The 230,162-nt window shown below is 43.4% G+C and carries 194 protein-coding genes, 5 tRNA genes and 1 riboswitch; of the genes, 135 read left to right on the top strand and 64 right to left on the bottom strand.

What is annotated here, in order from left to right; all coding sequences use genetic code 11:
- Window positions 1-471: 471 nt before the first annotated feature.
- Window positions 472-1,653: an asparagine synthetase B gene (locus Q3W13_RS11580; RefSeq protein WP_302863927.1), complete on the bottom strand. Its 1,182-nt coding sequence runs from the start codon at window positions 1,651-1,653 to the stop codon at window positions 472-474.
- A gap of 230 nt (window positions 1,654-1,883) precedes the next feature.
- Here Q3W13_RS11580 and Q3W13_RS11575 point away from each other — a divergent pair, with 230 nt between their 5' ends.
- Entirely contained in the window at window positions 1,884-2,321 is a 438-nt protein-coding gene (locus Q3W13_RS11575; RefSeq protein ID WP_302863926.1) for a peptidylprolyl isomerase, read from the top strand.
- Window positions 2,322-2,423: 102 nt separating this feature from the next.
- Window positions 2,424-2,933, top strand: a complete 510-nt coding sequence (locus Q3W13_RS11570) for a DUF5606 domain-containing protein (RefSeq protein ID WP_302863924.1) — start codon at window positions 2,424-2,426, stop codon at window positions 2,931-2,933.
- A gap of 193 nt (window positions 2,934-3,126) precedes the next feature.
- Here Q3W13_RS11570 and Q3W13_RS11565 read toward each other — a convergent pair whose 3' ends face one another.
- From Q3W13_RS11565 to rlmH, 3 genes are all read right to left on the bottom strand, one after another.
- Entirely contained in the window at window positions 3,127-4,056 is a 930-nt protein-coding gene (locus Q3W13_RS11565; protein WP_302863922.1) for a cation diffusion facilitator family transporter, read from the bottom strand.
- Window positions 4,057-4,157: 101 nt separating this feature from the next.
- Window positions 4,158-5,084 (bottom strand): aspartyl/asparaginyl beta-hydroxylase domain-containing protein, encoded by a 927-nt coding sequence (locus Q3W13_RS11560; RefSeq protein ID WP_302863921.1) that lies wholly within the window; start codon window positions 5,082-5,084, stop codon window positions 4,158-4,160.
- A 305-nt stretch (window positions 5,085-5,389) separates the two neighbouring features.
- Complete coding sequence (gene rlmH / locus Q3W13_RS11555; RefSeq protein ID WP_302863919.1) at window positions 5,390-5,863, bottom strand: 23S rRNA (pseudouridine(1915)-N(3))-methyltransferase RlmH; 474 nt, start codon at window positions 5,861-5,863, stop codon at window positions 5,390-5,392.
- A gap of 182 nt (window positions 5,864-6,045) precedes the next feature.
- Between rlmH and Q3W13_RS11550 the strand changes: the two genes are divergently transcribed.
- A complete protein-coding gene (locus Q3W13_RS11550; protein ID WP_302863917.1) occupies window positions 6,046-7,854 on the top strand; it encodes a DNA mismatch repair protein MutS in 1,809 nt (602 codons plus the stop codon).
- Between the two features lie 326 nt (window positions 7,855-8,180).
- Here the strand turns inward: Q3W13_RS11550 and Q3W13_RS11545 are convergent, their stop codons facing one another.
- Window positions 8,181-10,682: a TonB-dependent receptor gene (locus Q3W13_RS11545; RefSeq protein WP_302863916.1), complete on the bottom strand. Its 2,502-nt coding sequence runs from the start codon at window positions 10,680-10,682 to the stop codon at window positions 8,181-8,183.
- Between the two features lie 396 nt (window positions 10,683-11,078).
- Window positions 11,079-14,435 carry a class I tRNA ligase family protein gene (locus tag Q3W13_RS11540; protein WP_302863915.1) on the bottom strand — a complete coding sequence of 1,119 codons (3,357 nt, stop codon included), beginning with the start codon at window positions 14,433-14,435 and terminating at the stop codon, window positions 11,079-11,081.
- Between the two features lie 456 nt (window positions 14,436-14,891).
- Here Q3W13_RS11540 and Q3W13_RS11535 point away from each other — a divergent pair, with 456 nt between their 5' ends.
- The 13 genes from Q3W13_RS11535 (at window position 14,892) to fabG (ending at window position 31,080) form a co-directional block, all read left to right on the top strand.
- Complete coding sequence (locus tag Q3W13_RS11535) at window positions 14,892-16,628, top strand: capsule assembly Wzi family protein (RefSeq protein ID WP_302863914.1); 1,737 nt, start codon at window positions 14,892-14,894, stop codon at window positions 16,626-16,628.
- Window positions 16,629-16,856: 228 nt separating this feature from the next.
- Window positions 16,857-17,651 carry a hypothetical protein gene (locus tag Q3W13_RS11530; RefSeq protein ID WP_302863912.1) on the top strand — a complete coding sequence of 265 codons (795 nt, stop codon included), beginning with the start codon at window positions 16,857-16,859 and terminating at the stop codon, window positions 17,649-17,651.
- A 291-nt stretch (window positions 17,652-17,942) separates the two neighbouring features.
- Window positions 17,943-18,719 carry a hypothetical protein gene (locus Q3W13_RS11525; protein WP_302863910.1) on the top strand — a complete coding sequence of 259 codons (777 nt, stop codon included), beginning with the start codon at window positions 17,943-17,945 and terminating at the stop codon, window positions 18,717-18,719.
- A gap of 248 nt (window positions 18,720-18,967) precedes the next feature.
- Complete coding sequence (locus tag Q3W13_RS11520) at window positions 18,968-19,750, top strand: hypothetical protein (RefSeq protein ID WP_302863908.1); 783 nt, start codon at window positions 18,968-18,970, stop codon at window positions 19,748-19,750.
- A 98-nt stretch (window positions 19,751-19,848) separates the two neighbouring features.
- Window positions 19,849-21,072 (top strand): C4-dicarboxylate transporter DctA, encoded by a 1,224-nt coding sequence (dctA, locus tag Q3W13_RS11515; protein WP_302863906.1) that lies wholly within the window; start codon window positions 19,849-19,851, stop codon window positions 21,070-21,072.
- Between the two features lie 534 nt (window positions 21,073-21,606).
- The gene (sucD, locus tag Q3W13_RS11510; protein WP_302863904.1) at window positions 21,607-22,479 is read left to right on the top strand and encodes a succinate--CoA ligase subunit alpha; all 873 of its coding nucleotides are present in this window, start codon (window positions 21,607-21,609) and stop codon (window positions 22,477-22,479) included.
- Window positions 22,480-22,577: 98 nt separating this feature from the next.
- A complete protein-coding gene (locus Q3W13_RS11505) occupies window positions 22,578-23,582 on the top strand; it encodes a hypothetical protein (RefSeq protein ID WP_302863903.1) in 1,005 nt (334 codons plus the stop codon).
- 370 nt (window positions 23,583-23,952) lie between these two features.
- Entirely contained in the window at window positions 23,953-24,321 is a 369-nt protein-coding gene (locus Q3W13_RS11500) for a methionine-R-sulfoxide reductase (RefSeq protein ID WP_302863901.1), read from the top strand.
- Window positions 24,322-24,758: 437 nt separating this feature from the next.
- Window positions 24,759-25,730 carry a ribonucleoside-diphosphate reductase small subunit gene (locus Q3W13_RS11495; RefSeq protein WP_302863899.1) on the top strand — a complete coding sequence of 324 codons (972 nt, stop codon included), beginning with the start codon at window positions 24,759-24,761 and terminating at the stop codon, window positions 25,728-25,730.
- Between the two features lie 184 nt (window positions 25,731-25,914).
- Entirely contained in the window at window positions 25,915-28,287 is a 2,373-nt protein-coding gene (locus tag Q3W13_RS11490) for a ribonucleoside-diphosphate reductase subunit alpha (RefSeq protein WP_302863897.1), read from the top strand.
- 115 nt (window positions 28,288-28,402) lie between these two features.
- Window positions 28,403-29,926 carry a serine/threonine-protein kinase gene (locus Q3W13_RS11485; protein WP_302863895.1) on the top strand — a complete coding sequence of 508 codons (1,524 nt, stop codon included), beginning with the start codon at window positions 28,403-28,405 and terminating at the stop codon, window positions 29,924-29,926.
- Between the two features lie 82 nt (window positions 29,927-30,008).
- A complete protein-coding gene (locus tag Q3W13_RS11480; protein ID WP_302863893.1) occupies window positions 30,009-30,215 on the top strand; it encodes a cysteine-rich CWC family protein in 207 nt (68 codons plus the stop codon).
- A gap of 118 nt (window positions 30,216-30,333) precedes the next feature.
- Window positions 30,334-31,080: a 3-oxoacyl-[acyl-carrier-protein] reductase gene (fabG, locus tag Q3W13_RS11475; RefSeq protein WP_302863891.1), complete on the top strand. Its 747-nt coding sequence runs from the start codon at window positions 30,334-30,336 to the stop codon at window positions 31,078-31,080.
- A gap of 149 nt (window positions 31,081-31,229) precedes the next feature.
- Here the strand turns inward: fabG and Q3W13_RS11470 are convergent, their stop codons facing one another.
- The 4 genes from Q3W13_RS11470 to Q3W13_RS11455 all read right to left on the bottom strand — a co-directional run bounded on the left by Q3W13_RS11470 (window position 31,230) and on the right by Q3W13_RS11455 (window position 37,098).
- Entirely contained in the window at window positions 31,230-33,638 is a 2,409-nt protein-coding gene (locus tag Q3W13_RS11470) for a glycoside hydrolase family 127 protein (RefSeq protein ID WP_302863889.1), read from the bottom strand.
- Between the two features lie 248 nt (window positions 33,639-33,886).
- Window positions 33,887-35,803, bottom strand: coding sequence for an alpha-amylase family glycosyl hydrolase (locus tag Q3W13_RS11465; RefSeq protein WP_302863888.1), 1,917 nt, complete (start codon window positions 35,801-35,803; stop codon window positions 33,887-33,889).
- Between the two features lie 226 nt (window positions 35,804-36,029).
- A complete protein-coding gene (locus Q3W13_RS11460; protein WP_302863886.1) occupies window positions 36,030-36,398 on the bottom strand; it encodes a PleD family two-component system response regulator in 369 nt (122 codons plus the stop codon).
- Window positions 36,399-36,516: 118 nt separating this feature from the next.
- Window positions 36,517-37,098 carry a thymidine kinase gene (locus Q3W13_RS11455; RefSeq protein WP_302863884.1) on the bottom strand — a complete coding sequence of 194 codons (582 nt, stop codon included), beginning with the start codon at window positions 37,096-37,098 and terminating at the stop codon, window positions 36,517-36,519.
- Window positions 37,099-37,270: 172 nt separating this feature from the next.
- Between Q3W13_RS11455 and Q3W13_RS11450 the strand changes: the two genes are divergently transcribed.
- The gene (locus Q3W13_RS11450) at window positions 37,271-38,455 is read left to right on the top strand and encodes a hypothetical protein (RefSeq protein WP_302863881.1); all 1,185 of its coding nucleotides are present in this window, start codon (window positions 37,271-37,273) and stop codon (window positions 38,453-38,455) included.
- A gap of 77 nt (window positions 38,456-38,532) precedes the next feature.
- Here Q3W13_RS11450 and rodA read toward each other — a convergent pair whose 3' ends face one another.
- The 8 genes from rodA to Q3W13_RS11410 form a co-directional block, all read right to left on the bottom strand.
- The gene (gene rodA, locus Q3W13_RS11445; RefSeq protein ID WP_302863879.1) at window positions 38,533-39,798 is read right to left on the bottom strand and encodes a rod shape-determining protein RodA; all 1,266 of its coding nucleotides are present in this window, start codon (window positions 39,796-39,798) and stop codon (window positions 38,533-38,535) included.
- Window positions 39,795-41,786 (bottom strand): penicillin-binding protein 2, encoded by a 1,992-nt coding sequence (gene mrdA, locus Q3W13_RS11440; protein ID WP_302863877.1) that lies wholly within the window; start codon window positions 41,784-41,786, stop codon window positions 39,795-39,797. Before mrdA ends, rodA begins: the two co-directional genes overlap by 4 nt.
- Entirely contained in the window at window positions 41,783-42,301 is a 519-nt protein-coding gene (locus Q3W13_RS11435) for a rod shape-determining protein MreD (RefSeq protein ID WP_302863875.1), read from the bottom strand. The genes mrdA and Q3W13_RS11435 overlap by 4 nt, the downstream gene beginning before the upstream one ends.
- Window positions 42,294-43,127 (bottom strand): rod shape-determining protein MreC, encoded by an 834-nt coding sequence (mreC, locus tag Q3W13_RS11430; protein WP_302863874.1) that lies wholly within the window; start codon window positions 43,125-43,127, stop codon window positions 42,294-42,296. The genes Q3W13_RS11435 and mreC overlap by 8 nt, the downstream gene beginning before the upstream one ends.
- Before the next feature lie 86 nt (window positions 43,128-43,213).
- Complete coding sequence (locus Q3W13_RS11425) at window positions 43,214-44,236, bottom strand: rod shape-determining protein (protein ID WP_302863872.1); 1,023 nt, start codon at window positions 44,234-44,236, stop codon at window positions 43,214-43,216.
- Window positions 44,237-44,362: 126 nt separating this feature from the next.
- The gene (purH, locus tag Q3W13_RS11420; RefSeq protein WP_302863870.1) at window positions 44,363-45,889 is read right to left on the bottom strand and encodes a bifunctional phosphoribosylaminoimidazolecarboxamide formyltransferase/IMP cyclohydrolase; all 1,527 of its coding nucleotides are present in this window, start codon (window positions 45,887-45,889) and stop codon (window positions 44,363-44,365) included.
- Window positions 45,890-46,151: 262 nt separating this feature from the next.
- A complete protein-coding gene (gene purN, locus Q3W13_RS11415) occupies window positions 46,152-46,730 on the bottom strand; it encodes a phosphoribosylglycinamide formyltransferase (protein ID WP_302863868.1) in 579 nt (192 codons plus the stop codon).
- A gap of 262 nt (window positions 46,731-46,992) precedes the next feature.
- Window positions 46,993-47,484: a lipocalin family protein gene (locus Q3W13_RS11410; protein ID WP_302863867.1), complete on the bottom strand. Its 492-nt coding sequence runs from the start codon at window positions 47,482-47,484 to the stop codon at window positions 46,993-46,995.
- A gap of 191 nt (window positions 47,485-47,675) precedes the next feature.
- Here Q3W13_RS11410 and yiaK point away from each other — a divergent pair, with 191 nt between their 5' ends.
- Genes yiaK through Q3W13_RS11395 form a run of 3 tightly spaced genes read left to right on the top strand, consistent with a single transcriptional unit; the run spans window position 47,676 to window position 49,328 of the window.
- Window positions 47,676-48,662 (top strand): 3-dehydro-L-gulonate 2-dehydrogenase, encoded by a 987-nt coding sequence (gene yiaK / locus Q3W13_RS11405; RefSeq protein WP_302863866.1) that lies wholly within the window; start codon window positions 47,676-47,678, stop codon window positions 48,660-48,662.
- Window positions 48,663-48,715: 53 nt separating this feature from the next.
- Window positions 48,716-48,949 (top strand): hypothetical protein, encoded by a 234-nt coding sequence (locus tag Q3W13_RS11400; RefSeq protein WP_302863863.1) that lies wholly within the window; start codon window positions 48,716-48,718, stop codon window positions 48,947-48,949.
- A 1-nt stretch (window position 48,950) separates the two neighbouring features.
- A complete protein-coding gene (locus tag Q3W13_RS11395) occupies window positions 48,951-49,328 on the top strand; it encodes a type II toxin-antitoxin system VapC family toxin (RefSeq protein ID WP_302863861.1) in 378 nt (125 codons plus the stop codon).
- Window positions 49,329-49,533: 205 nt separating this feature from the next.
- Here Q3W13_RS11395 and Q3W13_RS11390 read toward each other — a convergent pair whose 3' ends face one another.
- Entirely contained in the window at window positions 49,534-50,265 is a 732-nt protein-coding gene (locus Q3W13_RS11390; RefSeq protein ID WP_302863932.1) for an RluA family pseudouridine synthase, read from the bottom strand.
- A 94-nt stretch (window positions 50,266-50,359) separates the two neighbouring features.
- Complete coding sequence (panB, locus tag Q3W13_RS11385; protein WP_302863859.1) at window positions 50,360-51,175, bottom strand: 3-methyl-2-oxobutanoate hydroxymethyltransferase; 816 nt, start codon at window positions 51,173-51,175, stop codon at window positions 50,360-50,362.
- Between the two features lie 229 nt (window positions 51,176-51,404).
- Here panB and carA point away from each other — a divergent pair, with 229 nt between their 5' ends.
- Complete coding sequence (gene carA, locus Q3W13_RS11380) at window positions 51,405-52,508, top strand: glutamine-hydrolyzing carbamoyl-phosphate synthase small subunit (RefSeq protein WP_302863858.1); 1,104 nt, start codon at window positions 51,405-51,407, stop codon at window positions 52,506-52,508.
- Window positions 52,509-52,618: 110 nt separating this feature from the next.
- Here carA and Q3W13_RS11375 read toward each other — a convergent pair whose 3' ends face one another.
- The 4 genes from Q3W13_RS11375 to Q3W13_RS11360 form a co-directional block, all read right to left on the bottom strand.
- A complete protein-coding gene (locus Q3W13_RS11375; protein ID WP_302863856.1) occupies window positions 52,619-53,788 on the bottom strand; it encodes an acyltransferase in 1,170 nt (389 codons plus the stop codon).
- Window positions 53,789-53,879: 91 nt separating this feature from the next.
- A complete protein-coding gene (locus tag Q3W13_RS11370; protein WP_302863853.1) occupies window positions 53,880-54,521 on the bottom strand; it encodes a trimeric intracellular cation channel family protein in 642 nt (213 codons plus the stop codon).
- Window positions 54,488-56,581, bottom strand: coding sequence for a hypothetical protein (locus Q3W13_RS11365; protein WP_302863849.1), 2,094 nt, complete (start codon window positions 56,579-56,581; stop codon window positions 54,488-54,490). The genes Q3W13_RS11370 and Q3W13_RS11365 overlap by 34 nt, the downstream gene beginning before the upstream one ends.
- A gap of 372 nt (window positions 56,582-56,953) precedes the next feature.
- Window positions 56,954-58,786, bottom strand: coding sequence for a DUF885 family protein (locus tag Q3W13_RS11360; RefSeq protein WP_302863848.1), 1,833 nt, complete (start codon window positions 58,784-58,786; stop codon window positions 56,954-56,956).
- 291 nt (window positions 58,787-59,077) lie between these two features.
- On the opposite strand from Q3W13_RS11360, the gene Q3W13_RS11355 reads away from it, so the two are divergent.
- From Q3W13_RS11355 to Q3W13_RS11295, 13 genes are all read left to right on the top strand, one after another.
- The gene (locus Q3W13_RS11355) at window positions 59,078-59,446 is read left to right on the top strand and encodes a chorismate mutase (RefSeq protein ID WP_302863847.1); all 369 of its coding nucleotides are present in this window, start codon (window positions 59,078-59,080) and stop codon (window positions 59,444-59,446) included.
- The gene (locus Q3W13_RS11350; RefSeq protein ID WP_302863846.1) at window positions 59,439-59,858 is read left to right on the top strand and encodes a contact-dependent growth inhibition system immunity protein; all 420 of its coding nucleotides are present in this window, start codon (window positions 59,439-59,441) and stop codon (window positions 59,856-59,858) included. The genes Q3W13_RS11355 and Q3W13_RS11350 overlap by 8 nt, the downstream gene beginning before the upstream one ends.
- Window positions 59,859-59,895: 37 nt before the next feature.
- Window positions 59,896-60,762 (top strand): glycoside hydrolase family 16 protein, encoded by an 867-nt coding sequence (locus Q3W13_RS11345; protein ID WP_302863844.1) that lies wholly within the window; start codon window positions 59,896-59,898, stop codon window positions 60,760-60,762.
- Window positions 60,763-60,959: 197 nt separating this feature from the next.
- Window positions 60,960-63,563, top strand: a complete 2,604-nt coding sequence (locus Q3W13_RS11340; RefSeq protein ID WP_302863841.1) for a gliding motility-associated C-terminal domain-containing protein — start codon at window positions 60,960-60,962, stop codon at window positions 63,561-63,563.
- Window positions 63,564-64,008: 445 nt separating this feature from the next.
- Complete coding sequence (locus tag Q3W13_RS11335) at window positions 64,009-64,530, top strand: VOC family protein (protein WP_302863838.1); 522 nt, start codon at window positions 64,009-64,011, stop codon at window positions 64,528-64,530.
- A 135-nt stretch (window positions 64,531-64,665) separates the two neighbouring features.
- The gene (locus Q3W13_RS11330; RefSeq protein ID WP_302863836.1) at window positions 64,666-66,342 is read left to right on the top strand and encodes an ATP-binding protein; all 1,677 of its coding nucleotides are present in this window, start codon (window positions 64,666-64,668) and stop codon (window positions 66,340-66,342) included.
- Window positions 66,343-66,500: 158 nt separating this feature from the next.
- Window positions 66,501-67,388, top strand: coding sequence for a helix-turn-helix transcriptional regulator (locus Q3W13_RS11325; protein WP_302863833.1), 888 nt, complete (start codon window positions 66,501-66,503; stop codon window positions 67,386-67,388).
- Window positions 67,381-67,785 (top strand): DUF983 domain-containing protein, encoded by a 405-nt coding sequence (locus Q3W13_RS11320; protein WP_302863831.1) that lies wholly within the window; start codon window positions 67,381-67,383, stop codon window positions 67,783-67,785. Before Q3W13_RS11325 ends, Q3W13_RS11320 begins: the two co-directional genes overlap by 8 nt.
- Window positions 67,786-67,952: 167 nt before the next feature.
- Window positions 67,953-68,276 carry a hypothetical protein gene (locus Q3W13_RS11315; RefSeq protein WP_302863828.1) on the top strand — a complete coding sequence of 108 codons (324 nt, stop codon included), beginning with the start codon at window positions 67,953-67,955 and terminating at the stop codon, window positions 68,274-68,276.
- Between the two features lie 250 nt (window positions 68,277-68,526).
- Window positions 68,527-68,907 (top strand): BlaI/MecI/CopY family transcriptional regulator, encoded by a 381-nt coding sequence (locus tag Q3W13_RS11310; RefSeq protein WP_302863826.1) that lies wholly within the window; start codon window positions 68,527-68,529, stop codon window positions 68,905-68,907.
- A gap of 4 nt (window positions 68,908-68,911) precedes the next feature.
- On the top strand, window positions 68,912-70,516 hold the full coding sequence (locus tag Q3W13_RS11305) for a M56 family metallopeptidase (protein ID WP_302863824.1): 1,605 nt from the start codon (window positions 68,912-68,914) through the stop codon (window positions 70,514-70,516).
- A 225-nt stretch (window positions 70,517-70,741) separates the two neighbouring features.
- On the top strand, window positions 70,742-71,644 hold the full coding sequence (locus Q3W13_RS11300) for a hypothetical protein (protein ID WP_302863822.1): 903 nt from the start codon (window positions 70,742-70,744) through the stop codon (window positions 71,642-71,644).
- 230 nt (window positions 71,645-71,874) lie between these two features.
- A complete protein-coding gene (locus tag Q3W13_RS11295) occupies window positions 71,875-72,027 on the top strand; it encodes a hypothetical protein (protein WP_302863821.1) in 153 nt (50 codons plus the stop codon).
- Between the two features lie 494 nt (window positions 72,028-72,521).
- Here the strand turns inward: Q3W13_RS11295 and Q3W13_RS11290 are convergent, their stop codons facing one another.
- Window positions 72,522-74,720, bottom strand: a complete 2,199-nt coding sequence (locus Q3W13_RS11290; RefSeq protein WP_302863818.1) for a carbohydrate binding family 9 domain-containing protein — start codon at window positions 74,718-74,720, stop codon at window positions 72,522-72,524.
- Between the two features lie 189 nt (window positions 74,721-74,909).
- On the opposite strand from Q3W13_RS11290, the gene Q3W13_RS11285 reads away from it, so the two are divergent.
- From Q3W13_RS11285 to Q3W13_RS11270, 4 genes are all read left to right on the top strand, one after another.
- The gene (locus Q3W13_RS11285; protein WP_302863817.1) at window positions 74,910-75,953 is read left to right on the top strand and encodes a sensor histidine kinase; all 1,044 of its coding nucleotides are present in this window, start codon (window positions 74,910-74,912) and stop codon (window positions 75,951-75,953) included.
- A complete protein-coding gene (locus Q3W13_RS11280) occupies window positions 75,950-76,672 on the top strand; it encodes a LytTR family DNA-binding domain-containing protein (RefSeq protein ID WP_302863815.1) in 723 nt (240 codons plus the stop codon). The genes Q3W13_RS11285 and Q3W13_RS11280 overlap by 4 nt, the downstream gene beginning before the upstream one ends.
- 51 nt (window positions 76,673-76,723) lie before the next feature.
- Window positions 76,724-77,032 (top strand): hypothetical protein, encoded by a 309-nt coding sequence (locus Q3W13_RS11275; protein ID WP_302863813.1) that lies wholly within the window; start codon window positions 76,724-76,726, stop codon window positions 77,030-77,032.
- A 71-nt stretch (window positions 77,033-77,103) separates the two neighbouring features.
- Window positions 77,104-78,150: an AI-2E family transporter gene (locus tag Q3W13_RS11270; RefSeq protein ID WP_302863811.1), complete on the top strand. Its 1,047-nt coding sequence runs from the start codon at window positions 77,104-77,106 to the stop codon at window positions 78,148-78,150.
- 100 nt (window positions 78,151-78,250) lie between these two features.
- On the opposite strand, the gene Q3W13_RS11265 is transcribed toward Q3W13_RS11270, so the two are convergent.
- Both Q3W13_RS11265 and glgP read right to left on the bottom strand, forming a co-directional pair.
- On the bottom strand, window positions 78,251-78,823 hold the full coding sequence (locus tag Q3W13_RS11265) for a dihydrofolate reductase family protein (protein ID WP_302863810.1): 573 nt from the start codon (window positions 78,821-78,823) through the stop codon (window positions 78,251-78,253).
- Window positions 78,820-80,448: an alpha-glucan family phosphorylase gene (gene glgP / locus Q3W13_RS11260; protein ID WP_302863808.1), complete on the bottom strand. Its 1,629-nt coding sequence runs from the start codon at window positions 80,446-80,448 to the stop codon at window positions 78,820-78,822. The genes Q3W13_RS11265 and glgP overlap by 4 nt, the downstream gene beginning before the upstream one ends.
- 207 nt (window positions 80,449-80,655) lie before the next feature.
- Here glgP and Q3W13_RS11255 point away from each other — a divergent pair, with 207 nt between their 5' ends.
- Window positions 80,656-81,444, top strand: coding sequence for a DoxX family protein (locus Q3W13_RS11255; RefSeq protein WP_302863806.1), 789 nt, complete (start codon window positions 80,656-80,658; stop codon window positions 81,442-81,444).
- 134 nt (window positions 81,445-81,578) lie between these two features.
- Here Q3W13_RS11255 and Q3W13_RS11250 read toward each other — a convergent pair whose 3' ends face one another.
- A complete protein-coding gene (locus tag Q3W13_RS11250; RefSeq protein ID WP_302863803.1) occupies window positions 81,579-81,800 on the bottom strand; it encodes a hypothetical protein in 222 nt (73 codons plus the stop codon).
- A gap of 185 nt (window positions 81,801-81,985) precedes the next feature.
- Here Q3W13_RS11250 and Q3W13_RS11245 point away from each other — a divergent pair, with 185 nt between their 5' ends.
- A complete protein-coding gene (locus tag Q3W13_RS11245) occupies window positions 81,986-82,312 on the top strand; it encodes a hypothetical protein (RefSeq protein WP_302863802.1) in 327 nt (108 codons plus the stop codon).
- Between the two features lie 31 nt (window positions 82,313-82,343).
- On the opposite strand, the gene Q3W13_RS11240 is transcribed toward Q3W13_RS11245, so the two are convergent.
- The 5 genes from Q3W13_RS11240 to Q3W13_RS11220 form a co-directional block, all read right to left on the bottom strand.
- The gene (locus tag Q3W13_RS11240; RefSeq protein ID WP_302863801.1) at window positions 82,344-83,108 is read right to left on the bottom strand and encodes an ABC transporter permease; all 765 of its coding nucleotides are present in this window, start codon (window positions 83,106-83,108) and stop codon (window positions 82,344-82,346) included.
- 41 nt (window positions 83,109-83,149) lie between these two features.
- Window positions 83,150-83,923: an ABC transporter ATP-binding protein gene (locus Q3W13_RS11235; protein ID WP_302863799.1), complete on the bottom strand. Its 774-nt coding sequence runs from the start codon at window positions 83,921-83,923 to the stop codon at window positions 83,150-83,152.
- Between the two features lie 109 nt (window positions 83,924-84,032).
- Window positions 84,033-84,308 (bottom strand): DUF4342 domain-containing protein, encoded by a 276-nt coding sequence (locus tag Q3W13_RS11230; protein WP_302863797.1) that lies wholly within the window; start codon window positions 84,306-84,308, stop codon window positions 84,033-84,035.
- 164 nt (window positions 84,309-84,472) lie between these two features.
- Window positions 84,473-85,390, bottom strand: coding sequence for a methionyl-tRNA formyltransferase (gene fmt, locus Q3W13_RS11225; protein ID WP_302863794.1), 918 nt, complete (start codon window positions 85,388-85,390; stop codon window positions 84,473-84,475).
- Window positions 85,391-85,474: 84 nt separating this feature from the next.
- Window positions 85,475-86,677, bottom strand: coding sequence for a DUF1343 domain-containing protein (locus Q3W13_RS11220; RefSeq protein WP_302863792.1), 1,203 nt, complete (start codon window positions 86,675-86,677; stop codon window positions 85,475-85,477).
- A 218-nt stretch (window positions 86,678-86,895) separates the two neighbouring features.
- On the opposite strand from Q3W13_RS11220, the gene Q3W13_RS11215 reads away from it, so the two are divergent.
- The gene (locus Q3W13_RS11215; RefSeq protein ID WP_302863790.1) at window positions 86,896-88,116 is read left to right on the top strand and encodes an FtsX-like permease family protein; all 1,221 of its coding nucleotides are present in this window, start codon (window positions 86,896-86,898) and stop codon (window positions 88,114-88,116) included.
- Window positions 88,117-88,150: 34 nt separating this feature from the next.
- On the opposite strand, the gene Q3W13_RS11210 is transcribed toward Q3W13_RS11215, so the two are convergent.
- The 4 genes from Q3W13_RS11210 to mazG all read right to left on the bottom strand — a co-directional run bounded on the left by Q3W13_RS11210 (window position 88,151) and on the right by mazG (window position 91,560).
- Complete coding sequence (locus Q3W13_RS11210) at window positions 88,151-89,554, bottom strand: hypothetical protein (protein ID WP_302863789.1); 1,404 nt, start codon at window positions 89,552-89,554, stop codon at window positions 88,151-88,153.
- Entirely contained in the window at window positions 89,535-90,101 is a 567-nt protein-coding gene (locus Q3W13_RS11205; protein ID WP_302863787.1) for an RNA polymerase sigma factor, read from the bottom strand. The genes Q3W13_RS11210 and Q3W13_RS11205 overlap by 20 nt, the downstream gene beginning before the upstream one ends.
- Window positions 90,102-90,247: 146 nt before the next feature.
- Window positions 90,248-90,694 carry a hypothetical protein gene (locus Q3W13_RS11200; protein WP_302863785.1) on the bottom strand — a complete coding sequence of 149 codons (447 nt, stop codon included), beginning with the start codon at window positions 90,692-90,694 and terminating at the stop codon, window positions 90,248-90,250.
- Between the two features lie 62 nt (window positions 90,695-90,756).
- Complete coding sequence (gene mazG / locus Q3W13_RS11195) at window positions 90,757-91,560, bottom strand: nucleoside triphosphate pyrophosphohydrolase (RefSeq protein WP_302863783.1); 804 nt, start codon at window positions 91,558-91,560, stop codon at window positions 90,757-90,759.
- 127 nt (window positions 91,561-91,687) lie between these two features.
- On the opposite strand from mazG, the gene Q3W13_RS11190 reads away from it, so the two are divergent.
- Together Q3W13_RS11190 and Q3W13_RS11185 are read left to right on the top strand one after the other, a co-directional pair.
- Complete coding sequence (locus tag Q3W13_RS11190) at window positions 91,688-92,440, top strand: ankyrin repeat domain-containing protein (protein ID WP_302863781.1); 753 nt, start codon at window positions 91,688-91,690, stop codon at window positions 92,438-92,440.
- Window positions 92,441-92,526: 86 nt separating this feature from the next.
- Window positions 92,527-93,354 (top strand): hypothetical protein, encoded by an 828-nt coding sequence (locus Q3W13_RS11185; protein ID WP_302863780.1) that lies wholly within the window; start codon window positions 92,527-92,529, stop codon window positions 93,352-93,354.
- Window positions 93,355-93,386: 32 nt separating this feature from the next.
- Here Q3W13_RS11185 and mnmD read toward each other — a convergent pair whose 3' ends face one another.
- Genes mnmD through Q3W13_RS11170 form a run of 3 tightly spaced genes read right to left on the bottom strand, consistent with a single transcriptional unit; the run spans window position 93,387 to window position 95,962 of the window.
- The gene (mnmD, locus tag Q3W13_RS11180; protein ID WP_302863779.1) at window positions 93,387-94,109 is read right to left on the bottom strand and encodes a tRNA (5-methylaminomethyl-2-thiouridine)(34)-methyltransferase MnmD; all 723 of its coding nucleotides are present in this window, start codon (window positions 94,107-94,109) and stop codon (window positions 93,387-93,389) included.
- Window positions 94,109-95,566 (bottom strand): MBL fold metallo-hydrolase, encoded by a 1,458-nt coding sequence (locus tag Q3W13_RS11175; protein WP_302863776.1) that lies wholly within the window; start codon window positions 95,564-95,566, stop codon window positions 94,109-94,111. Before Q3W13_RS11175 ends, mnmD begins: the two co-directional genes overlap by 1 nt.
- A 36-nt stretch (window positions 95,567-95,602) precedes the next feature.
- On the bottom strand, window positions 95,603-95,962 hold the full coding sequence (locus Q3W13_RS11170) for a hypothetical protein (RefSeq protein ID WP_302863775.1): 360 nt from the start codon (window positions 95,960-95,962) through the stop codon (window positions 95,603-95,605).
- Between the two features lie 143 nt (window positions 95,963-96,105).
- Here Q3W13_RS11170 and Q3W13_RS11165 point away from each other — a divergent pair, with 143 nt between their 5' ends.
- The 3 genes from Q3W13_RS11165 to Q3W13_RS11155 all read left to right on the top strand — a co-directional run bounded on the left by Q3W13_RS11165 (window position 96,106) and on the right by Q3W13_RS11155 (window position 97,347).
- On the top strand, window positions 96,106-96,438 hold the full coding sequence (locus Q3W13_RS11165) for a single-stranded DNA-binding protein (RefSeq protein ID WP_302863774.1): 333 nt from the start codon (window positions 96,106-96,108) through the stop codon (window positions 96,436-96,438).
- A gap of 19 nt (window positions 96,439-96,457) precedes the next feature.
- On the top strand, window positions 96,458-96,979 hold the full coding sequence (locus Q3W13_RS11160) for a hypothetical protein (protein WP_302863772.1): 522 nt from the start codon (window positions 96,458-96,460) through the stop codon (window positions 96,977-96,979).
- 92 nt (window positions 96,980-97,071) lie between these two features.
- Window positions 97,072-97,347 (top strand): hypothetical protein, encoded by a 276-nt coding sequence (locus tag Q3W13_RS11155; RefSeq protein WP_302863770.1) that lies wholly within the window; start codon window positions 97,072-97,074, stop codon window positions 97,345-97,347.
- A gap of 265 nt (window positions 97,348-97,612) precedes the next feature.
- On the opposite strand, the gene Q3W13_RS11150 is transcribed toward Q3W13_RS11155, so the two are convergent.
- The 5 genes from Q3W13_RS11150 to Q3W13_RS11130 form a co-directional block, all read right to left on the bottom strand.
- Entirely contained in the window at window positions 97,613-99,052 is a 1,440-nt protein-coding gene (locus tag Q3W13_RS11150; protein WP_302863769.1) for a PAS domain S-box protein, read from the bottom strand.
- A gap of 163 nt (window positions 99,053-99,215) precedes the next feature.
- Window positions 99,216-99,920, bottom strand: coding sequence for an SDR family oxidoreductase (locus Q3W13_RS11145; RefSeq protein ID WP_302863767.1), 705 nt, complete (start codon window positions 99,918-99,920; stop codon window positions 99,216-99,218).
- Between the two features lie 164 nt (window positions 99,921-100,084).
- Window positions 100,085-101,860, bottom strand: a complete 1,776-nt coding sequence (locus Q3W13_RS11140; protein ID WP_302863766.1) for an aromatic amino acid hydroxylase — start codon at window positions 101,858-101,860, stop codon at window positions 100,085-100,087.
- A gap of 171 nt (window positions 101,861-102,031) precedes the next feature.
- Window positions 102,032-103,006 (bottom strand): lysylphosphatidylglycerol synthase transmembrane domain-containing protein, encoded by a 975-nt coding sequence (locus Q3W13_RS11135; protein WP_302863765.1) that lies wholly within the window; start codon window positions 103,004-103,006, stop codon window positions 102,032-102,034.
- 155 nt (window positions 103,007-103,161) lie between these two features.
- Entirely contained in the window at window positions 103,162-103,584 is a 423-nt protein-coding gene (locus Q3W13_RS11130) for a DUF1003 domain-containing protein (protein ID WP_302863764.1), read from the bottom strand.
- Between the two features lie 236 nt (window positions 103,585-103,820).
- On the opposite strand from Q3W13_RS11130, the gene Q3W13_RS11125 reads away from it, so the two are divergent.
- The gene (locus Q3W13_RS11125) at window positions 103,821-104,864 is read left to right on the top strand and encodes an ABC transporter ATP-binding protein (RefSeq protein WP_302863763.1); all 1,044 of its coding nucleotides are present in this window, start codon (window positions 103,821-103,823) and stop codon (window positions 104,862-104,864) included.
- 53 nt (window positions 104,865-104,917) lie between these two features.
- Here the strand turns inward: Q3W13_RS11125 and Q3W13_RS11120 are convergent, their stop codons facing one another.
- From Q3W13_RS11120 to Q3W13_RS11110, 3 genes are all read right to left on the bottom strand, one after another.
- The gene (locus Q3W13_RS11120) at window positions 104,918-105,859 is read right to left on the bottom strand and encodes an EamA family transporter (RefSeq protein WP_302863762.1); all 942 of its coding nucleotides are present in this window, start codon (window positions 105,857-105,859) and stop codon (window positions 104,918-104,920) included.
- 17 nt (window positions 105,860-105,876) lie between these two features.
- Window positions 105,877-106,356, bottom strand: coding sequence for an Lrp/AsnC family transcriptional regulator (locus Q3W13_RS11115; protein ID WP_302863760.1), 480 nt, complete (start codon window positions 106,354-106,356; stop codon window positions 105,877-105,879).
- A 189-nt stretch (window positions 106,357-106,545) separates the two neighbouring features.
- Window positions 106,546-106,767, bottom strand: a complete 222-nt coding sequence (locus Q3W13_RS11110; RefSeq protein WP_302863759.1) for a hypothetical protein — start codon at window positions 106,765-106,767, stop codon at window positions 106,546-106,548.
- A gap of 109 nt (window positions 106,768-106,876) precedes the next feature.
- Between Q3W13_RS11110 and Q3W13_RS11105 the strand changes: the two genes are divergently transcribed.
- Window positions 106,877-108,418 carry a carboxylesterase/lipase family protein gene (locus Q3W13_RS11105; RefSeq protein WP_302863757.1) on the top strand — a complete coding sequence of 514 codons (1,542 nt, stop codon included), beginning with the start codon at window positions 106,877-106,879 and terminating at the stop codon, window positions 108,416-108,418.
- A 32-nt stretch (window positions 108,419-108,450) separates the two neighbouring features.
- Here the strand turns inward: Q3W13_RS11105 and Q3W13_RS11100 are convergent, their stop codons facing one another.
- The 3 genes from Q3W13_RS11100 to Q3W13_RS11090 all read right to left on the bottom strand — a co-directional run bounded on the left by Q3W13_RS11100 (window position 108,451) and on the right by Q3W13_RS11090 (window position 113,038).
- Window positions 108,451-109,698, bottom strand: coding sequence for a metallophosphoesterase (locus Q3W13_RS11100; protein WP_302863756.1), 1,248 nt, complete (start codon window positions 109,696-109,698; stop codon window positions 108,451-108,453).
- Window positions 109,699-109,920: 222 nt separating this feature from the next.
- On the bottom strand, window positions 109,921-111,789 hold the full coding sequence (locus Q3W13_RS11095) for a M1 family metallopeptidase (protein WP_302863754.1): 1,869 nt from the start codon (window positions 111,787-111,789) through the stop codon (window positions 109,921-109,923).
- Window positions 111,790-112,276: 487 nt separating this feature from the next.
- Complete coding sequence (locus tag Q3W13_RS11090) at window positions 112,277-113,038, bottom strand: NUDIX domain-containing protein (protein WP_302863752.1); 762 nt, start codon at window positions 113,036-113,038, stop codon at window positions 112,277-112,279.
- Window positions 113,039-113,225: 187 nt separating this feature from the next.
- Between Q3W13_RS11090 and bglX the strand changes: the two genes are divergently transcribed.
- The 6 genes from bglX to Q3W13_RS11060 all read left to right on the top strand — a co-directional run bounded on the left by bglX (window position 113,226) and on the right by Q3W13_RS11060 (window position 128,117).
- A complete protein-coding gene (gene bglX / locus Q3W13_RS11085; RefSeq protein ID WP_302863751.1) occupies window positions 113,226-115,553 on the top strand; it encodes a beta-glucosidase BglX in 2,328 nt (775 codons plus the stop codon).
- A gap of 851 nt (window positions 115,554-116,404) precedes the next feature.
- Entirely contained in the window at window positions 116,405-119,620 is a 3,216-nt protein-coding gene (locus Q3W13_RS11080; RefSeq protein ID WP_302863749.1) for a TonB-dependent receptor, read from the top strand.
- Between the two features lie 24 nt (window positions 119,621-119,644).
- Window positions 119,645-121,510 carry a RagB/SusD family nutrient uptake outer membrane protein gene (locus tag Q3W13_RS11075; protein ID WP_302863748.1) on the top strand — a complete coding sequence of 622 codons (1,866 nt, stop codon included), beginning with the start codon at window positions 119,645-119,647 and terminating at the stop codon, window positions 121,508-121,510.
- A gap of 80 nt (window positions 121,511-121,590) precedes the next feature.
- A complete protein-coding gene (locus Q3W13_RS11070; RefSeq protein ID WP_302863746.1) occupies window positions 121,591-125,208 on the top strand; it encodes a VCBS repeat-containing protein in 3,618 nt (1,205 codons plus the stop codon).
- A gap of 17 nt (window positions 125,209-125,225) precedes the next feature.
- On the top strand, window positions 125,226-126,548 hold the full coding sequence (locus Q3W13_RS11065; RefSeq protein WP_302863745.1) for a vanadium-dependent haloperoxidase: 1,323 nt from the start codon (window positions 125,226-125,228) through the stop codon (window positions 126,546-126,548).
- Window positions 126,549-126,572: 24 nt separating this feature from the next.
- Complete coding sequence (locus Q3W13_RS11060; protein ID WP_302863743.1) at window positions 126,573-128,117, top strand: VCBS repeat-containing protein; 1,545 nt, start codon at window positions 126,573-126,575, stop codon at window positions 128,115-128,117.
- A gap of 52 nt (window positions 128,118-128,169) precedes the next feature.
- On the opposite strand, the gene Q3W13_RS11055 is transcribed toward Q3W13_RS11060, so the two are convergent.
- Window positions 128,170-129,120 carry a multiheme c-type cytochrome gene (locus Q3W13_RS11055; RefSeq protein ID WP_302863741.1) on the bottom strand — a complete coding sequence of 317 codons (951 nt, stop codon included), beginning with the start codon at window positions 129,118-129,120 and terminating at the stop codon, window positions 128,170-128,172.
- 802 nt (window positions 129,121-129,922) lie between these two features.
- On the opposite strand from Q3W13_RS11055, the gene Q3W13_RS11050 reads away from it, so the two are divergent.
- The 3 genes from Q3W13_RS11050 to Q3W13_RS11040 all read left to right on the top strand — a co-directional run bounded on the left by Q3W13_RS11050 (window position 129,923) and on the right by Q3W13_RS11040 (window position 135,823).
- On the top strand, window positions 129,923-131,503 hold the full coding sequence (locus Q3W13_RS11050; protein WP_302863739.1) for a VCBS repeat-containing protein: 1,581 nt from the start codon (window positions 129,923-129,925) through the stop codon (window positions 131,501-131,503).
- A 128-nt stretch (window positions 131,504-131,631) separates the two neighbouring features.
- The gene (locus Q3W13_RS11045) at window positions 131,632-134,424 is read left to right on the top strand and encodes a sugar-binding domain-containing protein (protein ID WP_302863738.1); all 2,793 of its coding nucleotides are present in this window, start codon (window positions 131,632-131,634) and stop codon (window positions 134,422-134,424) included.
- 91 nt (window positions 134,425-134,515) lie between these two features.
- Window positions 134,516-135,823, top strand: a complete 1,308-nt coding sequence (locus Q3W13_RS11040; protein ID WP_302863737.1) for an NAD(P)/FAD-dependent oxidoreductase — start codon at window positions 134,516-134,518, stop codon at window positions 135,821-135,823.
- 124 nt (window positions 135,824-135,947) lie between these two features.
- On the opposite strand, the gene Q3W13_RS11035 is transcribed toward Q3W13_RS11040, so the two are convergent.
- Window positions 135,948-137,543: a S41 family peptidase gene (locus tag Q3W13_RS11035; protein ID WP_302863736.1), complete on the bottom strand. Its 1,596-nt coding sequence runs from the start codon at window positions 137,541-137,543 to the stop codon at window positions 135,948-135,950.
- Between the two features lie 166 nt (window positions 137,544-137,709).
- On the opposite strand from Q3W13_RS11035, the gene murQ reads away from it, so the two are divergent.
- From murQ to Q3W13_RS11000, 7 genes are all read left to right on the top strand, one after another.
- Window positions 137,710-138,519: an N-acetylmuramic acid 6-phosphate etherase gene (gene murQ / locus Q3W13_RS11030; RefSeq protein ID WP_302863735.1), complete on the top strand. Its 810-nt coding sequence runs from the start codon at window positions 137,710-137,712 to the stop codon at window positions 138,517-138,519.
- A 67-nt stretch (window positions 138,520-138,586) separates the two neighbouring features.
- Complete coding sequence (locus Q3W13_RS11025; RefSeq protein ID WP_302863733.1) at window positions 138,587-139,201, top strand: DUF4240 domain-containing protein; 615 nt, start codon at window positions 138,587-138,589, stop codon at window positions 139,199-139,201.
- A 10-nt stretch (window positions 139,202-139,211) separates the two neighbouring features.
- Window positions 139,212-139,778 carry a hypothetical protein gene (locus Q3W13_RS11020; RefSeq protein ID WP_302863732.1) on the top strand — a complete coding sequence of 189 codons (567 nt, stop codon included), beginning with the start codon at window positions 139,212-139,214 and terminating at the stop codon, window positions 139,776-139,778.
- Between the two features lie 147 nt (window positions 139,779-139,925).
- Window positions 139,926-140,657 carry a Bax inhibitor-1/YccA family protein gene (locus tag Q3W13_RS11015; protein WP_302863731.1) on the top strand — a complete coding sequence of 244 codons (732 nt, stop codon included), beginning with the start codon at window positions 139,926-139,928 and terminating at the stop codon, window positions 140,655-140,657.
- A gap of 245 nt (window positions 140,658-140,902) precedes the next feature.
- A riboswitch (SAM riboswitch) is annotated at window positions 140,903-141,011 on the top strand.
- 133 nt (window positions 141,012-141,144) lie between these two features.
- Window positions 141,145-144,855: a methionine synthase gene (gene metH, locus Q3W13_RS11010; RefSeq protein ID WP_302863729.1), complete on the top strand. Its 3,711-nt coding sequence runs from the start codon at window positions 141,145-141,147 to the stop codon at window positions 144,853-144,855.
- Between the two features lie 226 nt (window positions 144,856-145,081).
- Window positions 145,082-146,038: a methylenetetrahydrofolate reductase [NAD(P)H] gene (gene metF / locus Q3W13_RS11005; protein ID WP_302863727.1), complete on the top strand. Its 957-nt coding sequence runs from the start codon at window positions 145,082-145,084 to the stop codon at window positions 146,036-146,038.
- Window positions 146,039-146,101: 63 nt separating this feature from the next.
- Entirely contained in the window at window positions 146,102-147,235 is a 1,134-nt protein-coding gene (locus Q3W13_RS11000) for a sulfotransferase (RefSeq protein ID WP_302863726.1), read from the top strand.
- Window positions 147,236-147,360: 125 nt separating this feature from the next.
- Here Q3W13_RS11000 and Q3W13_RS10995 read toward each other — a convergent pair whose 3' ends face one another.
- A complete protein-coding gene (locus Q3W13_RS10995) occupies window positions 147,361-149,433 on the bottom strand; it encodes a M13 family metallopeptidase (protein WP_302863724.1) in 2,073 nt (690 codons plus the stop codon).
- A gap of 382 nt (window positions 149,434-149,815) precedes the next feature.
- On the opposite strand from Q3W13_RS10995, the gene Q3W13_RS10990 reads away from it, so the two are divergent.
- Window positions 149,816-152,461, top strand: a complete 2,646-nt coding sequence (locus tag Q3W13_RS10990) for a valine--tRNA ligase (protein WP_302863722.1) — start codon at window positions 149,816-149,818, stop codon at window positions 152,459-152,461.
- Between the two features lie 108 nt (window positions 152,462-152,569).
- Window positions 152,570-154,387, top strand: coding sequence for a response regulator (locus tag Q3W13_RS10985; protein WP_302863720.1), 1,818 nt, complete (start codon window positions 152,570-152,572; stop codon window positions 154,385-154,387).
- Here the strand turns inward: Q3W13_RS10985 and Q3W13_RS10980 are convergent.
- On the bottom strand, window positions 154,372-154,830 hold the full coding sequence (locus Q3W13_RS10980; RefSeq protein ID WP_302863718.1) for a type I restriction enzyme HsdR N-terminal domain-containing protein: 459 nt from the start codon (window positions 154,828-154,830) through the stop codon (window positions 154,372-154,374). The two genes, Q3W13_RS10985 and Q3W13_RS10980, sit on opposite strands and share 16 nt — an antisense overlap.
- Window positions 154,831-154,978: 148 nt before the next feature.
- Between Q3W13_RS10980 and holA the strand changes: the two genes are divergently transcribed.
- The 3 genes from holA to Q3W13_RS10965 all read left to right on the top strand — a co-directional run bounded on the left by holA (window position 154,979) and on the right by Q3W13_RS10965 (window position 156,845).
- Complete coding sequence (gene holA, locus Q3W13_RS10975; RefSeq protein ID WP_302863930.1) at window positions 154,979-156,001, top strand: DNA polymerase III subunit delta; 1,023 nt, start codon at window positions 154,979-154,981, stop codon at window positions 155,999-156,001.
- A gap of 142 nt (window positions 156,002-156,143) precedes the next feature.
- Window positions 156,144-156,599, top strand: a complete 456-nt coding sequence (locus Q3W13_RS10970) for a hypothetical protein (protein ID WP_302863715.1) — start codon at window positions 156,144-156,146, stop codon at window positions 156,597-156,599.
- A complete protein-coding gene (locus Q3W13_RS10965) occupies window positions 156,600-156,845 on the top strand; it encodes a hypothetical protein (protein WP_302863713.1) in 246 nt (81 codons plus the stop codon).
- A 52-nt stretch (window positions 156,846-156,897) separates the two neighbouring features.
- Here the strand turns inward: Q3W13_RS10965 and Q3W13_RS10960 are convergent, their stop codons facing one another.
- Genes Q3W13_RS10960 through Q3W13_RS10950 form a run of 3 tightly spaced genes read right to left on the bottom strand, consistent with a single transcriptional unit; the run spans window position 156,898 to window position 158,192 of the window.
- Entirely contained in the window at window positions 156,898-157,320 is a 423-nt protein-coding gene (locus Q3W13_RS10960; RefSeq protein ID WP_302863711.1) for a DUF3124 domain-containing protein, read from the bottom strand.
- A gap of 12 nt (window positions 157,321-157,332) precedes the next feature.
- Window positions 157,333-157,755 carry a hypothetical protein gene (locus Q3W13_RS10955; RefSeq protein WP_302863709.1) on the bottom strand — a complete coding sequence of 141 codons (423 nt, stop codon included), beginning with the start codon at window positions 157,753-157,755 and terminating at the stop codon, window positions 157,333-157,335.
- 29 nt (window positions 157,756-157,784) lie between these two features.
- Window positions 157,785-158,192: a hypothetical protein gene (locus Q3W13_RS10950; RefSeq protein ID WP_302863707.1), complete on the bottom strand. Its 408-nt coding sequence runs from the start codon at window positions 158,190-158,192 to the stop codon at window positions 157,785-157,787.
- A gap of 394 nt (window positions 158,193-158,586) precedes the next feature.
- On the opposite strand from Q3W13_RS10950, the gene Q3W13_RS10945 reads away from it, so the two are divergent.
- Window positions 158,587-159,729 carry a sensor histidine kinase gene (locus tag Q3W13_RS10945; protein ID WP_302863705.1) on the top strand — a complete coding sequence of 381 codons (1,143 nt, stop codon included), beginning with the start codon at window positions 158,587-158,589 and terminating at the stop codon, window positions 159,727-159,729.
- Between the two features lie 86 nt (window positions 159,730-159,815).
- On the opposite strand, the gene Q3W13_RS10940 is transcribed toward Q3W13_RS10945, so the two are convergent.
- Entirely contained in the window at window positions 159,816-159,971 is a 156-nt protein-coding gene (locus Q3W13_RS10940; protein ID WP_302863704.1) for a lmo0937 family membrane protein, read from the bottom strand.
- A 295-nt stretch (window positions 159,972-160,266) separates the two neighbouring features.
- On the opposite strand from Q3W13_RS10940, the gene Q3W13_RS10935 reads away from it, so the two are divergent.
- On the top strand, window positions 160,267-160,674 hold the full coding sequence (locus Q3W13_RS10935) for an EVE domain-containing protein (RefSeq protein WP_302863703.1): 408 nt from the start codon (window positions 160,267-160,269) through the stop codon (window positions 160,672-160,674).
- Window positions 160,675-160,678: 4 nt separating this feature from the next.
- Entirely contained in the window at window positions 160,679-161,794 is a 1,116-nt protein-coding gene (locus Q3W13_RS10930) for a carbohydrate-binding family 9-like protein (protein WP_302863701.1), read from the top strand.
- 15 nt (window positions 161,795-161,809) lie between these two features.
- On the opposite strand, the gene Q3W13_RS10925 is transcribed toward Q3W13_RS10930, so the two are convergent.
- Window positions 161,810-162,334, bottom strand: coding sequence for an acyl-CoA thioesterase (locus Q3W13_RS10925; protein WP_302863700.1), 525 nt, complete (start codon window positions 162,332-162,334; stop codon window positions 161,810-161,812).
- Window positions 162,335-162,562: 228 nt separating this feature from the next.
- On the opposite strand from Q3W13_RS10925, the gene dnaE reads away from it, so the two are divergent.
- The 6 genes from dnaE to Q3W13_RS10900 all read left to right on the top strand — a co-directional run bounded on the left by dnaE (window position 162,563) and on the right by Q3W13_RS10900 (window position 168,307).
- A complete protein-coding gene (dnaE, locus tag Q3W13_RS10920; RefSeq protein ID WP_302863698.1) occupies window positions 162,563-166,153 on the top strand; it encodes a DNA polymerase III subunit alpha in 3,591 nt (1,196 codons plus the stop codon).
- A 50-nt stretch (window positions 166,154-166,203) separates the two neighbouring features.
- Entirely contained in the window at window positions 166,204-166,449 is a 246-nt protein-coding gene (locus Q3W13_RS10915) for a hypothetical protein (protein ID WP_302863696.1), read from the top strand.
- The gene (locus Q3W13_RS25230; protein ID WP_368077631.1) at window positions 166,449-166,739 is read left to right on the top strand and encodes a type II toxin-antitoxin system RelE/ParE family toxin; all 291 of its coding nucleotides are present in this window, start codon (window positions 166,449-166,451) and stop codon (window positions 166,737-166,739) included. The genes Q3W13_RS10915 and Q3W13_RS25230 overlap by 1 nt, the downstream gene beginning before the upstream one ends.
- A gap of 427 nt (window positions 166,740-167,166) precedes the next feature.
- Window positions 167,167-167,562 carry a hypothetical protein gene (locus Q3W13_RS10910; protein ID WP_302863695.1) on the top strand — a complete coding sequence of 132 codons (396 nt, stop codon included), beginning with the start codon at window positions 167,167-167,169 and terminating at the stop codon, window positions 167,560-167,562.
- A 55-nt stretch (window positions 167,563-167,617) separates the two neighbouring features.
- Entirely contained in the window at window positions 167,618-167,911 is a 294-nt protein-coding gene (locus Q3W13_RS10905) for a type II toxin-antitoxin system HigB family toxin (RefSeq protein ID WP_302863693.1), read from the top strand.
- Between the two features lie 9 nt (window positions 167,912-167,920).
- Complete coding sequence (locus tag Q3W13_RS10900; protein WP_302863691.1) at window positions 167,921-168,307, top strand: type II toxin-antitoxin system HigA family antitoxin; 387 nt, start codon at window positions 167,921-167,923, stop codon at window positions 168,305-168,307.
- Window positions 168,308-168,529: 222 nt separating this feature from the next.
- Here Q3W13_RS10900 and Q3W13_RS10895 read toward each other — a convergent pair whose 3' ends face one another.
- Window positions 168,530-169,294, bottom strand: a complete 765-nt coding sequence (locus Q3W13_RS10895) for a hypothetical protein (protein WP_302863689.1) — start codon at window positions 169,292-169,294, stop codon at window positions 168,530-168,532.
- A 706-nt stretch (window positions 169,295-170,000) separates the two neighbouring features.
- Between Q3W13_RS10895 and Q3W13_RS10890 the strand changes: the two genes are divergently transcribed.
- The 8 genes from Q3W13_RS10890 (at window position 170,001) to Q3W13_RS10855 (ending at window position 178,403) form a co-directional block, all read left to right on the top strand.
- Window positions 170,001-171,482, top strand: a complete 1,482-nt coding sequence (locus tag Q3W13_RS10890; RefSeq protein ID WP_302863688.1) for a glycine--tRNA ligase — start codon at window positions 170,001-170,003, stop codon at window positions 171,480-171,482.
- 125 nt (window positions 171,483-171,607) lie between these two features.
- Window positions 171,608-172,306, top strand: coding sequence for a DNA repair protein RadC (gene radC, locus Q3W13_RS10885; RefSeq protein ID WP_302863686.1), 699 nt, complete (start codon window positions 171,608-171,610; stop codon window positions 172,304-172,306).
- Between the two features lie 107 nt (window positions 172,307-172,413).
- Window positions 172,414-172,626, top strand: a complete 213-nt coding sequence (locus tag Q3W13_RS10880) for a hypothetical protein (RefSeq protein WP_302863685.1) — start codon at window positions 172,414-172,416, stop codon at window positions 172,624-172,626.
- A 164-nt stretch (window positions 172,627-172,790) separates the two neighbouring features.
- On the top strand, window positions 172,791-175,190 hold the full coding sequence (pheT, locus tag Q3W13_RS10875) for a phenylalanine--tRNA ligase subunit beta (protein ID WP_302863683.1): 2,400 nt from the start codon (window positions 172,791-172,793) through the stop codon (window positions 175,188-175,190).
- Window positions 175,191-175,359: 169 nt separating this feature from the next.
- A complete protein-coding gene (locus tag Q3W13_RS10870; protein WP_302863681.1) occupies window positions 175,360-175,647 on the top strand; it encodes a hypothetical protein in 288 nt (95 codons plus the stop codon).
- A 19-nt stretch (window positions 175,648-175,666) separates the two neighbouring features.
- Window positions 175,667-175,960 (top strand): cell division protein ZapA, encoded by a 294-nt coding sequence (locus Q3W13_RS10865; RefSeq protein WP_302863679.1) that lies wholly within the window; start codon window positions 175,667-175,669, stop codon window positions 175,958-175,960.
- Window positions 175,961-176,176: 216 nt separating this feature from the next.
- Window positions 176,177-177,742 carry a ribonuclease Y gene (gene rny / locus Q3W13_RS10860; RefSeq protein WP_302863678.1) on the top strand — a complete coding sequence of 522 codons (1,566 nt, stop codon included), beginning with the start codon at window positions 176,177-176,179 and terminating at the stop codon, window positions 177,740-177,742.
- A gap of 130 nt (window positions 177,743-177,872) precedes the next feature.
- Window positions 177,873-178,403, top strand: a complete 531-nt coding sequence (locus tag Q3W13_RS10855; protein ID WP_302863676.1) for a hypothetical protein — start codon at window positions 177,873-177,875, stop codon at window positions 178,401-178,403.
- 110 nt (window positions 178,404-178,513) lie between these two features.
- Here Q3W13_RS10855 and Q3W13_RS10850 read toward each other — a convergent pair whose 3' ends face one another.
- On the bottom strand, window positions 178,514-180,268 hold the full coding sequence (locus Q3W13_RS10850; protein WP_302863673.1) for a lysophospholipid acyltransferase family protein: 1,755 nt from the start codon (window positions 180,266-180,268) through the stop codon (window positions 178,514-178,516).
- 71 nt (window positions 180,269-180,339) lie between these two features.
- Between Q3W13_RS10850 and Q3W13_RS10845 the strand changes: the two genes are divergently transcribed.
- The 46 genes from Q3W13_RS10845 (at window position 180,340) to Q3W13_RS10620 (ending at window position 226,652) form a co-directional block, all read left to right on the top strand.
- Entirely contained in the window at window positions 180,340-181,212 is an 873-nt protein-coding gene (locus Q3W13_RS10845; protein WP_302863672.1) for a helix-hairpin-helix domain-containing protein, read from the top strand.
- Window positions 181,209-181,736 carry an adenine phosphoribosyltransferase gene (locus Q3W13_RS10840; RefSeq protein ID WP_302863671.1) on the top strand — a complete coding sequence of 176 codons (528 nt, stop codon included), beginning with the start codon at window positions 181,209-181,211 and terminating at the stop codon, window positions 181,734-181,736. Before Q3W13_RS10845 ends, Q3W13_RS10840 begins: the two co-directional genes overlap by 4 nt.
- A 168-nt stretch (window positions 181,737-181,904) precedes the next feature.
- Window positions 181,905-183,077, top strand: coding sequence for an acyl-CoA dehydrogenase (locus tag Q3W13_RS10835; protein WP_302863670.1), 1,173 nt, complete (start codon window positions 181,905-181,907; stop codon window positions 183,075-183,077).
- A 146-nt stretch (window positions 183,078-183,223) separates the two neighbouring features.
- Window positions 183,224-183,922, top strand: a complete 699-nt coding sequence (locus Q3W13_RS10830; protein WP_302863668.1) for a hypothetical protein — start codon at window positions 183,224-183,226, stop codon at window positions 183,920-183,922.
- Window positions 183,923-184,061: 139 nt separating this feature from the next.
- Window positions 184,062-184,256 carry a 30S ribosomal protein S21 gene (gene rpsU, locus Q3W13_RS10825; RefSeq protein ID WP_302863666.1) on the top strand — a complete coding sequence of 65 codons (195 nt, stop codon included), beginning with the start codon at window positions 184,062-184,064 and terminating at the stop codon, window positions 184,254-184,256.
- Window positions 184,257-184,340: 84 nt separating this feature from the next.
- Window positions 184,341-185,255, top strand: coding sequence for a tyrosine-type recombinase/integrase (locus Q3W13_RS10820; protein WP_302863664.1), 915 nt, complete (start codon window positions 184,341-184,343; stop codon window positions 185,253-185,255).
- Window positions 185,256-185,267: 12 nt separating this feature from the next.
- Complete coding sequence (gene raiA, locus Q3W13_RS10815) at window positions 185,268-185,615, top strand: ribosome-associated translation inhibitor RaiA (protein WP_302863662.1); 348 nt, start codon at window positions 185,268-185,270, stop codon at window positions 185,613-185,615.
- Window positions 185,616-185,788: 173 nt separating this feature from the next.
- Window positions 185,789-185,861 (top strand) — tRNA-Thr (locus Q3W13_RS10810).
- A 94-nt stretch (window positions 185,862-185,955) separates the two neighbouring features.
- Window positions 185,956-186,036 (top strand) — tRNA-Tyr (locus Q3W13_RS10805).
- A gap of 147 nt (window positions 186,037-186,183) precedes the next feature.
- Window positions 186,184-186,256: transfer RNA gene (locus Q3W13_RS10800), tRNA-Gly, on the top strand.
- A gap of 89 nt (window positions 186,257-186,345) precedes the next feature.
- Window positions 186,346-186,417, top strand: a tRNA-Thr gene (locus tag Q3W13_RS10795).
- Window positions 186,418-186,475: 58 nt separating this feature from the next.
- Window positions 186,476-187,663 (top strand): elongation factor Tu, encoded by a 1,188-nt coding sequence (gene tuf / locus Q3W13_RS10790; RefSeq protein ID WP_302863660.1) that lies wholly within the window; start codon window positions 186,476-186,478, stop codon window positions 187,661-187,663.
- 126 nt (window positions 187,664-187,789) lie between these two features.
- A tRNA-Trp gene (locus Q3W13_RS10785) sits at window positions 187,790-187,860 on the top strand.
- Window positions 187,861-187,882: 22 nt separating this feature from the next.
- On the top strand, window positions 187,883-188,077 hold the full coding sequence (gene secE / locus Q3W13_RS10780; protein WP_302863659.1) for a preprotein translocase subunit SecE: 195 nt from the start codon (window positions 187,883-187,885) through the stop codon (window positions 188,075-188,077).
- Window positions 188,078-188,093: 16 nt separating this feature from the next.
- Window positions 188,094-188,636, top strand: coding sequence for a transcription termination/antitermination protein NusG (gene nusG, locus Q3W13_RS10775; RefSeq protein ID WP_302863657.1), 543 nt, complete (start codon window positions 188,094-188,096; stop codon window positions 188,634-188,636).
- Between the two features lie 172 nt (window positions 188,637-188,808).
- Window positions 188,809-189,249, top strand: a complete 441-nt coding sequence (gene rplK, locus Q3W13_RS10770) for a 50S ribosomal protein L11 (RefSeq protein ID WP_302863655.1) — start codon at window positions 188,809-188,811, stop codon at window positions 189,247-189,249.
- Between the two features lie 107 nt (window positions 189,250-189,356).
- Entirely contained in the window at window positions 189,357-190,055 is a 699-nt protein-coding gene (gene rplA, locus Q3W13_RS10765) for a 50S ribosomal protein L1 (RefSeq protein ID WP_302863653.1), read from the top strand.
- Between the two features lie 3 nt (window positions 190,056-190,058).
- The gene (gene rplJ / locus Q3W13_RS10760; RefSeq protein ID WP_302863650.1) at window positions 190,059-190,577 is read left to right on the top strand and encodes a 50S ribosomal protein L10; all 519 of its coding nucleotides are present in this window, start codon (window positions 190,059-190,061) and stop codon (window positions 190,575-190,577) included.
- A gap of 68 nt (window positions 190,578-190,645) precedes the next feature.
- Window positions 190,646-191,032, top strand: coding sequence for a 50S ribosomal protein L7/L12 (rplL, locus tag Q3W13_RS10755; protein WP_096353755.1), 387 nt, complete (start codon window positions 190,646-190,648; stop codon window positions 191,030-191,032).
- A 167-nt stretch (window positions 191,033-191,199) separates the two neighbouring features.
- Window positions 191,200-195,003, top strand: a complete 3,804-nt coding sequence (gene rpoB, locus Q3W13_RS10750) for a DNA-directed RNA polymerase subunit beta (protein WP_302863646.1) — start codon at window positions 191,200-191,202, stop codon at window positions 195,001-195,003.
- A gap of 103 nt (window positions 195,004-195,106) precedes the next feature.
- Window positions 195,107-199,396, top strand: coding sequence for a DNA-directed RNA polymerase subunit beta' (rpoC, locus tag Q3W13_RS10745; protein ID WP_302863643.1), 4,290 nt, complete (start codon window positions 195,107-195,109; stop codon window positions 199,394-199,396).
- 66 nt (window positions 199,397-199,462) lie between these two features.
- Entirely contained in the window at window positions 199,463-199,774 is a 312-nt protein-coding gene (locus tag Q3W13_RS10740) for a DUF3467 domain-containing protein (RefSeq protein WP_302863928.1), read from the top strand.
- Window positions 199,775-200,009: 235 nt separating this feature from the next.
- Window positions 200,010-201,125, top strand: coding sequence for a GDP-mannose 4,6-dehydratase (gene gmd, locus Q3W13_RS10735; protein WP_302863642.1), 1,116 nt, complete (start codon window positions 200,010-200,012; stop codon window positions 201,123-201,125).
- Window positions 201,126-201,130: 5 nt separating this feature from the next.
- Complete coding sequence (locus Q3W13_RS10730) at window positions 201,131-202,066, top strand: GDP-L-fucose synthase (protein WP_302863640.1); 936 nt, start codon at window positions 201,131-201,133, stop codon at window positions 202,064-202,066.
- A 204-nt stretch (window positions 202,067-202,270) separates the two neighbouring features.
- Window positions 202,271-204,775, top strand: a complete 2,505-nt coding sequence (locus Q3W13_RS10725; protein WP_302863638.1) for an SLBB domain-containing protein — start codon at window positions 202,271-202,273, stop codon at window positions 204,773-204,775.
- A 24-nt stretch (window positions 204,776-204,799) separates the two neighbouring features.
- Complete coding sequence (locus tag Q3W13_RS10720) at window positions 204,800-205,879, top strand: lipopolysaccharide biosynthesis protein (protein WP_302863636.1); 1,080 nt, start codon at window positions 204,800-204,802, stop codon at window positions 205,877-205,879.
- On the top strand, window positions 205,879-206,877 hold the full coding sequence (locus tag Q3W13_RS10715) for an NAD-dependent 4,6-dehydratase LegB (RefSeq protein ID WP_302863634.1): 999 nt from the start codon (window positions 205,879-205,881) through the stop codon (window positions 206,875-206,877). Before Q3W13_RS10720 ends, Q3W13_RS10715 begins: the two co-directional genes overlap by 1 nt.
- Window position 206,878: 1 nt before the next feature.
- On the top strand, window positions 206,879-208,033 hold the full coding sequence (locus Q3W13_RS10710) for a LegC family aminotransferase (RefSeq protein ID WP_302863632.1): 1,155 nt from the start codon (window positions 206,879-206,881) through the stop codon (window positions 208,031-208,033).
- 36 nt (window positions 208,034-208,069) lie between these two features.
- Window positions 208,070-209,122, top strand: coding sequence for an N-acetylneuraminate synthase (neuB, locus tag Q3W13_RS10705; protein ID WP_302863631.1), 1,053 nt, complete (start codon window positions 208,070-208,072; stop codon window positions 209,120-209,122).
- Window positions 209,119-210,228, top strand: coding sequence for a UDP-N-acetylglucosamine 2-epimerase (gene neuC / locus Q3W13_RS10700; RefSeq protein ID WP_302863629.1), 1,110 nt, complete (start codon window positions 209,119-209,121; stop codon window positions 210,226-210,228). The genes neuB and neuC overlap by 4 nt, the downstream gene beginning before the upstream one ends.
- Window positions 210,225-211,274: a nucleotidyltransferase family protein gene (locus Q3W13_RS10695; protein WP_302863627.1), complete on the top strand. Its 1,050-nt coding sequence runs from the start codon at window positions 210,225-210,227 to the stop codon at window positions 211,272-211,274. Before neuC ends, Q3W13_RS10695 begins: the two co-directional genes overlap by 4 nt.
- A 2-nt stretch (window positions 211,275-211,276) precedes the next feature.
- Window positions 211,277-212,296: a Gfo/Idh/MocA family protein gene (locus Q3W13_RS10690; protein WP_302863625.1), complete on the top strand. Its 1,020-nt coding sequence runs from the start codon at window positions 211,277-211,279 to the stop codon at window positions 212,294-212,296.
- Entirely contained in the window at window positions 212,293-213,048 is a 756-nt protein-coding gene (locus Q3W13_RS10685; protein ID WP_302863623.1) for a hypothetical protein, read from the top strand. Before Q3W13_RS10690 ends, Q3W13_RS10685 begins: the two co-directional genes overlap by 4 nt.
- Window positions 213,045-214,343, top strand: coding sequence for a glutamate-1-semialdehyde 2,1-aminomutase (locus Q3W13_RS10680; protein WP_302863622.1), 1,299 nt, complete (start codon window positions 213,045-213,047; stop codon window positions 214,341-214,343). The genes Q3W13_RS10685 and Q3W13_RS10680 overlap by 4 nt, the downstream gene beginning before the upstream one ends.
- Window positions 214,344-214,349: 6 nt before the next feature.
- Window positions 214,350-215,078: an oxidoreductase gene (locus Q3W13_RS10675; protein ID WP_302863621.1), complete on the top strand. Its 729-nt coding sequence runs from the start codon at window positions 214,350-214,352 to the stop codon at window positions 215,076-215,078.
- Window positions 215,053-216,333: a hypothetical protein gene (locus Q3W13_RS10670; protein ID WP_302863619.1), complete on the top strand. Its 1,281-nt coding sequence runs from the start codon at window positions 215,053-215,055 to the stop codon at window positions 216,331-216,333. The genes Q3W13_RS10675 and Q3W13_RS10670 overlap by 26 nt, the downstream gene beginning before the upstream one ends.
- Complete coding sequence (locus Q3W13_RS10665; RefSeq protein WP_302863617.1) at window positions 216,314-217,621, top strand: lipopolysaccharide biosynthesis protein; 1,308 nt, start codon at window positions 216,314-216,316, stop codon at window positions 217,619-217,621. The genes Q3W13_RS10670 and Q3W13_RS10665 overlap by 20 nt, the downstream gene beginning before the upstream one ends.
- Before the next feature lie 57 nt (window positions 217,622-217,678).
- A complete protein-coding gene (locus Q3W13_RS10660) occupies window positions 217,679-218,752 on the top strand; it encodes a glycosyltransferase family 4 protein (RefSeq protein ID WP_302863615.1) in 1,074 nt (357 codons plus the stop codon).
- Between the two features lie 41 nt (window positions 218,753-218,793).
- Complete coding sequence (locus Q3W13_RS10655; protein WP_302863613.1) at window positions 218,794-219,816, top strand: EpsG family protein; 1,023 nt, start codon at window positions 218,794-218,796, stop codon at window positions 219,814-219,816.
- A gap of 1 nt (window position 219,817) precedes the next feature.
- Window positions 219,818-220,855 (top strand): glycosyltransferase family 1 protein, encoded by a 1,038-nt coding sequence (locus Q3W13_RS10650; RefSeq protein ID WP_302863611.1) that lies wholly within the window; start codon window positions 219,818-219,820, stop codon window positions 220,853-220,855.
- Window position 220,856: 1 nt separating this feature from the next.
- A complete protein-coding gene (locus Q3W13_RS10645) occupies window positions 220,857-221,606 on the top strand; it encodes a glycosyltransferase family 2 protein (RefSeq protein ID WP_302863609.1) in 750 nt (249 codons plus the stop codon).
- A gap of 382 nt (window positions 221,607-221,988) precedes the next feature.
- The gene (locus Q3W13_RS10640; protein ID WP_302863607.1) at window positions 221,989-222,969 is read left to right on the top strand and encodes a sugar transferase; all 981 of its coding nucleotides are present in this window, start codon (window positions 221,989-221,991) and stop codon (window positions 222,967-222,969) included.
- Window positions 222,970-223,105: 136 nt separating this feature from the next.
- Window positions 223,106-223,459 (top strand): nuclear transport factor 2 family protein, encoded by a 354-nt coding sequence (locus tag Q3W13_RS10635; RefSeq protein WP_302863604.1) that lies wholly within the window; start codon window positions 223,106-223,108, stop codon window positions 223,457-223,459.
- Between the two features lie 279 nt (window positions 223,460-223,738).
- Entirely contained in the window at window positions 223,739-224,803 is a 1,065-nt protein-coding gene (locus Q3W13_RS10630; RefSeq protein ID WP_302863602.1) for a sensor histidine kinase, read from the top strand.
- A 17-nt stretch (window positions 224,804-224,820) separates the two neighbouring features.
- Entirely contained in the window at window positions 224,821-225,969 is a 1,149-nt protein-coding gene (locus Q3W13_RS10625; protein ID WP_302863600.1) for a TlpA disulfide reductase family protein, read from the top strand.
- Window positions 225,966-226,652 carry a LytTR family DNA-binding domain-containing protein gene (locus tag Q3W13_RS10620; protein WP_302863598.1) on the top strand — a complete coding sequence of 229 codons (687 nt, stop codon included), beginning with the start codon at window positions 225,966-225,968 and terminating at the stop codon, window positions 226,650-226,652. The genes Q3W13_RS10625 and Q3W13_RS10620 overlap by 4 nt, the downstream gene beginning before the upstream one ends.
- A gap of 63 nt (window positions 226,653-226,715) precedes the next feature.
- On the opposite strand, the gene Q3W13_RS10615 is transcribed toward Q3W13_RS10620, so the two are convergent.
- Window positions 226,716-227,072 carry a cupredoxin family copper-binding protein gene (locus Q3W13_RS10615; protein ID WP_302863595.1) on the bottom strand — a complete coding sequence of 119 codons (357 nt, stop codon included), beginning with the start codon at window positions 227,070-227,072 and terminating at the stop codon, window positions 226,716-226,718.
- Window positions 227,073-227,291: 219 nt separating this feature from the next.
- Between Q3W13_RS10615 and Q3W13_RS10610 the strand changes: the two genes are divergently transcribed.
- Complete coding sequence (locus tag Q3W13_RS10610; RefSeq protein WP_302863593.1) at window positions 227,292-227,588, top strand: DUF3892 domain-containing protein; 297 nt, start codon at window positions 227,292-227,294, stop codon at window positions 227,586-227,588.
- Between the two features lies 1 nt (window position 227,589).
- Here the strand turns inward: Q3W13_RS10610 and Q3W13_RS10605 are convergent, their stop codons facing one another.
- Window positions 227,590-228,063: a CYTH domain-containing protein gene (locus Q3W13_RS10605; protein ID WP_302863592.1), complete on the bottom strand. Its 474-nt coding sequence runs from the start codon at window positions 228,061-228,063 to the stop codon at window positions 227,590-227,592.
- 140 nt (window positions 228,064-228,203) lie between these two features.
- Here Q3W13_RS10605 and Q3W13_RS10600 point away from each other — a divergent pair, with 140 nt between their 5' ends.
- Window positions 228,204-228,608 carry a DUF1761 domain-containing protein gene (locus Q3W13_RS10600; RefSeq protein ID WP_302863590.1) on the top strand — a complete coding sequence of 135 codons (405 nt, stop codon included), beginning with the start codon at window positions 228,204-228,206 and terminating at the stop codon, window positions 228,606-228,608.
- A gap of 183 nt (window positions 228,609-228,791) precedes the next feature.
- On the top strand, window positions 228,792-230,162 hold a 1,371-nt coding region (locus Q3W13_RS10595; RefSeq protein ID WP_302863589.1), incomplete at its 3' end, for a DUF6600 domain-containing protein.

Genomic DNA, 230,162 nt, shown 5'->3' with positions numbered 1-230,162 from the left:
CGGTTTTTCCTAATCTCTGACCACTGATCTCTGGTCACTCAACCTCACGTTTTCTGTTTCTTTCCAGATTAGAGATCGGAGATTAGTTGGAATGAGCAAAATGGGAAGATCGGTTTTTCCTAATCTCTGACCACTGATCTCTGGTCACTCAACCTCACGTTTTCTGTTTCTTTCCAGATTAGAGATCAGAGATTAGTTGGAATGAGCAAAATGGGAAGATCGGTTTTTCCTAATCTGACCACTGATCTCTGGTCACTCAACCTCATGTTTTCTGTTTCTTTCTAGATTAGAGATCAGAGATTAGTTGGAATGAGCAAAATGGGGAGATCGGTTTTTCCTAATCTCTGATCTCTGGTCACTCAACCTCACGTTTTCTGTTTCTTTCTAGATTAAAGATCAGAGATTAGTTGGAATGAGCAAAATGGGGAGATCGGTTTTTCCTAATCTCTGACCACTGATCTCTGGTCACTCTCACGTTTTCTGTTTCTTTTTCTTCGCTGCAGGAAACAGTACATTGTTTAGTATAAGCCTGTACCCGGGCGAATTGGGGTGCAGCTTAAGATCTGTTGGCGGGTCGCCTACAATGTGCTGGTAATCTTCGGGGTCGTGGCCGCCGTAGAATGTCCACTGGCCTTTGCCATATTCGCCATGAATATAGCGCACCTCGTTGTTGCTTTTCATTTCGCCCATAATGGTTACATTAGGCTTCAGCAGCGATTTATTAAAGGCTGTAGTGAGGCCCATAAATCCCTTTATAACCTTGTCATGGTTTTGAGTAAGCATGCTTGGCACCACGTCCCATTTGGCCGAAAAATCGAACAAGGTAAAAAAATCCCGGGTGCGTTCTACCTGGCGGGTAGCGGTAACGTCGATATTGCTGAACTGGTGCGACATCGGATTCATATCCAGCTGGAAATTCTGAAAGGCAAAAGTCTGGCTAAAATCCAGCTTTGACTGCGCAGCAGGATCAGCGCCGTCACCGTCGAACATTTGCTCGCAGATGTCGGTATTGGAAGCTGCCAGCGCTATGTCGAAAGTATCCGTACCAGAGCACATTGCAAACAAAAAGCCGCCGCCGGCGCAGAAATCGCGGATGTGCTCGGCAACAGCCAGTTTCATCTTCGATACCTTTTTAAAGCCAAGTTTGTGCGCAGTTGCTTCCTGTATGCGTATATCATCATTATACCATTGCTCATAACGAAAGGCGCCGTAAAATTTGCTGTATTGCCCCGTAAAATCCTCGTGGTGCAAATGCAGCCAATCATACTTAGGCAGGTCGCCGCGAATTACCTCTTCATCATAAATCACATCGTAAGGAATTTCCGCATATTTCAAAACCAGGGTTACTGCATCGTCCCAGGGCAATTTATTCTTGGGCGAGTAAACAGCAATCTTCGGCGCCTTTTCCAATTTCACCACATCCATATTGACGGACGGATCGCTCACCTCGGCTAAAATCTGGTTTACTTTTGCATCGGCAACAACCTCGTAACTTACGCCGCGTATTTTGCACTCATCCTCCACATTTTTATTATAAGGCATCAAAAAGCTGCCGCCGCGGTAGTTCAGCAGCCAGTCTATCACCTCGCCGTTCTTCAATGTCCAGAAAGCAATACCGTATGACTTCAGGTGATCTTTTTGCTCCTCGTCCATCGGGATTAATATGGAAGCGGCCCTTGTGAAAAGAGGCAGAAGCAGAAAGGAGAAAGGTAAAAGGTATTTGAAACTGAATGTCCTGATCACTTTGTTTTATACTGGTATCCAAATGTAACGAATAAATAAATATTGTATTGTCAGTTTTAGGTGCCCGTTTCAAACCTTTCGCCTTTAACCTTTCCACCTTTCACCCAAATTATTACCTTTGCCATCTATCTTTAAATAAAATGAGCAAAGCAATAATCAGAACCGAAAAAGGCGACATGACCGTTGAGTTTTTCGACAAGGATGCACCGAATACGGTTGCCAACTTTCAGAAGCTGGCAAAGTCGGGATTTTATAATAATGTAACTTTCCACAGGGTTATCCCTAATTTCGTTATACAGGGCGGCGACCCAACCGGTACAGGCGCAGGCGGACCGGGTTATAAAATTGATTGCGAGCTTACCGGCGATAATCAATACCACGACCGTGGTGTTTTATCGATGGCGCACGCAGGCCGCAATACAGGCGGTTCGCAGTTCTTTATCTGCCATAGTCGTCAGAATACAGCTCACCTTGACCGCAACCATACCGTGTTTGGTAAAGTAGTTGAGAATGTTGACGTGGTTGACGCCATTCGCCAGGGTGATAAAATTTTAGGCATCGACGTTATTGAAGAATAGTTGAAATAGTTGTAGTTGTTGCAGAAGTTGTGGTTGTTTAGCTGCACAACCATTACAACTACTGCAACCATTGCAACTGATAAACATACTTACAACTAAAAAATGAATTTACAGGGAATTGTAGCCGTGTCGGGCAAGCCGGGATTGTGGAGAGCATTGGCTCAAAATAAAACAGGCTATATATTAGAAAGTTTAGACGCACAAAAAACCAAGCTGGTTGCCAATTTATCAACCGCTAAGCTGGCTGCTTTACACGAGATAACCATATTTGGCCTGGAAGACGATATAAAACTGACCGACGTTTTTGAGCGGATGAAGAGCGCTTCGGGCGTTCCGGATGCTAAGGCTGACGGAAAAGCCTTGCGCACGTTTTTCAGGGAAGTTGCACCTCATCATGATGAGGAGAAGGTTTACGCCTCAGATATGAAGAAGATCATCAGCTGGTATAACATTCTGAAGGAATACCCGCTGTTTAACGAGCCGGACCCTGCCGAAGCGCCTGCTGAAGCCGCGCCAGCGGAAGAACTAAAGCCTGCTGAGGAAGCTCTCGTGGCAGAAGAAACCGCTCCCGCAAAGCCAAAAGCAAAAAAAGCAACTGCAAAGAAAGCATAAGGATTTATCTGCAGAGGCACAACAATCGTGTCTTTGAATTAAGCCGGGGAAGAACTCTCCGGCTTTTTTCATTTAAAAAACATTGTCTCTGCGAGGAGGAACGACGAAGCAACCTCGTCGGCCTGCATTATCCGCCATGCATAGCAACGAGATTGCTTCGTTCCTCCAGCAATGACAAATTTAATACGATCATTTAGTCACAATTAAGTTCCCTGCAATCTTCCTCTTCCACCTCAGGTTCAAAGGTGGCGTGGTTAATGCTCATGTGCTGCAGGCGGTGGCGCAAGTCCTTCTTCATGTTAGTAAAGTCGGGTAGCCGCTCAGCTTTGATAACCAGGTGCGCGGTAAGCGCATTTTCGGTAGTACTTAGGGCCCAAACATGCATATGGTGTACATCGGTAACGCCCTTGCATTTCATCAGTTCCGCCTTGATTTTTTCGAGGTCCATTTCTTTAGGCACGCCATCCATTTCCAACCGAAGGCTATCTTTCAGCAGGCCCCAGGTTCCCCTTAAAATTACGATAGCTATGATAAGCGATACCACGCTATCAATCCAGTAAAGTTTGGTGAAATAAATAATGATGCCCGAGACAACCACACCTAACGATACAATGGCGTCAACCGCCATGTGCAGGTAGGCACCTTTAACGTTCAGATCAGTATCTTTATCTTTTACGAATAAGTAAGCGGTAAATGCGTTGATAGCTATGCCGATAAAGGCTACCCAGGCCATTGTACCGCCTTCCACTATCTGGGGACTAATGAAGCGCATTATCGCTTCGTAAATAATAAAGCCTACAGCTACAAATAAGATGACTGCGTTAAAAAATGACACAATGATCGTCGACCGCTTATAGCCATAGGTGTACTGGCTATTTGAGCTTACTTTCGACAATTTAAACGCCAGCAGTGCGAGCGCAAGACTGGCTACATCGCTCAAATTATGGCCTGCATCGGTAAGCAGCGAAAGAGAATGGGTGATTAACCCCGCAATCACTTCGATAACAACAAATGCTGAATTTAATATAATGCCCCAGATAAAGGCGGCATTAAGATGATCGAGCCTGGGGGCATGATCATGGTGATGATGGTGGTGACCTGAATGATCGTGACCTGCTGACATGCAGCAAATTTAGTTAAAAGTCCGTGAGTCCGGAAGAAAATTAAAAGCAGGATTGCAGAGAGACACGATGCTGCGCATCTCCCGCATGCAAAAAATAGGGTTTAAAAGAATATCAGGTACAAAATCCCCAGCATCAGCAAATACTTCACCGCGTAATATAAATTGCGGTTATAGGCTTTAATGCGTTTGCCCAGCAGCCTGATGGAATAAACATAGCGGAAAGCTTTATTGATATTCCCGGTTTTATCCTCACCCATATTTGGCGATACCGCCGCGGCCATAATAAACCAGCCAAAAAACGCATTCCACCCACGCGCAAACCAGGTTTTTACCGGGCGCTGCACGTCGCAGAAAAGAATGATGCGGTCCGTATCAGTCTTATTTTCGGCGTAGTGAATATAAGTTTCATCAAATAATACATGCTCTCCATCGTGCCAGGCATAGCTTTGGCCGTCAACAACAATATGGCATTGCTCCGAGTTTGGAGTAATCAGCCCAAGGTGATATCGTAACGAACCGGCATACGGGTCGCGGTGCATCAGCAATTCACTTCCGGCAGGCAAAACGGCAAACATTGCTGCTTTAACCTCTGGAATTCCTTTGATCAGCTCGATAGTTTGCGGACAATACTTTTTGGCTGAAGGATGAAAATCATCATACCATTTCAAGTAAAAGCGTTTCCATCCCCTCCGAAAAAAAGAATTGAAACCCATATCGTTGTACTTGTCCGAACCTTTGATCAGCTCTTCGCGCTCCAGTTGCAAAGCCTCGTCGCGAATGGTTTGCCAGTTCTCTTTGAGCAGGTTGAGCTGCGGGAAATTATCGGCATTGATATAAGGTTTGTTTTCCACTCCTGAAAATGCATACATGGGCATATTTATCGGCGCCATGAAAGTGGAATGATCTGTCAGCTGCCTGAAAAACTTAAACCTCACTTTGCCGCGATAATGAACAACGATCGTCGAAATAATAAGTATATAGAAAAGTATAAACTTAAAGGATATGAGCTCGGGGAGAATGTTGTGCATTGTAACGACTTTTTTGCAAAAATATGGGGCTATGTTACTCCCCGTACAAAAATAAGCTAATTTACTGCATTTTTACAGTTGATTGACTCTTTATGCGAATAAGTCAGGGATTAAACCCTAATGGAGCTCAGCCCCGATAGAGGCCAAATATTGGTAGAAGGAAAACAAATACGACCAGTCGCTCCGTATGTGCGTACCCACGACATGCTGCATTACGCACCTACGGAGCGCTGGTTTCGGTTTATTATTTTCTGCCGATATTTTGCTCCTAACGGAGCAATAAGAAATCTGCCTGGCAAGGATAGTCAGGAATGGTGATAGGGCTCGCCTTTAATAATGGTAAAAGCGCGGTAAAGCTGCTCTATAAAAAACAGGCGCACCATTTGATGAGAAAAAGTCATTGCGGAAAGTGAAAGCTTGTCATTGGCCCTCGCATAAACCGTACCGTCAAATCCATAAGGCCCGCCAACCACAAATACCATGTTGGAAACAGACGCAATGGCTTTTTTGTCGATATAGGCTGCAAACTTTTCAGAGGTTAGTTGTGTGCCTTTTTCATCCAGGAGGATAACGTAATCCTGAGGTGTTATTTTTTTCAGGATAAGGTCAGCTTCTTTACTCTTTTGCTGCTCCTGTGTTAAGGCTTTGGTGTTTTTTAGCTCGTCAATTTCAATAACCGATAGCTTCGCATAGTGCTTCAACCGTTTGACATACTTTTCAAAACCGTCTTTTAAATAAGCATCTTCTGTTTTGCCGACGGTAAGAAAAGTTATTTTCATTAATGGTTGTCATTTAAAAGTTGTAAAGTTAGCTATTGTTGAAATGTTTTAAGGTTGTAAAGTTGTAATGTTATAACTTGCAGCCGATGTTTTTGCATTTATAAAGATTGATTCGCAACGTTTTCCTGTTGAGGTTAGTCAACCTTTTCAACATTATAACTTTTCAACCTAAAACAAACAAAATGGATATATTAGCCGATTACCGCCGGCGAGCTGATTTAGCACAGCATGAGGCAGATAAATATAAAAGCCTGGCAAATACTTATTCTCTCTACAGGCTGTTGGTATTCGGGCTGTTCATCGTTATTGTGTGCGTAGCTATCAGCGTCGAAGAGATAGCCCCAATAATCGTGGCGGTTGTTATCCTCGTTGCGTGTTTCAGTTGGCTTATAAATAAACAAAACCGGTACGAAGAGCTCAAGAATTACTTTATCGACCTTCACGCCGTCATCGAGAACGAAATAACATCGATAGAAAGCTATAAAAACATCTATGATAACGGGCTGATTTTTAATGAGGATAAGCATTTTTACACCGCCGACCTTGATATATTTGGCAACGGTTCGCTGTACCAATTGACAAACCGGGCGGCAACTTTTCCAGGCATTGTCAAACTGGCGGGGTGGCTGGTTAAGCCGGCTGCAAAACCGGTGATAATGGAACGCCAGCAGGCCGTGGCAGAAATTGCCGGCAAAAACGACTGGAAGCTGAATACACAGGCACACCTGCTATTTTCGCTCAAACAAAACCGCGAACAAATAAAAAGGCTGGTTGAATATTTAAAGGCGCCAATCGAAATCAATGGCGAAAAGGTCCTGGCTACCTACAGTAAAATTTCGCCCTACCTTGTGCTTGCATTGATAACAGGCAGTATTTTTTATATGCCCCTGCGCTACGTTACACCAGTTGTGATATTGGTTAACATCCGGCTGGTTATGGCAAAAGCCAAACTGGTTCAAAAAGCCGACCTTATTGCCGGCAAGATCGGTACCACACTACACCACTTCGTGCTGGCCTTTAAAAGTATAGAAAACGAGGAATGGCGATCTGCCTATCTTAAAAATCTGGGAGTACAGGTAAGGAACGAAAATGGCGAAAGTATATCCGGCAAAATTGAACAACTGGCGCAATTGATAAACAAGCTGAACTACCGCCTTAACATGGTGATGATGTTTATACTGAACGCCTTATTTATCTGGGACATCCGACAGCTTATAGCCATTGAAAACTGGAAACGAAATAACCTGGTTCATATCGAGGCGGCTTTTGATGTAGTGGCAGAATTTGAAGCTGTAATGAGCCTCGCGAGCCTTAAAATCAACTATCCGGATTGGAGCTTCCCGGAAATTACCGATGGTGAAAGCTATACCCTGACCGCTAACAAAATTGCTCATCCCCTTATCAGCGCTGATAAACGAATAGCAAATGATTATGAGCTGAACGATACCTTTAAAATAGATATTATCACAGGTTCTAACATGGCAGGTAAAAGTACATTTTTGCGCACTATCGGGATAAATACCGTGCTGGCTTTATGTGGTGCGCCTGTTTGTGCTGACAGGATGCAAGTATCCGTTGTGACCATCATTACCTATATGCGCATCAAAGACTCGCTGAACGAAAGTACTTCAACTTTTAAAGCTGAGCTCGACCGGCTGCAGATGCTGCTAAACGCTGTAGTAAATGAACCCAAGGTTTTCTTTTTAATAGATGAAATGCTGCGCGGCACCAATTCAGTTGATAAATACCGGGGCTCAAAAGCGGTTATTGAACAACTGATCCGCAAAAAAGGCGTCGGCATGGTGGCTACCCATGATTTACAAATTGCCGAATTAGAAGAATCTCACCCGGATTATGTCCGGAATTTTTACTTTGATATACAGGTAAAAGGCGGCGAAATGCTGTTTGATTATAAAATCAAGCACGGCGAATGTAAAACGTTCAATGCTTCGTTGTTGTTGAAACAGATCGGGATAGAGGTTGGGGACTGATGCGGAGATGATTTGAAGATGCGGTGATTTGAAAAATTGAAGATTTCAACTCCTTTGATGACGTTATTGTCGTCACCAACAACACGGCGGTGTTTGTGATAAAAAGAAGCCTGAGGACCGTTGTAAGCGGATGGTTTTCTGCATACCAATTGCTGTTGGTGATAACACCAACAGGGTGGAAACAACAATAGTGCCCCGCATAGGAAATAAATCCCGCCATCCTAATAATCCCGCAAATCTTAGTCAAACAAAATGGCCTGAGAATTTTCCCAGGCCATTCTTTTATAAATATTGATTATTGGCTGTTGAGCATTGCTTCTCTGGAATTATCTTCCGCCGCCGCCCTGGGCGCCACCGCCGCCCATGCCCTGGTCGCCTTGCTTCAGGTCGTCATTCAGTCCTTTCTTCTGCTGGTTAGGATTACTGAAGTTTAGTTTACCAAAGCTGTAGCTAAACGTTAAGCCGTATGAACGGAATGGCATTTGGAACTTGCTTGACTGTTTAAAGCCAGGGCTCTCTAAATTAGAATTAAAGCTTTTGTATTCGCTAAATGGCTCAATTACGTTAACCCCAATTGCCAGCCTTTTCTGCATAAATTGCTTTTTGGCACCAATGCCTAAAATGCTGAATGTTGGCGTTGTACCCTGGATAGTATGACGTGGCGAATTGCCAAACACGAAAGCCTCTGCAACATAATCCTTTGGCAGTGTTAAGCTTGCTCTGGCAAAACCACCATACTGAATATATGTGCCATTTTGAGTCTGATCAAGATGGAACACACCGGATGGGTCTGGCTTGTAAGTATATGCGTTAACGCTCATTATAATGGTCAGCGCTTTAAAAGGATTAATTGTACCGAACACATTTCCACCAAATGAGTTATTGCTGCCGATATTTTGGAAAGTGGTTAAAGTCCCGCCCTGTGCTATACCGTCAACAATTACAGATATCGGTCTGGCAATATTTTCAATTAAATTATCCGTATGCTTATAATATCCGGAGAGATTTAATATTGAAGTTCCGATAAAAGCATTATAATCTAATTCAACGGTCTGGGAAATTTCCGGATTCAACCTCGGGTTGCCCTGGGTCTGGCTTTGGATGTTAACCTGGTTTACAAAAGGATTCAGAAATTGTAAGCTTGGCCTGGTGATACGTTTGCTATACGCCAGCTTTATAGTCTGCTTGGCATTCAGCGCCTTTTGAATGGTTAGGCTTGGCACAAACGTATTATAGTTTTGAGTAAACGGCGACAAAGCTTGTGACTCGTTGATAGGCTCGCCTTTAATATCGGTATTCTCATCTCTGACACCAGCCATCACCGACCATTTTTTTGGAAGCGTTATTGTAAATACTGTGTAGCCTGCATAAACGTTTTGGTTGTATTTATAGATATTGGATAACAACGGGTTAAATGTAAAATCACCGGAATTATTTGTATCGTTAAAATAATTAGACGTACTATTTATTCTCCGGAAAATACTTTTGCCGCCTGCTTCAAGTTTAAGTGTTTTGCTGATCGGCAGTGTATAGTCTAACTGGACGGTATATTCGTTATTCTTGCCGTTCAGATTGTTTTGCAGATCATCAAAAACACCGCTGTAGGTGTTGGTGAAATTAGTAATACCGCTACCGTGGCTCCATTGCGTCGATAAGTCAAGCTCTTCTCCTTCCAATTTGTATTTATGGGTATAATCAAGGTTCCAATCAAAGTTGCTAAACTCGTTATGCTGGAACAAATGGTTATTATAAGGCGTAGCAGACTGAAATGATGTATTGCCGTTTGTATTGAAATTGAAATCCAGTAGCTTGAATGACGATGTAATGCTGTTATAGGCATTAAATTCGTAACCTGCGCTTAATGAACTGTTGGTAGCATGCCTTGTAACCCTGCTGGTACCGTTACTGGTAGTGTGCGTATGCACCGTATCAAGGTCAATCTGCTGATCAAAACTGGTAATAGAGGTTTGTGGCCACGTTAAGTTACCACCAAGATTGGCTGAAAAATTAAAGCGGTTTTTGCTGTAATTAAGATTGAAATTACCATTGTTTTGCCTGGTACCCACCGCTGCGCTAACCTGGCCGCTGATACCTGAAACATTCTTTGATTTGGTAATGATATTAATAATACCGGCCGAGCCTTCCGCATCATATTTTGCTGATGGCGACGTAATTACTTCGATACTTTTAATTTGCGCAGCAGGAATAGCTTTTAACACGTCCGAAAGACTTGTTGATGTAGCACCTGATGGTTTACCGTTAATTAATACACGTACGTTTTGATCGCCGCGTACGGATACGTTGCCATTAATATCAACTGTTACCAAAGGAACTTTGCCCAACAGGTCGGTAGCATTACCGCCCGCCGATGTAATATCCTTCTCGGCGTTGTAAACAATCTTGTCAATTTTGTTTTCAATAAGGGCTGCCTGGCCGGTTACCTGTACCTCTTTCAGCACCTTTGCGCTTGGTGCGAAAAGCACTGTGCCCAAGTTATTGTCCGGCTTTCCGGCAGTTGTAGTCACAGGGTCTATCACTTTGTCAGGATAGCCGATAAAGGTAAATGTGATCTTGTAGGAACCGGGCTTAATATTGTCCAGCTTAAATTCACCTTTTTCATCGGTAATTACACCGGTAATGGGCGCTTTGCCGCCGCTGCGATAAAGACTTACCGATGCATAATCCACGGGTTTTTTAGTCAGCGAGTCGATAAGTGTGCCGGAAATTTTTCCAACAATCGCTGGGCCACCGCCTCCGCTTAAGCCAATTTGGGCCTGGGCGGTGATAAAGGAGCATAATATTGCTATAATTATGTAAAAACGTTTCATTTTTGATGATTTTGGTAATTGGAGGCGAAAATAGACTAAATGTTACAGGCGATTAACGATTATTTTACAACCAAAGCAACTGTAACAGATTAGTTGCAGAATTTGGTGTATAATGTACAATAATGATTGCCGGAACCGGGGTTTTTGCTCATGAATTGATAGAATGCCATATTGTTATTAATCTCTCATATCATAACAATCCGAACATGCAAAACGTGACAGGAATGATGAAATATTTTTTGCGCGCTTGTCTTTATTCAACGCAGGGCTATACCCCTTCGCTGACATATTTTTCCCTTTCAGTGAAGTAGATTAAGGTTAAACCTGTAGTTTAATTCCCGGAAGGGGATACATATGTCAGCGATGGGCGTCGCCCATCGCTATGCGCCATTTGGTTTATACCACAATATTCACAATTCGGCCCTTAACCACAATCACTTTTTTAGGCGTTTTGCCTTCAAGGTATTTTTGCACATCGGCGCTGCCTAAAACAAAGGCTTCTACATCGGCGCCTTCAAGGCTAAGTGATATGTTAAGATTGAGTTTGGTTTTGCCGTTTATGGATACCGGGTACGCAAACTCATCTTCCACCAGGTAATCCGGGTTAAATTGCGGATAAGGTGTGTGTGATAATGAGCCCGGCTTGTTACCCAGCAATACCCACAATTCCTCGCAGATATGCGGCGCATAGGGCGACAGGATAATAACCATATCGCTCAAAATAGCCCGATTGTTCGATTTCAGATCGGTGAGTTCGTTCACTGCGATCATAAAGCTCGACACCGATGTGTTGAACGAAAAGCGTTCGATATCCTCCTCAACTTTGCGGATGATCTTATGCAATGATTTTAATTCGGCTTTGGTTGGCTCAGCATCTGATACCTTAAAGTTCCAGTCAGCATCATGAAATAACCTCCAGAATTTACGCAGGAATTTAAACACACCCTCGATACCATTGGTATTCCAGGGTTTGCTTTGCTCCAGCGGGCCAAGGAACATTTCGTACATGCGTAGGGTGTCGGCGCCAACGCGGTCAATCAGGTCGTCCGGATTAACCACATTGTATTTTGATTTCGACATCTTTTCAACCTCAACTCCGCATATGTATTTGCCGTTTTCCAAAATAAATTCAGCGTCAGCATACTCAGGGCGCCATTGCTTAAACTTATTGACATTCAGTACTTCGTTGTCCACGATGTTTACATCAACATGTAATGGAGATGTTTTGTATTGTTTTATCAACCCGTGCGATACAAATGTATTGATAGGGCGTCCCTCATCATCCATCAGGCGATACACAAAGTTACTGCGCCCCTGTATCATCCCCTGGTTAATCAGCTTTTTAAAAGGCTCTTCTTCAATCACCAGGCCAAGGTCTTTCAAAAATTTGTTCCAGAAACGGCTATACAACAGGTGCCCGGTGGCATGCTCGCTGCCGCCTATATAAAGGTCAACATCTTTCCAGTACCCGATAGCCTCGCGCGATGCAAATTCCTTATCGTTATGCGCATCCATATAGCGGAACCAATACCAACTGCTGCCGGCCCAGCCGGGCATGGTGCTTAACTCGTAAGAATATTCTACATCGTCCGAAGCCCCCTCTAAATCTCCCCCGGTAGGGGAGACTTGAACTGCACGCTTCGGGAATGTGTCGGATAACTTGCTTAAATCTCTCTCCGGCATTTCATCTAATTTCTGCTTAATCACTGAAGCTACTTTTTGTGGATTCTCCAGCACTTCATCATTAGAAAAACGTATAACAGTAAACCCAAAATGATTAAGCACCCCGGTACGGATGTCGTCAGCTTCTTTATTTAGCTTATGGTGATGGCCGTCTAATTCAATAACTAAACCCTTTTGTAGCGAAACAAAATCTCCAATATATGCGTCAATTGCATGTTGTCTCCTTATTTTGTGACCGATTTGGCTACCTCGAAGCAACTGCCACAGAATGTTCTCAGCATGAGTTGGGTTTTTTCTGTTCTCTCTGCTGAAGTCTCTTAGCTGTTCATATATATACGCATCTGCTGTTTCCCGATAAGCGCCAGTTAAATAATCCGGCAATTTTTCATCTTCTGAAAAATTGCTACCCGCTTCCGCAGCTAAAGTCTCCCCAGCCGGGGGAGATTTAGAGGGGGCGACCGGAGGAGTATGTGGTTTATAATTCCAGCCCTTAGCCCTCGCCAATGGTGGTTCTCCGTCTTCAGTGGGAAGATATTTATCAACCTCAGGCAATACTAGCGGCAAATCCTTTTCATCAATCAAATAGGGCAGTCCGTCTTTAAAATACACAGGCACCGGTTCGCCCCAATAGCGCTGACGGCCAAAAATGGCATCACGCATCCTGAAGTTTATCTTGGCCTTTCCTGCGCCTATTTCTTCCAGTTTGGCAATTACAGCGGCGGTAGCCTCTTTGTAGTTGAGTCCGTTTATAAAATCCGAATTTATATACTTGCCTTCCTTGGTCGGGTCGGCCTCCGTTTCAATTTTTTGGATGTCGATGATCTGTATGATCGGTAATTCGAAACGTTTGGCGAAAAGATAATCGCGCTGGTCGCCAGATGGTACGGCCATTACTGCACCGGTTCCATAGCCGGCTAAAACATAATCAGCGATCCATACCGGTATTTTTTCACCATTAACCGGGTTAATGGCATAGCTGCCCGTAAAAGCCCCCGATACGGTTTTAGCCTCTGCCATACGCTCCAGTTCCGATTTCTTTTTCGCCTGGGCAACATAGGCATCGATGTCCGCTTTTTGTGCGTCAGTGGTTAATAATGGCACCAGCTCATGTTCCGGCGCGAGCACCAAAAATGTTGCCCCGAAAATAGTATCAGCACGTGTTGTAAAGACTTCTATAAAATCAGAAGAGTTTTCCAGCTTAAATCTTACACTCGCTCCAACACTCTTGCCAATCCAGTTACGCTGCATTTCCTTCAAAGGCTCAGGCCAGTCTATAGTGTCGAGGCCTTTCAGCAGGCGGTCGGCATAGGCAGTAATGCGCATGCTCCACTGCATCATCTTCTTTTGTTCAACAGGGTACCCGCCGCGCTCGCTAAAGCCATCTTTAACCTCGTCGTTGGCCAATACGGTGCCTAATGCGGGGCACCAGTTCACGGTGCTTTCGCGTAAATAGGTAAGGCGGTATTTTAAAAGTTCTTCCTGCTGCGCCTGGTTGCTCATGCCTTTCCATTCATCCGCCGTGAAAGAAAGAATATCATCGTCACACACAGCATTGATACCGGCAGAACCATTTTGTTCAAAATGGCTAACCAGCTTTTCTATGCTTTCGGCTTTATCAGCATCTTTATTATACCAGCTGTTAAAAAGCTGCATAAAGATCCACTGCGTCCATTTATAAAAGTCAGGCGAACTGGTACGCACCTCGCGGCTCCAGTCGAACGAAAAGCCGATTTGGTCTAACTGGCGGCGATAGGTGGCAATGTTAGCCTCGGTAGTAATAGCCGGGTGCTGCCCTGTTTGAATGGCGTACTGCTCCGCCGGCAGGCCGAAACTGTCGTAACCCATCGGGTGCAGTACATTAAAACCCTTCAGCCTTTTATAACGGGCAAAAATATCAGAAGCAATATAGCCCAGCGGGTGGCCTACATGCAGCCCCGCACCAGATGGGTAAGGGAACATGTCCATCACGTAGTACTTTGGCTTGGTGCTTTTGTCTTCCGCTTTAAAAGTCTGGTTCTCTGCCCAGAACTTCTGCCACTTTTGCTCGATATCTTTAAATTGATAGTCCATATATATTATAAGGCATATAAGGTTGCGAAATTAAGAAAATCTCTATTAGGATGGTAGTGATTGTTGGGTCAAAAAGGGGAAACCGGTTTAAATGTGATCAGCCGGGCATCAAACGAGGTAATAAATTCCCGCTTTGTCCACAATTCGTGCAAAAGGGAATTGATTTTTATACCGGTCTGTTATCGAGCATATACTCTTGATTACAGATATTTCCTTTTGTTTAATTATTTATTTCTCGTCGGGTTGTTGTTTTAATTTATGAGCTAAATGTTTACTCGGGTATAAATTTTGACTATTTTGAGTGCGATAAATTGTTGAATCGCAAAATTTTTGAGTGCAGACAGGCGGTAAGGTACGGTCATCACCATGAGCAATCATAGAAAAGCCCGGTTAACTCGTTTGATTTCTTTGCTTCATTAATAAACAGAACGATATACGAATTAAATTTTACTATTGATGCCCTCATTTTTAGGTAATGGCTTTACCAAAGGCCTTTTTACTGCATTGTTATTTTTGCTTTGCGGCGTAGCAGATGCACAAACCGTTCCGGTAGGGACGCCTGTGATTGAAGATATGTACCGCAGGCAGCAACTACTGGGAAAGCTTGATTCAAGTGTGTCATTTACCGTGCGCCCGCTGTTTCCGGGCGCTGCTTTCGGCTTAAATGACGCTTTCGACCCGGACAAAAGTTTTGGTGAAAGTGGTCTGCAACGAGTCCCTGACTATAAATTTGCAGGCGATAAAGGCCTGGTAAAAATATTGCCGGTTACCTGGAGCAATCAATACAACACACATAACCCTTACGGCTGGAATGACGGTTCGATGATCCCGGCTGCCGGGTACCAAACGCTGTTGAGTGGGGGTGTATATGCGAAATATAGTTTTTTAAGTATCCAGTTCCGGCCGGAATTCCTTTTTGCGCAAAATAAAGCGTTCGACGGCTTTACCCAGGCCGGAAATGATAATAATGCATGGAAAGCCTGGTATGGTGTTTACAACCAGATAGATGCACCGGAGCGTTTTGGTACTTCTGCGTATACCAGGTTATTACCTGGTCCAAGCAGTATACGCATTACTTTCGACCCGGTCTCCTTCGGTCTTTCTACCGAAAACCTGTGGTGGGGGCCCGGGATACAGAACTCACTATTGATGAGTAACAATGCAAGAGGCTTTGCACATCTTACACTTAATACTACCAGGCCCGTAAACACGCCTATCGGTTCATTTGAAACACAGGTAATAGCGGGCAAATTAAATGCATCAGGCTATGCGCCGCTGGCGCCGGGACAGGAAGGTAATATGGACAACCTGTACAGACCCAAATCTAACGACTGGCGGTATTTATCGGGCTTCGTTTTTACTTACCATCCTAAATGGGTCCCTGGCCTGTTTTTGGGAGCAACAAGAGCGTTTCAGGTATATCACAATGATTTGGGGCATAAGTTAGGCGATTATATTCCCTTCTTCTCATCTTTTTTGAGGGATAGTTTTTATGATCCGGTATCGGGCGTTGTGTCGGAAGATGCGGCGAAGCGTGACCAGCTTGCCTCAGTCTTTATGCGGTGGCTCTGGACAGGCGGCAATGCAGAGATTTATTTTGAATATGGCAGAGAGGATCACAACTGGGATGCAAGGGACTTTTTACTGGACCCGGAACATTCAAGGGCTTATACCATGGGGTTCCGGAAAATAATCGGGCTCGAGGGTCGGCCTGATGAACAAATACAGGTAGGACTCGAAACCACCCAGATGGCGCAGCCATCAGACGATGTTGTAAATAGAAAATCTGGTTATTGGTACGCACATTCGCAGGTTAGGGCGGGCTACACTAACTATGGCGAAGTGCTTGGGGCGGGCATAGGCCCAGGCAGCGGTTTGCAAACGCTTGATGTATCATGGATTAACGGCATTAAGCGTATCGGCCTGCAGATACAGCGCTACGAGCATAATGCCGATTTTTATTATAAGGCTTTTGCGGCGGGCGAGACGCGCCGGCATTGGGTTGATTATAGCGGCGGCGTTAGCAGCGATTGGGATTTTGATAATATTTTGCTGTCGGCTTCATTACTGTATGTAAGGGAGCTTAACTATGAATGGAAATTCAGGAACGACCCTGACATCTCTTATTATAATCAGCGGTCGCTTGATGCAAATAACATCAAACTGAATGTTGCCATAACTTATCGCTTTTAGAGTATCATCCTTTATATCAGCACCTGAAGCAATTGATAGTTATTAAATGCATTTAACGTGAATATTTACAAGGCGTTAACCAATAAACAATTGTTATTTACTTGTCGGTAAAAATGTTGTAATTAATAAGCATAAACGGAACTTTTTTTAAAAAAAATATAACGAAGGCCTTGGTTTTATATATTTTTAGGGTAGATAAATTATTGAACACACTAACACATTTCTAAAATGAAACTTACCGTCAAACTAATGGCGGCTGCATTAGTCAGCTTGGTATTCTTTTATACTGCATGTAAAAAAGTAGGTGATGCACCGGTTCCCAATGCGTCGCCGAAAGATGTCGCAGGTTTAATTGGCAAAGATTTCGCAAACGCACTTGCCGGCAATTATGGCGGCGTTAGCCTGAACGATGGTGTTAAGCCACCTGCCGTACTGGCTTCTGTAAAACCTAAGGTTTTAAACAGCTTTAATTCCCTCTGCGGCTTTACCATTGATACCACCACTAAATATGTGTTTACACAAGGCGACAGTATCAAATCGGTAGTTAGCGGAAGGTTTAAATTTACCTATACCTGTTCATCAACTGTGCCCGACGGATACAAAGTATTTACAGACTTTATCAACGCAGGTAAAGCGCCGGGCTATGCATTTATATATGCTATTACCCAGTCATACAAGGTGCAGGCATTGGATTTATCTTACAGCAAGGTTTCCATGGACGGAAAATTGAAGTCGTTCGGCTATTTCAGAAACGGCAGCGGTCCATTTGTTGATACTACCCACCTGGCTAACACTTATTATCAGCACCAAAATTATGTAATGCATAACCTGGTTATTGATGTCCATAATAATCTGGACATCATCAGCGGTTCTGCAACATTTACAACCAGGGGCCGCAACCAGTTTGGCAAATGGGAGTATGAGGGAACTATTGAATACATAGGCAACCACACAGCTATTATAACCTTCGACGGACATTCGTACAGTGTTAATTTGCTAACCGGTGTCGTAACACCTGTTTAACGGAGTCAATAAATAACTTATCAGGCCCCTTACCGGTTACGGTGAGGGGCTTTTTTTATACAATCCGGCAATCTATTCCCCAGATTTTGAAATGGCCGGTTTCAAGCGTGCCTGCAGATTAAACAAAGATACCGTCAGTAACCTTGGAGTTATAGGAAGGCACGCTGTAAGTCGGCTTAATTATACTAACAAAACGCTTACAAAGCGACCGGTCGGCGTATTTAAGTTCCAATGGTATGTTTATTGCCTTACTTAAGGCGATAAACAAATTGTAAACTAAATGTTGAAAGCATGAATTTAAACCTACGCAGGGCGGTGCCAGTACTATTAGCCGTTGCCCTATTTTATTCAGCCTGTAAAAAAGCAGAAAACAAACAACCAGCAGGGCCAACGCTTGACCAGGTTAAAGCAATTGCGACAAACCTCGTGCAGTCGTTATCCGGCGGATACGGTGGTGCAAGTATAAAAGATGGCGTCGCTGCCAACTCAACGCTTACCGCTTCTAATCCAAAGCTTAAGGTACAGGGCGAAACAGGCTGTGGCTTTTTTAACGACAACAGCCTGAATATTCCTTTTGATGATGGCGCCACTAAATCAACTACCACCGGCAGCGTACATTACCAGTTTCTTTGCGACGATGTTACCAATAAAACCACCGGTTACGATGTTAACACCATATTGAACATCAGCGGCGAAACAAGCGGCACTCCCGCTTATACCTTTAGCTACTACCTTAACCAGGATTATCAGGTAAGGGGCTTAAACGCTGCCAACTCTAACTTTACGTTTAGCGGTACCCTGAAGTCAATCATCCGGCAAGACTATACCAATCCGTCCAGCTACACTAGCATGGTAAGCACTTATAAATTTATGGATGTATTTGTGCATGCCGGCGATAATGATATTACAGGCGGTACAGTTAACCTGGAATCGGAAGGTGCAGGCAGCACAGGCTCGTGGGATTACACTTCAGTCCTTACTTTCCTGGGCAACCATAAAGCCAAGTTAGCTTTCCTGAATAAAACATATCTGGTGGATTTGTTAACGGGAGCTGTTACGGCCGTTTAACAGAAGTACAGTATAAACCAATTAAGAGCTCCACCTGTATAATATTTTTATTTATCTAAACAGGTTAAACTCTACGCATTGCAATAACAACATTTACTTATAGTGAAATAAGTAAATGTTGTTGGTTAAATTATAACTGGAATATAAATTGTAACGATTATATTAGTTGTATCTTTCATCTATGTTTAAACGTATACGACGAAAGAAATAAGAGAATCAATTTTATCACAGTAGTAATCCAATTTTAAATGAAAATCAAATTTTTACTTCCCATTGTTATGCTTGCAGGCATGGCTATAGTTTATAGTGCCTGTAAAAAATCTGACAGCAGCCCTGCCGGCCCCGCATTAACTGAAAGCCAGGTTACCACACAAGTGGTCCTTGATCTTAACAGCGCTTTATTCGGAGAATATGGCGGTGTTAACTTTGGCGAAGGTATGCAAGGCCCATCCAGTTTCGGCGCAAAACATCTGAGTGGTCCTAAACTGCATGATTTGAGCAACCCTTTTTGCGGTTTAGTTATCGATACAGCTATCAACGCATCGGTAACCGCCGGTAAAGACAGTACACTCCAGGTATCAGGTCATATAAAGTTTTCCTTTAGCTGTTCCAATGACAACCTGACCGGTTTCAGTACTAACGACGACTTAAGCATTGCCATATCTACCCCGGAATTGACGGCGACCTCGAAACTTCAGGAAACGCTGACACTGGCGATTTCAGACATCAACGATGCCAATTCACCATCAACGTTAAAAGGTACATTGAATTCAACCACTGCTTATAAATACAAAACCGGGAACAAAAGCGGTACCCGTGCCTTTAATTATATAATCAACAACATCGTATTAGGGTCCGGAGATGATGATGATATATTAAGCGGCACCATAAGCTTCAGCACTAAGGGGACAGGCTCAAAAGGAAGCTGGAATTTTACCGGCACCATTACTTTCCTTGGCAACCACCAGGCCAAAGTGAGCATTCACGGCAAAACCTACAATGTTGATATCAGAACCGGCGTCGTAGTTTAAAATAATTCATATTTATGTCAACAAGGCTTCTGCAGGCTAACTCCCCGCAGGAGCTTTTTGTTTTTAAATATCAGGGCGAATATTTGTATTATTGAGAGATGAAGAAACTTCTGCTTAACCTGAATTTCCAGGTAATTGCCGGTATCGTGCTGGGCATTATAGTTGGCTATTTATACCCATCTTTCGGCCCAACCGCAAATACCATCAGTAAGATGTTTATTGCCCTGATAACGATGCTGATTGCACCCATTATATTTTTAACAATAGTGCTGGGCATTGCAGGCATGAACGATATGAAAAAGGTGGGCCGGGTAGGGGGGAAGGCACTGCTTTACTTCGAGATAGTAACCACTTTTGCGCTGGTAATCGGTATTGTTGTTGCCAACGTGGTGAAGCCTGGCGGGCATTTTACCAGCCACATTGCAGTTGATAACAGCAAGCTTGACACCTACCAGAAAGCCGCCTCCGAAATGCACTGGGGCGACTTTTTTATTCATATCATCCCATCAAATATAACAGACGCTTTCGGCAGGGGCGATATATTGCAGATACTATTCTTTGCGGTATTGTTCGGTTTTGGATTGAGTAAAATGGGCGATTCGGGTGAAACTGTGATAACACTTTTCGAAAAGATATCGAAGGTGTTCTTCAACATTATGCACATGGTGATGCGCCTGGCGCCTATAGGTGCGTTTGGCGGGATGGCATATACCATCAGCACTTACGGCGTTAAATCCCTGGAACCGCTGGCCAAGCTGATGGGATCGGTGTATCTTACCATGTTCCTGTTTATCTTCATTGTGCTTAATATTATATGTCGCCTTTACAAGTTCAGCCTGTGGCAATATTTAAAGTTTATAAAAGATGAAATACTGGTTGTGCTGGGTACCTCTTCTTCCGAAACAGTTTTACCGGCCATGATGGAAAAAATGGAAAAGTTCGGATGTTCAAAATCAGTGGTAGGATTGGTTATTCCTACCGGCTATTCTTTCAACCTCGACGGCACTACGATTTATCTTTCTATGGCTGTAATCTTTTTGGCGCAGGTTTTTCAGGTGCCGCTTACCATCGGGCAGGAGGTAATGCTGATAGGTATATTAATGATAACCTCAAAAGGCGCAGCGGCAGTTACGGGCGGTGGTTTTATCATCCTCACATCTACGCTCACTGCTTTAAAAATAATACCTATAGAGGGCCTGGCGATTTTATTTGGTGTGGACAGGTTTATGTCGGAAGCGAGGGCTATTACCAATATGATTGGTAATGGAATTGCTACGATTGTGATTGCGAAGAGTGAGGGGGAGTTTGCGCCCAGAACCTAAGAGGAGTGGGATAGGCTAATAAAATTAACTTATTTTTTATTTTTTAAACTATTAATTTTCCCATCGGTTAATTTATTAATACCCCGCTCGTTTTAAACTCAACTATTTATCTATGGGAATGTCTACCAAAACAAAAGTACTGCTGGCCGTTGTCGGCTTCTTATTCTACGCAATCCGAGCGCGTGACAAAAAATATGTTGATTCAGAAAATTTTGGACTGTTAAGCTGATTTGGTTTCGTGAGGACGGCTTTAGCCTATATTTAAATTAAGCCAGGCCCCCAGCGGGGGCTAATATCGGTAAAAAAACAAATAAAACATCCGCTCCGCAGGTGCGTAACCCGGTAGATGTTACGCAGATGCAAAGCGCAAATGTAATTTCATTATTTTCTACCAATATTTTGTTCCCAACAGAGCAATTCGAAAATCATGAACTCAGGTATTACTTCTAATAACCTAATTGTAAAATTGTTCTGCCGTTACGGGGTACGGGGACAATTTTTTTTTAGCTTTGCGCTACAAAATCAGAAAATCCAATGAGTGTACTCGTAAATAAAGATTCCAAAGTAATAGTTCAGGGTTTTACAGGTAAAGAAGGCAGTTTCCATGCTTCGCAGATGATTGAGTACGGAACAAATGTTGTAGGTGGTGTAACCCCGGGCAAAGGTGGTCAGCAGCACTTAGACAGGCCGGTATTTAATACTGTTGCTGATGCAGTTGCCGAAACCGGCGCTAATGTTTCTATCATTTTCGTTCCCCCTGCTTTTGCGGCGGACTCGATTATGGAAGCAGCCGAAGCAGGCATAAAAGTTATTGTTTGTATCACCGAAGGTATCCCGACAAAGGATATGATCATGGTGAAGGAGTATATTAAAGGCAGGGACACCCGCTTGATCGGTCCTAACTGCCCTGGCATCATTACTGCCGACGAAGCTAAGATCGGTATCATGCCAGGCTTCATCTTTAAGAAAGGACATGTTGGTGTAGTCTCAAAATCAGGTACGCTTACTTACGAAGCGGTTGACCAGGTTGTAAAAGCCGGTTTAGGCATTACAACCGCTATTGGTATCGGCGGCGACCCGATTATCGGCACAACTACCAAAGAAGCTGTTGAGTTGCTGATGAACGACCCTGAGACTCATGGTATTATTATGATAGGCGAAATTGGCGGTGGTATGGAAGCCGAAGCAGCGCGCTGGATAAAAGAAAACGGTACTAAACCAGTAGTTGGCTTTATAGCCGGCCAGACAGCGCCTCCGGGACGCCGTATGGGCCACGCCGGTGCAATTGTTGGCGGCGCCGATGATACTGCAGCAGCCAAAATGAAAATTATGCGCGAGTGCGGTATCCGCGTGGTAGAATCGCCTGCAGAAATTGGCGCAGCACTGGCTGAAGAATTGGCTAAATAAGGTAAAAGGCGAAAGCTGAAAAGTTTTTGGCTTAATAGATATAAAAATCCCGGTTAATCAACCGGGATTTTTTATTTTTAGGGGATAGAAACTTTGTCATGACTGAAGAATATGTACGATGCCCTAAATGCGGCTGGGAACCAGATGAAAATTGTCTTTGGGTGTGCGATGTTTGCAAAACGAGGTGGAATACGTTTGAAACACACGGGGAATGTCCTGGCTGTGGTAAAGTTTTTATAGATACGGCCTGTTCCAGAAGCAAAGGCGGCTGCGGGCAAATGAGTCTTAATGCGGAATGGTACGTCCGGCATGAGGCAATAGTTGAAGAAGAACCAGAGAAGAAATTTTTCTGGTTTTGGAAAAACAAAAGTAAGCTGCCCGTTACTGATGCTGATAAGAAATGGGTAGAAGGAGACCTAATATGGCTGGGCGAAATACTTGAGCCGGTATATTTTAAATCATTATCGACATTAACGTTTGTGGATTTGGAGGTCGGGGCTAAACTCACCGAAGATGACGCGAAACATATTTTGCAGAAAATGATTTCGGTAATGAATATAGACGGATGGGAGATACGGCTGATGTATTTTTCAAACCGGTCTGCAAAATACACAGAAGGCATTGTTGAAACACCAAGCGAAAAAATAAGAGGGACCTGGAGCAATGCAGTTGGCAAATATGTGGATAATGGGTTAGGTAATAAAGAAATTTGGATAGAAGAGCGGCAATTGGATGATTCGCAAAGTTTTGTATCCACCCTCGCTTACGAACTGGCCACTTTTAAGCTAGCGAATGAACAAGTCTTGGAAGATAACGACCCGCTTTTAGCCAGCTTAATGGCAGTGGCCTACGGCTTCGGTATTTTTATGGGGAACTCTTATTTCAACTTCTCGCAATGGACAGGCTCATCTCACCAGGGTTGGAATATGCGAAAGACCGGCTTTTTGCCCGAACAGGTGATAGCCTACGCCATGGCCTGGCTGGCCCATTACCGTAATGAGGATATTGCCTGGGCAAGTGCTTTTAACAAAACTATGAAGAAATATTTCGATCAATGTTATCAGTATATTGCTGAGAATAAGGAGAAAGTGAGGTGGGAGTAATGATGGATATCTATTGGAACAATTGAAAAATTAACGTCCCGTCGGTTGATTGAATTTTTTTCTGAACTATAATTCGTAGGATTGACAGATTGAAGGATTTGTTATCATTACAAACATGACTTTGCAAAGCGACCGGTATCTTAAAGTCCTCTCATCCTATAAATCATTGTTCAGACGAATAACAAGCTTGTAGCGCCTGTAATCCCACCGTCATTTCCCTCCTCCAAAACAAAGTATCCGCCCGATTTGTCGTATCTTTATATAGCGAAACAAATATATCTACCAGGAAAAATCACTGATTCGCTAATTCATAAAATCACTAATTGTTCTATCAGTGAAATCATTTAATCACTGAAATCAAGTTAAGAATATGAGTAATTACAATCAATTAACGCCCGACGAAGAGTGGGTAATATTACACAAAGGAACAGAGCGCCCTTTTACTGGTGCGTTGTTAAACAATAAAGCCCAGGGCCTGTATGTCTGCAAGCGTTGCGACACCCCTTTATACACCTCAGAATCGAAGTTTGAGTCGCACTGCGGCTGGCCCAGCTTTGACGATGAAATACCCGATGCGGTAAAGCGTATTCCTGATGCGGATGGCCGCCGTACCGAGATAGTTTGCGCTAACTGCGGCGCCCATTTAGGGCACGTTTTTGAAGGCGAATATCTGACACCGAAAAACGTTCGCCACTGCGTTAATTCAGTGTCGATGAAGTTTGTTCCGAAAGCTGATTAATTAACATAGAAAAGTTTTTTTAACGGCTGCCTAAATAATTTTTAACATACAATTTCAACAGGTTTTATGCAGCCAAAAACCTGCATTGCAAGTGTAGTCAGGTGTTTTGTTGACAACTTATAGGGCGTGTTAAAAACTTCGGCTATCATCATAAAATTGCATCGCTTATATTTGATTATAATTTCTTGAAATACTATCTGAAGTTACTGTTTGCCGACCGGTAATTTAAAATAAGGGATGCGGCTGATGAGCAACCCCAGGCGAAAAATAAAAAGCAGTTTGGCAGGGATTTGTGAGGTGAAAATTAAGTAGTTAGAGGTATCTGGTAAATCTTTGATATCAACAGGAAACTAACGCTACGGGCTTGCTGTCGGCTGTCCGCGGCGTTAAATTATGTTAAATAGTGCAGACGAAAATTTTGTAAATAAAAGGAGCGCATGGAACAGGAAACAGAATTATTGCTTAGGGAAAACAAAGACCGTTTTGTAATCCTCCCGATTAAATATCCTGCAATTTGGGAGATGTACAAAAAGTGTGAAGCAAGCTTCTGGACCGCCGAGGAAATTGACCTTGGCGACGACATGAAACATTGGGAAAGCATGAACGACGGTGAGCGTCACTTCATCTCGCACGTGCTTGCATTTTTCGCTGCGAGCGACGGTATTGTTAACGAAAACCTGGCCATTAATTTCATGAGCGAGGTGCAGTTGCCCGAAGCCCGGTGCTTTTATGGTTTCCAGATTATGATGGAAAACATACACTCGGAAACTTATGCGCTGCTGATCGATACTTACATTAAAGACCCGGTAGAAAAAGACCGTTTATTCCACGCTATCGAGACGGTGCCCTGCGTTAGCAAAAAAGCGCAATGGGCCTTACGCTGGATAAATAACGGAACCTTTGCTGAGCGCCTGGTGGCTTTTGCAGCAGTTGAAGGCATATTCTTTTCAGGTAGTTTCTGCTCTATATTCTGGCTGAAAAAACGCGGCCTGATGCCGGGATTGACTTTCAGCAACGAGTTAATTTCGCGGGATGAAGGTATGCACTGTGAGTTTGCCTGCCTGCTGTATAAGATGCTGGAGAACCGCTTGTCGAAAGAGGCGGCTACCAAAATCATCACGGATGCGGTTGAAATTGAAAAAGAATTTGTTACCGATGCTTTGCCGGTTAACCTGATAGGCATGAATGCTAAGATGATGAGCCAATATATTGAGTTTGTAGCCGACAGGTGGTTGACCGAGCTTGGTTACGACAAAGTTTACAACGCAACCAATCCGTTCGACTTTATGGAAATGATATCACTGCAGGGCAAAACCAACTTCTTCGAAAAACGCGTTGGTGATTACCAGAAGAGTGGCGTACTCAATTCGCAGGAAAGCAAATCGTTTTCACTGGACGAGGATTTTTAGGAAGTCCAAAAAGTCAGTAAAGCCGGAAAAGTCCGGAAGCAGCTGCAAAAAACGTTTGAGGAAAAAAAAACAGTAAAAAAATAAATAGAAACTTACCTAAACCGGCACTAAAACAGGGTGTTAAAATTTAATTAAACAATAGTTGTTCTGCCGGTGGCAGAATTAAAAAAGGGGGGAAACAAACATGTTCGTAATTAAAAGAGACGGAAAAAAAGAGTCGGTAAAATTTGACAAGATCACGGCACGTATTGAAAAACTGTGCTACGGGTTTCAATTAGTTGACCCGATTGACGTGGCAAAAAAAGTAATCGAAGGCTTGTTTGACGGTGTAACCACGTCGGAGCTGGACAATCTTGCTGCTGAGACTGCGGCATCGCTTACCACCAAGCACCCTGACTACGCTTTGTTAGCATCGCGTATTGCGGTATCAAACCTGCACAAAAACACCATCAAGTCGTTTTCAGAAACCATGCGTTTACTGCATGATTATGTTGACCCCAAAACAGGCAAGGAAGCCTCGTTAATAGCAGACGACGTTTGGGAAGTAATTGAAAAAAATGCAGAGCTGTTAGACAGCAGTATTATTTACGACCGCGATTTTGGTTTCGATTACTTCGGCTTTAAAACCCTCGAGAAATCATACCTGTTAAAAATAAATGGCAAAATAGCCGAGCGCCCGCAGCACCTGTTTATGCGTGTATCGGTAGGTATACATAAAGACGATATTGAAAGCGCCATCAAAACATACCACCTGATGAGCGAGCGTTGGTTTACCCACGCCACCCCAACCCTTTTTAATGCCGGCACACCAAAACCCCAAATGTCATCCTGTTTCCTGTTAACCATGAAAGATGACAGTATCGAAGGGATTTACGACACTCTTAAACAAACTGCAAAGATATCGCAAAGCGCAGGTGGTATAGGCCTGAGCATCCACAACGTGCGTGCTACAGGATCGTACATCAGCGGCACCAATGGTACCAGCAATGGTATTATCCCAATGCTGCGCGTGTTTAACGATACTGCCCGTTATGTTGACCAGGGCGGCGGCAAGCGTAAAGGCGCATTCGCTATCTACCTTGAGCCATGGCATGCTGATATATTCGAATTCTTAGACCTGCGCAAAAACCACGGTAAAGAAGAAATGCGTGCGCGTGACCTGTTCTACGCCCTATGGGTGTCTGACCTGTTTATGCAGCGCGTTGAGGCTAACGAGGACTGGAGCTTATTCTGCCCTCACGAAGCACCGGGCTTAGCCGATTGCTGGGGTAAGGACTTTGAGAAACTTTATAAAAAATACGAAAAAGAAGGCCGTGCACGCAAAGTAGTAAAAGCACAGGAATTGTGGTTTGCCGTGCTGGATGCACAGGTTGAAACCGGCACGCCATACCTTCTGTACAAAGATGCGGCTAACGGCAAATCCAACCAGCAAAACCTGGGCACCATTAAAAGCTCCAACCTTTGTACCGAAATTATCGAGTATACTTCGGCTGATGAGATTGCTGTTTGTAACCTGGCCTCGCTGGCGTTGCCCCGCTTTATCCGCGATGGTATCTTCGATCACGACAAATTGTATGAAGTTACTTACCAGGCAACTATCAACCTGAACAAGATCATCGACGGTAACTATTACCCGGTTGAAGAAGCAGAGCGCTCAAACCTGCGCCATCGCCCAATCGGTTTAGGCGTACAGGGTCTGGCAGATGCCTTCATCCTGCTGCGTATGCCATTCGAAAGCGAGGAAGCTAAAAAACTGAACAAAGAGATATTCGAGACAATCTACTTTGCTGCAATGACTGCATCAAAAGATATGGCTATAAAAGATGGCCCGTACGAGACCTTTAAAGGTTCGCCGCTGTCTGAGGGTAAATTCCAGTTCGACCTTTGGGGCGTTAAGCCGGAAAGCGGCCGCTGGAACTGGGAAGACCTTCGCCTGGATGTAATGAACTACGGCGTGCGCAACTCATTGTTAGTAGCGCCAATGCCAACTGCTTCAACCAGCCAGATATTGGGGAACAACGAGTGCTTCGAGCCATATACTTCGAACATTTATACCCGCCGCGTCTTAAGTGGTGAGTTCATCATCGTAAACAAACACCTGTTGCGCGACTTAGTGAATCTTGGCTTGTGGAATAATACCATGAAGGATAAGATCATCACTGCAAACGGCTCGATACAGGATATTCCTGAAATTCCGCAGAACATTAAGGACCTGTACAAAACCGTATGGGAAATCAAGATGCGTAACATCATCGATATGGCTGCCGACCGCGGCGCTTATATCTGCCAGTCGCAGTCGCTTAACCTGTTCATCAACTCGCCGAATGCGAGCAAGCTTACCTCGATGCACTTTTATGCATGGAAGAAAGGCCTTAAAACAGGTATGTACTACCTGCGCACACAGGCAGCTTCGCAAGCAGTTAAATTTACTGTAGAAAGCCAGGGCGGCAAAAACATGGACGCTGTTGTACCTGAAGTTGTTGCCGAGATCAACGACGACGTACCAGCAGGCCCAACTTGTTCGATGGAAGAAGGCTGTGTAACCTGTTCGGCGTGATTCCTAGAGAGACGCAATATTTTGCGTCTTAGTTTATGGCAACAAATTACAAGTAGAGACGCAAAATATTGCGTCTCTAACTGCTTTATAGGGTTTCTAATTTTGTATTAATAAGATGAAAAATATTTTACCAGGTCCCGTATTCGAACAACAATATCAAAATTTGATCTTTCATCGTAAAGGTGGAATGGGCGAAATATTTCTTGCAGATGACGTTGTAAACAAGCAGAAGGTAGCAATTAAAATTATAGCTGTAAATGATGCTTCCGAAAGAGAACTTTTAAAGCAGGAATTCGAAATTTCATTAAAATTAAAACATGAGCATGTAGTCGAAACGTTTTATGTAGCAAATTTTTGTTTAAATGATACCGAATTCGTCTATGCAGCTATGGAATTTATTCAAACTGGTAATTTTAGAGAAACGCTTAGAAAGTCCTCAAAAATCGAATTGCGCGATTCCGTATCGTATATGCGGCAACTTGCGGTAGGGTTGTCATATGCTCATAAATTTGCGATTCATCGGGATTTGAAACCGGAAAATGTTTTGAATGATAATGGGAGGCTGTTGATATGCGACTTTGGTTTATCTAAGTATGTGGATTCAAAAACAAGGAGTAGAACGTTAAAAGGTTCGGGTACTGTACCTTACATGGCACCAGAAACCTGGACGTTCGACCATAATTCGAAAGCCATGGATTTTTACTCACTTGGTATAATGTATTTTGAAATTTTGGCTTTGGAACGACCCTTTAAAGGCCCATCAGAATCGGACTATAAAGACCAGCATCTCTTCCAAAGTCTGCCGCCGTTGTCAAATTACAGAAGCGACATCCCCGTAAGACTGGTGGAAATGATACATAAATTAACCAGTAAAAGGGCCGTCGACAGATACCAAAACGCTGAGGAATTGATAACGATACTCGATTCTATCAGCACAAGTGAGCCTTCTTTAAAAGCGAAAAGTTTAACTAATGTATTACTGAAAGCTCAACAGAAAGTAACTGAAATTGATCAGAAAACTCTACAATTGGAAAAAGAACAAAAATTGCGGCACGAAAAAGCACAATTGATAAATTTTTCAAAAAGACAGCTGCTTGAGAAATTCATAAATAGAATCAATGAGTTAAATACCGAACTTGAACGGGAAAAAATAAAATTTTACAACGCTGGCAGTAATAGACTAGATATTAGTTTTTTAGATAACAAAGCCACCATATCATTTTATGGAGATAACAGCGTAGCTGAATACTTGGCTGAAAATAAAAAGACTTTTTTTCAGCGGCAAAATGAGAGGTATGGATTTATTATTGAAGAATACAAAAAACGTTACTTGGAAATCGAAAGAGTTGAATTGATAGGCAAAGCGGAAATAATTTCGCATGGCGGTGAAAGGTGGGGGTACAATTTGTTGCTGAAAAAAGATTCCGAAGAAGATTTATATGGCGATTGGTCAATCGTTTGGTTTAATGACAATGGTTTGAACAGAAATTATAGACCATGGCAATATGCTATTGATGTACCAGATTTTTTTCAAGAGTATGAATTTGGCAGAGAGCACGTTATGCATGTGCGCACAATGTCTACAAGTGATTTAGATGAGGGGTCAATCGACATGTTGATAGAAAAATTGGTCGAATAACTTGGCAATTTTAATACACGACGATACCGAAATTTTCCTTGGCGTGTGATTTTTGAAAACGATATGGTACTTATAGCGATAAATGACCAAGCACGAAATAATCCCCTGCGACCGCTGCGGCGACAGCATTGAATGTAAGGCAAATGCTTACACCAAATGCCAGTGCAGCGTTGTGCAGCTGAATTTAAACGAGGTGCAATACATTGCCGAGAATTATGATGGGTGCATGTGCGCTAAATGTTTGCTGGAATTGCAGGAGGAGTATAGGGCGATGTTGGTTCAGCAATAGCCTTTGAGAAAAACCCGCTCTTGTTGATAACATCAACAAGGGCGAGGACCTTAAGGACTTTTCCGACTTTCGCACTAATTCCCTATCTTCGCCCACTATAACTCATTGCAAACACTTCATGAAATTATTAGAGGGAAAAACCGCACTTATCACAGGCGCATCAAAAGGGATAGGGCGTAAAATTGCCGAAAAGTTTGCCGAGCATGGCGCAAACGTGGCATTCACTTATTTGTCATCTGTAGAAAAAGGCCAGGCGCTGGAACAGGAACTGCAAAGTTTTGGCACAAAGGTAAAAGGCTATCGCTCCGATGCTTCTAAATTTGATGAAGCAGAAAAACTGATCAACGATATCGTTGCTGATTTCGGCACCCTGAATATTGTTGTAAACAACGCCGGCATTACCAAAGATGGTTTGCTGATGCGTATGACCGAGGAGCAATGGGATGAAGTGATCGACGTTAACCTTAAATCCATATTCAACGTTACCAAGGCGGCATCAAAAATTATGATGAAAAACCGCGCAGGTGTGTTCATTAACATTAGCTCGGTTGTTGGCGTGCAGGGTAATGCAGGCCAGGCTAATTATGCAGCCTCGAAGGCTGGCATCATTGGTTTCTCCAAATCGATTGCAAAAGAATTGGGTTCGCGTAACATACGTACCAACGTCGTTGCCCCAGGCTTCATCAAAACCGAAATGACGGAAGTGCTGGATCCTAAAGTGGTTGAAGGCTGGGCAGCTGGTATCCCGCTGAAACGTGGCGGCGAAACTGAAGAAGTAGCCAATTGCTGCGTATTCCTGGCATCAGATATGGCGTCATACATCACCGGGCAGGTAATTCCTGTTGATGGCGGAATGCTGGGGTAGATTGTATTAATTAATCAGAGACGAGAGATTAGTTTTCTAATGGAAATAGATAGCCGGATGTGGTAATTGCATCCGGCTATTTTACGGAAATGACTGACCATCACGTTAGTGCGGGGGAACGACGCAATGATGAAACGGACAAATTAACTCTACTTCACCTCCCACTCATGTATCCCCGTCGAATTGTCCTTTGGCAGTTGTACTTCCATCTTCAGCGCGGTAGTTTCAACCGGTTCAAAGCTCAGGGTGTTGTAGGCATCTTTTCTGATAGCGTAAGGCGCAGTTTCCTTCACCGGCACCCAATCCTCTCCTTTTTTGTAATAGATTTTATAAGACGCGGGTATGCGGCAGCCGCCGAAAGGTCCGTCATCAAACCAGTAAACTTTTGATTGGGATACGGTATGCGGGGCGTCAAAATCATATTGCACAAACTCCGTGGTGTTTTGCTTCGGCCACCAATGCAGGTAAGGCATGCTGGCATCCTTGCTGTCGGCCGGGTCATATTGGTCGTTCAGTGCTTTCAGCATGCGCTTGTTTTTGATAGAGCCGCTTACCTTGCTGGTGCTTGCAATAGTTGGCGCAGGCTTCGGCATAGAGGCTGAAGCTTCGTAGGGTATCCAAACAGTCATTTCGCTGGCGCCGCGGTTGGCCCAGGCATAGTAGGGGATGGCGGTTACCTGCTGGTCGGTTTCCAGTAGTTTATCGCTATTGAGCTGGCGTTTGGTGCTTTTACCTTCTACATTAATGACTTCTACGCCATTAAGCAGCTCGGGCTTATAGATAGCGTTGGTAACGGCCATTTTATCGACGGTAATATTTTGCACAGTGCTGTCGCGGTTGTCGGGGCCCTCCAGGCAATAAACTATCGGTCCCCGCTGAAATGCAAAGCGGTCGACGTCGGCTTTAACCAGCTTGTTAGCCAAAACTTTTTGTGTTTCCATAGGCAGGTTCATGGTAACTACATCGCCTTTTTTCCATTTGCGGGTAATAACGGCATAGCCTTTTTCGGTTTGATAAGCCAACGGTTTACCATTTATGCTGATTGTTACAGGGGCAGGATGCTGGTTCATAAAGGTGTACAGGCCGCCGGAGGTTGGTTTGGCCAACGCCCAGCCCGGTATGCGGACGTGTAAGCTAAATTCAGTGGCTTTGGCCGGGTTAACTTTCAGGTCGATCTTGCCTTTCCATGGATATTCGGTGGTCTGCACAATATTAATCTTACCTGCGTCAAGCGTAATATCGCTGCTATTACTCATAAACAAGTTGACGTACAGGTTATTTTTGTCGTGCGCATAAACATAGCCCGGTACAGATGGTAAAAAGCGCGTCATGTTACTGATGCAGCAAGCACAACTAAACCAGGCGCTGCGCTGGTGCTGGCTCATACTTGAAAGGACGTTCGGATAAAAAAATCTATTTCCGCTTAATGATACGCCCGAAAGCAATCCGTTATAAAGTGTGCGTTCCAGTATATCTATGTATTTAGAATCGCCATGCAATAAAAACATACGGCTGTTCCAGTAAACGTTGGCAATGGCTGCACAAGTCTCCGCATAGGCCGACATGTTTGGCAATTGGTAAGCATCGCCAAAGGCCTCGCCGTTGTTAGTTGCACCGATGCCGCCGGTGATATAAATCTTTTTACCCACGGCATCATTCCAGATATCATCGATGGCATGCAGGTATTGCTGGTCGCCGGTTAGGGCAGCAACGTCGGCCATGCCGGTGTACATATACGCGGCTCGTACAGCATGGCCTTCGGCTTCATGCTGGTCAACCACCCGCTTGTCGGCCTGGTTGTACGAGTCTCCTTTTGGACCGCGCACATCCAAAAAGAATTTTGCCAGGTCGAGATATTTTTTGTTGCCGGTTACACGGTATAGTTTGGTAAGGCCGGTTTCAACAATCTGGTGACCGGGATATTCTTCTATCTTTCCCCAGCCAAAAGTACGGGTAAGCAAATCGGCGTTTTTTAAGGCGATATTAAGCAGGGTGCGCTTACCGGTTGCCTGGTAATGAGCAACTGCCGCCTCGTATAAGTGACCGGCGTTATATAATTCGTGGCTCAGCACTTCTTCATTTTGCCAGCGTTTTTCGCCGATCCATTCGTGGGGCTTTTTAGCTTGAACAGTACGGAAGGTGTACAAGTAACCGTCAGGCTCCTGCGCTGCGCCGATGATGCTGATCAAACTATCTATATATTTATCCAGCTTAGGGTTGCTTTTTACCTGCATGGCGTACGATGCGCCTTCAATAACCTTATAAATGTCGGTATCATCAAAGGGATATTCGCTCATTTTGTCGCCAGGTTCTAACTTGGCGGCACGCAAAAAATTATCTACACGGCCATTAGCTTTGCATTGTTCCAGCACATACGGAATGGTAACGTTAGCATTAACTTCCATTTTGGGTTCCCAAAAGCCATCGTTCACATGCACCTGAGTAAAAGGCACCGGCTGAATAGGATAATCCTTTTGTTGCGCCGAAACTCCCGAAACATAAAACACTGAGCTTAAAACAACGATAGCCGCCGTACCTGAAAACTTTTTACCAATCATATCCCGAGGATTTTTAAATAATTACTGTAAGATAAAATTAAATAAGCCAATTAAGCTTTACTAACAATAATTTGACTGGTTATAACGAAATATTAACCCAACCGGGGAGACGATGCCAGAGAATATGATAAGATTTTAAAACAATGTCTTTTCGAGCGAGAGTGAGAAAACTTATGCATTATGCATAGCAGATTATGCAGGGAGCATAAGTTTTCTCCTTTTTCCTTCTGTCAAAATGATAAGACGGGCTAATTTGTTAGCGCTGTTTTACTGTACAAGTGATATTCACCTGGAGCGAACGTCATATTCATAGTCGCTGAGGAGACATTGATGTTTGTCCCGGTAAAGTTATCAACCCATGTACCGGTTGACGGAAATGTCACGGTCGTGGTAGTGCTAACCAGGCCAAAGTTCCCCACTACCTCAATACTGTTCGTTGCATCTGTCATGGTGATGTGTTTAACGGTGGCCGCCAGATCATAATTAAAAGTGGTACTGGTAAATACCGGGTTCTTTTTCTTCCAGTTAATCATCTGCGAATACACTTTGAACAAATGCCTGCGGTTAGCATCATTCATGTATTCCCAATGTGGTGGCTTATCACCCAGTCGGCCGTTGTCGTTTATGCTTACATCATATCCGCGTTCGCCGAATTGCCAGATCATTTTTGGCCCCGGCGCCGAGAACATAAACGCCGCAGCCATTTCGTCGCGTTTTAGGCCGGTTGCCAGGTCTTTTATATTGTAGCCGGTTGTACTGTTGCCGTACATGCCGTTTTTAAATTGCAGCCGCTCTTCGTCGTGGCTCTCAAAGTAACTAACCAGGGCATATGGATTGGCAATGGGGTACCTGTCATAAAACAAATAGGAAAAATCCCATGAACCGCCGGCATCGTTATAACCCATGGTGGCCTGCTCTGCATTGAAGGCCTGGTTATTCCAGGTCATCATACCCTCATCTGCCAGTTCCGACTCTTCTTTGGCTTCAGAAAAATATTCCAGTATCACATAAAATTTCGGGTCGATGCTTTTTATGAAATTATTGTAGTCCTTCCAGATAGCAATGCGGCTGGCATCATATTTTCCCCATGCATTCACGTCGCTTCCGCTGTTAGTTTGCGTAAAGCCTTTAGCCAAATCGAAGCGAAAACCGTCGATGTGGTATTCTGTCATCCAGAATTTAAGCACATTTTTTACAAAATACTTAGTTGCAGGGCTTTCGTGGTTAAACTGGTAACCAACGTTGAAAGGATGCGTCGGCGTGCTGTTGTACCAGGGATTATTGGTTGGGGTACCGCCGCTTGAATACAGCTGCACCATTGGCGATGAACCGAAAGAATGATTTAATACTATATCCTGTATCACGGCTATGCCCTTTGAATGACAAGCGTCTATCAGCGCTTTCAGATCGTTCTTCGTGCCATAGTATTTGTCAGGCGCAAAGTAGTAGTCAGGGTTATATCCCCACGAGTCGTTGCCTTCAAATTCGCTTACCGGCATTAGTTCGATGGCATTTACGCCAAGGCGAACAAAGTAGTTTAATGTATCCTTGATGGTTTTGTAGCTGTGCGTTTGTACAAAATCGCGCACCAACAGTTCGTATATCACCAGGTTCTTTGGCTCCGGCCGGGTGAATGTAGTCGTTGTCCAGCTATAGGCCGGCTGATTTGCCTGCATAACGCTGACAATACCGGTTGTTTTACCCGTTGGATAGGGTTTTAGATCAGGATATGTACTCTTATCTATATACTTGTCATTATCAGGGTCGAGCACCTTTTCGCAATAAGGGTCTCCGATTTTTAGTGAACCGTCTACCTGATATTGATAGGCATACTCGGTATTAGGGTCCAGGTTGTCAATTTGTATCCACCAGCGCGTGCCATCGGTTGAGTTGGTCATATTATATTTCTTATCGGTCGACCAGTCGTTAAAGTCGCCGGTAAGGGTTACCGTCTTTTTTCCGGGGGCATACAAGTTAAAAATGGCTGACTTACCGCCATTAATAAAAGTAACGCCATCAGCGGCGCCTGCGGGTACATCTTTCGCAGCCGGGTTAGGATCGGGAACGTTCCCGGAACTTCCGCCGGAAGAAGGCTTTTTACTGCATGAAGTAACACCTGCCAGCAGTATGCTGATAAGCAATAAGTACAAATTCCTCATTTTCATATCTTTTCTTTTGTTACAATTGGTGCCTAAAGGTAGGGAAATTGTTTGGATTAGTTGTAGTGGCGGTGGAAGGTTGTAGTGGTTGTAAATGTTTTAGGAGTTGCAAAGGTTTAGGAATTTGTGACGCCTGCAGATTTTGGTTTATTATAAAAATTATGGGTAGTACCTAAAGTATGGAGTCAAACCTCTTTGCCCTCTGCGACATTTTCAATTGCTACAACTAAAATCAACTACTGTATTTCTTCACCATCCCAATCAACACATCCATGTCGAATGGTTTTTTGAGGAAAGAGTCGGCCAGACCTTCCTCGGCAATTTGCTGAATGTTACTTACTGCGGAAATTATAATGACCGGGATATGCCGGGTACTTGGATTAGTTTTAAGCGCCTTGCTGAGTTGTTGACCGTTTGCGTCGCTTTTCCATTCCGTTAGCCAATTATCCATAAGGATGAGGTTAGGGTTATGGTCGGTTACATTTTTCAGGATTTTGGAATCGCCGGATGATAGTACTTCATATCCTTCTTCCTCCAGTATGTAAACAATCGTATCCCTTATATCTTTATCATCCTCAATCACCATTATCTTTTTGGCCATAACCCTTGCTAAACGCTTATAATGCTATAACAACCGGTGATATAGATTTTGTTTTAGGTTTACAATTTATTTTTTGAAGAAAATATATTTATCTGCCGCATAGAGGTGCTCTTGATCATTATTCCCCGGGTAGTAGCTGGTAGCATGCCCGGCATCGCGGTTCATAACTTTCTTTCTCACCCAGCAGAATTTTTCGCTCGTCAGGCACAAGGCGGTAGGAGTAGAGTGCCGGGTTTCCGCAGCGAACGCAAACGGCCTGCAGTTTGGTAACAGATTCGGCCATTGCCATAATAGCAGGCATGTGGCCGAAGGGGCGGCCTTTAAAGTCCATATCTAATCCGGCTACTATTACCCGGATGCCGCGATTAGCCAACAGATTGCAAACGTCGGGTAACTCTGCGTCAAAAAATTGCGCTTCGTCTATACCGATTACATGTACATCGCTGCCTAACAATAATATGGATGATGCATTCTCAACAGGCGTAGACGGGATAGAGTTTGAATTATGAGATACCAACGAATTTTCATCGTACCGCGTATCCGCTTTGGGGCTGAATATCTCAACTTTAAGTCGCGCAATCCGGGCGCGATTGAGCCGGCGTATCAACTCTTCGGTTTTGCCGGAAAACATGGAACCGCAGATTACCTCGATGCTTCCGCCTAATTCAGTCCTTCGCTTAAAAATCTCTTCTGTGAACACTAATTGCCGGTTAAATAATGTTGTTACTAAGCAGAACGCTTAAAGCAAAAGGCAGAAAGCTCTATTGATAATTATATTGACTTTGAACTTTGGCCTTTCAGCTTTTGACTTGCCTGAACCCCAAATATCAGAATTTAATCTTATTTTTGATTGGCATTTTCCTAACATTGACATGAAGCAAAAGGACGTATTTAAAAAGATAGGTGGAATTTTACAGGAGCTGAGTGAGCAATACGAATACCTTGAAACGGTATCAGACAACCTGAACGATCTTGAGCTGGAGCTTTTTGTTGCCAATGCTCATTTTTTAACCGACCATATAGAAATACTTTGCAAGCTGAATTTGCAGAACCGGCCTAAGCGGCCCGTAATTGAAAAACCGGAAGGCAATACATACCAGCAGAAATTTTTTGAGCCGGTTGTGCAGCAGATGAAACCGGGTGCAGATATTAAAGGGATACGGCCAAATGTTGTGGCCCCAAAGCCATCGGAGGCGGAAATAAACAAAAAGCGCCCGGAGGCTGAAAAACCGGTTGAAACTTCAGTTGAAAAACCTGCTGAAAAGGAGGTAAAGAAAGAAGAGCAGGTTGAGGCGAAATTTGATTTTCCGGAGAAAGTTGCCGAAGAGCATAGTGAGCCTAAATTTGACTTCTCATCCGATATACCGAAAGATAGTTATTCGTTTATACGTGAAGAACCTGAAACCATACGCCATGAGCTTATTTTAGATGAGGCTGAAACATGGGATGACGATACCGAACAAGTTCAGGAGGATACAAACGAAGTTAAAGCAGCAACAGAAGCAGAAGATGGAGATGAGAAAAAGGGCGAAGAGCAAGTACCTGTAGTTACTGAAGAGCAACCGGAAATAATTGAATTGCCGGCCACAAAGGAACAAAAGGAAGACGCTGGGGAGGAAAAGGATAAAGTATTACCCGAAGCTACAGCGAAAACCGAAGAGGCAAAAACCGAAGAACCAAAGACCGAAGCAGTTGCCGAAGAAAGAACTGCAGATAAGCCGGATGCTAAGGATGAAGATGAATTAGTTACCCGAAATCAGAAGATATCTTCACAAATGGGTGAGAAACAGCTTTCCAAAACAGACCAGCTTGCGATAAAGCCGATAAGCGATATAAAACTGGCCATCACCCTGAATGATAAACTGCTTTATGTAAAAGACCTGTTTAATGGCTACAACCTGGCTTACAGCGAGGCAATTGAAATACTGAACCGCTTTACCACGTTCGAGGAAGCACAACGCTTTTTAAGGGCTAATTATGTTACCAAGAATAACTGGGAAAGCAAGCAAGCCACTGCAGATAAGTTTTACGCGCTGCTGAGAAGAAGGTACGCGTAAGAGATGTGAGTAGCAGTTTGCAGTAATTAATAGCAGCAAATATCCGTCTGCCACTTTCTTCTGCCACTACTACTTGCTTAAACTATCCCCATTCTGTTTGAATCCAGCTTAAGCAGCACGAATAGCAACAGCGTGAAACTCATCAGGGAGGACCCGCCGTAGCTGATAAAAGGCAGGGGGATGCCGATCACCGGAACAAGCCCGATGGTCATACCAATATTTATCATTACGTGGAAAAAAATGATAGATGCGACGCCGTACCCATAAATTCTGGAGAAAGGCGAACGCTGTCGTTCTGCTATCATAATGAGCCTTAAAATAAGGAAAAGAAAAAGCCCGATCACGGTTACGGAGCCTGCAAAGCCCCATTCCTCTCCAACGGTGCAAAAAATAAAGTCGGTGCTTTGTTCAGGCACAAATGAATACTTGGTTTGCGTACCATGTAAATACCCTTTACCCCAAAGCTTACCCGAGCCAATGGCTATTTTTGACTGATTGACATTATATCCTTTGCCTTTCGGATCACTTTTAATTCCAAGTACAATATCGATACGTACTTTCTGGTGGGGCTGCAAAACGTTATTGTATATAAACTTTACGCTTAGCACAAACACAATGCATATGGCCATACCGGTCAGCATGGTATAGGTGAATTTTTTATATCGCTTGAAGAACCATATTATTAAGCTGCCCAGCACGGCTATTACAGCTATAACTGTTAAGGGATTATATAATATTGATGTGATAAACAAAGCGATCATCAAAAATCCGATGATAAGGAAATAGGGAGAGAGCCCTTCGCGATAAAGCACGAAAATCAGTGATATAAATACCAATGTGGAACCCATATCCGGTTGTCTCAAAATCAAAAACATTGGTATACCAATAATGGCCGCCACAATACCAAATGCGCGAATTTCGCTGACCCTTACGTTCGGCCCGCTCAGGTAACGTGCCAGCAGCAAACAGGTGGTAAACTTGGCGAATTCCGAAGGCTGCAGCCTGAACCCGCCACCCAGGCTTATCCAGGCCTGGTTTCCGCCTACGTTGCGGCCTATTATCAATACTACTACCAACAGCACAACTGTGACAACGTAAAACGCAGGAGCTAATGCCGTTATAAACCTGCTCTCGAGCAATAAAATAAAAATAGCCAGTACAATGGATATACAGATAAACATAAACTGCTTACCGTAATTTGTACTAAAATCAATAATGCTGGGATGCCTTACATCAAAAACCGCTGCATGGATGTTAAACCATCCAATAATGCACAAAGCCAGGTAGATAATTACGGTTACCCAGTCTACATTAAAGAAGAAGCTGCGCTGGTGATTGCTCATCTCTTTTTAGTTTTGGTTTGTGCTGCCAGGTATTTATTTGAAGTGCTGGTATGATGATTGATCACTGCGCTTTTTTTGCGGGCTGACGAGTCGCCATTGCTTTTCTTAACCGTGTCTATAACTGCGGGCTTAACCGGCTTATTATGAAAAAAGGTGCTCAGGTCTGGCAGGCGATTAGCGTTTTCGTAATACTCAGGGGTAATACCTGATTCGCGTGGCGATATAGAGCCTCTTAAATATTTTTCGACGATAAAGCTGGCGATAGGCGCAGCCCAATGGGCGCCTTCGCCCGAATTTTCAACTACTACTGCAATGGCAATCTTCGGATTGTCGCGCGGGGCATAAGCTACAAACACCGAATGGTCTTCGCCATGAGGGTTTTGGGCCGTACCTGTTTTGCCGCACATAATAATACCCGGAATTTTTGAACGGATTGCAGTGCCGCTTTCAACTACCCGCTGCATGCCATTGATAACTGGCTCGAAATATTGTGAATCAATACCGACGTAGTTACGCTCTAGGTATTCCTTTTTGATCACATTTTTTGTACCAATGGCCTTAATCAGGTGAGGTTTGTAAAAAAAGCCTTTATTGGCGATGGTGCATTCAAGGTTGGCCAGTTGCAACGGCGTAGCCAAAAGCTCGCCCTGGCCAATAGCAAGCGATACCACTGTGCTGGAGCGCCAGCCTCCTTTTTGATATTTGTTATCATAATACAGCGGCGTAGGCAGGTTGCCTCGGCTTTCGCTTGGCATATCCAGGTCGAGTTTAGATCCAAGTCCAAATTTATTCACCTTTGCACGCCAGTCGGCAAAGGTTGCTTCTGTTTGTTTGGCCCCGTTCCGGTTAATGATTTTTTCGAACACCATTGAAAAATAACCATTGCACGACTGTGCAACGGCGCTGTTTAGGGTAACATACCCATGTGCTTCGTGCTTATTACAATAAACCCAGCGATTACCTGAGCGATAGCGGCCGGTACACAAGTAGCCTGTTTCCGGCGTAATAATGCCTTCCTGTAAAGCGATAAGTGCGCTTAATGGCTTAAATGATGAACCGGGCGGATACCGCGCTTGTATGGGCCTGATAAAAAATGGGTTGTAAGGGTCGGCATACATTTTGGCCGCATTGTTACCGCGCTCGCGGCCAACCATCAGGTTCGGATCATAGGTCGGGCTGCTTACATAGCAAAGTATTTCACCGGTGGATGGCTCTATAGCAACTATACTTCCCACCTTGTTCTTCATTAATTGCTCGCCAAACTTCTGGATGTTTATATCAAGCGAAGAGGTAAGCCGCTCTCCGGCCACTGCAGCAGTATCGAACATCCCATTGGCAAACTTGCCTTGCGGGCGGTTCTTTGAATCGTATAGCAGGTTTTGTACGCCGCGCTGGCCGCGCAGCACGTGCTCATAGTATCTTTCAACACCGGTTATGCCTATAAAGTCGCCTGGATGATAATAGCCGTTTGATCGTTTGATATCTTTATCACGTACTTCACCAATATATCCAAGAAACTGGGCGGCAACGGAATCAGGATAATTGCGAAGATAGCGCGGGGTTGAATAAAACCCCGGAAATTCGGATAACCGTTCCTGGATAGATGCATATGCCTGGGCCGTGAGCTGTTTTTCAAACACGGAAGCGAGTCTTGGCGAATACTTCCACGCTTTTTCCCAGCGCCTGTTAAATTCATCCCGGTCGATTCCGAGCATTTTGCAAAATTCAACGGTATCAAAAGGCTTTACCTCCAACGGCGTTACCATGATGTCATAAAATGGCTCGTTTTGAACCAGCACTTTACCATTGCGATCGAGGATGGGGCCGCGGGCGGGGTATTGAATGATCTGGCGCCTTACGTTGTTGCTGGCGTATATAGCATATTTAGGATCGATGATCTGTATGTAGAACAGCCGCGCCAGCAGCACAAGGACAATAACAATAAATATTCCGGCTATAACATATCGGCGCTCAAAAAAACTGTTCATTTACGCTCTTTTCTCTTAAAAAATAACAAACCCGAAATTAATATTAAAAACACGGTAAATAATGAACTCAATAAAACCCTGCTTATTGTGGATTCAAATTGAGACAGGCTAAAAGCTTCGAGGTTGAAGAGGAAAAAGTGATGAATAACAGTCAAAATGGCGGCATACGTAAAAAACCAGCGGAACCCCATAATGCCCAGTGTTGGCTCCGGCTCATTGTCGAAGCCTTCTTTTTGAACCGTTATGCTGATAAATAGTATGCGCACGAATGCAAGTAATACACTGGCGGCGGCGTTGAGGCCAGGTGTGTCATAAAAAGCATCGATGGTGAGACCCAATATAAATGCAAGCACAAACAGTAATAAGTTTGGAACATTAAATGGCAGCAGCAAAATAAAAAGGATATAGAAGTAAGGCGATGGCATATCGTACAGGCCAATGTTTTTAAGCAAAAAAACCTGTATAAAAACCACTATAACAAACCGCAGAAGATTAATGATAATAGTTCTACTCATCTTTTTTCTGCTGGGCCTCCACTCCCTCTTGTTCCTGGCCAAATTTATTTTCTACCACGTCAACATATTGCAACTTACTAAAATCCACGGCCAGGGCGACTTCCATATTTAAAGCATACCCGCCGGCTTTGGTGTGCAGGTTACTAATTTTACCGATAGCAATACCCTCCGGAAAAAGAGAATAGCCGGATGTTACTACCGCTTCGCCGAGCCTGGGAACTGCGTTATTCGATACGTCTTTTAACACGCCCTTATGCGGGTTTAAATCGTCGCCCCATTCCACATTTCCTATCTCTTTGGTGTCGGCCAGCATAGCGCTGAACTTGGAATCTTTATGCAGCAGCGATTGTACTACGGCGAAGTGCGGAGAAACGTACATTACCTTGCCAACAATGCCAAGGTTACAAATAACCCCCATCCCTTTGGCTACCCCCTGGAGGCTGCCCCGGTTTATGGTTAGATAGTTATAGCTCCTGTTTATCGAATTGTTAATCACCCGTGCAACAATATATTCATATTGTTGCTTATAGTTTGTATCCGCAACTTTGTGCCTGGTGGCGGTATCGATATAAAAAGATGATTTCAACTGGCTGCGCAGCCGCGCATTTTCACGGGCGAGATTCTCATTTTCGTCTCTTAAAGTAAGGTAACTGTTAAATTCACTCACCCTGGCGTATAAGCCCCCGGTTATTCCATTAGCCGAATTGATAAAGCTGGCCTTTTGGAAAGAATTGTATTTTACATATACTATCAGCGAAGCAACTTCGAAAATGATAAACAGGAAAAATGCGTTGTACTTGGTAATGAAGATTAACAGGTTGCGCATGGGCTGTGAATGGTGAATGGTGAGTAGGGAGTGGAAAGAGCAAGTAAATCAAACTACTCACCATTCACCGCTCACTACTCACAAACTTACTGCATCAAAAACTTAAAATTACCTATATTTTTCAGGGCTGTTCCGGTGCCGCGTACAACTGCGCGGAGCGGATCTTCTGCCACATGTACCGGTAGCTTGGTTTTGGCGGCAATACGCTTATCCAAACCGCGGAGCAAGGCGCCGCCGCCTGTCAGGTATATGCCGGTTTGATAAATATCAGCCGAAAGTTCCGGTGGAGTGATCTCCAGTGCCTTTAATATCGCTTCTTCAATTTTCGATATGGATTTATCCAGGCAATGCGCAATTTCTGAATACGATACCATGATCTGTTTTGGCACACCGGTCATCAGGTCGCGTCCCTGCACTGCAAAGTCAGTTGGTGGGTCGGCAATTTCCGGTAATGCGGCGCCAACTTCAATTTTTATTTTTTCTGCAGTCCTGTCGCCAATCATAATGTTGTGCTGACGGCGGATGTATTGAACAATATCTGAGTCGAAGTTGTCGCCCGCTACGCGGATTGATTGGTCGCAAACAATACCAGATAACGCGATTACGGCAATTTCGGTAGTACCACCGCCGATATCAATGATCATGTTGCCCATTGGCTCCTCTACGTCAATACCAATACCTACGGCGGCAGCCATCGGTTCATGTATCAGGTAAACCTCTTTGGCGCCCGCTATTTCGGCAGAGTCGCGCACGGCACGCTTCTCAACCTCGGTAATGCCGGAGGGAATACAGATCACCATACGCAGCGAAGGGAAGAACCATCCTTTGCCCTGGTTGATCATTTTTATCATGCCGCGAATCATATGTTCCGCCGCATTAAAATCGGCAATTACACCGTCTTTAAGTGGCCTAACGGTACGGATATTATCGTGGGTTTTGCCTTCCATCTGCATGGCCTGCCGACCGATTGCGATTACTTTATTGGTTGTACGATCAAAAGCTACTATTGATGGTTCGTCAACAACAACTTTATCGTTATGTATAATGAGGGTATTTGCGGTACCTAAATCGATAGCGATTTCCTGCGTAAAAAAATTAAATAGACCCATTTGGTTTTATTTCAAAATAAGGTACAAAATTGATAAATATAGTTGAATAAGTTGATCGAGGACGTGGTTTTAATTGAAATATATATAACTCAATCAGCCATTTAACCAATCAACCATTTATCACCATTAATGTTTAAAATGACGAACGCCGGTTGTTACCATGGCAATATTTTTTTCATTGCACATTTCAACCGAAAGCTTGTCGTTTATTGAGCCGCCCGGCTGCAGCACGGCTACTATGCCGGCTTCAGCTGCCAGTTCAACGCAATCAGGGAAAGGGAAGAAGGCATCAGAGGCCATTACCGCGCCATTCAGGTCAAAGCCAAAGCTGTGGGCCTTTATTACGGCTTGTTTTAATGAGTCGACCCTTGAAGTTTGACCAACACCGCTTGCCATCAGCTGGTTATTTTTTGCAAAAACAATGGTGTTTGATTTGGTGTGTTTTACAATCTTGTTTGCAAAAAACAAATCGCGCAGCTCATGTTCAGTCGGTTTCCTGTTGGTTACGGCTGTCATTTGTTCCGGCCCTTCAATTACTTCGTCCTTATCCTGTTCAATAACGCCATTCAATAAAGTTTTAAAATGCTTTGCAGGCAGTTCAACTTTCTGGCGGATCAGTATAATACGGTTCTTTTTCTCTTTTAGTATTTCAACTGCTTCATCGGTAAATGCCGGAGCTATCAACACCTCGTAAAATATCCTGCTGATTTCGGTTGCAGTGTCTGCGTCAATCTCGTCATTTGCGATGATAACACCGCCGAATGCTGAAACCGGATCGCAGGCCAATGCATCAATCCAGGCCTCTTTGATATGGCTGCGCGAAGCGACACCGCAGGCATTGGTATGCTTTAATATAGCGATGGTAGGCTCAGTAAATTCGTCAATCAAGGCAACGGCTGCATCAACGTCTACAAGGTTATTGTATGACAATTCCTTGCCGTGCAGTTTGGTAAACATACGATCCAATTCGCCGTAAAATACGCCGCGCTGGTGCGGGTTTTCTCCATAGCGCAATACCTGGCTGGTTTGTATGCTTTCCTTAAATACTGCTAAAGGCTCTTCCTGGTTAAAATATTTAAAAATTGCGGTATCGTAGTTCGATGAAATATTGAACGCACGCTGCGCAAACGAACGGCGCTGATCGATAGTGGTTGAACCACCCTGGGTTTTTAAAATGTCTTCAAGTTCACCATAGTCTTTTTTTGATGCAACTATCACTACATCCTTAAAGTTTTTGGCGGCTGCACGTATCAAAGAGATACCGCCTATGTCGATTTTCTCGATGATCTCGTCCTCTTCGGCGTTTGATTGTACAGTTTCTTCAAAAGGGTACAGGTCAACCATCACCAGATCAATTTGCGGAATGTCGTATTGCGCCAGCTGCTCCTCATCGCCTGCAAAATTCCTGCGGGCTAAAATGCCACCAAAAACTTTTGGATGCAGGGTTTTAACACGGCCACCCAGTATAGAAGGGTATGAAGTAAGGTCTTCTACCGGTATAACGTTAACACCCAGATTGCGGATAAATGTTTCGGTTCCGCCGGTTGAATATATGTTTACGCCGAGGCGGTTTAACTCATGGATGATGGGCTCTAAATTGTCTTTATAATAAACAGAAATTAAAGCGTTTTTTATTTGCACTGACTCACTCATTTACAGGGACTTTTTTGAGCCGCAAAGGTAAGGATTAGTGATTAGAGATTAGAGGCTGGGAGTTAGTTTTTTTTAAGTTTTTTTCAATGGATTAAAACTGCCATTGCAGCATTAACGGATCGGCCGCGTAAAGCGCTGCAGGAATACCGATAACCCTTAACATTACCGCTATAAGCCGCGATGGGCTGGTAAGATGTTACGAGGCTTGCGGAACGAAGCACGTGAAGTGGGATGAATAAATTTATCTTTGATCAGCTAACTCTCAACTTTTCATCTTCTTCAGCAAGCTCTCAATCACCCTGGGGAAATGTTGGTGCTCTAACTGCTGCCCTTTAAATTTTATCACTTCCAGGTTGTCACCCGGTTCAATTTTAAAGCGCGACTGGTGGATGATCTCACCGTCGTCATATACATCGCTCACAAAATGAATGGTAATGCCCGATTCATCGTCACCGGCGGCTAATACGGCTTTGTGCACATGGTCGCCGTACATGCCTTTACCACCGTGCTTAGGCAGCAGGGCAGGATGAAGATTGATTATTTTATTAGGGAATGCTTTCAGTAACGTTTCCGGAACAAGCCATAGAAAGCCCGCCAGCACAATCAAATCAACCTGCAGGTTTTTTAAAAGGGCTATAACGTCATCGGTATCGTAAAATTCGTGACGGGTAAAAATATGCGACGGGATTTCGAAATTATCAGCGCGCTGGAGAACGTAAGCCTGGGGATTATTAGTGAGTATCAGTACTACTTCAGCTTCTGCATTGCGTTTAAAATGCTCCATAATTTTTTGAGCATTCGACCCCGATCCCGAAGCGAAAATGGCAATTCTCTTTTTCATTAAACTCGTATCCTAAAAAGTGGTAAAGGTATTATACACCGTTATAACAGCATCAAATCATTTTTGAAGGTAACATTTTAGTTACAATCAAACACATAACGCACCCAAAGATAAGCCTTTCGTTGTAATAGTTGCTGATTAAACCGCAAATTGAGCTGTTATTAAATTATTAATTAAACAGGATAGGGGCCAGGTAAAACCTTTAATTAAAATGGGGAAAGCTTGTGACCATTTATTGCTGCAATGTAGCTTTTTGACCAGGTTACTGTGCTCCCGCCGAAGTTTGCCGCACAAAACCATAAACCACTATGGTGCGTGGCTGACTTAGGGAATAATTAGGTGCTATGTCTCCTGTCTCGAGCACCATGGAGTATTGCCCGAGCGTTTTTATATGGGCGTTGTTAAATGGGTTGACGGTAGTATCCCCAATTGCTTTTAGTGGTATATTGGCATATAAGTACAGCTGATTTTTAGCAAGCGACCAGTTTCCGCTGGCTGTCTGGTTTACGCAGCTGAAATTGGTGTAAGTGCAGGAATTATCGGGTTTGAAGGTGAAAAACTGCGAGCAGGTGTCGTTGATGGTCGTATCCGACGTTTGCTGATTACCGATGTAGTTCCTGGTTTCTATAGACGCCAGTTTCCAGGTGCCGCCGGTAAACAGGGTGGCAATAGCGTTTTGCCCCGTCTTTTTACAGGAGTTAACAATAAGGCCAAAAGCAATTATAATCAGCAGTAACGGATATCTTTTTTTCATGAAAAATATGACAGCAAAGGTAGAAAATAGACCAAAGATTTGACCATAAATTAAAGGATTAAACAGACTTAACGAATTTTTATTATTTAGAACTATACATTAGAATGAGACTGGCATACAAAAATGAAAGACCCGGAAGAAAAAGTTTGTTAGTTTTGGTGCATTCTGAAAATGTAACTTAATCTGCCGGCATGCGACTTCCATTTGAAACCCTCAGAGACGAATTTAAAAGAGTGTTGCGCTCTTTAAACTTTACGGATGAGAAAGCCGGCCTCTGCGCCACCATTTTTGCCGAAAGCAGCCGGGATGGCGTTTATTCGCACGGGTTAAACCGTTTTCCGGTTTTTGTGGATTTTGTAAAGGAGGGGTTGGTTAAGCCGGATGCAGAACCAACCAAGCAAAACGGATTCGGCGCACTGGAGCGCTGGGATGGTAATTTAGGCCCGGGTATGCTAAATGCCGGTTTTTGTATGGGCAGGGCCATTGAGCTGGCTGCGAAGCACGGCATTGGTTGCGTAGCGTTAAAGAATACTAACCATTGGATGCGGGCCGGTACTTATGGCTGGCAGGCGGCAGAAGCCGGTATGATTGGCATTTGCTTTACAAATACCATAGCCAACCTGCCGCCATGGGGCGGTGCGGAGCCCCGTTTGGGCAACAATCCGCTGGTTATTGCTGTTCCCCGGAATGAAGGGCATATCGTACTGGATATGGCCATTTCTCAATATTCCGTCGGAAAGCTGAACCAGTATAAAAATAACAATGAGCAGTTGCCTGTAGCGGGCGGGTATGATTCCTCCGGTGCGCTTAGCACGGACCCTGCTGAAATATTGGAGTCGAAAAGGTTGTTGCCGGTTGGTTTTTGGAAAGGCTCGGGGCTGTCGATGATGCTGGATCTGCTGGCGACTGTGCTAAGCGAGGGAAATTCTACGGCCAGGATCACCAAAAGCGGAAAAGAAACCAGCAACTGCCAGGTATTTATTTGCATAAGACCTGAATTGAATACAGCAGCCCAACAGGCTATTGAAGAGGTTATTGAATATACTAAAACTAGCCAGCCGGCAGACGGTGGTTTTGTTGCTTACCCGGGTGAAAATACATTGCGAACTAGGGAAAAAAGTTTGAAAGAAGGCGTTTGGGTAGATGAAAGGATATGGGAAATAGTAAAGGCGCTTTGACGGCTTGATGAAAGAAGTTTTGTATATTTGTAGCTAAGGGAAGTACCAAACTTATGTTCGCAGAAACGAAAAAGCTTCATATCATAGAAGAAATTCTTAAAATCGACAATGATAATGTCTTATCTGCATTGGAGAATTTTTTAAAAATTTCCGGCAAAGGAAAGGAATATACCAAAAAGTTTGATATCAAAGCGTTTTCAGGAATTTGGACAAAAGAAGAGGCGGACGAGATAGAAAAAATTATTTCTGCATCATGTGAAACCATTCATCCCGATGATTGGAAATAGCATGCTTTTAGACACAAGCATTGTTATTGAACTGTTTAAAGGTAATCTTTCAGTGGCAAATACGCTGGTTGGTCTTGAAACTGTGAATATCCCGTTCGCTGTTTTGGGTGAGCTCTATCTGGGAGCCTACAGGTCACTAAACCCGAAAAAACATATAGATCAGATAAGTGCTTTCCTGACCAAATGTAATATACTGTTGGCTGATAGCATTACAGCAGATAACTATGCTTTAATAAAGGCTGATTTACTTACAAAAGGCAAACCTATACCTGAAAATGATATCTGGATTGCGGCAGTTGCCAGGCAGCACGACTTAATACTTTTTACGAAAGATAAGCACTTTAAAGAGATTGGCGGATTGATATTGGAAGAGGGATAAATTCTGCCTCGCCACACGCCCAATTGAGTTTTTATTCCGAATTGTTAAACCGCCTGATTTAAATGTTTTTTCTTCGTTATAATATATCCTGTAGTTAGCTTAAGTAACTTATTTCAAGCCATAAAAAAGATAGAAAATTACTGAGCCTTTGGCAACTCCCTTTTAGATATTAGTGGGGTGCTAAAAGATCATGGGATAAAACAATTTACCCGCTAACCATCAATCCCTCAAACCGTTCCCAGAAGCCATCCTTAGGTACAGGAGCAATGATTACAACCGGTTCTTTTTTTATGGGGTGCATAAATTCCAGCCTGCGGGCATGCAGGCAGATGCTCTTACGGAGACTGCCTCGCGGATAACCATATTTATTGTCACCGACTATTGGGCAGCCGAGTGTTGAAAGCTGGACCCTTATCTGGTGAGGACGGCCGGTAACCGGGTCGACTTCAACTAAATAATAACCGCCAAGCTCGGCTACCGTTTTATAGCTAAGTTCGGAACGAAGGCCGCCGTTTATTTCCTGATTATATGCCTTGGTGACGTTTTTCTGCGGATTTTTTACGAGCCAGTGAACCAGGTTCCCGGCGTAAGGGGTCGGCCGGTTGCGAACTACTGCATAATAAGTTTTGTGCATCTCGCGGCCTTTAAACATTGCGTTTATACGCTCAAGGGCCTTGCTGGTTTTGGCGAACAGTATTACACCGCTAACAGGCCTGTCAAGCCGGTGCACTACACCTAAAAAAGCGCCGTTTGGCTTATTGTATTTTTTTGCGATGTATTTCTTTACCTTGTCCTCCAACGATTCATCACCCGTTTCATCAACCTGCACAATGTCACCGGCGCGCTTGTTAACCGCAATCAGGTGATTGTCTTCATAGAGAATATCGGCGTCAGTTATTTCGAGGTTGACGTATTTGATGTTGGCTTTGGCGTTCATGGCAGATTTAATTGTCCATAGTCCATAGTCGATAGGCCATAGTAGCTGCAATTTTTAACTATGGTCTGTGGTCCATTAACTATGAACTGCAGTCTCAATACTCTTCTTTATCGTTCGGAAACGTTTTATCCTTTACATCTTTAACAAAGTTCTCAATGGCATTGTTCATTACGGTATGCAGGTCGGCATATTTTCTTAAAAAGCGTGGACTAAAGCCTTTATTGATGCCCAACATATCATGTATCACTAAAACCTGGCCATCGCAATGCTTGCCCGCGCCAATACCGATAGTAGGAATGCTTAAACTTTCGCTGACTTCTTTGGCCAATGCTGCCGGGATTTTTTCGAGCACTATTGAAAAACACCCCAGCTCCTGCAGCTTCAGGGCGTCTTCACGCAATTTCTGTGCCTCGGCTTCCTGCTTGGCCCTTACGGTATAAGTGCCGAATTTATAGATGGACTGCGGCGTTAGTCCGAGGTGCCCCATTACCGGGATGCCTGCGGTAAGTATGCGGGTGACTGACTCTGCTATCTCAATACCGCCTTCTATCTTTATTCCATGCGCCCCGGATTCCTTCATAATGCGGATGGCCGAATTAAGCGCTTCTTTGGAATTACCCTGGTACGAACCGAATGGCAAATCGACGATTACCAGCGCGCGTTTGGCGGCACGCACAACCGATGAGGCATGGTAGATCATCTGGTCTAAAGTGATGGGCAGAGTAGTTTCGTGGCCGGCCATCACGTTTGAGGCCGAATCGCCCACCAGTATAACGTCGATGCCGGCTTCATCAACAATGGATGCCATTGAATAGTCGTAAGCCGTAAGCATGCTGATTTTTTCACCGCGGTTCTTCATTTCCTGCAAAATGTGCGTGGTGATGCGTTTAACCTCTTTGTGGATTGACATAGGGAATATATTGATGGGACGAATTTCACTAATTATTTCGAATTACACGAATGCAAGTTTTTGCAGTTTCCGCGTTCAAAAAATCTGAAATACTAATTCCGAAATCCGAAATCTTTCCATACCTTTGCACGCGTGAATCCAGAAGTATCCTACTTCAATATTTCAGTCTGTTTTCACGGAGCGCTGCACCAGGCAAACCGGATTTTTAATCATTCAAAAATTTTAGCTAATGACTTATTTCACCAAATTACCTGCGGTATTATTACTGGCTGACGGAACTGTGTTTCATGGAAAAGCTGCCGGAAAAATGGGAACCACCACCGGAGAGATCTGCTTTAATACCGGAATGACCGGTTACCAGGAAATTTTTACAGACCCTTCGTACTTCGGGCAAATCATGGTTACAACAAATGCACACATTGGTAACTACGGCATTGCCAATGCCGAGGTTGAGTCTGAAAGGATACAGATTGCAGGTTTGGTTTGTAAAAACTACAACATAGCCTATAGCCGCAAACAGGCGGATGAGTCGATACAGGATTATTTCCAGGAAGAAAATATCGTCGGTATTTCTGATATTGATACACGTCAGCTGGTACGCCACATTCGTGACAAAGGCGCCATGAATGCCATTATCTCTTCAGAAATCCTGGATTTGGAAGAGTTGAAAGCAAGACTGGATGAAGTGCCTTCAATGGATGGCCTTGAGCTTTCGTCGAAAGTATCAACCACCGAAACTTATACCTTCGGAGATGAAAATGCTGCGTATCGTGTAGCGGTGCTCGACCTTGGTGTAAAGAAAAACATCCTTCGTAACTTTGATGACCGAGATGTTTATGCAAAGGTATTTCCGGCAAAGACAACTTTCGAAGAAATGGAAAAGGACTTTGCTCCAACCGGATATTTCATCTCCAACGGTCCCGGCGATCCTGCCGCTATGCCCTATGCAGTGGAAACTGTAAAGAAAGTATTAGCATCAGAAAAGCCAATGTTTGGTATTTGCCTCGGCCACCAGTTGCTGGCATTAGCTAATGATATCCCAACCATTAAAATGTTTAATGGACACCGCGGATTAAACCACCCGGTAAAAAACATTATCATCGATCACTGCGAGGTAACTTCGCAAAACCACGGTTTTGGTGTGGTGCCTGAGGCAGTTCGTGCTTCTGATAAAGTAGAAATTACCCACGTTAATCTTAACGACCAATCTATAGAGGGCATCAGGGTAAAAGGTAAAAAAGCATTCTCTGTACAATATCACCCGGAATCATCACCTGGTCCGCACGACAGCAGATATTTGTTCGACGATTTTATCAATTTGATGAAGAATTGATCTTCGGATGCTTGAATAATAAATAAAAAACTGGTTGCAGCCCCGGAAAAATAGCTTTCCGGGGCTGTTTTATGAAGCGATGCGGCATTATGTTGACAAGCCGTTACCTTTTAATTTTCGCTTAATACCGATACCGGCGCCTGAATTGATTTTGTGTTGTTTATATTCTGCAAGATCTTATTCCGTAAGCGCAAGGCCGGCTTTTCCACCAGATACCGCATTAGCAGGGCAGCAAGAACCGTTGTCGCAAAACAACAAATCATCATCATGCCGCTGTTTTTATCCATGCCTGTTTTTTCGAGTAATACCTGTGTTATGTGGATGACGATTTTATGTACCAGGTAAATGGAATAAGATAGGCTGGCAATAATCTTTGTTGTTTTTGATTTGAAGCGATAAAGGAAACTGCCGGGGCATACGGCGGCGGCAACTATAAAACCATAGCCCAGAGATACCAGGGTAAAGCCATATAACGTAGCATAATAACCTTCTTTGGGTATGCAAACAAAATATGCGCCGGTAAGCGTACCGATGCCGGTAAGCATTAATAAAGCGGTGTTCCGGTTGGCCCATTGCTTTACTTTTGGGTAAAAGGTAAATAATCCGACTATGCTTACGCCAACCAGCAGGCCATCGAGCCGGTTATAGGTGGGATAGTATACATACTTATTCCATAGCGGACGAAGGTTTTCATCGCCCATGCGGGGCGCTACCTGATAGTGCCAGCAAAGCAGGCGAACTACGAACCCCGTGGCAAATAATAAAATGATAAGTATCCAGGCTTTATTGAAAGCTTTAAAGCGGATAAACAACCAGAGGCATAAAGGCAACATCAGATAAAACTGCTCTTCAACGCAAAGCGACCAGGCATGGCTGAAAGCACTGTATTTCCGGAGGTCAAGGCCAAAGTTTAGCGTAAATGTAAGATATTTCCACGCCGGCGAAAGGTGGCCCCATTCTGTTAAAACAGGGAAACTGAAATATAAAATTAACACCAGAAGATAGGGAGGGATAATCCTGAAAAAGCGCTTGATAAAGAATTCCCTGAGCTGCAACGTTTTTTCTTTGGCAATGGTGGCAAACAGCCGACCTGAAATTAAAAATCCGCTTAATACAAAAAACAGATCTACACCCGTCCAACCAAAGCTGCCAGGCGCCACTTCCCAATCCGGATGACCGAAAAATTTATAATGAAAACAGACTACATATACAATAGCGAACGCACGGAGGTGGTCGAGCCCTAAAAGTTTATGGTTATCGGTACCGGTAGTATCAGCCATCAATTGTGATATGAAATCTGCCTGTAATTTATCACAATAATGGGGGAAGTTAAAATTATCCGAAGAAATTAGTTGATGCGGTTAACAGGTTTCAGGCGTCTATCTGTGGCAGGCTCCAGTTGCGTTTAACCGAGATGATCCGGATGCCGCAAATCAGCGTCACGGCAATTACCTTTACAACATTAGCATCTAAAATTTCGAGTAGTAGAAAATAAATTGCGCCGCCTATAATGCAGGCAGTAGCATAAATTTCCTTTTTATGAAACAATAAGGGTATCTCATTCAGTAATATATCGCGCACTACGCCGCCAAAGCATCCGGTAATAGTTCCCAGGGCTACACAAATCCCCGGATTTAAGCCTACGTTTATGCCTTTTTGTATACCAATAACAGTAAACAAACCTAACCCCAGGGCATCAAACAAAAACAAAGTAACCTTTAAGGGTTTGATATATTTTTTAAAGAGAATGGTAGCGACAACGGTACCAAGTATAATCAGCGGCGTTTGAAAGTCGCGCATCCAGGCTACCGGCGTATCGCCAATCAGTACATCCCTTATTGTCCCGCCGCCTATGGCCGTAACAAAGCCCATAATCAATACTCCGAAAACATCCAACCGCTTTTGCATGGCTGAAAAAGCGCCGGAAATAGCAAAGGCCACCGTTCCTGAAATTTCGATGATTGCAGAGATATTGACCATTAAACTTCTCCTTCCCGTTTTCTTAAAAACCATTCGAGACCAAGTAAGGCCAATATCAGCATAAATATCCACTTTACGTCGATAACATCGTGATAGCGCTTATCTTCATAAACCACCGTTTTGATATTCTCATTTTTGCGGATAAGGCTTGCCAGCTGGTTTACCTGGGATGGCTGCAGCATTTGGCCCCCGCTTTGTTTGGCGATGGTATTTAGCAGACGGTGATTGGCAGCACTCTGGCGGGATTCAAGGTTCAGCGGTTTAACGGTGAGCTGCCCGGTGGCAGTAAACTGCCTGTCGCCATTTTTTGTGGTAGCGGTATAGCTGTATTCGCCTATGGGTAGTGGGCCGGCATCCAGCTGGTAGCTTTTCTCATTACGGCTGAAAAGGAAACTGTAGTTTTTGCCAGCCTGGTTTTTTAACTCGATGTGAACATCGGGGGAATTTATTAATTCCAGGGCATCGTTATAAAGTTCGGCATTAATCAGTACGTTCTCACCCTCGTCAAATACATGTTTGGCAGTGTACACTATAAACCGCTGCCGGTTGGCATTGGCGGTGAGGTATTGCACGCCCTGACCAAAAATTTCTTCGAGCGTATGATGGTTGTTGTAGACCTGATATTCGGCTAGTTGCCAGCGCCATAAACCCTCACCGGTTAACACACCAATGCGTCGGCCAGCATCATCGGCAAATGACAATAACGGAAATGGGGTAGTCACGGTACCAATCCGCTGTTTCAGCAATACGTTACCCGGTTGCGGAACTGAGTAGCTGCCATACGGCGCCATTAACGGCGGCATGCCATTTATTTTTTTTCGTGATGAGTCTGATAAAGTGAAGGCGGTAAAGTCGGTCGTTGGTTGTGCAAATACTTCCTGCAGTTCCAGCCGGTTCGAGCTGATGCGGTTTACCTTTTGCTGATTGTTAAAATTTCCCAGTCCGGTTTGGCCTCCAATAAAATACCATAACGGTACCTTGCTTTTCACTACGTTTTGGATTGCGCCGTTACTGGCGGTAGTGAGCTGGTAAAGTATAACCAGATTGTAACCGGCTGAGTTAGCATCACCTATGTCTGATACCAAACTCGCCTTAACCTCATAATTTTTATTGGCTTCGATGGATTGCTTGATGACGCTTATATCAGGGTGCGGCGCTTCGTACAACAGTAAAATCTTTTGTTTGGCATCCAGCACATCTACGTAAATAGTTTCCGAGTTATTTTGGGCCGATATTTCATTTTTAACCGGCACTATGCTGATGTTGTATTTGCGCAGGCCTTTTTTACCGGCATTCAGCTTAATGGTAACCTGTTTTTGGAAATTATTTGAAGTTACGGGGATAGTTTGTTGGTTAACTTTATTGCCATCTTCCGTTACAATCAGGCTGAGGTTTTCGCCTTCACTTTGATATGCTTCCGTTAAAACTTCAACTTCAAAGTCATTGCCTAAAAAAGCGGTTTTGTTATAGTTGATATTAGCGATGAGCAGGTCGCGTTTGGCAACGGTATCACCCAAAGCGATAGTGTAAATGCTGTTTTTAAAGTTTTTGGCTTCGTATTGTGGGTCGCTGCCCTGGTTGTACAAACCATCGGAAGCTATTACCAATGCACCGATGTTCTGGTTAACGAAGCGGTCATTCAGTTGGTGCAGCGCCTGCGACATATTAGTCTGTTTGCCGTTAAAGGTTTTGCTTAAACCGGCAGCCAGGTCTTTGTCAAAATGAAATTCCTGCACATTGTATTGGTCGCCTAATTGTTGCTTCAGCTTGCCAAGGCCGTCTGCCCAATTTCCTTCCGGTGTAGTTTCACCCGGCGTTTTAAACAGCTTTATCGATTCTGAATTATCCTGCAATACCAATACCAGTGGCATTTGCGGGTTATAGCTTACCGATTTTATTAATGGCGACACCAGCAACAAAGCGATAATGGTTACTACAGCTGCGCGACCGGCAAATAAAAGATACCTGAATTTATCAGAAAGGCCAACCGGTTGCCGGTATAAGAGCCAGGCATACAGCGTGCCCAATAACAGGCAGGCTGGCGTCCACCATCCCGAAACCGTTCCCCAGGTAATTGAAAATAAAAGCAGCATATCTGTTATGCCAAATATGCTGCTTTTATTTTTAAGATTTTAAACCAGGAGGATTTGAAAGGTAAAATGTTTGAGAGCAGAGAGAACAGTTGCTGGGAATGGTCATTCCGGAGATTTAAAGAGAAACTGAAGAGAAGGTTTTTAATACTAATTTTCCCTTCGGGAAATACTTAAATATGAAATAACCTGATTTTTAGTGACTTGTGTGTTAACTAATCAGAAAATGGCTGATAGTGAGTATGTTACAGGGTGTTCGGAGTGTTCCGCAGAAAAACGGAACACCCCTAATGTGTATTGGTCTGAAAGTCAGTTTGTTATTTTTCAATTTGCGTTCCTTTTAGAAAAGGAACGCAAATTGAAACCTTTAGGCTTTTACTTTTTGTCTTTCACCTGCTTTTCACTTCCAAAATCATAGAATTTCCATTGCGTAGTAAAGTCGCGGGTTAATGCCTGGTTTGTCAGCGTAGCGCGAACCATTTCGATAGGCATGGTATTTTCCTTCATTATCGCATCATGGAACTGTTTATAGGTCATCTTGCCGCCGTCGACCAGCTCATGTTTCAGGCTCATCAGCTGCAGACCGCCGGTTAAGTAGGCTACCTGGTAAAGCGGACTGTAGCCTCCCTGGAATGAACGCCGCACCTCGCCTTCGGCGTTAGCGCGCTCATGGCCCACTCTGTCGACTAAAAAGTCGATGCATTGCTGAGGCGTCCAGTTGCCCAGGTGATAATTGAGCGAGAATATAATGCGTGCACAACGATGCATACGCCAGAACATCATGCCTATGCGTTCCTCGGGTGTTTTAGCAAAACCCTGTTGGTAAAGCAGCAATTCCCAATAAAGCGACCATCCTTCTATCCAGAATGGTGTATAAAACATGCCGCGGTAGCTTTTGTAGCGGCTGTTCATAAAATATTGCAGGTTGTGGCCGGGTATCAGCTCATGCTGTACCGTGCCGCGGCTGAAATATGGATTATTACCGCGCATGCTCATCAGTTTGTCGGCCTCGTTCATGGTATTGGTAGGGTAGGAAATAATAATCTCGCTGCCACCTAAAAAGAAAGGATTAACCAGTTGCTGTTTCGGCGTCATCATCGTCATGCCCCATGTTTCCTCGGCAAGCGGCGGGATGGTGATCAGATCTCGTTCTTTAATGAACGATAGGGCATCGTTATACAACTTCAGTATGGCTTCGGGCTGGTGGCCTGCCGGAACGTAGCTGTTCTTCACTTTTTCCAAAGCCTTGTGCCAGTCATTGCCGAAACCAAGCTCCTGGCTGGCTTTCAGCATTTCTGCATCGCAATAAGCAAACTCCTTATTGGCGAGCTTTATTAATTCCTCGGGAGTATACGGAATCATTTCCGCTTTCAACTGGCGCACCAGTTCGTCATGCCCGATGGGAACGCCCTGGATACCGCTGCTGTCGGGCTTTTGAGTAGTGTTGATTTTACCTTTGCTGATAATAAGCTCCGCATAGCCGTTTAAAGCAGAATCGAGTAATTTATAAGGCTTTGGTACCCACCAGGTAAAATTAGGGTCGTAGCCATCGTAAAAATCGTAAAAGCTTTTCAGTCTGCTTTTCAAACCAAGGACAGCTGCTTTTCCCTTCCGCGCCAGCGGCATATCCAGCGATTTTAAAGCTGAGAAGGATGTTTTTGAGGTATTAACCTCTTTTAAAATATTAGCCAGCTGCAAGGCAATTTCCTGTCCATCTACAGTAATGCCGCGGCGGCGCTTTTTTTCCAGTTGATAAATTTCACCCGCAAAAGGAATGTAGGCAGCAATTTTGTTGTATTCGTCATCATCCAGCTTTATGGCGCCAAGCTCATACACAATTTGCTTTTTCAGCAATGTGTAGTCTACCTTGCCGTAGATGCTCATGTTGTCAAAATCAGTTTGTTTCAGTTTTTCCAGGTAATCATTGCAGATATCTGTCAGTCTTTTGCGTTCTTCGGGAGAAGTTTGCACCGATTGATTATTATAGCCATCGATAGAAGTATAAGGCGAATAAAAATCGCGGATGGCGTTGATATCCTGACCGTACTGGATAATCAGGCCGGATACCTCGCTGGCCTGCTCATAAAGTGACGATTTTGGCGAAGTGGTCTGTGCAGACAGGCTGTTTGCCGAAGCTAAAAGGATTAAACCAAGTAGGGCCGGTTTTACTAATTTATTAAAAAATGAACGCTTGTAATTGTTGAGCATAGTTGCTGGATTAAGATTTGCCGGTTGAAATATAAAATATTTTACCACTGGATAAAAATAGCAAGACAACAAGCCCGGTATTAACTATAAATTGACAGGTTGTAGCTGATTATTAGCCGGCAAGGATTTATATGTGTGTTTTATCTCCCGACAGACATGAAGCATCAGGTCTTTACTGTAACTGGAATTAGTTTGTTTGCAGAACTGCAGAGATGACAATGAGCCGCGTTTCTTTGACATCGTTAAGTCGATATTTATTCTCAAATTAGCGATTAGTTCTAAATAAACATTATGAATATCAATCAATCTATATTCCTGGCAGCGTTTTGTTTAATTAGTTTAAGCACCGTAAACGCCCAAACCAGGCCCATCAATACAAAAGCCGATTTTGATGCCGCGCGGACTAAAATTGATTCGCTGGATAAGCAAATGATAAAAACCATTGGTGAGCGCCAGCGTATTGTTCGGGAAATTGGTGTTTATAAAGCCAAAAACCACATTGCCCCCTTGCAGCCCGCCAGGTTTAAGCAGGTTGTTGATAAGGCCAAAGAAAATGGCAAAGCGGAAGGCCTTTCGCCAGAGCTTATTGAAACGTTAATGAACGCTATTCATACGGAAAGCCTTAAATTGGAAGAACCGGCGGCAGTGCATAATGAGTAAGCAAACTGATCAGATAAAACTTGAACACAACTGGCGCTATAAAACGATAGAGCAGTTGGAGAACGACGCATGGCCGGCCTTAAACGGTGGAGAAAGCCGGCTCGTAAAGAGATGCTATACGTTAAGAAAAAAGGTGTTGAATGACTTTTCTGTGGAGGATTTAAGGATAACGATAGCGCAGGGTATAGGTTTGGATTATTTGGTCTCACTTGCGATTGAAGTATTAAGCGGTAATCTGCTTGCTGAAGGCGACTTATATGAGGGCGATCTTTTGAAAAGCGTATTAAGTTTAGATTCTGAATTTTGGGTAACGCGCAAGAAATACTGGATTGAAATTAAGGAATTGATTGCCGGAAAGCAAAATGAACTTGCTGATCTTAAAATTAACACTGCAAATTTTGAGTTAATATGATAAATCCTATTTTTATACAACCAACTAAAACCAATAAATGAAATTATACTATCTAACAGCTTTAGCAGTACTCCTTACGCTTTCGGCATCGGCTCAAAAAAGACAATCGAAAAAAGCCGATACCGTTTTTTTCGATGACTTTAACGAAAAGTCGCTCGATCGCAGCAAATGGAATGTAGAAGTTACTGGCACAACCGTTAACGACGAACAGCAGGCTTATGTGGACTCTTCTGCGACATTATACCTGCTTAAAAATGCAAAAGCCGAAGGGGCAAGGCATGGCGCCCTGGTAATCAGGCCGGTTTATAAAAAAGGATACACGAGCAAACAGAAAAAGACATATGATTTTCTGTCCGGCAGGATAAACACCCAACATAAGATGCAATTTACCTATGGTACGGCCACGGCCCGCATGAAAATTGCAGCAGGTGAAGGCTTGTGGCCTGCGTTTTGGGCCTTGGGTAACGGCAACTGGCCCGATTGCGGCGAAATAGACGTTATGGAGACCGTAGGCGATAAAAGCTGGACAAGCAATGCCCTTCACGGCCCCGGCTATTTCGGTAACACACCGCTGACTTACCGGGCTTTCTTTCCGGCTGGTACAGATGTTACCAAGTGGCATGAGTATTCTGTAGATTGGACGCATGATAGCATTGTTTTTAAAGTGGACGGTAAAGTTACTTATACTGTTACCCGTGCAATGGTTGAAAAATATGGCCGTTGGGCTTTTGATAACCCAAAGTTTCTTATCCTTAACTTTGCATTAGGCGGCGGTTATCCCCATGGCGTCAACAAAGTTGAGAAGCCTTATTTCGGAATCCCGGAAGCCACTGTGAATAAAATAAAAGCCGGGCAGGCTAAAGTTTTGGTGGATTGGGTGCTGGTAACCAAGCCGGGTAAATAGCCGCCGTGCAGCATATAAGGGAGCCGGTTTTGAGTGATATTTTCTGGTATTTAAGTTAATCACTATCTTTAAAATATCAATTCAAAAAACTTATAATATCCTTAATAATTATTGGTAATCAGGTTCAGTAGCATCCAGTAAACGTATTGTTTCCTTAAATATGTTTTATTGTTGTTGCGGTATGTGAATGGTAGTATATGAGCGGTAGCAGGTCCGTAGCTGTTTTTGTAGCGGCTTTTGTATTTTGCGCAGTCGCCGGCTTTTGTGCGCATGCCGGCCGGGACGCCCATATGCGGAAAAGCATTGTCCCTCCGGTTACTATTATTAAGGTTAGCTTAAACAGGTCTCAGCAAAATAAGGCGCTTGCTGCCGGATTAACATTAGATAAAAAAAGCGGTGTGATAACGGGGACACCGACGCAAGCCCGAAATATAACTCCTTCTGCTGTGACGGCTTATAATGCAGGGGGAAGAAGTCCTTTTGCTTCTGAAGTTTCTATGCGGCTTCAAAACTCACCCGGCACGCCTCCGCACATAGCATACGATAGTCCACAAACTTATTATGTCAACCAGGATATCATACCGCTTCCACCAAAATCAACCGGTAGTGAAATCCCTGCGTTAGAATTTGGTTTAATAGTTACGTACAGTGGTTCCGGGAATCCAGGTTATAAAGAAGGCGGACCAACATCGGCAACGTACAGGCAGCCGGTTGGCGTAGCCTTGGACGCGTCGGGGAATATGTACGTAGCGGATTACCTGAATAACGTAATCAGGAAGGTCGACCCTGCGGGCGCTTCGTCAACACTTGCCGGCAGCGGACAAGGAACTTTCTCAGATGGCAGAGGCGTCAACGCCAGCTTTTATAAACCTAGTAGCATCGCAATAAATGCATCGGGCGATCTATATGTTGCCGACTCATACAATAACAGGATACGTAAAATAACACCAGATGGTACTGTCACTACCTTTGCCGGCAGCGGCGTAGCCGGCCGCGCAAACGGCACAGGCATTGCGGCAAGTTTTAACATGCCCGCAGGTATAGCGGTGGATGCGGCGGGATATTTATATATAGCAGATTCCGGCAATAATCTGATCCGCAAAATATCCCCGTTAGGAGAGGTGAGTACACTGGCAGGCAGCGGTTCTCCGGGAAATAATAATGGCAGCACCATTAATGCCGCATTTAATAATCCTGAAAATTTAGCGGTAGATGCCAATGGCAATGTTTATGTAACCGATATGGATAATAACCTCATCCGTAAAATTACATCTGCAGGTGACGTTACCACTTACGCCGGTAATGGTTCGGCGGGAGGACAGGATGGTGCGGCACTCTCGGCAAGCTTCAATAAGCCCAGTGGAATAGTTGTAGACGATATAGGCGATTTATTTATATCCGATTTCGCCGGGAACCTTATTCGCATGATAGATCCTTCAGGGGAGGTTATCACTTTTGCGGGCGATGGTACATCAAACGGCCTTAACAATACAGGTACCGCAGCCAGCTTTAATGGTCCGCGGGGATTAGCGCTTGATGCGGACAGAAAATTATACATTGCCGACTCATTCGATAACGAAATACGGACTGCTATAACAGTGGGCTATCGTATCGGTAAACCGCTCCCGTCGGGAATGATATTCAGTAACTCTACAGGTATTATCAGCGGCAAGCCCAATGTATTATCGCCTTTAACGAATTATCCGGTTATAGGCTATAATATTTACGGCAGCAGTAAGACCAGCGTGGATATAAAAGTCGTGAATACACAAACCATAGCTTTTAGCCCTATACCGCCGAAAATGTTTTGCGATAAGGATTTCGATCCGGGCGCCACCAGTAACTCGCCAATTACCTATACCAGCAGCGATGAAAGTGTGGCTGAAATTGTTGATAATAAAGTACATATTGTTAATGCCGGCACGGTGATAATCACGGCGTCTGACGGAGTGTCTACCTTTCAGCAGGCACTAACCATAGCCGCAGCAGTTGTGCCATCGCTCACTATAACCCCGTTAACCGTGGATGATTGTGCTGGAAATACAGTAACCTACAAAGCCACGCCGGTAAACGGCGGGGACAGTCCGCACTTTCAATGGCTGGTTGACGGCCTGCCTGCCGGGAGTGACAGCCCCGTTTTTGCTACAAACAGTTTGGCCAATAACGATAAGATAACTTGCGTGCTAACCAGCAGCGCTTGTGCGGTAAGCCCTACAGCAACATCTAACGAAGCGGTATTTGTGCTGGATCCGCCGGTTATAACTTCAGTAACTATTACCTCGTCATTAACAGTGCCTGTTTGTGCGGGTACTGAAATTAGTTTTACAGCAGCATCGTCGATGCCGGATATTGCCATTACTTATCAATGGCAGGTTAACGGGAATAATGTAGGTAATAACCGCGCCACGTTTACCACAAAAACATTGGCCGACGGCGATGTAGTTGCCTGTGTAGTTACGAGCGATGGTAAGTGCCTTGTGACTCCATCCAGCACATCGAACAAAATAGTGGTACATTTTAATCCGGTAAATCAGTGTGTAATCAACATTCCTAATACATTTACACCCAACGGTGATGGCATAAACGACCTTTGGAATATAACCGCGCTGGACTATTATCCGGAGTGTTCGCTTAATATTTACAGCCGTTACGGTTCACTGGTTTACAAGTCCATAGGCTACGGCAAGCCATGGGATGGTACCTCCCGCGGCCGCAGGTTACCCGCGGGGACTTACTATTATATACTTGATTTAAAGGACGGAAAAAAACCGTTGTCAGGCTCAGTTACTATTCTGGAATAGAGCGGCGTATCCCTTGATTAAAGTAATATCCGCCTTTTTTATAGGCTACAGATCATTTTTCCAAAAAACCGGGTGAAAAACGAGAAATATAGCAACTTCTTTTGGCAGGTTTCGTAATAAGCTGATATGAGGGGATATGTAAACATACCGGGAACAATTTACTGCAAATTGTGCAAAGAGTGCGGGGCCCGGCCAGTGATAGCCAAGGTGGGGGACATTGGTTATGTAGTTAAATGTTCAAAAAGCGACAGTCATTACCAAACCATGCCTGGCTTAATAGACATGGACGATTGGAACCGCCATAATACCATTACATCTGCATCAATTGATTTTAACCGGAGCCCGTTAATGGCCTGGTAATTCCGGCCTGCCACCACTTCCTGGGTTAATTGCTGATGCCTGGATAAATTAAATAGCCGTGATGTATAAACGACATTTATTTTCTATGTTTAGTACCTTAAATAACCTGGATATGAATTTTTCGTTTACACAAACCCTCAGAAACTTGATTAAAACTATTGTTCTGGCGTTACTCTTCGCAGTAGCAAGGCCCGAATCAGGCAATGCGCAAAACACCAACAATAATGGACAGCCCGTTTTTAACCATGCTGCCCTGTGCGCGAAAAACCTCAAAAAAACAGCCGACTTCTATCGTAACGTACTGCAGCTTAAACAAATAAATCATCCGTTCAATGATACCGTACATGTATGGCTGAAGATAGGCGAGGGGCTGGCTTTGCACATTATACAAGGTGATTGCTCAACAAACGTTCATGATATCGGCATTCACTTGTGCTTTGCGGTGCCTAATCTTGATGCTTTCATCAAGCATCTCGACGGCATGAACGTATCTTACACCAACTGGACCCGTGAACCGAAGAAAATACAACTAAGGGCCGATGGCGTGCGGCAGATCTATCTTCAGGATCCTGACGGTTTCTGGATAGAAGTGAACGACGCCAAATAAGGCGCTTAAAATAATTTGATAGATATATTGATGAGGGTGATTAAAAAGATAAAGCTATTTGTTGGGTTTGACGAACCTTCCTTAACATTAGAAAACAAGCTGTTTAATTCTGTCTGTTTATTTCTGTGTTTGGACATGCTGACGGGGATTGTCACTAACCTGTTGCTTGGCTTTACCATTAACCTGATACTTGTTGAGGTTTTTATTTGCGCGATGTGTGCTTATGCGTTTTATCGGAGCAGATACGTTCGCTACACCGAAAATATGGCGATAGGCTATATAACAGGTGGTATTTTGCTATTAATACCTGGTTGGTTTTACAACGGCGGCATTGAAGGTTCTACACCCGAGGTGGGCATTTTTATGATCGTCCTCATCACTATGCTGTTAAACCGACGGTATCATTTCTATTTTATCGGGTTATTGATAGCTGTGTTTTATCTGTGCTACACGCTCGAGAAGTATTACCCGCAATGGGTTGCCCTGCCGGCAGGTAAAGCCGAAAAGGAAGCAGATATAATAACATCAACCATAATTAATGTGCTGTTGGTTGGTTTGTTGGTCAGCTTTTTGAAACGGAGCCATGCAAAAGATAAGAACTCATTAATCGCAAAGAGCGAAGAACTCCTCTCGTCGCAGCTGGCGTTATCCCAGGCGAAAGACAGGGCCGAGGACGCAACAATAGCCAAGTCTAACTTCCTGGCAAACATGAGCCATGAGATCCGCACCCCGCTTAATGGTATAATCGGCACAGCACAGCTACTGTCGCTGTCAAATCTCAATGCAGAGCAGCGGGAGTTACTGCAAACGCTGCAATCTAGTAGTAACCTGCTGATAAATATCATCAGTGATATCCTCGATCTTTCAAAAATTGAAGCCGATAAATTGGTCATCCAGCCCAAAGTGACAAATATCCGAAATAGTATAAAAACAGTACTTGAAATATGCCGTCCTGCAATATCTGTTCCCGGTAAGGCCATCTGCCTTGATTATAATATAGATAAGGGCCTTGCTGAGTACCTGAAAATGGATGATGGCCGTGTGCAGCAGATACTGGTGAATCTGATAGGTAATGCCATTAAATTTACGGATGAGGGTTCAGTAATATTAAATGTTTCGGCTAAGAAACTGGAAGACAACACGCAACAAGTAACCTTTAGCGTAAAAGATACAGGCATCGGTATCAGCGGGGAGGCCTTGTCGCAACTGTTTAAACCATTTACACAAGTAAATACTACGGCTCTTCGCAAATACGGCGGCACCGGCCTTGGTCTTTCAATTTGTAAAAAGCTCGTCGAGCTGATGAATGGCAAAATTTGGGCCGAAAGTAAAGAAAATGAGGGTTCGGTATTTAGTTTTAGCCTGCCCCTGCCGGTGGCGACCGTAACCGCAAAAACTGTTGAACAGCCTGATAAACCGGCAGAACACCAACACCGGCCGTTGAGCATTTTATTGGCAGAAGATAACAAGATGAACCAATTGATCGCCGGAAAAACCTTTAAAAAGATTGGCTACGATATTGATATAGCCGACAACGGCCGTATGGCGATAGAAATGGCCGAAGAGAAGAATTACGACCTTATATTTATGGACATCCAAATGCCCGAGATGGATGGCCTGCAGGCTGCAGAATATTTGCTGAAAAAATACCGGGATATTTGCCCGCCGATTATTGCGATGACAGCAAATGTATTAAGTGAGGACGAAGAAAAATGCCGCGCCGCAGGGATGTGCGATTTCATCAGCAAGCCATTTACTATTGACCGCCTGGAGGACGTTATTTATAAATGGTCGTTGGTTAACAGCCACTAGGCGACGGTACTAATATCGAGTTTCATTTCTCATAATGCGGATGCCAGCCTCGGCGGTTAGCGTACTCAACGTTAACAATTAACACAATCCATAAAAAGTACCATTAAAACAAAATATAGTACCATAATTAATGGTGGTTTTGTGCATAAATTTGTACCATGTTACAAAGCACACCGGTTTATGATATCTGCACACTGTCTGATTTCAGGCAGGATGATATACTGGTAAGCCGCTTTGCCCCTTACCTGGAGCACCACAAGAACTTGTACGCTGCCCATCGCCATACATTTTATCATGTGGTGTTTTTTACTGCGGGCGGCGGTAATCATACAGTGGATTTTGAAAATTTTGAAGTTAAGCCTGATCAGATTTATTTTATGATACCCGGTCAGGTCCATTCCTGGGCTTTTGAGGGTTTTACAGATGGCTATATTATCAATTTTTCGGAATCATTTTTCCAATCGTTTCTACTGGATGCAAATTATTGTGGGAAGTTTTCATTTTTCAGCGGCGACGCAAATGATGCAGTGATCAATTTGCCGGGCAAAATGGCAGCGAAAGTCAGGTTTCTTTTTGAGGATATTATAAAGGAATGGGAGACTTCGCCCGCACAAACCACCGATTTAATGCGGGTTTTAATATTGCAATTGTTTATACAGGTAAACCGTTTTAACGGCGGCGGGATAAACAAGGCGCCGGCATCATACAATCAAACATTGTTAAAAAACTTCCGTAAACTGATAGAAACTCATTATAAAACCCTTAAACTGCCAAAAGATTACGCAGCGCTGCTTTATATTACTCCAAACCATTTAAACGCCGTTTGTAAAGATCTTATTGGGCAGCAGTCGGGCGAGTTAATCAGAAATCGCGTAGTTCTGGAAATTAAAAGATTGCTAACCAGCCCACAGCTTACTATAACCGAAATAGCATCAGATCTCAATTTTAGCGACAACTCTTATTTTACCAAGTTTTTTAAGAAGACCGAAGGCTTGACGCCGGAGGAATTCAGAAAAAATATCTTAACACAAAATCATCATGAATAATCAGGAAATAAGGCTGGCTGCATGGCCAGCTATAGTTCACGGAAAATGCCCCCGGTGCCGCCGGGGTAATATGTTCGCCACACCGATGTATCATTTCGGTTCGCAGGTAATGAACAAAACGTGTCCGCATTGCGGAATGGTTTTTGAGCGGGAACCGGGCTATTTTTATGTGGCTATGCTGGTGAGCTACGCCATGTTCGTAGCAGAAATGGTTAGTATGGCTGTTGCTATCCGTACCTTAACCGGCAGCAGTAACCCATGGCTGTACGTAGGTATTATATTAACCGTTGGCGTAATTTTATCTCCCTTCAATTTCAGGTATTCCCGAATAATACTGTTACACTGGCTTACGCCTGGGTTACACTACCAGCCGGAAACAAGTAGCGATAAAAAGTAAGAATCAAGGGCCGGGCAGCAAAAAGCAACGGACTGCGATTTCAAGTTCTGGCTCCTGATTTATCTGACGACTTAATTATCATTTCAACATCATTTAATAAGAATTGATTCGCCCGTTTCATGACATTTTCATAATTGCGGCCTACTTTGGCATAAATTATTGATGATATGAACAGTGTGGCCCTAACAAACTGGACATCCTTTAGCAATATACTATACATTGGCGACGAAGCCCATGCCTGCATAAAGATGATCGAAAAGTTTAACGCTAAGCTTGATGAAATCGAGCATATTTATTCGGCATGGTTTTACCGTCGCGGCGGAAAAAACAACTTCGCAAATCATGACAGGCTTCAGCATCATATTCAATACCATTTTGAAGGAGGCATTGCCGCTTTTAAGTTTAAAAATGATGATCTTCCGGCAGTTATCCGGGCTGAATGTTTGAGCGCCTGCCGCGAACTTGTGGCAGGGCAGATGCACATAGCATAATCCCCTTTCCCTGATTAATATAAAATTTTAAGCGCGTTGTTCTGTAAATGCTACATAGAACAGCGCGCTTTTTTTTCGGCTTTGTATCGCCCACTGTGTGTGCCCTAATCACTCTGCGTGATATTTAACAGGTGTGCAACATAACACCCCAATTTTAAGTCTTGTTAAAAAAGATTAGAAATTTAACATAATACTTGCAACGTACGTTTTTAATACATACCTTTGGTTTGTTATGTTATTTAAAAAGGATATGAAGGCAGAAACAGTACCGACAAAAACCGAAATGGATGTGCTGCAGGTGCTTTGGCAGTATGGTCCGTCGACCGTACGTTTTGTACACGATAAGCTGAATGAGCAAAAGGAAATTGTACAATATACATCCACGTTGAAGCTGATGCAGGTGATGAAGGAGAAAGGGATGCTGAACCGCGATGAAACCAATATGAAGCACGTTTACAGCCCTGCCGTTGCCGAGCAAACAGTTAAAGGCAACCTGCTCGGCCGTTTTGTCGATTCGATGTACAATGGTTCGCCAAGCGATTTGATGATGGCACTTTTAGATAATGATAAAACATCTGCGGCCGAATTGCAGAAGATAAAGGAAATGCTGAACAAATTGGATAAAAAATAGGCACATGATGCACCTGGTTTCAATAAACAGCGCACTTAGCAACGTAATAACCGCTTTCAGCTGGATGCTTATTCATTCACTTTGGCAGGGCTTATTTTTGGCGATAGTTGCGGGCGCGGTTCTGATACTTGCAAAAAAATCAAGTGCGGTATACAGGTATAACCTTATGCTGTTATTGTTCCTGTTGTTTATTTTAGGCAGTGGCTTAACTTTCATTTATGAGCTGCAAAGCACTTCAGCCAGCACAGTCAACGCAACAGCACCGGGCGCCGATGCCCAAACTCAATCTTTATTTTTTGATGTTCATACGGCAAAGCAGTTTATTAACTCCTTTACCAGCTATTTTTCGGCTAATGCACCTTTAATAATGATGTGTTGGTTTATGATTTTTCTGTTCAAAAGCATCAGGATGATATCATCCCTTGCTTACAATCAGCGTATCCGCAACCACCAGGTGTATGAACCGGGTAGGTTTTGGATTGATAGGGTGACCGAATTTTCAGGAAAGTTAGGTATTTCTAAAACAGTAAAGCTGCTGCAATCTGGTTATGTTAAAGTTCCTGTGGTTGTAGGCCATTTAAAGCCGGTTATTCTTATGCCCGTGGGCTTAATGTCTGGTTTGCCAGTCGCCCAGGTTGAGGCAATTTTACTGCACGAACTGGCGCATATAAAGCGCAATGATTATTTTATCAATTTTTTACAGCATGTAGCTGAGGCGATATTTTTCTTTAATCCAGGCTTGCTGTGGGTGTCAACTGTATTGAAGGAAGAACGTGAAAACTGTTGTGACGATGTAGCCCTTCAGCAAACCAATGACAAGATTGGTTTTGTACAGGCTCTCATCAGCTTTAAAGAACACCAGTTGTACGGTGGCGGTTATGCTACAGCTTTCCCCGGTAAAAAGAATTACCTGATGCGCAGGGTAACAAGGATATTAAGCAATGATAATAGGCTTTTCGGTCGTAGTGAAAAAGTGTTTTTTATTATTAGCGCTTTATTATTCGGTATGGTCGTTACGACAGCGGCTGTCGCCCGGATAAAGGAATATTCCGTCGTATCTGTGAAGAAAGAGGCGGCGACGGTAAAGACCACGAAGCCTTCAGCTATATTAATGGTGAGTAAGGCAAAAACCAGCAAAAAACAACACAAACTGATTGCTCGGCCCAAAGCTTTAAGCAACATCACGGCAGATAAGCTTAAAGAAAGACAGGATGTTGTTAACCTGCAACTAAGCCGCCGACAACTAGCCAATGCTTTAACAAATGTTGCAAAGCTCCAAAATAATGATCTAACGGCGGAAGCTGAACAGCAGCGTAAACAGCTTGATGCAGCTGTAGTACAGGCTGAACGTAGCAAGATGCAAGCAGATCTTGACAGGCAGCAAAGCGTGCGCGACCGGGCGCAGGCAGAAAAGGACAGGCAGCAGGCCGAACTTGACAGACAGCAAGCCGAACGGGATAGGATACAGGCCGAAAAAGACCGCCATCAGGCTCAACTTGACCGTGTGCAGGCAGAAAAGGACAGGCAACAGGCGGAGAAGGACCGTGCCCAGGCCGAAATAGAAAGACTGCACCGTAGTGCCAAGAGCCTCGCCGGTGCGCAGGAGTAAGCGTTAACATTTAGTCTTTAGTCCAGGGGCTAAAATCAGGGATTAGATGAAGTAGGGATTACGAATTTTAAAAATACCGCCTTAACTATAATGCAGCACGCGCACCTGCAATATGGAACCAGGCCGCTATTATAAATCAACCAAAACAGGCAATTTTTTAATCAGCTGCAAATGCGGGGTGATATGCTATTGCCTGAATTTTTTAAATCTTAAACAAAAAAGACAATGAAAACTAAAATTTTGAAACACAGCGTGCTCGGGATAGCAGCGTTAGTATGGGGTATTACTGCTCAGGCGCAGGAACGTTCATCATCAGGTAGTGCTAAGAAAAGTCAAAGCATGCATACAAACTACAGCAGTCAGACCAATGATAATAACGGCAATGAAGTGCAAAGAATAGATACAGAAATAGACGGTAAGGAGTTCAAAATAAAACTGGTTAATGATAAGATAGCAAGTTTATATGTGGACGACGAAAAAATAGCCCCTGCAGATTATGGAAAATATGAAGTTCAGATAACAAAAATACGGGCGCAAATAAAGGCAGACAGGATACAGGCTGAAAAAGACCGCCATCAGGCTGAACTTGACAGGCAGCAAGCCGAACGCGACCGCGAGCAGGCCGGCCTCGACAGACAGCAAGCGGAGCGTGACCGTGCTCAGGCTGAAAGGGACCGCCATCAAGCGGATATAGAAAGAGGCCGGGGAGACATGGATAAGCTGCAGGCAGAAAAGGACCGTCGGCAAGCGGAGTTGGACAGGGTCCAGGCAGAGAAGGATCGTCACCAGGCTGACCTGGACCGCGAGCAAGCAGGCCGGGACAGGATACAGGCGGAAAAGGACCGAGCCCAGGCCGAAATTGACCGTAAACATGCAGAGGAAGACCGTAAGCTAATGAAACAGCTTATCAGTGATTTAGTTAGTGATAAAATAATACCTAACGATGACGCTTTGCATAATTTAACTTTAAACGGTGACGAGATGACCGTTAATGGTAAAAAACAACCGGACGCCGTATTTAATAAATACAAAGAAAAATACAAACGCTTTGCCGGCGGCGATTTCTCTTATGAGAACAGCTACAACGGTAAAAACCATCACACAGGCATCCGCATGAGCCGCAATTAAGCTGATCGGCAGATAATTATTATTTAGGTTTGTTAAATATTAAAATAACGGGGAATACCGCAATTGAAGCGGCGTTCCCTTTATTTTTTTATAGATATTTTAATCCTTTTTAAACTATTTTAATCAAACATGTAACCTTATCAAATTATACGCCGTAGAAGAGCACATAATTTGATAAATTATTTTACTGATAAATTAATTGATTACTAACGATCTAATTCACCCGAATCATGGAACACAAATTAAACACCCTGAAAACCGATTTACACAACGTTTTTGTTGAAGGCAATGCCAATTCATTGCAAATGGCACGCGTATTTATCATGATAGCTTTACCGGTTATAACAGTATTTATCGTCGGTGCACGTCACATCATTTACTAATCAACCAGAATAAATTAAACACTGCTGTTATACAGCGCTTATATTATATGCTGGTACCGGTCGTTCCCGGTGCATTATACCGTATAGGGTAAGCAAAATAATACCGGCAATAAATATTATAATAGTTGCAACGCAAAAGGCGGTTGTTGGAAAATTAAAAAAGGAAGGAATATAAAAAGCAAAACAGCTGCTATACCATAACAACTGTTTGCTCCCTAATTAACCAACTAACCGTTTATAAACTATTACTATTTCTTAAACCGCGCCTTCCGTATCGCTTAAATTTTTATTAATTTAAGGATGGAGTGATTAAGCATAGCCTAATACTGACACAGGCAGGGCCGGAATAATAATAGCAGTTTAAAACCGGTTGCTGTAAAATATTGCACCACTGCATTATCTTACTTCAAAAGTAAGTACCGCTTAGCCACATGTCTTGCGGATTTTTACTGAATTTACGTACGTAGTTTTACGCAATGTTGGCCCGCAATTTATCATAACTGATGGATGTAGGTAAGTTTTAAAATGCCGTTTTGTTGATTTTGCGGTATGCCAAAGGGGGTATGATAATGATTATCGAGATTATTATACACCAGGTAGATAAACGACAAAGGTTTATATTCCCACGAGAGCCGCGCATTTAATGAGCCATTACGTGCATCGGTATTATACTGGTAAAAACCCGATATCAACAATTTGGGATTGGCCGCAAGGCGCAACCCTGGCGCCAGCAGATGGGTTGTGAGGGATGCGGATGTTGTACCGGTATTTTTAAAATCGTTGCGCGTGTAGGCGACAACAAATTCCGCATGCGGGTTTGGAGCAGCACGGAGCGATATATAATAGCTATTTAAGTTTCCACTATAATATTTACCCGTGCTTAAGCGTGCTTCGGCGCTAAAAGGAGCACCCAGGTTGGTATATCCGTAAAGTTCATACCGGTTAAAATGATAGTTCCCCGCTGCTATGTTGATATTGCGCACAGGTGAAAAGTCTTCGGTCAAATATTCCGACGATGATGTAATGTTAATGCTTACTTGTGCAAGGTTGTTGAATATCAGCATAAAAGGCGTAAGTGTCACATTTGCTTCCTGCAGGGCGCCTGTCGACGCCTCGTTATAAATGTCGGCACTCAGCTGGGCATAATAAAACGCGACATTTTTCGGAAACCAGTCTTTATGAATAGTTACAGAAACGTTTGGCTGCGTATTGATAAAATTATCTCTAGCCACATATCCGGTTTGTGCTTGATATCCTTTAGATACTACCGTTTCAAACCAGTCAAGTCCGAACACGTTCGTGCCATAATTTATCTCGCTGAAAAACGCTGAGCCTTTTTGATGAGTCAGCGTATTTCCTGAAATGGATCCCATACCCCTGATAAACAAGGGTTGATTGACCCGCCAGAATGCATCCAATGCGCCAACGGGGTTTAAATAAGATGCCTGTTGCGGCCCTGCAAGGTTTTCCCGGAGAACGGCCATTCCGCCCAAAACAAAGTTTTTACTGATATTTCTTTTATAGCGCAGTACGCTGAATAGCGCGCCGTTTTCTGCACTGTCTCCACCTTGTTTCATAATCAATAAACCCGAAGACTGTTTTCCGTCCTGGTGAATAAGTCTTAGCCCGCCATTAATAGCAAGCGGGTTGCCACCATCACTCAATCCTATCCTGCGGCTGAAGAACGGCTGAATAATGCCATTTTTCCCGATTGAAAATAAACTGGAGTTCTCCAGGAAGAACTGTCTTTTTTCAGGGAAAAAAACGCTCGACCGCGTGAGGTTGATTACCTGCACATCAGCATCAGCTTGAGCAAAATCGGTGTTGATGGTTCCCTCGAGTAAGGTATTGGTATTAATGGCATATTTAAGTTCGCCGCCTGCCTGAACTTTATATTTTGCAGGGGTATTACTTGCCGATTTGCTGTTCACAAGTGTATAGGGTTCAAAGCGCATGTCTATCTTTCCTGCGGGGGGATTTAGTTTGGTTACAATTCCGGCATACTCCATCCTCGACTCATTAAAAGCCATAGGCCATGCCGACCATCCGCTCAGCTCACCAAACTGACGTATGTTCCTGACAAAATTGATGCTCCACTCTGTTGAATTTTTTGGGTACCGGAAGGTTGAAAAAGGGATGGCGATCTCTGTTATCCAGGAGTGTTCCTGTATCCGGCTGGCTGCTTTCCACACAGCATCCCATTTATAATCGTAGCTGCCGTCGGCATAATGCATAATATCCATTTGAGTGCCATAGGGGGTAACGCAAAAGGCCATAACCGGTAACCGCGGGTCTTTAAATGGATCCACCAGCACTTCAAAAAGCTCATTGTCACTAAAGCCGAAGTCGCGCCGCATGTTCTGCACTTGTATCTTTTTCTTTCCGGGCGGAAAATCACATTTTACAAAAAGATAAATGTTGCTGTTATCATACAATAGCCTCACCTTAGTGTCATAGGTAGCCCTGGCGCCCTGCTTTGGATAAGCTACGGTAAAGTGACCGGCCGTGTCGGCATGCTGCCAGGAAGCTTCGTTATCCCTGCCATCTATGGTTATTTTTTCGCTGGTAAATTCAGCTTTTATATGCGGTCTTTTCGCTTCAGGCAGGGGCGGGAATATTTGTTGTGCGGACGTAGTAATATATGTCCCTGACAAGAAAAGTAGCACTAAAAACGTCTTGAATAAAGTTTTCATGACTCAAATAAATAGAGCATAAAACTTATATTTCGCTAATTTAGACGACTGCGACGGTTGCTGCCGCCGACAGCACTTTAACCCCTGTAAGTTCGATTCACGGCATTTTTGAGACTTTTAACGGTAAGCAAACGCCCATTCGTCGAAAAGACACGGCATGCAGGAAATTTATTATTCATTTTTGCAGTAATGGCAAAAAAGGTTAGCTATAAAACGGTATTACGGCACGTGCTTTTCTGGATGGTATACATCGTATATCAAGCGGTGCATCAGGGCTGGAACGATGGCGATACGTTTAATTTTTCTATTGGCCACGAGTTTATTTCTGACGTTCCTGTCGCTATCTTACTGGCCTATCTTAACCTGTATGGGCTGATGCCGGCCTTTTTTTACAAGCAAAAATATACTTTGTACGTTATCGCTTTTGCATTGCTGCTGCTTTTTGGCGGATTGATGGAGCGTTTCGCCGGTTGGTACATTTGGATGCCATGGGATAAAGTTCATTATCCGGAGGTTTATAAAAGCGAGAATAAGAATTTCTGGATACCGGTAAAGATAGCCCGGAATGCTGTCGAAGATTTTTCCGTTATCATCATTACAATGGTTATTAAGCTGATGCGAAATTCTTATCAGCATGAAAAGAAACTTCGTGAAATAGAGCAGGAGAAGTTCTCAGCCGAAATGGGCCTGCTAAAGGCACAAATAAACCCGCACTTTTTCTTCAACACGCTGAACAGTTTGTACGCTCTTACGCTAAAAGGCTCAGAACAGGCGTCGAAGGTGGTGCTCCGTTTGTCTGACCTGATGCATTATATGTTGTATGACGCGAGCGCGAATAAAGTTTTGTTAAAAGACGAAATAAAGTACCTGGAAAACTACATTGGCATAGAACAAATGCGCTTTGCCGACAGGCTGGAGTTATCATTCCAGTACTCCGGGGAAATAGCCGGAAAAATGATTGCACCGCTGCTGTTGCTTCCGTTTATTGAAAACGCGTTTAAACATGGCATTGGCGATAATTCAGGGTGGATAACCATCGATATTAAAGTAACCGGCAGTAAACTGTTTTTAAAGGTGGGAAACAGTTGTAGCGCCCCCGTTAAAGTCAATAGCACTGGTTTGGGTCTTCGAAACGTTAGGCGCCGGCTGGAGCTTTCTTACCCTGGCGCCTACGAGTTGCATATGGCCAACAATGGTGATTTTTTTGAAGTAGATTTAAAGGTAGACTTATGAACAACATCGATTGTATTATAGCTGATGATGAGGCGTTGGCGCGGGAAGTTATAGAAAGCCATGTAAGAAAAATTGAGCGCCTGAATATTGTGGCTACCTGTAATAATGGTGCAGCTGTATTTAATGCATTGAAAGTTTATAAACCCAGCCTGCTTTTCCTGGACATACAAATGCCGCACATTACCGGCATAGAATTACTGCGAACACTCAAGAATCCGCCGGCAGTTATCATTACTACCGCCTACCGCGAATATGCGATTGAGGGCTATGAGCTTAATGTTATCGATTACCTGTTGAAGCCTATTTCATTCGAGCGTTTCTTAAGAGCTATCGAGAAATATGAAATGTGGGTTGAGCCGGGTAAAAAGGAGGTGGCTGAGACGTATAAAGAGTACGCTAAAGCCACCGATGAGGCTTTTATCTACATCAAATCAAACAAAAAAATGATCAGGGTGCTGTTGGCCGATGTTTTATATATCGAGGGCTTAAAAGACTATGTCAAGATACATACATCTGCTCAGGGTTATATCACCTATCAAACACTTACTTATTTCGATGAAAAATTACCAGCCGACGGCTTCCTGCGGGTGCATCGGTCATACATTGTGTCTACCCGGCATATCAATGCATATACAATAACCCATATTGAAATTGGTGAGCACAATATACCCATCGGCAATACCTACACGCGCGAAGTGCAGGCTAAGCTAGGACGGTAAATACCAATAAAGTATTTGGCGTCGTTTAAAATTACAACTACTTGTTAGCTTATGAATAAATTAAAAAAAGCATTAGTTAGCCCTGCGCGCATTTACTTAGGCAGCTTTATAATTTTCCTTGTTGTATTTTTTATTGGCATACCCGCTGCTAACTTTGGCAATAAGCATCATGTTCCTTTCGGCGATTTTATTTTTGTATTTACGGTTTATGCTATAGTGCTCCTTTGTATTAGCATATTTACTTCGGTTGTTTACTGGCGATGGTTTAAAAAACACTGGTATATCAATCTGGCAATTGCTGCAGGCTCAGCTTACTTTATCGACATCTATCTTTTGAACGGGTTTTTGACAGGACTGTAAACATTTTATTAAAGTTAACGTTAAGTGTGCGGGCAAAGCTGTAGATTTATAAAAAACACGGCGGCCTTACAATGTCTGACAAAAAGCTACCCCAAAAAGTTGCCCGGGAACTAACCTATACCGAAAAGGTTTGGCATACAGTGGGTATTGTAGCTATAGTAGCCGTTTTGATTTTGATAGCCCGGGTGGCATTTGGCGTGCTGCTGGTGGCTTTGGCGGGATGCCTTATTTCGGTATATTTTCACGGACTTGGTGATATCATACAACGCAAAACCAGCTGGAAAAGGCGAACAGCCATGCTTGTTTCTGTTACCGGTTCATTTATTATATTGGCTTTTTTGCTTTGGTTTATGGGTAGCAAGATACAAGTCCAGGTGTCGGAATTAAGCGATACCCTGCCCCACACCATTCATAACGCGAAACTAAAGCTAGCTGAAACACCGCTTGGCCGTAAAGTGCTTGAGGCCACTTCCGGGGGCGATCCCGACAAACTGTTTGCCACTGCCAGCCAGTTCTTCAGCACCACTTTTGGCGTACTGGGCAATATTTATATTATACTTTTTTTGGGTATATTCTTTACCGCCAGCCCCTCCCTTTATAAAGACGGTTTGATACTGCTAATTCCGCCTGACAACAAAGACCTTGCCCGAAAAATAGTTAACCACATTAGCCTGTCGTTAAAAGGATGGCTTAAGGGTACCATGATATCTATGGTGTTGCTGGCTATTTTGTTACCTGTCAGCTTAAGTTTAATGGGTATCCCAATGGCATTGGTACTGGGCTTGCTGGCTGCAATATTAGTTATCGTACCCAACTTCGGCTCTTTTATAGCTATGATACCGGGCGTATTGCTGGCGCTTACGATCGACACCAATACGGCCATTATCGTAGCGTTAATTTATATCGGCGTGCAAACCCTTGTACAAAATATCATAGCGCCGCTTATCCAGAAAAAAATGATCAATATGCCCCCTGCGCTTACAATCATTGGCCAGCTAATTATGGGGGTACTCGGCGGTGCTATGGGAATTATTATGGCCGTTCCGGCTATTGCCATCCTGATGATATTGGCCGATGAAATGTATGTGAAAAGGATTAATCCTGAATTGAGGGATTAAGATATTAGGGTTTCCAGGACAGCTCAGAATTTTTTGTTGGTTTTTATCATTATTGATTGTCAACTATTTTAACCATTATGGCGAGATGTGACTATAACGTTTAGGTTTGTGACTTGTTTATCTCGTAAACCAACTCCACCATTCCATTTTTGTAGGCGGTAGAACTCTTTAGGTGTAATGCTTGCTCTGCTTTTATGTCATGAAAGAATGGCTTCCCCTCGCCTAAAATTATCGGCAGAACTGACATTCTTATCTCATCAGCCAGTTTTAAATTAATAAAGTCTTGGGCTAGTTCAGCACCGCCCACCACCCAAACGTTTTTGAACCCGGGCCTTAAGCGTTCATTTATCAGGTGTTCCAATTCCCCCGAATAGAACTCGATATTTGGTCTTTCGGCCGGTAGGTTGCGACTGCTTAAAACAATCGTCGGCACATTGCCATAAGCCCAACCATAGGATTTAGAAAGCTCTAAAGCATGTTCGTATGTTCGCGAGCCCATTACGTAGCAGTCTATCGATTTAACGAACGTTTCTATTTGTTCCTTAGTCAAAACAACGCCTTTTTCGTAAACATCCTGCGTGTCAAACCATGAAACGCTATTGTCCTTTTTGGCAATAATGCCGTCGAGGCTCGAAACCATATGAATGGTTATTTTAAAGGCGTCGCTCATCATTTATACATTATTTGATAATACTCATCTGCCATCCTTGCCGATTCAAAGGCCGGAACAACTTCTGTTGCTGCCTTTTTTAAGATGTTGAGCCATTGTTTGTGGTCGTCATAGTACATCGGCAGTACGGTATTTTCAAGGGTGTCCATCAGGTTACTGGCTTCCTGCTCATCACTATTGGCAGGCTGTATTATAAAACAATTTTCTTTATCCCTGGCAAATTCAGGAACCCAGCCATCGGGCAGTGACAGGTTTATCGCGCCATTCATGGCTGCCGTCATCCCGCTTGTGCCTGATGCTTCGCGATACATTTTTGGATTATTGAGCCACACATCGGCGCCCTTCTTCAGCAAGGCCGAAAGGCCAAGCTCATAGCCGGTAAGCACGGCACAATTGGCAATCGGTTTTGCCCGGTTGATGATACTATTGAACAAAGCAATGGAACCATAGTCTTCCGGATAAGGCTTTCCGGCCCAGATTACCTGTACGGGATATTTGGTGCTGTATAAGAGACGTATAAATCGATCCCAGTCGTACATCATCAGGTCGGCACGCTTATAAGCGGCAAATCGCCTTGCCCAAACTATAGTAATTATATCAGGGTTAAACAACTTTCCGCACTGGTCGGCAACAGTTTTAAATAACTCGCGCTTCATTTCTTTTTTCCTAAGGGCAATAGCCCCATCGTTATTCTGAATCAGCGCATCTTCTAATTTGCTATCCTTCCAATAATTTTTGTTCTGGGCGTTGGTTATCGAGGTTATTTCGCAAATACCCTGGTTACTACCCCACATTTCGCGGGCTACATCGCCATGTATTTTGGATACTGCATTGGCTTTTCGGGCAAATTTCAGGGCGCCACGGGTGTAGTTAAAGCGGTAATCGTCAAAACCAAGCAGGGTTTTTACCTGGCCTTCATCCATTCCATAGAAAAACGACATTTTTTGTAGCAGCGAGTAGTCATGTTCCTCATTACCGGCCATTTCTGGGGTATGCGTTGTAAACACCACGCGCTTTTTTACCTCGTCAAGATCCTTATATTTATTGTACAGGTAAAAATTCAAAGGAATAGAGTGGCCCTCATTCATGTGATAAACTTCAGGCTCAATATGCAGTGCATCAAGCAGCATAGCGCCTCCCACACCTAATACAATACTTTGCGCAATGCGCGTAGCCTCGTTAGGATGATATAGTTGCCTGGTAATACTGCGCGATTGATCGTCGTTACCATCAACGTCAGTGCTCAGCAAAAATAAAGGAGCGGATCCGAAAGTTTCCGGTTTAAGCAGGTAAGCCTTTACCTGAACAGGTGAGTCATGGACCGGTACTACAAACTGAACTCCGGTATCCTGCAAAAACGAGTATTGCTTCTCGATAAATTCAGGTTTCATCAAAGCATTACCGTCGCGCCCCTGGTCGTAATAGCCATATTTCCACAGCATGCCTATTCCCAGCAGGTTTTGTTTCAACTCATAGGCGCTGCGCAGATGCGAGCCTGCCAGAAAGCCCAGGCCGCCGCTGTAAATCTTTAAAGGCTGATCAATGGCGAACTCCATGGAAAAATAGGCCACAGATGTTTTATATCTTTCATCCGGCTGGTAGCCGAAAATCTCATCTTTTGTAATCATATCAGAAAATTAACTATCACGGTGAACAGGATTGTTTGAATATAGCAAAAATGGTGAAAGTATGATACCAATCAATGCTTCGACAATTTAAAGACAAGTGCATATTGGGATTTGCCTTGTACCATTTTGTATCAACATGTATAGCCTGTGTATTTGGTTCCAGGATTTTTGCAGGCGAAATTTGGAAACAGCTAATTAACCTGATTAATGAAAACACTTATCAAAATGGGGCGAATATTTTTCGCTACAATGCTCATCGGGCTTGCGTGTCAACAAATTTACTATGCCGATTTCAGGCCGGTAATACTCGCTGATTGGTCATCGCACATTCAAGGACTCAATTATATGTCATATCTGGTTACAGCAATCATGCTGGTAACCGGCGGCGCTATTATTCTTGATAAAAAGGCCAGGGAGTGGGCGTTGATATCGGGCGGAATGTTTCTGCTGTTATTTTTAATTGGGCATGTTACTTATGAACTTATAGTTGACCTTTATCCAAAGCATCTGGGCGTATGGGCAAATGCTCTAAAGGAAATTGCTTTTACCGGGGGCGCATTTGCAGTCGCGGGCTCCCTACCCGTCTCGATTGATTCATCGGGGCTAATACGGTTCCTGGAGAAATTTATTCCTTTTAACCGCATTTTCTTTGCACTAACCATGATACTCTTCGGCCTCGACCATTTCTTTTATCCTGATTTCGTAGCCTCTCTTGTACCCAATTGGGCGCCCGGCCACCTTTTTTGGTGCTACTTAGCGGGCGTGGCATTAATACTGTCGGGAATAGCCATCATCCTGGGAATCCGACTGAAAACAGCGGCGCTTTTATTAGGGTTGATGATTTTTCTTTGGCTGATTTTGCTGCACATACCACGGGCAATTGTGGCTCCGGCCACAGATAACGGCAACGAATTGACAAGTGTTTTTGAAGCGCTGGGCTTCAGCGGAATTGCTCTTTTGATTGCATACCAGCGTCAAGCGGGAATTGCTGGATAGCTTATTTGGGATTCGGGTAAAATGCCTGTAAGGTTTCATAAAACCGAGAAAAAAAGAAAGCACTAAGCAACCTGCATTATTTATGCATTACTTAGTGCTTTTTATTTTTTTAGCGGGCTATCCGGCTCCCAATATTATTCCGCTTTTTTCTCAGACTGTGCTACGTAATAAAATACGCAACCCACAAAGGTAAAGATGATACCGATGAAAATTGGCCATTTAGCAACCATGTGACCATCAGGTGCGATAGTCATTGAGTCAGAATCAACAGGGTTTGGAACCGATTTGTAATAGATTATCAATCCGACAGTTATAATTATGCCTATTATAATCAAAAGTATGCTGGTTTTTTTCATAATAAATTGTTTGCTAAACAGTGCTGCAGATCAGCCGCGGTAAAGTTAGGATTATTTTGAATTTTTCGGTTCAAATTTATTTAATTCATTTATACAGTTGTAGAACAAATTACATTAGAGCGCAACTAATTATAGGCATGCACGTATAAAAAGGCTGTATTTATAGTACGATACCAGCAATGTATATGCATCCCGAATTAAAAGAGCTTTTAAATAGCGGCAGTCCGTTTTATTTTACGCCGAATGCAGTAACGCTGCAGAATGCTGAAGCGCTGTTACACTACATTGATGATATTAACCTGGAGCGTACAAGCACTTTCGAATTCACCCCGGCAGAAAGCCTCTACCTGGTATGGAATGCCGAAGACCTTGAATTTCACCTGGAGTGCCTGACTGACGGGCGAATACTATATACTTTTCGCAAAGGCGGTTATGGCCGGGCGAACGGTTGTTTGGCTATCGATAAGTTTATCCCGCTGCTGCAGGAATATTTGTTGATGAGCATTTGGTAGATGAGATATACTATAAAGCGATCTTATGCACTTATTTCGTATTCCACTTGAACCATTTTATTCCCAGGAAAGCGAAGACTGCCGCATAACCTATTGTTGCCAATAAGGCCATTGATGCGTCGGCGTTCCACTTCAAAGGTTCCATGCCTGCTGCCAGTATTGTTCGCGCCGTTCCGTAAGGCGACCATTTAATAATATCAGCTACTACTTTAAATTGAGGATATTGAATAACGAATATTTCCCCCATCATACCACCCAAAATAAACAGAAAATACACAAGCCTAACTGTAGCATTTACCGTTTCTGGGTTTTTTATGCGCCCCACTATCATCTGTCCCAGGCTTAAATAAACCGCGCCCCCTACAATCGCCGTAAAATAGGTAGCTATGTAGCCGCCAGGGGATAGTGTTATTTTGTCGACCGAATTGCCAATTATAAAGACCGCAGTCGTCAAAAGAATTATCATGACCAGTTGAACCAGTATCCTGCTCGCCATTATAGACCATGAAGGGACTGGTGCGACGCGAAGGCGTTGGAATATTCCTTTGTCCCGGTCTCGTGCTATAGAATTTGAATAACCCATCAGCCCCGTAGCAATCAGACCAAGCACTATGCTATTGGATAGAACGAAAGGTCCCCCCGCAACTTTTATCAACGGCTTCCAGGTCATCAGTATAATCACAGGCACAATAAGTGTGAGTATAACGGCCCGCCGGTTGCGCCATTGGGTAGTAAAATCGGCGCGTAAAAGCGTTTTAAGTACGGTTGAGGTTTGAGGTATTGATGAAGTTTCCATAGCCAGTTAGCGAATAGCGATTAAGTGAGTTAGTGGATTAGTTATTCCCGGACGTCTTTTCCGGTTAGTGCAATAAATACGTCTTCCAGTGTTATTTTGCCGCGGCGAGATACAGCTATAACTTCAGGGGCATTCCGGTGTTTATCGATCATATTTTGCGGGGTATCTATCGCAATAATTTTTCCGTGATCGATGATAGCGATGCGGTCGCAAACCGCTTCGGCCTCCTCCATGGAATGGGTGGTGAGCAATACAGCATGCCCGCGTTCGCGGATAGCTTCAATACGCTCCCATAATTGCCTGCGAGATTGCGGGTCGAGGCCGGTGGTTGGCTCATCCAGTAATACCAGCTTGGGGTTATGAATAGTTGCTATAACCAGCGATACACGCTGTTGCTGCCCCCCTGATAATTCGCCGTATTTTTTCATGGCCGAATCAGCAAGATTGATATCCCGCAATATGCCCATCAGTTGCTCTTTGGTTGCAAATACGCCATATACACCGGCATATAATTGCAAAACCTCAATTACATAAAGTTCAGGCTGAAAACTGGTGGATTGCAGTTGCACCCCTAAAGAAGCCCTGGCATGCAGCGGCTTCAAGATGGCATCGTGCCCATCGACAAGAATGGTACCGGCTTGTGGCTTTAATAATCCTTCGACAGCACTTAATGTGCTGGTTTTACCGGCGCCATTGGGTCCAAGCAGCCCGAATATTTCGCCTTTGCGAACCTCGAATGATACCTGTTGTACCGCATTGAAGCTGCCATAGCTCACGCTAAGGCCTTCCACCGTTAATATATTATCTTCTTTCATCAATGTAAATAATAAGGGGGATTGTAATCGGTTGGATATGTTGTTTTAAGTGGTTTTTAAGATTGAACTTTGACTCCAGGGACGAAATTCAGTGACACATGGTCTACCATTAAACTGCTGTTTCGTCTTTCATCTCTTCTGTGTCGGGTATTTCGCGCTCAACCGTTATGGTGCATTCGGTAACCAGCGCAGCCAATGTACCAACAGCAGCAAACACAGGCGCTATCAATGCACCTACAACACCTACTGTAAGCGGGAAGTTCAGCAACTCTTTCCCCATACGGTCGCTGATAATAATGCGGGTAACATTGCCCTCTTTAATAAGTTCTTTTATTTTATCCAGCAGGCCCTCGCCGTTTATGGAAAATGATTCTTTTGTGGTCATGATTGGGACGTATTGGAGTGATAATTAATTTTAACTTGCTATGCTTTGGAGAAGTACAGCTCACCGAATGTTACATTAAAATTAAAAATATTTTAACCAGTTAGGCCCATGCCCCCGCAAAAAGAAATTTTCGCATGCCTTATAAACAAGCCATTGACAAACTGTTACAATTTTACTCCCCTCAAAAACGCCTCAATATCCATTTGCTTTTTTCCTTCCATTTGCACCTCGGTTAACAGCACATAACCGTCCGGTGCTGCAAATTTCAGATGTGATTTATTATCGCTAACAAAACCGCCGGGCTGCAGGCCGGGTTCAGTTATTTCATATTCGGCACGGTATATTTTAAGTACCTTATCATTCAGCAGGGTATAGGCGGCGGGGTGTGGGCTTAGGCCGCGGATCTTATTATAAATACTTTCGGCGGGCTGGTTCCAGTCGATCAGGCAATCTTCCTTAAAAATTTTCGGAGCATTCTTAAGCTCAACACCCTCAGCCAATACTGATTGCGGGTGTTCATTGTACCTGCCGCTCTCCACGCCTTTTACGGTTTTAACCAATAAGCCCGCGCCTTTTGCCATCAGGCGATCGTGCAGTTCACCGGCAGTTTCATGACCGCTTAGTGTCACTTTTTCGGTAAATAAAATATCACCGGTGTCAATTTCATGCTTTAAAAAGAATGTGGTAACGCCACTTTCTTTTTCACCATTTATCAGTACCCAGTTTATCGGCGCAGCGCCACGGTATTGTGGCAGTAACGAGGCATGCAGGTTGATCGTGCCCCGCGGCGGCATATTCCAAACCACCTCAGGCAGCATACGGAAAGCAACCACCACCTGTAAATCTGCTTTTAAAGCCTTGAGCTCTTCCAGAAAATCAGGGTCTTTCAGCTTTTCAGGCTGTAAAACTTTAATGCCATTTTCCACGGCATATTGTTTCACTGCGGATTCGCTCAATTTTTTTCCCCGGCCCGCAGGCTTATCGGGGGCAGTAACCACGGCTACAATATTACACCCTGCTTTAATCAGTGCATCTAACGACGCTACCGCAAACTGGGGGGTGCCCATAAAAATTATTCTCATACAGATAAATAGCAGACTTTAATAATAAAAAAGGTAACAGCTAAAAGCCGAAAGCGAAACGCTTTATTCTTCCAGCTTTTTTAGCTATGGGTATAACAAATACTTCGCCCTCATCGCCAAATATTGGCTCAATCCAGGCTTCCAGCTCGCTCTTATCTCTGCCTCGGTTTTGCCCGCTTCAATCTGCTTGCGCAGTTCGGTTGTGCCCGCCAGTTTGGTAAAATACGCATTGAAAAAATGCGCTTTATCGGGGAAAGCCTTATATAGTTCAATCAGCCATGCTAAGTTAAGCTTACGGTTATTGTAAATGGTATTGGTATCGTAATTTTTCAGGTCGATGCCATAACAAATTTTATTTTTCTGCGGCGGGTCTTCACTCATGCCCTTTATACTGACCGGGGTAAATGAATAACTGTATTTTCCTTTTAGCGACGGATGCCCTATCTGCAAAAACGGCAGCATAGTACCCCGTCCAAGACTAAGTGTCGTCCCTTCAAACAGGCACACCGACGGGTATAGTAAAATCGACTCAGGGGTGTTCAGGTTAGGCGACGGATTTACAGGTAATGTGTAGTGCGAATTGTGCCTGTAGTTGGCAACTTTAATGATCTTCAGCTTGCATTGTTCATGGTCTTTTAGCCAGCCCTCGCCGTTTAGCATTTGGGCATATTCGCCTGTGGTAAGGCCATGAACTATGGGCACCGTATTCATGCCAACAAAAGAACGGTTTACGGTATCCAGTATAGGCCCATCCACGTAAAACCCGTTGGGATTGGGTCTGTCAAGTATCATTAACTCAATATTGTTTTCGGCGCATGCTTCCATTACATATTGCAGCGTGCTTAAGTATGTATAAAACCGTACACCGACATCCTGTATGTCATAAATCATCAGGTCGATGCCTTGCAAATCTTCCGCCGTTGGCTTATAATGCTTATTGCCATATATCGAAATTACGGGCACGCCGCTTTTGGCGTCGATACTATTATTAACATCAGCCCCATTGCTGGCATCGCCCCTGAAACCATGTTCCGGCCCGTAAATCTTTTTTACGGTAATGCCTAACCTAAGTAAGGTGTCCAGGCTGAGGGTATTGTTCTTGCCGATAACGGAGGTCTGGTTAATAACCATCCCTACATTTTTGCTACGCAGATAATTAACGTATAAACTGGTTTGATCTGCTCCTGTGATAATACCAGGTCCGGTTGGTTTTTTTTGATGTATTGATGCACAAGCCACACAGCACGTTAGGAGACAAATTTGTATTACGGCGAATGTTTTTTTCATTTTGCGTGTTAAGTTATTTAGGTACTGCATACCTGTAACCGGGCTGAAAACGGCGACAGACCGTAATTGTTTTATATTATTATCTAAAAATCGCTTTATCTCATTAACAAAGCACTTACTTGCTTTAATTGCGGTCAAACCGGCGCCGAACAAATATTATTGCCTGTTTTTAAGGTTAAAACCGCATATTTGCGAAGGTACAAAAAATCTGTGTCGCATTGAGTTTCGCCTATTTCATCGCCAACCGCATTACATTCAAATCTAAACGCACCTTTTCTAAGCTGATTGTGCGGATAGCTATCGTGGGTATTATGCTGGGTTTAGGTGTCATGATTTTAGCGCTTGCCATAGTACGGGGGTTTAAGCAGGAAATAAGGAGCAAGATCCGCGGATTTTCGGGAGATGTGCAGGTCGTTAAGTTTGATCTTAATAATTCTTATGAAAACTCGCCTTTTGCCGCCGATGCCGATTTTGTAAAAAAGGCGAAGACCATACCTAACGTCGGTTCCATAGCGCCTTTTGCCATAAAGCCCGGCATTATAAAAACAAGCAGCGAAATTGAAGGCGTTGTTTTGAAGGGGGTAGACAAAACCTATAATTGGAATTTTTTTAAAAATAATCTGCTGTCGGGCAAGATTATTGATTTTGCGGATACTATCAAATCCAAACAGCAGCTCCTGATTTCGCAGGTCACAGCAAACCGGCTAAGGCTAAAAGTTGGAGATAAGATACAGATGTATTTTGTGCAGGAGCCACTGCGCCGCCGGCCGTTTATCATAACGGGTATATTTAGCACCGGAATAGAAGAAGTTGATAAAACATACGTGGTTGGCGACCTTGCATTAATTAACCGCCTGAACGACTGGAAGCCAGGCGAAATAGGCGGGTATGAAATACAGCTGAATAATTTCGGCCAGATAAACCTCACAGCAGACGATATCGACAATGTGCTGCCTGCACACCTCAAATCATACACCGTAATGGAGAACTATGCCACCATATTCAGCTGGCTGGATTTGCTCGACGGCAATACATTGGTAGTTTTAACACTAATGATTTTGGTTGCCGTCATCAATATGATATCGGCACTGCTGATAATGATTGTGGAACGCACAACTATGATTGGCATATTGAAAGCTATGGGCGCCAATAACTGGACGATACAAAAAATTTTTCTTTACAATGCCTTTTACCTTATTGGTTTAGGTATGCTGTTTGGTAATTTGTTTGGTTTTGGCATTGGTATACTGCAAACGCATACTCACATGTTCAAACTCGACCAGGCCTCGTATTACATGAGCTTTGTCCCTATACAATTTAATTGGGTCGAGATGGTATTACTTAACATAGGCACGTTGATAATCTGCTTACTCGTAATGGTGCTGCCATCCATGCTGGTAACCCGTATCGAGCCGGTTAAGGCGATACAATTTAAGTAAGATAAAAAGCCTTAATCTTTAGTAATTGAAGTTTTTATTTACGTGACGGTAAAAAATTAAATTTCAGGTTTAACCCGCCTGCACCAAACTTAAGATTTTGCGAACCCAGTCCATCAAGCGGATACTTTAAAAAAGGCTCTATTACTAACCTGTTTTTACCGAAGGGATATCCAACGCCAAAAGCCACATTTAAGGTTTTTGCAAAATAAAAACTATTAAAGTTGTTCCCTGTAGTTTCGTTTCGCGTCTCCTTTAACGACGATGACTGGAAGGAAGGATAATTATATTTGTAGGTATACGATTCATCGATAAAAGTGCCAGAACTTAAACCGAGCGATACATAGGCATCAGTTTTATCGGGGTTAAATTCATATTTTAAATTGATAGGGATATCAAGCCCCACCAGGCTAGCATTATAATTTTTTATTGTCGGTGTAGAGGCCAGGGTCGCATACATGTTGCCGGATTGAATTGCAGCCGGGACAGCAAGACTACTCTTTAGCGATGCCGCAACGGTTGGAATAGCCTGGTAGCTCAATGAGTTTTGAGCGATGCTGATACCGGTAACGAGTTTTAAATTTCTGTTTAGCTTAATGTCTGAAGTTATTCCGCCTCCAACATTAACCTGGTTGTCGCTGCCCTTTCCATAGTTAAAATAGGTGCCTGCGTATAAACCGAAATTTACTTTTTTTTCTTTTGACTGATTCTCATCTTTTACAGCTTGCTTATTGCCCTGGTCATGCTTAAACATGTCCATTATATCTTTCTGTTGCTTGGGCTGCTGTGCTGCCAAAGTGTTTATACTTGTTGTTGCAGTACTGGTTGGGGCGGATGGCGCCGTAGTGGTCTGCTGACCGGCTGGTGTTGTAGTTTGTGCAATAGCTCCTGTATTTAAATTTAACTGCTTATTTGCCAGAGGTATCGGCATTTGGTTATTGGTCAGCAATTGTTTATCAGTCTGTGTAGATTGCACTTGATTGTCTTTATTGATCCGGTCTGAAACTGAGCCAATTTGCTTGTTACCTGCCTCAGCCGGATTTTGACTGTTAGTATGCAATGTTTTGCCGGTTTCGGCAATGGCAGCCGCAATACGTTGGTGCGTAAATTTGTCCGGAGTTTTTGCCGCAATACTATTGCTGTTCAGGGTGTCAGGCGCTACACGTTTTACCTGTTCGCCGCTCTGTTTCAAGGGGCGGTTGACTTTCCTGACAACAGGATTTAAAGGCTTGTCTGTTGATATTTTTAGCCACACACCAATGCCACAGCAAAGTAGCAATATCGCTGCCGCACGCCATAGCCATATCATGCTGTTACGTCTCTTCGCTACCGGAAACTTTTCGCGCAGCAACAGCCAGCCTTCATCGGCGGTTGTGTCCTCATAATTATCGAACACCTCTCTTATATGGTTCTTTAAGTCGTTATCCAACTGATCGTCCATGATCGTGTGCTTCTGTTCTTAATATATTTCTTAACTTTTCTTTAGCCCTGCTCAGGTAAACCCGCGAAGAGCTTTCCGGTATAGTTAACAGCTTTGATATTTCTTCGTGACTGTATCCATCAATTTCGTACAAATTGAAAATAGCCAGCTGAGTTGGCGGCAACTGTTGCATCAGCTTTAAAATATCCTGTGCATTCAGTTTTTCAATGGCATTGCCGCTGTTACTAACCGGTCCGGCATTTTCAATCTCAACGTGCATCTGAAATTTCAGGTCTTTCCGCCGGCGGTCGATAGCAGTATTGACTACGATTGTACGAAGCCAGGCTTTAAAAGGCCGGTCGCTCTGGTAATTTTTTATGCTGTTAAATACCTTTATAAATGCGTCATTCACCACCTCTAATGCGTCGTCACGGTTTATACTGTAACGCAGGCCGATACCCATGGCATAGCCATAGAATTGCTTATACAGCAGTTCCTGGTGCTTTAAGCTGCCTGTTTTGCACTGGCCGATAATTTCTTCCTCGGCAATGCCCCGCGTTTGATGCATTAAAAATGGTTAATTCAACTCAAATTTATTGTTCGTTTGTATTCCATACGTATTTAACAGCCAAAGCGATACAACAATTTGATGTTTTGTTTATAGAAAAGACGCGCGCTAAAAATCGCGGGCGTAATTAACTTGCGCCGGTTAGATTAATTACCTGATTTTTTCAGGTCATATTGTAATATCAGCGTATTGGAGAGACCGTAAGCCACAAATCTGAATATATTGCCGTCGTAAGCATAGGAGTACAGCCCATTTAGATGGGTTTTAGTAGTGGGAGCGCTGGCCGAATATGTTTTGTCGGCAAACTGAACGGTACCATTTGAATAAAATTCATAGTTTCCTTTACTGCCTGCATGCAATGTGGTAGTATCACCGGTAACAGAATAGGTGCCTGTAGAAACAGGCGAGATATAAACTGTGATATTGGCTTTTGACGTATCCCTTGTGTTATCATTGTGTACATGTATAAGCCGGAATTCACCTGAATAACTTCCGTCAGGCAGTGGGGTGGGATTTTCGCTTTTTGTGCTGCCGCAACTCATTGCAAACATAACGGCTATCGAGAGTACAAGGCAAGTAGATTTAAATCTCATATCAGGTTTATTTTATTCTGTTACGTATTTTTCCTTAACAACGCTACACCAGCCTGGTTATTTTATATCTTTTTTGCCTCTTCCCAAAAAATATCCATTTCGGCAAGGCTCATATTCTGTAAAGACCGCCCTGTTTCAGCCGCCTTGCTTTCCAGGTACTGGAACCGTTTAATAAATTTACGATTGGTTTTTTCTAAGGCATCTTCGGGATTAATATTTATAAAACGCGCATAGTTTATCAATGAAAACAGTAAATCGCCAAACTCAGCCTCAGCTTTTTCATGGTCGATTGCACTGTTATCCTCGGCATTAAATTCGTTTTTAAATTCACGCATTTCTTCCTCAACCTTAGCCCATACCTGCTGCTTTTCTTCCCAGTCGAACCCCACGCCGCGGGCCTTTTCCTGTATGCGAGACGCCTTTACCAAGGCGGGCAGCGATGCAGGCACGCCGCCTAACACAGAGCGGTTGCCCTCTTTCAATTTTATCTTTTCCCAGTTACGCTTTACATCGTTCTCGTCCTGTACCTCTGTGTCGCTATAAATGTGCGGATGGCGATTCACCAACTTATCGCATACACCGTTCAACACATCGGCGATATTAAAATCATTGGTTTCTGATGCGATGCGGGCATAAAAAACCAGGTGAAGCATAATATCGCCCAGCTCTTTTTTTATTTCCGGCATATCATTACTCAGTATAGCGTCAGATAGTTCGTAAGTTTCCTCGATAGTTAAATGACGCAGGCTCTCAAGCGTTTGCTTTTTATCCCACGGACAATTCAGGCGAAGGTCGTCCATAATGGTAAGCAGCCTGGTAAAGGCAGTTTCGGGAGTGGATGCAGCGGGAGGGGGAGTAAGTGCCATAGTTTATTTGCTGTAAAAATATGGTTTTAAGTTCAAAAGTCGGAAAAGCCCACCAATCAAAAAGATGAAAAAATAACATTAAACTGCAGGATTTTAAATAGCTTTATTTAATAAATGAGCCTTAACTATGCCCGATAAAACCCAAATGCTTTACGCTATCGAGGTACACTCTGTTGAAGGGATCAATAAATACTTTGCCGATGGCGGAAGCCCTAACGATATATTGCCGGACGGCGTGCCCCTGTTTACTATGATGATTGAAATGTACACCCGTGGTCCGCGGTTTAGAGAGTGTATCCGCGCTTTTATTGATGCCGGGCTTGAGTTTGAAGATAAGGCGTTGCTTGCTGTTTTAGCACACAATGCTACTAAGTTGGAAGAACTTTTAAAAACTGATACAGCAATTATTCAAAAAACATACACGTTGTACAACAATACTTATACACCCCTTACGGGCGGCACATTGATGCACTTTTGTGCCGAATACAACAGCGTGGATTGCGCGGGGTTACTTCTAAAATATGGGGCAGATATTGATGCAAAAGCTGCAACAGACGAATACGGTTTTGGCGGCCATACTCCAGTTTTCCATACCGTTAATCAAAACAGTAACAGCTCGGCAGATATGCTGTATTTCCTTTTGGAAAATAGGGCGGATCTTACCCTAACTGTCAAAGGCTTAATTTGGGGTAAAGGTTACGAGTGGGAGACCTTTGTGCCCGCCGTAAACCCTATAAGCTATGCCATGATGGGCTTATTGCCGCAGTTTCATCGCGGGGAAAAAACTATTGCTGAAACGGTGTCTTTGCTCATAAAACATGTATACGGCATTGATTATATGCCGCCGAATATCCCGAACGCTTACCTGGCGCGCAATTGATTTGCAGAGCTTATAAAATATCGCCTTGTTAACGCACAATTAATTTAAATAGATTTATTTAGTGGAAATTTAATCAACATACACCTATGATAAAGAAATACTTCATTTCAGCTTTTATGTGTTTTTCGGCTGTGGCCGCCTGGGGGCAAACCATCAACCAAACTTTATCAAACGAAGGTTTTGCGCAACCCCAGCCATTTTTGTTTACAGTTAACACGCTTAACCCGTCTGCCCGTGGCTGGAGCCTTAACTATTCGGGCGGGTATGGACAGCGCACTGTTACGCCATTAGGCTTTGATGGCGTAGACCAGAATATAGCGGTTAAAGGTTACCTGGGCGCGAAATTTACGCTGATTGCTTCAATGGGCGTGGGTTTTGCCTCGAAAGGAAATGTAAACAGCCTGGAGCAGGCAGAAGTATTGCGTGATTTTATTGGCGGTAATTCTGCCGAGGGTATAAGAATAGGGGCAAGCCTTGGTTTCAGGCGGGAGTTTAATAATGATAAGGTTGCGTTAAGCCGTTTAACGGCAGCATTCGAAAACCCGCAGTGGAAACTAGGTGGCAATGTGCGTTTCGAGAAAGCGTTCAATAGTAGCCGCGACAAAATAGATGTAATCAGCAGCATCGGCATTCACCGGCAGATAGCCGGCCAGCTCTTTGGCGGGTTTGAGGCTGTTGGACAAGACCTGGAAGGTTTTTGGGAGGCGGACGAGGCGGAAGGAGGTGCAAGGATGCTCATAGGTCCATCGTTAAATTACGCGCCCGTATCTTCGCGGTTCTCGTTTACTTTATGCGGAGGTCCTATTATTTATGCTACACACAGTACCATAACGCCCGGCAACCAATTTCCGGTACGGGAATTACCAACAAATAATGGTTTTACGATGAAATTCAATGTAGGATTCAGGCTTTAAACGTTCTTGCACGCGGCCCACATGGCAAGCTTTTATCCTGCAATCGCCCTTAACATTTCCCGTTTTCCTGCTGCGCCCGGTACTTTTTCAACCTTGCAGCCTAGTGCTTTCAGAGAGCGTTTTAAATTTCCGGTGATGGCATAAGTAACAAACACGCCACCGGTTTTCAAAAATCTCATGGTGTGGCTTATTGCTTCGTCATTCCACATTTCAGGCTGATGTGCTGCAGCGAAGGCATCAAAGTACAGTATGTCGAACTTATGTGCGGGGGTGCATTGCAGCAGTTGGCAGTGAGCGATTTGCAGTTGGCAATCGGGTAGCCGGATGGAAGAATTAAATGCGTTACCATAACCTTCGATAAACTCCTGCCATAAATCTGTTGCGATATACTTTTGATAGCCAGTTTGGCTGATCATATCTCCAGTTAACGGATAGGCCTCAATGCCGGTATAGTTAAGCTTGATATGCTGTTTGATGCAGTAGTCAGCTGTCACCAAAAAGTTTAAGCCCGTGCCAAAGCCAACTTCTAAAATGGAAACCGAATTATTTTCAGGGTAATGCTCCAGAAAGTATTTCAAACCCGCATTCAAAAACACATGCCGGCTTTCCTGCAGGGCGCCATTTGCTGAGTGGTAATTTTCACCAACCCGGGAATTGTATATCGTATTCGAACCATCGGCGGTAGTGACTATTTTTAAATGATCATACCGATTTGAAGATGATTGCACCGATTCGGGATCAACGTCGCCGGACATTAAACTACGGTTTTTTGAAATTCAACTACAACCTCTCCCAAATCGTAAACTTGTACATTTTTGATATGCATTTTCAGGATACTTACCGCAGCCGCCGAGCGGTAGCCGGCCGCACAATGCACCACAATAGGTTTGCCGGTCGGTATTTCGTCGATACGCTCACGGAGCTCAGGCAAAGGGATTGTGATCGCGCTTTTGAATATCATTTGTTCAGCGGTCTCGTTGGGGTTGCGCACGTCGACTATATTATAGTTTTCGGTGTTATGCACAAAGTTGTCCAAATCGAGGTCGGTTAATCGTTCTGTCGCCCTGTCAGGGCAAAGCAAAGCTGCCTTGATATTCTTTTCGTAGCCGATTTTGGCAGCTTTCTTTATAACAACGTCCAGCGCATTGTCGTCTGCACCTATTAAATAAAACTGCTCATCGGGGCCAACTATTGAACCAAGCCAGGTTTCAAACTTAGCGCCATCCTGCAGATTAATACTGCCTTTTAAATGGCGGGCCCTGAAATCTTTTTTTTGGCGGGTATCTATCAACAAAAGGCCTTCCTCCAACACTGCATTGCGGTCAATCCGGGCAACAGCTTTAATGCTCTCGTTAAAAGCAGGAGCGCCCTTTTTATTCAGCTCCACATCCTGCCCGAAATATTTCGGTACAAAGGGCTGGTCGGTGGTAAGTGTTTTTACGAATTTCAATTCATCCATCAGCTGCAATGCATAATTTTCGCGCAGCTCGCGGCCAATGGTGCTTTGCAAATCGGGACTCATATTTTTACCACACAGCGAGCCGGGGCCGTGTGCGGGATAAACTACCACGTGGTGAGGCAATTTCATCAACTTGTCGCGGGTTGAGTGGTACATCTGTTTGGCCAGTTCCTCCTTTTTTGCAGTTATATTGCCAACATTTTCCCGCAGGTCGGGCCGTCCTACATCGCCCACAAATAGCGTGTCGCCGGTAAATACGGCTGTTTCTTTGCCATCCTCATCCTCCACCAAAATGCATATCGAGTCGGGCGAATGACCCGGTGTATTGATTGCCTTTAACTTAATATCGTTTAGTTGAATTACGTCTCCGTCATCAAAGCTTTCATGCGGATATTCAGCACCTGTAAGCTTGCTGGTGTAAATAACAGCGCCTGTAGTTTGGTGAATTTCCAGATGCGAGCTTACAAAATCAGCATGCGGGTGGGTTTCTATTACGCCGACAATATCCGCATCATGCTGAGCGGCGAAGTCATAATAAGGCTGCGGGTCGCGGGCGGGGTCAATAACCACCATTTTGCCGGTGCGTATTACAGCGTATGAACCATGCGCTAACCCTTTATCATAAAACTGCTGGACTATCATTTGGCTGCAAAGATAATTGAATTTCGGATTTTGAATATTCGGTTTCGGAATTGTGTTAATGTGGTGACGCATAGCCAACTGCGCACCGGCTTTTCCAGCCTCATTTAGCATTCGCTACTCTGAGTTTCAATTCAAAACTTCAGTAGATTAAATTTCTTCTCTTTTTACCAGCAAAAATTCGTCATTGTCCAACGGCAGATATCCATATTCGTAGCAGAAATGGTAAGTTTTACCGTTTTGCGCGGTATAGCTGCGGGTATGATAATCAAAATCAAAACCATTTGATGCCAACTTTTTCCGGCTAACGCGTGTCTTCCCGCCAGGGTTCAACTCTTCCATTATCCGCCTGTTTCTGCGTAAAATGTTATTGATGTTCCGCACCAGGTTATTGCTGTTGCTGTTCAGTTGGTTGTTGTAGCTGTTGCGGCACAGGTCGTTACAAAATTTCTTGTCGGCCCTTCCATGCAGGGGCGTGCCACAGTCTAGGCATAATTTTTCGTCATCCATTCGCTAAAGATATAAATTAATTATCCGTTTGCAAACGGTTACAAACGGAAATTGTCGATTATAAACGATTAATAACCGGCTAATATTTTTAGCAAAACCCACCTTTGTGATGTCAATTAAAAACAAATAAAATTTAAGTAATCATGAATTCATTAAGAAACAGTGTGCGCCTGGTGGGTAACCTGGGCGCCGACCCCGAAGTAAAAACATTTGACACCAACAAGCAGCTGGTAAAGTTTCCGCTCGCCACAAACGAAACTTACAAAAACGACAAAGGCGAGCGGGTTACCGAAACCCAATGGCATAACCTGGTAGCATGGGGCAGCCAGGCAAAGTTTATTGGCGATTACCTGAAAAAGGGCGATGAAGTTGCCATTGAAGGGAAGCTTACCAGCCGTAGCTGGGTTGATAAGGACGGCAATAAACGCTATATGACCGAAGTGATACTGAACGATTTTATAAAACTTAAAGGATAATGCTATCAACCTAAACGATATGAAAAAGTATATTTTAATTATAATAACAACAATCCTGTCGCTTAGTGCGAATGCGCAAAAACTTGAAAAACCAATTATCGATAAGATAACCGGAGATACCACTTTTAGCACCAAAACGGAGGTGCTTGCAAATCCCTTTGCATTGATTCAGCATGCCATTACAGTTAGCACAATCAGGACAAAGAATGAAGTGTTGTTATCCTTTCACCTTAAAGATGCTTTGAATATTTACTACTCGGTATTAAAAGGAGATACCACCGTCATAAAATTTACCGATGGCCGGTTGCTGAAAATCACAGCAGCCTTAGACTCGCATTCCTCTTTTCTTAGCGGCGGGACACTTACTTATGTGGGCAGTGATATATATTACGCATTAAGCGGGCAGGAAATGGATATACTTAAAAATAAAAAGATTGCTTTTATACGTATAATGACATCGAAAGGAGCTTTTGACTACGACATAAAAAACGGTAAATCCGAAATTGTTAAGAAACAACTCGAACTAATTACAAAACAATAGCCTGAAACGCGGGAGGCCGGATACTGGTCTCTCGCATAAAATAAATCAAACAAATTTCCCGAAACTCAATCAACTATTCACTTATATTTGTTATGTACCTGGAAGTAAAAGAAACCGCCCGGCTTTATAAACTATTATCCGAAAAGCTTGGTCACGACATCACCGAGGCGGTGTTTAAATATATTGATAACAAAGCCGAACGCTCCGTGGAAGCAGCAATTAAAACATTAGCCACAAAAGATGATATCGCTGCCATCCGCAAAGAGGCCAGCGAAAATAAAGCGAAAACGATAAAATGGATGTTTATATTCTGGATCGGACAAGCTGCCTTAACTTTTGCCATACTGTCGGCTGTTGTAAAGAAATAGGGGATGTAATCAAAAGGGTTATTATCCGCCGCAGTTAATTGCTGATAACAGCCGTTGAATTTTCGCAACAGATAAAAATATACAGACCAACTGCCGCTAAATAAGGTTGGCCGATGTCGTCTGCCGAACTGATCGTCTTATGGAATGTATAAGCGAAATTGGGTTACGCTCGCGGATGGTTTCTTTTGCGGTAACTCAAACAATAGCACAAGTACTTATGCTAACGCAGGTTTTTACTCCGAAAAATTGATTAAGCTACCAATGCCTAATCTTCGTCGCCCTGTAAATAAATTGTCTTCTCAACAATAGTATGAATCACGCTGTCGAGTTCCTTCGCGGTACTGTCGATATGGTTGATTATCTCCCTGTTCAGGGGATTGTCAGGATTGTTCCGGTCGAATAAATTTGTAAGCCCTAAAATGGTAGCTACCGGCCTCCTTATCTCGTGTGAACTTATTGATGCAATTTCCTGGAGACGCCGGTTTTGGTCTTTCACATGGGCTAAAACCCTTTTGTTCTCAATTAGTACACGAAGGATATTGGTTGTACGTTCAATCAGGCGCAACTCTTCGGGCCGCGGTTCGCGCTTCGTGGTATAATATACAGCAAACGTAGCCAGCACCCTGGTACTGTTCGAACTGATTATAGGCGTCGACCAACACGCTTTAATGCCATACGGTTGCATTAGGTGCTTGTAGTCTTCCCATAACGGGTTGGTGTCAATATCGCTTACAATTACCTGGCTGCGGTGGTAGGCGGCCGTACCACACGAGCCCGCCTTCGGACCGATGGTGCTGCCGTCAATCGCCATGCAATATTCAGCAGGTAATTTTGGAGCCGCCAGGTGATAAATTTTTTCCTGTGCTTCGTCAATTTCCAAAACAGAGCAGATCATGTCCGGATAGATCTCTTCGATGCCTTTAAGCAGCTGGTTTATGGTTTGGGATAAAGTATATGTTGCAGAGGCATTTAATTCGAGCACGTTTTTCTCGAGCGCAAGCACCAGTTGTTGTGTTTTTATGTTGGTTATATCCCTAATAAACACCGCAATTTCGTCTTTATAAGGGTAAATATTTATCCTGAACCATCTTTTAAGATAGTCGTTAAAGTATTGCACCTGTCTTGATGAACTGTCGGCAAGAGCACCCTCAAATTCGGCAAGCAGTTTATCTGTCAACCCCAGGCTGGTCACTTCCCGAAAGTTGATATTTTCCAACTCCTCGCTTTTTAACCCCGTTATTGCCTGGAAAGCGGGATTCAACGATGTTATCAGCCACCGGCTATTTACTATGCAAAAACCTTCGTTAAAACTTTGTATGATGTTCCTGATATTGCCGCCCACATCATCACTTGCATGATCGTTTAAATTGCCTGTTATGTCAACCCCAAGTGCATATATCAGGTTATCCTCTTTATTTAAACTTACCGACCAGCGAATACTGTAATAGCGACCGTCTTTGCCTTTAATGCGGCTTTCGTGCCCGGTTATTTCATTATTTACAGACAAGTTTTCAAGCAACTCTTCCCGTCTGTTTATATCGGCGGGGTGCGAAAATAGATTCGCCTTCTTTCCGGCAAGTTCAACTTCCGAAAAACCCAGCATATTCCTGAAGGCAGCGTTGGTTTTTACTATCGACCCATCGCGGTCTAATACGCAAAAAAAGTCGCTTGATTGTTCCAGAAGGAAGGGTAGACTATAATCCATGTTTTCACGGATAAGGTAATTGTGCCTGGATAACATAAAATTAACAAATTTTACTGAGAGCTCCAAATAATACCTGTCAACTTTCGGGAATATATAGTTGTCAGCATGGTTGAGGCGCTGACGATCCGAATATTCCCTGAAAAATTAATTACCAGTCCGCTATTCAGGGTGTAGTAACTGCCACCGGCAGAACCTTTCCATTAAAAAAACGATGTCCGGTAACTGCAAAGTCTGCTATATATTTACCCATCTCGAAAGCCATAACCGGCGATTGATAGCCCGGGAACGCTTTCTCCAGCATTTCTGTTTGCGCCGAGCCCAAAGCAAGGCAGTTAACAGTTATATTTCTTTCGGCCAGTTCAATGGCAAGGCACTCGGTTAAAGTATGCAACGCCGCTTTGGATGCCGAGTAAGCCGACAATCCCGGGAACTTTATGCTGCCCTGGTAGCCGCCCATACTCCCGATATTTACGATATGTGAGCCTTTCGGCATTACAGGCAGCATTGCCTGTACCATACGTACATGGCCAATGAAGTTGGACTGCAGCATTTCCACAAAGTCAGTCTCCAGTAGTTCCACAAAGGGCTTATTCACAAGCGCGCCGGCATTATTAACCAGCACATCGACGCGGTTATCAAAGTTGCCCCCGATGAACTGTACTAAACCTGCATAGTCATCATGTACAATATCAAAGGCAAGAGCGTATATTTCCGCGTCAGGGTTTAAACCGTGCGCAATTTCAAGTAAGCGCTCCAATTTATCCTGCGAACGGGATAAGGCTATTACTTTGTGTTTTCCCGATAGTATCAATTCAAGCACAGCCTCAAAACCTACGCCGCTGCTGGCTCCTGTTACAATGATGTTCATGCCCCTGGCCCCAAGACGGGGAGTTAAAGTGTTTTTAGAGATAGATGTCTGTTGGCGCTATATTACGAATATTTTTTAATCCGGGTGTTCGCCATCTTTCATGATTTTTATTCGTTCATTAAGTATCCCGAATGCGATGTTTTCTGTTCCGCAGAAATTTTTTTTCACACCACTAATTTTTGTTCCACAGGGTGTTTAATTAAATAAAAACCATCGTTTATCAGTTTCTTATATTCCGGTTGGGTTTCGGCTTTGTTTTTCAAAAAGCTGCGTATTTCTTCAGCAAGACCTGGCTCAACATTTTCATGTTCAAGTATTTCCAGGATCTCTAATGCGCACAGCCAGTCGTCGTGGTGATATTTTTGCAGCATCTGCCATACGTTGCCTAAAAAACCGAAATCGCCGCCGGTTTGCCTCCGGTCGCGTACCTGTTGATAAAGCTTATGCAGCTCTTTTGTGCGTTCGTCATAAACCACATGGTGCGTGGCAGTGTTCGATTTGTAGGCAATTTCCATGAACTCTTCTTTATCAGCCGCCCCGCAAAATACTGAAACAATACGTTCGCCAACCGCCATGTCATAGCTGCCCCATTCCGGATTGAATAAAATGTTACCTTCAGCGTCTTTTACCGTGCAGTTAATAAAACTAATCAGTTGGGTTTTGTTATTTGATGCGTGTATTCCTTTTATTTCGCCGCTTACGGTAATTCCGCTTTCAAAATCTAGTTCGGTTGTTTTGCCTGGCGCTATTCCAAAATAGTCCAATTCGTCAAGGCTTAAATCTTCCAGGGGCATGGCATGTCCCTTTAGCTTACCAACCGGCGAGCTAAACCCATCGGTGTGATAATCTTTTCCGTGGCTGTACAACTGCCGGTTATCTACGGCGAGTGCAGAAGGGCCGGTAGTCCTGATATATGCGGGCTGCCCATTGTGTTGTTTAAAGGCAGTAAATGTACCGGACACCTGCAAGCCGGAGCTATAAACTGCCGTACAAGTATTTTTGCTGTCGATAGCCTTTTGCAAGCCATAGCTGCCCCCACGCCTGAAAGCCATTGTGTCTGCAAAAGTTTCCAGTACATCAATCAGGTTTTGGAAGGTTGGCGTGACAAACAACTGAGGCTGAGTTTTGGTGATGTCATAAGTATAGTTCACTGCATCGATCGTATATGGCAGCTTTTTAACCTTGCTTTGCATACAGCTTGCACTTTCGCCAATTGATGACAGTAAACCCGCGCCATAGATTTTTGGATTATCGAGCTCACCTATCAGGCCGTACTCTACTGTCCACCAGTGTAAGCGGCTCAATAGCGCCATTTCTGATGGTTCACCCATATTGTCCTGCCGGTAAGCAAGCAGTTCTTCAGCCCTCTTTATCTCATCTTCATTAGTATTGGGCATTTCTTTTAATATCGATAAAGCGCGAATAGCTTCATATAACTCAAAGTCCTGCGCGGAGAACATGGCTTTAGCACCTATCGACCCAAAATAACTCAGGTATTCGTGATAATCCCGGTCGGCTATAATAGGCGCATGACCTGCAGATTCGTGTATGATATCCGGTGCAGGCGTATACTCGATATGATTGAGCTGTCGAATATCGGCAGCGATTACGAGCACACGGTAAGCCTGGTACTCCATAAAAGCAGCGGGTGGTATAAACCCATCAACGGTTACAGCACCCCAGCCAATTTTGCCGAGTGCATTATTCATTTCCTGTAAGCTTGGTATTTTTTCTATGGTTAGGCCGGCCTTTTCTAATCCGGGAATATATGGATAGTAGGCAACATCTTTAAGGTAACTGTAATTCTGGCGCATTACATATCGCCAAACGGCATGGTCGATTGGTGTGTAATGTTCGTAGTGCTGGTCTACTATAAATTGCTTTAAATGGGCAGGTAAAGCAGCCACCTGCGGGTTATCAAAATCATTAAAACTGGCCATTATCCGGGTTTATTTTGAATAACGCAAAATTAAAAAATAAGTTTAACCGGCAAATTTTTTTAAACTGCCTTAAGGGATTTTTACAGAATTTAAATACAGTATATTGGGTTGAAATTGGCAATTTTAATTTTATTATATCATTTAATTCAGAATAAAATTCTGTTAATAAATTTAGGAAAGCTCAATTCCTCCGGGATTTTCTTCGGGCAATCCATCATGCAGGCGGCCCGGAAATATTGCATAATATATCCCCAATAACGCTACTATAAGCGAGATAAGATAAAAAGCCGATGCTATAAAAACACCAAGCGTTGGAACTATCGGGAACACTGATTTGAACTTGATGGATATCAGGGTAAAGAAGCCTTCGCGCGCCCCCGCGCCACCGGCAGTAACCGGTATAAGAATGGCAAACGCTGAAATTAAGAACGCCAGCAGATAAGGCGGATAGATAATGTTTGCATCCGGCTGCCCTATTATAAGACAAATTACGGCCAGTATCTGTAAGGCCTGCAATAACAGCGCTTTGGCATGTGCCTGGAAAAAGTATTTGATATAGTCTTTAAAAAAACGTCTGACTACCAGGTAATAAATGACCGAACCAGCCAGCAATATACCAACGGGGACAAGGATACTTATCTTGATAGCGGGTATCATGGCTATCAGAATCACGGTAATAAATCCAATTGCCCACAAGCCGCTCAGCCTGTCGAACATTACGGCAAGTAAAAGTTTTTTTGCCGGCGTTTTATAAATTTTACGGATGAGATAGATTTTGTAGCCATCGCCGCCGATACCGCCGGGAAGCAGGAAATTGTAAAACATGCCCATAAAGTACAACCGGAGATTATACCGCGGGTTTAGCTTCAATCCCATCGACTTAAAAAAGCTCATCAACCGCCACGCCGAAACAACCATTGATAAAAACATACAGAAAATAGCAGCTATGTACATCCACCAGTATTGGGGATGCAGCAACCTGTCTTTCACCGATTTAAAATCGACCTTACTAAACACCCAGATGAGTAACGCAGTGGTAACTGCAACCTTTAGAATCGTTTTTACGATATTCCAGATTCGCTGTTTTCGGGTTTTAGATTTTATTTCGGCTGCCGCTTCTTCTGCCGCCTCATCAATGTTGTTCATGCAGGACAAAGGTAGGAAAAATGACGATTTGGCTGGCCATGGCCACAGCGGTTGAACTTTTGTGTTCGCAATCTGTCCTCCAACTACGCAACGTGTTGCTTATAGAATTGAGCTTACGTTGATATTACGCAAATCTATTCAATTCAGCAATCGTGTTATTTCTTATCCATTTTGTCAAGCAAGGCCAAAATTTTGTCCAGTTTATCCACCTCAATAGAATTGAGCTTATTCATTAATTGTTCGATTTCTTCTTTTGCCTCACAGTTTGTCCTGTAATCAGCATCAGCCTGGGCCCGGTCTCGTTCACTTGCCCGGTTTTGCGACATCATAATGATCGGTGCAGCATAGGCTGCCTGGGTTGAAAACAGCAGGTTTAGCAAAATATAGGGATATGGATCCCAATGCTGGATAAAGGCAACCACATTCAATAACATCCATAACGCAACAATAAAAGTTTGAATGATGATGAACCGCCATGATCCCATGCCGTTAGCCACGCTGTCGGCCAGGCGCTGACCAAAGGCAAGTGAAGCGGTGTGAACCTCGTGCCAGTTTCTGTGTTCTCTTTTGTGTTCCATAATAATAACAGGGGAATTTTAAGGTTAATTTCCTTTTAAAGATAGTTGTTTAATAATTAAGCCCCAAAGGCGGCCGCTGAAGCTGGAAAAGTTACATCATAGCCTGTCGTCTTCACGCTTTGTCTTACTTCAGTTTTGCCATCTTTGCCCTTGTTCGTCCAAAATAAATTTCGGCGATAGCATTTTATGTTTTAGGTTTGGGGAGAGCTATAAAGAGTATACAACTGCTGATCAGTATGCAAGATGATATGATCCTGGAAACTATATCGGTTACCAAAAATTATTTTGGCGATAAATCTTCTGGTGTTAATAATGTTACCATTTTTATTCCGAAAGGAAAGGTTACCGCCATTGTAGGTGAAAGCGGAAGCGGTAAAACTACCCTGTTAAATTTATTGTACGGTATACTGGAACCTGATAGCGGCGAGGTTTTTTTTAAAGAAGAGCGCATACTAAAACGCGAGGAAAAGTTACAGCCTGCACACGAGGCTATGCGCCTGGTAACGCAAAACAACCAGGATATGGATTTGGAGGCCACCGTGTGGGATAGCGTGCGCTCGGGTTTGCGTATCAGTGAATTGGGTTTGGAATCGGAAGAGAAAAAAATAACTGATTCGCTCAATATGCTTGATATCTTCCAGCTTAAAGATCAACCATTCGGCAAGTTGAGCGGCGGAGAAAAGCAGCGCGTTACCATAGCCAAAGCCCTGATAAGCAAGCCTGAAGTGATATTGCTCGACGAACCCTTCAACCAGGTTGATGCTACTTACCGGGAAGGCCTGCAGCACGATATTCGCTATATTGTAAAAGAATGGGGGGTAACCATTGTACTGGTATCGCACGACCCTGCTGAGATACTCTCTATGGCGGATGAACTGATAGTACTAAAAGAGGGCGAGATAGTAGAAAGCGGACGCCCGGAAGAGCTTTACAATTCTCCCAAGCTTTTGTATACCGCCCAGATATTGGCCAGCGGCAGCCAGCTAACGTCGGAAGAGGCGAAAAGCTGCGGCATAAAAAGCAAGCGCGGAACAGTGATAATTTATGCCGAACACGTTAAGATAAGCAAAGGCCTGGGCGCTAAATGGACGGTAAAACAAATACTTTTTAAAGGCTTTTTTGAAGAGCTGCTGATTGAGCGCGATGGCGTGATTCTTCGCGCCAACAACTACAGCAAAGGTAAATATCAAATCGGCAGCAAAATCAGCATCAGTATCGAAGATTATTTTGAATTCGGCAAATGGGAAACACCAGCAAGATCCCTGCCCAAGGATTTGTAATAATAAATGGAAAATGCAGAGACGTAAAGCGTTGCATCTCGGCACCGGAAGTATCAGGCGCTTGCCAAAGCCATTTTTTCCTTGCGGTATTTTGCCAGATTAATTAACAGCACACTCGCTAATATCACAAATAGTCCCGTTAACTGTATTACGGAGATATTCTCATGCGCGAATACTACACCTAATATTACAGCTATTACGGGGTTTACATATGCATAAGTGCTCACTTGTGTAGCCGGCCTTACCTGCAGTAGCCACACATAGGCATTGTAGGCAGCTATTGACCCGAAAAGAATAAGATATAATACCGACAGCCACCCGCCTAATTGGATATCAGCAAGGTTTAAACCGCTAAATTCGCCATGAAACAAGCTTACCGGGAGGTAAGCAATTCCTGCAACAAGCATTTGCCAGGCCGTACTTACAGAAGCAGAGCCTGTTGATGGCCTGTGTTTAGCATAGAGTGAGCCGTACGACCATGACATAGACCCTAAAAGCAACAGCAGCATCCACGGCAGCATTGAGGCGCCACCCCCGGTAAACATTACCTGAAGCTGTTCACTGAATAGCAATATCACACCTGCAAAGCCGATTATCAGACCGATTATAGTTGATTTATTTTTTAGGTTGACGGCCCAGTTTGGTTTATCGAGTAAAACAAACCAGATAGGGGCAGAGGATACCATAATGGCCACCATAGCGCTTGGCAGGGTTTTTTCTGCCCATATAACAATTCCATTGCCAACCAGTAACAACAGCAGGCCTGTAACAGCGGCGTTTATAATGTCGCGCTTCACGAAGATCTTTTCGCCTTTAAATATACACCATCCCATTAGTAATGCCCCTGCTGTAGTAAACCGTATGGCGCCGAGCAAAAACGGAGGCATGCCGCCCTGCTCGCTCATGCGGATAAAGAAATAGGTAGAGCCCCAAACAATGTAAACGGTTGCAAAGGCAAGTACAACCAATAGGGGCGATGCTGACTTTTGTGACATGATAGCCATGATATAAATTATTTCTCGGGTATTACTAACTGCTGTTGTTCCTTAACTGTTTCCAGGACGATGGTGGTGCGGGTACTGATCAGTTTTGGGATTTTGCTGAACTCGTTACGCATCATGTTAACTAAAGAGGCCGAATCATAAGTACGCACTTTTACCAGGTAGCAGTCGTCGCCGGCTATGTGATGCACCTCCTGTACTTCCGGGATTTTGGCCAGAGCCTGGGCTGTATCGTTGCAACCTGGCCCGTCTGAAGCTTTCATAAAGATAAAAGCCAGCATTTTTTGCTGCAAAACGTCGGGATCAATGCGTGTGGTGTATTGCAGAATAACGTTTTTTTGCTCCAGCTTTTTAACGCGCTCCAGTATGCCCGACGGAGCCATTCCCAGCTCGCGGGCTAGGTCGGCATTGCTGATACGGGCATTCTCCTGCATCAATCGTAAAATGTGCAGATCTGTTTTATCCAGTATGATTTCTGTTTCGTTAATCATACGGTAAATTTAGATATTTATTGAATTAAATTCAAAATAATAAAATAAAATATGAATTTAATTCGACAAAACTTGTATTTATGTGTTTAAACTTCTAAGCATATTCAGAGCGCCGGAAGGAATACCTTACGGCATACCCGGCCGTTACGCATAGCAATGATGCAAGTTTTATCCACGGTACGTCTTATTTTAAATCTTAATTACCTTATTACTTTTCCCCGTTTTTTGCCCTTCTGGCTTTGGCACATGCTTAACGATATAAATAAGCGCATGCGCCAATAATTTCATTGCTTTAACAGAAAAATGCACAAATGGCTTCATTACCATCCATGTATCATGCAGGGTGTCCATTGTACTAACCGTTTTTTCTTCCGACTGATTGCCTATCCGCTTTGTATGCTGAGTTGCCATGTTGTTTGTGGTAAATGTAACAATGTAAGCCTAAACCGTGCCAGTATGGCTGTTATGCATGGTTTAAAACATTTAATCGCTAATTTGCATCGCTAAGTCAATTATTCCTATGCAACTATCTAAAATCAGTGACTCCTTTTGTAAGCCGGTAAAATCAATTAACATAATTTTCTTCTTTGTTGCTATCGCCTGTTCAAGTTATGCGCAGGGACTTAATCCCGTCGTTAAAACAAACAAAGGCTACATTAAAGGCGACCTTGAAAATAATATTGCGGTATTTAAAGGCGTGCCTTATGCAGCTCCGCCGGTTGGCACTTTAAGGTATATGCCACCAACAGAACACGCTGCATGGAAAGATACTTTATCCACCCGGAAATTTGGTGAAATAGCTACCCAACCGGATGGAAAATCAGCGAGGGGTAATGAAGATTGCCTGACATTGAATTTATACACCCCAAAAACCGACAATCAAAAACGCGCAGTGGTAGTATGGATACATGGCGGCAGCATGACAGGAGGCTCCGGCCGAAGCATGAACGGGCATGCATTTTCTGATAATGATGATATTGTAACCGTTACTATCAACTATCGGCTGGGTGTTTTTGGCTTTCTGTATCTGGGCGATATTGACAAACGGTATGCCCAATCAGGCAACAACGGTTTGCTGGATGTAATAGCGGCGCTGACGTGGATTAAACAGAATATTGCTTCGTTTGGTGGCGACCCTGGCCGCGTGACTTTAATGGGCGAATCGGCCGGGGCGAAACTGTTGAGCGCAGTAGCCGTATCGCCGCGATCAAAAGGCTTGTTTCAGCAAATAATTCCCGAAAGCGGTTCTGTGCAATGCATCAGGGATATTACTACCGCAAAAAATGAGCGCGCATTGATATTAAAACAACTGCGCTTAAAGCCGACAGATGCTGCCAAATTGCTTACTATGCCCGCTGATACGATAATGCATGCGCAGGCCATAGTTTGCCAGGGTATTGGCGGGAACTCATTTTTTGGCCCGGTATATGACGGGCAGGTAATTGCTGAAGATGGCTATAAATACGCTTCTGGCGCCAATATGCCTCGCATAAGGGCGCTTATCGGCACCAATAAATCCGAGGCGCGGGCTTTTGTAAGCGAACAGGCCTGGAGCAACCAGCCTGATGAAAATATACTTAAACCACTATTTAGGGATAATGAGCCTTTTGTTAACCGCACCTATCAAGCCAAACTGAAAACGGATTCGCCTTATGCTGCGGCTATCGGCGTGGTTACTCAATACATGTACCAGATGCATAGCTACCGTTTTGCAAAAGCGCTTGCAGCAAATCGTATTCCCGTTTATATGTATCGTTTTGATTTTGAAGATGGTAAAAAATACGGCGCAGCGCATGCCGAAGAGCTAAAATACTTATGGGATACAAAAAAAATAATCGCAGCCGGTGGCGAAAAGGCTCAGTTAGCGGCACGAATGCACGCCGCCTGGGTAGCCTTTATTAAAACTGGCAATCCCAATACTGCCGGCCTGCCTGCTTGGCCACTCTATAAAAGTGATACACGGCGGGTAATGATTTTCGATAAATCAACCAGGGTTGAAAATTTAAAAGAAGTTTTTAATGATAAGGATTTTCCGTCAGCGGTGTTTAGATTGGAGCGGTGATCAGTTAATCAGAGACTAGAGGTCAGCTTGAGTCAACTAATCTCTGACCTCTGATCTCTAATTCCTTTTTTCAAAGTTATCACGGTAATCTCCGGCCAAATTCCCAGCCTGCCTGAAAAAGCGAGGAAACCAAAGCCCCGGTTAACATACAAGTAACGGTCTTTTTCATTGGCGAGACCAGCCCAGTCCAGGTAGCGGTATTGTACCGGGCTCCAGCGGAAGCCAGCTGTCTCCACGCCGAATTGTGCACCGTGGGTGTGGCCCGAAAGTGTTAAATGTATGGTGGTCGGGTGAAACCTGACCTGGTCTTCCCAGTGCGTAGGGTCGTGAGAAAGCAGAATTTTAAAGGCGTTTTCATCAACACCTTTTAAAGCTTTGTTTAAGTCGCCTGCCTGTATAAATCCACGGCCCCAGTTCTGCACCCCTATTAGCGATATTTTTTGGCCGCCTTTTTCTATTTCTATATTTTCATCGAGCATTAACCGGTAACCTAAGGCGGCATGGTGCGCTTTCAGTTTATCAAGATTTGCGGCTTTTTCGGCTTCGCTTTTCCATTCAATGTAGTCGCCATAATCGTGGTTGCCGAGGATGGAAAACTGTCCGTATGGCGCCTTTAACCCGCTAAAACCTTTGATGTAAGGTTCAATCTCCCAGGCGGCATTGTTTACCAAATCACCTGTAAAAACAAACAGGTCACTTTTTTGCTCTTTAGCCAAATCGATGCCACGCTGCACAGCTTTTTCATCATCAAAACTACCGGAATGGATGTCGGACAGTTGCGTAATGGTAAAGCCATCAAAGGCTTCAGGTAAGCTATCAAAATAAAGAATTTCATGATTTACCCTGTAATCATATTTGCCTCTCAACATGCCATAAAGCAAGCCACCGAAAGGAACCGCCGCTACCAGTATGGCGATTTCGCTTATGAACTTGCGGCGGGCGGGTAAAAACGGTCCGTTAGCAGCCTTTGTCATATTTAAGCGGGTAAAAATCCCATAAAAAAATCTGCCCAAATCACCCAAAAACAATATCACCGTAAAAAATATTTTCGTGATTAAGAAAGTAAGAAAAAGGCTTAACACCCATTCATGAAATGGCGTCATGCCGCGTGCTGTACTGAAGCTGCTAAGTCCGGCTAAAAAAGTTACGGTTATCCCTACAGAAATCACCAGGTATCCAAAAGTTACCACATACCGTAATCTGGACGACTGCCAATCGGCAACAAGTGTTCTCAGGCCACTGTAAACATACCAATCCAGCAACAGGCTTATTGCCGCCATGATTAAAATTACCCGCAGAAAGCCGCCTTTGTGCATTAATAATAAATTAGCTGATGCAAGTTATAAAAGGAAAGGTAATTGAAGCGTAAAAGTTTTGATGTAGCATGTACGCGAAGTGCCGTCGCCCATAATGTGGCAACCGCGGGGTAGTCAAATCGACAGGTTGAGTATGGCTAGTTGAATATATTCAGCGAACAAAAAGCAATCTTAACGCTGCGGAAGTTACTTTGCCTCCCAAACATTATCCGATTTTTTCGAGTCCGGATCATAAATTCCGCCAAGGACTAATTTTGTTACTTTGCCTTTTGCAGTAAATTTAACGGTAAATTTCTTTTCGCCGTTCGCCCAAACCTTTATGCTTTGGTGAATTGCCTGCGTGCTGCCATCATTATAAGTTATGGTCAGGTCGATAGGTATAGGTTTGCTGCCGATGCGGCTAATCACAACTGAATAATCGTTTTGGTTGTTAGTTACTTTTGTAATGCCCAGGTCGGGTAAGCCATGATCAATAAACCAGCTTTTCCAAAACCAGTTCATATTCAAGCCTGCACCCGTGTTCATACAGTTAAAGAAGTCAAAGGGCATGGGGTGTTTGCCATGCCATTGCTTGATGTAGTTGTGCAGCGCTCGGGTAAACAGTTCGTCTCCAAGCATGTCTTTTATATAAAGATAGCCCAGGCCAGGTTTGGGATAAGAGTCGGTAAAACCACCTGCTCCGGTGAGCTGTGTAGTTAAGGTCATTATCGGCGAATCTTCCTCTTTTCCGGCTGTTCGCGCATACGCTTCCACACCAAACGTATCTGCAATTTTCGGGTCTATTATCGGGCTTATGGTCCACTCGCCTATGGTAGCCCAGCCTTCATCCATCCAGCCGTATTTGGTTTCGTTGGTGCCCATGTAAAAAGGGAACATAGTGTGAAAAATTTCGTGGGTTGTCAGCTCAATTCCATCTTCAGACGTTTGCGTCGGATTATCATTCACCATCATGGGATATTCCATCTGGTCAAGGCCGTCAAACACAGTCTCGTGAGGGTAGGGGTAAGGCCATTTCGGGAAAGTATAGCTCATGGCTTCGACCGTTTTGCGGGCGTAGTTTATTACCTCAAAATAATCTTTATGAGCAGGGTTAAATACCGCATCCACGCGTGTACGTCTGCCCGTTTTTGGGTCAACCACCAGGCTGCTGGCCTGCCACATGTAGTGGTTGCTGGTAGCGAAAGCGATGTCGGTAATGCTGTCGGCCTCGAATTTCCAGGTGTTATATTTATTGTTGGCGGTAACCCGTTCGCCAAGCTCGGATTGCGGAATAATGTCGGTCACTTTATCGCTAAGTTCTGCCTCATGAATGCGCTGCACAATTTTAGGTGCATACACTTCCTGCGCGTTTTTCAAATTACCGGTTGCCCACACTTTATAATCGCCCGGAACAGTTACCGATAAGTTAAAATGGCAAAAATCATTATAAAACTCTTCGCTGCCACGGTAATGGGCAAGATTCCAGCCATCTATATCATCATAGACAGCAATTCGCGGGAAAAAGTAGGCGATAAAGAACGCCCCCGAATCTACCTGGCCTGTGCGAATATGTGACGTTTTATTTAAAGTGTATGAATAAGCAATATCCAGGTGTATCTTCTGTTTCGGCAGCACAGCCGGTGTTTTCAACGTCATATTAGTGCCGTCGATACGCCAGGCTGATGTTTGCTGATCTGTATTGTTAATAGCCAGCTTTTTTATCTGTACGCCATCCGTCAAATCCGCAGCCGAAACAGGCATGTTACGGATAGCGCCTTTTTTATAAATATTCGGATATAGTTTCAGGTCGACTTCGCTCAGCGTGTCTGGACTGTTATTGACATAATCCACTGATACTTTTCCATCCAAAACGCGGCTGGCAGGATTGAAATTAATCGCGATGTTGTAATCAGCTGTATTTTGCCAGTAATTTTTCCCCGGGGCGCCGCTCTCTGTGCGTGTGCCATTGCTATAAGTGGCTTTCAGATTTGCTGCCATGGGCAGGGTAGTTTGCGCGTAGCCATAGGCGCCCTGCAGCAAAACTGCGGTTATCAGAAGTTTATAAAATAGGGTCATTTAAAAATGTTGTAATGGTTGATAACTTATCCGCTCAAAGGTGCAAAATTTAGATCGATTATTTCCTCACCTCAAAAAGGGGATTCATGCAGGATATGGTGCTGACTGCACGTGCGATACAAATTACTCTATCATAAGAGAAATTCACTATTTAGAGGGGGAAATACATAAAGTTTATATGTCAGGGTTTACGGTATAATGTAATTCCCATTAACTTATAGCTACAGGTTAGCAGTGATCCGCCTGCAAAAGTAAGGTTTACGGGTACTTTACAGAATTTCACTGTAACCCTGCTGTACGATATTGGTAATAAGGTTGTTAAATGTTTACAGGTGCTTTAAACTGTAAAGGTTCTGGAAACCATGCCGAAGTCCTGGATCTATAGCCGGTTTAAGGGCATAATATCCACAAAAAACATAGGCTAACATCGGGGTCTATCGCACCGGCATATACAAATCCCGTAACTGAAACCTGAATTCTGATAAAATTACCATCCGCCTTTAAACCCTTCAGTCAATGCGGCCTGGTAATTTTCTAAATCAAACGAATATAAATACGGCGCCTTATGGGCGCCACCCTTACGCGGTTTTTCCGATCGTTTTAATATGCCAAAGCCCAGCATTCGCCGCTGAAAATTCCGGCGGTCGAGCTTTTTATCCAGTATGGTTTCGTAAAGTTTTTGCAGTTCGGGCATGGTGAACTCTTTGGGCATAAGGTTATAGCCGATAGGCTGATAGTTAAGCTGTAGTCTCAAAGTGTCCAGCGCCGTTTTAAGGATAAGAGCGTGATCGAGCTTTAATTCTGGTAAATCATCCAGGTCGCGCCAGATGCAGTCTGCCGAAAAAATATCGGGCTGCGGGATAGCGTCGCAAAAGTCCACCAGGGCGTAGTAACCGATAGTCAGAAACCTGTCAGTAAACCAATTTTCGGCCCGGGGCAGCATATCCTTATACATCTCAAAATGGTCTTTTGAGCGCTGCGGGTCGCCAAATACATGGAACTGCTGCAAAAATATTTCATCAAGGCCCGTGCGTTCCTTTAATATACGGTTGGCAGATAATTCAATAGGTTCATCTTTCAGCACAAAGCCGCCCGGCAGATACCAGCCGTTTTCATTTTTCATGTGCAGCAGCAATACTTTGAGCATTCCTTCGTGAAAGCCGAATACCACACAATCTATTGATATGTGGGGCAAATAGCTTGCGCGTGCGTTATCACTGTATTCCTTAAGCTCTTTTTCGGTTAACATTTGCGCTATTCTACAAAAATACTTTGATTATTAAAATTATAATATTACTCTTGTGTCAATAATACACTATCGATTTATAGTGTAAGCCAATTATATTTTGTTAAGATAGAATTTCGGGTAATGGCACTGATAATCTTATAGATACCGGTAGCTGGTGCACTCATATTAAAATTTATAATTCGTGATAATGAATAAATATCTTTCGCTAAAAACCGCATTTGCGGCTGCGGTTCTTTTTGCCATCGCTGCGCCTTTGCAACAAGCGTCGGCACAATCAAAAGATGGCATGGGTGGTTCGGTAACCCTTGGCATGGAGCCTTTTGTTACTAAGCTGATGAGCAAAATGACGGTTGATGAAAAAATCGGTCAGCTTAACCTTGTCGTAACAGGTAATGTGGCGACGGGTACCACCATGAGCAAGGGCATCGAAGAAAAATTGAAGAAAGGAGAGATTGGCGGATTATTTGGAACCTGGGGCACCGAAAGCATAAAACGATTCCAGGACGTGGCCGTAAAGAATTCGCGCCTGCATATACCTTTAATATTTGGCCTCGATGTTATTCACGGCCACCGCACCATATTCCCTATTCCATTGGGTGTATCAGCAACCTGGGATATGGGACTGATTGAGCAATCAGCGAGGACGGCTGCTAAGGAAGCCACCGCCGAAGGCTTAAACTGGGTGTTCTCGCCAATGGTTGATATCGCCCGCGACCCACGCTGGGGCCGCATTTCGGAAGGCTCGGGCGAAGACCCCTGGTACGGATCACAGGTAGCAAAAGCAATGGTACGTGGCTACCAGGGAAAAAGCATGAGCGATGCAGATGCCGTTATGGCCTGTGTTAAACACTTTGCTTTGTACGGAGGTGCAGAAGCAGGCCGGGAATACAATACCGTTGATATGAGCCTGATTAAAATGTACCAGGATTACCTGCCGCCCTACAAAGCTGCAATTGATGCGGGTGCAGGTAGCTTTATGAGCTCGTTTAATACGATTAACGGCATACCTGCTACCGTTAATAAATGGCTGCTGACCGACCTGCTCCGGAAGCAATGGGGCTTTAAAGGTTTTGTTGTATCTGATTATACTGCGCTTAATGAAGTTACCAACCACGGCCTGGGCGACCTGCAAACAGTAGCAGCTTTGGCGCTAAAAGCCGGACTGGATATGGATATGGTAGGCGAAGGTTTTTTAACCACTTTAAAAAAATCGCTGAAAGAAGGAAAGATAACTCAGCAGGAAATTGACATGGCTTGCCGCCGCGTGCTGGAGGCAAAATATAAACTGGGCCTATTTAATAATGCCTATAAATCGATAAACCCGGACCGCGAAAAACAGGATGTGTTTAATGATGAAACCCGCAAGTTTGCCAGGAAGATTGCTGAGCATTCCTTTGTACTTTTAAAAAACAGCAATGAAACATTGCCCCTTAAAAAATCAGGCACCATAGCTTTGGTTGGTCCGCTGGCTGATAATCATTCCGAAATGCTGGGTACCTGGGTAATTGCTGGCGACCCCAATAAATCGGTAAGCGTTGCAGAGGGTATTAAGAATATAGCAGGCAATGATGTAAAAGTACTTTATGCCCGTGGCTCAAATATTACTGATGATTCGCTGCTTAGCGCCCGGGCGTTCGCACTAACTGCTCCTGAAGCAAAAGACAAGCGTACGCCGCAAGAGATGATTGACGAAGCTGTTGAAACTGCAAAAAAAGCTGACGTTGTTGTCGCGGTAGTAGGGGAGTCCGCTAATATGTCGGGCGAATCGTCAAGCCGTGCAGATATTGACATCCCCGAAAGTCAGAAAAATTTATTGAAGGCCTTGTCGGCAACAGGAAAGCCTTTGGTTATTGTATTATTTAATGGCCGTCCGCTTACTTTAACCTGGGAAGACAAACACGCCGCTGCAATACTTGATGCCTGGGCGCCGGGGACTGAAGCCGGAAATGCTATCGCTGATGTGTTATTTGGAAACTACAATCCCGGAGGCAAAATTACTGCAACCTTCCCCCGCAGTGTTGGGCAAATACCTTTATATTACGCACATAAAAATACCGGGCGTCCGTTCGACGGGAAAGGCGGCGCAAAATTTAAGTCGGATTACCTTGATATCTCAAACGATCCGTTGTATCCATTCGGTTACGGTTTAAGTTACACTACGTTTAGTTACAGCGCCGTGCAGCTGGATAAAACTAACCCCGTTGGTAATACAACGGTAAAAGCTTCGGTAACGGTAACCAATACCGGGAAGTATGCCGGGGAAGAAGTGGTACAGTTATATATAGCAGACCCGGTAGCAAGCATCAGCCGTTCGGTAAAGGAATTGAAGAACTTTAAGAAGATATACCTGCAGCCCGGCGAGAGCAAAGTAGTATCATTTAATATTACTACTAATGATCTGAAATTTTATAATGAAAAGCTGGTTTATGATTGGGAACCCGGTCAGTTTATCGTGCAAATCGGTACTAACTCCAGCGATGTGCAATCAGCCTCTCTTCAATGGCTTAAAAAGTAAAATAAGTTAAAAATTCATTATAAAAGGGCGTTCTATGTAACTATAGGATGCCTTTTTTATGGCCCGGCTCAACGCCTGATTTTGATGTTTCCGGTCCCGCGAAATGTGTCTCCCCAAATCTTTAAAAACCTGTAAATTAAGTGTAAAAGTGACATTTTTACCATAAAGTGATATTTTTTTAACATCAGGCCAGTGTTAAATTAAGGTGCTAATCCAGGCTTATGTTATGGCTAAAATTGCCGGGATTGTGGGGTTTTAAGCGCTTCACAGTGATAAAAAAGAATCACAACCAAATTAAACACTAATATAACCGGAATGTTACATTGTTATTTTGATAATAAAATAGTGACTTAATTATTGAAAATTTATAAAATTTGATTTTTTAGTATTGATATTTTATAAATATATGCTCCCGAATAATTAATTTATAAATCTTATTTTCTTACTTGTGTAAACAATACACTCTGTTTACATTAGTATCAATGCCAATGTAATTTTTTGCGCCAACAAAAAATTATACAAGACCTGATAGAATTATAACATTTATTGAATTAGTGCCCTTTTTGTGGCAGATAAATTAAGTATCAATAACATGGTATGTTTATTAATATACTTTAGATGATAAAACTTTTACATTTTTCCCATTTTCTCAATCTCACAGAAAGCGGACCCTCCCGTAAATGGGTGCGCCGGGCCTTTTTGGCGCCGGGTAAATTACCGGCCCCTTCATAATATTATATACCCAATCAGAACAACGATCTTAAATCAAATAAATTAATCAACTAAATCTCAATCTCATGTTTAAAAGTTTACTCCTAAGGGGAAGAACATTGTGTCTGCTGCTATGCTGCATGATTTCTTCATTGGTAGTTACAGCGCAAACAAAACACACAGGTAAGGTTATCGGCAGCGATGACAAGCAACCTGTGGTTGGTGCATCCGTAAGGATTAAAGGCACCAATACCGGCGCTGTTACGGACGTTAACGGCGAATTTAGCCTTAACCTGAGTCCGGGTAACGTACTTGTTGTAAGTTATCTTACCTATCAAACAAAAGAAGTTACTGTTCAGAACGATCAGTATCTTACAATCACTTTAACTCCGGCCAGCAACACGCTGAACGAGGTAATTGTTACAGGTTACCAAACCCAGCGCAAAAAAGACATCTCCGGTGCGGTAGCAACGGTAGACGTGGCTGCGGCTAAGGTTGTGCCAACTACCAACGCAGAGTCGTTACTGCAGGGTCAGGCAGCTGGTGTTACCGTTGTTGAGCAGGGTGCTCCTGGCGCCGGCGCTAACGTTTATATTCGTGGTATAAGTAACTTCGACAATTCGAGTCCCTTATATGTAATCGACGGTGTACAGCGCAGTGGCATGGGCGACTTGAACCCGAACGACATTGAGTCAATCAACGTGTTAAAGGATGCAGGTTCTGCGGCTATCTACGGTGTTGCGGGTGGTAACGGTGTGGTGGTTATTACCACTAAAAAAGGTAAACAGGGCAAAACCAGGTTTACTTATGACGCTTATTACGGTGATCAGATCGCACTGGGAGGCAATCCGTTCAACGTGTTAACCGCTGATAATTTTGAAGCCTTATTGCGTCAGATCCAACCGGACAACCTTTTAATTAAAGACAACGGAGGCCATTTTTACGATTATGGTTACCAGGGCCCGGGTGCAAAAGGACAGGCTAATGAAGGCGATCCTGCTGTAGATCCGGCTAAATATAACCTGGATCCTAACAACCCGGGTAACGACTACCTGATTCAAAAATTTGTTAAAGGCCAGGGTACCGATTGGTTCCATGCTTTGTTCAAAAATGCACCTGTTCAGTCGCACACGGTATCTGCTAGCGGCGCTAATGAGAAGAATAATTACTATTTCTCTTTAGGGTATTTGAATCAACAGGGTACGCTGATTAATACTTTCTACAAAAAGTATCAGGCCCGTATAAATACCAACTTCTCATTAAGCAACTCGATACGGGTAGGTGAAACATTAAACGTTTATTTTGACGAAAGTCCTCAGGGTAGCGGAAATATCCCGGGCGGTAACCAGGGTGAAGGTAATGCGATATCATACAGCTACCGCATGGAACCTCAGATACCAGTGTATGATATTAAAGGTAACTTCGGTGGTACTTACGACGGTTTAACCCAATTGGGTAACGGTAACAACCCCGTAGCAACGCAATATCAAAACGGCCTTGATTTAAGCCGCACCTGGAACATAGTTGGATCTACTTATGCCGAAGTTGACTTCCTGAAACATTTTACTGCTAAAACGCAGGTAGGTACCACTATTTATAACTACTATTATAATAACACTGTGCTTAACCCTTACTGGTCTGGTGAAGGTCATGCCGGGGCAAACGGTTATAATACTGGCGCAGGTTATGGCAGCGCTTATAACTGGACCAACACTGTTCAGTACAGCCAGGTATTCGGTAAGCACAACATAAAGGCATTCGCAGGCTTTGAGGCGAAAGATGAGCTTTCACAAAATGTAAGCGCTTCTGTTAACAACCTGTTTTCACTTGATCCTGCTTATGTGAGCATTGGTAATGGTACTGCTTCTTCAATACTTGCAAGCGGCGGCCCGGGCCCACGTTATTCACAGTTGTCATTCTTCGGCCGTTTAGATTACATATTCAATGACCGCTATATCTTAGCTGCAACTATCCGCCGAGACGGTGCTTCACGTTTCTATCCTGGCAGGCAGTGGGGTACATTCCCATCAGTGTCGTTAGCATGGCGCCTTTCTCAGGAAGATTTCTTAAAAGGCGTGTCATGGATCAATGACTTGAAACTTCGCGGAAGCTATGGTGAATTAGGTTATGACGGTAATATTGGTGATGGCAACCCCTATTCAGCATTCAGGTCAGGTATAGGCCCGGCCTCTTATGCGATAGGCGGCGGTATCAACTCCGCAACCGGTGGTTTCTATGCCTCGCAGATCGGTAACAGGAAAACAAGCTGGGAATCTGACGCGATAGCCAACGTAGGTTTAGATGCATCATTGTTCAATCATTTGGATGTGTCAGTAGAATGGTTTAATAAGATCAGTAAAGATTTGCTGTACGCTGTTACTTTGCCTGCAACAGTAGGGGGTGCTAATCCACCGGTAGTTAACGTAGGCCAGGTTTCCAATAGAGGTATTGAGATATCGGCAAATTACCATGGAAAGCTAAGCAGCGAAGTGAGCTTTAACGCAGGCGCAAACATTACTACTTACCACAGTAATATCGACAAGATCTCTAACGACGTAAAGAACGACTATTTCTATTCTAACTATCAGCGTCAGGACGCGCTGGTAAAAAACCAGGTTGGTCACCCGATCGGAGAGTTTTTCGGCTACCAGGTTGATGGTTACTGGAATACCCAGGCAGAAATTGACGCTGCTAATGCCAATGCGGCTGCTAAAACAGGCCAGGCCGGTGCAGTTTATCAAAACGGTTTGAATAATGGTGGTGAATCATTGGGTGACTTTAAATACCGTGATGTTAATGGCGACGGTGTAATAACTGATGCCGACCGTACATTTATCGGTAACCCGAACCCTAAATTCACTTATGGTATTAACTTAAGTGCAACCTGGAAAGGCTTCGATCTGTCAACAGTATTGTACGGTTCTTATGGCGCCAAAATATACAACTATACCAAATATTGGGTAGATTTTGGTGATACATTTGCGGGCAACAAGAGCAACGACCTGTTATTTAACTCATGGACCCCAAGCAACCCTAATGCAGCAACTCCAAAAGCAGCCGCGATAGGTGGATTCGGTACCAGCAGCACCATCAACTCGTGGTATGTATCTGGCGGCTCATTCCTTAAAATGCGTTCATTATCACTCGGCTATACATTTAAAGCAAATCTGCTTAAATCTATCGGCGTTGATAAGCTGCGCATTTATGCTCAAGGCATTAACTTGTTCACAGCTACTAAATACAAAGGGCTCGATCCGGAATTACCAGCTGTAGGAAGCAACGGTTTGGGTACCGACATAGGTGCATATCCAAACAACGAGAAGAAATACATTTTTGGTGTTAACTTATCATTTTAATGACTAAGACAAAATAATATAGTTATGAAAAAATTTAATAGCAAACTAATCGTCCCCGGTGCTATGGCGGTACTTGCACTCAGCTATTCGTGCAAGGATTACCTTAACAGAACACCTACGGGATCATTGAACACCATCATCCTGGCCAATAAGGCCGGCGTTGACGGATTGTTAATCGGTGCGTACTCCTTATTGGATGGCACCTACGGAGGTCAGCCCGGAAACACCTGGATGACCGGTACCGACAACTGGATTTATGGCAGTGTTGCAGCCGATGATGCGCATAAAGGCTCTACCCCTGATGACCAGGCTGATGCCGGTAAAATCGAAGCATACATCGCTACATCGGGCAACGGTTACCTTGATCCGAAATGGCGCGTAATGTTTAACGGCGTTCAGCGCGCCAATGATGTATTGCGCGAGCTGCCGCTGGTAAAAGACGGTTCAGTATCTGCTGCTTATGCAAAAGAAGTAACGGCAGAAGCCAAATTTCTGCGCGCATTTTATGAGTTTGACCTTGCTAAATTATGGCAGTATGTACCATATGCTGATGAAACCATCACCTATGACAACGGTAACTACAATATAGGTAACCCAACCCAGGTGTGGGACAAGATTGAGGCTGATTTGACAGCAGCAATGGCGGACCTGCCTGCTACACAAGCTGAAAAAGGCCGTGTAAACAAATACGCTGCTGAAGCATTTTTAGCCAAGGCGTATATGTTCGACCATAAGTATGACAAGGCGCTGGCTGCATTGAATGACCTGATTGCTAACGGCGTTACGTCAAGCGGCGCTAAATATGCCTTGGTTCATTATGCTGACAACTTTAACGCTCAAACAAAAAATAACTCTGAAGGCGTTTTTGTTATCCAGGCTTCTGTACATGACGGTTCAAACGGCGATAACGGATCTTCGGGCGGTACCTTGAACTTCCCTTCAGCCGGTCCTGCTACTTGCTGCGGTTTCTTCCAGCCATCATTTAGCTTTGCTAACGCATTTAAGGTTGATGCAACAACTGGCTTGCCATTGTTAGATACCTACAATGACAGTGACATCAAAAATGACCAGAACATAGCTGCTGATAAGCCATTTACACCTTATACCGGCACACTTGACCCTCGTTTAGACTGGTCTGTAGGTCGTCGTGGTATTCCTTACCTGGATTGGGGTGTAATGCCGGGTGCATCTTGGGCCCGTGACCAAACAGACGGTGGTCCGTACGTTCCTATCAAAAATACTTACTACCAGGCTGCTCAGGCATCAACCAGCGAAACATACGAAGGTTGGGCTCCAAACCAGTCTGTTGCTAACGGTTACAACGCTATCCGCTTTGCTGATGTGCTTTTGTGGGCAGCTGAGTGTGAAATTGAAATAGGTAGCCTGGATAAAGCACAGAATTATGTTAATATGGTAAGGGATCGTGCTGCGGACCCAACCGGCTGGGTACATACTTACAAGGATGACTCTAAACCGCTTGGTGGCTTTACCGATGTGCCTGCTGCTAACTACAAAGTTGGTTACTATGGCACTTATGCGGCAGCAGCCCACGGCGGCAAACAGAATCCCACAATGAGTTTTGCATTGCAGGGTAAAGACTTCGCACGCAAGGCGGTTCAGTTTGAGCGCAGGATTGAGCTTGGTATGGAAGGACACCGTTTCTTCGACCTTCAGCGTTGGGATGGCCGTTTCGGTGGCCCTATGGGTGCAGGTTTTATGGCTAATGTTTTAAATAGCTATCTTAACCATGAAATTCATGTGCCAAACTTCCCTTCAGCATTATTGAATAGTGCTCACTTTGTACAAGGAAAGAGCGAAGTGTTCCCTGTTCCGATTTCACAAATCAACTTAACCAACGGCGCAATTAAACAAAACGCCGGTTACAATTGATCCTGAAATTTTAATAAAAAAGAGGTGAGGATGATATCTTCGCCTCTTTTTTATTTTATACATTAGCGTGATTTAAAACTATGAGATTGCTGCGTTTTATTATTCTTTTTTGCATTCCTGTATTCCTTTTTTCATGTAAGCATAAAGATACTTTATTTGAAAAAATACCCTCCTCTTATTCCGGCGTGACTTTCGCAAATACTATAATTGAAAATGACACGATCAATCCACTGGATAAGTTAAATATTTACAACGGTGGTGGGGTTGGGATAGGCGATTTTAACAACGATGGGAGACCTGACCTGTACTTTGTAGGCAATGCTGTTTCAAATAAGCTCTATCTGAATAAAGGCGAACTAAAATTTCAGGATGTCACCAAAGAAGCAGGCGCAGAAGGTTCCAGCGGCTGGGGCAGGGGTGTTGCTGTAGTTGATATCAACAATGATGGTTTGTTGGATATTTACGTGTGCTATACGTTGCTGAATGATTCTGTTAAAAGGCGTAACCTGTTATATGTAAACCAGGGAATAGATAAACAGGGAATACCTCATTTTAAAGAGATGGGAAAAGAATATGGCCTGGATATAAATGTGCACTCAACCATGGCCTCGTTTTTTGATTATGATAACGACGGCGACCTGGATATGTACCTTACGGTAAACGAAGCCGCTCCCAACGAAAATACGAGTAGTTTCAGGCCAATAAGTACTGACGGATCCAGGAGAAGTACAGGCAGGTTATACCGGAATGATTGGGACCCGGTTTTAAAGCATGGTGTTTATCATAATGTTTCCAAACAGGCGGGTATACTTATAGAAGGCTATGGTCATGCAGCAAGTATTGCAGATATAAACCGCGACGGCTGGAAGGATATTTATGTGACCAACGATTTTTTAAGCAATAACATTCTTTACATTAACAATCACGACGGTACTTTTACCGATAGGACAAGAGAATACTTTAAGCACACCGCCAATAGTGCAATGGGGCAGGATATAGAGGACATTAATAATGATGGCCTGGCGGATGTTTTTGAGCTGGATATGAGCCCGGAAGACAATTACCGGCGCAAAATGTTCATGAGTTCAAACACTTACCAGTTATACCAAAACTTTGATTATTATGGCTATCAATACCAGTATAACCGTAATACATTACAAATTAACCAGGGGCCAAGGCCGGGTCAGAATGACTCTGTAGGCGCCCCCGCTTTCAGCGAAACTTCTTTTTTAAGCGGCACAGCCCAAACTGATTGGAGCTGGTGCCCTTTAATTACCGATTTTGATAACGATGGATACCGCGATATTGTGATAACTAATGGTTATCCCCGCGATGTAACTGATCACGATTTTACTACGTTTAGGGCGGAGGCATATTTAATTGCCAGTAAAAAGCAAATTCTCGACCAAATACCAATTGTTAAAATTCCGAATTATGCCTTCAAAAACGGCGGAAACCTTGAGTTTGCTGATGTAAGCAAAAATTGGGGGTTAACCGAGCCGTCATTTTCAAACGGCGCTGCATACGCTGATCTTGATGGCGATGGCGATATGGATATGGTTATCAACAACATCGACGACGAGGCATTTGTCTATAAAAATACCTTGCGCGATAAAGATAAGGCAGGAAACCATTACCTGCAGATACAGTTTAAGGGCGGGCCGCAAAATATTAACGGCATAGGCGCCTGGGCTGATATTTATTATGATAAAGGAAAACACCAGGTTTATGAAAATACACCATTCAGGGGGTATTTATCAACCATTCAAAATATAGCACATTTTGGCTTAGGCCGCGATTCATTGCTCGACTCTGTAGTAATAAGATGGGAAAATGGCAAAAAACAGACGTTGAAGCATGTTAAAGCTGATAGAGTATTAACGGTATCTATTGCTGATGCACATGAAAATTACAGTTTTAAGGAACCCACGTTAAACAGCCAATCATTGTTTCGAGAAGTAACACGTTCTGTTGGGGTTACTTACAGACACAAAGAGGACGATCTTGCCGACTTTAATATTCAGAAGCTTTTACCACATAAACTGTCTCAATATACTCCGGCTGTGGCCGTTGGCGATGTTGATGGTAACGGGTTCGACGATATGGTTGTGGGCGGTACTACCAAATATCCGGCTCAGCTGCTATTGCAGCAGGCAAATGGCAAATTTGTACAAAGGCCGCTTGCACCTGAACAGAAACAGGTTTCGGCACAGCCGAATTTAAGTATGGGCTTAACGGTAAATACAGAACAATTTAAGGACGAAGGATTGCTGCTTTTTGATGCCGACGGTGATGGCGACCTGGATCTTTACGTTGCCAGCGGCGGTTACGAGAAGACACCCAATTCAGCTTTTTACCAGGACAGGCTTTACTTAAATGACGGTAAAGGTAATTTTAAATTACAGGAAGACGCGCTGCCTTCAAATACAACCAGCAAGCTTTGTGTAAAGGCTATCGACTTTAATAAAGATGGCAGGCTTGACTTATTTGTATCGGGCAGGGTAGAGCCATGGAGTTATCCTAAGCCTGTTTCGAGCATTATATTGCGCAACGACAGCAAGGATGGACATGTGAAGTTTACCGATGTTACCGCCACTGTAGCAAAAGATTTGAAAAACATAGGTTTGGTATGCGATGCCACCTTTTCGGACTTTGATAACGATGGCTGGCCGGATTTAATTCTTACCGGAGAATGGATGCCGATAACTTTTCTGAAAAATGACCGCGGCGTATTTAAAAACGTTACCTCCGGTACAGGCATAAGCGATAAGCTTGGCTGGTGGAATACCATTGCTGCCGGTGATTTTAATCATGATGGCAAAACAGACTACATTGTTGGTAATACAGGGTTAAACACCTTTTTTAAGGCGTCAGAGCAATACCCGGTTTATATTACTGCCAAAGATTTTGATAAAAATGGCAGTTATGATGCTTTCCCATCTGTTTTTCTGAAAGATCAGGATGGAAAGCTAAAGGAATTTCCGGCCTACACACGCGATGATATTGTGAAACAAATGATCAGTATGCGCGTAAAGTTTCAGAATTATAAATCGTTTGCTACCGCAACGATGGACTCAGTGATCACCCCTGCAATGCGCGAGGGGGCAGTAAGGTTAAAAGCTAATATCCTGCAATCCTGTTATCTCCAGAACGAAGGCAACGGAAAATTCAAAATAACACCATTACCTATAGAAGCGCAAATGTCTCAGCTCGACGGGATAGTGGTTGACGATTTTGATGGCGATGGCAACCTTGACGTGGCAATAAGCGGGAATGATTTTGGTACCGACGTGTCTACCGGCAGATATGATGCATTTAACGGGCTTTTATTGAAAGGCGACGGAAGGGGCGGTTTTAAGGCACTTTCATTGCAAAAGAGCGGCTTATACATTCCGGGCGATGGAAAGGCTTTGGTTAAGCTACGGGGAGCGAAGGGCAATTATATGATAGCAGCAACCCAAAACCGGGACGCTATGAAGGTTTTTGAACTGAAACGTAATGTTAAAAGTGTCGCCCTGAAACCTCTTGATATGTTTGCCACGATAAGATATAAGAACGGCAAAACAGGAAAGATGGAGTTTTATAATGGTACATCGTTTTTGTCGCAATCGGGCAGATTTTTTAATATTGACCAGACTATGCAATCGGTAAGCGTAACTGATAGCTTTGGACACACGAGAAATATTCCCCTGAATTAATACTATTGTTTATTATTATGAGATACTTAAAATTACTAGCCGCTTTTACAAGCATCGTATTCGTTATTGCTGGCTGTAAGCATCAGGATAAGATCAAGATGCTAAGTGATGCTGATGTGCTGCACAATAACGAAAATCAGCTAACAACTGTAATTATTTATGATGTGTTTACGCCTCCGGTTGCCGCGCGAATTTATGGGTATACTGCATTGGCATCGTATGAGGCGATGCGTTATGCCGATCCCAAGTACAATTCAATAGTCAGTCAGCTCAAGTGGTTTGGTACGCCCCCTGCGCCTGAAAAAGGGAAGCAATATAACTTCGCATTGGCTGCCACCAAGGCCTTTTTTACCGTTGCCCATAAAATTACTTTTTCCGTTGATACGCTGAAGAAGTACGAGGATAAGGTTTATGCGATGTATAAAGACAACCTCGATGATTCAACATTTGCACGCTCGGTTGCTTTTGGCGAGCAAATCGGCAAATTTGTGGTAAAAAGATCAATGACGGATAACTATCCGCAAACCAGGGGGAAGCCTAAATATCTTGGCGATAATGGCCCGGGAAGATGGCGCCCTACACCGCCAGACTATATGGATGGCGTTGAATTTTGCTGGGGCGAGATCAAGTCGTTCGCCTTGGATACATCTTCTCAGTTTTCGCCGCCGCCGCCGCCACCCTACAGCGAGGACAAGAATAGTGCCTACGTGAAACAGTATACAGATGTATATAATACCAACAAGAATTTAACAAAAGAACAAATTGAAATAGCAAAATTTTGGGATGATAATCCCTTTGTGATACAGCACAATGGCCACCTGATGTTTGCTGATAAGAAAATCACTCCCGGGGGGCATTGGATTGGCATCACTGAAATTGCGTGCAGAAAAACACATGCTGACGGCATAAAAACAGCACAGGCATATGCGCTCACTTCAATTGCACTTTATGACGCATTTATTTGCTGCTGGGAAGTGAAATATAAATATAGTTATGCCAGGCCGGTTACCAATATCAATGAAAAAATAGATCATACCTGGCTGCCGTTACTGCAAACGCCGCCTTTCCCTGAATATACTGCCGGGCACTCGACTATCAGCGCCGCATCAGCAGTGATGCTGACTCATTTGTTCGGAGACAACTTTGATTTTCAGGATACAAGCGATTTAAGATATATAGGCATGCAGCGTCATTTTAAGTCATTTGATCTTGCTGCACAGGAAACGGCGATGAGCCGCTACTACGGAGGGATCCACTACCTGAACAGCTCGCTTTTAGGTGCAAAGCAGGGCAGGGAAATGGCCGAATTTATTTGGAATAAATTAAAACTAACTAATTGATAGGTTATTACTGACTTGTTTACTATGACGCGTAAAGCATATTTTCTTACAGTATTTTCATTTTTAATAATTATTGCTGTAACGTGCAGTGTAATTTTGGATGGCTGTAAAGGTCATCCGGCAGGCACGAGGTATGTTTTGACCGGCGATACGATTGTTGACGGGAAAAACCTGGTGCAGCAAAACTGCGCCAAATGTCATAGCCTGGTACCGGTGAATGCCCTGACTAAGGATGTCTGGAAATTTCATACACTGCCATTAATGAGTAAATATGTAGGGATAACCTATTACATGAACGGCTATTACAAGAGAGACTCGAGTGGATTGACCTTGCTTGAGTGGCAAAACATTCAATCTTACTACCAGAAAGTAGCTCCCGATTCGCTCCCTAAAGCAAAAAAGCCAATTGAGGCGCAGAACGATTGGGCTGGCTTTTTATTAAAAAAACCAGGGCCGGTAAAAGATGTTGCCTATACTACATTAGCCACAATTGATCCATTTAATCATAAAATTTATACGGCCGACGGCGTTTCGCATATGCTGCAGGAGTGGGGCGCTGATTTAAAACCTGAGAGATCGATAAATTTACCATCACCGGCCGTAAATGCAAGCTTTGCTAAGGATGAGAAGGGAAGCACCAGTATGACAATATCTTGTATTGGGCAGCTTGACCCGGTTGATTTTCCGAATGGTAAGGTTATCAACCTTAAATTCGAGGGAGATAAGCTTACACCTGGTGTTTTGGCGTCCGAAGTGCCGCGGGCGGTACAGGCTGTACAAGCCGATTTTAATAAGGATGGTTTAGTAGACTGGATAGTTTTGGGACAAGGATATCTGAAAGGCGGAGTGACATTATTCCGCCAAAACAAAGACAAGTCTTATCAAACAATCAATGTAAGTAACAAACCAGGTGCGGTAAAGGAAGTTACGGGCGATTTTAATAATGACGGGTGGACTGACCTGATGGTACTATTCGGCAGGGGCGATGAAAGCCTTATATTGTTTTTGAATGATCAGCATGGAAATTTCACCGAAAGACAATTACTGCGTTTTCAGCCGGTCTATGGCTCAACTGATTTTGCACTCACCGATTTGGATAAAGACGGTAATCCAGACCTGGTTTATACTTGTGGTTTTAATTACAACGAATCAAGAATATTAAAGCCATACCATGGCCTTTATGTATACCGCAATACCGGTAATTGGAACTTTAAGCAGGAATGGTTTTATCCGGTTAACGGCTGCACGAAATTGGTGACCGCCGACTTTAATGGCGATGGCAAGCTCGACATTATGACCTCGGCATTTTTTGCTGATTTAAAAAATAATCCCGCAGAGAGCTGCATTTATTTTGAGCAGGATAAGCCATTCAGTTTTAAACCGCATAATATACCGGTGAGCAAATACGGCCGCTGGATGAATATGGACGTTGGCGACTACAATAATGACGGCAGGCCTGATGTTATATTGGCCAATTACTCCACCGGATTTAATTTTCAGAATGGGTTGAAGCAATTCTGGGATAAAAATACGCCATTTATACTACTGCAAAACAATTTTAAAAGATAGCTTACTTGTTATTTAAAGTCACGGTTTAGTCGAAGGCAGATTGACACGAAGTTCAATATGCCTTTTTGGCTTTTATATACGCCAATATCTTTTGAGTTTCTTCCGGGTACACGCCAATATGATGGGTGTGTACTAATGCGCCTTGCTGGCCTGCTACGATTGTATGAGAAGGAAAGGCAGGCATATGGCATGATATGCAATTATTCGTCAGCATAGTTTCAGTAAATTTGCCCGTCAGGGTGCAGTAAGTATGCGATCGCTTGCTGTGGCAGGTCATACATTTTAATGCATACAATGTAAGCTTGTCCCGGTCATTAACATGCGCATTATGGCAGGTGGAGCAATCCAGGTTTGAATTGATAAAGCATTTGCTGCTTTCGAGCAATGCTTTTTGATTGCCATGTACATCAAGAAATTTATAATTTATATGGGCTGAAGTCCTGTTTTCGGCTATAAACTTCGATAACGTATCGCCCGGTTTAAAGCCAAAAGTAGGTTTTATAATAGGGCTGCCCGACCCAGAATGACATACGGCACACATATTGATCTTTTGCTCACGGCTAAGTGAACTAAACGGTACAATAAATTTCGCTTTTTTTTCGGTTGGATTATCGGTATGGAATTTAACATGCTGTGCTGCAGGCCCGTGGCAGCGCTCGCAATCTACACCGAATACAAGTGAGTTTTTCTCAAACCCCTCTACCCCGGAGTAAAAATTCGGAAGTTCAGGCGCCTCTTGTTTGGCGTATGACATGTGACAATCAAGGCATCGCGTATTTACGGCACGTTCGAATACTGCACGGGTAGAATCATATCCGGGGCTGTTTATCCAGCTATGTTTGTTGGCGACGTATGAAATTGGCAGCTGGAAGAGTTCATTTGCCAGCCAGTAAGCATAAGTCTGCCCTTTAACGCCGCCAAAAATTACGTCGAAACGGCGTGTTAGTTCAGGTTTACCATTTACATAGCTGGTTTGATACAAGCCACTGTCGGCTTTAGTCATCACAACCTTAGTATTAGGGGTGAAGGCAAACTCGTTAAGCCCTTTTCTGAAACTACCTTTTACAAGGCTATCAGAAGCCTCACTTGATGCCAGAAAGTGAGCAGTATGGAGATAAGATTGATAAATATCTTTATGGCAGCTTACACATGAAGCCGGGCCTGCATACAATTGTCCGCGCGGATCAGGCGGGGGAGCTGATTCCGTTAAGCACTGAGTGAGTAAGAACGGTAATGGAATCAGAAAAATAAGAAATCTAAGTATTTTATGTCTGGCCATTTATATTCAATAGTTGGTATTATCTTGATATTACTATGTTTTTAGTTTATAAAAGGTGTTATTTTTAAGTGGAGTAATACGCCCCATATAATCTATAAATCCAGTCACAATCCTTCATTTCATTTTAAATGAGCCCTGTATAAACCCTATAATAAATCTATTTAAAGCCCTTACGAATTGGAGTGGTGGGGACAACGGCGGCGTTACCACATCAAAGTCAATCGATGTTATAACATCAATATTTACAGTGGATTAGTATAAAAAGAGGGCTTGGGTAACATTCGCGATACTTTGTAAAAATTTCGCTATCATTAAAAATGTTGTCTTATTGAAAAACTTATTAAATTATATTGTCGTATGTATTTTAAGATTAAATAATAATACCCTTGAAGGTGCTGCTGGCTTCATGAAAAAGCAGAACAGAAAGGAGTACCGTTTTAAGATCTGCAAACAGATTATATGAGCTTTAAAACGCAACTGTTTATTTGAAAGGTTTTTATAGTAGGAAACATTTGGTCTAACATCGATGAGCAACTTTCATCTCCCGGTAAAAAAGTACCTTTTTCCAGGTGTACTAGCCTTCGCTATTGTCATTATAGCAATTTCAATGCTTTCCGGCGTTGTTGATCTAAGAACCGAAAAAGAAAAACAAGTTGACCGGGGTGCAGCGCTTGCACCTGTATATTGCTCGAACTGCCATCAATACCCCAAGCCTTCATTATTGGACAAAAAGACGTGGGAAGATAGGGTGTTGCCTGCCATGGCTACCAGGCTAAAACTCGAAAATTTTCATGCCAAATACGGAGTTACAGTACAATCGGCAATCTCCGTTACGGATTTTGAAGCCATAGTTGCATTTTATAAAAATAGCGCTCCGCAACGACTTCCAATCCCTGCTGATACTGCCAGCATTGATTGGTCGATATTCAGCCTGCAGAAGCCTGCTGGCCTTAGCAATAAGTCAGGCAATGAGGCCAACACCTTGATGCTTAACTATAACCCGGCAGATGGAAGGCTGTATACCGGTGATATGCAAAACGAGGTTTACAGCTGGGATGCTGATCTTAAACCGGCCCTCGTTGCAAAAATGCCATCCCCGGCGGTGCACGCAAATTTTTATCAGTCAGGGGGAAAGAATATGGCGGTTGTCACCTGTATCGGAATTTTAAATCCCAATGATTTGTTAAAGGGCTCTATTACTGCTCTTACGCTCGATAAAGCAGGTCAGAAGCCTATGCCAATCGCTGAAAACCTTTCGCGGCCTGTACAAACTGTCACGGCTGATTTTAATAAGGATGGTCTGCTGGACTACGCAACTTGTGGCTTTGGCAATAACCAGGGTAATTTATACCTGTTTACCCAACAGGCTGATCACAATTATAAGAAATCGGTTATAAGAGCTATGCCAGGCAGTGAAGGCTTGGTGACGGGCGATTTTAACAACGATGGTTTTACCGATTTAATGTGCCTGTTTGCACAGGCAGATGAGGGTATCTGGATGTTTTTAAATAATAAAAAAGGCGGCTTCATCGAAAAGAACATTCTTCATTTTCCGCCTGTTTACGGATCAAGCAGTTTTCAATTAGTCGATTTTAACCATGATGGGAAGCTGGATATCTTGTATACCTGCGGCGATAACAGCGACCTCTCGCCCATATTAAAACCATACCATGGAATTTACATTTTTACCAATGTGGGAGACTGGAAGTTTAAACAAAGCTACTTTTATCATTTGAATGGCGCATCTAAAGCGGTTGCGGCGGATTTTGACCATGACGGCGACCTTGACATAGCCGCAATTTCTTATTTTCCTGACTTTTTGGATCATCCGCAGCAGGGCTTTACCTATCTTGAACAAACTGGCCCTGCTAAGTTTAAAGCACACGAGGTGCCCGTGAATAAATACGGGCGCTGGATAGCCATGGAAGTTGCAGATATTAACAACGATGGTTATCCCGATATCGCATTGGGCAATTTCTCAGTAGCCGGACGGGGGCTTATTAATCAAAAAGGCGTTAAGCAGGACTGGGATAAATTTATGCCTTTGATTGTTTTGAAGAATGAGGCCGGTAAATCAGCCAGGCAAGCCCCGGCCAATTCAAAATAATATAATAAAAAGATAAATTAGTACAATTTATCCATACGCTAAGTTAGTTAGATTTACCGCTGTGAATTTTGCCGGCAAAAGTCTCATAATTACTTGATGCACAGTTATGCCGGCTTAAACCAATGAAGATGAAAAAAATAATCTGCCTGGCAACGCTTAGCCTTTCTGCCGCATTAACCCCTTTGCTGTTGCACGCTCAAAACACCCGTGTAAAGCAGGTTAAGTTGACCAATTTTGATTTGCAGTCTTCTGCAGTGATAAAAGCCGATGGTGCTGCATTATCCAAAGTGCAATACAAATCGCCGGTGTACTGGATGCCGGTTAAAGTGCCGTCGACGGTATTGACCGGACTGGTTGCAAATCATATTTATCCTGACCCATACCAGGGGCTGAATAACATGCTTATTCCCGATGCGTCAGATCAGTTTAACAAGGAATATAATCTTGAGCAGTACAGCCACTTGCCTGGCGAGCCAAATCCGTGGAAAAAACCGTACTGGTACCGCACCACATTTAAAGTTGACGCAGCAGACAAGGGAAAAGTTTTCCAGCTGATATTTAAAGGTATTAATTACAGGGCGTCGGTATGGGTTAACGGCAAGCAGATAGCCGACTCGACACAAGTGGCCGGAATGTTTGCAGATTATAACCTTGATGTAACCAACGCGATTAACGCAGGTGGCGAAAATGCGCTGGCCGTTAAGATATACCCGCTTGATTATCCTGGCTATCCTGCAAAAGAACAACTGAAAGCCCTGGGCCCTTTTTATGAAAATGGCGGCCCAACGGGCGATATCGGTAAAAACGTTACTATGTTGTGCTCTGCTGGTTGGGACTGGATCCCTCCGGTCCGCGACCGCAATATGGGTATATGGCAGCCGGTTTACCTGCGCACAACTGGGGCGGTAACAATCGGGCATCCCAAACTCGTTACCAATTTACCGGCGCTGCCCGACACAGGCGTGGCAAAGCTGTCTTTAAATTTAACTTTGTCCAACCATAGTAATGCCGCTAATAGTGGAAAATTAATAGTAACTATTAAACCTGAAAACTTTACCGGATTACCTGTACAGTTCACTAACAATGTGAGTATTGCTGCAAACGGGACGTCGGTTATTGATTTGGACGCTGAAAAAGTAAAGCAGCTTACTATCAGCAAACCGCATTTGTGGTGGCCTAATGGCTACGGCCGCGCCAACCTGTACCGCATACGTCTGCAGTATACGGACGGCAAAGGACTTGCTGACGACACTTCATTTGTGTTCGGTATACGTACGGTTAGCTCGAAGGCCACTATGGTCGGCAAATTTCTACGCCGCGAGTTTTACGTAAACGGAAAACGCGTACATCTTAACGGTGGCGCGTGGGTGCCTGATATGATGCTAAACCGGGACTCGGCACGCTATGATTATGAGATGCATCTTTGCCGTAATGCCAACGTAAACCTGGTACGCATCTGGGGCGGCGGGGTTACGCCGCCAGACGCCTTTTGGAATGCAGCTGATAAATATGGCGAGATGGTGTGGTCGGACTTTTGGATAACCGGCGATACACAGGGCGAATTTAAGGGTTCGCCTGATTGGCCGCTGGAAGGCAATGTGTTTGTGAAAAATGTGGTAAGCACTATATATCGCATTCGCAATCACCCCAGTCTGCTGGTTTGGACAGGTGGTAACGAAGGGCATGCGCGTAAGGAACTTTACGATGTAATGCGTGATAATATCATCAACCTTGATGGCACGCGTCCATATATTCCAAGCTCATCGGGCTTTGCAAAACTACCGGCAGGATGGAAAGGCTCATGGCCAGATGACCAGGCTTCCGGCGTTTACAGCGGCGGCCCTTACAGTTGGCAGGATCCTAAAGTTTATTACAAAAAGGCTGATTTTGGGGGCGACTGGGTGTTCAAAGATGAAACAGGCCTGCCATCTCAACCTCCTTATACAACACTTGCCAAAACAATCCCCAACCTGGTTTGGGACACAAAACTGCCCTTTCCGCTTAATGATAGCTGGGGTTACCACGACGCAGCAACCGGGGCAGCACAATACGATAACTATATCCAGGAGATGGTGAAGCGATATGGGCAGCCGTCAACTATGGAGAACTTTTCGGATAAAATGCAATTGATGAACGCGGTAGGATACCAGGGTATTTTTGAAGCGGCCGGGCATAAGTTAACAGAGACCGGCGGTGTAATGCTGTGGAAGCTGAACGCTGCGCTCCCGAGCGTTGTTTGGCAGATATACGACTGGTACCTTGAGCCCAACGCCGGTTATTATGCTATGCAGAATGCAGTAGAGCCATTACATATCCAGTTTAACCAAAACGATTCTACCGCCGCAGTAATAAACCGTATGCACCACGCTACTGGGGTTTTAAGTGCTAAGGCCGAACTCTATAACATCGACAGCAAACGTTTAAACGCATTCACCATTAATCATATCGGTTTTGCCGACGAAGGTACTCAGGAAGTCATCCAGCTAAAGGAGGCATTAAAGGATGCAAGGGGTGTAAGTTTTGTGGTGCTGAACTTAACGGATGCCGCGGGTAAAACCGTATCGCATAATGTTTACTGGATGGCGCCGGACAACAATTTAACCGACCTGAACAACATGCCGCGAACCCGGGTTGATGTAAAAGTATTAAAAGCTGAAAAAGGCGCCTCCGAACATAAATGGACGATACAGCTGGCTAATAATACCGATAAAATTGCCTTTTTTGTCCGGCCGCAATTGATGAAAAACGGCGAAGAGGTAATGCCAAGCTACTGGACCGCAAATTACTTCACCCTTGCTCCGCGTGAGCGTATCACGGTATCGGTCAGTGCGCCGGTTGCAAAGCTCGGTGGCGTACAGCCAAACGTTTTGGTGGAAGGCTGGAATCTGGACAAACAATGGGTTGGCCTCGGAGTTAAATAAAGGCTGATAAGGTTAGAAAGGGTAGAGCAGCGTAGCCGACAGGTTGCAAAATCATCTAAACAATACCCGCAAAATCTGCTTATAAATTTCAATGAGCAAAGCTGATATTCTCATCATAGGTGCGGGTGCAACAGGCCTGATGGCTGCACATGTATTAAGCAGCGCAGGAAAGAAAGTAGCTGTATTGGAGGCCCGTAACCGCTGCGGCGGACGCATCCATACGCTGCATAATCAATTGTTTTCTAAGAATGCTGAACTTGGCGCCGAGTTTATTCATGGCGATTTACCGGTAACGCTGAATTTGTTAAAAGAAGCTGATATCGAATACCAGTCCGCTGTCGAACAAATGATGCGTTACCGTGATGGAAAATTTACAGAAGACAGCGGCTTTGAAGATTGGGATAAGGTAGTTGATAAACTCGCCCGGCTTAAAAAAGACATAAGCATTCAGGATTTCCTGGACAGGGAATTTCCCACGGGAGAATTTGATGAATTGCGGGCATCGGTGATCGGTTTTGTATCTGGCTATGACACTGCCGACCCGGCGAGAGCCAGTTCATTCGCTTTGCGCGATGAATGGCAAGGCGAAGATTTTGAAGCGCAGCATCGTGTAAAAGGCGGGTACGGCAAAATGATTAAGCACCTGGAAGACATGAGCAGACGGGCAGGAGCCAAGATATATCTGAACGCCGTGGTGAAGGAGGTATCATGGCAGCCCGGTAATGTAAGGGTCGCGACTGATGACGGGGCGCTTTATGAAGCCAGCCAATTGCTGGCCGCAATGCCACTGGGCGTTTTGCAGGCCAACAAAAATGAACGGGGGGCGGTTACTTTTTCTCCCGCGATTCCTGGCTATAGCAGTGCCTTAAAGCAAATGGGTTTTGGTTCCATATTAAAGATCCTGCTTGAATTTAGTGCGCCATTTTGGGAAGATGGGGAAACCGCAAAACGTGTGGGCGCCAACCTTAAGGACATGGGTTTTATATTATCCGGGGAAATTATCCCCACCTGGTGGACACAATCGCCGCAACAAAGTCCGGTTTTAACCGGCTGGCTTGGCGGATTACCTGCCGCAAAACAAAAAGATACGCCGCCGGAGGAAATATTACAGCTATGCCTGCAATCAATTGCAAACATTTTTAAATTGTCTCGGGATGAATTGAAAAATAAACTGATTGCGTTTGAGGTAGCCAACTGGACCGCCGACCCGTTCACACGGGGCTCATACGCCTATGATACTGTTGACGCCGCGGGCGCAAGAAAAATTTTAAGTGAGCCTGTTGATAACACGATCTTCTTCGCAGGGGAATATTTATACGAAGGGCCTGCCATGGGCACGGTAGAAGCGGCCCTGACCAGTGGGCTCAATACAGCGAAAAAAATAATCAGCCTGGCATAACGGTGTGATTAAGCCGATACCGGCTTTATAGCGTTTGAATCATAGGTATTTTAACGTTGATGAAACTGAATTTTCAACTATTACGACGGCCTTACATCCTGACCTCAGCCCGATGACTCAAGACTTAGTCAACAGCTTGTATTGCTTTTAATAGCGTTTCGTCGCCAACGTTCATAGCCTCAAAATAAGCATTATCGCCCCATTTAAACCGGGCGGCCGATGCTTTCAGCATAGCTTTTATGGCTGATTTTGAGTCCAGCGCTTCCTGCGGATTTACTTCTTTTATAGTCTGCGATGCATAAAGCATAAACTTACGGAAATCATCATCACTTACTTCATACTTCTTTATAAAATCATCTGACGAACTGAAGGAATTCAACACAGGTTGTAAGGTATCTATGGTGTAGGCGGTGAAAAGCTGCTGGTCGCTTAGGTCTTCCAAAAGATAAGTTTCACCGGTCGTATCGGCGGGTACAAAAACATCAGGCATAATACCGCCGCCGCTGAACACTTTACGGCCGCTGGCGGTATGGTAAGGCGATGGCTTTTTAAAGATGCTGTCGTTAAGATTGCTTTGGGCCGAAAATAACTCGCCTTTGCGCATCCGCTCGGCTATTTCGTTGTGATAGCTTTCGATACCGCCCTTATATGATTTTTGAATGGACCGCCCCGATGGTGTGTAATACCTTGCGATAGTTAAATTTACGGCTGAACCATCGCCGAAGGCAAACTGCTGCTGCACCAATCCTTTGCCAAATGAGCGCCGCCCAACAATAACCGCCCGGTCTAAATCCTGCAGGGCTCCCGCTAATATCTCGCTGGCCGAAGCAGAATACTCATCTATCATAACGGCAACTTTACCAGTCTGAAACGAGCCTGAATCTGTGGCAAAATAATCCCGTCGTTCTTCGTGTGCTCCCTGCGTATAAACTATCAATTTGCCTTTGGTTAAAAATTCGTCGGCGAGGGCAGTAGCGGTATTCAGGTATCCGCCCCCGTTTCCGCGTAAATCGAGCACCAGCTTTTGTAATCCTTCGGTCTTAAGTTTTGCGATAGCCTCCCTGAAATCGGCATCTGTAGTAAGGCCAAATTTGCTGATTTTTATATAGCCTACCATCGGGCCTGCCATGTAAGCAGCATCTATAGTGCTGTTGGGCACATGGCCGCGTTTTAATGTAAACGATTTTTTGATGTAAGAGCCAGGCGGACTAACCGCAAGCACCATCGGCGAATTGTTTTGGCCGTGAAGTATTGTATTGACCTTTTTTACGGTCAAGTGTGTTCCCGAAAACTTTTTGCCGTCAACATCTATGATCCTGTCGCCAGAGACCAGGCCAGCTTTCGCGGCAGGTCCGCCGGGATAGATTTGTGTGATCACCATGGTGTCGCGCAGTAATTGGTATTCAATGCCAATCCCTGTAAAACCGCCGGATAATCCCTCATTAATTGATGTGGCTTTTTGTTCGGGCAGGTAAATTGAGTGCGGGTCGAGGTGCTGCAGCATATTGTTAACGGTAACGCCCTCAATACTGTCAACATTAATAGAATCTACATATCTCTGCTGCACCAGGTTAAGAACTTTGGATATTTTGTCATTTTCCTCCAGCGAAAAGCCAAGGCTTTGATTCATCAGGTTGCGGTTGCTGATGAAAACGCCAATAACAACACCCAGCGTTACCAATAGCGCCGTTCTGAAAATTATCCCTGCAGCTCGTTTCATTTATCGTATTAGTACAAAGTTAAGATTTTTAGTCGTAAAGTCCGGAAAGTCAGTAAAGTCCAAAAGATTGTTACAAACAGCTAAAACGATAAGCGCACTTAGTCAAAAAAACTCTTTACTGAGTTTCCGGATTAAAATCTCACATCTTTTCTCCAATTTTGTGCTAATGGAAAGAATCACTGAAAAGGAATCGCACTACAATCACCTGGAGCAAATGCCGGTTATGCAGATTCTTGAAAGTATAAACCGGGAGGACCAAAGTGTGCCGCTGGCCGTAGAAAAGGCGTTGCCGCAGATTGAGCGGCTGTCATCTGTTACAGCAGCAAAGATGAAGGAGGGCGGCCGGTTATTTTATATCGGCGCCGGCACGAGCGGCAGGCTGGGAGTGGTGGATGCTTCTGAATGCCCGCCCACGTTTGGCGTTCCGTTTGATTGGGTGGTAGGTATTATAGCCGGCGGTGACGGTGCTATTCGTAAAGCTGTTGAATTTGCTGAAGATGACACAGAACAGGCCTGGATCGACCTGCAGGAATATGATATCAACGAGAAGGACATTTTGGTAGGTATTGCAGCATCCGGCACTACGCCCTATGTGGTTGGCGGGTTAAAAAAAGCTAATGAAAACAATGTGCTAACGGGTTGTATAGTTTGTAATACGGGAAGCCCCATAGCTGCGGAGGCAAAATACCCGGTAGAAGTGGTTACCGGACCGGAATTTTTAACAGGCTCGACCCGGATGAAGGCCGGGACAGCACAAAAATTGGTGTTAAACATGCTGAGCACCAGTGTAATGATACAGCTGGGCCGGGTAAAGGGAAATAAGATGGTCGACATGTCGTTAACCAACAATAAGCTGGTGGACCGCGGTACGCGCATGGTGATGAACGAAACGGGCCTGGATGAAAAGGCTGCCAATGAGTTGTTGCTGAAACATGGCAGCGTCAGGAAAGCTGTTGATGCAATTTTAACGAAATAACTCCGTGAAAATTACCAAAGCGAGACTTTTACAAATAATGTTTTCCATAGTTCTTTTATTGTTAACAATGGCTGTTGTAGTTGCATGTTCACGCACGGGGGAACGAAGCAAACAAACGATATTTGCCGAATTTAAAAAAGGCAATAACATGGATGAGAAAGAATTTTGGAAAATAATAGATTATGCTTTTTATACCTCGGAGGGTAATACAAAAGCAGAGGGAGAAATAATAATTCAAAAACTATCGCAATATACGCCGGAGCAAATAGTGGATTTTGAGGTGATTTTGTGTAAAAAGATTATTGCAGCCGACGATTATAAAATTGTAGCTATCGATAAAATCATTGACGGTTCCGTCTCTGATGATACCTATTTATATTTCCGTTGCTGGTTAATCGGTTTGGGCCAAAAAACTTTTGAACAAACAATTAAGGATCCCGATTCATTAGCCGATGTTATTGAAAAAGGCGTTGTGCCGGATTTTGAAGATCTGTTATTTGTTTCTACAACGGCATATCAGAATAAAACGGGGAAAAAGAAGGAAGATGATACTTTCCCCCGGAATGTGGCCTTTGATAAAGGGTTGAACTATGATTTTGGAGGCCCCAAAACTAAGGGTAAAGATTGGAAAGAAAGCGAGTTGCCGGGTTTATACCCTAAACTTTGGAATAAGTTTAACTGAGAGAATATTTATGCACGAGATAGAACCATATTATAAATGGCGTGATGACTATGTGGCATCGGAGGATGAGTATTCGCCATTTTATGCTACGCAATACAGTGAGTTTGAATACGACAAACAAGTTTACAATTACCTGCTGCACCCGCAGTGGGACTCATTCGGGTCAAATACTTTATATATGAAAGTGCTGTTTGCCGATTATGACCGTGGCTATACCATCATAGAGTTTATCGGCGAATGGAACGATGCTATAAATAATGATATCATGATGTTAAAGCGTGAAATACTGGAGCTGATGATGGACAATGGCATCAATCATTTCATCCTGATAGGCGAGAATGTGTTGAATTTCCATTCATCCGACGATTGTTATTATGAGGAATGGTTCCAGGATGTTGAAGACGGCTGGATAGCAGGGATCAACTTCAGGGAGCATGTGATTGATGAATTTAAGCAAAACAATATTGACTATTACATTAATTTCGGCGGCGAACTTGACAACCTGGCCTGGCGTACACTTAAACCTTTACAGGTATTTAAAAAAGTTGAGGAACAACTGACAAAACGGCTGAATTAAGCGCAAGGGTACGAGAATTGATGTATTTGCGTTATAGGTGAGTATTTAGGATGCTGCGGGAATAAACCTTGAAAAAAATCTTATGTCTCATATCTTAAATTACATATCTACTAATTACATTTGAACAACAAATTTTAAAATAAAGAAATGGAAAATAATAAACCTGATTACGTTTATGACAACGTAATACAAATTAATGAAGCAGACACAACCCGTAAGTTTCTTGCTAACGTATTCTTGTGGATGTTCGTCGCGTTAGGGCTTTCTGCAGCGTTTGCTTACATTTTCGCAAACGATCACAGTCTGTTCAACATGTTAATAGATCAAAATACAGGGCGTAACACTGGGTTGGGAACTATTGTGATGTTCGCTCCGCTTGCCTTTGTTTTAATCATATCTTTCGGTTTCAACAGGCTGTCCTACGGCGTGTTAGCTTTGTTATACATAGCATTTTCGGTTATAATGGGCATTAGCCTCAGCTATCTTCTTTGGCTATTTACTGCAAGCTCAGTCCTTGGTGTTTTTTTAACCACCTCCGTTTTATTTGGGGTGATGGCTATAGCAGGATATACTACAAGACAAGATTTAACAAAATTTGGCTCGATACTCATCATGTTTTTAATAGGTATTATTATAGCTTCATTTGTTAACTATTTCTTGCATAGTACAGGTTTGGACATGATCATAAGCTATATCGGAGTTGCTGTATTTGTAGGCTTGACTGCTTACGACGTTCAGAAATTAAAACGTATTGGTCAGGGGTTAGAGTACGGCGATGCATCTGCTTCAAAGATGGCGTTGATGGGTGGCCTAACACTATATCTTGACTTCATCAACCTTTTCATTTTCTTACTCCGTATTTTCGGCAGAAGGAAATAATCAGCATAAGTTTTACCATCAGCCGGTGAGAAGTCCCAATAATTTTTATTGGTGCTCTCACCGGCTTTTTTATTGGCCTTAATTATTTCGAACACACTTCCGCACATCGATGCTATAGCTATGTAAATAGTCAATCGTAGCAAGTCCATATTCACGACTAAAAACCCGCGGCTTCAGGCTTTCTTTCTTATCCTATGGCAACTTCTCCCTATTGCATGTAACCGCATTTATACTCATCTTTGTGCTGCTTATGGAGAAAGACGGAGGGATTAGACCCTGCGATGTCTTAGCAACCTGTGCTTACAAGGTGCTACATTCTACCCGGCGGCCAAATGGCCCCTGGAAAGATAAGCGAAAGTCAAACTAACACCGGACTTTTCGAGATAAGCATTAATTTTTTGATTTCACTGATTATTTGATTTCACTGATTCTTCCATCAAAACTCAATGTAATCATTAAAATCAGCGCAATCACCTGATTCAACAAAATGGATATTAGAAAAGAACTAGAAAAACGCATACTGGTTATTGACGGAGCAATGGGCACCATGATTCAGCGTTACCAGCTGAAGGAGGCCGACTTCCGCGGTGAGCGTTTCCGTAACCACCCTACAGACCTGCAGGGTAATAACGACTTGCTAAATATTACACGGCCGGATATTATCAAGGCGATCCATGCCGAATACCTGGACGCAGGTGCGGATATCATTGAAACAAACACGTTTAGCACGCAGCGCATCTCGCTGGCTGATTACCAGATGGAAGACTTGGCCTATGAGCTAAGTTACGAAGGCGCCCGTATCGCCCGGGAAGTTGCTGATGAATATAATGCCAGGACACCTCATAAACCGCGCTTTGTGGCTGGTGCAATCGGCCCGACTAACCGTACGGCTTCATTATCGCCTGACGTTAACGACCCGGGTTACCGTGCCGTTACATTTGACGACCTCGCTGAAGCCTATTACGACCAGGTTCGCGGATTGGTTGATGGCGGCGCCGACCTGCTGATTGTTGAAACTATTTTCGATACCTTAAACGCTAAGGCAGCGCTGTTTGCGATCGACCGTTATCAAAAAGAAAGCAAGCAGGCAGGTAAAGATTTCGCACCTTTCAGAGGTGAGGGCGCTATTATGATCTCGGGCACCATTACGGATGCTTCGGGCCGTACACTATCCGGACAAACAGTTGAAGCGTTCTGGAACTCTGTTCGTCATGCTAATTTATTATCAGTTGGTTTGAACTGTGCTTTAGGAGCTAAGGAAATGCGCCCGCATATTGAAGAACTTTCTGTAAAGGCTGATGTTTTTATTTCGGCTTATCCGAATGCCGGTTTGCCAAATGAGTTCGGCCAATATGACGAAACTGCGCACGAGACGGCCCACCAGGTTGACGATTTTATGAAGGCCGGGCTCGTAAACATTGTAGGGGGCTGCTGCGGTACCACGCCTGAGCATATTAAATGTATTGCTGAAAGGGCTGCTAAATATCCACCACGGTTAATCCCGCAGGTAGAGCCATATATGCGGCTAAGCGGCCTCGAAGCCGTAACCATAACGCCTGAAAGCATTTTTGTGAATGTGGGTGAGCGCACTAACATTACGGGTTCGCCCAAGTTCAGCAAGCTTATATTGGCTGAAAACTATGAGGAAGCTCTTACCGTTGCCCGTCAGCAGGTTGAGGGTGGCGCCCAGGTGATCGATATCAACATGGATGAAGGCATGATCGATTCAGAAGCGGTGATGGTAAAGTTTTTGAATCTTGTAGCTTCTGAACCGGATATTGCCAAACTGCCGATAATGATCGATTCTTCCAAATGGACAGTTATCGAGGCGGGTCTGAAATGTATACAGGGCAAGGGCATCGTAAACTCTATCTCGCTTAAAGAGGGCGAGGAGAAGTTTAAAGAGCAGGCCCATAAAATATTAAGCTATGGTGCGGCTACGGTAGTGATGGCTTTTGATGAAACCGGCCAGGCCGATTCATTGCAGCGCCGGATTGAAATATGCAAACGCTCGTATGATATTTTGGTAAATGAGGTCGGTTTTCCGCCGCAGGATATCATCTTCGACCCAAACATTCTAACCGTTGCAACGGGTTTGGAAGAACATAACAATTACGCAGTAGATTTTATTGAGGCTACGCGCTGGATTAAGCAAAACCTGCCTTTGGCCAAGGTGAGCGGTGGTGTAAGTAACATCTCGTTCTCTTTCCGTGGCAATAACGTAGTGCGTGAGGCTATGCACTCGGCGTTTCTGTATCACGCTATTAAAGCAGGTATGGATATGGGTATTGTAAACGCTGGTATGCTGGAAGTTTACGAAGAAATACCAAAAGACCTGCTCGAAATGGTGGAAGACGTGTTGTTGAACCGCCGTCCCGACGCTACTGAAAGGCTGGTTGAGTTTGCCGAAACCATTAAGAGCAAAGGCAAAACTATCGAGAAGGATGAGGAATGGCGACGCGGTACCGTGCAGCAACGCTTGTCGCATGCATTGGTAAAAGGCATTATTGAATACCTTGATGATGACGTGGAAGAGGCGAGGCAGCAATATGCTCGTCCGCTGGAAGTGATAGAAGGCCCGCTAATGGATGGTATGAACATAGTGGGCGACCTGTTTGGCGCCGGTAAGATGTTTTTGCCGCAGGTGGTTAAATCAGCCCGTGTAATGAAAAAAGCCGTGGCTTACCTGCTGCCATTCATTGAAGAGGAAAAGAAATTATTACCTGCCGGTGAGGAAGGTGCATCGAGCAGTGCAGGCAAAGTACTGATGGCTACGGTTAAAGGAGACGTACACGACATCGGCAAGAATATAGTGGGCGTTGTACTGGCCTGTAACAACTTCGAAGTGATTGATCTCGGAGTGATGGTGCCGGCGCAGCGAATAATCGAAGAAGCCAAAAAGCAGAATGTAGACATTATTGGCTTGAGCGGGCTGATTACCCCATCGCTCGACGAAATGGTGCACTTTGCCAAAGAGATGGAACGCGAAGGATTTACCATACCATTGATCATCGGCGGGGCTACCACTTCGCGCATTCATGCCGCTGTTAAGGTTGCGCCAAATTATTCCGGGGCGGCTATACATGTGCTCGATGCATCGCGCAGTGTAACCGTTTGCAGCAGCCTGATGAATAAAGAGACGAGGGAAGGTTATATACAGGGAATAAAGGACGAATATGCCAAGGCCCGTGAAGCGCATTTGAATAAGCGCTCGGACAAGCGTTTCGTAACTATTGAGGAAGCGCGTAAGGGAGGCTTCCAGATCAGTCTTGACGGCGATGTTGCTGTAAAGCCATCTTTTACGGGAACAAAAGTTATTGATGATTTCCCGCTGGAAGAACTGCTGCCCTATATCGACTGGACACCGTTTTTCCATACATGGGAACTGCGTGGCAGCTATCCTAAGATATTTGATGATAAATTTGTGGGCGATGAAGCCAAAAAGCTTTTCGGCGATGCACAAAAGCTGCTTAAAAAAATTATTGACGGGAAGTTATTGAAAGCGTCGGGTGTTATCGGCTTCTGGCCGGCGAATAGTGTAGGGGACGATATTGAGCTATACACTGATGAAAGCCGCAAAACCGTACTCACCAAAATCCATACCTTACGCCAGCAGGCTGAAAAGGTGAAAGGTGAACCGTATTATGCTTTGTCAGATTTCATCGCAACTAAAGAAAGCGAAGTGCCGGATTACTTCGGAGGGTTTGCGGTTACTGCTGGTTTGGGCTGCGATGCGCTGGTGGCAAAGTTCGAAAAAGATTATGATGACTATAACAGCATCATGACCAAAGCTCTTGCCGACCGTCTCGCAGAAGCTTTTGCGGAAAAAATGCATGAGCTGGTCCGTAAAAAATATTGGGGCTATGCCAACGGCGAGCAGCTAAGCAACGAGGAGCTGATCAAGGAGGAATACCAGGGTATTCGTCCTGCGCCAGGATATCCGGCTTGTCCTGACCATACGGAAAAAACTACGCTGTTTAACCTGCTAAAAGCCGAAGACAGTGTGGGTATGCATCTTACGGAAAGCCTGGCGATGACACCGGCTGCTTCGGTGAGCGGTTTTTATTTCGCCCATCCGCAAGCAAGGTATTTTGGCTTGGGTAAGATAAGTAAGGATCAGGTGGAAGATTACGCAAAGCGTAAAGGCATGGCACTCGAGGAAGCTGAAAGATGGCTGGGGCCTAACCTGAACTATTGAAACGATAAACTATAGAGCTTTGTCATTGCGAGCGAGGAACGAGCGCGGCAATCTCGTCCCTATGCTGACAAATATGCACAACGAATAGGCATGGCGACGAGGTTGCTTCGTTCCTCGCAATGACAAAATTGATTTTAGGTACAGAAGATTTGTCAACTCTTTGAAAGTGGACAAATCTAAACTTCACGATTAAGTAACGAGATATTCATCCTGGACAGGATTGCAAATGAAGATTACAGAACATATAGCTAACGCAAACGGCAAAACACTTTTCTCTTTCGAACTTATTCCGCCATTAAAAGGCCACAGCATCCAGGGCATTTATGATGCCATTGACCCCTTGATGGAGTTTAAACCACCCTTTATTGATGTAACGTCGTTGCGCGAGGATTTTATTTATAAGCAGCACGAAAACGGTTTGCTGGAAAAGTTAAGCTACCGCAAGCGCCCCGGCACCATCGCCATCTGCGCAGCCATAATGAATAAATACAAGGTAGATACTGTACCCCACTTGTTATGCGGAGGATTCACTAAAGACGAAACTGAAAACGGCCTTATTGATCTTGAGTTTTTAGGCATCGAGAACGTACTGGTGTTGCGAGGTGACGCTCGTTTGGGGGACGCCTCATTTGTTCCTACACCTAACGGTCATTGCTACGCTACCGACTTATTGCAGCAGGTAGTAAATATGAACAATGGCATTTACCTGCATGACAACAGTGGCGACAACCTGAAAACCAATTTTTGCATCGGTGTAGCCGGTTACCCTGAAAAGCATTTTGAGGCGCCAAGCCTGAAGTCGGACTTTAAGTACCTGAAACAAAAGGTTGACATGGGCGCGAGTTTTATAGTTACACAAATGTTTTTCGACAACCAGAAATACTTTGATTTTGTAAACACTTGCCGCGCTAACGGCATCAACGTGCCTATTATACCCGGACTAAAGCCTATCACCAATTCTAAACAACTGGTAAGCCTGGCCAAAACGTTCCATATCGATATGCCCGATGATCTGTGCGATGCGATTACAAGCTGTAAGGATGAGAAACATGTTAAGGAGGCAGGCATCGAGTGGATGATAAACCAGTGCAGGGAGCTGATGGCTTTTGGCGTTCCGGTGCTTCATTTCTATACCATGAGCAACGCCGGGCCCACTAAAAAAATTGCCGAAGCAATATTTTAATATTTCGGAAACGGCAGGCAGCCAATTCAGATAACCGTACGTACATGGTTGTAAAAAAGCGTCTTGCAAAATCCCGGCTTATCTCCAATAATTGAAGCTGAATGCAGCCTTGATGAACTCCTGCCGTTACGCCGGGCGCAGCAGAATCCTCCAGGTGAGCTGATTGCCGCGGCTGTCCAATGGTCGCAATTAGTTTGGGCAGAAGCCGAGCGGCAAGGAGCTATGCCTTTAAGCCACGAACAGTTAGAACATGGTTTCAATCTTGCCCGGAACTCTGTATTTGTATGCGGCGTTCATCGCAGCGGCACCACGCTGGTCAGGAATTTATTAGATGCCCATCCCCGGCTCGCGGTACTGCCATCAGAAGGGACTTATTATACCAACCTGGAGCGCAAACTAAGATCGGCGCCTGTAGCTTATCAGGTTGCATTTTTAGGCATGGAGTGGCTTCGTCGCTTGGCTAATCCTATCAATCAGCCGCCATATTGGTTGTTGGGGCGCAGTAGTATTGAAAATTCGCGTTATGTTGATTTTGCCAGATATTTAATGGCCTGGTGGGATAATGTGGCTTCTGATTCAGACACCCAATGGCCACATACCGCTATTTTGCTCGCTTACGCTTCATGTTTTAATGGCAATGCAGAATTATGGGTAGATAAGACACCCACCAATGAACACTTCCTCGAACGGATCCGGGAGGAAATGCCCAATGCCAAAATCATACTCCCGGTACGCAACCCAATAGCTGTTCTCGCCTCCCGCAAAAAAATGGAACCGGGTTTGAATTTGCGCAAGGCATTGCGTGATTTGAGGAGATCTTTTAAGGTCGCTATTGAACAATTAGCGGCAGATGACGCGGGATTTCTCCTGGTTCGTTATGAAGAACTCAGCGAAACGCCGGAGACTGTGATACGGCAATTGGTGTCGTTTCTCGAAATTGAATATTCTGATATTTTGAACATCCCAACTGTCGCCGGTATGCCGGCGGGCGCCAACAGTTCCTTCAAACAAGATACCGGGCCAGGTCAAGTCCTCAAACAAAGTGAGCATAAGCGAAGCGCAGAACTGAGTAAAAAGGAATTGGCACTTTTGTCAGCCGCCGTTGGTAAACTTTCTGACAAGCTGGGTTATCCATTGCCGAAGATTGGTTTTTTGCGAAGAGTTTATTTGAGGTTGAGGTACAGGCTTTGGTATTGAACAGCCAAGTTTGCTACAGCGGTTGTGCAGACACAGCCACAAGTGAAAATAAAAAAGCCGGCCATGTTTCCACAGCCGGCGGTACATTTCTATGGTTTATCGTCCATCGCCTATGCACTCAAAAATTACCAAACCTTCGTTCTATCTTCCGGTTTCTTGTACATTTTATCGCCCGGCTTAACATTAAATGCTTTATACCATGCATCGATATTGGTTATCGGGGCATTGGTGCGGTATTGCTCCGGTGAGTGCGGGTCGGTCAGGATGCGCTGTGCGGCGGCTTCGGGGCGTTGTGAACTTCTCCAAACCTGTGCCCATGAAAGGAAGAAACGCTGGTCGGGTGTAAAGCCGTCAATTTTTTGGTTGGAATGACCTTCTTTGGTCTTCTTAAACGCTGCATAAGCTACGTTCAAGCCGCCTAAATCTGCAAGGTTCTCGCCAAGCGTAAGCTTGCCGTTCACGTGGATGGTGTCTACAACGGTAAATTTATTGTATTGATTAACTACCTGGTCTGCACGCGACTTAAATTTGTCAGCATCATCTTTTGTCCACCAGTCGCGCAAGGTACCGTCGGCGTCATACTGGCGGCCCTGGTCGTCAAAACCGTGCGTCATTTCGTGTCCGATTACCGAGCCGATACCGCCATAATTTACCGCATCATCCGCATTGAAGTCGAAGAATGGGAACTGCAATATCCCTGCGGGGAACACGATCTCGTTATTGGTGGGACTATAATAAGCATTAACAGTCGGCGGACTCATGCCCCAGCGGGTTTTATCAACCGGTTTACCCAGCTGACTTACATTGTAATTGTAACGCCATTCAGAAATCCGGCGAAGATTGCCGGCATAATCATTTCGGTCTATTTCCAGTCCGTCGTAGTTTTGCCACTTATCAGGATAACCGATCTTAACCGTAAATGCCGCCAATTTCTTAAGCGCCCGTGCTTTGGTTTCGGCGCTCATCCAGCTAAGGCCCTGTATGCGTTCGCCAAGAGTCTCTTTCAGGTTATTCACCAGCTTTACCATGTATTCCTTTGCTGCCGGTTTAAAATACTTCTCTACGTAAATCTGGCCCAGTAACTCGCCAAGGCTGCCGTCTACCAGGTTTGCCGCACGCTCGTCGCGCGGCGCTTGTACCTTTTGGCCGCTCAGGGCGCTGCTGAATGCAAAGCTTGCTTTTTCGAACGGCGAGCTTAGCGAAGATGCCGAGCCTTTCAATACGTTCCAGGTAAGATAGGTTTTCCAGTCATCTACCGGTGTTGAAGCCAGCAACGCATCGGTTGCTTTATAAAAAGCAGGATTAGATACCAGAATCGTATCCTGTCCTTTAACTTCCATCAGCGGAAGTAACTCATCCCACTTTAAATGCGGAGTAAGCGACTGGAAATCTTTTACGGCAAACTTATTATAAGTTTTGTTGGGGTCGCGCATGGCAACGCGGCTCAGCTGGGCTTTCGCAAAAGCAGTTTCAATGTTGAAAATAGTTTCCGCATTTTTAGCCGCATCAGCATCACTGGTACCGGTAAGCTTAAATAAAGTTACAATATAGTTTTTGTAAGCAGCCTGGATCTTTTTAGTCCGCTCGTCGTTTTTCAGGTAATTATCCCTGTCGGGCAAGCTGGTGCCGCCCTGGCCAAAGTTTAGTATATTAACGGTGGGATGCTTGGAATCCTGCCCGACCCCAAAACCAAACAGCGGGCTGCCTATTCCATGGGTGCGCTCGTAAATGGCTTCGTTCACCACGCCGTCAAGATTATTTATTTTTGAAACGCGCTCCAAATCCGGCTTGATCGGGTCATAGCCGCGCTTTTCAATAGCCACGCTATCTATGCCGCTGGCGTATAGGTCGCCTACGCGCTGTTTCAGGCTGCCTTTTGGCTGGCCCGGCGTTTTGCTTACATCAGTGAGGATGCTTTTAAGCCTGTCGGTGTTTTCCTGGTGCAATATGCCGAAGCTTCCCCAGCGGGTTTCTTTCGCGGGGATCGGGTTGTTTTTAACCCATGCGCCGTTGGCATATTCAAAAAAATCATCGCCCGGCTTGGCAGACGGGTCCATATTGGCCGGGTCGATATACTTTTTAAGGTTAAGGGATACATTGGGAGTTTTCGGCTTGTCCTTGCCGTTTTGCGCGAAGGCGCCTGCTGAAAGGCATAGTAAGCCCATCAGCATGAAATTTTTGGTATTAAACATCATCATCAGTTACTTAAAAACTAAAGTTAATAAATTACAGTGCAAGGGTGCAAGTAGATGGGGTATTAAGGGTTAGCGGTTAAACCACTTTACCAGGAAAGAGGAGCGTGCTCTTTTAAGCATTTCGAGCAAAAAACGGTGCAGATGCAATGTTCTGATGTCCATATGCTATTAAACTTTGCAATTGTAAAAATATTGTGGCGGAGGGAAGGAAGTCTATAATCCATGGACGATGGACCATAGAAATGGAGGAAAAAGGTACAAAAGCCGAAGATTGTTGTACATCCTGTATGAATCATCTGCAAAAACCATGGCCGATGGTCTATCGGCCATGGACTTTCTCAAAAAACCATGAACCATGAACTAAAAAAGTTAAATTTGCAGGCTTATGAGTACTTCCAAAACATACCTGCCAAAAGATATTGAAGACAAGTGGTACAGCTACTGGCTCGAACATGATTTCTTTAAATCGGTGCCTGATGAACGCGAGCCTTATACCGTTGTAATTCCTCCGCCAAACGTTACCGGTGTGCTGCACATGGGCCACATGCTGAACAATACCATACAGGATGTTTTAGTGCGCCGCGCCCGTATGAAAGGTAAAAATGCATGCTGGGTTCCCGGTACCGACCATGCCAGTATTGCCACGGAAGCAAAGGTGGTCAACATGCTTAAAGAGCGCCGCATCAGTAAAAAAGACCTTACGCGCGATGAGTTTTTAAAATATGCCTGGGAATGGAAGGAAAAATACGGCGGCATCATCCTCGATCAGCTTAAAAAGCTGGGTGCATCGTGCGATTGGGAACGTACCCGGTTTACCATGGAGGAAGGACTTTCTGAAGCTGTTATCGATACTTTTATCCACCTATATAAAAAAGGCTGGATATATCGCGGCATACGTATGGTTAACTGGGATCCGCAAGGGAAGACCGCAGTATCTGACGAGGAAGTAAACCGTAAAGAAGTAAACCAGAAATTATACTACATCAGGTATAACCTGGCTGATGGATCAGGCTATGTAACTATTGCTACTACCCGTCCGGAAACGATCATGGCAGATACCGCTGTTTGTATTAACCCGAATGACGAACGTTATACCCACCTGCATGGGAAAAAGGTATTAATCCCTTTGATTAACCGCGAGGTTCCTATCATATTGGATGACTATGTAACAATGGATTTTGGTACCGGCTGCCTGAAGGTTACCCCTGCGCATGATTTGAATGACTACCAGCTTGGGCAGAAACATCACCTGCCGGTTATCGATATCTTGAACGATGACGGTACTTTAAATGAAAACGCACAAATACTTGTTGGCGAAGACCGCTTTGCTGCCCGTAAAAAAATTGCGGTTTTGCTGGAAGCTGATGGTTACCTGGAGAAAATAGAAGAATATAAATCGCAGGTAGGTTTTTCAGAGCGTACCGATGCGGTTATCGAGCCAAAGCTATCGATGCAGTGGTTTTGTAAAATGGATGAGATGGCTAAGCCTGCGCTGGATTATGTGCTAAAGGGCGAGATAAAGCTTATCCCGGATAAGTTTGTGAATACTTACAGGCACTGGATGGAGAATGTGCACGACTGGACGATAAGCCGCCAGCTTTGGTGGGGACAGCAAATACCGGCCTGGTACTTACCTGATGGTGAATATGTTATTGCCAAAACAGTTGAAGAAGCGCTGAAATTAGCAAAAGAAAAAACTCAGAACCTGGGACTGACGGCTACGGACTTAACTCAAGACCCTGACGTTGTTGATACCTGGTTCTCATCATGGCTGTGGCCAATATCAGTTTTCGACGGATTTAAGGATCCTAATAATGCGGATATAAACTATTATTATCCAACAAACGACCTGGTAACTGCACCGGAGATACTTTTCTTTTGGGTAGCCAGGATGATTATGGCCGGGCATGAGTTTAGGGGAGAAGCGCCGTTTAAGAATGTGTACCTTACAGGTATCGTACGCGACAAGCTCGGCCGTAAGATGTCGAAGTCATTAGGCAACTCACCCGATCCACTGGAGCTGATAGAAAAATACGGCGCCGATGGCGTTAGGGTGGGGATGTTGCTGTGCTCGCCTGCCGGTAACGACCTGATGTTCGACGAAAGCTATTGTGAGCAGGGTCGTAACTTTGCCAACAAGATATGGAACGCATTTAAACTGGTAAAAGGTTGGGAAGCCGACGAAAGCATTGCGCCTAAAAATGCCATTGCTATTGAATGGTTCGAAAGCAGGTTTAACCAGTCGCTTGCCGAGATAGAAAGTAACTTTGCGCAATTCCGCTTGTCGGAGGCGTTGATGAGCACTTACAAACTGGTATGGGACGATTTCTGCGCATGGTACCTCGAGATGGTGAAACCCGCTTATCAGCAAGGCGTTGAAAAGCAGCGCGTAGATACGGAAACATTTAAAGCCACCATTTCATTCTTCGAAAATATCCTGAAGATATTGCATCCGTTTATGCCGTTCCTTACCGAGGAGCTGTGGCACGACGAACTTTTTGGCGAGCGCCCCGAACTGGATTGTTGCATAGTTGCCCAATTACCGGAAGTTGGGAAAATAAATACACGCCTGTTGGCGGATGTTGAATTGGTAAAACAAGTAATCGCTAATGTCAGGAATATTCGTAATGCAAAACAGATTGCGCCAAAGGAAAAACTGAACCTGTCGGCTAAAGTAAATTCTGAGGTATCTTACAAATATTACGAGTTAATTATAACTAAACTCGCTAACATCGGCACATTTAATTTTATTGTTGAAAAGCCGGCGGGTGCAGCAGGCTTTATGGTCTCAACAGATGAGTTTTACGTGCCTTTGGAGCTAAATACCGACCCGGTTGAAGAGTGCGCCAGGCTGCAAAAAGAGAAAGTTTATTTAACCGGATTTTTAAATTCTGTTAACTCTAAGTTAGGTAACGAGCGCTTTATGGCGAATGCGAAACCTGAAATTATTGAAGTAGAGTTAAAAAAGAAGGCCGACACAGAAGCCAAGCTAAAGATACTGGAAGAAAGCCTGGCAGCTTTGGCTTGCTAATTGTATAACTGTCTGTGATAAATTATGGTGAGCAGGGGGCTTAGAATTTTCTACACCTCCTTGCTATTATTGATTTTTATAATCAACTTTAACAGATAGTGCATTTAAATGAGCAAGGACGCGGGCTTTTTTAATTTTTCCTTATCCAATATACTTTCAGATGAACAGTCGGCCCTTGATCAGGCCCGCATCCGTTTGTTATATTACGGTTTCTTTATCCTGCTCGTAACGGTATCCGGCTTGTTCTTTAGCGTATATCTTCAGCATTTGCCATTGCTTTCAATTACGTCAGCAATTACACTTGGCGCCATCATCGTTTTATATAAATACCTTACTTACCGGCCCGACTGGCGTGGCGTGTCACATGCGCTGCTCGCAATAGCGACATTAATTAACCTGAGCAACGTTTTTATAATAATCCAGAAGGTTGATATCATTGCCATACAGGTTATATTGCTGGCAGTTTTGTTCAGCTATTATATGCTGGGCCAGCGCTGGGGGCTGTTTTATTCGTTAATTAACATTATCCCTGTACTGGCATTTTATGTGATAACCTATAACCAGGCCTATTTTATCTCGCTAAAGCCTGAAGAGCTTGACCAATCGACAGTTATCATCAGTATGTTTGCCAACTTCATCATTATAATTTATATACACAGTCATTTCTACAGTGCATTTATAAAAAACATAAAGGAGCTTAGGCAAACCAGCGAAGACCAGGCGATATTAAACAGCAAGCTTGAACTTGCAATTGAAAAGGCTGAAAAATCATCGCAGGTGAAGTCTGAATTTTTAGCGACAATGTCGCATGAAATAAGAACGCCTTTAAATGCCATAGTCGGCATGAGTAACCTGATGATCATGGCTAACCCGCGGCCTGATCAGAAAGAAAACCTGAATGTTTTAAAATCATCGGCAAACAACCTGCAGTCGATTGTAAATGACGTGCTTGATTTTAATAAAATAGAGGCTGGCAAGGTAATGTTCGAGTCGATCAAGTTTAACCTTGACGATCTTTTAGAAAATCTTTGTACTTCCCAAAAAGCAAAAGCCGAAGCCAAGGGCCTTAATTTTACTTTAAAAGTTGACCCTATGCTGAAAGGGCGGGTGCTTTACGGCGACCCAACACGGTTAAACCAGGTGCTGTTTAACCTGGTGAGCAACGCTATCAAGTTCACCCGCCAGGGTAATGTGTATGTAAAGGCATTTTGTTATGAAGACCGCAATAACAAGTTACGAATTACTTTTACGGTAAAGGATACGGGTATCGGTATAGATAAAGATAACCTGCAAAGTATTTTCGAGCCATTTACACAGGAATCTATTACTACAACGCGGCAGTATGGCGGCACTGGCATGGGCCTTGCCATAGTAAAGCGGTTGCTTGAGCTGCAGGGCTTGCAGATGCATGTTTCCAGCAAACTGGGGGAGGGCTCTGAGTTCTCGTTCAATATGGAATTCCCCGTATCAGAAGCCAGTATCAACGAAATTGGCGAGAATCATCCATTATTGCATAACGCCGGAGCTTTAAGCAGTCTGCGTGTTTTAATTGCTGAAGATAATCCTGTAAATGTGCTGCTGATGAAAAAGCTGCTTTCTAAATGGAAAATAGTACCAACTATTGCCGAAAATGGAGAGAAAGCAATTGAAACCTTTAAAAATGGCGATTTTGATATCATATTAATGGACCTGCAGATGCCCGTGATGAATGGTTTCGATGCCGCTATGGAGATACGTAAGCTGCCTGATGCCGGCAAGGCAAACGTGCCTATAATAGCGCTTACGGCTGCTGCACTGCTTGATATTGAAGAACAGGTGCTGAATGCGGGCATGAATGATTATGTATCAAAACCATTTAAGCCCGAGCAACTGATGGAAAAAATTCAAACTCTGATTTTTGCCGGAAGTAATCAAATTGTAGCGTAACCCGGCAGATCTTCAATAAAACGGTACTGGCTTTTCTCAAAATCGATATTACAGTAATAATGTTGCAGTCCGTTGGTAACAGCCAGTAGTTTCACTTTATGTACCATGTTGTACCGCGCTACCTGGTCGAAAGTTTTCTGATCAATAGTGACTGAGGGGGCTTTGCATTCAATCAACAGAATTTTTTCCCCTAAAGAATTGTAAACGATAATGTCTGTCCGTTTGGCCATCCCATGCAGCCGGTGCCCGCCTTCCAGCTTAATAAGTGTCTTTGGATATTTTTTTTGATTGATAAGATATTGTACAAAATGCTGCCTTACCCATTCCTCAGGCGTGATGATGATATTTCGTTTACGGATAATGTCAAAAAGAGATAGCTGCCCGTTATGGTCACTTATCTTAAAGGGATAGGGCGGAAGGTTAAGCGGCAGCAGCAAATCCATTTGCGAAGGTGTGGATTTTAGGAGTGATATGCAAGCTGTTGAGAATAGTAACAGTATGAACTCATGTTTCAAGGTGACCGCTATTCCGGTCTGCTACTGCCACTCCTACCTGCACTATTCAGCAAAAATTCATTACTTTGTCCCTGAAATGACAGCTCAGGATATCTTAAAGGATTTAAAGAACAGGAAATACAAACCCGTGTACATGCTGCACGGTGAGGAACCTTATTTTATCGACCTGATAAGCGATTTTGTGGAGCGGAAGCTGCTGCCTGAAGCCGAAAGAGGCTTTAACCAAACTGTGTTATACGGCAAGGATACCGACGTGATGACTGTGTTGAACGCCTCCAAACGATATCCCATGATGGCAGACTACCAGGTGGTATTGGTAAAAGAGGCGCAGGATATGAAGTGGGGCAGTGATGATGCCGATAAAAAAGGAATGAACCCGCTGCTAAGCTACCTTGAAAATCCGTTGCCAAGTACCATTTTAGTGTTTTGTTACAAATACGGCAAATTCGATAAACGAAAAAAAACCTATAAAGCCATTGAAAAGAGCGGACTTATTTTTGAATCGGCTGCTTTGTACGACAGTAAGATACCTGCATGGATAGAAGGTTTTATTACTGAAAAAGGTTATAAGATTAATCCGCAGGCCAGCATGATGCTCTCCGAGTATTTAGGCAATGACCTTTCCAAAATATCCAACGAGCTGGAAAAACTGATGCTGAATATCCAGGCCGGGCAGGAAATTACCTTAAAGCATATCCATGATAACATCGGAATTAGTAAGGAATATAACGTATTTGAGCTGCAAACAGCGCTTAGCCGCAGAGATGCATTTAAGGCCAACCAGATAATCAACTATTTTGAAGCTAATCCCAAAGCTAACCCTTTGGTGCTGGTTTTAGGGAACTTGTTCTCTTTTTTCAGCAAAGTGCTTACCTACCATTATGTTAAGGATAAATCGCCTCAAAATGTGGCCCGCGAGATAGGCATCAGCCCCTATTTTGTAAAGGATTATGAGCAGGCCGCCCGCAGTTTCAATTATGCCAAAACCATGCAGATCATCAGCTACCTGCGCGAATGCGATTTAAAAAGTAAAGGCGTGGATTCGAACACTGATAACGGCGGGTTGATGAAAGAGCTGGTGTTCAAGATTTTGCATTAATAACAATCTTACAGCGCAGACTAATATTACCTGCGTACCTGCCTTGTAATTGATCCTTGTTTTAATGAATCCTGTCGCGGGAACACAAATGTTGTGTCTCTGAAGTGATTTTGTAATTTTATTTCAATCAAAACCGATCTCTATGGAAAGCCTGACGAAGCAAGTTAAAATTCTGAAGACCTATGCAGCCGTGCTTACACTGGTTGTATTGGCGCTCGTAGTTTATGTTTTTACGCTTAACGGCGGCCATTTCAAAGAAATTACTGCCGAGCGCATTAATATTGTTGAAAAGGACGGTACGTTAAAAATGGTGATCAGCAACAGTGAACGGCAGCACCCGGGCCGCATGGACAATAAAGATCTGCCAAAGCGCAGCCGTCCGCCTGGTATCATATTTTTTAACGACGAAGGTGATGAAGACGGAGGCCTGGTATATGACGGCAATAAAAATGGCGCCAGCATGGTGTATTCTTTCGACCAATACAAAAACGATCAGATAATGCAACTGAGGTATGAGCAGGAAAAACAGGGCGATAAGTTATACCGGAGCTACGGCCTGAATATTTGGGACAGGGACGATTTTGGCTTAACCAGGTAATTGACTTATTACGATTCATTGCAGCACCTGCATGACACAGCAGCGCTTAATGCCGGTATCAAAAAACTAAAGGCTGCCGGCCACACCCATCAGCGATTTTTTGCAGGGATGAATGACAAAGGCGAAGTAGGGCTGTTTTTGAATGACGCCACAGGGAAACCCAGGCTCAACATCTACATAAATAAACACAATCAGCCGGTTATTGAGACGCTGGATGAGAATGGGAAGGTTGTTAGCACCAAATAACAATACAGAGAAAGCTTACGGAACTTTGATAAACTCCGTAAGCTTCATTTTATTAACTTTTTGCCTCAAATCTGTCGGCAACAATGCTTACCTGGTCGCCGGGCTTGTCAGGCATCATAAAATGAACCCTGATTTTGCCGCTTTTTCCCTCAATGGTCATGATGGCTTTCCGGTCGCCTTCGCGGTTAGTCATTACGGCGTCAATAACTGACTTTCCTTTTTTAAACGGCGTTTTCCAATTGCATTTGTAAGAGGTTACCTTACCGGTCATTTTTTGCTGACCATCTACTGAAATACCGATAGTGGCCTGGCTTATCTCAATCACAACTTTTTCGTTAAATGATTTTGTAAGCTTGCCTTTGGCGTCAACATGATCAGTTTTCGACGAGGTTATCACAACGGTTTTGCCGCATTGGCCGAAAACCGCTGTTACGAGTGCAAGCAATATGGCCAGACCGATAATAATCGTTCTCATCAGTTTCAATGCTTAGGCTTTTTCAACAAATTTGTCTATCGCCACTTTTATCCTGTCGCCTGGCTCATCCTCCAGCTCAAATAATAGTGTAACCTTACCGTCTTTGCCTTCAATAGTGATGGTCATTTTCTTGTCCTGCCCATCATGGTCTGCCACAGCTTTAATTACCGATTTACCCTCCTTAAACGGAAGGCTCCAGTTACAGGTATTCGAAGTAATGTTGGCGGTAATTTTATGCTCGCCGTTTACAGCAATATTTACCGCTGACTTGTCTATCGCAATTTCCGCGGTTTCGTCGTCGGTCCTGGTGATTGCGCCCGACTCATCTATATGATTGGTATGGGACGAATTGAGCACAATTGTTTTATCGCATTGTGCAAATGTTACCGCACTGATCCCGATCAGCAGCGATAGTGTTAAAATGATTTTTTTCATGTGAATTGTTTTGATTATTATTTTATGGGTTATTTTTTATTATCGGTTTTCTCTCCCTTCAGCAAGTTCGATATGCCTTCGCACATTTTCCTGATGCGCTGGTATGAGGCGTAGGAATTTTTCTTCTTGTCGAATTCTACTTCCAGTTCGCCGGGGGACTCTTTAATATGAAATTCGGTGTTGTCTTTAAGCCTGGTAATTACATTAAAGTAGTCGCGAGCGGACCTGAATAAATCGGTAGGCTTGATACTGTGATTGATATAGTCCTGCACTCTTCCGGTATAATTTTCGTCAAATTTTGCAGACAGTGCATAAGTGTCGTCCGTGTCTGTTACCGAAATGGAGAGATTATCGTTATTGTGCTGAAATTTCATCCAGCCTACAAAAATGCTCAACGAAGCGAGGCAGAGTAGTGCTAAAAAGAAGCTTGCTTTCATTTGTTTAATATTTTGACATGATTGATATTTTGCCTGTGTGGGTATTCCTTATGAGAATGCTTTTTATTGTAATATGTTACAAAGATATATGCTTAATACAGTAATATGCAATACATAGTTCTGTAAATAATTTAATATTTTATTAAATACTTGATAATGAGTTAAATAATTTGATGTCGTAAAAATTTTAAAGAAACTTTTCAGCACGATTCTTGTATTGATCCTGCTGAAAGCAAGGTTTGAGAGCCTATGAAGGTTGCTTTCCGTTGGTTTACAATTACACCCGGTGCGGTAAAATCAAACTAAACTTAGAAATATCGCGTACAATATTGATAATTGCCGGCCTGGCAGTTTTTCCTCAGGCTGCGGTTACACCTCAACCATAACTTATTTAATGATTGTTGAAGAAAAGCATCTTTCGGATGCTACCCTTTTTATTGATTTTGACCTGGAAAATGACCATGAATTGCTTGATATTGTCGGGCTTGCTTCTGCTATAACAAACTCCCCCTTTATAACTATAGCGCTTCAGCACGACGGCATATTACATCTGAAGGTGAGAAGAGGTATTGATGTTGAGCAGGTAGAGGCTTATTCAAGCTTATGTGCTCACGCACTGAATCAGCCGGGCCTAACGGTAGTAGCGGATACCTTTAAGGATAAGCTTTATGGTAATAATCTGAACGTATGCGGCGGGCCGGGTATTCGTTTTTTTGCGGGCATGCCGCTAATAACCGCTGCAGGCATACCGGTTGGCGTTTTAGGCGTTTATGACGTGATTCCTAAAATTCTTGATGAACACCAGGCGCTTGTGCTTAAAATTCTGGCTGGGCAGGCTATTAAAATAATCGAATTAAAGGCAGGTGCAGAGATTTTACGGACTAAGCAAAAAGAATTGGAAGAACAGAGACAATTTAATACAGATGCTTCAATAAGGCTGCGCTCTTTTTTTGAAAGCTCTACAAACTTTCACGTTCTGCTGGGTAAAAGCGGCGAAGTAATCGACTTTAATAAAACGGCTGTCGGCTTTATCCGTACTGTGCACAAAGCAGTGCTAGTGCGCGATGACCAGTTTATAAAATACCTGCATCCGGCCTTTGTAAGTACTTTTTTAAAGCGCTATAACGAGGCGCTTGAGGGAAAGAAATCATTCGAGGAAGGCTCAACATATTATGAAGATATGGGTACAATCTGGTGGGAGGCTGCATTTGAGGCTGCCCGGAATAACGACGACGAGATTATTGGCGTATCCTACCTCATCCGTAATGTAACGGAGAGAAAATTAAAAGAGCAAAAAATAATCGAGCAAAATAAATCATTATTAAAGATAGCCCATATCCAGGCGCATGAATTTCGCGCTCCGTTAACTTCAATTATGGGCTTGATGGGACTGATAAAGGACGCAGATTACAACGCCCCGCGCGAATACCTGGAAATGCTGGGCGAGGCTGTTTATGCGCTGGACGATAAAATAAAATCGATAGTAGCGGATATTGATAACATGGTTGTAAGTCCGTTTGTATCGCACTACGATTGATAAACAACCCCGGGGCCTTGAATTAAAATAACAAAGGCGACCCGTAAAGATCGCCTTTGGCATTATCAACTATTTGTGAGCGTGGCTTAGACAGTTGACGGACTCCTGATAATACCTATCAGGAATGAAATAATGGCTATAATTAATAAAGCGTGAATTAAACCTCCGGCAGAGTATGCAAATACTCCTATCGCCCATCCTATAATCAGGATAACTGCGATAATGTACAATAGTGATCTCATAGTTGTTTATGTTTTATAAGTATAATGTATTAACTAATGCTATAAAATCGTGCCAAAAGATTATTGACTGTGTAAGAAATAATATTCCGGACGAAATTTTGGCGTTTTGTTCAGAAAAAGAAACAGCCAGCGGCAGATATTGGACTATATACCATTACAGCCTCAATTGGACGATTTAATATCCGGAACAAATGAGGATTAAAGGATGATGCAGGCCCTGGAGATTTCCTCTCATTTGCCACACTCCATTTCCATTTTCGGCAATTTCATTACATTTGGCGAAACACTTTACACAATGAACTATTGGCTCGTAAAATCGGAACCGCATAAATACAGTTGGGAAAAATTTAACCAGGATGGCCGTACCTTTTGGGACGGTGTTCGCAATTACCAGGCGCGTAATAACCTGCGTGATATGCGCGAGGGCGACCTGGTTCTGTTTTATCACAGTAACGAAGGCAAAGAGGTTGTTGGCATAGCCAAAGTGGTCAAAGAAGCCTACCAGGATCCTACTACTACCGACCCGAACTGGGTGGTTGTAGATCTGGCGCCGCACGAAAGCCTGAAGACCCCGGTCACCCTTGAAACCATTAAAGCCGACCCGATGCTGCAAAACATTCATTTGGTACGGCAGGGCAGGCTTTCGGTTATGGGCCTTAAGCACGAAGAGTTCGACCGCATTGTGGAGTTGGGCAGCAAATAACCAGATGACGGATAGTTTACAAGGTGGTTTTTTAAGGCTTGCCCTGGTTACCGCTTTTTCATTTTATACAGCAGTTGCCTGCGCACAACCCGAATTTAAGGGCCTGGAAAACCTGCTGACCACGCCTAAATCATACATTGTTGGTCACACAAGCGTAGTTCCGGTCATTGACGGAGACATTAGCGATGCCACCTGGCAGCAAGCCCCGTGGACAGACGATTTTGCAGACATAGAAGGTGCGGACAAACCTGCCCCTCTGCTGCGCACTAATTTTAAAATGCTTTGGGACGATACCTGCCTGTATATAGCTGCGCAGGTTATGGAGCCCAATGTTTGGGGTACGCTTAAGCGGCATGACGATATTATTTTCATGGATAATGACGTGGAGCTGTTTATCAGCCCCACCGGCACTACACACCAGTACTTCGAGATAGAGTGCAATGCGCTCAATACCATCTTCGACCTTTACCTGCCAAAACCCTACCGCAACCTTGGCAACCCGCTAAGTACCTGGGATGCCAGGGGCATGCGCTCTGCTGTAAAAATTACAGGTACACTAAATAATCCTGCAGACAAAGATAAAGGCTGGACGATGGAGATGGCTATACCATTCAGCGCCTTAAATATTGGGGTTCGGCCCAGGCTACCCAAAGCGGGAACTGTTTGGCGGATGAATTTTTCGCGCGTGGAATGGGATACAAAGGCAGTGGATGGCAAATACGAAAAGCTAAAAGATAGCAATGGACATAACTTACCTGAGCATAACTGGGTATGGAGCCCGCAGGGTTTGATAAATATGCACTACCCCGAACGCTGGGGATACGTACAATTTGCAAAAGGCAGGGCCGCCGGTGAAGAGTTTGTACTGCCTTATGCCGAAAAACAGAAGAAGTATTTGTGGGCACTGTATTACCGGCAAAAACAATGGTTTGAAAGCCACGAACGCTATAAAACTGATCTGAAAGACCTTGAAATGCCCCGTGAAATTACCATTGATGGAAAGCCAAACGAACTGAAAATGGAAGCTACCCCTCACCAGTTTATAGGCTTTATAACCGATAAGGAAAATAACATCACGTACACCATTAATGATGAAGGGTTGGTGAGCATTTTAGGGTAATGGGAACGCAGATAATTATGCGTTTGCTTCTCCAAAAAACAAAGCTTTTAACTCCGTAGCATCGTCCGGCTTCATTTTGCCGGCTAATATAAGGCGCAACTGGCGGCGGCGCAATGCGCCATCATACAGTATCATATCTTCCGGAGTTTCGGGAATTAGTTCAGGAACGGGAATAGTGCGGTTATTTTGGTCGAGCGCTACGAAGGTGTAATAGGCTTCGTTGCTTTTGATGCGGCTGCCGGTAGGAATATTTTCAGCCCATACGTCTAACCTTACCTCAACCGACGTATTGAATGAGCGCGAAACTTTTGCCTCGATGGTGATCACATCGCCCAGTTTGATAGAATGCTTAAAGGAAACGTTATCCACCGATGCGGTTACTACAATGCGGTTACAATGCTTTTGGGCGGCAATGGCAGCGGCAATATCCATCCAGTGCAGCAGGCGGCCACCCATCAGGTTGTTCAATGTGTTGGTATCGTTGGGCAATACCAGTTCGTTCATTATAGTAAGCGATTCTTTTGGCGATTTTCCTTTCATGCGGCAAAGATACGGTTTGAGGTGAAAAGTCGGTAAAGTCCGGAAAGCCGGTAAAGACGAAAAGGAAATGCTTTTATAAATGGAAGAAAAATCCGGATAGAAACTTCGATAGCTCAAATCAGGCGATTTATCAACCCCTGGCAATTTTCTCCACAAATCAGAAATCGAATATCCGATATTCGAAATTCAGCCTAACTTTGTTATCTTCATTTAGGAAAAGTATAGACGATGCCTGATTTCTCTCACTTACACGTACACACGCAATTTTCACTGCTCGACGGTGCTGCCGATATCAGCAAACTGTATAAAAAAGCTGCTGCCGATGGTATGAAAGCCCTGGCTATTACCGACCATGGCAATATGTTTGGTGTGTTTAAGTTCGTGGCCGAAGCAGGCAAGCATAATGTGAAGCCGATTGTTGGCTGCGAGTTTTATGTGGTGGATGATCGCCATAAAAAGCAGTTTACCAAAGAGAATAAGGATAAGCGCTATCACCAATTGATGCTGGCAAAAAATCCGCAGGGATATAAGAACCTGGTGAAGCTATGCTCACTGGGCTATATGGAGGGCCTTTACAGCAAATGGCCCCGTATAGACAAGGAGCTTATCCTGAAATATCACGAAGGCCTGATTGCCACCACCTGCTGTTTGGGTGCCTCGGTGCCGCAGGCTATCCTTTACAAAGGCGAGGCAGAAGCCGAGGAAGAGTTTAAATGGTGGCTCGACCTGTTTGGCGAGGACTATTACATAGAAATGCAGCGCCACGACATCCCCGAGCAAAATACTGTGAATGCCGTGCTGATGAAGTTCGCGAAGAAATATAACGTTAAAGTGATCTGCTCGAACGACTCACACTATGTTGATCAGCAGGACTCGAATGCCCACGATATTTTGCTTTGCGTAAACACAGGCGACATGCAAAGCACGCCTATCGCTACCGATGAGGAAGGCGGTAAAGGTTATCGCTTCGGTTTCCCTAACGACCAGTTTTATTTTAAAACACAGGCCGAGATGGGTAAGCTGTTTCATGACATCCCTGAATCGCTGGATAATACCAATGAGATAGTAGATAAGGTGGAGGTGCTGAAACTGAAGCGCGACATCATGCTGCCCAACTACGTGATTCCGCCGGAATTTAAGATACATGGCGACAGCGTGCCTGATTCCGATGTGCTTAACCAATGGGAATACCTGAAGCACCTCACGTTTACAGGCGCCAAAGAGCGCTACATCGATATATCGCCCGAAGCAGAGGAACGCATCAACTTTGAGTTGTTCACCATTAAAACAATGGGTTTTGCCGGATACTTTCTGATCGTAGCCGACTTTATTAAGGCCGGTCGCGATATGGGCGTGTTCATTGGTCCGGGTCGCGGTTCGGCTGCCGGTTCGGTGGTGGCATATTGCATTGGTATCACTAATATCGACCCCATAAAATATAATCTGCTGTTTGAGAGGTTCCTGAACCCCGACCGTAAGTCGATGCCCGATATTGATACGGATTTTGATGATGCCGGTCGCCAGAAGGTTATCGATTACGTGGTAGATAAATACGGCAAAAATCAGGTAGCCCAGATTATTACCTATGGCTCAATGGCTGCCCGTACCAGTATACAGGACGTGGGCCGTGTGCTGGATATGCCACTGTCTGATGTTAACGGCTTAAAAAAGCTGGTACCCGAAACATTGGGTATTACCCTGCGACAAGCCATAGACCAGGTACCCGAACTGCAGGAAATATACAAAAGTAACGACCTGAAGGGCATTGTGCTTCGTGAGGCTGAAAAGCTGGAAGGCTCGGTGCGTAACACCGGCGTGCATGCTGCGGGGATCATTATCGCTCCGGATGATTTAACCAATATCGTCCCGGTTGCTACGGCAAAGGATTCCGACCTGCTGGTTACCCAGTATGACGGCCGTGTAATTGAGGATGCAGGCGTAATCAAGATGGACTTTTTGGGATTAAAGACCCTCACCATTTTGAAGGACGCCCTGCGCATGATCAAACAAAACCACGGCGTGGATATAGTTATTGATGACATCCCGCTTAATGATCAGAAAACATTCGAGCTTTACCAGCGTGGCGATACCAACGGTACGTTTCAGTTTGAAAGTGACGGTATGCAAATGTATCTGCGCGATCTGAAGCCGGATAAGTTTGAGGATTTGATTGCTATGAACGCCCTGTACCGCCCGGGCCCGATTGAGTACATACCCAACTTTATCGCCCGTAAACATGGCCGCGAGCCCATAACCTTCGATTTACCCGATATGGAGGAATACCTGGGCGAAACCTATGGTATTACCGTGTACCAGGAGCAGGTGATGCTTTTATCGCAGAAACTCGCTGGCTTCAGCAAGGGCGATGCCGACGTATTGCGTAAGGCGATGGGTAAGAAGCAGATTGAGGTATTGAACAAAATGGAAGCCCAGTTTATGGCCGGGGCCGAAGCTAAAGGGCACCCCAAAGATAAACTCACGAAGATATGGAATGACTGGAAGGCCTTTGCCCAGTATGCGTTCAATAAATCGCACTCTACCTGTTATGCTTTTGTGGCCTATCAAACGGCTTATCTTAAGGCGCATTATCCGTCGGAATACATGGCTGCGGTATTGAACAACCAGAACAGCATGGATAAGATCACCTTCTTTATGGAGGAATGCCGCCGCATGGGCGTGCAGGTGCTTGGCCCGTGCATCAATGAGAGTGATATGTCGTTCGCCGTGAACAGTAAGGGGCAGATACGCTTCGGTTTAACAGGTGTTAAGGGCGTGGGCGAGAAGGCCGTTGAAAGCATTATAGACGAGCGCAGGGAGCGCGGCCCATACCAAAACGTTTACGATTTTGCACAGCGAAGCAACACACGCAGCGTTAACCGCAAAGCATATGAAAACTTAGTTTACGGCGGCGGTTTTGATTGCTTTGGATTGAAGAGGTCGCAGTTTTTTGCAAAGACGGAAACGATGGCACTTACAGGCATAGAGCGCCTGATAAAATACGCCAACGATTATCAGAATACACAGAACAGCTCCCAATCATCGTTGTTTGGCGGTTCGGTAGCTTCGTATATCCCGGAGCCGCCAATGCCTGAAACTGAGGAATGGGCGTTGATTGAGCGTTTGAAGTATGAAAAAGAAGTTATCGGTATTTATTTGACCGGTCACCCGCTGGATAATTACAAAGTGGAGCTGGAACGTTTCTGCAACAGTACGATCAGTGATTTAAAGATGATGCAGAAGGCACGATCAGGCGAGGGTGGCGAAGAGATCATGACGGCCTTTGCCAACCTGCGCAAGCGGGGCGAAATTTGCATCGGCGGCCTTGTATCCAGCGTTCAGCATAAAATGACCAAGACCGGTAAGCCATTTGGAACCTTTGTTTTGGAGGATTATAACGAAACATACGAGTTTGCCCTGTTTGGCGATGACTATGTAAAATTCCGCAACATGTTGGTGGAAGGCTATTTTTTACACCTGCGGGGGATCATTGAAGAAAAGTTCCGTCAGAAAGACAACTGGGATATGAAGATCACGGTAATGAGCCTGCTATCCGAAATGCGCGACAAGCTTACCAAATCCATAACGGTAATACTTGATCTGCATACCTTAAGCTCACAGCTGCTGGATAACCTGGATACCATGCTGAAAGTTCACGGCGAAAAATATCAGAATAAAAACTGCTCCTTACGCTTCCAGGTGCGCGACAGGGAAGAAGCCATGCTGGTTGATCTGCCCTCAAAATCGTTCAAAGTAAACCCAAGCGACGATCTGATGGCGGAGATATTTAATATCACGAATGTGCAACCTGTACTGGCGTAAAATTGTATGTTTCGATTTATAGCATTAAATTTGTTAAAATAGCTATCATTATGAGCACAGAGACTATCAGGGAAAGATTACGTGAATATATAGGCTTTGCTGACGACAAAAAAGTACAAGCGATGTATACCATGGTTGAAGACGAGATTGTGCAAGAATTAGATTTATGGCAGGATAAAGATTTTCTTGAAGAGTTAAAAAGCCGCTTGGATGATATTGACAGCGGTATCGACGAAGGAATGACTTGGGATGAAGTTAAAACTAAAGCACGCAGCGAATTAGCAGCCAAACGATAATGTTGGATGTTAAAATCTCGAAAAGGGCCTACCAGGATTATTTTAAGGCCTTTGAATGGTATGAAGAACAAGAGCCGGGCTTAGGAGACAGTTTTGAATTTGCAATATTCAGAGAGATAAATTCGATAGCAAAGCATCCTCTGTTTTACCCAAGTAAAGCCTATGACACACGGGAAAAGAAAGTCCGCGGATTTCCTTTTATAATCATTTATAGAATATCTTCTTCCAAAAACCTGATACAGGTCGTGTCAATTTTCCACACCAAAAGGAATCCAAAGAGAAAATATTGAAGATTATTATCCTCAGGTTAAGGAGTGCGTCTACGCTCTGGAAACATGTGTATCTTGACCATTAATTCCCGCTGCTGCTGGCGCACGAGCAATGTCATTAAGTTAGGCTTTTAAGGAATAAAAATATCGAACATCGAATTTTGAATATCGGATAATGAAGGAAAAAACACTTCGGCGTTGGATAGTCGAAATTCATTATTCGATATTAACATCCCCACAAAACAAACGGACACGCTGTATTCATGACCGATAGCCTGCATCAGCATAATTAACAGAAAGGTGTCCGTCCGTCAAGGATAAAACATCCCCATAAAACAAACGGACACGCTGTATTCATGACCGATAGCCTGCATCAGCATAATTAACGGATAGGTGTCCGTTCGTCCGGGTATAACCCTGGCATAAAACAAACGGACACCTGGTAAGCTTGCCTGAGTTTCTCAGCCGAGTAAATACCTGGTTAACTACCAGTGTACACCTGCGGGGGATCATTGAAGAAAAGTTCCGTCAGAAAGACAACTGGGATATGAAGATCACGGTAATGAGCCTGCTATCCGAAATGCGCGACAAGCTTACCAAATCCATAACGGTAATACTTGATCTGCATACCTTAAGCTCACAGCTGCTGGATAACCTGGATACCATGCTGAAAGTTCACGGCGAAAAATATCAGAATAAAAACTGCTCCTTACGATTCCAGGTGCGCGACAGGGAAGAAGCCATGCTGGTTGATCTGCCCTCAAAATCGTTCAAAGTAAACCCAAGCGACGATCTGATGGCGGAGATATTTAAAATTACTAATGTGCAGCCGTTGTTGGTATAATATTTCATTATTTGAAATTTATTTAATTTTTTGAAATAAACCTTATCTTTGATTAATGATAATCATTATCAAGCGTACCATTATGGAGTTTGCTGCGCATCACCCAACCGCCGCCGCTCCGCTTAATAATTGGTACAACATTGCAAAAGATGCTGATTGGAGTAAGTTATCAGATATAAAAAAGAATTTTAACAATGTAGATTATGTCGGTAATGACCGTTACGTTTTCAATATAAAAGGGAATGATTTCAGGTTAGTAGCCATGATATTTTTCGACAAGCGTACATTGTACATACGGTTTGTGGGTACTCATGCCGAGTATGATAAGATTGATTGTTCTAAAATTTAAAATAAGGCAATGATTGGCAAAATAAGAAACGAAGCGCAATATAACCAGGTGTTATCGTTAATTGAAAAGATAATAGCTAATGCGACAGATAAAGGCGGGTTTAATTATTTGCCGGAAGACGAGAAAGAAGAACTGGCACAACTTAGCATTATAGCCGAAAAATACGAAGATGAGGTTTTAAAGATAATGCCATTGCCTTTAACCATTAGCGCTGTGGTTCAGCACAAAATCAAAGAAATGAACCTTACGCAAGCCAAGCTTGCAGATTTACTTGGTTTAGGTACTGCAAAATTATCTCAAATATTAAGTGGTAAGCGGGAGCCGGATGTAACCTTTTTAAAGGCCGTTCACAATAAGCTTGGCATAAGCGGAGATTTTTTGCTCGAAAATGCCTGAGTATTTTACTTTGATTAATACTTAAATATGACTACTCCCCGCTGCCGGCGCACGAGCAATGTCATTAAGTTAGGCTTTTAAGGAATAAAAATATCGGACATCGAATTTTGAATATCGGATAATGAAGGAAAAAACACTTCGGCGTTGGATATTCGAAATACATTATCCGATATTATTTCCCTTAACTTAATTACATTGGGCGCACGAGTGCCGCGTATGTCTTTATAGCTTTTCTTTTTCCATCCTCTTCCCAAACACCTCATCTCCCTTAAACCCATCCCTGGCAAACTTTTTATAGCAATCCTTTATATAAACCTCCACATCGTAATCTGTGGCTTTTTTAATGAACTTGTAGGTTGGGCGATATTTGGTAAGAAAGTTAGCCAGCGTGTCGCCTTTTAGCTGCGTGATGCGCGATACAGTGCCGCGGTTAAATTTCCGGTCGATGTATTGCTGCTGTTCATCACGTATCAGTATTTGACGGAACTTATATCCGGGCGTTCCTTTTTTGGTGAGGGCTCGTACCAGTAACAGCGGGTTGACGGATATCAGCTCGCCCGGCTGCCGGTTATAGGCATTTCCGGTAAAAGCATCCATTACTTTTGGGCCGGTGTAGTTAAATTGCCTGCCGTAAAACTCACGGTTGGCGATGGAATCTTTTTTGAATTCTTCTTCACGATGGGCATGCACCTTAACCTCTTCCAGGTTGATCGGGGCGGGCTGAAGCGCAATACGTATGGTGACCATGGCCCGGCTGACGATGCCCCTGTAGGTTTTGCAGGTTATGTGGCTAACGGTGATGCTGTCGCTCCCTCCGGTGTTGATACTGAAGCGCCCGTAACCATCGGTATAAGTGCGGTTGCTGCCCATAACAACCAGCGCATTCACTACAGGCAGTTTATCTTCAGCGTTAATAACCGTGCCCTTTAGCCGCTGTGCATAGCAATGGCCTGTTATCAGCATAAAAAAAAGGAAGAGGTATTTCATCAGCAACAGATTACCTCAAAAATAGGCTAACGGTTAAAAGGCGGTTAATTGTTTAACATCATTTAACAGATAGGTGTCCGTCCGTCCGGGTTAAAACATCCCCATAAAACAAACGGACACGCTGTATTCATGACTGATAGCCTGCATCAGCATAATTAACGGATAGGTGTCCGTTCGTCCGGGTATGACTTTGGCATAAAACAAACGGACACCCGGTAAGATTGCCTGAGTTTTTCAGCTGAGTAAATACTTGGTTAACTGCCAGTGATGTCTCAGGAAAATAAAGATTTACACCCACTTTTCCGGCTATTTACACCAATACAAATCAGGCTATTCCACAGGTAATTATCTCTGAGACTATTTTTTATTGTTTTATAACGATAGTATAAAAAATACTCCTTGCTTACCCACTTACTACTTAAATAATAAAGGACGGCTGTTGTTATTACCGGGAAGATTGGGGGATTAAATTATACTAACAAATTTAGCAAAATATATTGATAACCGCAAATTTTTTTTGAGATAATGCGTGTCCGTCCGTTTGGGGGGTAAGACACCTAACGGACACCGGACGCTTTTTAATGCTGCCCAAAAGCGTCCGGATGTTTTATTTACGTCCGTCCCCTAAAAAAAACGGACACCTAAGGGGCGATTACTGGCTTTCCCGGCTTTCCGGCTTCCCCAAAAAACATATCTTTGCGCTATTATGAGTAAATCAACCGACGAACTTTTTAAAAACGTTATATCCCACGCCAAGGAATACGGCTTTGTATTTCAATCCAGCGAAATTTATGATGGCTTAAGCGCTGTGTACGACTACGGGCAAAATGGCTCGGAGCTGAAAAATAACATCAAAACCTATTGGTGGAAAGCTATGGTGCAGATGCATGAGAACATCGTAGGGATTGATTCTGCCATATTTATGCACCCCACCATCTGGAAGGCAAGCGGCCACGTTGACGGTTTTAGCGACCCGATGATAGATAATAAAGACAGCAAGAAGCGCTACCGTGCCGACCAGCTGTTAGAAGATAAAATTGAGCGTTACAGCAAGGACGGCAAAACCGAAAAAGCCGAAAAGCTGCAATATGATATGGATGAGGCGCTGAAAGGCGAAAATCTGGCACGCCTGCGTGAACTGATCATCGAGCATGAAATTGCCGACCCTATCAGCGGCACACGTAACTGGACAGAAGTACGCCAGTTTAACCTGATGTTCAGCACGCAGATGGGCGCCATTGCCGACGAGGCCGATGTGGTTTACCTTCGCCCCGAAACTGCGCAGGGTATATTTGTAAATTACCTTAACGTGCAGAAGTCGGGCAGGATGAAGATACCTTTTGGTATTGCGCAGATCGGCAAGGCGTTCCGTAACGAGGTGATCGCCCGTCAGTTCATCATCCGCATGCGCGAATTTGAGCAGATGGAGATGCAGTACTTTGTACGTCCCGGCACACAGCGCGAGTGGTTTGACAAATGGAAAGAAACCCGTTTAAAGTGGCATCTTGCTTTGGGTACTGCCCCTGAAAAATACCGTTACCACGAACACACCAAGCTGGCGTTTTATGCCGACGCTGCTTATGATATCGAGTTCGAATTCCCTTTCGGTTTTAAAGAGGTGGAAGGTATTCACAGTCGTACAAATTATGATTTAAGCCAGCACCAGAAGTTCAGCAACAAAAAGATGCAGTATTTTGACCCTGAGGTTGACCCGGAAACAGGCAAGCCTTATGGCAACTATATCCCTTACGTTATAGAAACTTCGATAGGTTTGGACAGGATGTTCCTGCTGACCATGATCAACGCTTACGAAGAAGAAGACCTGAGCACCGAAGAAAAACAGGACAGCCGCGTGGTATTGCGCCTGCACCCTTGTTTAGCCCCGGTGAAGGCTGCTATCTTCCCGCTCATCAAGAAAGACGGTCTGCCAGAGAAAGCCCGCCAGATAATGGACAGGCTGAAGGTTGATTTTAACCTGCAATACGAGGAGAAGGACGCCATCGGTAAACGCTACCGCCGCCAGGATGCTATCGGTACGCCGTTCTGTATCACGGTTGACCACCAGACGCTGGAAGACGACACCGTAACCATCCGCTATCGCGATACGATGCAGCAGGAGCGCGTTGCCGTTGCCGATCTGGACAAGATCATTGGCGATAAGGTAAGCTGGAAGAACCTTTTATCCTAATAAATTTTGTCATTGCTGTAAGGTACGAAGCAACCTCTTCGTCATGCATAATTCGCCATGCATAGCTACGAGGTTGCCGTGATTGTTCGTCGCTCGCAACGACAAAAGTTTTTTATATTGACCTCGTGAAACCTTACGAAACCAAAATCGGCATCAAATCATGGGCGGAGGCAGACCGGCCGCGCGAGAAGCTGAGCGGGCAGGGCAGGCGTGCCTTAACCGATGCGGAGCTGATTGCCATTTTGATAGGCTCGGGTAACCGTGATGAAACGGCAGTAGAGCTGAGCAGGCGCATCCTGCATCATTACGGCAACGATTTGAACAGGCTGGGCAAGGCGTCCATTGCAGAGCTGTCAAACTTTAAGGGCATCGGCGAAGCAAAAGCCATCTCCATTATAGCCGCGCTCGAAATAGGCAGGCGCAGAAACGAAACGGAAAGCCAGCCACCCGAACACATCAGCGGCAGCAAAGACATTTACCTGGTGATGAAACGCCACTTCATCGACCTTAATCATGAGGAGTTCTGGATATTGCTCACCAACCAGGCTAACAAGGTGATTGCGAAAGAACTGGTAAGCCGGGGCGGTTTAACCGCAACCATAGCCGACCCAAAAGTGATCTTCGGTTTAGCCCTGCAGCACCAGGCGACAAGCATTTTCCTTATCCATAATCATCCTTCGGGCAATTTAAAGCCAAGTCACGAGGATATTTATCTGACCAAAAAACTGGCGGATGCGGCCCGCCTGCTGGATATAAAGGTTCCTGACCACATTATTATCACCGATAACGGATTTTACAGCCTGGCGGATAACAGCCATTTTTAGGAATCAGTAAAGGCCGGAAAGTCAGTAAAGTCGGAAAGATTTTTTGGTTCAAAATTGGAAACAAGATAACCCGGAAACCGTTATCTTTAAACCAAAAAACAAAAGCTATGATAACTCCAGACGACAAAATACCTGTTAACGATTCGGACGAAAGCGAAGCAGACGACCAGCAAAGCCAAAAGGACATTCATTCCAACGGTTTGGATGATTTTGCTGAAGATGAGATCGGTGAGGACAATGCAGACCCTGATAAGCTACGCCAGGCTTATGATGCCTCGGAATCATCCTACACGCTTGATTTCGGCGATGATGATGAATAGGTAAAAGCTTAAAGGCGAAACGTTAAAGGTTTTGCAGGGCGCTTTTATAAAGCCTTTTGCCTTTCACCTTTCGCCTTTCACCTAAATTGTGCCTTTAACCTTTCACCTTTCGCCTTTTTCTTTCCGCTTCAAATCCTATCTTTGCCGATTATCACTTTGCAATAATGAAAATCTCATATAATTGGCTCAAAGAATTTATTGAAACAGATAAAACTCCCGCAGAGCTATCGGCCATATTAACCGGCACCGGTTTAGAGGTGGAGAGCCTGGAAAAGGTGCAGGCCATTCCCGGCGGGCTGGAGGGACTGGTGATCGGCTACGTAAAAGAGCGGATTCAACATCCCAATGCAGACAGGTTAAGCGTTACCAGGGTAGATGTTGGCAGCGGCGAAGACCTGCAAATTGTTTGCGGTGCGCCCAATGTGGCAGCCGGGCAAAAGGTGGTGGTGGCTACCGTTGGTACTACCGTTCATCCTTCTGCAGGCGAACCTTTTAAAATCAATAAATCAAAAATAAGGGGCGAGGTGTCTGAAGGCATGATCTGCGCAGAGGACGAAATTGGCCTGGGTACTGATCATGGCGGTATTATGGTGCTGGATGCTGATGCCGAAGTGGGTTCGCTGGCTAAAGATTACTTTAAAATAAACGACGATTACCTTTACGAGATAGGCCTGACGCCAAATCGTGCCGATGCAGCTTCGCATTTGGGTACGGCAAGAGATATTGCGGCTTTCCTGAAAATCGGGGTAAAAAAACCGGATGTCTCTGCATTTAAGGTGGATGATACCAGCCGTACTGTAAAAGTGGTGGTTGAAAACGAAGCCGCGTGCCCGAGATATTCGGGAGTGACTATTTCGGGTGTGGAGGTTAAGGAATCGCCGAAATGGCTGAAGGAAAGGCTGGCGGTTATCGGCATACGGGCAATCAATAATATTGTGGATGCGACCAACTATGTGCTGCATGAGTTAGGCCAGCCCTTGCATGCTTTTGATGCAGACGCCATCAAGGGCGATACGGTTATCGTAAAAAACTATCCCGAAGGAACGATATTCAAAACGTTGGATGAAGTTGAACGCAAACTAAGTGCGGACGATTTGATGATAGGCAATGCAGAAGCGCCGATGTGTATTGCAGGTGTTTTCGGTGGAGCGGATTCTGGTGTTAAGGCATCTACCAAAAATATCTTCCTGGAAAGCGCCTATTTCAATGCAGTGTCAGTTCGCAAAACATCTAAGCGTCATGGCCTTAAAACCGACGCCTCGTTCCGTTTTGAGCGTGGTACCGATCCGGATATGACGGTATTTGCCTTGAAGCGTGCTGCTTTGCTGATACAAGAGATCGCAGGCGGAAAGATCTCATCCGAAATTTCGGATAGCTACCCTAACCCGGTAGCGCCTTTCGAAATTGAGGTGACCTATAAAAATATTCACCGGCTTATCGGTAAGGAGATTCCGCATGGCGAGATAAAGTCTATCCTAACCGCACTGGATATTCAGATAGTTGGTGAAACAGGCGAGGGATTATCCTTAAAAGTACCTCCTTACCGCGTGGATATAACCCGCGAGGTGGATGTGGTTGAAGAGATATTGCGCATTTACGGCTATAATAATATCGAAATACCTACCCAGATCAGGGCATCGCTCAATACATCTGTAAGGCCAGAGAAAGATACGGTACAAAACCTGATCTCGGATATATTGACCGCCAACGGTTTTAACGAAATCATGTCTAACTCGCTGACCAAGTCGGCCTATTCGTCTGACCAGGATAAGGCTGTAAAAATTCTGAACCCATTGAGCAGCGATTTGGATGTAATGCGCCAAACACTGATCTACTCGGGCCTGGAAGCCATCGCTTATAATCAGAACCGTAAGAATGCCGATTTAAAGTTGTATGAGTTCGGCAAGGTTTACAGCCTGAATGAGGATAAATATACCGAAACGCAAAGGTTTGCGATATTCCTCTCTGGTACTGATAAGCAGGAGCAATGGAACCAGAAAGCAAACCCGGTATCGTTCTACAACCTGAAAGCAATTGCTGACGGAATTATCAGCAGGCTGAATATTGGCGACCTTACGCTGGAAGAATCCACCTGCAGCAAGCTGGCCTGGGGAATGCAATATAAGCGAAACGGTAAGCAGCTGGTTAAGTTTGGCAAGATAAGCCCGGAAGCGTTGAAAAAGACCGGTGTAGACAAAGATGTTTTCTGTGCCGATTTCAATTTTGATATGATACTGGCAGCGGTGCGTAAAAATAAGATCGTTTACCAGGATGTATCCAAATACCCATCAGTAAAGCGCGACCTTTCCATGCTGATTGATAAGTCGGTAACGTTCGGCCAGCTCAAACAGATAGCCGAACGGACGGAACGTAAGCTATTGCAGGAAGTAAGCGTGTTCGACGTGTATGAAGGCGATAAACTGCCTGCAGGAAAAAAATCGTATGCCTTGAGCTTTACTTTGCAGGATAACGAAAAAACCCTGACCGATAAGGCTATTGACAGCATTATGCAAAAGCTGATTTACAATTTGCAGAAAGAAGCTGGCGCGGAAGTGAGAAGGTAGGCGGATAGAGATTAGTTAATCAGAGCTCAGTTAAAGCGGATTGGTAAAGGGTAAATCGGCTTTTGAATTTCATGATTGATTTAAAAAACTATATTTGTGGTTAATAATTAATTAATATTATCAAATAAAAACTAATCTCTGGTCTCTGACCTCTAATCACTAAATTTCAATGCCTTTAGCAGAGCAATTAAATTCAATTGTAGAAAGAACGGAGCGCTTAATTGAGCTTTGTGCTGCTTTGCAGGAGGAAAATGATTTGCTCAAGCTGGAAAATCAGTCGCTTTCGGTAGCCCTGGATGCGAGCCGTGACAAGACAAAAGTGCTGGACGAAAAGCTTCGCGCACTTAAAATGGCGAAGTCGTTTTCGGAAACAAATGAAAAAAGTCTTGACATAAAGCAAAAAATTAACGAATTTGTGCAGGAAATAGACAAGTGTATTGTATTATTGAAGAAATAATACAAAGTGAATAGCTCAAATGGGAGAAATCTCAATTAAAATAAATATTGCTGACAGAGTTTACCCGTTACGGGTGAACATGGAAGAAGAAGAAATAATACGGCGTGCGGCCCGGCTGATAAATGAACGGATAAAGGAGTACCAGGAGAATTATGCAGTCAGGGATAAACAGGATCTGCTTTCGATGTGTGTGCTGCATTACGCCACGTCATCATTAAAAGCGGAATCGAAAGGGGCGGTAGAAGATACAGAGGTGACCGAAAAGGTTTATCAGTTGGATCATTTACTGTCTGAATTTTTTTCAAAGCAATAAACGTTCTTTACATAATTCAAGAGCAATTAAGATTTAACCGCAGTTAAATTTTAAGTTTCACTATTATAAACTTAACGCTTCAATATGAACGGGCCACAGAGAGGCATGCGTTAATCGTACGGTTAACGGTAACCCAAGGCTCGTAATGGAATGAGGTTTTAAATACATGAAGCTTAGAGATTAGTTGCGGTTTTTTTATATATACCAATTACAGACATGAGTACATTAATATACGTTCTTTTGGGCGTTTTTATAGGCGGCCTGCCGGGATTCCTAATCGGCCGCTTTTTATTGAAAAAGTTATTTAAAGACCAGGAGGCAGCTGCCCAGAACAAAGTCAAAAAAATACTGAAGGATGCTGAAAACGATGCAGAGATTCTTAAAAAGAATAAATTGCTGGAAGCAAAGGAACGCTTTTTACAGCTGAAAGCGGAACACGAGCAATACATCAATGAAAAAAATAATGCTATTAACCAGCGTGAGAATGGCATTAAACAAAAAGAGCAATCACTTAACCAGCGGCTGGAAAATCAGAACCGCAAAGAGAACGAGCTGGACAACATCCGTAAAAACCTGGAGCGCCAGACGGAGTTGGTAGCGAAGAAGCAGGAAGAAGTGGAGTCGCTTAAAAATTCGCACGTTCAGCAACTGGAAACCATTGCAGGCCTGTCGGCTGAAGATGCCAAAAATCAGTTGGTTGACAACCTGCGCGAGGAAGCCCGCAGCAAAGCAATGGCCCAGATAAAAGATATTGTTGACGAGGCTAAGTTAACAGCTACCAAAGAGGCTAAGAAGATAGTAATCCAAACTATACAGCGTACTGCTACAGAAGCGGCTATCGAGAATACAGTGTCCATCTTTAACATAGAAAACGACGAAATTAAAGGCCGTATCATCGGTCGCGAGGGTCGTAACATCCGTGCACTGGAGGCGGCTACCGGCATCGAAATTATTGTGGATGACACGCCGGAAGCTATCATCTTATCGGGTTTTGACCCTGTCCGCAGGGAGATTGCCCGTTTGGCTATGCACCGCCTGGTGACGGACGGACGCATACACCCGGCCCGAATAGAAGAGGTAGTTGCCAAAACCAAAAAGCAGATAGAAGAAGAAATTGTAGAGATAGGTGAGCGTACTGTAATTGATTTAGGTATCAACGGCCTTCATCCGGAACTGATCCGTATGGTAGGCAGGATGCGTTACCGTTCATCTTACGGTCAAAACCTGTTACAGCACTCGCGCGAGGTTGCTAATTTCTGTGCTACCATGGCTGCAGAATTAGGCCTGAATGTGAAGCTGGCTAAACGGGCAGGCTTACTGCACGACATCGGTAAAGTTCCTGATGACAACCCTGAGCTGCCGCACGCTATTCTGGGTATGCAATTGGCTGAGAAATATAAAGAACATCCGGAAGTTTGCAACGCCATTGGCGCCCACCACGACGAAGTAGAAATGACCTCGATGCTTTCACCGATAATCCAGGTTTGCGACGCTATTTCAGGCGCCCGTCCGGGAGCACGCCGCGAGGTGGTTGAAAGCTATATCAAACGTTTGAAAGAATTGGAAGATCTGGCATTGTCATATCCTGGCGTTGAGAAGACATTTGCTATCCAGGCCGGTCGTGAACTGCGTGTTGTAGTAGAAAGCGAAAAGATCAGCGATGCACAATCAGAAGTTTTAGCCGCCGATATATCAAACCGCATACAAACAGAGATGACCTACCCCGGACAGATAAAAGTAACCGTAATACGGGAAACGAGGTCTGTTGCGTTTGCGAAGTAATAGACAAATAAATTTGTCATTGCGAGGAGGAACGACCAAGCAACCTCGTCCGTATACATGGTTCGCCATATATATCGACGAGGTTGCTTCGCTATCGCTCGTAATGACATGGTTTCTTAAATTTTTCTAAGTGAGCAAATCCTCCAGCAAAAAGCCAAAACAATCGCAACCCGCAGTGCCGCTAAGCCCGGTGGATGCGCTTTTTTCAAAATATTCAGAAAACTATCAAACTCAATCGCAAAAGACAATCCATTGGGTTTGTGTGGTGGTTATTATATTTAGCCTGCTTGGCATAAGCTGGGCGGCACCTTTTCCGCACCTGGAGTTCTTAAAGAACTATAATGGTTTCTTCAACTGGTCGTCATTCCTGATAGCCGCGCTTATCTATTATTATTACCGGTTAATGCCAACGTTATCTTTTGTAATGTTTGTAGTGCTGTTTGTATTTGCTTACGGCATTACAAAAATGGCAGACTGGCAAAATGCGGGTGGGCCGCCTTTGCTGATTGTCAGTGCGGTGCTGTTTATTGCTGCTGCCGTACTGCAATTTAGCAGTCTGAGGCTAAAAGGCAGAACAACGTCATTTGGCGATTGGCTGAAGTTTATGATCATATCCCCGCTTTGGGTACTGCATTTCGTGTTTAGGAAGAAAGCGAACTAATAGTCTGAAAAACTTTGTCATTGCGAGGAACGAAGGAGTCCCGTCGGAAACTATAGCGGACGATGCATGTCGAATAGTTTGCTTCGATCGTTCCGCGCTCGCAAAACGGCTTATAGATTCTTACCCAACTTGTCCAAAATATCCTGTGGCACCTTTTCCAAATCAAGCACAAGGAAACCATCCAGGCAGTCGGCAAATTTAGGATCGATATTAAAGCTGATGATTTTAGCATTCAGGCCGATATATTGGCGCAAAAGAACCGGAACCTTCAGGCTGCGTGTCTCCACTTCTGATATCAGGTTATCCAATCCCTTGAAACTATTTTCGCCCTGCATCAGGAGTTCAGTATCGATAGTGCCTAAATCGACCTTGAACTTTTTGCGCGGACGAATATATTGCGCCATCTCCTCGTCGAAGTGATTGCGGTTGATATAATCCACGATCAGCGATTTGGAGAAATTAGAGAACGAGTTGCTGATACTCACCGGGCCGATAAGGTAACGATATCGCGGATTGTCGATTAAATATTTCAATATGCCTTTCCAGAGCAGGAAAAGCGGCAGGGGTTTTTGCTGATACTCCTTGCGTATCCAACTACGGCCAAGCTCTATGCTCTTTTTTAACACCGGCGTAAACTGTGTCTTTATTTTGAACAGCTCAGAAATATAAAATCCTTTTTTACCAATGCTGTAAAATATTTCATCGCCCAAACCTATACGATAGGCGCCTACTACCATTTTTGCATCCATATCCCAGATAAACAGGTGGTGATAATATATATCGTATTCGTCAAGGTCGATGGATTTATTGGTGCCTTCCCCGATTTCCCTGAAGGTGATTTCGCGCAGTCTGCCTATTTCGCGAATAGTACATGGGATCTGCGTGGTTGGCGCTATAAACACCTCATAGTTCTTTTCAGTCCACACCAGGTAATCCTCACGCAGGTTAGCAACTTCTTTTTCAAGAATATCCGCTGCAATAGGGGGGGCGATTTCCGCGGGTTGTTTTTTTATTTTAAACAGGTTGCGCGGATTGAATATTTTCTTTTCATCTTCCAGGCCGGTACCCAGCGCATAAGTACGGGCGCGCAGGTAATTCAGCAGCTTGCCCGTGTTGGTGTAGTCAGGTATGTCCTGTATGTTAATTGGCTTCCCGATCCTCAGCTTTATAGTATGGCCATGTTTGTTAAATAACTCCGAGGGCAATTTAGCTGTACGCAGGGCGGGATGTATCAGGCTTAGCAGGTTAAATAGTAAGCCATTGTTGCCATGAAAATAAATCGGAACTACCGGTACTTTAGCTTTCGCTATAATTTTACCCACAACAGGGTGCCACATACGGTCGGTAACTTCTTTCTTTTCCACTTTATAGGTTGAAACTTCCCCCGCCGGAAAAATGCCGATAGGCGTACCATTAGCCAGGAGCTCCAATGTGTTTTTTAAACCACTGATGCTGGATGAGTGTTCAACATTTTCGAACGGATTTACTGCGATAAAATAGTCGGCAAGATTAGGTATTTTTTTAAGCAGAAAATTTGCCATCAGTTTGGCATCCGGCCTAACCATGCAAAGCATTTTTAACAATACCATCCCTTCAATACCGCCATAAGGATGATTGGCAATGGCTATAAAAGCCCCATCCTTCGGAATATGACGCAGGTCGCGCTCATCATAATCTACATCTATACCGCAGCCTTCCAGTATTGCGTCCACAAATTCAGGACCTACCTTGGGTTGAGCCTTGGCAAACAGGTTGTTCACCTGGTTTATTTTCATTAATTCCATCAATATAGCCGCCAGTCCGGGCATTTTAAGCTTGTCCAGCTTGGTTGCCTTGGCGAACTCTTCTGTGGTAATTACTTTCATAGATATAGACTAAATCGCTATAGCGGTAAATATGCTGTAAAATTAGTTAATTTAACGCTGATAATTCCTTAATGAAAACGAGCCTGAAAAATTACTCTTCAATAACCAAAAAAGAATGGAACGGTTTGGTGATACTGGTTGTGTTAATCGCAGTGGTATTAGCGGCTCCGTATGCATATCAGCTGTTTCATAAAGATACAATTATCGATTTGAAAGATTTTGACAAAGCAGCTGCCCGGCTAAGTAAAGCTGGCCCCGCTTCAGGCTTTGATCCTGACAAGGAAAGATTGAAACCCGGTGCCGGGCAGGTAACAAGGCGGAAATTGGCTCCCTTCAATCCCAATCAGCTTACTTCCATTCAATGGCAGCAATTAGGCCTTACCGCACAACAAGCAGGCATAATAGAGCATTACAAAGATAAGGGCGGAAGATTTTACACTTCCGCAGATTTGAAGAAGATTTACGGTATTGCAGATTCGGACTACAGGCGACTGGAACCTTATATAGTTATTCCCGGACACGAAAACAGAAAATTGAAGCCCGGGGAGGTAATTGAGCTTAATACAGCAGATACCGCAGCACTTACACGGTTAACAGGCGTCGGCCCAGCCACGGCGGTGTTAATAGCACGGTATCGCGGTCGTTTAGGCGGCTTTAACCGTAAGGAGCAATTGAAGGAGATTTACGGGATTGATTCGGCAAGGTACGAAGAGATTGAAAAATACGTTTCGGTAAACCCTGGTAAAATAAGGAAGATTTTTATCAATACTATTTCGTTCGACCAGCTAAGATTATTCCCTTATCTAAGCTATAAGCAGGTGAACGCCATTATAGAGTACCGCAAGCAGCATGGCAACTATGCATCAATAGCTGATATGAAAAACATTGTGCTGCTTGATGACAAGATTTTGCGTAAAATTGAACCCTATATAAGTTTCCAATGATAGCATCTCAAATTAAATCCGCCATCCGCGATATTCCTGATTTCCCCAAACCCGGAATTATTTTTAAAGACATAACGCCCATATTAAAAGATCCGGCTTTGTGCGGAAAAATTGTCGATTCCTTTGCCGAACACTTAAAAGGTACCCGTATTGATGCCATCGCAGGCATTGAAAGTCGCGGCTTTTTATTCGGCGTATCGCTGGCGACCAAGTTAGGTGTGCCGTTTGTGCCAGTGCGCAAGGCAGGTAAACTGCCATTCAGCATCAAACAAAAAGCTTATAAACTTGAATACGGCACAGCCACCATCGAGATGCATATTGATGCCTTCGAACCCGGTCAGCATATTTTGATTCATGATGACTTACTGGCAACCGGTGGCACGGCCCTTGCGGCAGCCGAGCTGATTCGGGAAATGGGCGGTGTTGTGGCTGGTTTTTCATTTGTTGTTGAATTAGGCTTTTTGAAAGGCAGAGAAAGGATAACTAGTGTTTGTGATAAGGTAGTGGCGCTGGCGGAGTATTGATACACAAAGCATCGCTTTTCTACGAGGAATGAAATTTGGATTTATGAAAAATTACTCTTCAAACCCACAATTTATACCGTATACCCAAAACGTCCCCTTTCGTGCCGTTCAAAATAAAACTGTTACCTGAATAATTGCGTTACTTTGCCGGAAACCAATTATGTATTCATGGAATCTTTACTAACCGATAGCCCAGCCGGCTTTAATCTTACCATTGATGATAACCAGAAAATGATAGGCCAGATGGCCCGCGATTTCGCCGAAAAACATATCCGCCCCCACGTGATGGAATGGGACGAAACACAGCATTTTCCTGTGGATTTATTTAAGCAGTTGGGCGAGCTGGGTATGATGAGTGTTTTCGTACCGGAAGAATACGGTGGTTCCGGCTTCGGTTATTTTGAATATGTTACTGTGATCAGTGAAATTGCGAGGGTTTGTGGTGCTATAGGTTTATCCGTTGCTGCGCATAACTCATTATGTACCGGTCATATCCTTGCTTTTGGTAACGAGCAGCAAAAGCAGCGGTGGCTGCCCAAATTGGCTACTGCCGAATGGATAGGAGCATGGGGCTTAACGGAAGCCAACACCGGATCTGACGCTATGGGCATGAACACCACAGCAATTTTAGATGGCGATTATTACATAGTAAACGGCTCAAAAAATTGGATAACGCACGGAAAATCAGGCAATGTGGCTGTAGTTATGGTCAGGACAGGGGAGAAGGGCGATTCAAAAGGCATATCAGCCTTAGTTATAGAAAAAGGCACACCAGGTTTTACCCACGGAAAAAAGGAAAACAAGCTGGGCATGCGTGCCTCTGAGACTACTGAGCTTATATTTGATAATTGCCGCGTGCCGAAAGAAAACCTGCTGGGGCTTGAAGGTGAGGGTTTTAAACAGGCGATGAAGGTTTTAGACGGTGGCCGCATCTCTATTGCAGCGCTGGCATTAGGTATCGCCAAAGGTGCGTTTGAAGCAGCGGTTGCTTATTCAAAAGAGCGTAAACAATTCGGGCAGGCCATAAGCAATTTCCAGGGGATATCATTTAAGCTTGCTGATATGGCTACTGAAATAGAAGCCGCAGAGCTATTAATTATGCAGGCTGCAGATTTGAAGAACAGGCGCCAGCCGGTCACCAAGCAGTCAGCTATGGCTAAATATTATGCTTCGGAAGTGGCGGTGCGAACTGCTACAGAAGCGGTACAGATATTCGGCGGCTATGGTTATACCAAAGATTTTCCGGTTGAAAAGTATTACCGTGACGCTAAGTTGTGCACAATAGGCGAGGGGACGTCGGAGATACAAAAGATTGTGATAAGCAGGGAAGTGCTGAAATAGTTGACTAAGCTAATTCAATTTGGATTGACGTGATCAAGACGGACGGAGTGCCCGTGATTAAAATTGTAATCAAAGATTTGCATTAACTATAAAATGCTTAACTTTAATTACACAATTAATCATCACATCTGCCAAAATTTACCGTCATGAAAAAAGCAATCGCTCAATCCAGCCCCCGCCGCGGCTTTCTGAAAAAGTTTGTAGCTGGCGCGGCCACCTTAGGCGCCGGCATATTTGCCAATCCTGCTATAGTTTCTGCTGCTGAAAAGCTAGCTTCGCCCGATGTATCGGAAGCCGATGAGTGGTTCAAAAAGGTAAAGGGCAAGCATAGAATAATGTTTGATGTAACTGAACCTCACGGCATATTTCCGTTTGCCTGGCCCAGGATATTTTTGGCAAGCAATGGCATAACCGGCTCATCGCCAGAGCAATGCGGTGTAGTAGTGGTTTTGCGGCATAGCGGCGCTGCCTATGCGATGAATAACCAGCTTTGGGAAAAATATAAATTTGGAGAATTTTTTAAAATTAATGATGCCGAAGGCAAGTCGCCCGCCATTCACAATCCATTCTGGGAACCTAAGCCAGGGACTTATAAGGCGCCGGGCGTCGGCGAAATACAGATTGGTATAAACGAATTGCAGGCCAGTGGCGTTATGTTTTGCGTGTGCGACATGGCTTTGACCGCACTGAGCGCAACATTTGCTCAAAAGCTAAATCAGGACGCAGCCGCAATTAAAAAGGAATGGCTCGACGGTTTGCTGCCGGGTGTTCAGCCGGTGCCATCGGGTGTTTGGGCGGTTGGGCGTGCGCAGGAGCATGGGTGTGCTTATTGTTTCGCAAGTTAAATCCCGGGCCTTAATGGTATGCGATTTATAAGTTGTTCAACCTGATTTCACTTAACCAACCAATTGAATATTTACACTTTTATATTCAAAAACAAATACTTACCTTTGCCCTCCCACGAAAGGAGGTATTTCAGAAACTATGATCATTATTAACGTAAAAGACGGCGAATCACTAGACAAAGCATTAAAACGCTTTAAAAAGAAATTCGAAAAAACCGGTGTGTTAAGAGAACTTCGCAGCCGCCAGGCGTTCGAGAAAAAGTCTGTAACCCGTCGTCACGTGGTTAAACATGCCATCTACAAACAAAGCATGAACTTAGAAACAGGCGCTTAATTCTGCAAAAGAATTTTTGTTTTTTCTAATCAAAATATTAAAACTATTTGTACATTCATAATTCGGATGTACAAGTAGTTTTTTATGTTTATAGACCGTTTTATCCGCTATATAAAATTCGAAAAGCGGTATTCTGCGCACACCGTATCGGCCTATCAATCAGACCTTGACCAGTTTATATCCTTTTTAAACAATCCCGATAATTTAACGCCCGCGCCGAACCCTGAAATAACGCATCCTTCGCAAATTACGCATCATCTGGTACGGAACTGGATGGTAGAATTGATGAACCGCAAGATTATTGCACGTTCTGTCAACCGTAAAATTGCCACCCTGCGCAAATACTTTAAATTTTTACTGCAGGAATGCATTATTGAAGTTAACCCGGCCTCTAAAATAACAACGCCTAAAATTCCAAAAAATCTGCCGGTTGTGGTTGAAGATGTTAAGCTGTCGCAATTGCTCGATGACAGCGATGTTTTTAGCAGCGATTTTAAGGGCGTACGCGACAAACTGGTGATCGAAATGCTATTCGGTACCGGTATGCGTCTATCGGAGCTGTTAGGCGTTAAGGACACAGATGTAAACCTTTATGAAGGTACTATAAAGGTGCTCGGGAAACGTAATAAAGAGCGAATTATACCGGTGAACAGCGAGTTGAAAATATTAATCGCTGAATACCAGCAATTAAAGAAAAAGCAGGATTTTTCCGGTAACAATTCCTTAACCTTAATCGTTACAGATAAAGGAGCCAATGCATATCCAAAGCTCATTTATCTGATTGTGCAGAAGTATCTATCCTACATATCAACCCAAAACAAAAAAAGCCCGCATGTGCTGCGGCATACCTTTGCTACCAGCCTGCTAAACCGCGGGGCAGATTTAAATGCCATTAAAGAGCTTCTGGGGCACGCTAACCTTAGTGCCACCCAGATCTATACACACAATTCAGTTGAAAGGTTAAAGTCTATTTACAAACAAGCCCATCCAAAGGCGTAAAAAGGAGGAATCATGAAAATTACAGTGCAATCTATTCGTTTCAATGCAGACAGGAAATTGTTGGATTTTATTCAGAAGAAGGCCGATAAGCTTGACACGTTTTATGATCATATAATAAGCGGTGAAGTGTATTTGAAACTGGAGAACGTAGAAGACGAAGCCAATAAGATAACGGAGATTAAACTGATGTTGCCGGGTAACCAGCTTTTCGCCAAAGAACAATGCAAAACTTTTGAGGAAGCCACAGATCTGGCGATAGAAAGCCTGAGAAAACAAATTGAAAAGCATAAACAAAAGAAAATGGCCGCGGCCGAATCTGCAAAAAAAGCGGTCTTGCTGACAGCAGAAGAAGAGTTTTAAGCTGAAAAGAATATTAATTTTATATGTAAATCGGTGGGTTTCAGCCTGCCGATTTTTTTTTAGAAAATAAATTTTGTTCAGCATTAAAAATGTGTAAATTTGCAATCCCTTTCGGAGAGGTACACAACAGGCCTCTGCAAGTTGGAAGGGATGGTTCTTTAAAATACAAATAAGCCTCCTTAGCTCAGCTGGTAGAGCAACTGACTTGTAATCAGTAGGTCATTGGTTCGATCCCGATAGGGGGCTCTGTTTTGATTTCGAATTCGTAGGTTCGATTTCGGTTTTTTAGCTGCAAAAGCTAATTCCGAAATTTTAGATCCGGCTTTCGAAATGAAACAATGGGGGGATACCAGAGCGGTCAAATGGGACGGACTGTAAATCCGTTGCTTCGGCTACGAAGGTTCGAATCCTTCTCCCCCCACTTTTTTTGAGTTGGCAGTTTATAGTTGACAGTTGGCAATAGCTTTCTGAAGATCATAAACTGCTAACTTGATTAAAAGGTTTTCGGAAACGCAATTTCAGGGCAGAGCGCTGTCGGCTGGAAAAGCGCCAACCGCAAATCAAAAAAGCGGAAGTAGCTCAGTTGGTAGAGCGATAGCCTTCCAAGCTATAGGTCGCGAGTTCGAACCTCGTCTTCCGCTCTGTTAAAAGTTGGCAGGATACGGTTCGCAGCCGGCAGTTATATAAGGAACTGCAAACTGAAAATTGGCAACTAAAAACTAGCAAATCAGCCGACGTAGCTCAGGGGTAGAGCACTTCCTTGGTAAGGAAGAGGTCATGGGTTCAAATCCCATTGTTGGCTCAACTTAATAATATAAGTTTATAAAATATAAATTAACCTACAATAATTAGATATAATCATGGCAAAAGAAAAGTTTGACCGCAGTAAGCCGCACTTAAACATCGGTACAATCGGTCACGTTGACCACGGTAAAACAACCCTTACCGCAGCTATCACCAAAGTTTTAGCTGACAAAGGTTTATCAGAAGCGCGTTCATTTGATTCAATTGACTCTGCTCCTGAAGAAAAAGAGCGTGGTATTACTATCAATACTGCACACGTTGAGTATTCAACTGCAAACCGTCACTACGCACACGTTGACTGCCCGGGTCACGCTGACTATGTGAAAAACATGGTTACTGGTGCTGCTCAGATGGATGGTGCAATCATCGTTGTTGCTGCTACTGATGGTCCGATGCCACAAACCCGTGAGCACATCCTGTTAGCTCGTCAGGTAGGTGTACCTGCACTTGTTGTTTTCATGAACAAAGTTGACATGGTTGATGATCCGGAACTGTTAGAACTTGTTGAGATGGAAGTTCGTGAATTATTATCATTCTACGAATTCCCTGGCGACGATATTCCTGTAATCCAGGGTTCGGCTCTTGGTGGCCTGAACAACGATCCGAAATGGGTTGAAAAAATCATGGAGTTAATGGACGCTGTAGATAGCTACATTCCAATCCCTCCACGTCTGACTGACCTTCCATTCCTGATGCCTGTTGAAGACGTATTCTCGATCACTGGTCGTGGTACTGTAGCAACTGGCCGTATCGAGCGTGGTGTAATCAACTCTGGCGAGCCTGTTGATATCCTGGGTATGGGTGCTGAGAACCTGAAGTCAACCGTAACCGGTGTTGAGATGTTCCGCAAGATCCTTGACCGTGGTGAAGCTGGTGACAACGTAGGTTTATTGTTACGTGGTATTGAGAAAACCGATATCCGCCGCGGTATGGTTATCTGCAAACCAGGTTCAGTAACTCCTCACACTGATTTCAAAGCAGAAGTTTACGTATTATCAAAAGCAGAAGGTGGTCGTCACACTCCATTCTTCAACAAATACCGTCCGCAATTCTATTTCCGTACCACTGACGTTACCGGTGAGATTTCACTGGAGCCAGGAGTAGAAATGGTTATGCCTGGTGATAACGTTACTATCACTGTAAAGCTGATCAACGCTATCGCAATGGAAAAAGGTTTACGTTTCGCTATCCGTGAGGGTGGTCGTACAGTAGGTGCCGGTCAGGTAACTGAAATTTTAAAATAAGCCGCCTGCGCCCTTAAAAAGCGTTTAAAGGAAGGTTAATTTACGCAAAGTACTTAGCTGGAAGCAGCTAAGTACTTTGTTAATAAAGAAGCCAACATTATATTCCGCGAAGGAATTTAAATACAAACGGGAATAGTTCAATGGTAGAATAGAGGTCTCCAAAACCTTTGATCAGGGTTCGAATCCTTGTTCCCGTGCATTACACTGTAAACAAAAAAGATGTCGAAAGTATCTGAGTATATTAAAGAATCGTACGTAGAGCTTACCGAAAAAGTAACCTGGCCAACCTGGAGAGAGCTGCAAAACAGCTCTATTTTGGTGTTGATTGCAGCGCTTATAATTGCATTGATAATTTTATTAATGGACCAAAGCATACACTTTTTGCTGACGCAGTTTTATACTTCACTAACCTAATTTAATTTTTACAGTAATGAGTGATCAGTTAAAATGGTATGTGGTTAGGGCTATAAGCGGCAAAGAGAAAAAGGTAAAACAATATATTGATGCCGAAATTAACCGTCTGGGCATTTCGCATCTCGTTCCGCAGGTATTGATTCCTATGGAGAAGTATTACCAGATGCGTGACGGAAAAAAGATTGCGAAAGAACGTAATTTTTATCCGGGTTATGTGTTAATAGAAGCACAGCTTGATGCCGAAATTGAGCACATCATCAAGAACATAAACAGTGTTATTGGCTTTTTAGGCGATAAGGCCGGTAATGCCATCCCGCTTCGCCAGGGCGAAGTTAACCGCATTTTGGGCAAGGTCGACGAAATGAGCAGCCAGGGTGAAACCATGAACGTGCCATACTATGTAGGCGAAGGTGTTAAAGTTATGGACGGGCCTTTCAATGGGTTTAGCGGTGTGATAGAAGAGATCAACGAAGAGAAAAAGAAACTGAAGGTAATGGTAAAGATATTCGGGCGCCGTACGCCGCTTGAATTGAATTACATGCAGGTTGAAAAAGAATAGTTTTTGATTTCGGAAGTCGGAAGTTCGATTTCGGAATTAGAATTTAAAATATGCGATTTTGTGATAAGGAAATAAATCCGAAAAGGAACTTCCGAAATCCAAAATCATCACGAGCTTAAATGTTACTTAGCTTCCACTTACTAACATTGAGTTATAATTTAAACAAGTAAAAATGGCAAAAGAAGTCGGTGCGATGGTTAAGCTGCAGGTAAAGGGCGGCGCTGCAAATCCATCACCTCCAATTGGCCCTGCATTGGGTGCAAAAGGTGTGAATATCATGGAGTTTTGCAAGCAGTTCAATGCACGTACCCAGGATAAACCTGGTAAAGTGCTGCCGGTAGTTATTACTGTTTATGTTGACAAGTCATTTGATTTTATCATCAAAACTCCGCCTGTTGCAATCCAGTTACTGGAAGCAACCGGTTTAAAGAGTGGCTCGGCAGAACCTAACCGTAAAAAAGTTGGCAGTGTGAACTGGGACCAGGTTGAGGCAATAGCCAAGGATAAAATGACTGATTTGAATGCATTCACAGTAGAATCAGCCATGAAAATGGTAGCCGGAACGGCTCGCAGTATGGGAATCACCGTATCAGGTACGGCTCCCTGGAACTAAATTGATTTTGGATTTCAGATGTTCGGTTTCGGATTAACTAATCTCTGATCGATATTCTCTAATCTCTAATCATAAATTAATTAACTTATACAAATCAGTTTAAGACAGTGGCTAGATTAACAAAAAATCAAAAAGTGGCACTCTCCAAAATTGAGGCAAATAAAGCGTATTCTTTACAGGATGCAGCAGCTTTGGTAAAAGATATTACTACTACCAAGTTTGATTCATCTGTTGATATTGATGTTCGTTTAGGTGTCGATCCTCGTAAAGCCAATCAAATGGTGCGCGGTATTGCAACCTTACCTCATGGAACCGGTAAAACTGTACGTGTGTTGGTGCTTTGTACTCCTGATAAGGAACAAGAAGCTAAAGATGCAGGTGCGGATTACGTAGGTTTGGACGATTATATTGCCAAAATTGAAGGCGGATGGACTGATGTTGATATTATTATCACTATGCCTAGCGTTATGGCCAAGGTAGGTCGTTTGGGTCGTATTTTAGGCCCGCGTAACCTGATGCCTAACCCTAAATCTGGTACGGTAACTACCGAAGTTGGTAAAGCTGTAACAGAAGTTAAAGGTGGTAAGATCGACTTCAAGGTTGACAAAACCGGTATCATTCACGCCTCAATAGGAAAAGTATCTTTCCCTGCTGATAAAATTTATGAAAATGCTTTGGAAGTATTGCAAACCATTTCAAAATTAAAGCCGTCAGCAGCAAAAGGAACATATTTTAAGAGCATCCATGTCTCTTCAACCATGTCGCCCGGAATTGAAGTTGAAACTAAAACAGTAGCGGGGATCTAAATCATGACTAAAGAAGAAAAACACGAATTAGTAATCGCCCTTACTGAACAGATGAAGGAGTATGGTAATTTTTATATTACTGATACGTCTAATCTGACAGTTGCAAAAGTAAATGACATCCGTCGTAAATGTTTCGAAAGCGACATTGAGATGAAGGTAGCAAAAAATAGCTTGATACAAAAAGCTATGGAAGCTACTGGCGGCGATTTTACATCGATGTACGGCGTATTAAAGGGTTCATCATCAATCCTGTTCTCAAAATCGGCAACTGCTCCGGCAAAGCTGATAAAACAGTTAAGGAAAAAAGGTGATAAGCCAGTTTTAAAAGCAGCTTACATTGACTCTGCAATATTTATTGGTGATAACCAGATTGACACTTTGATTGCATTGAAATCGAAGGAACAATTGATCGGCGAAATCATCGGCTTGTTGCAATCACCAGCCAAGAACGTTGTATCTGCCCTGCAATCAGGCGGAAACATTCTTGCAGGCGTTGTAAAAACATTACAGGAAAGAGGTTAATCCGGCACCTTGGTAAAGCACGGATATTAAATAAACAAAAAGTATTAAAAGTAAAAATTTAAAATAAAATGGCGGATTTAAAAGCATTTGCTGAACAGTTAGTAAACTTAACAGTAAAAGAAGTTAACGAATTAGCTCAGATCTTAAAAGACGAGTATGGCATTGAGCCTGCTGCTGCAGCTGTTGCTGTTGCTGCTCCTGCTGCTGGTGGTGGCGATGACGCTCCTGCAGAAGCTGCAGTACAAACTGCATTTGACGTGATCCTGAAAGAAGCAGGCGGCGCTAAATTAGCAGTTGTTAAATTAGTAAAAGACTTAACAGGCCTTGGCCTGAAAGAAGCTAAAGATTTAGTTGACGGTGCACCTAAAGAAGTTAAAACCGGCGTAACTAAAGAAGAAGCTGAATCTTTGAAAAAACAACTGGAAGAAGCCGGAGCAGTAGTTGAGGTTAAATAAGGTAACCCATAATAATATGGCATCAGACTCCGACCTTTTTGGTCGGGGTCTATTGCTGTTTATATAGTTCAGTTATTACTTTTTAGTGATTTTTGGTAATAATCTGGATATCAACATCTACCAAAAAACATCTGCACAGTTTATTAATAAACTAAAATTTTATTCCCTTGGCAAACCAAAATAATCAAAGAGTAAATTTTGCGACCAGCAGAAAGGTATTGGATTATCCCGATTTTCTTGATGTACAGTTGCAATCTTTCCAGGAATTTTTTCAATTGGAAACTACCTCAGACAACCGCTATAAAGAAGGGTTGTTTAAAGTGTTTGCTGAAAACTTTCCTATCTCCGATTCAAGAAACATCTTTGTATTAGAGTTTCTTGACTACTTTATTGATCCACCGCGTTATGATATACAGGAATGTATTGAGCGTGGATTAACTTACAGTGTGCCTTTAAAAGCCAAGCTTCGCCTTTCATGTAATGATGAAGAGCATGAAGATTTTGAAACTATTGTACAGGACGTGTACCTGGGGACTATTCCCTACATGACACCGAAAGGTACATTTGTTATAAACGGCGCTGAGCGTGTGATTGTATCGCAGCTGCACCGTTCGCCTGGTGTGTTTTTTGGCCAGAGCCGTCACACCAATGGTACCAAGCTTTACTCGGCCCGTGTAATACCTTTCAAAGGCTCTTGGATAGAGTTTGCTACAGACGTTAACAACGTGATGTATGCGTACATCGACCGTAAGAAAAAATTCCCGGTTACTACCTTATTGCGTGCAATTGGCTACGACTCTGATAAAGATATATTAGAGTTGTTCGAATTGGCCGACGAGGTGAAAGTAAGCAAATCAGGCTTAAAGAAATTTATTGGCCGCAAGCTGGCTGCAAGGGTTCTTAAGAAATGGGTTGAAGACTTTGTAGACGAGGATACCGGCGAAGTTGTTTCTATCGACCGTAACGAAATAATCCTGGAGCGTGAAACCGTGCTGGAAGATGATCATATCGATATGATCATTGATGCCGGTGTAAAGACCATCATTCTGAACAAGGAAGATGCCGCCACCAGCGGTGATTATACCATTATATATAATACCTTACAAAAGGATACTTCAAACTCAGAGAAAGAGGCGGTTGAGCACATCTACCGTCAGTTACGTAACGCCGAACCACCTGATGAGGAAACTGCACGTGGTATCATCGACCGTTTGTTCTTTTCTGATAAGAGATATGACCTGGGCGATGTAGGCCGTTACCGCATCAACCGTAAGTTGAAGCTTACTACCAGCGAGGAAACCAAAGTGTTAACCAAGCAGGACATCATTGCGATTGTTAAGTACCTGATCAAATTAATCAACTCAAAAGCTGAGGTGGATGATATCGATCACTTGTCAAACCGTCGTGTGCGTACTGTAGGCGAGCAGCTGTATGCCCAGTTTGGTGTAGGTTTGGCGCGTATGGCACGTACCATCCGCGAACGTATGAACATTCGTGATAATGAGGTGTTCACTCCAACTGACCTGATCAATGCGCGCACGCTGTCGTCGGTTATCAACTCGTTCTTCGGTACCAACCAGCTTTCACAGTTCATGGACCAAACCAATCCACTGGCAGAGATTACGCACAAACGTCGTCTGTCAGCCCTTGGCCCTGGTGGTCTGAGCCGCGAACGTGCCGGTTTCGAGGTTCGTGACGTACACTACACCCACTACGGTCGTTTGTGTACTATCGAAACGCCTGAAGGACCAAATATCGGTCTGATTTCATCGCTTTGCGTTCACGCTAAGATCAACAATCTTGGCTTTATCGAAACTCCGTATAAGCGTGTGGTTGACGGTAAAGTACAGGTTGACGAGCCGGTGATCTACCTTTCTGCGGAAGATGAAGACGGTAAAACAATTGGCCAGGCAAATGCTGTATACGACGATAAGGGAGAGTTTGCTACTCCGAGAGTGAAAGCTCGTTTCGAAGGTGACTTCCCGATCATAGAGCCTGAAAGACTTGACTTAATGGATATTGCTCCGAACCAGATCACATCAATCGCGGCCTCGCTGATTCCGTTCCTTGAACATGATGATGCTAACCGTGCGCTGATGGGTTCGAACATGCAGCGCCAGGCCGTGCCGCTTTTACGCCCTGAGGCGCCGATTGTAGGTACAGGTTTGGAAGGCCGTGTTGCAAAAGACTCACGTACGCTTATCAATGCCGAAGGCGATGGTGTGGTTGAGTACGTTGACGCAAACGAAATCCGTATAAAATACGACCGCGATGAAACTGATCGCCTGGTATCTTTTGATGGCGACAGCAAGAGCTATCGCTTAACCAAGTTTAAGAAAACCAACCAGAGCACTACCATGAACCTGAAGCCGATTGTTAAAAAAGGCCAAAGGGTTGAAAAAGGACAGGTGCTTTGTGAAGGCTACGCTACACAGGACGGCGAGCTGGCCCTGGGCCGTAACCTTAAGGTTGCATTCATGCCTTGGCAAGGTTACAACTTCGAGGATGCGATTGTAATATCAGAGCGTGTAGTATCGCAGGATATATTCACCTCGCTTCACGTTGAAGAGTTCGAACTTGAAGTTCGTGATACTAAACGCGGCGAAGAAGAACTGACACCAGATATACCTAACGTATCGGAAGAAGCTACGAAAGACCTTGACGAAGACGGTATTATCCGTGTCGGTGCTGAGGTTAAGGAAGGCGACATCCTGATTGGTAAGATTACTCCGAAAGGTGAATCCGACCCTTCGCCGGAAGAGAAACTTTTGCGTGCAATATTTGGCGACAAAGCTGGGGATGTAAAAGACGCTTCTTTGAAAACTCCGCCGTCAATTGCAGGTGTGGTTATCGATACAAAATTGTTCAGCCGCGCCAAGAAAACTTCGAAAGCCGAAGAAAAGGCACAGTTGGAGAAACTGGATACCAAACACGAAAAAGCGGTTAAAGAGCTTAAAAATACGTTGATCGATAAGTTGTTTGAGATTGTAAATGGCAAAACATCCCAGGGTGTTTACAATGTTTACAAAGAATTACTGGTGCCAAAAGGCGTTAAATTCACTCAGAAAATATTGGTTGAGTTAAATTATGAAAACATTAACCCAACTAAGTGGACTACCGATGACGATAAGAACGAGTTGATAAAGATCCTTCTTCATAACTATAACATCAAGTTAAATGAAGAGTTAGGGGCTTATCGCCGCGATAAATTCGCGATCAGCGTAGGGGACGAGCTGCCATCGGGTATCGTGCAAATGGCTAAAGTTTACATTGCTAAAAAGCGTAAGCTTAAAGTAGGTGATAAAATGGCCGGCCGTCATGGTAACAAGGGTATCGTTGCACGTATCGTTCGTGATGAGGACATGCCGTTCCTGGAAGATGGAACACCGGTTGATATCGTATTGAACCCGCTGGGCGTACCATCCCGTATGAACCTGGGCCAGATTTACGAAACTGTATTAGGATGGGCTGGTAAAGAACTGGGCGTTAAATTCGCTACTCCAATCTTCGATGGTGCAAGCCATGACGAGGTGGAAGAATGGGTGAAAAAAGCCGGCTTACCGGAGTCGGGACGTACTTACCTGTACAACGGCTTAACTGGCGATCGTTTTGACCAGCAAACAACTGTAGGTATCATCTACATGCTGAAACTGGGCCACATGGTTGACGATAAGATGCACGCACGTTCGATAGGACCATACTCATTGATTACGCAGCAGCCATTGGGTGGTAAAGCCCAGTTTGGTGGTCAGCGTTTTGGTGAGATGGAGGTTTGGGCACTGGAAGCATTCGGTGCATCGAACATCCTGCAGGAAATATTGACCGTTAAGTCTGACGACGTTATTGGCCGTGCCAAAACATACGAAGCCATTGTTAAAGGCGAAAACCTGCCAACGCCATCGGTTCCTGAATCATTCAACGTATTGGTTCATGAGTTACGCGGCTTAGGCTTGGATATTACGTTAGAGTAATTGTTGTAATGTTGAAAAGTTGGAATGTTGAAAGGTTTTTTGACATTCCAGCCTTACAACGTTTCAACCTTACAACTTTTCAACAACAAAAATCAAGGAGACTATGTCTTACAAAAAGGATAATAAAATCAAGAGTAACTTCACCACCATTACCATCAGCTTAGCTTCGCCTGAATCTATCCTGGAGCGTTCGAGCGGTGAAGTTTTAAAACCTGAAACTATCAACTACAGGACTTATAAGCCTGAGCGTGATGGTTTATTCTGCGAGCGTATTTTCGGTCCGGTTAAGGATTACGAGTGCCACTGCGGTAAATATAAGCGTATCCGTTACAAGGGTATTGTTTGTGACCGTTGCGGTGTTGAAGTAACCGAGAAAAAAGTACGTCGTGAGCGTATGGGCCACATCAACCTGGTGGTGCCAGTTGCGCATATCTGGTATTTCCGCTCGTTGCCGAATAAAATCGGTTACTTGCTGGGCTTGCCAACCAAACGTCTTGACCTGATTATTTACTACGAGCGTTACGTAGTTATTCAGCCGGGTATTAAAGAAGCTGACGGAATCAACAAAATGGATTTCCTGACAGAAGAGGAATACCTTGACGTATTGGACACCCTTCCAAAAGAAAACCAATATCTTGACGATAAAGACCCACAGAAGTTTGTGGCTAAAATGGGGGCCGAGGCATTGGAAGAGTTGTTAAAACGCCTTGACCTTGACGAGCTTTCATTTAGCTTACGTCATCAGGCTGCTAACGAAACCTCACAGCAACGTAAAAACGAGGCGTTAAAACGCCTGCAGGTTGTTGAGGCTTTCCGTGAGGCAAAAGGCCGGATTGAAAACAACCCTGAGTGGATGATCGTTAAGATCGTTCCGGTAATTCCGCCTGAATTGCGTCCCTTGGTGCCTTTGGAAGGCGGCCGTTTTGCAACGTCAGACTTAAATGACTTATACCGTCGCGTAATTATCCGTAACAACCGTTTAAAACGTTTGATCGAGATCAAAGCGCCGGAAGTTATATTGCGTAATGAAAAACGTATGCTGCAGGAAGCTGTGGATTCGTTGTTCGATAACTCACGTAAAGTAAACGCGGTTAAAACTGAAGGTAACCGTGCTTTGAAATCGCTTTCAGACATCCTGAAGGGCAAACAAGGCCGTTTCCGTCAGAACCTGTTAGGTAAACGTGTTGACTACTCTGCTCGTTCGGTAATTGTGGTTGGCCCTAACCTTAAGCTGCACGAGTGCGGTTTGCCAAAGGATATGGCTGCCGAGCTGTTTAAACCGTTTATCATCCGCAAAATGATTGAGCGCGGTGTCGTAAAAACAGTAAAATCTGCAAAGAAAATAGTTGACCGCAAAGACCCATTGGTTTGGGATATATTGGAAAACGTACTGAAAGGCCACCCTGTATTGCTAAACCGTGCGCCTACGCTGCACAGGTTGGGTATTCAGGCTTTTCAACCTAAACTGGTTGAAGGTAAAGCTATCCAGCTGCACCCTTTAACCTGTACCGCGTTCAACGCCGACTTTGACGGTGACCAGATGGCTGTGCACGTTCCGCTCGGTAACGCAGCGATTTTGGAAGCCCAGGTATTGATGCTGGCATCGCATAACATTTTGAACCCTGCTAACGGTACACCAATCACAGTACCTTCGCAGGACATGGTGCTTGGTTTGTACTACATAACCAAGGGCCGTAAAACTGATGCAAGCCGCGTTGTGAAAGGTGAAGGTTTAACCTTCTACTCTGCAGAAGAAGTTATTATTGCTTATAACGAGAAAAAGCTCGACCTGCATGCCTTCATCAAAGTAAAAACAAGAGTAAAAGAGCGCGATGGCAAAATTGTAACCAAAATTATTGACACCACTGTAGGCCGTGTGTTGTTTAACCAGCACGTGCCTGAAGAGGTTGGTTACATTAATGAACTGCTTACCAAGAAATCATTGCGTGACATTATTGGCGAGGTAGTGAAAATTACCGGTATGGCCCGCGCAGCACAGTTCCTTGACGATATCAAGGAATTAGGTTTCCAGATGGCTTTCCGCGGTGGGTTATCATTCAACCTGAAAGATATCAATATCCCTGCTGAAAAAGTTACCCTTATCGACACAGCCTCGAAACAGGTTGAGGAGGTAATGAATAACTACAACATGGGCTTTATTACCAATAACGAGCGTTATAACCAGATCATCGACATCTGGACCCGTATCAACAATCGCTTAACTGCGAATGTGATGGAGATCCTGTCGACAGATAACCAGGGCTTTAACTCTGTTTATATGATGCTTGACTCTGGCGCCCGTGGATCAAAAGAGCAGATCCGTCAGCTGGCAGGTATGCGTGGTTTGATGGCTAAGCCGCAGAAATCAGGCTCCGGTGGCGAGATCATTGAGAACCCGATCCTTTCGAACTTCAAGGAAGGTTTGTCAGTATTGGAGTACTTCATCTCTACCCACGGTGCTCGTAAAGGTTTAGCGGATACGGCGTTAAAAACAGCTGATGCCGGTTACCTGACCCGTCGTTTACATGACGTTGCTCAGGACATGATTGTTGGTGAGGTTGATTGTGGCACATTAAGAGGTATATATACTACCGCCCTTAAAGATAACGAGGACATTGTTGAACCACTGTACGATCGTATATTGGGCCGTACTGCGCTACATGATGTACTTGACCCTATTACCAACGAACTGTTGGTGGCTGCCGGCCATGATATTACCGAAGAAATTGCCAAGAACATAGAGAACTCACCGCTTGAAGGTATCGAGATCCGTTCTGTATTAACTTGCGAAAGCAAACGCGGTGTGTGCGCATTGTGCTATGGCCGTAACCTTGCAAGCGGCAAACGCGTGCAAAAAGGGGAGGCTGTAGGGGTAATTGCAGCACAATCAATCGGTGAGCCTGGTACACAGTTAACACTTCGTACATTCCACGTGGGTGGTACCGCATCGAACATCGCTGCTGAATCGCAGATCAACGCTAAGTTTGATGGTATCATTGAATTTGAAAACGTTCGTACGGTAGAATTTAATACCGCTGAAGAAGGCGCAGTTGATGTGGTGCTTGGCCGTTCAGGTGAATTCCGCATTGTTGAACCAGGTTCAAATAAGGTTATTGTTACCAACAACATTCCGTACGGTGCTTACCTGTATGTAAAAGATGGCAGCAAAATAACCAAAGGAGACCGCATCTGTTCGTGGGACCCATACAACGCCGTAATTATATCAGAATTTGCAGGTATCGCCAAGTTTGAGGCTGTATTGGAAGGTATAACTTTCCGTGAAGAATCAGACGAACAAACCGGCCACCGCGAAAAAGTTATTATCGATACCAGGGACAAGACTAAAAACCCTGTTATCCAGATAACTGACAAATCCGGTAGTATAATTAAAGGATACAATATTCCGGTGGGTGCGCACATTGCTGTTGACGAAGGTGAAAAACTGCAGACCGGGCAGGTTATTGCCAAAATCCCTCGTTCAACCGGTAAAACGCGGGATATTACAGGTGGTTTACCACGTGTAACCGAATTGTTTGAAGCACGTAACCCATCGAACCCTGCGGTAGTAACCGAAATTGACGGTGTGGTAACGTTAGGAGGTGTTAAACGTGGTAACCGCGAAATCACTATTGAGTCGAAAGATGGCCAGATCAAGAAATACCTGGTTCCGCTTTCTAAACACATCCTTGTACAGGATAACGACTTTGTGAAAGCTGGTATGCCATTGTCTGACGGTTCGATATCTCCTGCTGATATACTGGCCATTAAAGGCCCTGCTGCCGTGCAGGAATACCTGGTTAACGGTATACAGGAAGTTTACCGCTTACAGGGTGTGAAGATTAACGATAAGCACTTTGAAGTGATTGTGCACCAGATGATGCAGAAAGTACAGATAGAGGATGCGGGCGATACCCGTTTCCTTGAAAGGGAAGCTGTTGACAGTTGGGATTTCATGCTCGAAAACGATGAGATTTTTGATAAGAAAGTAGTTACAGACCCGGGTGATTCAACCACGATGAAAGCCGGCCAAATTGTTTCGCTGCGGAAGCTGCGCGATGAGAACTCGATGCTGAAACGCCGCGACTTAAAGCTTGTTGAAGTCAGAGATGCTATCGCTGCCACTTCGAGCCCGCTGCTGCAAGGTATTACAAGGGCTTCATTGGGTACAAAATCGTTCATCTCGGCAGCATCGTTCCAGGAAACTACCAAAGTACTGAACGAAGCAGCCATAGCCGGTAAGAAGGATCATATGCTGGGCCTTAAAGAGAATGTTATCGTTGGTCACTTGATTCCGTCAGGAACCGGTTTGCGCGAATACGAAAATATCCGCGTAGGTTCCCAGGAAGAATTCGACCGCCTGATGGCTTCGAAAGCAGAAGAAATAGAGGCATAAGCCCTGTTTTGACAAATAAATCAACAAAGCCTTCCTCGAAATGGAAGGCTTTGTTATTTTTACATGATGGAAGAACAAAACGATAATCAGCTCAACATCGAGCTGTCGGAAGAAATAGCAGAAGGAGTATATTCAAATCTCGCCATAATAACGCACTCAAGTTCGGAGTTTGTGATCGACTTTATCCGTGTAATGCCTGGTGTTCCAAAAGCAAAAGTTAAATCTCGGGTTGTGCTTACGCCGGAACATGCAAAGCGGCTTTTATCGGCATTGGAAGATAATATCGATAAATTTGAGACGGCAAATGGAAGGATAAAAGTGCAGCCGGACCCACCGGCGTTCCCAATGAATTTCGGCGGAACAATGGGACAGGCTTAAAAATGAGCCATGAACTTTGTTACTTTGATTAAATAGTAGCTATTAAAATAGTAAACTGTTTGCCGCTGGTACTTAATAATACGGGACATGTTAACATTTGTAATTCTTTAAACAAGATATTTTTTCGGCATTAGATATAATTTTCGGAGATTAGCCCCCCTTAACTGGCAAACAGGAAAATTTCTATTCTTTGCCATAAACTGCGAAAACGTAGTTTATATTAATTGATGAGTTTGTGAAAAAAAAAGCGATTATAACAGGGATTACAGGACAGGACGGTGCATACCTTGCTGAACTATTACTTTCAAAAGGATACGAAGTACATGGCATAAAAAGAAGGAGTTCTCTTTTTAATACAGACAGGATAGACCATTTATACCAGGATCCGCATGATGAGAACGTGAACATGATCCTGCACTATGGTGACTTGAGTGACTCAACAAATCTGATACGTATCATACAACAGGTTCAGCCTGATGAAATCTATAATCTTGGCGCCATGTCGCATGTAAAGGTTAGCTTTGATACGCCGGAATATACCGCCAACGCTGACGGCATTGGTACCCTGCGCTTACTTGAAGCGATACGAATACTTGGTCTCACTGATAAAACAAAAATATACCAGGCCTCCACTTCAGAACTTTATGGTTTGGTTCAGGCAGTTCCGCAATCAGAAACTACACCGTTTTATCCGCGTTCGCCATATGCGGTGGCCAAGATGTATGCTTATTGGATTACGGTGAACTATCGCGAGGCATATGGAATGTTTGCCTGTAACGGCATTTTGTTTAACCACGAAAGTCCGCTGCGTGGCGAAACCTTTGTTACCCGCAAGATAACCCGTGCTACCGCGAAAATCGCCATGGGCTTGCAGGATAAGTTGTATCTTGGCAATCTGGATGCACGGCGTGACTGGGGCCATGCTAAGGACTACGTTGAGGCTATGTATCTTATTCTGCAGCAGGAAACACCTGAGGATTTTGTTATTGCTACCGGTGTTACTACGCCGGTGCGTGAATTTGTAAGATTAGCTTTTGCAGAAGTTGGCATTGAGATAGAATTTAAAGGCAGCGGCGCGTATGAAAAGGGTTTCGTGGTCAGCTGTTCAAACGAAGATTTTCAGATGGAAAAAGGAAAAGAGGTAGTTGCGGTTGATGCAAAATATTTTCGCCCAACGGAGGTTGATCTTTTGATCGGCGACCCAACCAAGGCCAATACAAAACTAAAATGGCAACCGAAATATGATCTGCAAGCGCTGGTAAAAGAAATGGTGGCGGCCGATGTTGAACTTTTCAAAAGGGAAAGGCTGCTGAAAGAATCGGGTTACAGCATAAAAAATCAATTTGAATAAGCTCAATGGATAAAAATAACAAGATATATATAGCTGGTCACCGTGGTATGGTTGGTTCGGCCATCCATCGCAAACTTAAAAGGGAAGGTTTTACAAACTTTGTTACCCGCACATCGGATGAGCTCGACCTGCGCAACCAGCAGCAGGTAGCAGATTTTTTCGAAACAGAACAACCAGATTATGTTTTTTTAGCTGCGGCAAAGGTTGGCGGGATTGTAGCCAACAATACTTACCGTGCAGACTTTCTATATGATAACCTGCAGATTCAGAATAACGTCATCCATAGCTCCTACCTCAACGGCGTAAAAAAATTGATGTTTTTGGGCTCGAGTTGTATCTATCCGAAACTTGCGCCGCAACCGTTAAAGGAGGAATACTTACTAACAGGTTTATTAGAACCGACCAACGAGCCTTATGCGATTGCAAAGATCGCGGGGATAAAAATGTGCGATGCCTACAGGGCACAATATGGATGCAATTTTATATCTGTTATGCCTACAAATCTGTATGGTTATAACGATAATTATCATCCGCAGAATTCACACGTTTTACCTGCCTTGATACGCCGTTTCCATGAAGCGAAGGAACAAGGATTGCCTGACGTAACCATTTGGGGCACAGGTTCACCAAAGCGGGAGTTTTTATTTGCCGATGATCTGGCAGAGGCTTGTTATTACCTGATGCAGCACTATGATGAAGAAGGCTTGGTAAACATCGGCACCGGCGAAGATCTTTCAATCAAGGACCTGGCTTTTTTGATCAAGGACATTATAGGATATGCCGGGGAAATAAAATTTGATGTTAATAAGCCCGATGGCACGCCACGGAAATTAATGGACGTAACTAAACTCCACAACAAGGGGTGGAGACATACAATTGAACTGCCTGAGGGAATCAGACTTGCGTACCAGGATTTTTTGAATAAACAAGCGGAGTCCTAAGCCCATTTTATAAATAATCTGAAAATAAAACAATAAAAAAACTAAATTGTATTAACCCCATAATCAGGCGTTAACGAATGGCTTGCCTGGTGGGCCTCGCGATGATTATGTGGCAAATAATTAAATTTGCTTAATATTGCAACGATTTTGAAAACCGATATCGCAGTTTTATAAGAAACGTCTAGCTGGGATTATTATAAAATAATGAATAAACTTAAACTCTGCCTGTTTTTCTTCTCTGTTTTCTTTTGCCTTTCGCTTGCAATACCGGCATCGGCACAGACAATTCCTCAAAATATAGCGAGTATAAATGTCGATGATCTTACGGACGCACAAATAACACAGCTCGTACAATCGGCACAAAAGCAGGGTTTAACAGACGACCAGATTTTACAGCAGGCCCAGGCAAGGGGTATGTCGGGCGTACAGGTTCAGAAGTTACAGACCAGGATACTGGCGATACGGGCAAAAAATAAGCTTAATAATGGTAAAAAATCGCTTAACGATACCACGCGGAATAATCACAATCTGCAAAGGCGGAATTATAGCGATACATCGGCGAATAACGTTGATACAACAAAATTCGCTGATCTTTTTATCGACCTTAAACCAAAGATATTTGGCGCAGACCTTTTCAGGAATGCAAAAGCTAATTCTTTTATACCCGATCTGAAAATAGCCACGCCGGTTAATTACATTATAGGCCCTGATGATGAAATAGATATAAATGTTTACGGGAATTCTTCTGTAGACTGGACACTGAATGTTACACCCGAAGGCAAAATAAACATACCTGAGGTGGGCGTGCTGAGTGTAGCAGGCAAGACTATTGAAGCAGCTACGGCTGCGATTAAAGCAAAATTAGCAGCAAATAATTATGCCATCGGCGATGGCACTAATGTAAACGTGAGCATTGGTAATATCAGGAGCATTAAGGTGATTGTACAGGGGCAGCTAATGAAGCCGGGAACCTATACTTTGCCATCATTAGCGTCGGTTTTTAATGCACTTTATGCAGCCGGTGGCCCCAATGACGTTGGTTCATTCAGGAAGATTGAAGTAATAAGGAATAATCGTATCATCAGGCATGTTGACCTGTACGACTTTTTAGTGAAGGGCAGCCGTAAAGACGATATAACACTGCAAGATCAGGATGTGATACGTGTCCCTACGTACCAGATTAGGGTTGAACTAAAGGGCGAAGTAAAAATTCCTGCCCTATTTGAAACCCTGCCTGGTGAAACATTGCAGGACGTACTTGATTTTGCAGGCGGCTTTACTGACGAAGCCTATACCGCCCGTATAAAGGTTGACCAGGTTAGCGATAACCAGCGCAAAATAACCGACGTATTCGAGAATGACTATAAAAACTATACACCCTTGCGTGGCGATAAGTTTACAGTTGAAAAAATACTGGAGCGCTATGAAAACCGTGTGCAGATACAAGGAGCGGTTTTCAGACCTGGAGAATATGAATTACAGAAAGGCCTTACATTATCAAAACTGATTAAGAACGCCGGTGGATTAAAGGAAGATGCTTTTAACAGTCGGGGCAGTATTATCAGGCTCAACCCGGACAACACTACTCAACAATTATCCTTTAATATAAAAGATATTTACAATAACCCCAGTTCTGATATAATATTACAGCGCGAAGACAGCGTTTTTGTGGCATCCGTATTTGATTTGCGCAATCCTTATACCGTTACTATCAAGGGCGAGGTTCGGAACCCTGGCGACTTCCCGTTTGCTGACAGCATGAAAGTAGCCGACGTAATTATTAAGGCTGGTGGGTTTACAGAAGGGGCAAGTGTAAAGCGCATAGAGGTTTCACGCCGTGTGTTCGACAGTGACCCAAGGCAACTGAATAGCAAAATTGCGCAGGTGTTTACTGTTGACGTGGACCAAAGCCTTGCAGACCAAAATACTAATTTTACTTTAAAGCCGTACGATATAGTATCGGTTTACAGTCTGCCTGGTTACGAAGTTCAGAAAACTGTTAAGGTGGAAGGTGAGGTTTTGTATCCAGGTTACTATACAATTCAAAAAAAGAATGAAAAGATATCGGATGTAATTGCCCGCGCTGGGGGGCTGACACAGTCTGCGGACGTAGAAGGAAGCAGTTTGAAACGCGACAATGCAGCTGTACTCGGGGTTGATAAGAACAAAATAGACACCGTAGAAATAAATCGAGAACGTAAGCTGAACTTACAACGTTTGCAAAGTGATTACGGCGTGACACCAAAACCACAAGATACTGTACAATTGCGCAATAACTATGTGGGTATAGACTTGAAAAAGATATTGAAGAAACCGGGCGGCAGCGAGGATTTAATATTAGAGAATGCCGATGTAATACGCGTCCCCAAGCAACAACAAACCGTTAGGGTAAACGGAGAAGTACTATATCCGAGCGCGATTGTTTATACCAGTAGTAAATCATTTAGGGATTATGTTTTGAACGCGGGGGGCTACTCGCCAAAGGCCCTGAAACGCGGCGCATACATCGTTTATCCAAACGGAACTGTTAAGGGAACAAGGAAGTTCGTGTTTTTTAACGTCCACCCTGATGTAAAGCCCGGGAGCGAAATTTATGTGCCTAAAAAGCCTGATACTCCTAACAATACCGCTCAAACGATATTGACCTTTACGACAGGTTTGGCATCACTGGGCGCCATCATACTGGGGATTTTGAGTTTACATAAATAACGTTGAATCAAAAATACTTGTCTAATGGTGCAAACCGGGAAAGATAGCTCCGACAAAATACCCCTCAAGCAGGTACTTTTAAGGCTCGTGGCATGGAAAAGATACTTACTGTCGAAATGGAAGATTATTTTGGTAGCAGGCATTGTGGGTGGGGCCTTTGGCTTGGTCTATGCGCTTTTGACCAAGCCTGTCTATAAGGCTGAATTAACTTTTGCGCTGGAAGACGATAAGTCGTCGGGAGGAGGTTTAGGATCGGCTTTAGGCTTGGCCAGTCAATTTGGAATAGACTTAGGCGGCGGAGGGGGGGGGGCTTTCGCGGGAGACAATCTAATGGAGCTGCTAAAGTCTCGTTCAATGGTAGAGACATCTTTATTGACGCAGGTGCCGGCAAGCGGAAAACCACAAACCCTGGCCGAATTGTATATATCATTCAATGATCTTCGTAACGACTGGAAAAATAAACCGCTATTAAAAAATGTTAAGTATCCGGTCAATGCAGATCGAACAAGATTTTCGTTGCAGCAGGACAGCCTGTTGGGAGTTTTTTTTAGAGGTATAATAAAAGATAACCTGGTGGTGGATAAGGTTGATAAAAAGCTGAGTATTTTAAGGGTAAAAGTTACGTCTAAAAATGAGTTGTTTTCCAAATGCTTTACTGAAGTATTAATGAAAACAGTATCGGATTTTTATATAGCAACGAAAACAAAAAGATCAGCTCAAAACGTTAATGTACTTCAGCGGCAAACAGACTCTGTTAGACGTGAATTAAATTCAGCTATCTTGGGGGTAGCTTCGTCCGTCGATGTAAACCCAAACCCAAACCCTGCATTGCAAATTTTAAGAGTACCTTCGCAGCGTCGACAAGTAGACGTACAAGCTGACCAGGCGATTTTAACCCAATTGGTTGCAAACCTGGAGATATCGAAGGTGACCTTACGAAAAGAAACTCCATTGATACAAGTAATTGATAAGCCTATTTTACCATTGGAGAAAAAGAAAACAGGAAAAGCTATCGGGATTATAGTTGGCGGTTTTTTGGGGGGGGCGGTGACGTTGTTATTTTTGATTTTTAAAAGACTTTTTGGGGAAATATTAGAAAATTGATGGATTTACGAGAGAAAAGCGTTTTAATTACAGGCGCAGACGGCTTTATTGGCAGCCATTTAGTTGAAAATCTGATAGAAGAGGGATGTAGGGTAAAGGCTTTTGTATATTATAATTCATTCAACAGTTGGGGTTGGCTGGATAGCCTGCCAAAAAATGTATTGGCAAATGTCGAGATATTTGCCGGCGATATACGCGACCCTAACGGCGTACGCGAAGCGGTAAAGGGTACCGATATAATTTTTCATTTGGCAGCGTTGATTGCCATCCCATTTAGTTATCATTCGCCAGATTCATATATTGATACCAATGTAAAGGGGACGCTGAATATTGTACAAGCAGCCAGAGATTTAGGAATACAAAGGATATTGGTTACTTCGACATCGGAAGTTTACGGTACTGCACAATATATTCCGATTGATGAAAGTCATCCACGGCAGCCGCAATCACCTTATTCAGCCTCAAAAATTGGCGCAGATTGTATTGCCGAGTCCTTTTACAGAAGTTTTAATTTGCCGTTAACTATTGTAAGGCCTTTTAATACTTATGGACCACGCCAATCGGCAAGAGCCGTTATTCCTACAATTATTACACAGCTTTTAAACGGAACCCTGGAAGTAAAGCTTGGTGAGACCATACCCACGCGCGACCTTTTGTTTGTTAAAGACACAGTAAGAGGATTTGCTGAAATAGCCAAATCTGATTCATTGATCGGACATGATTGTAATATTGCGACTCAATCAGAAATTTCAATAGGAGATTTGGCCCAGGAATTGATTAATCAGCTAAATCCTCATGCGAGAATTTTAACAGATACCCAACGATTGCGACCGGAGAAATCGGAAGTATTCAGGCTATATGGTTCAAACCAAAAACTACAGGAGAACACAAACTGGAAACCTTCTTACACGCTCGAACAAGGATTAGCAGAAACTATTAAATGGTTTAGCGATGCTTCTAACTTAAGCCGTTATAAAGCCGATATTTACAATATTTAAGATGTCACAATTATTTAAAGATATTGCTGATTTTATAAAGTCACAGTTTCCTGATCTTGGCTTTATCCCGCTGCATGCACCTGTGTTTATCGGTAATGAGCGCAAATATGTAATTGACACCATTGACTCTACTTTTGTGTCTTCGGTCGGCGCGTATGTTGATCTTTTTGAACAAATGATGTGCCGAATTACAGGAGCCTCCTTCGCCATAGCTACTGTAAACGGCACAAATGCATTACATCTGGCTTTGGTGCTTGCTAATGTAGAAAGAGGGGATGAAGTAATATCACAAAGCTTGACGTTCATAGCAACCTGTAATGCAATTAGCTATATTGGTGCATACCCGCTTTTTTTGGATGTGGACGCCGATTCATTAGGACTGTCGCCAAGTGCTGTAGAAAAATATCTGGAGAACAATGCAGAGCTAAGACCGGACGGCTTCACTTACAATAAAATAACTAGGCGCCGTATTAAAGCCTGTGTGCCCATGCATACCTTTGGCCTGCCATGCCGCATTGATGAAATAAGCGCGATTTGTGACAAGTGGAACATTACGCTTATTGAAGATGCCGCCGAATCGCTCGGAAGCTATTATAAAGGTCGTCACATGGGTGTGTTTGGGAAAATAGGTACATTTAGTTTCAACGGCAATAAAACAGTAACAAGCGGTGGTGGCGGTGCACTTGTTACTGATGACCAAGCTTTAGCAAAAAGAGCAAAACATTTAACCACCCAAGCCAAAGTGCCTCATGCCTGGGCTTTTGTTCATGATGAGATAGGGTATAACTATAGGATGCCAAATCTTAACGCTGCCTTAGCATGTGCACAGCTTGAACAGCTAAATACTTTTGTGACAAACAAACGGGAACTGGCCGCTATTTATCATCGTAAATTTAACGCGTTGGACATTAAATATTGTAAGGAATTGCCCGAAGCAACTGCAAATTATTGGTTGAACACTGTATTGTTGGAAAACAAACAAGAGCGGGAAGATTTCTTAGCATATATGAACAGCAATGGCGTGATGAGCCGGCCCATATGGGAACTGATGCACCACTTACCAATGTTTGAAAAAGCAGAGCGGGGCGATTTAAGCAATAGTGAATGGATTGCCGACAGGTTGGTTAATATACCGAGCAGTGTGCGTTTGACGTAAGTTAGCGAAGGAGCTTTCACTATAATAATATGGCAAATGGGGCGACCTTTTATATTCGACACTAAAGAAGAAGTAATGAATAGAACGGTGATAATTGCCGAAGCGGGCGTAAACCATAACGGAGATATTGATATTGCGAAGAGATTGATAGACGCCGCTGCCGAGGCCGGTGCAGATTATGTTAAGTTTCAAACTTTTAAGGCGTCAAAATTAGTTAGTAAAGCTGCACAAAAGGCCGACTATCAAAATACAAATACGGCTAATGATAAGGAAAGTCAACTGGAAATGTTGCAAAAACTTGAATTATCAGAAGCCGACCATTTTCTGTTATTAGATTATTGCAAAGAGAAGGGAATAAGCTTTTTTTCGACGGCATTTGATTTAGACAGTTTGGATTTTTTGAAAGAATTAGGATTAACGTTGTATAAAATACCATCGGGCGAAATTACTAACCTGCCCTATCTTGAAAAAGTCGCCAAACTTGCCGACGAGATTATTATTTCAACAGGCATGAGCACAATGAGCGAGATAGCAGATGCCGTAAGTGTATTGAAAGAACAATCGACTGCTAAAATAACTGTGCTGCATTGTAATACTGAATATCCTACTCCTTTTTCTGATGTGAATTTACTGGCTATGAATAGTATCGGAAATAGCTTTGATGTAGCGGTGGGCTATTCTGATCACACGACTGGAATCGAAGTACCTATCGCCGCAGTTACATTGGGCGCTGAGATTATCGAAAAGCATTTTACTTTAGACAAAAGCCTCCCCGGCCCCGACCATGCTGCATCCCTGGAACCTGACGAACTGAAAGCTATGGTAACGGCTATCAGGAATATTGAGAAAGCATTAGGCAGTGCCGTAAAAGAACCTACTGGCTCAGAACATAAGAACATAGTTGTTGCGCGAAAAAGCATTCACTTGGGTAGGGATAAAAAGAAAGGTGAGATAATTAGCGAAGACGATATGGAAATGCTGCGGCCCGGCGATGGAATTTCGCCAATGCTATTAAAAACGATTGCAGGTAAAATGCTGATACACGATTTACCGGCAGGCCATAAATTATCATTTGGCGATTTTGTATGAGGATAGGCGTTTTAACGAGTTCAAGAGCCGATTTTGGCATATATTTGCCGCTATTGAAAAGACTTGCTGCGGACGATCATTTCGATCTGAGTATAATCGTTTTTGGCGCACATTTGTCGCCATCACATGGTTATACGGTCGAGCAGGTACTTTCTGAAGGATTTGACGTATCCTACAGGATCGAAACTATGCCAGCGGACGATACGCCAATGGCTATATCGACAGCGATGGGGATGACCCTGGTTAAATTTGCTGAATTTTGGGACAGCCATAAAGCCCACTTCGACCTGGTGTTTTGTTTAGGAGATCGCTATGAGATGTTTTCAGCAGTAACGGCGGGCATCCCGTTCCAAATTGTATTTGCACACCTGCATGGCGGTGAGACTACACTGGGCGCTATTGATAATGTGTTTAGGCATGCTATTACGCTGGCATCAACATACCATTTTGTTTCGACCAGTGACGCAGCCCAAAGGGTAGCGCAAATAGCGGGTAGCGAAGAAAACGTTTACTGTATAGGTGCGCTTAGCCTGGATAATTTAGAGGACGCAGTTTTTTTTTCCGCTGAAGAGTTTCAGAAAAGATGGGGGATAGATTTGGCAAAAGATACTATACTTACTACCTTTCATCCCGAAACTGTGGCGTATGAACAAAACGAATACTTTGCGCAGGAGTTAATTAAAGCGATTGCGAGTTTGAGTAATTACCAGGTACTTATTACCATGCCAAATGCAGATACAGCCGGAAACGTAATCAGGAATGCTCTTATATCAAGTTTTTCGAACTCAGATCGCGTATTCTTAGTGGAAAATTTAGGTACCAAAGGATATTTTACAGTTATGAAGCATTGTGCATTTTTGTTAGGCAACACGTCAAGCGGTATTATTGAGGCTGCATCGTTTGGTAAATATGTAATAAACTTAGGCGACAGACAAAAGGGAAGGAGCGCAGGGCCAAATGTTATTACCGTACCCATTGTTAGTGCTGCGATATGTCAGGCGGTACAATATGTAGAAACAGCGGCTATGCTTTCGGTGGACAATATTTACTATAGTGGCGGCGCGGCTAATAAAATTGTAGCCCTCTTAAAAGATTTCCCAGCATGAATTACGATTATAAAAAACATTTAATATTATCTCGGACAGCTACAAGAGCAGCGCTCAGTTGTTTAGATAAACTTGCTGCTGATGCTATTCTTTTTGTTGTAGATAAAGATAATAAGTTAATAGGCTCGTTAACAGATGGTGATGTAAGACGAGGTTTGTTAAAGGGGTTGACTATTGATGACGAAGTGGATTCATTTCTTCAAAAAGATCCTAAAAAGATATTGAAAGGGAACTACGACGTTTATGAAATAATAAAATACCGTAATAATGCTTATAAGGTACTGCCCGTTGTGGATGAATTTAATGTTATATTAAATGTAGTTAATTTTCGTTTTTCCAGATCGTATTTGCCTATAGATGCGGTAATAATGGCGGGCGGCCGAGGCGAACGGTTAAGACCACTAACGGATGATATTCCGAAACCTTTATTGCCCGTTGCCGGAAAGCCGATAATTAAACACAATATCGATAGGCTGGTAGACTTTGGAATTGATGATTTATGGATTTCTGTTAGATATTTAGGAGAACAAATAAAATCCTATCTTGGAGACGGTAGCGAACTGGGTGTGAAGATTAACTACGTGATAGAAAACGCTCCGCTTGGTACTATTGGCGCCGTGTCTTTAATTGATAAGTTTACGCATGATTACGTTTTGCTCACTAATTCAGACATTCTCACAAATCTTGATTACGAAAATTTCTTTTTGGATTTTATTACCTCAGACGCTGATTATTCTGTAGCGACTATTCCCTACAACGTTAGTATCCCTTATGCAATTTTAGAAACTTCCAACGGTTGTATAAACAGCTTTAAAGAAAAGCCTACATACACCTATTACGCGAACGCCGGAATCTATTTAATGAAAAAGGAAGTATGCTCTATTATTCCCCGGGGCGAATTTTATGACGCTACTGATCTTTTGCATCATTTAATAATAAATAATTACAAAGTGATTTCCTATCCGCTTCGTGGATACTGGTTGGATGTTGGTAAGCATGAGGATTACAAGAAAGCACAGGACGACATAAATTATATAAAATTTTAAGCATGGATAAAGTTGTTTTGATAATTGGTTTAGGTTCAATGGGCAAGCGAAGAATCAGAAATCTGCATGCTCTTGGATTGAAAAATATTGTAGGATTAGATAAACGCAGTGACAGAAGGTTAGAGACTGAAACACAATACTCCATCAACACTTTTGGAAATTTGGAATCTGTATTAAAAGCGTACGAAGTAGAGGCTTTTGTTATTTCATTACCGCCCGATATACATCATATTTATATGAAAAAGGCAGTTGAACTTGGCATTCCGGCGTTTATAGAAGCCAGTGTGGTTGATACCGACCTTGTTTCGATAATTGATGAATCGAAGAATAAAAAAGTGTTTTTAGCGCCATCATGTACGTTGTTCTTTCACCCTGCAATAAAAAAAATCCAAGAAATTATAAACAAAGGGGAGTTGGGCAAGTTGTCGAACTTTATATATCATTCCGGCCAATATTTACCGGATTGGCATAAGTACGAAGGCGTAAATGAATATTATGTATCCAATAAATCTACTGGTGGAGGCAGGGAAATAGTACCCTTTGAATTAACCTGGATAACAATGGTATTGGGCTTTCCTAAGCGGGTGGTTGGATTTTACAAAAAAACAATTGAAATAGACGGCGCCCCTGAGATAGACGACGTTTATAATTTGCTTATGGATTACGGGAATATGATTTTCAACTTGTCAGTAGATGTTGTTTCGAGATTTGCAACCAGAAGGTTAACCATAAATGGCGATAAAAAGCAATTATATTGGAATTGGGACGATAATGTTATTAGAACCTTTGAACCCCAAAACAATGTTTGGGAAGACATATTCTATGAGACTATTTCGGCGCAATCGGGCTATAATAAAAATATTACCGAGCAAATGTATATCGATGAGATTGATACCTTTTTAAAGGCATCAAAAAATCAAACGGTTTATCCTAATAGCCTTGATCACGATCACAAAGTATTAAATTTACTTTATGCTGTCGAAGCGTCAGATCGTACTAACCAAATCCAGAACGTAAAATGACAGGGATTTTTATCACAGCCAGATTAGGTTCTACCCGCTTATTACAAAAACATTTAATAAAAGCGGGCGGAAGTACTTTTATTGAATATTTGATAAATCGTTTTGCAGCAGAATTTAAAAATGATATCGCCGCAGGTGACGTTAAACTTTTTATAACCACTTCCACCGACCCTGAAAACATGAAATTTGAAGAGGTATTGGATGGCATAGATATTAACATATTTTTTGGCGCAGATGATAACATACCTTTAAGGCATTTGCAATGTGCCGAAGAACACAATGTGGACAATATCTTGTCAATTGATGGAGACGACATATTATGTTCTACTAAAGCGGCGAGGGATGTGATGTACTCCTTGATTGAGGGGGCGTCAATGGCTAAAACCGTTGGCCTGCCTTTGGGTATGAATGTAATGGGTTATACCAAAGATTTTTTGAGGCACTCGTTAATTAATACGCCCAAGATTCTAGAAACAGGCTGGGGGCGGATCTTTGACGAAAGTCATATAGATATTATCAATTTTGACGAGATTTCTTTTTCTTCAAAATTGAGAATGACGCTGGATTACGAACCTGACGCCGATTTTTTCAGAGCAGTGATCAATGAGATTAAAAAAGATATCACTACGATAAGTGATGAAAACTTAATCAAATATATTATTGAAAACGAGCTTCATAAAATAAATTCGGAACTCAATGAACAATATTGGGCGAATTTTAATCTTCAAAAAAATAACGGGACTAGCAAATGAGCGAAACATATTCTGATAGATTACACTATGTAATCCCCGGCGGGGCACATACATACTCACGCGGCGATGACCAGTTCCCCTCAAACGCGCCTGCCATTTTGGAAAGAGGTAAAGGTGCTTATGTTTTCGCCCCCGATGGAAAAAAATACCTTGACTATGGTATGGGGCTACGTTCAGTAAACATTGGTTACGGTAACAAAGAGATAGCTGATGCTTGTTACGAAGAAATACTAAAGGGTAATAATTTAACACGGGCCTCAACTACTGAACTAATGGCCGCTGAATTGTTAACCGGGTTAATACCATCCGTGGGGATGGTTAAATTTGCGAAGCATGGTTCGGCAGTTACAACGGCTGCGGTTAAGCTTGCACGGGCTTACACAAAGAAAAAATACATAGCAGTACCGGCTGAACAGCCTTTTTTCTCATACGATGATTGGTTTATCGGGTCAACGGTTATGAACGCTGGCATCCCTGATGAATCGAAAAGTTTAACGCTTAAATTTAATTATAATAATATAGAATCCCTCGAACGCCTGTTCGACGAACATAGAGGCGAAATAGCGGCAGTGATGCTGGAAGCTGCAACAACACAAGCTCCTCAAAATGATTTTTTAACAAAAGTACAAGCCATTTGCAAAGTTAACGAAGCTGTATTTATCATTGACGAAATGATAACGGGGTTTCGTTGGGATTTGCGGGGTGCTCAAGCCTATTTTGGAATAACGCCTGATTTATGCACCTTTGGAAAAGCTATGGCTAATGGCTTTGCTGTTGCGGCGCTTGGCGGAAAAAGAGAGATTATGCAGATAGGCGGGATACTTAATGAGGGCGCCGAAAGAGTTTTTTTAACATCGACCACGCACGGTGCGGAGATGAGTGCACTTGGCGCTTTCTTAAAAACAATGGAGATATTGGAAAGGGACGAGGTAGTGAAACATTTTTGGGATTATGGACAAAAACTAATATCTGGAATCAATTCTATCGCTATTGAATTTGGCATTCAAGATCAATTTTATGTTGAAGGATATCCTTGCTCACCAAACTATATAGCGAAAGGGAGAGATAACGCCGCATCTATGGCAATGCGCACCTTGTTTGCACAGGAAATGATCAAGGCGGGGATCCTGATGCCATATATAGCTATCTCTTATTCCCATCAGGACATTGAGCTTGATATGACTTTAAGTGCTGTAAGAACTTCATTAAAAACTTATCAAAATGCTCTTAATGATGGTTATGAACCATATTTGCAGTCAAAAATTATAAAGCCGGTATTTAGAAAATATAATTAATTTTTAATGGAAGGCAAAGTAGCGGTAGTAACTGGTGGTAACGGTTTGTTAGGCGCCCATATTGTAAAAACACTTAAACAGCGCGGGTGTGAGGTCATTGCAGCCGATATTAATATTAGCAAGAATGCTGATGACTGTTTAGCCCTGGACATTACAGATGAAGATTCTGTAAAAGGCGGCGTTGACTATATCTTAAAAAAATATGGAAAAATTGATGGTTGGGTAAATAATGCTTATCCACGCACAGTTGACTGGGGAGATAAACTTGAAGACATAAAAATTGAATCTTGGCGCAGAAATGTTGATATGCATTTGAATGGATACTTTTTATGCTGCCAGGTAGTACTTAACAAAATGAAGTCACAGGGATACGGCTCCTTGATAAATATGTCTTCAATTTATGGGTTAGTGGGTCCCGATTTTTCTGTTTACAATAACACCGAAATGACCATGCCTGCGGCGTATTCAGCGATTAAAGGAGGTATAAATAACCTAACACGCTATTTAGCAGCATACTATGGCCCACACCAGGTAAGAGTGAATAGTGTTTCGCCCGGCGGTATATTTGATAATCAACCCAAACAATTTGTAGAAAGCTTTTCGAATAAAGTTCCGTTAAGACGAATGGGAACTCCTGATGATATATCTCCTTGTATTGCATTTCTTTTATCTGATGATGCTAGGTATATTACCGGTCAAAATATTTTGATTGACGGGGGATGGACAAGTATTTAGTGGATTCAATTATATTACTATAAAGCCAGTAAGCTATCCTGCTACCGCCTATAAGTTGGATACCCGTGCAACGACTTTATTTTTTGCAGTGTTTGCTGTAAATAAAATGGCTGATATAACAAATATGAAGTTGATAATTATCGATCATGAGCCTTATAAGCATTTCAAAAGAGGCCATTTTTGCATGGATGAATTTTGCAGATATGGATTTGATGTCCAATTTTGGAGTGTGTGGAGGGCCTTGGCCTATTCAAAAAAATTAAACTATAATATGGAGGAAAAGGATGAAGATGTAATTTACTTTGATAACTATATTAATTTGTTACGGGAGATAGAGAATCTACCTCAAGGTACCTATATATGTACTGAATTTTGGTTTAATTGGGATACGCGCTGTTTGGCAAAATTGTTATCGGGGGATAAGTTCAAAGTTTTTTCAATAAATCATTATCATAATCTTTCCGCCATTTATTACAATAGAATTCGTTTTAAAGTTAGTGATCTGTCTTTTAGCAAGGTTAGGAGAAAATTGAGTTTATTTTCCTATAAAATTTATAAAAGGTTCTTCGAGATTAACCCGGTTTCATTGGTGTTTTTGACCGGTAATAAGACAGCGCCCGAATTTAGGGAATACAAAACAGATTCGATATCATATTTCGATGTGGAAAATTATGCTGTAGCTCAAACTACCCCCCGTATTATCAACGAGAAATATATTGTTTTCTTGGATATCTATCTGCCAAGTCACCCGGATATTGCCAGGCTTCGCAAAAGATCAATCTCTCCCGAGTTATATTATAAAAAAATTAACGCAGCATTTGATAAAATTGAGCATCAAACTGGTTGCGAGATTATAATTGCAGCGCATCCAAAAGCCTTGTATACCAATGAATTTGGATCCCGCCGTGTTATTTCAGGAAAAACTGCTGAATTGGTGTTGCATAGTGAAATGGTTTTAGATCACTCAAGTTTATCTATAAATTATGCTGTGCAAGCGAACAAAAAAGCATATGTCATTTTTTTCGACGAATTTATGCATGGAAACGATTTTTCGAATGAGGTTTACAGGCGGGGAAGGAATATTGCCGAACTTATTAATATTGAAATGATCAATCTCGACTCGGATTTTAAACTTTCTCTCTATGATAATATAGATTTTGTAGCTTATGAAAAATTCAAAACGGAATACCTTTATGCAAAAGAATACCCGAAAACAAATTTTGAAATAATTAAGAATGCCATTTCAACCCTCTAAGTTTAGACAGGACCTTAGAAAGATAACACGTCATTCTTTATTTAAGAATAGCGTTCTGTATACCTTAACAGATGCAATTAATAAAGCTATTCCTTTCCTGTTATTGCCGCTATTGACACATTACCTGGTACCGGCCGAATATGGTATTGTTTCAAACTTTTCTGTTTATACGTCGGTGTTACTGATATTTATTGGGCTAAGTTTGCAAGGTGCAATAAGCGTTAATTATTACAAGCTAAGTAAAAAACAGCTTGCCGAATATATTTCAAACGTTATTTCAATTACTTTTTTTACGGCTATAATTTGCTCGGTACTGGTATTGATCTTTAGTCCCCAAATTATAAACACTTTACATATACCTGTTAATTACTTACTTGCAGGAATATTAATTGCATTATCGCAATCATTTACGGCTATTAACTTAACATTGTGGCAACTAGAAGAAAAAGCGATTAAATACGGTATTTACGAAATAACTCAAACGGCTTTAAATATTAGCCTTTCATTGCTATTTATAATAAGTTATTCACTTGGATGGCGCGGGCGCCTAGATGGTTTTTTTATCGCAGCATGCAGTTATGGTTTATTCAGCCTATATATTTTGTACGATCGCGGTTACTTTACATTAAGCATACAAAAGGCTTATTTAAAAGACGCCGTTTTTTTTTCTCTACCACTGCTACCACATAGCTTAAGTATTTGGATAAGGTCAGGTATCGACAGAATTTACATAAGTAAATTAATTGGAGAAGCTGCCACCGGAATTTATGCTACCGGCTTTCAGTTTGGATTACTTGTTTCATTTATCACAATGGCCTTTAATAATGCCTATGTTCCATATCTATTCAAAAGCTTAAGTATCGAAGACGAACATGTATTGAAGCGTACCAAACTAAAATTAGCCAAGTTTACCTATTTATATCTTCTTTTGTTGGTTATAAGCTGCGTGGTGCTGATTGGAATGTCAATATTATTAGTTAATAATTTTTTATCTGCTAAATATTTAGAATCGAAATGGTTCATTCCCTGGGCTATACTGGCTCAAACATTTCAGGGCATGTATTTAATGTTTGTTAATTACATATATTTCGTTAAAAAGACCAGGTTGCTTGCCTATATAACCTTTATCTGTTCACTTTTACAGGTAGTTTTATCCTATATTCTGATTAAACATTTCGGCGCTATAGGTGCAGCTTATTCTACTACGCTGATAAGTTTTATTAACTTTGTTGCCGTTTGGATTTACAGTGCCCGGGCATATGACATGCCCTGGACGTTATCGCATTAATTTTACTTGTTGATAAGTAACTTTATTTGCACCGCACTCTTCGTCAAAAAGACAATAATGAACGTTAAACTGATTCTTTCAGATATTACATCATCTGCTGGTACCGAAAGGGCCACTATTAATTTAGCCAATAATCTATCAAAACACGGCTATTTAGTTACTATATTAAGTTTATATACGACTCAGGGGACGGCCTATTTCAATCTTAACGACAGCGTTGTTATAAAACATCTGCATATCAGGACATCGAGGTTTTTAATTCTCCGGATACTTGGCTTTTTTAAAACCTTTAGTGTCTTATCAAAAAATGTTCCCCAAAATAGCGATATAGTATTAGGAACAAATCACGTACATAACTTTATTCTTTCCCTGCTTTGCCTGTTTAAGCCAACTAACAAATACATAGGTTGCGAACACTTATCATATTCAGCATTAACCCCCTATTCAAAATTCTTAGTTAAGTTGTTATACCGGCGCCTGGATGCCGTTGTAGTACTTACAGATGTTGACAAATTAAACTTCAACAAAAATGTGCCGACAGTACTATGCGAAACTATTCCTAATGAATTGTCATTTTATCCGCCGGATCCATCTCCTTGCGATAATAAAATATTACTGGCAATCGGCCGATATACTTATCAGAAGGGATTTGATCTCTTGATTGATCTGGCAGCTCTGGCGCTGAAGGACAATCCAGGTTGGGTTTTAAATATAGTTGGCGATGGCGAGTTGAAAAATGACCTTACAACTCAAATTACCAGGTACGACTTACGAGACCGGATTTTTCTAATACCTCCGACAAAAAATATTTTAGACTTTTTTTTAGAATCGTCAATTTATTTAATGACATCTAGATATGAAGGGCTGCCGATGGTATTATTAGAGGCGAAAGCATGCGGCCTTCCTGTAATTGCTTACGATTGTCCGACCGGACCCCGTGAACTTATAAAGGATGACGACGGAATATTGATACAGATGAATGATTCTGAAGCGTTTCTAAAAAATCTATTGCTACTAATTGGCGATGAAAGCAAACGGAAGCAATTAGGAAGAAACGCCCGAGTAAATTCGATGGATTATAATTCAGATACGGTATATCAAAAATGGGAGTCTCTGTTTAGCAAGTTATGATTTACTACATAATTCTATTTTTATTGCTCTTGCTATCAGTAATGTCTTATTTTATCGAAGATAAGGTTGACAAATTCCTGCTGTTTTCTTTAGTGATCGTCTTTCTTGTTTTTTTTGCGGGTCTGAGATATGAAACGGGCTATGATTATGATAATTATGAAAGAATTTATGAAGATGTAAGATTTAGCGGCTATAGTCTGGAAGTTGAGCCTTCTGTGAATGCCATAATGGGCTTTCTTAATAAAATATCAGTGAACTACGTTTCTTTTATATTTTTGATGGCCCTTCTCGCGGTGGCGATAAAAGGAAAGTTTATATGGCAGTACAGCTTATTTCCTTTTTTGTCGATCGTGTTTTATTTTTCCAGGCTATACTTAACTGCCGATTTTGGACAGATAAGACAAGGCCTTGCCGCGGGGCTAGTGTTATGGTCCTTTGTTTACATTAAGGAAGGAAATATAAAAAAGTACACGCTTATACTTTTAGCTGCTGTATCGATACATATTTCTTCAATACTATTTTACCCGGTTTATTTTTTTGTTCGCAAGCAATTTAAGCCGACGGTGTTGGTAATTGTATTGTGCGTTGCTTTAGCTGTTGCCACAATAGATTTGAAAAATATCGTAATAAATTACCTTACCAATTTTATGCCGGAATATATCGCTCAAAAACTGGTGTACTATGGGAATTCAGATGCAGACGAAATTATCGGGGTGACCTATTCAGTGTTTTTGAGACTTTCTTTAATTGTGGTTTTATTGGGCTTTTACAGGCAAAAAGTATATAGCGATGAAAATAGTTTGATCGTATTTAACATCTATTACTGGGGTGTTATTTTTTACCTGGCTTTCAATTCATTGCCGCAAATCGGTGGCAGAGGAAGCCTTTATTTTCAACAATTTGAAATATTGTTATTTCCTTACCTTTTTTCCTATAGCAAAAGTAACCTGCAAAAAGCAGCGATATTTCTATTTGTTGGGGCATATTGTTATTGGGGTGCAATGACTGTGATAAATTCGCAGGAAGAGTCCTTTATACCTTATAGAAACGTAATAAGTAAGTGATATGGACTTGGTTTACGACAACATAATCTACAGTTTACAAACAGCGGGAGGTATATCTACATATTGGTCTGAGCTGTCGAAAAGATTATTACGCGATAATGTCAATCTATTGTTTGTTGAGAGCGATAATAATAATATCGCCAGAAACAATGTTTACATTGATAAGCATCAACTTATCAGCCGTAATAAATATCCGCTTATCATAGAGAGATTTCTGACGCTTAAACTATCGAATATTAAACACGAGTTTATTTTTCATTCCAGTTATAACAGAATCACGGATAATCCTTTAGCTTCACAGGTGACGACAATCCACGATTTTGTGCACGAAAAATTTTATGGCAGCCCCAGAAAAAATGTACACTCCTATCAAAAAAATAAAGCGTTGTATGCTGCTCGAAAGATAATCAGCGTATCTGAAAATACAAAGCATGATTTATTGGCCTTGCATCCTCACATTGATCCTGAAAAAATAAAGGTGATCTATAACGGCGTGTCAGATGATTTTTTTATCATTAAAGACGCAAAAAAACAAGGCAGACCTTATTTACTATTTATAGGTTCGAGGGAGTTTTATAAAAATTTTGAATTTGTTATCAATCTGATAAAGGAGTTGCCTGATTTTGATTTATACGTGGTAGGAAGGCCTTTCAATAAACAGGAAGCGCGGCTGATATCAGCTTTAGAAAAACGAATAAAGATTTTTGTCAACATCTGTAACGCTGAACTTAATAAGCTATATAATTCGGCTTTTGCATTGTTGTACCCTTCGTCGTATGAAGGTTTTGGAATTCCTCTCTTAGAAGCGATGAGGGCAGGATTGCCGTTTGTTGCATTGAATAAATCTTCAATTGCCGAAGTAGCCGGTAAAGCCGGCGAATTAATTGATCAATTGGATATTGATGATGTAAAACATGCATTAGAAGAAATTGCAAATAACAGGAAGAAATATATTTTAGAAGGATTGGAACAATCCGCGAACTTTTCCTGGGAACGATGCTATCAGGAAACTGTCGGTCTTTATAAAGAATTAATTTAGAATGAAAATCTCTATAATAACAGTTGTCTATAATAATGAAAAAACAATCGAGGATGCAATAAGCTCCGTTTTATCTCAAAATTATAAAAACATAGAATATATCATTATTGACGGCAATTCAACCGACAATACTCCCAATATCATTAGTAAGCACCTAAGTAATATTAACAATTATATTTCTGAGGCTGATAAGGGTATCTACGACGCCATGAATAAAGGAATTATGCAGGCTACGGGGGAGGTTATCGGCATCTTGAATTCAGATGACCTTTATCATGACGAAAATGTGATCAGTGACGTTATGATACATTTTAATAACGACCCTGATTTAGATATTTTGTATGGCGATTTAGTATACGTCGGGAATGAGGATCCAGAGAAAATAGTGAGAAGATGGGACTCTGTTCGTTACCATCGTCATTTTTTTGAGCTTGGACATGTGCCTCCTCATCCGTCATTATTTGTGAAATCGAGAATCTATAAAGAAGCCGGACTGTTTAACACCAAGTATGCCTTAGCGGCAGATTACGAATTTATGTTAAGAATATTTAAAAAATTCAATTTTAAATCGCTTTATATACAAAGATTGATAGTAAAGATGCGGCTCGGTGGCGCTACAAACAAACATCTTAAGAATGTGATAAAGGGCAACCAAGAAATTTTAAGAGCGTGGAAAGACAATGGCTTTAAAGCTCCTTTTTTCCTAATGCCGGTAAGAATTATAAGGCGGCTAATGCAGTTTATCAAGTGAGGGAGTTTAAAATAGCAAACAAGCGTTGAAAGAAAACGGGTAATCGCCGGGGTAACAACTTGAAAGCAGCTAATTTTGCCGAGGGTAATCTTTTTTATCAAGGTGTTAGTTACGATTTGTATTATTTTATCGTAAATGAAGATATAGCCGGATACAATATTTTAATAACGATGCTGGCTTAACAAAATAATTTACTTACAATTTAGTTTTTAGTTGTTATCTTTGCGAGAGACCAAACTTATTGCGAAAACAATAAAAAATTATTTACGATATTGAAAACTAATGATTAAGTTAGTTTTTTTAAAAAAATCCAGAAACTTTGGTTGCAGGAAAATGTTTTAAGAAAAAACTGGATTGAACTTTACAATTGATAAGCATCTATATGGAATTGATTGAGGAACCGGTAATACAAAATTATAGTAGAAACCTAGACAACAATAAAACATCTTTTTTTGAATTCGAAATTGGGTTTAATAAAGTTGAAGTGTTTTGCCCGGAAGAAGAACATGACCGCATCCGAAGTCTACTGCAATCAATAACAAAAGCGAAATCTTCGAAATTGAAGAAGATGTTTTCTTCAAATAAAAAGATTATTCTTTATCACCATACACATCAAATTAATTACTTGGATAAGCTCCACTTGGTTAATTATATTGAGAATGGTTTTATTGCGTATTCGATAGTTGATTTTTTGGAAGAAATAAATGGTTTTACTGAAATATCGCTATTGGACTGGGATTACTTTATTGGTAAAGAGGATTTTTCGGTGTTGAGAAACACCCGAAAAGTTGCGCTAAAACGCATAGCAGATTATTTCCACGCTGTTATTCTGATAATACTAACACTGCCTGTTTCTATAATCACTGCTATACTTATTAAGTTGGAATCTGCCGGTCCAATTTTTTACCTGCAAACCAGGGTCGGGCAGTTTAATGAAGAATTTAAAGTAATTAAATTCCGGTCGATGAGACAGGACGCTGAAAGTAAAGGCGCACAATGGGCGCAAAAAAACGATCCGCGCATGACACGGATAGGTGAATTTATCAGAAAGACACGTATTGATGAGATACCGCAGTTAATAAATGTGCTGAAAGGTGAAATGTCCTTAATCGGCCCACGCCCTGAAAGAAAGGTTTTTATTGACATGCTTGTGAACGAAATTCCGTTTTATGAATTTAGGCATAGTGTCCGCCCTGGCATCACCGGACTGGCGCAAGTAAAATATCCTTACGGGGCTTCAGTAGAAGATGGGGTTTGGAAACATAAATACGATTTATATTATATAAGGAACCAAACATCCTTTTTAGACCTTAAAATTATATTACTCACTATCAAAACTGTTTTGGGCGGATTTGGAAGATAAAGTACCATTTAAATTCTTTTGTGAATAAAAAATCGCTGGTAGTAACCTACCGGTTTTTTTATGCTCATGTTTTTTACTCCGGAATCTACGATATTTGAATTCCGTCAAAACATGTTATTTTCAGTAACTAAATGTCATGAATACTATTCACGAAATATCTTCTCGTCTGGCATCCCTTTGTGGGGAGCGAAAATTCGTAGAGGCTTACAGGGAACTCTTTGCAGATGATGCCGTAAGCATCGATCCCGTATACAATAATGAGCCCTTAACGGGTTTGCATAACTTAATTGAACGCGAACAACAGTTTCTTTCGAGAGCCGAAATCCACGATATAAAAATATCAGACGCTAGCTTTGCCGGAAGTTATTTTACCGTAGTTCTCTCGATGCAGTTTACGGTAAAAGGTCAGGATACTAAGTCTATTGAAGAATTATGCGTTTATAAAATAGACAAGGGTAAGATCGTTAGTCAGCAGTTTTTTATAGGCTGACAGTGAGATATCCTGTTTTTGTATTTTACGTTGTTGTTGCTGACGGTCGACGCAATCCGTGGTCATGTTGAAGTTTTCCTGAAGGCAGCACTTGTCCTGATATTCCCAGCATGCTTCTTTGAAAGGATAGGCGGGCAAAGATAGCGCCTGTCAAAAATGTCTGCTCGATTTCTTTAAAATTTTCCTGATTTTTCATTTCACCACAAACTTCCCGGGTTTCACCTCATTTATTTTAACAAACGGAAAGATCGTCTTTCATTTGAATAAGCAAACGGAAAAATGGAAGAGACAATTAAAAAGCCAGCTTTTTACAATTTTATCAAGCGATTCCTGCTGCATGCCATAACACTGTGGCTGGTGATCAACATCTGGGGTTGGCTTGAATATCTTTTTAAAATCAAGTTTGACCTGCCGCAAAGCGTTGACGTCAACGGCAGCACGCTGGGATTTTCTGACCGGTTTACCAACCACAGTCTTAACCATACTTTCATTCTCTCGGTGCTGTTGTTCGCGTTATTGGCCGAGCTAAACTGGGTTTTTGTATTCAATCGTCAAAAGTTGGTTCGGTTTGTTGCCGGCTGTGTCAGTCTTGGAATCATCGGTGGGGCGGTCAGCTTGCTTTTTACCCGGAAATCTATTTTTTTTCCTGTAGCTGCCCAATTTGTGGGGACGACGTTACTCATGATGGCCTACATTGCAGGTTATGCCATACTATACAACTTCTTTTACGATCGCTACCAGCGTATTAAGTTTTATAAGCAAAAGTCGGAAGCAGAGTTGCAATTGCTGAAAGCTCAGATTAACCCGCATTTCTTTTTTAATACGCTGAATAATATTTATGGAATAGCATTAAAGGAAAATGCCTCTAAAACAGCCGGTGCGTTAGAACTATTGTCGGACATGATGCGGTACAATATGGATGGGGTACAGGAGGACTTTATATCGCTTAAAACTGAGCTTAAATTTATTGAGGACTATCTCGCTTTGCAGCAATTGCGCATACCTGCGAATTTGAAGATTACCATCAGGATTAACATCGAATACCCTAAAATTAATTACAAGATAGCGCCGATGCTGCTGATCCCCTTTGTAGAAAACGCCTGGAAATATGGTGTTAGTATAGATAAACCCGGCACTATCAACCTCGAAATCCGGGTTGAAAAGCATCAGTTGATAATGATTGTTGAGAATACGGTTTTTGCTGATATAAACATTGAAAAAGGCTCCGGTTTGGGTATCGCCAACGTAAAGCAGCGATTGCAGATGATCTATCCAGGCTTGCATCAGCTCATGATAGAAAATGAGAACGGGAGATTCAGGGTTAAACTATCTATTACCGTCTAACAAAAACCAATATCAGCATGAAAAAGATACTTTTACTAACCATCGTGCTATCGTTGCATTTCAAGGGCAAATTGATAGCGCAAAGCAAGACATTTCCATTTACGCTAACAGGCACGATAAGCCCCAAAATTACCGCATCAAAGGTGTACCTGGTTTATCAATACGAAGGTCAAAAATTTATCGATTCTGCTTCGGTTATTGACGGCAGGTTCCGGTTGAATAATACTGCCCCGTTTATAGTTTTGGCGACGTTGGTAATGGATCACCAGGCTGTCGGCCTGAAGGGCCTGCTTAAGGCGCCCGTGGATAAGGTAGATGCCCTGAAGTTTTACCTGCAGCCCGGTAGTATAACCTTGAACTTAAAGGATTCTATCTCAACTGCAGTTTTTATCGATTCGAAGGTAAACCAGGATTATGCAAGGTTAAAGAAGCTGCTTGGCATAAATGAGGAGCACAAACTTTATTCCCTGTCAGCCCAAATGCAAAAATTACGCACACCTGCGGCCGGGAAAGCCTACGTGACTTATTACGATAGCTTGAAAAAAGCGCGGCGGCCCTTGCTTAGGGAATTTATTTTGGAAAACCCTAAAAGCTATATTGCGCTTACCGCGCTAATGGATTACGGTGGTGATTTCGCCGATACTGCAGAGTTGAGGCCTTTATTTAAAAAAATCGACACGGGCTTGCGAAATAACTTTTTAGGCAAGAAAATAAATATGATGCTGAATAATAAAGTTGAGGTAGGGGCTATAGCCCCGGATTTTACTCAATTTGATACTCACAGCAGACCTGTTAAACTCTCGTCATTTCGTGGTAAGTATGTGCTTATCGATTTTTGGGCGTCGTGGTGTCGTCCATGCAGGGAGGATAACCCCAAATGGGTAAAAGTATACGACCAACTAAAGGATAAAAATTTTACTATATTAGGCATATCTCTTGACGGACACGACACCAAAGCTGGCTGGCTGAAAGCGATTAAGGATGACGGCTTAACCTGGCCGCAGGTATCGGACCTGAAGCATTGGGATAATACGGTAGCCGAACTATATGGCGTAAGGGCCATTCCGCAAAATGTACTGATTGATACGCAAGGAAAAGTAGCCGGCCGCAACCTGGAACCTGATGAGGTGCTGGCGCTGGTAAAACGCATGACCGAAGTAAAATGATAAGCGCAATAGCTATAGACGACGAACCGATTGCCCTGGATATAATTAAAACGCATGCAGCTAACATTCCCTTTATAGATTTAAAGGCAACATTTTTAAGCGCCACAGAGGCATTGGCATGGATACAGAAAAACGAAACAGATGTGGTATTCCTTGACATAAGAATGCCGGATTTGACAGGGATAGAATTTGCGTCGCTTATATCAAAACCAGCCCACATAATATTTACAACTGCTTATCCTGAATATGCCGTTAAGGGTTTTGACCTTGCCGCGACGGATTACCTGTTAAAGCCAGTGAATCTTAGCCGGATGTTGCAGGCCTGTACATTAGTGAAAGAGCGGATATCCGCTGGAAAACCTCAGCTCGGAAGCAGCCAAAGCTTGTTTGTGAAGGATGGCTACGATCTTGTAAAAATTAACATACCTGATATTTCATACGTTGAGGCTGGAGACAATTATCTGAGCATTTATGAAGGCAGCAAACGTACGCTAACGCGGATGACCTTAACCGAAATGCTTGACAAATTACCCGCAGCAACTTTCCAAAAAGTGCATAAGTCGTATATTGTCGCAGTTACTAAAATTGATAAAATTGAACGGAGCCACTTGTTAATAGGGAATGTGAGGGTGCCGGTATCTGTCAACTTTAAAGATGCATTGATGCGTAAGGTTAATTTCTGAATTAAAAAGGGCGTGCAATAAACTGCAACGCCCCCCATCATTCGCCCAAGTAACCTATCCCTGTTAATTTGTTACTACTACTGTCGCGTTGGCCATCATTGAATGTATTAAACAATGATAGGTGTAAGTACCTGCTGTGTGAAAGGTAAAACTAAAGCTCTGGTTAGTTGCCAGGCTGCCGCTGTCGAATAAGCTGCTGAGTTCGGTTGCCGTGTGCGGTGCGCTGTCCTTATTGGTCCACATTACAGATTGGCCGGCTTTGATTGTCACTGTTGCTGGCGAAAATGCGAAATTTTCGATAGATACAGTGGCCGCCGGCGTAGTCGGGTTTGGATTAACCTTTGCCTTATTGGATGAACAGCTGTTAAGAGTAAATACCGCCATTATAAAAACCGGGAGAAATACGAGTGTTTTTTTCATGAGATGGATAATTAATAAATACATATACTATTTATAATTATCACGCGCAAAAACGGATAAAGGTTGCCTTTCAATATATTTTATTTCTAAACAATTAATCAACAGGTGTTTCCGGTAGTGCGATACGTAGTTTTACGCGCCAGATTGAGTGGCAATACGGTTTATGGATCAAAAAGGTCATACTAATTTTACAGCACCTAATTGATTAATTACTACACAATGGCTGTACGCATAATTTGCATAAAAAAGGATGAGGGCATAACCGGCAACCCTTATCTTGCGATAGATTATTTTGAATGGGTTAATGAGAGAATAAACGTAAACGGCATAACCGACAGGACGCAGATATACGACTGGATAAAAGAAGGCAATGGAGAGGCGTATATTACTGATGAAAAAGGCAACAAGGTATATTTAATACCCGCTATTTGCCCTCAAGGGAATAAGTATGTTAAAACTGTGGAGGATGAATCGTTAGACGACAGCCTGTTGCTCTTGCCACAATGCGATGACTAAACTAAACATTCCAGGTGGTGTAAGGACTTACTGACAGATTGGAATTGTAATAACGCGCGTCATTGCTCACTTCTTTTTCTATCCAATCGGGCTTGGCAAATTTTTCACTTTCGTTTTGTAATTCTATTTCAGCGAGTATTAAACCGCTATTCGCCCCTTTAAACTCGTCTATTTCCCATAACTTGTTTTCGTAGTACACCCAGTATCTTACTTTTTCAACTTCTGATAAGGCAAAGTTATCCAGCATTTCGGCAGCTTCGGCAACAGGTATTTCGTATTCGAATTCTTTGCGGGAAATGCTCTCGGTTCGCCCTTTTAGCGTGATATATGCTTTAGAGCCTGCCACACGCACCCTTATGGCAGGGTTATTTCCGTTGGTCAAATAGCCCTGCCGGTAAAGAATCCCGTCGGGTTTTGCAGTCGCCTGCCATTTTTTTTTATCGACTAAAAATTTCCGCTCAATTTCAAGTGCCATATTGTTATTTGAATATTATTTACGAAATTAACCAAATAATAAACGCCAATTATAAACCCCTGTTTGGCGCCGCTGAAATTATTATTCACGACTTTTGCTATTACATTCTGATAACCAATTAAACTTTAAAACCTGGAACAATGGACTTTTCACACATTAACTGGCTGGCTATAGCCGTAGCGGCCTTGTCGGCATTTATGGTAGGGGGTATCTGGTATTCAAGGCCCTTATTCGGCAATGCATGGATGATTGACAGCAACCTTAACATGGAGCAGATTCAGGCAGGCAATAAGGGCAAGATTTTTGGATTTACTGCCATTTTTTCGCTTTTGATGGCTGTAAACCTCGGCATGTTTCTGGCCGATGCCAAAACAGATTTAGCATGGGGTACCACCGCGGGTTTCCTCGCCGGGATATGGACTTTCAGCGCTATCGCCATACACAGCCTTTTCGAGCTGAAAAGCTGGCGGTATATTTTGATTAACGGCGGCTACAGCCTGGTATCACTCACCCTGATGGGAGCCATAATTGGCGCGTGGAGATAATGAAAGAGTTGTATTGAGTTGTATTGAGTTGATAAGGTCTGCGGGTAATTGACCTTAAAGTTCGAAGTAACGTCCAACAGCTTAGTCAGTCAACTAAATATGCTAACTCGTTAAACTTATTTATTCCGCCCTCGTCATAAGTATATAAAAAGATATTATATATTTATAGAAAGGGGCCTTGTCATGAAAAAGATACTTTACCTGATACCGGTTGCAGCGCTTTTAAGCTCATGCTCACCGATTATATATACCAGCAATCAACAGCCAGTTTACGACAACCAGGAGCAATACGCAGAGCAGCCCGTTGACGACCAGGTTTTTTATGACGAGCTTAGTCCATACGGCCAATGGATAGATTATCCGGATTATGGCTATGTATGGCAACCTTACGTTGATGAAGATTTTCGCCCCTACGAGACCAATGGCAGCTGGGTTTACACAGATGAGGGATGGACCTGGGCCTCAAATTATAGCTGGGGATGGGCCCCATTTCATTACGGCAGGTGGTTTTACGACGGTGGCTATGGTTGGATGTGGCTGCCTGGCGGCGAATGGGCTCCTGCCTGGGTGACCTGGGGCCAAAGCGGCGATTATTACGGATGGGCCCCGCTGCCACCAAACGTTGGGTACGGCCGAAACTGGCGGCCGCGCGGTGAAGACTGGTGTTATGTGCACGCCGGTTATATGACACGCAATAACATCAATCGCTATGTGGTACGAAATAACATAACTGTTATTAATAACACTACTATAATTAACAATATTTATACAAATAATTATAATTATAACAGAGGCAATGGTCACCGTGGGTTTACCTATAACCGCGGCCCGCGTGTAACTGATGTGGAAAGCAGGGGACATTATACTGTGAGGCCAGTTACTATCGGAGTAGCTCAAAGGCCAGGCGAGGCAACAGTGTCGGGGGGACGTTTAAATGTTTACAGGCCCGTAATTAATCGCGAACCCAGTCGTGATGGAAGAAGACCTGCGCCGCAGCAAGTAAGCCAGTACGATAATAAAGGTGATCACCGTAACGCGGGGAGGCTTAACCCCTTTAACCCCAAACCGGAACAGCTGCGGCCGAACCCGCAACCGGGCCAGCAAAATAACCCGCAGCAGGGCAATAAAAACTCAAGGCCCGTTACCGGGCAGGGACAGCAAAAGCCGGGGATGGATAACGGCCGGGGTGACACAAATCCGCAACAGGCACAGCCCCGTCCTGTACAGGAACAGCCAAGGCCGGTACCACAACAGGCACAGCCCCGTCCTGTACAGGAACAGCCAAGGCCGGTACCGCAACAGCCGCAGCCCCGTCCTGTACAGGAACAGCCACGGCCGGTACCGCAACAACCGCAGCCTCGTCCTGTACAGGAACAGCCAAGGCCGGTACCACAACAGCCGCAGCCTCGTTCTGTACAAGAACAGCCAAGGCCAGTACAGCAACAACCGCAGCCTCGTCCTGTACAGGGACAGCCAAGGCCGGTACCGCAACAACCGCAGCCTCGTCCTGTACAGGAACAGCCAAGGCCGGTACCACAACAGCCGCAGCCTCGT

It is taken from the genome of Mucilaginibacter sp. L3T2-6 (genome assembly GCF_030519355.1).
Taxonomy (GTDB): domain Bacteria; phylum Bacteroidota; class Bacteroidia; order Sphingobacteriales; family Sphingobacteriaceae; genus Mucilaginibacter.
The sequence above is the reverse complement of the archived record's forward strand: the minus strand, read 5'-3'. Positions and strand labels throughout refer to the sequence as shown.

Excerpts from the sequence above, each read along its gene's own strand:
- Q3W13_RS11580 (WP_302863927.1), bottom strand. The coding sequence starts at position 1,653 with ATGGACGAGGAGCAAAAAGATCACCTGAAGTCATACGGTATTGCTTTC.
- Q3W13_RS11575 (WP_302863926.1), top strand. The coding sequence starts at position 1,884 with ATGAGCAAAGCAATAATCAGAACCGAAAAAGGCGACATGACCGTTGAG.
- Q3W13_RS11570 (WP_302863924.1), top strand. The coding sequence starts at position 2,424 with ATGAATTTACAGGGAATTGTAGCCGTGTCGGGCAAGCCGGGATTGTGG.
- Q3W13_RS11565 (WP_302863922.1), bottom strand. The coding sequence starts at position 4,056 with ATGTCAGCAGGTCACGATCATTCAGGTCACCACCATCATCACCATGAT.
- Q3W13_RS11560 (WP_302863921.1), bottom strand. The coding sequence starts at position 5,084 with ATGCACAACATTCTCCCCGAGCTCATATCCTTTAAGTTTATACTTTTC.
- rlmH (WP_302863919.1), bottom strand. The coding sequence starts at position 5,863 with ATGAAAATAACTTTTCTTACCGTCGGCAAAACAGAAGATGCTTATTTA.
- Q3W13_RS11550 (WP_302863917.1), top strand. The coding sequence starts at position 6,046 with ATGGATATATTAGCCGATTACCGCCGGCGAGCTGATTTAGCACAGCAT.
- Q3W13_RS11545 (WP_302863916.1), bottom strand. The coding sequence starts at position 10,682 with ATGAAACGTTTTTACATAATTATAGCAATATTATGCTCCTTTATCACC.
- Q3W13_RS11540 (WP_302863915.1), bottom strand. The coding sequence starts at position 14,435 with ATGGACTATCAATTTAAAGATATCGAGCAAAAGTGGCAGAAGTTCTGG.
- Q3W13_RS11535 (WP_302863914.1), top strand. The coding sequence starts at position 14,892 with ATGCCCTCATTTTTAGGTAATGGCTTTACCAAAGGCCTTTTTACTGCA.
- Q3W13_RS11530 (WP_302863912.1), top strand. The coding sequence starts at position 16,857 with ATGAAACTTACCGTCAAACTAATGGCGGCTGCATTAGTCAGCTTGGTA.
- Q3W13_RS11525 (WP_302863910.1), top strand. The coding sequence starts at position 17,943 with ATGAATTTAAACCTACGCAGGGCGGTGCCAGTACTATTAGCCGTTGCC.
- Q3W13_RS11520 (WP_302863908.1), top strand. The coding sequence starts at position 18,968 with ATGAAAATCAAATTTTTACTTCCCATTGTTATGCTTGCAGGCATGGCT.
- dctA (WP_302863906.1), top strand. The coding sequence starts at position 19,849 with ATGAAGAAACTTCTGCTTAACCTGAATTTCCAGGTAATTGCCGGTATC.
- sucD (WP_302863904.1), top strand. The coding sequence starts at position 21,607 with ATGAGTGTACTCGTAAATAAAGATTCCAAAGTAATAGTTCAGGGTTTT.
- Q3W13_RS11505 (WP_302863903.1), top strand. The coding sequence starts at position 22,578 with ATGACTGAAGAATATGTACGATGCCCTAAATGCGGCTGGGAACCAGAT.
- Q3W13_RS11500 (WP_302863901.1), top strand. The coding sequence starts at position 23,953 with ATGAGTAATTACAATCAATTAACGCCCGACGAAGAGTGGGTAATATTA.
- Q3W13_RS11495 (WP_302863899.1), top strand. The coding sequence starts at position 24,759 with ATGGAACAGGAAACAGAATTATTGCTTAGGGAAAACAAAGACCGTTTT.
- Q3W13_RS11490 (WP_302863897.1), top strand. The coding sequence starts at position 25,915 with ATGTTCGTAATTAAAAGAGACGGAAAAAAAGAGTCGGTAAAATTTGAC.
- Q3W13_RS11485 (WP_302863895.1), top strand. The coding sequence starts at position 28,403 with ATGAAAAATATTTTACCAGGTCCCGTATTCGAACAACAATATCAAAAT.
- Q3W13_RS11480 (WP_302863893.1), top strand. The coding sequence starts at position 30,009 with ATGACCAAGCACGAAATAATCCCCTGCGACCGCTGCGGCGACAGCATT.
- fabG (WP_302863891.1), top strand. The coding sequence starts at position 30,334 with ATGAAATTATTAGAGGGAAAAACCGCACTTATCACAGGCGCATCAAAA.
- Q3W13_RS11470 (WP_302863889.1), bottom strand. The coding sequence starts at position 33,638 with ATGATTGGTAAAAAGTTTTCAGGTACGGCGGCTATCGTTGTTTTAAGC.
- Q3W13_RS11465 (WP_302863888.1), bottom strand. The coding sequence starts at position 35,803 with ATGAAAATGAGGAATTTGTACTTATTGCTTATCAGCATACTGCTGGCA.
- Q3W13_RS11460 (WP_302863886.1), bottom strand. The coding sequence starts at position 36,398 with ATGGCCAAAAAGATAATGGTGATTGAGGATGATAAAGATATAAGGGAT.
- Q3W13_RS11450 (WP_302863881.1), top strand. The coding sequence starts at position 37,271 with ATGAAGCAAAAGGACGTATTTAAAAAGATAGGTGGAATTTTACAGGAG.
- rodA (WP_302863879.1), bottom strand. The coding sequence starts at position 39,798 with ATGAGCAATCACCAGCGCAGCTTCTTCTTTAATGTAGACTGGGTAACC.
- mrdA (WP_302863877.1), bottom strand. The coding sequence starts at position 41,786 with ATGAACAGTTTTTTTGAGCGCCGATATGTTATAGCCGGAATATTTATT.
- Q3W13_RS11435 (WP_302863875.1), bottom strand. The coding sequence starts at position 42,301 with ATGAGTAGAACTATTATCATTAATCTTCTGCGGTTTGTTATAGTGGTT.
- mreC (WP_302863874.1), bottom strand. The coding sequence starts at position 43,127 with ATGCGCAACCTGTTAATCTTCATTACCAAGTACAACGCATTTTTCCTG.
- Q3W13_RS11425 (WP_302863872.1), bottom strand. The coding sequence starts at position 44,236 with ATGGGTCTATTTAATTTTTTTACGCAGGAAATCGCTATCGATTTAGGT.
- purH (WP_302863870.1), bottom strand. The coding sequence starts at position 45,889 with ATGAGTGAGTCAGTGCAAATAAAAAACGCTTTAATTTCTGTTTATTAT.
- purN (WP_302863868.1), bottom strand. The coding sequence starts at position 46,730 with ATGAAAAAGAGAATTGCCATTTTCGCTTCGGGATCGGGGTCGAATGCT.
- Q3W13_RS11410 (WP_302863867.1), bottom strand. The coding sequence starts at position 47,484 with ATGAAAAAAAGATATCCGTTACTGCTGATTATAATTGCTTTTGGCCTT.
- yiaK (WP_302863866.1), top strand. The coding sequence starts at position 47,676 with ATGCGACTTCCATTTGAAACCCTCAGAGACGAATTTAAAAGAGTGTTG.
- Q3W13_RS11400 (WP_302863863.1), top strand. The coding sequence starts at position 48,716 with ATGTTCGCAGAAACGAAAAAGCTTCATATCATAGAAGAAATTCTTAAA.
- Q3W13_RS11395 (WP_302863861.1), top strand. The coding sequence starts at position 48,951 with ATGCTTTTAGACACAAGCATTGTTATTGAACTGTTTAAAGGTAATCTT.
- Q3W13_RS11390 (WP_302863932.1), bottom strand. The coding sequence starts at position 50,265 with ATGAACGCCAAAGCCAACATCAAATACGTCAACCTCGAAATAACTGAC.
- panB (WP_302863859.1), bottom strand. The coding sequence starts at position 51,175 with ATGTCAATCCACAAAGAGGTTAAACGCATCACCACGCACATTTTGCAG.
- carA (WP_302863858.1), top strand. The coding sequence starts at position 51,405 with ATGACTTATTTCACCAAATTACCTGCGGTATTATTACTGGCTGACGGA.
- Q3W13_RS11375 (WP_302863856.1), bottom strand. The coding sequence starts at position 53,788 with ATGGCTGATACTACCGGTACCGATAACCATAAACTTTTAGGGCTCGAC.
- Q3W13_RS11370 (WP_302863853.1), bottom strand. The coding sequence starts at position 54,521 with ATGGTTTTTAAGAAAACGGGAAGGAGAAGTTTAATGGTCAATATCTCT.
- Q3W13_RS11365 (WP_302863849.1), bottom strand. The coding sequence starts at position 56,581 with ATGCTGCTTTTATTTTCAATTACCTGGGGAACGGTTTCGGGATGGTGG.
- Q3W13_RS11360 (WP_302863848.1), bottom strand. The coding sequence starts at position 58,786 with ATGCTCAACAATTACAAGCGTTCATTTTTTAATAAATTAGTAAAACCG.
- Q3W13_RS11355 (WP_302863847.1), top strand. The coding sequence starts at position 59,078 with ATGAATATCAATCAATCTATATTCCTGGCAGCGTTTTGTTTAATTAGT.
- Q3W13_RS11350 (WP_302863846.1), top strand. The coding sequence starts at position 59,439 with ATGAGTAAGCAAACTGATCAGATAAAACTTGAACACAACTGGCGCTAT.
- Q3W13_RS11345 (WP_302863844.1), top strand. The coding sequence starts at position 59,896 with ATGAAATTATACTATCTAACAGCTTTAGCAGTACTCCTTACGCTTTCG.
- Q3W13_RS11340 (WP_302863841.1), top strand. The coding sequence starts at position 60,960 with ATGAGCGGTAGCAGGTCCGTAGCTGTTTTTGTAGCGGCTTTTGTATTT.
- Q3W13_RS11335 (WP_302863838.1), top strand. The coding sequence starts at position 64,009 with ATGTTTAGTACCTTAAATAACCTGGATATGAATTTTTCGTTTACACAA.
- Q3W13_RS11330 (WP_302863836.1), top strand. The coding sequence starts at position 64,666 with ATGCTGACGGGGATTGTCACTAACCTGTTGCTTGGCTTTACCATTAAC.
- Q3W13_RS11325 (WP_302863833.1), top strand. The coding sequence starts at position 66,501 with ATGTTACAAAGCACACCGGTTTATGATATCTGCACACTGTCTGATTTC.
- Q3W13_RS11320 (WP_302863831.1), top strand. The coding sequence starts at position 67,381 with ATGAATAATCAGGAAATAAGGCTGGCTGCATGGCCAGCTATAGTTCAC.
- Q3W13_RS11315 (WP_302863828.1), top strand. The coding sequence starts at position 67,953 with ATGAACAGTGTGGCCCTAACAAACTGGACATCCTTTAGCAATATACTA.
- Q3W13_RS11310 (WP_302863826.1), top strand. The coding sequence starts at position 68,527 with ATGAAGGCAGAAACAGTACCGACAAAAACCGAAATGGATGTGCTGCAG.
- Q3W13_RS11305 (WP_302863824.1), top strand. The coding sequence starts at position 68,912 with ATGATGCACCTGGTTTCAATAAACAGCGCACTTAGCAACGTAATAACC.
- Q3W13_RS11300 (WP_302863822.1), top strand. The coding sequence starts at position 70,742 with ATGAAAACTAAAATTTTGAAACACAGCGTGCTCGGGATAGCAGCGTTA.
- Q3W13_RS11295 (WP_302863821.1), top strand. The coding sequence starts at position 71,875 with ATGGAACACAAATTAAACACCCTGAAAACCGATTTACACAACGTTTTT.
- Q3W13_RS11290 (WP_302863818.1), bottom strand. The coding sequence starts at position 74,720 with ATGAAAACTTTATTCAAGACGTTTTTAGTGCTACTTTTCTTGTCAGGG.
- Q3W13_RS11285 (WP_302863817.1), top strand. The coding sequence starts at position 74,910 with ATGGCAAAAAAGGTTAGCTATAAAACGGTATTACGGCACGTGCTTTTC.
- Q3W13_RS11280 (WP_302863815.1), top strand. The coding sequence starts at position 75,950 with ATGAACAACATCGATTGTATTATAGCTGATGATGAGGCGTTGGCGCGG.
- Q3W13_RS11275 (WP_302863813.1), top strand. The coding sequence starts at position 76,724 with ATGAATAAATTAAAAAAAGCATTAGTTAGCCCTGCGCGCATTTACTTA.
- Q3W13_RS11270 (WP_302863811.1), top strand. The coding sequence starts at position 77,104 with ATGTCTGACAAAAAGCTACCCCAAAAAGTTGCCCGGGAACTAACCTAT.
- Q3W13_RS11265 (WP_302863810.1), bottom strand. The coding sequence starts at position 78,823 with ATGATGAGCGACGCCTTTAAAATAACCATTCATATGGTTTCGAGCCTC.
- glgP (WP_302863808.1), bottom strand. The coding sequence starts at position 80,448 with ATGATTACAAAAGATGAGATTTTCGGCTACCAGCCGGATGAAAGATAT.
- Q3W13_RS11255 (WP_302863806.1), top strand. The coding sequence starts at position 80,656 with ATGAAAACACTTATCAAAATGGGGCGAATATTTTTCGCTACAATGCTC.
- Q3W13_RS11250 (WP_302863803.1), bottom strand. The coding sequence starts at position 81,800 with ATGAAAAAAACCAGCATACTTTTGATTATAATAGGCATAATTATAACT.
- Q3W13_RS11245 (WP_302863802.1), top strand. The coding sequence starts at position 81,986 with ATGCATCCCGAATTAAAAGAGCTTTTAAATAGCGGCAGTCCGTTTTAT.
- Q3W13_RS11240 (WP_302863801.1), bottom strand. The coding sequence starts at position 83,108 with ATGGAAACTTCATCAATACCTCAAACCTCAACCGTACTTAAAACGCTT.
- Q3W13_RS11235 (WP_302863799.1), bottom strand. The coding sequence starts at position 83,923 with ATGAAAGAAGATAATATATTAACGGTGGAAGGCCTTAGCGTGAGCTAT.
- Q3W13_RS11230 (WP_302863797.1), bottom strand. The coding sequence starts at position 84,308 with ATGACCACAAAAGAATCATTTTCCATAAACGGCGAGGGCCTGCTGGAT.
- fmt (WP_302863794.1), bottom strand. The coding sequence starts at position 85,390 with ATGAGAATAATTTTTATGGGCACCCCCCAGTTTGCGGTAGCGTCGTTA.
- Q3W13_RS11220 (WP_302863792.1), bottom strand. The coding sequence starts at position 86,677 with ATGAAAAAAACATTCGCCGTAATACAAATTTGTCTCCTAACGTGCTGT.
- Q3W13_RS11210 (WP_302863789.1), bottom strand. The coding sequence starts at position 89,554 with ATGGACGATCAGTTGGATAACGACTTAAAGAACCATATAAGAGAGGTG.
- Q3W13_RS11205 (WP_302863787.1), bottom strand. The coding sequence starts at position 90,101 with ATGCATCAAACGCGGGGCATTGCCGAGGAAGAAATTATCGGCCAGTGC.
- Q3W13_RS11200 (WP_302863785.1), bottom strand. The coding sequence starts at position 90,694 with ATGAGATTTAAATCTACTTGCCTTGTACTCTCGATAGCCGTTATGTTT.
- mazG (WP_302863783.1), bottom strand. The coding sequence starts at position 91,560 with ATGGCACTTACTCCCCCTCCCGCTGCATCCACTCCCGAAACTGCCTTT.
- Q3W13_RS11190 (WP_302863781.1), top strand. The coding sequence starts at position 91,688 with ATGCCCGATAAAACCCAAATGCTTTACGCTATCGAGGTACACTCTGTT.
- Q3W13_RS11185 (WP_302863780.1), top strand. The coding sequence starts at position 92,527 with ATGATAAAGAAATACTTCATTTCAGCTTTTATGTGTTTTTCGGCTGTG.
- mnmD (WP_302863779.1), bottom strand. The coding sequence starts at position 94,109 with ATGTCCGGCGACGTTGATCCCGAATCGGTGCAATCATCTTCAAATCGG.
- Q3W13_RS11175 (WP_302863776.1), bottom strand. The coding sequence starts at position 95,566 with ATGCTAAATGAGGCTGGAAAAGCCGGTGCGCAGTTGGCTATGCGTCAC.
- Q3W13_RS11170 (WP_302863775.1), bottom strand. The coding sequence starts at position 95,962 with ATGGATGACGAAAAATTATGCCTAGACTGTGGCACGCCCCTGCATGGA.
- Q3W13_RS11165 (WP_302863774.1), top strand. The coding sequence starts at position 96,106 with ATGAATTCATTAAGAAACAGTGTGCGCCTGGTGGGTAACCTGGGCGCC.
- Q3W13_RS11160 (WP_302863772.1), top strand. The coding sequence starts at position 96,458 with ATGAAAAAGTATATTTTAATTATAATAACAACAATCCTGTCGCTTAGT.
- Q3W13_RS11155 (WP_302863770.1), top strand. The coding sequence starts at position 97,072 with ATGTACCTGGAAGTAAAAGAAACCGCCCGGCTTTATAAACTATTATCC.
- Q3W13_RS11150 (WP_302863769.1), bottom strand. The coding sequence starts at position 99,052 with ATGGATTATAGTCTACCCTTCCTTCTGGAACAATCAAGCGACTTTTTT.
- Q3W13_RS11145 (WP_302863767.1), bottom strand. The coding sequence starts at position 99,920 with ATGAACATCATTGTAACAGGAGCCAGCAGCGGCGTAGGTTTTGAGGCT.
- Q3W13_RS11140 (WP_302863766.1), bottom strand. The coding sequence starts at position 101,860 with ATGGCCAGTTTTAATGATTTTGATAACCCGCAGGTGGCTGCTTTACCT.
- Q3W13_RS11135 (WP_302863765.1), bottom strand. The coding sequence starts at position 103,006 with ATGAACAACATTGATGAGGCGGCAGAAGAAGCGGCAGCCGAAATAAAA.
- Q3W13_RS11130 (WP_302863764.1), bottom strand. The coding sequence starts at position 103,584 with ATGGAACACAAAAGAGAACACAGAAACTGGCACGAGGTTCACACCGCT.
- Q3W13_RS11125 (WP_302863763.1), top strand. The coding sequence starts at position 103,821 with ATGCAAGATGATATGATCCTGGAAACTATATCGGTTACCAAAAATTAT.
- Q3W13_RS11120 (WP_302863762.1), bottom strand. The coding sequence starts at position 105,859 with ATGTCACAAAAGTCAGCATCGCCCCTATTGGTTGTACTTGCCTTTGCA.
- Q3W13_RS11115 (WP_302863760.1), bottom strand. The coding sequence starts at position 106,356 with ATGATTAACGAAACAGAAATCATACTGGATAAAACAGATCTGCACATT.
- Q3W13_RS11110 (WP_302863759.1), bottom strand. The coding sequence starts at position 106,767 with ATGGCAACTCAGCATACAAAGCGGATAGGCAATCAGTCGGAAGAAAAA.
- Q3W13_RS11105 (WP_302863757.1), top strand. The coding sequence starts at position 106,877 with ATGCAACTATCTAAAATCAGTGACTCCTTTTGTAAGCCGGTAAAATCA.
- Q3W13_RS11100 (WP_302863756.1), bottom strand. The coding sequence starts at position 109,698 with ATGGCGGCAATAAGCCTGTTGCTGGATTGGTATGTTTACAGTGGCCTG.
- Q3W13_RS11095 (WP_302863754.1), bottom strand. The coding sequence starts at position 111,789 with ATGACCCTATTTTATAAACTTCTGATAACCGCAGTTTTGCTGCAGGGC.
- Q3W13_RS11090 (WP_302863752.1), bottom strand. The coding sequence starts at position 113,038 with ATGTTAACCGAAAAAGAGCTTAAGGAATACAGTGATAACGCACGCGCA.
- bglX (WP_302863751.1), top strand. The coding sequence starts at position 113,226 with ATGAATAAATATCTTTCGCTAAAAACCGCATTTGCGGCTGCGGTTCTT.
- Q3W13_RS11080 (WP_302863749.1), top strand. The coding sequence starts at position 116,405 with ATGATTTCTTCATTGGTAGTTACAGCGCAAACAAAACACACAGGTAAG.
- Q3W13_RS11075 (WP_302863748.1), top strand. The coding sequence starts at position 119,645 with ATGAAAAAATTTAATAGCAAACTAATCGTCCCCGGTGCTATGGCGGTA.
- Q3W13_RS11070 (WP_302863746.1), top strand. The coding sequence starts at position 121,591 with ATGAGATTGCTGCGTTTTATTATTCTTTTTTGCATTCCTGTATTCCTT.
- Q3W13_RS11065 (WP_302863745.1), top strand. The coding sequence starts at position 125,226 with ATGAGATACTTAAAATTACTAGCCGCTTTTACAAGCATCGTATTCGTT.
- Q3W13_RS11060 (WP_302863743.1), top strand. The coding sequence starts at position 126,573 with ATGACGCGTAAAGCATATTTTCTTACAGTATTTTCATTTTTAATAATT.
- Q3W13_RS11055 (WP_302863741.1), bottom strand. The coding sequence starts at position 129,120 with ATGACTAAAGCCGACAGTGGCTTGTATCAAACCAGCTATGTAAATGGT.
- Q3W13_RS11050 (WP_302863739.1), top strand. The coding sequence starts at position 129,923 with ATGAGCAACTTTCATCTCCCGGTAAAAAAGTACCTTTTTCCAGGTGTA.
- Q3W13_RS11045 (WP_302863738.1), top strand. The coding sequence starts at position 131,632 with ATGAAAAAAATAATCTGCCTGGCAACGCTTAGCCTTTCTGCCGCATTA.
- Q3W13_RS11040 (WP_302863737.1), top strand. The coding sequence starts at position 134,516 with ATGAGCAAAGCTGATATTCTCATCATAGGTGCGGGTGCAACAGGCCTG.
- Q3W13_RS11035 (WP_302863736.1), bottom strand. The coding sequence starts at position 137,543 with ATGAAACGAGCTGCAGGGATAATTTTCAGAACGGCGCTATTGGTAACG.
- murQ (WP_302863735.1), top strand. The coding sequence starts at position 137,710 with ATGGAAAGAATCACTGAAAAGGAATCGCACTACAATCACCTGGAGCAA.
- Q3W13_RS11025 (WP_302863733.1), top strand. The coding sequence starts at position 138,587 with ATGGCTGTTGTAGTTGCATGTTCACGCACGGGGGAACGAAGCAAACAA.
- Q3W13_RS11020 (WP_302863732.1), top strand. The coding sequence starts at position 139,212 with ATGCACGAGATAGAACCATATTATAAATGGCGTGATGACTATGTGGCA.
- Q3W13_RS11015 (WP_302863731.1), top strand. The coding sequence starts at position 139,926 with ATGGAAAATAATAAACCTGATTACGTTTATGACAACGTAATACAAATT.
- metH (WP_302863729.1), top strand. The coding sequence starts at position 141,145 with ATGGATATTAGAAAAGAACTAGAAAAACGCATACTGGTTATTGACGGA.
- metF (WP_302863727.1), top strand. The coding sequence starts at position 145,082 with ATGAAGATTACAGAACATATAGCTAACGCAAACGGCAAAACACTTTTC.
- Q3W13_RS10995 (WP_302863724.1), bottom strand. The coding sequence starts at position 149,433 with ATGATGATGTTTAATACCAAAAATTTCATGCTGATGGGCTTACTATGC.
- Q3W13_RS10990 (WP_302863722.1), top strand. The coding sequence starts at position 149,816 with ATGAGTACTTCCAAAACATACCTGCCAAAAGATATTGAAGACAAGTGG.
- Q3W13_RS10985 (WP_302863720.1), top strand. The coding sequence starts at position 152,570 with ATGAGCAAGGACGCGGGCTTTTTTAATTTTTCCTTATCCAATATACTT.
- Q3W13_RS10980 (WP_302863718.1), bottom strand. The coding sequence starts at position 154,830 with ATGGATTTGCTGCTGCCGCTTAACCTTCCGCCCTATCCCTTTAAGATA.
- holA (WP_302863930.1), top strand. The coding sequence starts at position 154,979 with ATGACAGCTCAGGATATCTTAAAGGATTTAAAGAACAGGAAATACAAA.
- Q3W13_RS10970 (WP_302863715.1), top strand. The coding sequence starts at position 156,144 with ATGGAAAGCCTGACGAAGCAAGTTAAAATTCTGAAGACCTATGCAGCC.
- Q3W13_RS10960 (WP_302863711.1), bottom strand. The coding sequence starts at position 157,320 with ATGAGAACGATTATTATCGGTCTGGCCATATTGCTTGCACTCGTAACA.
- Q3W13_RS10955 (WP_302863709.1), bottom strand. The coding sequence starts at position 157,755 with ATGAAAAAAATCATTTTAACACTATCGCTGCTGATCGGGATCAGTGCG.
- Q3W13_RS10950 (WP_302863707.1), bottom strand. The coding sequence starts at position 158,192 with ATGAAAGCAAGCTTCTTTTTAGCACTACTCTGCCTCGCTTCGTTGAGC.
- Q3W13_RS10945 (WP_302863705.1), top strand. The coding sequence starts at position 158,587 with ATGATTGTTGAAGAAAAGCATCTTTCGGATGCTACCCTTTTTATTGAT.
- Q3W13_RS10940 (WP_302863704.1), bottom strand. The coding sequence starts at position 159,971 with ATGAGATCACTATTGTACATTATCGCAGTTATCCTGATTATAGGATGG.
- Q3W13_RS10935 (WP_302863703.1), top strand. The coding sequence starts at position 160,267 with ATGAACTATTGGCTCGTAAAATCGGAACCGCATAAATACAGTTGGGAA.
- Q3W13_RS10930 (WP_302863701.1), top strand. The coding sequence starts at position 160,679 with ATGACGGATAGTTTACAAGGTGGTTTTTTAAGGCTTGCCCTGGTTACC.
- Q3W13_RS10925 (WP_302863700.1), bottom strand. The coding sequence starts at position 162,334 with ATGAAAGGAAAATCGCCAAAAGAATCGCTTACTATAATGAACGAACTG.
- dnaE (WP_302863698.1), top strand. The coding sequence starts at position 162,563 with ATGCCTGATTTCTCTCACTTACACGTACACACGCAATTTTCACTGCTC.
- Q3W13_RS10915 (WP_302863696.1), top strand. The coding sequence starts at position 166,204 with ATGAGCACAGAGACTATCAGGGAAAGATTACGTGAATATATAGGCTTT.
- Q3W13_RS25230 (WP_368077631.1), top strand. The coding sequence starts at position 166,449 with ATGTTGGATGTTAAAATCTCGAAAAGGGCCTACCAGGATTATTTTAAG.
- Q3W13_RS10905 (WP_302863693.1), top strand. The coding sequence starts at position 167,618 with ATGATAATCATTATCAAGCGTACCATTATGGAGTTTGCTGCGCATCAC.
- Q3W13_RS10900 (WP_302863691.1), top strand. The coding sequence starts at position 167,921 with ATGATTGGCAAAATAAGAAACGAAGCGCAATATAACCAGGTGTTATCG.
- Q3W13_RS10895 (WP_302863689.1), bottom strand. The coding sequence starts at position 169,294 with ATGAAATACCTCTTCCTTTTTTTTATGCTGATAACAGGCCATTGCTAT.
- Q3W13_RS10890 (WP_302863688.1), top strand. The coding sequence starts at position 170,001 with ATGAGTAAATCAACCGACGAACTTTTTAAAAACGTTATATCCCACGCC.
- Q3W13_RS10880 (WP_302863685.1), top strand. The coding sequence starts at position 172,414 with ATGATAACTCCAGACGACAAAATACCTGTTAACGATTCGGACGAAAGC.
- pheT (WP_302863683.1), top strand. The coding sequence starts at position 172,791 with ATGAAAATCTCATATAATTGGCTCAAAGAATTTATTGAAACAGATAAA.
- Q3W13_RS10870 (WP_302863681.1), top strand. The coding sequence starts at position 175,360 with ATGCCTTTAGCAGAGCAATTAAATTCAATTGTAGAAAGAACGGAGCGC.
- Q3W13_RS10865 (WP_302863679.1), top strand. The coding sequence starts at position 175,667 with ATGGGAGAAATCTCAATTAAAATAAATATTGCTGACAGAGTTTACCCG.
- rny (WP_302863678.1), top strand. The coding sequence starts at position 176,177 with ATGAGTACATTAATATACGTTCTTTTGGGCGTTTTTATAGGCGGCCTG.
- Q3W13_RS10850 (WP_302863673.1), bottom strand. The coding sequence starts at position 180,268 with ATGAAAGTAATTACCACAGAAGAGTTCGCCAAGGCAACCAAGCTGGAC.
- Q3W13_RS10845 (WP_302863672.1), top strand. The coding sequence starts at position 180,340 with ATGAAAACGAGCCTGAAAAATTACTCTTCAATAACCAAAAAAGAATGG.
- Q3W13_RS10840 (WP_302863671.1), top strand. The coding sequence starts at position 181,209 with ATGATAGCATCTCAAATTAAATCCGCCATCCGCGATATTCCTGATTTC.
- Q3W13_RS10835 (WP_302863670.1), top strand. The coding sequence starts at position 181,905 with ATGGAATCTTTACTAACCGATAGCCCAGCCGGCTTTAATCTTACCATT.
- Q3W13_RS10830 (WP_302863668.1), top strand. The coding sequence starts at position 183,224 with ATGAAAAAAGCAATCGCTCAATCCAGCCCCCGCCGCGGCTTTCTGAAA.
- rpsU (WP_302863666.1), top strand. The coding sequence starts at position 184,062 with ATGATCATTATTAACGTAAAAGACGGCGAATCACTAGACAAAGCATTA.
- Q3W13_RS10820 (WP_302863664.1), top strand. The coding sequence starts at position 184,341 with ATGTTTATAGACCGTTTTATCCGCTATATAAAATTCGAAAAGCGGTAT.
- raiA (WP_302863662.1), top strand. The coding sequence starts at position 185,268 with ATGAAAATTACAGTGCAATCTATTCGTTTCAATGCAGACAGGAAATTG.
- tuf (WP_302863660.1), top strand. The coding sequence starts at position 186,476 with ATGGCAAAAGAAAAGTTTGACCGCAGTAAGCCGCACTTAAACATCGGT.
- secE (WP_302863659.1), top strand. The coding sequence starts at position 187,883 with ATGTCGAAAGTATCTGAGTATATTAAAGAATCGTACGTAGAGCTTACC.
- nusG (WP_302863657.1), top strand. The coding sequence starts at position 188,094 with ATGAGTGATCAGTTAAAATGGTATGTGGTTAGGGCTATAAGCGGCAAA.
- rplK (WP_302863655.1), top strand. The coding sequence starts at position 188,809 with ATGGCAAAAGAAGTCGGTGCGATGGTTAAGCTGCAGGTAAAGGGCGGC.
- rplJ (WP_302863650.1), top strand. The coding sequence starts at position 190,059 with ATGACTAAAGAAGAAAAACACGAATTAGTAATCGCCCTTACTGAACAG.
- rplL (WP_096353755.1), top strand. The coding sequence starts at position 190,646 with ATGGCGGATTTAAAAGCATTTGCTGAACAGTTAGTAAACTTAACAGTA.
- rpoC (WP_302863643.1), top strand. The coding sequence starts at position 195,107 with ATGTCTTACAAAAAGGATAATAAAATCAAGAGTAACTTCACCACCATT.
- Q3W13_RS10740 (WP_302863928.1), top strand. The coding sequence starts at position 199,463 with ATGGAAGAACAAAACGATAATCAGCTCAACATCGAGCTGTCGGAAGAA.
- Q3W13_RS10730 (WP_302863640.1), top strand. The coding sequence starts at position 201,131 with ATGGATAAAAATAACAAGATATATATAGCTGGTCACCGTGGTATGGTT.
- Q3W13_RS10725 (WP_302863638.1), top strand. The coding sequence starts at position 202,271 with ATGAATAAACTTAAACTCTGCCTGTTTTTCTTCTCTGTTTTCTTTTGC.
- Q3W13_RS10720 (WP_302863636.1), top strand. The coding sequence starts at position 204,800 with ATGGTGCAAACCGGGAAAGATAGCTCCGACAAAATACCCCTCAAGCAG.
- Q3W13_RS10715 (WP_302863634.1), top strand. The coding sequence starts at position 205,879 with ATGGATTTACGAGAGAAAAGCGTTTTAATTACAGGCGCAGACGGCTTT.
- Q3W13_RS10710 (WP_302863632.1), top strand. The coding sequence starts at position 206,879 with ATGTCACAATTATTTAAAGATATTGCTGATTTTATAAAGTCACAGTTT.
- neuB (WP_302863631.1), top strand. The coding sequence starts at position 208,070 with ATGGGGCGACCTTTTATATTCGACACTAAAGAAGAAGTAATGAATAGA.
- neuC (WP_302863629.1), top strand. The coding sequence starts at position 209,119 with ATGAGGATAGGCGTTTTAACGAGTTCAAGAGCCGATTTTGGCATATAT.
- Q3W13_RS10695 (WP_302863627.1), top strand. The coding sequence starts at position 210,225 with ATGAATTACGATTATAAAAAACATTTAATATTATCTCGGACAGCTACA.
- Q3W13_RS10690 (WP_302863625.1), top strand. The coding sequence starts at position 211,277 with ATGGATAAAGTTGTTTTGATAATTGGTTTAGGTTCAATGGGCAAGCGA.
- Q3W13_RS10685 (WP_302863623.1), top strand. The coding sequence starts at position 212,293 with ATGACAGGGATTTTTATCACAGCCAGATTAGGTTCTACCCGCTTATTA.
- Q3W13_RS10680 (WP_302863622.1), top strand. The coding sequence starts at position 213,045 with ATGAGCGAAACATATTCTGATAGATTACACTATGTAATCCCCGGCGGG.
- Q3W13_RS10675 (WP_302863621.1), top strand. The coding sequence starts at position 214,350 with ATGGAAGGCAAAGTAGCGGTAGTAACTGGTGGTAACGGTTTGTTAGGC.
- Q3W13_RS10665 (WP_302863617.1), top strand. The coding sequence starts at position 216,314 with ATGCCATTTCAACCCTCTAAGTTTAGACAGGACCTTAGAAAGATAACA.
- Q3W13_RS10660 (WP_302863615.1), top strand. The coding sequence starts at position 217,679 with ATGAACGTTAAACTGATTCTTTCAGATATTACATCATCTGCTGGTACC.
- Q3W13_RS10655 (WP_302863613.1), top strand. The coding sequence starts at position 218,794 with ATGTCTTATTTTATCGAAGATAAGGTTGACAAATTCCTGCTGTTTTCT.
- Q3W13_RS10650 (WP_302863611.1), top strand. The coding sequence starts at position 219,818 with ATGGACTTGGTTTACGACAACATAATCTACAGTTTACAAACAGCGGGA.
- Q3W13_RS10645 (WP_302863609.1), top strand. The coding sequence starts at position 220,857 with ATGAAAATCTCTATAATAACAGTTGTCTATAATAATGAAAAAACAATC.
- Q3W13_RS10640 (WP_302863607.1), top strand. The coding sequence starts at position 221,989 with ATGGAATTGATTGAGGAACCGGTAATACAAAATTATAGTAGAAACCTA.
- Q3W13_RS10635 (WP_302863604.1), top strand. The coding sequence starts at position 223,106 with ATGAATACTATTCACGAAATATCTTCTCGTCTGGCATCCCTTTGTGGG.
- Q3W13_RS10630 (WP_302863602.1), top strand. The coding sequence starts at position 223,739 with ATGGAAGAGACAATTAAAAAGCCAGCTTTTTACAATTTTATCAAGCGA.
- Q3W13_RS10625 (WP_302863600.1), top strand. The coding sequence starts at position 224,821 with ATGAAAAAGATACTTTTACTAACCATCGTGCTATCGTTGCATTTCAAG.
- Q3W13_RS10620 (WP_302863598.1), top strand. The coding sequence starts at position 225,966 with ATGATAAGCGCAATAGCTATAGACGACGAACCGATTGCCCTGGATATA.
- Q3W13_RS10615 (WP_302863595.1), bottom strand. The coding sequence starts at position 227,072 with ATGAAAAAAACACTCGTATTTCTCCCGGTTTTTATAATGGCGGTATTT.
- Q3W13_RS10610 (WP_302863593.1), top strand. The coding sequence starts at position 227,292 with ATGGCTGTACGCATAATTTGCATAAAAAAGGATGAGGGCATAACCGGC.
- Q3W13_RS10605 (WP_302863592.1), bottom strand. The coding sequence starts at position 228,063 with ATGGCACTTGAAATTGAGCGGAAATTTTTAGTCGATAAAAAAAAATGG.
- Q3W13_RS10600 (WP_302863590.1), top strand. The coding sequence starts at position 228,204 with ATGGACTTTTCACACATTAACTGGCTGGCTATAGCCGTAGCGGCCTTG.